This is a genomic window from Mycetocola sp. BIGb0189, assembly GCF_024810155.1.
Lineage (GTDB): Bacteria > Actinomycetota > Actinomycetes > Actinomycetales > Microbacteriaceae > Mycetocola > Mycetocola lacteus.
Window position 1 is genome coordinate 1 of the sequence record NZ_JANUED010000004.1, and the last position, 227,623, is coordinate 227,623.

212 protein-coding genes, 6 tRNA genes, 1 other RNA gene and 1 riboswitch (1 of these 220 cut by a window edge) are annotated in these 227,623 nt (G+C 66.5%); of the genes, 74 read left to right on the top strand and 145 right to left on the bottom strand.

Annotated features, from left to right (window positions below):
- Window positions 1-212 precede the first annotated feature (212 nt).
- On the bottom strand, window positions 213-776 hold the full coding sequence (locus M2390_RS07060) for a TetR/AcrR family transcriptional regulator (RefSeq protein WP_259177787.1): 564 nt from the start codon (window positions 774-776) through the stop codon (window positions 213-215).
- A gap of 95 nt (window positions 777-871) precedes the next feature.
- Between M2390_RS07060 and M2390_RS07065 the strand changes: the two genes are divergently transcribed.
- The gene (locus M2390_RS07065; RefSeq protein ID WP_259177788.1) at window positions 872-1,708 is read left to right on the top strand and encodes an alpha/beta fold hydrolase; all 837 of its coding nucleotides are present in this window, start codon (window positions 872-874) and stop codon (window positions 1,706-1,708) included.
- A 49-nt stretch (window positions 1,709-1,757) separates the two neighbouring features.
- Here the strand turns inward: M2390_RS07065 and M2390_RS07070 are convergent, their stop codons facing one another.
- The 3 genes from M2390_RS07070 to dacB form a co-directional block, all read right to left on the bottom strand.
- Window positions 1,758-3,938 (bottom strand): efflux RND transporter permease subunit, encoded by a 2,181-nt coding sequence (locus M2390_RS07070; protein WP_259178063.1) that lies wholly within the window; start codon window positions 3,936-3,938, stop codon window positions 1,758-1,760.
- A 281-nt stretch (window positions 3,939-4,219) separates the two neighbouring features.
- The gene (locus M2390_RS07075; protein WP_259177789.1) at window positions 4,220-4,843 is read right to left on the bottom strand and encodes an isochorismatase family protein; all 624 of its coding nucleotides are present in this window, start codon (window positions 4,841-4,843) and stop codon (window positions 4,220-4,222) included.
- Window positions 4,844-4,948: 105 nt separating this feature from the next.
- Window positions 4,949-6,394 (bottom strand): D-alanyl-D-alanine carboxypeptidase/D-alanyl-D-alanine-endopeptidase, encoded by a 1,446-nt coding sequence (dacB, locus tag M2390_RS07080; protein ID WP_259177790.1) that lies wholly within the window; start codon window positions 6,392-6,394, stop codon window positions 4,949-4,951.
- 109 nt (window positions 6,395-6,503) lie between these two features.
- On the opposite strand from dacB, the gene M2390_RS07085 reads away from it, so the two are divergent.
- Window positions 6,504-6,579: transfer RNA gene (locus M2390_RS07085), tRNA-Thr, on the top strand.
- 110 nt (window positions 6,580-6,689) lie between these two features.
- Here the strand turns inward: M2390_RS07085 and M2390_RS07090 are convergent.
- Entirely contained in the window at window positions 6,690-7,118 is a 429-nt protein-coding gene (locus M2390_RS07090) for an NAD(P)H-dependent oxidoreductase (protein WP_259177791.1), read from the bottom strand.
- 42 nt (window positions 7,119-7,160) lie between these two features.
- Between M2390_RS07090 and M2390_RS07095 the strand changes: the two genes are divergently transcribed.
- Window positions 7,161-7,727, top strand: a complete 567-nt coding sequence (locus M2390_RS07095) for a TetR/AcrR family transcriptional regulator (RefSeq protein ID WP_259177792.1) — start codon at window positions 7,161-7,163, stop codon at window positions 7,725-7,727.
- A 98-nt stretch (window positions 7,728-7,825) separates the two neighbouring features.
- A complete protein-coding gene (locus tag M2390_RS07100) occupies window positions 7,826-8,905 on the top strand; it encodes a lipocalin-like domain-containing protein (protein ID WP_259177793.1) in 1,080 nt (359 codons plus the stop codon).
- Window positions 8,906-8,998: 93 nt separating this feature from the next.
- On the opposite strand, the gene M2390_RS07105 is transcribed toward M2390_RS07100, so the two are convergent.
- Both M2390_RS07105 and M2390_RS07110 read right to left on the bottom strand, forming a co-directional pair.
- Window positions 8,999-10,261, bottom strand: coding sequence for a low temperature requirement protein A (locus tag M2390_RS07105; protein ID WP_259177794.1), 1,263 nt, complete (start codon window positions 10,259-10,261; stop codon window positions 8,999-9,001).
- A 41-nt stretch (window positions 10,262-10,302) separates the two neighbouring features.
- Complete coding sequence (locus M2390_RS07110; protein WP_259177795.1) at window positions 10,303-10,767, bottom strand: nuclear transport factor 2 family protein; 465 nt, start codon at window positions 10,765-10,767, stop codon at window positions 10,303-10,305.
- On the opposite strand from M2390_RS07110, the gene M2390_RS07115 reads away from it, so the two are divergent.
- The gene (locus M2390_RS07115; protein ID WP_259177796.1) at window positions 10,766-11,434 is read left to right on the top strand and encodes a TetR/AcrR family transcriptional regulator; all 669 of its coding nucleotides are present in this window, start codon (window positions 10,766-10,768) and stop codon (window positions 11,432-11,434) included. The two genes, M2390_RS07110 and M2390_RS07115, sit on opposite strands and share 2 nt — an antisense overlap.
- 21 nt (window positions 11,435-11,455) lie before the next feature.
- On the opposite strand, the gene M2390_RS07120 is transcribed toward M2390_RS07115, so the two are convergent.
- On the bottom strand, window positions 11,456-12,052 hold the full coding sequence (locus M2390_RS07120; RefSeq protein WP_259177797.1) for a TetR/AcrR family transcriptional regulator: 597 nt from the start codon (window positions 12,050-12,052) through the stop codon (window positions 11,456-11,458).
- A gap of 77 nt (window positions 12,053-12,129) precedes the next feature.
- Between M2390_RS07120 and M2390_RS07125 the strand changes: the two genes are divergently transcribed.
- Complete coding sequence (locus tag M2390_RS07125) at window positions 12,130-13,152, top strand: NADP-dependent oxidoreductase (protein ID WP_259177798.1); 1,023 nt, start codon at window positions 12,130-12,132, stop codon at window positions 13,150-13,152.
- Here the strand turns inward: M2390_RS07125 and M2390_RS07130 are convergent.
- Window positions 13,149-13,655 carry a hypothetical protein gene (locus M2390_RS07130; RefSeq protein ID WP_259177799.1) on the bottom strand — a complete coding sequence of 169 codons (507 nt, stop codon included), beginning with the start codon at window positions 13,653-13,655 and terminating at the stop codon, window positions 13,149-13,151. The genes M2390_RS07125 and M2390_RS07130 overlap by 4 nt on opposite strands.
- 327 nt (window positions 13,656-13,982) lie before the next feature.
- Between M2390_RS07130 and M2390_RS07135 the strand changes: the two genes are divergently transcribed.
- The 4 genes from M2390_RS07135 to M2390_RS07150 all read left to right on the top strand — a co-directional run bounded on the left by M2390_RS07135 (window position 13,983) and on the right by M2390_RS07150 (window position 21,179).
- A complete protein-coding gene (locus M2390_RS07135; protein ID WP_259177800.1) occupies window positions 13,983-16,502 on the top strand; it encodes an immunoglobulin-like domain-containing protein in 2,520 nt (839 codons plus the stop codon).
- 75 nt (window positions 16,503-16,577) lie between these two features.
- Window positions 16,578-17,465: a hypothetical protein gene (locus M2390_RS07140; protein WP_259177801.1), complete on the top strand. Its 888-nt coding sequence runs from the start codon at window positions 16,578-16,580 to the stop codon at window positions 17,463-17,465.
- A 215-nt stretch (window positions 17,466-17,680) separates the two neighbouring features.
- Window positions 17,681-20,158 (top strand): discoidin domain-containing protein, encoded by a 2,478-nt coding sequence (locus M2390_RS07145; protein WP_259177802.1) that lies wholly within the window; start codon window positions 17,681-17,683, stop codon window positions 20,156-20,158.
- Between the two features lie 160 nt (window positions 20,159-20,318).
- Window positions 20,319-21,179, top strand: a complete 861-nt coding sequence (locus tag M2390_RS07150) for an ADP/ATP-dependent (S)-NAD(P)H-hydrate dehydratase (protein ID WP_259177803.1) — start codon at window positions 20,319-20,321, stop codon at window positions 21,177-21,179.
- Between the two features lie 16 nt (window positions 21,180-21,195).
- Here the strand turns inward: M2390_RS07150 and M2390_RS07155 are convergent, their stop codons facing one another.
- Entirely contained in the window at window positions 21,196-21,687 is a 492-nt protein-coding gene (locus tag M2390_RS07155; protein ID WP_121689679.1) for an FBP domain-containing protein, read from the bottom strand.
- Between the two features lie 212 nt (window positions 21,688-21,899).
- On the opposite strand from M2390_RS07155, the gene M2390_RS07160 reads away from it, so the two are divergent.
- Entirely contained in the window at window positions 21,900-23,036 is a 1,137-nt protein-coding gene (locus tag M2390_RS07160) for a hypothetical protein (RefSeq protein ID WP_259177804.1), read from the top strand.
- Window positions 23,037-23,095: 59 nt separating this feature from the next.
- Here M2390_RS07160 and M2390_RS07165 read toward each other — a convergent pair whose 3' ends face one another.
- The 10 genes from M2390_RS07165 to M2390_RS07205 form a co-directional block, all read right to left on the bottom strand.
- Entirely contained in the window at window positions 23,096-24,652 is a 1,557-nt protein-coding gene (locus M2390_RS07165; protein ID WP_259177805.1) for an alpha/beta hydrolase, read from the bottom strand.
- Between the two features lie 39 nt (window positions 24,653-24,691).
- Window positions 24,692-25,831: a DNA polymerase III subunit delta' gene (locus M2390_RS07170; RefSeq protein WP_259177806.1), complete on the bottom strand. Its 1,140-nt coding sequence runs from the start codon at window positions 25,829-25,831 to the stop codon at window positions 24,692-24,694.
- A gap of 124 nt (window positions 25,832-25,955) precedes the next feature.
- Window positions 25,956-26,585 (bottom strand): dTMP kinase, encoded by a 630-nt coding sequence (gene tmk, locus M2390_RS07175; RefSeq protein WP_259177807.1) that lies wholly within the window; start codon window positions 26,583-26,585, stop codon window positions 25,956-25,958.
- A complete protein-coding gene (topA, locus tag M2390_RS07180) occupies window positions 26,585-29,554 on the bottom strand; it encodes a type I DNA topoisomerase (RefSeq protein ID WP_259177808.1) in 2,970 nt (989 codons plus the stop codon). Before topA ends, tmk begins: the two co-directional genes overlap by 1 nt.
- A gap of 311 nt (window positions 29,555-29,865) precedes the next feature.
- Window positions 29,866-30,258, bottom strand: coding sequence for an Rv3654c family TadE-like protein (locus M2390_RS16185; protein ID WP_396822712.1), 393 nt, complete (start codon window positions 30,256-30,258; stop codon window positions 29,866-29,868).
- Window positions 30,237-30,695, bottom strand: a complete 459-nt coding sequence (locus M2390_RS16145; protein WP_310503970.1) for a TadE family type IV pilus minor pilin — start codon at window positions 30,693-30,695, stop codon at window positions 30,237-30,239. The genes M2390_RS16185 and M2390_RS16145 overlap by 22 nt, the downstream gene beginning before the upstream one ends.
- 3 nt (window positions 30,696-30,698) lie before the next feature.
- Window positions 30,699-30,899 carry a DUF4244 domain-containing protein gene (locus tag M2390_RS07190; RefSeq protein WP_259178064.1) on the bottom strand — a complete coding sequence of 67 codons (201 nt, stop codon included), beginning with the start codon at window positions 30,897-30,899 and terminating at the stop codon, window positions 30,699-30,701.
- A gap of 290 nt (window positions 30,900-31,189) precedes the next feature.
- On the bottom strand, window positions 31,190-32,401 hold the full coding sequence (locus tag M2390_RS07195; RefSeq protein WP_259177810.1) for an MFS transporter: 1,212 nt from the start codon (window positions 32,399-32,401) through the stop codon (window positions 31,190-31,192).
- A 131-nt stretch (window positions 32,402-32,532) separates the two neighbouring features.
- Window positions 32,533-33,066, bottom strand: coding sequence for a hypothetical protein (locus tag M2390_RS07200; protein WP_259177811.1), 534 nt, complete (start codon window positions 33,064-33,066; stop codon window positions 32,533-32,535).
- 674 nt (window positions 33,067-33,740) lie between these two features.
- Entirely contained in the window at window positions 33,741-34,769 is a 1,029-nt protein-coding gene (locus M2390_RS07205; protein WP_259177812.1) for a CpaF family protein, read from the bottom strand.
- A 478-nt stretch (window positions 34,770-35,247) separates the two neighbouring features.
- On the opposite strand from M2390_RS07205, the gene acs reads away from it, so the two are divergent.
- Complete coding sequence (gene acs / locus M2390_RS07210) at window positions 35,248-37,221, top strand: acetate--CoA ligase (protein WP_259177813.1); 1,974 nt, start codon at window positions 35,248-35,250, stop codon at window positions 37,219-37,221.
- Between the two features lie 85 nt (window positions 37,222-37,306).
- Here acs and M2390_RS07215 read toward each other — a convergent pair whose 3' ends face one another.
- Both M2390_RS07215 and M2390_RS07220 read right to left on the bottom strand, forming a co-directional pair.
- Complete coding sequence (locus M2390_RS07215) at window positions 37,307-37,777, bottom strand: RidA family protein (RefSeq protein WP_259177814.1); 471 nt, start codon at window positions 37,775-37,777, stop codon at window positions 37,307-37,309.
- A complete protein-coding gene (locus M2390_RS07220; RefSeq protein WP_121689646.1) occupies window positions 37,774-37,944 on the bottom strand; it encodes a DUF4177 domain-containing protein in 171 nt (56 codons plus the stop codon). The genes M2390_RS07215 and M2390_RS07220 overlap by 4 nt, the downstream gene beginning before the upstream one ends.
- A 74-nt stretch (window positions 37,945-38,018) precedes the next feature.
- Between M2390_RS07220 and M2390_RS07225 the strand changes: the two genes are divergently transcribed.
- Both M2390_RS07225 and M2390_RS07230 read left to right on the top strand, forming a co-directional pair.
- Window positions 38,019-40,586, top strand: coding sequence for a transglycosylase domain-containing protein (locus tag M2390_RS07225; protein WP_259177815.1), 2,568 nt, complete (start codon window positions 38,019-38,021; stop codon window positions 40,584-40,586).
- A gap of 14 nt (window positions 40,587-40,600) precedes the next feature.
- Complete coding sequence (locus tag M2390_RS07230) at window positions 40,601-41,560, top strand: metallophosphoesterase (RefSeq protein WP_259177816.1); 960 nt, start codon at window positions 40,601-40,603, stop codon at window positions 41,558-41,560.
- Between the two features lie 234 nt (window positions 41,561-41,794).
- Here M2390_RS07230 and M2390_RS07235 read toward each other — a convergent pair.
- The 14 genes from M2390_RS07235 to M2390_RS07300 all read right to left on the bottom strand — a co-directional run bounded on the left by M2390_RS07235 (window position 41,795) and on the right by M2390_RS07300 (window position 59,444).
- Window positions 41,795-41,868: transfer RNA gene (locus M2390_RS07235), tRNA-Pro, on the bottom strand.
- 140 nt (window positions 41,869-42,008) lie between these two features.
- Window positions 42,009-43,550, bottom strand: a complete 1,542-nt coding sequence (locus M2390_RS07240; protein WP_259177817.1) for a bifunctional hydroxymethylpyrimidine kinase/phosphomethylpyrimidine kinase — start codon at window positions 43,548-43,550, stop codon at window positions 42,009-42,011.
- Window positions 43,547-44,209, bottom strand: a complete 663-nt coding sequence (thiE, locus tag M2390_RS07245) for a thiamine phosphate synthase (protein ID WP_259177818.1) — start codon at window positions 44,207-44,209, stop codon at window positions 43,547-43,549. Before thiE ends, M2390_RS07240 begins: the two co-directional genes overlap by 4 nt.
- On the bottom strand, window positions 44,206-45,015 hold the full coding sequence (gene thiM / locus M2390_RS07250; RefSeq protein WP_259177819.1) for a hydroxyethylthiazole kinase: 810 nt from the start codon (window positions 45,013-45,015) through the stop codon (window positions 44,206-44,208). Before thiM ends, thiE begins: the two co-directional genes overlap by 4 nt.
- Window positions 45,007-45,098: riboswitch (TPP riboswitch) on the bottom strand. Its footprint overlaps the gene before it by 9 nt.
- 57 nt (window positions 45,099-45,155) lie before the next feature.
- A complete protein-coding gene (locus M2390_RS07255) occupies window positions 45,156-46,481 on the bottom strand; it encodes a UDP-glucose/GDP-mannose dehydrogenase family protein (protein ID WP_259177820.1) in 1,326 nt (441 codons plus the stop codon).
- Entirely contained in the window at window positions 46,478-47,104 is a 627-nt protein-coding gene (locus tag M2390_RS07260) for a thymidine kinase (RefSeq protein ID WP_259177821.1), read from the bottom strand. Before M2390_RS07260 ends, M2390_RS07255 begins: the two co-directional genes overlap by 4 nt.
- A 59-nt stretch (window positions 47,105-47,163) precedes the next feature.
- Window positions 47,164-48,642, bottom strand: a complete 1,479-nt coding sequence (locus M2390_RS07265; RefSeq protein WP_259177822.1) for a malate:quinone oxidoreductase — start codon at window positions 48,640-48,642, stop codon at window positions 47,164-47,166.
- Window positions 48,639-49,850, bottom strand: a complete 1,212-nt coding sequence (locus tag M2390_RS07270; protein ID WP_259177823.1) for a diguanylate cyclase domain-containing protein — start codon at window positions 49,848-49,850, stop codon at window positions 48,639-48,641. Before M2390_RS07270 ends, M2390_RS07265 begins: the two co-directional genes overlap by 4 nt.
- Window positions 49,840-51,561 carry a cell wall metabolism sensor histidine kinase WalK gene (locus M2390_RS07275; protein ID WP_259177824.1) on the bottom strand — a complete coding sequence of 574 codons (1,722 nt, stop codon included), beginning with the start codon at window positions 51,559-51,561 and terminating at the stop codon, window positions 49,840-49,842. Before M2390_RS07275 ends, M2390_RS07270 begins: the two co-directional genes overlap by 11 nt.
- 63 nt (window positions 51,562-51,624) lie before the next feature.
- Window positions 51,625-52,680, bottom strand: coding sequence for an aspartate-semialdehyde dehydrogenase (locus M2390_RS07280; RefSeq protein ID WP_259177825.1), 1,056 nt, complete (start codon window positions 52,678-52,680; stop codon window positions 51,625-51,627).
- Between the two features lie 192 nt (window positions 52,681-52,872).
- On the bottom strand, window positions 52,873-54,138 hold the full coding sequence (locus M2390_RS07285) for an aspartate kinase (RefSeq protein ID WP_121689634.1): 1,266 nt from the start codon (window positions 54,136-54,138) through the stop codon (window positions 52,873-52,875).
- A 133-nt stretch (window positions 54,139-54,271) separates the two neighbouring features.
- Entirely contained in the window at window positions 54,272-54,868 is a 597-nt protein-coding gene (recR, locus tag M2390_RS07290) for a recombination mediator RecR (protein ID WP_121689633.1), read from the bottom strand.
- A 57-nt stretch (window positions 54,869-54,925) separates the two neighbouring features.
- Entirely contained in the window at window positions 54,926-57,925 is a 3,000-nt protein-coding gene (locus M2390_RS07295; protein WP_259177826.1) for a DNA polymerase III subunit gamma and tau, read from the bottom strand.
- Window positions 57,926-57,983: 58 nt separating this feature from the next.
- A complete protein-coding gene (locus M2390_RS07300) occupies window positions 57,984-59,444 on the bottom strand; it encodes an NAD(P)/FAD-dependent oxidoreductase (RefSeq protein ID WP_259177827.1) in 1,461 nt (486 codons plus the stop codon).
- A 387-nt stretch (window positions 59,445-59,831) separates the two neighbouring features.
- Here M2390_RS07300 and M2390_RS07305 point away from each other — a divergent pair, with 387 nt between their 5' ends.
- From M2390_RS07305 to M2390_RS07315, 3 genes are all read left to right on the top strand, one after another.
- On the top strand, window positions 59,832-65,195 hold the full coding sequence (locus M2390_RS07305; RefSeq protein WP_259177828.1) for a hypothetical protein: 5,364 nt from the start codon (window positions 59,832-59,834) through the stop codon (window positions 65,193-65,195).
- 108 nt (window positions 65,196-65,303) lie between these two features.
- On the top strand, window positions 65,304-66,068 hold the full coding sequence (locus tag M2390_RS07310) for a DUF5819 family protein (RefSeq protein ID WP_259177829.1): 765 nt from the start codon (window positions 65,304-65,306) through the stop codon (window positions 66,066-66,068).
- Window positions 66,065-67,351 (top strand): HTTM domain-containing protein, encoded by a 1,287-nt coding sequence (locus M2390_RS07315; protein ID WP_259177830.1) that lies wholly within the window; start codon window positions 66,065-66,067, stop codon window positions 67,349-67,351. Before M2390_RS07310 ends, M2390_RS07315 begins: the two co-directional genes overlap by 4 nt.
- A 61-nt stretch (window positions 67,352-67,412) precedes the next feature.
- Here the strand turns inward: M2390_RS07315 and M2390_RS07320 are convergent, their stop codons facing one another.
- From M2390_RS07320 to ffs, 3 genes are all read right to left on the bottom strand, one after another.
- Window positions 67,413-68,612: an acetate/propionate family kinase gene (locus M2390_RS07320; RefSeq protein WP_121689628.1), complete on the bottom strand. Its 1,200-nt coding sequence runs from the start codon at window positions 68,610-68,612 to the stop codon at window positions 67,413-67,415.
- Window positions 68,613-68,620: 8 nt separating this feature from the next.
- Entirely contained in the window at window positions 68,621-70,762 is a 2,142-nt protein-coding gene (gene pta / locus M2390_RS07325) for a phosphate acetyltransferase (RefSeq protein WP_187976823.1), read from the bottom strand.
- 60 nt (window positions 70,763-70,822) lie between these two features.
- Window positions 70,823-70,919: signal recognition particle sRNA small type (ffs, locus tag M2390_RS07330), an RNA gene on the bottom strand.
- Window positions 70,920-71,078: 159 nt separating this feature from the next.
- On the opposite strand from ffs, the gene M2390_RS07335 reads away from it, so the two are divergent.
- A tRNA-Ser gene (locus M2390_RS07335) sits at window positions 71,079-71,168 on the top strand.
- Between the two features lie 226 nt (window positions 71,169-71,394).
- Here the strand turns inward: M2390_RS07335 and M2390_RS07340 are convergent.
- Complete coding sequence (locus tag M2390_RS07340; RefSeq protein ID WP_259177831.1) at window positions 71,395-72,543, bottom strand: MFS transporter; 1,149 nt, start codon at window positions 72,541-72,543, stop codon at window positions 71,395-71,397.
- Window positions 72,544-72,626: 83 nt separating this feature from the next.
- Complete coding sequence (locus M2390_RS07345; protein WP_259177832.1) at window positions 72,627-73,232, bottom strand: TetR/AcrR family transcriptional regulator; 606 nt, start codon at window positions 73,230-73,232, stop codon at window positions 72,627-72,629.
- Window positions 73,233-73,312: 80 nt separating this feature from the next.
- Here M2390_RS07345 and M2390_RS07350 point away from each other — a divergent pair, with 80 nt between their 5' ends.
- The 3 genes from M2390_RS07350 to M2390_RS07360 all read left to right on the top strand — a co-directional run bounded on the left by M2390_RS07350 (window position 73,313) and on the right by M2390_RS07360 (window position 75,340).
- Window positions 73,313-73,795 carry a DUF1801 domain-containing protein gene (locus M2390_RS07350; protein WP_259177833.1) on the top strand — a complete coding sequence of 161 codons (483 nt, stop codon included), beginning with the start codon at window positions 73,313-73,315 and terminating at the stop codon, window positions 73,793-73,795.
- An 85-nt stretch (window positions 73,796-73,880) separates the two neighbouring features.
- Complete coding sequence (locus tag M2390_RS07355; protein ID WP_259177834.1) at window positions 73,881-74,735, top strand: bifunctional 2-polyprenyl-6-hydroxyphenol methylase/3-demethylubiquinol 3-O-methyltransferase UbiG; 855 nt, start codon at window positions 73,881-73,883, stop codon at window positions 74,733-74,735.
- A gap of 59 nt (window positions 74,736-74,794) precedes the next feature.
- On the top strand, window positions 74,795-75,340 hold the full coding sequence (locus M2390_RS07360; RefSeq protein ID WP_121689623.1) for a hypothetical protein: 546 nt from the start codon (window positions 74,795-74,797) through the stop codon (window positions 75,338-75,340).
- A 93-nt stretch (window positions 75,341-75,433) separates the two neighbouring features.
- Here M2390_RS07360 and M2390_RS07365 read toward each other — a convergent pair whose 3' ends face one another.
- The 9 genes from M2390_RS07365 to M2390_RS07405 form a co-directional block, all read right to left on the bottom strand.
- Complete coding sequence (locus M2390_RS07365; RefSeq protein WP_259177835.1) at window positions 75,434-76,192, bottom strand: ABC transporter ATP-binding protein; 759 nt, start codon at window positions 76,190-76,192, stop codon at window positions 75,434-75,436.
- Entirely contained in the window at window positions 76,189-77,253 is a 1,065-nt protein-coding gene (locus M2390_RS07370; protein WP_259177836.1) for an iron chelate uptake ABC transporter family permease subunit, read from the bottom strand. Before M2390_RS07370 ends, M2390_RS07365 begins: the two co-directional genes overlap by 4 nt.
- Window positions 77,246-78,196 (bottom strand): ABC transporter permease, encoded by a 951-nt coding sequence (locus M2390_RS07375; protein WP_259178065.1) that lies wholly within the window; start codon window positions 78,194-78,196, stop codon window positions 77,246-77,248. The genes M2390_RS07370 and M2390_RS07375 overlap by 8 nt, the downstream gene beginning before the upstream one ends.
- 50 nt (window positions 78,197-78,246) lie before the next feature.
- Window positions 78,247-79,230: a siderophore ABC transporter substrate-binding protein gene (locus M2390_RS07380; RefSeq protein WP_259177837.1), complete on the bottom strand. Its 984-nt coding sequence runs from the start codon at window positions 79,228-79,230 to the stop codon at window positions 78,247-78,249.
- 218 nt (window positions 79,231-79,448) lie between these two features.
- Window positions 79,449-81,485: a DUF853 domain-containing protein gene (locus tag M2390_RS07385; RefSeq protein ID WP_259177838.1), complete on the bottom strand. Its 2,037-nt coding sequence runs from the start codon at window positions 81,483-81,485 to the stop codon at window positions 79,449-79,451.
- 120 nt (window positions 81,486-81,605) lie between these two features.
- The gene (locus tag M2390_RS07390) at window positions 81,606-82,604 is read right to left on the bottom strand and encodes a nucleoside hydrolase (protein ID WP_259177839.1); all 999 of its coding nucleotides are present in this window, start codon (window positions 82,602-82,604) and stop codon (window positions 81,606-81,608) included.
- A 32-nt stretch (window positions 82,605-82,636) separates the two neighbouring features.
- Window positions 82,637-83,266, bottom strand: a complete 630-nt coding sequence (locus M2390_RS07395; protein ID WP_259177840.1) for a phosphatase PAP2 family protein — start codon at window positions 83,264-83,266, stop codon at window positions 82,637-82,639.
- A gap of 154 nt (window positions 83,267-83,420) precedes the next feature.
- On the bottom strand, window positions 83,421-84,647 hold the full coding sequence (locus tag M2390_RS07400; protein WP_259177841.1) for a multidrug effflux MFS transporter: 1,227 nt from the start codon (window positions 84,645-84,647) through the stop codon (window positions 83,421-83,423).
- A 114-nt stretch (window positions 84,648-84,761) separates the two neighbouring features.
- Window positions 84,762-85,937, bottom strand: a complete 1,176-nt coding sequence (locus M2390_RS07405; protein WP_259177842.1) for an ROK family transcriptional regulator — start codon at window positions 85,935-85,937, stop codon at window positions 84,762-84,764.
- Window positions 85,938-86,055: 118 nt separating this feature from the next.
- On the opposite strand from M2390_RS07405, the gene xylA reads away from it, so the two are divergent.
- Together xylA and xylB are read left to right on the top strand one after the other, a co-directional pair.
- Window positions 86,056-87,249 (top strand): xylose isomerase, encoded by a 1,194-nt coding sequence (gene xylA / locus M2390_RS07410; protein ID WP_259178066.1) that lies wholly within the window; start codon window positions 86,056-86,058, stop codon window positions 87,247-87,249.
- Between the two features lie 72 nt (window positions 87,250-87,321).
- Entirely contained in the window at window positions 87,322-88,794 is a 1,473-nt protein-coding gene (gene xylB / locus M2390_RS07415) for a xylulokinase (protein ID WP_259177843.1), read from the top strand.
- Window positions 88,795-88,849: 55 nt separating this feature from the next.
- On the opposite strand, the gene M2390_RS07420 is transcribed toward xylB, so the two are convergent.
- From M2390_RS07420 to M2390_RS07475, 12 genes are all read right to left on the bottom strand, one after another.
- Window positions 88,850-90,145, bottom strand: a complete 1,296-nt coding sequence (locus M2390_RS07420; protein ID WP_259177844.1) for an MFS transporter — start codon at window positions 90,143-90,145, stop codon at window positions 88,850-88,852.
- A gap of 375 nt (window positions 90,146-90,520) precedes the next feature.
- Window positions 90,521-91,687 carry a cystathionine gamma-synthase gene (locus tag M2390_RS07425; protein ID WP_259177845.1) on the bottom strand — a complete coding sequence of 389 codons (1,167 nt, stop codon included), beginning with the start codon at window positions 91,685-91,687 and terminating at the stop codon, window positions 90,521-90,523.
- Between the two features lie 199 nt (window positions 91,688-91,886).
- Window positions 91,887-93,254, bottom strand: a complete 1,368-nt coding sequence (locus M2390_RS07430) for a cystathionine beta-synthase (RefSeq protein WP_187976835.1) — start codon at window positions 93,252-93,254, stop codon at window positions 91,887-91,889.
- 112 nt (window positions 93,255-93,366) lie between these two features.
- Window positions 93,367-95,232 carry an ABC transporter ATP-binding protein gene (locus tag M2390_RS07435; RefSeq protein WP_259178067.1) on the bottom strand — a complete coding sequence of 622 codons (1,866 nt, stop codon included), beginning with the start codon at window positions 95,230-95,232 and terminating at the stop codon, window positions 93,367-93,369.
- A gap of 199 nt (window positions 95,233-95,431) precedes the next feature.
- The gene (locus tag M2390_RS07440; protein WP_259177846.1) at window positions 95,432-96,382 is read right to left on the bottom strand and encodes a carbohydrate ABC transporter permease; all 951 of its coding nucleotides are present in this window, start codon (window positions 96,380-96,382) and stop codon (window positions 95,432-95,434) included.
- A gap of 1 nt (window position 96,383) precedes the next feature.
- Window positions 96,384-97,517: a carbohydrate ABC transporter permease gene (locus M2390_RS07445; RefSeq protein ID WP_259177847.1), complete on the bottom strand. Its 1,134-nt coding sequence runs from the start codon at window positions 97,515-97,517 to the stop codon at window positions 96,384-96,386.
- Between the two features lie 15 nt (window positions 97,518-97,532).
- Window positions 97,533-98,915, bottom strand: a complete 1,383-nt coding sequence (locus M2390_RS07450; protein ID WP_259177848.1) for an ABC transporter substrate-binding protein — start codon at window positions 98,913-98,915, stop codon at window positions 97,533-97,535.
- 182 nt (window positions 98,916-99,097) lie between these two features.
- A complete protein-coding gene (locus M2390_RS07455) occupies window positions 99,098-100,339 on the bottom strand; it encodes an MFS transporter (protein ID WP_259177849.1) in 1,242 nt (413 codons plus the stop codon).
- A complete protein-coding gene (locus M2390_RS07460) occupies window positions 100,336-100,956 on the bottom strand; it encodes a MarR family winged helix-turn-helix transcriptional regulator (RefSeq protein WP_259177850.1) in 621 nt (206 codons plus the stop codon). Before M2390_RS07460 ends, M2390_RS07455 begins: the two co-directional genes overlap by 4 nt.
- Window positions 100,957-101,109: 153 nt before the next feature.
- A complete protein-coding gene (rplL, locus tag M2390_RS07465; RefSeq protein ID WP_121689360.1) occupies window positions 101,110-101,493 on the bottom strand; it encodes a 50S ribosomal protein L7/L12 in 384 nt (127 codons plus the stop codon).
- 51 nt (window positions 101,494-101,544) lie between these two features.
- A complete protein-coding gene (rplJ, locus tag M2390_RS07470; RefSeq protein WP_030149298.1) occupies window positions 101,545-102,060 on the bottom strand; it encodes a 50S ribosomal protein L10 in 516 nt (171 codons plus the stop codon).
- 261 nt (window positions 102,061-102,321) lie between these two features.
- On the bottom strand, window positions 102,322-103,032 hold the full coding sequence (locus M2390_RS07475; protein WP_259177851.1) for a YoaK family protein: 711 nt from the start codon (window positions 103,030-103,032) through the stop codon (window positions 102,322-102,324).
- A 214-nt stretch (window positions 103,033-103,246) separates the two neighbouring features.
- On the opposite strand from M2390_RS07475, the gene M2390_RS07480 reads away from it, so the two are divergent.
- The 3 genes from M2390_RS07480 (at window position 103,247) to M2390_RS07490 (ending at window position 105,643) form a co-directional block, all read left to right on the top strand.
- A complete protein-coding gene (locus M2390_RS07480) occupies window positions 103,247-103,711 on the top strand; it encodes a MarR family winged helix-turn-helix transcriptional regulator (RefSeq protein ID WP_030149296.1) in 465 nt (154 codons plus the stop codon).
- A gap of 106 nt (window positions 103,712-103,817) precedes the next feature.
- Window positions 103,818-105,020 (top strand): pyridoxal phosphate-dependent aminotransferase, encoded by a 1,203-nt coding sequence (locus tag M2390_RS07485; RefSeq protein WP_259177852.1) that lies wholly within the window; start codon window positions 103,818-103,820, stop codon window positions 105,018-105,020.
- 107 nt (window positions 105,021-105,127) lie between these two features.
- Window positions 105,128-105,643: an aminoacyl-tRNA deacylase gene (locus M2390_RS07490; RefSeq protein ID WP_259177853.1), complete on the top strand. Its 516-nt coding sequence runs from the start codon at window positions 105,128-105,130 to the stop codon at window positions 105,641-105,643.
- A gap of 125 nt (window positions 105,644-105,768) precedes the next feature.
- Here the strand turns inward: M2390_RS07490 and M2390_RS07495 are convergent, their stop codons facing one another.
- The 8 genes from M2390_RS07495 to M2390_RS07530 form a co-directional block, all read right to left on the bottom strand.
- On the bottom strand, window positions 105,769-106,836 hold the full coding sequence (locus M2390_RS07495) for an ABC transporter ATP-binding protein (protein ID WP_030149289.1): 1,068 nt from the start codon (window positions 106,834-106,836) through the stop codon (window positions 105,769-105,771).
- The gene (locus M2390_RS07500; RefSeq protein WP_259177854.1) at window positions 106,829-107,668 is read right to left on the bottom strand and encodes an ABC transporter permease subunit; all 840 of its coding nucleotides are present in this window, start codon (window positions 107,666-107,668) and stop codon (window positions 106,829-106,831) included. The genes M2390_RS07495 and M2390_RS07500 overlap by 8 nt, the downstream gene beginning before the upstream one ends.
- Window positions 107,665-108,585, bottom strand: a complete 921-nt coding sequence (locus M2390_RS07505; protein ID WP_156027603.1) for an ABC transporter permease subunit — start codon at window positions 108,583-108,585, stop codon at window positions 107,665-107,667. Before M2390_RS07505 ends, M2390_RS07500 begins: the two co-directional genes overlap by 4 nt.
- The gene (locus tag M2390_RS07510) at window positions 108,586-109,704 is read right to left on the bottom strand and encodes an ABC transporter substrate-binding protein (RefSeq protein WP_121689368.1); all 1,119 of its coding nucleotides are present in this window, start codon (window positions 109,702-109,704) and stop codon (window positions 108,586-108,588) included.
- Between the two features lie 249 nt (window positions 109,705-109,953).
- The gene (locus M2390_RS07515) at window positions 109,954-111,084 is read right to left on the bottom strand and encodes a UDP-N-acetylmuramate dehydrogenase (RefSeq protein WP_259177855.1); all 1,131 of its coding nucleotides are present in this window, start codon (window positions 111,082-111,084) and stop codon (window positions 109,954-109,956) included.
- Between the two features lies 1 nt (window position 111,085).
- Complete coding sequence (locus tag M2390_RS07520; RefSeq protein WP_245601316.1) at window positions 111,086-111,514, bottom strand: MaoC family dehydratase; 429 nt, start codon at window positions 111,512-111,514, stop codon at window positions 111,086-111,088.
- Window positions 111,515-111,516: 2 nt separating this feature from the next.
- Entirely contained in the window at window positions 111,517-111,963 is a 447-nt protein-coding gene (locus M2390_RS07525) for a MaoC family dehydratase N-terminal domain-containing protein (protein WP_121689370.1), read from the bottom strand.
- 62 nt (window positions 111,964-112,025) lie between these two features.
- Window positions 112,026-112,571, bottom strand: a complete 546-nt coding sequence (locus M2390_RS07530; protein ID WP_259177856.1) for a GNAT family N-acetyltransferase — start codon at window positions 112,569-112,571, stop codon at window positions 112,026-112,028.
- A 99-nt stretch (window positions 112,572-112,670) separates the two neighbouring features.
- Here M2390_RS07530 and M2390_RS07535 point away from each other — a divergent pair, with 99 nt between their 5' ends.
- Complete coding sequence (locus M2390_RS07535) at window positions 112,671-113,339, top strand: response regulator transcription factor (protein WP_259177857.1); 669 nt, start codon at window positions 112,671-112,673, stop codon at window positions 113,337-113,339.
- Window positions 113,332-114,591, top strand: coding sequence for a HAMP domain-containing sensor histidine kinase (locus M2390_RS07540; RefSeq protein WP_259177858.1), 1,260 nt, complete (start codon window positions 113,332-113,334; stop codon window positions 114,589-114,591). Before M2390_RS07535 ends, M2390_RS07540 begins: the two co-directional genes overlap by 8 nt.
- On the opposite strand, the gene sfnG is transcribed toward M2390_RS07540, so the two are convergent.
- From sfnG to M2390_RS07585, 9 genes are all read right to left on the bottom strand, one after another.
- On the bottom strand, window positions 114,588-115,703 hold the full coding sequence (sfnG, locus tag M2390_RS07545) for a dimethylsulfone monooxygenase SfnG (protein WP_259177859.1): 1,116 nt from the start codon (window positions 115,701-115,703) through the stop codon (window positions 114,588-114,590). The two genes, M2390_RS07540 and sfnG, sit on opposite strands and share 4 nt — an antisense overlap.
- Window positions 115,704-116,015: 312 nt before the next feature.
- A complete protein-coding gene (locus M2390_RS07550; protein WP_259177860.1) occupies window positions 116,016-116,339 on the bottom strand; it encodes a hypothetical protein in 324 nt (107 codons plus the stop codon).
- 108 nt (window positions 116,340-116,447) lie between these two features.
- The gene (locus M2390_RS07555; RefSeq protein ID WP_259177861.1) at window positions 116,448-117,320 is read right to left on the bottom strand and encodes a VOC family protein; all 873 of its coding nucleotides are present in this window, start codon (window positions 117,318-117,320) and stop codon (window positions 116,448-116,450) included.
- A 68-nt stretch (window positions 117,321-117,388) separates the two neighbouring features.
- Window positions 117,389-118,171, bottom strand: coding sequence for a sulfite exporter TauE/SafE family protein (locus M2390_RS07560; RefSeq protein ID WP_259177862.1), 783 nt, complete (start codon window positions 118,169-118,171; stop codon window positions 117,389-117,391).
- A complete protein-coding gene (locus M2390_RS07565) occupies window positions 118,168-118,734 on the bottom strand; it encodes a histidine phosphatase family protein (protein ID WP_259177863.1) in 567 nt (188 codons plus the stop codon). Before M2390_RS07565 ends, M2390_RS07560 begins: the two co-directional genes overlap by 4 nt.
- Before the next feature lie 45 nt (window positions 118,735-118,779).
- The gene (locus M2390_RS07570; RefSeq protein WP_259177864.1) at window positions 118,780-120,072 is read right to left on the bottom strand and encodes a hypothetical protein; all 1,293 of its coding nucleotides are present in this window, start codon (window positions 120,070-120,072) and stop codon (window positions 118,780-118,782) included.
- Between the two features lie 135 nt (window positions 120,073-120,207).
- Window positions 120,208-121,143, bottom strand: a complete 936-nt coding sequence (locus M2390_RS07575; RefSeq protein WP_259177865.1) for a ribokinase — start codon at window positions 121,141-121,143, stop codon at window positions 120,208-120,210.
- Window positions 121,144-121,254: 111 nt separating this feature from the next.
- Window positions 121,255-122,682 carry an MFS transporter gene (locus M2390_RS07580; protein WP_259177866.1) on the bottom strand — a complete coding sequence of 476 codons (1,428 nt, stop codon included), beginning with the start codon at window positions 122,680-122,682 and terminating at the stop codon, window positions 121,255-121,257.
- On the bottom strand, window positions 122,682-123,638 hold the full coding sequence (locus tag M2390_RS07585) for a nucleoside hydrolase (RefSeq protein ID WP_211250801.1): 957 nt from the start codon (window positions 123,636-123,638) through the stop codon (window positions 122,682-122,684). Before M2390_RS07585 ends, M2390_RS07580 begins: the two co-directional genes overlap by 1 nt.
- Window positions 123,639-123,760: 122 nt before the next feature.
- Here M2390_RS07585 and M2390_RS07590 point away from each other — a divergent pair, with 122 nt between their 5' ends.
- Window positions 123,761-124,786, top strand: coding sequence for a LacI family DNA-binding transcriptional regulator (locus M2390_RS07590; protein ID WP_259177867.1), 1,026 nt, complete (start codon window positions 123,761-123,763; stop codon window positions 124,784-124,786).
- Between the two features lie 80 nt (window positions 124,787-124,866).
- Here M2390_RS07590 and M2390_RS07595 read toward each other — a convergent pair.
- Window positions 124,867-124,943, bottom strand: a tRNA-Met gene (locus M2390_RS07595).
- Window positions 124,944-124,975: 32 nt separating this feature from the next.
- A tRNA-Thr gene (locus tag M2390_RS07600) sits at window positions 124,976-125,047 on the bottom strand.
- A 204-nt stretch (window positions 125,048-125,251) separates the two neighbouring features.
- Between M2390_RS07600 and rfbB the strand changes: the two genes are divergently transcribed.
- Complete coding sequence (gene rfbB / locus M2390_RS07605) at window positions 125,252-126,250, top strand: dTDP-glucose 4,6-dehydratase (protein WP_030149265.1); 999 nt, start codon at window positions 125,252-125,254, stop codon at window positions 126,248-126,250.
- 149 nt (window positions 126,251-126,399) lie between these two features.
- Here rfbB and M2390_RS07610 read toward each other — a convergent pair whose 3' ends face one another.
- From M2390_RS07610 to M2390_RS07675, 14 genes are all read right to left on the bottom strand, one after another.
- A complete protein-coding gene (locus tag M2390_RS07610) occupies window positions 126,400-126,627 on the bottom strand; it encodes a helix-turn-helix transcriptional regulator (protein WP_030149264.1) in 228 nt (75 codons plus the stop codon).
- A complete protein-coding gene (locus M2390_RS07615; protein ID WP_259177868.1) occupies window positions 126,628-127,395 on the bottom strand; it encodes a hypothetical protein in 768 nt (255 codons plus the stop codon). It abuts the gene before it with no gap.
- Window positions 127,392-128,123: a hypothetical protein gene (locus tag M2390_RS07620; protein WP_259177869.1), complete on the bottom strand. Its 732-nt coding sequence runs from the start codon at window positions 128,121-128,123 to the stop codon at window positions 127,392-127,394. The genes M2390_RS07615 and M2390_RS07620 overlap by 4 nt, the downstream gene beginning before the upstream one ends.
- A 122-nt stretch (window positions 128,124-128,245) precedes the next feature.
- Window positions 128,246-129,055 carry an inositol monophosphatase family protein gene (locus M2390_RS07625; RefSeq protein WP_030149261.1) on the bottom strand — a complete coding sequence of 270 codons (810 nt, stop codon included), beginning with the start codon at window positions 129,053-129,055 and terminating at the stop codon, window positions 128,246-128,248.
- A gap of 83 nt (window positions 129,056-129,138) precedes the next feature.
- On the bottom strand, window positions 129,139-129,894 hold the full coding sequence (locus M2390_RS07630; protein ID WP_259177870.1) for an amino acid ABC transporter ATP-binding protein: 756 nt from the start codon (window positions 129,892-129,894) through the stop codon (window positions 129,139-129,141).
- Window positions 129,891-130,769, bottom strand: coding sequence for an amino acid ABC transporter permease (locus M2390_RS07635; protein WP_255505698.1), 879 nt, complete (start codon window positions 130,767-130,769; stop codon window positions 129,891-129,893). Before M2390_RS07635 ends, M2390_RS07630 begins: the two co-directional genes overlap by 4 nt.
- A 13-nt stretch (window positions 130,770-130,782) precedes the next feature.
- The gene (locus tag M2390_RS07640) at window positions 130,783-131,610 is read right to left on the bottom strand and encodes an ABC transporter substrate-binding protein (protein WP_030149258.1); all 828 of its coding nucleotides are present in this window, start codon (window positions 131,608-131,610) and stop codon (window positions 130,783-130,785) included.
- Window positions 131,611-131,711: 101 nt separating this feature from the next.
- The gene (locus M2390_RS07645; RefSeq protein ID WP_259177871.1) at window positions 131,712-132,215 is read right to left on the bottom strand and encodes a cupin domain-containing protein; all 504 of its coding nucleotides are present in this window, start codon (window positions 132,213-132,215) and stop codon (window positions 131,712-131,714) included.
- A complete protein-coding gene (locus M2390_RS07650) occupies window positions 132,212-133,507 on the bottom strand; it encodes an amidohydrolase family protein (protein ID WP_259177872.1) in 1,296 nt (431 codons plus the stop codon). Before M2390_RS07650 ends, M2390_RS07645 begins: the two co-directional genes overlap by 4 nt.
- 326 nt (window positions 133,508-133,833) lie before the next feature.
- Entirely contained in the window at window positions 133,834-134,148 is a 315-nt protein-coding gene (locus tag M2390_RS07655; RefSeq protein WP_310503974.1) for a Fic family protein, read from the bottom strand.
- Window positions 134,070-134,450: a Fic family protein gene (locus M2390_RS07660; protein WP_259177873.1), complete on the bottom strand. Its 381-nt coding sequence runs from the start codon at window positions 134,448-134,450 to the stop codon at window positions 134,070-134,072. The genes M2390_RS07655 and M2390_RS07660 overlap by 79 nt, the downstream gene beginning before the upstream one ends.
- Before the next feature lie 56 nt (window positions 134,451-134,506).
- The gene (locus tag M2390_RS07665; RefSeq protein WP_259177874.1) at window positions 134,507-134,764 is read right to left on the bottom strand and encodes a hypothetical protein; all 258 of its coding nucleotides are present in this window, start codon (window positions 134,762-134,764) and stop codon (window positions 134,507-134,509) included.
- 99 nt (window positions 134,765-134,863) lie between these two features.
- Window positions 134,864-136,579 (bottom strand): adenosylhomocysteinase, encoded by a 1,716-nt coding sequence (locus tag M2390_RS07670; protein WP_259177875.1) that lies wholly within the window; start codon window positions 136,577-136,579, stop codon window positions 134,864-134,866.
- Between the two features lie 80 nt (window positions 136,580-136,659).
- A complete protein-coding gene (locus M2390_RS07675) occupies window positions 136,660-137,079 on the bottom strand; it encodes a hypothetical protein (protein ID WP_259177876.1) in 420 nt (139 codons plus the stop codon).
- A 166-nt stretch (window positions 137,080-137,245) separates the two neighbouring features.
- Here M2390_RS07675 and M2390_RS07680 point away from each other — a divergent pair, with 166 nt between their 5' ends.
- The 6 genes from M2390_RS07680 to trxA all read left to right on the top strand — a co-directional run bounded on the left by M2390_RS07680 (window position 137,246) and on the right by trxA (window position 142,662).
- The gene (locus tag M2390_RS07680; protein WP_121689397.1) at window positions 137,246-137,980 is read left to right on the top strand and encodes a GntR family transcriptional regulator; all 735 of its coding nucleotides are present in this window, start codon (window positions 137,246-137,248) and stop codon (window positions 137,978-137,980) included.
- 2 nt (window positions 137,981-137,982) lie between these two features.
- Window positions 137,983-138,984 (top strand): ADP-ribosylglycohydrolase family protein, encoded by a 1,002-nt coding sequence (locus M2390_RS07685; protein ID WP_259177877.1) that lies wholly within the window; start codon window positions 137,983-137,985, stop codon window positions 138,982-138,984.
- Between the two features lie 204 nt (window positions 138,985-139,188).
- Entirely contained in the window at window positions 139,189-140,595 is a 1,407-nt protein-coding gene (locus tag M2390_RS07690) for a cytosine permease (protein WP_259177878.1), read from the top strand.
- Window positions 140,596-140,637: 42 nt separating this feature from the next.
- On the top strand, window positions 140,638-141,567 hold the full coding sequence (locus M2390_RS07695; RefSeq protein WP_259177879.1) for a PfkB family carbohydrate kinase: 930 nt from the start codon (window positions 140,638-140,640) through the stop codon (window positions 141,565-141,567).
- Window positions 141,568-141,704: 137 nt separating this feature from the next.
- Window positions 141,705-142,193: a hypothetical protein gene (locus M2390_RS07700; RefSeq protein WP_259177880.1), complete on the top strand. Its 489-nt coding sequence runs from the start codon at window positions 141,705-141,707 to the stop codon at window positions 142,191-142,193.
- Window positions 142,194-142,257: 64 nt separating this feature from the next.
- Window positions 142,258-142,662: a thioredoxin gene (trxA, locus tag M2390_RS07705; RefSeq protein ID WP_259177881.1), complete on the top strand. Its 405-nt coding sequence runs from the start codon at window positions 142,258-142,260 to the stop codon at window positions 142,660-142,662.
- 112 nt (window positions 142,663-142,774) lie between these two features.
- Here trxA and M2390_RS07710 read toward each other — a convergent pair.
- Window positions 142,775-142,859, bottom strand: a tRNA-Tyr gene (locus M2390_RS07710).
- A gap of 150 nt (window positions 142,860-143,009) precedes the next feature.
- On the opposite strand from M2390_RS07710, the gene M2390_RS07715 reads away from it, so the two are divergent.
- Window positions 143,010-143,498, top strand: a complete 489-nt coding sequence (locus M2390_RS07715) for a YajQ family cyclic di-GMP-binding protein (RefSeq protein WP_121689404.1) — start codon at window positions 143,010-143,012, stop codon at window positions 143,496-143,498.
- A 61-nt stretch (window positions 143,499-143,559) separates the two neighbouring features.
- On the opposite strand, the gene M2390_RS07720 is transcribed toward M2390_RS07715, so the two are convergent.
- The 11 genes from M2390_RS07720 to gabT all read right to left on the bottom strand — a co-directional run bounded on the left by M2390_RS07720 (window position 143,560) and on the right by gabT (window position 157,367).
- The gene (locus tag M2390_RS07720; RefSeq protein WP_259178069.1) at window positions 143,560-144,819 is read right to left on the bottom strand and encodes a Dyp-type peroxidase; all 1,260 of its coding nucleotides are present in this window, start codon (window positions 144,817-144,819) and stop codon (window positions 143,560-143,562) included.
- A 46-nt stretch (window positions 144,820-144,865) separates the two neighbouring features.
- Window positions 144,866-145,429 (bottom strand): copper chaperone PCu(A)C, encoded by a 564-nt coding sequence (locus M2390_RS07725; protein ID WP_259177882.1) that lies wholly within the window; start codon window positions 145,427-145,429, stop codon window positions 144,866-144,868.
- A complete protein-coding gene (locus M2390_RS07730; RefSeq protein ID WP_259177883.1) occupies window positions 145,426-146,121 on the bottom strand; it encodes a copper resistance protein CopC in 696 nt (231 codons plus the stop codon). The genes M2390_RS07725 and M2390_RS07730 overlap by 4 nt, the downstream gene beginning before the upstream one ends.
- On the bottom strand, window positions 146,121-148,244 hold the full coding sequence (locus M2390_RS07735) for a bifunctional copper resistance protein CopD/cytochrome c oxidase assembly protein (protein WP_259177884.1): 2,124 nt from the start codon (window positions 148,242-148,244) through the stop codon (window positions 146,121-146,123). The genes M2390_RS07730 and M2390_RS07735 overlap by 1 nt, the downstream gene beginning before the upstream one ends.
- A gap of 133 nt (window positions 148,245-148,377) precedes the next feature.
- Entirely contained in the window at window positions 148,378-148,992 is a 615-nt protein-coding gene (locus M2390_RS07740) for a hypothetical protein (protein WP_259177885.1), read from the bottom strand.
- A 133-nt stretch (window positions 148,993-149,125) separates the two neighbouring features.
- Window positions 149,126-150,703, bottom strand: coding sequence for an APC family permease (locus tag M2390_RS07745; RefSeq protein WP_259177886.1), 1,578 nt, complete (start codon window positions 150,701-150,703; stop codon window positions 149,126-149,128).
- Window positions 150,700-151,584: a universal stress protein gene (locus M2390_RS07750; protein WP_259177887.1), complete on the bottom strand. Its 885-nt coding sequence runs from the start codon at window positions 151,582-151,584 to the stop codon at window positions 150,700-150,702. The genes M2390_RS07745 and M2390_RS07750 overlap by 4 nt, the downstream gene beginning before the upstream one ends.
- Window positions 151,585-151,696: 112 nt before the next feature.
- Window positions 151,697-153,058 (bottom strand): NAD(P)/FAD-dependent oxidoreductase, encoded by a 1,362-nt coding sequence (locus M2390_RS07755; RefSeq protein WP_259177888.1) that lies wholly within the window; start codon window positions 153,056-153,058, stop codon window positions 151,697-151,699.
- Between the two features lie 26 nt (window positions 153,059-153,084).
- Complete coding sequence (locus M2390_RS07760; RefSeq protein ID WP_121689411.1) at window positions 153,085-154,515, bottom strand: gamma-aminobutyraldehyde dehydrogenase; 1,431 nt, start codon at window positions 154,513-154,515, stop codon at window positions 153,085-153,087.
- Between the two features lie 19 nt (window positions 154,516-154,534).
- On the bottom strand, window positions 154,535-155,995 hold the full coding sequence (locus tag M2390_RS07765; RefSeq protein WP_187976880.1) for an NAD-dependent succinate-semialdehyde dehydrogenase: 1,461 nt from the start codon (window positions 155,993-155,995) through the stop codon (window positions 154,535-154,537).
- Window positions 155,996-156,023: 28 nt separating this feature from the next.
- Window positions 156,024-157,367 (bottom strand): 4-aminobutyrate--2-oxoglutarate transaminase, encoded by a 1,344-nt coding sequence (gabT, locus tag M2390_RS07770; RefSeq protein WP_259177889.1) that lies wholly within the window; start codon window positions 157,365-157,367, stop codon window positions 156,024-156,026.
- 188 nt (window positions 157,368-157,555) lie between these two features.
- Between gabT and M2390_RS07775 the strand changes: the two genes are divergently transcribed.
- Window positions 157,556-159,100 (top strand): PucR family transcriptional regulator, encoded by a 1,545-nt coding sequence (locus M2390_RS07775; RefSeq protein ID WP_259177890.1) that lies wholly within the window; start codon window positions 157,556-157,558, stop codon window positions 159,098-159,100.
- Window positions 159,101-159,157: 57 nt separating this feature from the next.
- Here M2390_RS07775 and M2390_RS07780 read toward each other — a convergent pair whose 3' ends face one another.
- From M2390_RS07780 to M2390_RS07800, 5 genes are read right to left on the bottom strand one after another with little or no spacing between them, the layout of a single operon-like run.
- Entirely contained in the window at window positions 159,158-159,604 is a 447-nt protein-coding gene (locus M2390_RS07780; protein ID WP_259177891.1) for a hypothetical protein, read from the bottom strand.
- Complete coding sequence (locus tag M2390_RS07785; protein ID WP_259177892.1) at window positions 159,586-160,590, bottom strand: alpha/beta hydrolase; 1,005 nt, start codon at window positions 160,588-160,590, stop codon at window positions 159,586-159,588. The genes M2390_RS07780 and M2390_RS07785 overlap by 19 nt, the downstream gene beginning before the upstream one ends.
- A 40-nt stretch (window positions 160,591-160,630) precedes the next feature.
- Window positions 160,631-161,995 carry an FAD-dependent oxidoreductase gene (locus M2390_RS07790; protein ID WP_259177893.1) on the bottom strand — a complete coding sequence of 455 codons (1,365 nt, stop codon included), beginning with the start codon at window positions 161,993-161,995 and terminating at the stop codon, window positions 160,631-160,633.
- Between the two features lie 57 nt (window positions 161,996-162,052).
- A complete protein-coding gene (locus tag M2390_RS07795; RefSeq protein ID WP_259177894.1) occupies window positions 162,053-163,120 on the bottom strand; it encodes a polyprenyl synthetase family protein in 1,068 nt (355 codons plus the stop codon).
- 10 nt (window positions 163,121-163,130) lie between these two features.
- Window positions 163,131-163,835 (bottom strand): demethylmenaquinone methyltransferase, encoded by a 705-nt coding sequence (locus M2390_RS07800; RefSeq protein ID WP_030149220.1) that lies wholly within the window; start codon window positions 163,833-163,835, stop codon window positions 163,131-163,133.
- Between the two features lie 119 nt (window positions 163,836-163,954).
- On the opposite strand from M2390_RS07800, the gene M2390_RS07805 reads away from it, so the two are divergent.
- Window positions 163,955-165,202 (top strand): isochorismate synthase MenF, encoded by a 1,248-nt coding sequence (locus M2390_RS07805; protein ID WP_259177895.1) that lies wholly within the window; start codon window positions 163,955-163,957, stop codon window positions 165,200-165,202.
- Between the two features lie 9 nt (window positions 165,203-165,211).
- On the opposite strand, the gene M2390_RS07810 is transcribed toward M2390_RS07805, so the two are convergent.
- The 4 genes from M2390_RS07810 to M2390_RS07825 form a co-directional block, all read right to left on the bottom strand.
- Entirely contained in the window at window positions 165,212-166,498 is a 1,287-nt protein-coding gene (locus tag M2390_RS07810) for an acyl-CoA dehydrogenase family protein (RefSeq protein WP_259177896.1), read from the bottom strand.
- Window positions 166,499-166,588: 90 nt separating this feature from the next.
- Complete coding sequence (locus M2390_RS07815; protein ID WP_259177897.1) at window positions 166,589-167,452, bottom strand: polyphosphate kinase 2 family protein; 864 nt, start codon at window positions 167,450-167,452, stop codon at window positions 166,589-166,591.
- Window positions 167,453-167,608: 156 nt separating this feature from the next.
- Complete coding sequence (gene menD / locus M2390_RS07820) at window positions 167,609-169,345, bottom strand: 2-succinyl-5-enolpyruvyl-6-hydroxy-3-cyclohexene-1-carboxylic-acid synthase (RefSeq protein ID WP_259177898.1); 1,737 nt, start codon at window positions 169,343-169,345, stop codon at window positions 167,609-167,611.
- On the bottom strand, window positions 169,342-169,740 hold the full coding sequence (locus M2390_RS07825; RefSeq protein ID WP_259177899.1) for a PLD nuclease N-terminal domain-containing protein: 399 nt from the start codon (window positions 169,738-169,740) through the stop codon (window positions 169,342-169,344). The genes menD and M2390_RS07825 overlap by 4 nt, the downstream gene beginning before the upstream one ends.
- Window positions 169,741-169,839: 99 nt before the next feature.
- On the opposite strand from M2390_RS07825, the gene M2390_RS07830 reads away from it, so the two are divergent.
- A complete protein-coding gene (locus M2390_RS07830) occupies window positions 169,840-170,241 on the top strand; it encodes a DUF4229 domain-containing protein (RefSeq protein WP_259177900.1) in 402 nt (133 codons plus the stop codon).
- A 63-nt stretch (window positions 170,242-170,304) separates the two neighbouring features.
- On the opposite strand, the gene M2390_RS07835 is transcribed toward M2390_RS07830, so the two are convergent.
- From M2390_RS07835 to M2390_RS07860, 6 genes are all read right to left on the bottom strand, one after another.
- The gene (locus M2390_RS07835) at window positions 170,305-171,315 is read right to left on the bottom strand and encodes a 1,4-dihydroxy-2-naphthoate polyprenyltransferase (protein WP_259177901.1); all 1,011 of its coding nucleotides are present in this window, start codon (window positions 171,313-171,315) and stop codon (window positions 170,305-170,307) included.
- A 41-nt stretch (window positions 171,316-171,356) separates the two neighbouring features.
- Entirely contained in the window at window positions 171,357-172,505 is a 1,149-nt protein-coding gene (locus M2390_RS07840; protein ID WP_259177902.1) for an AMP-binding protein, read from the bottom strand.
- The gene (locus M2390_RS07845; RefSeq protein ID WP_121689423.1) at window positions 172,505-173,407 is read right to left on the bottom strand and encodes a 1,4-dihydroxy-2-naphthoyl-CoA synthase; all 903 of its coding nucleotides are present in this window, start codon (window positions 173,405-173,407) and stop codon (window positions 172,505-172,507) included. The genes M2390_RS07840 and M2390_RS07845 overlap by 1 nt, the downstream gene beginning before the upstream one ends.
- A 147-nt stretch (window positions 173,408-173,554) precedes the next feature.
- On the bottom strand, window positions 173,555-173,995 hold the full coding sequence (locus tag M2390_RS07850) for a hypothetical protein (protein ID WP_259177903.1): 441 nt from the start codon (window positions 173,993-173,995) through the stop codon (window positions 173,555-173,557).
- Between the two features lie 193 nt (window positions 173,996-174,188).
- A complete protein-coding gene (locus M2390_RS07855) occupies window positions 174,189-174,650 on the bottom strand; it encodes a hypothetical protein (protein WP_259177904.1) in 462 nt (153 codons plus the stop codon).
- Between the two features lie 192 nt (window positions 174,651-174,842).
- Entirely contained in the window at window positions 174,843-175,529 is a 687-nt protein-coding gene (locus tag M2390_RS07860; protein ID WP_259177905.1) for an SDR family oxidoreductase, read from the bottom strand.
- Between the two features lie 139 nt (window positions 175,530-175,668).
- Between M2390_RS07860 and M2390_RS07865 the strand changes: the two genes are divergently transcribed.
- Genes M2390_RS07865 through M2390_RS07875 form a run of 3 tightly spaced genes read left to right on the top strand, consistent with a single transcriptional unit; the run spans window position 175,669 to window position 178,027 of the window.
- Entirely contained in the window at window positions 175,669-176,226 is a 558-nt protein-coding gene (locus tag M2390_RS07865; RefSeq protein ID WP_259177906.1) for a gluconokinase, read from the top strand.
- Window positions 176,223-176,993 (top strand): SDR family oxidoreductase, encoded by a 771-nt coding sequence (locus M2390_RS07870; RefSeq protein WP_259177907.1) that lies wholly within the window; start codon window positions 176,223-176,225, stop codon window positions 176,991-176,993. The genes M2390_RS07865 and M2390_RS07870 overlap by 4 nt, the downstream gene beginning before the upstream one ends.
- Window positions 176,993-178,027, top strand: coding sequence for an L-idonate 5-dehydrogenase (locus tag M2390_RS07875; protein ID WP_259177908.1), 1,035 nt, complete (start codon window positions 176,993-176,995; stop codon window positions 178,025-178,027). The genes M2390_RS07870 and M2390_RS07875 overlap by 1 nt, the downstream gene beginning before the upstream one ends.
- Before the next feature lie 62 nt (window positions 178,028-178,089).
- On the opposite strand, the gene M2390_RS07880 is transcribed toward M2390_RS07875, so the two are convergent.
- Window positions 178,090-178,827 (bottom strand): FadR/GntR family transcriptional regulator, encoded by a 738-nt coding sequence (locus M2390_RS07880; protein ID WP_259177909.1) that lies wholly within the window; start codon window positions 178,825-178,827, stop codon window positions 178,090-178,092.
- Between the two features lie 66 nt (window positions 178,828-178,893).
- Between M2390_RS07880 and M2390_RS07885 the strand changes: the two genes are divergently transcribed.
- Both M2390_RS07885 and M2390_RS07890 read left to right on the top strand, forming a co-directional pair.
- Complete coding sequence (locus M2390_RS07885) at window positions 178,894-179,889, top strand: o-succinylbenzoate synthase (RefSeq protein WP_259177910.1); 996 nt, start codon at window positions 178,894-178,896, stop codon at window positions 179,887-179,889.
- A gap of 163 nt (window positions 179,890-180,052) precedes the next feature.
- The gene (locus M2390_RS07890) at window positions 180,053-181,834 is read left to right on the top strand and encodes a sigma-70 family RNA polymerase sigma factor (RefSeq protein WP_259177911.1); all 1,782 of its coding nucleotides are present in this window, start codon (window positions 180,053-180,055) and stop codon (window positions 181,832-181,834) included.
- 60 nt (window positions 181,835-181,894) lie between these two features.
- On the opposite strand, the gene ccsB is transcribed toward M2390_RS07890, so the two are convergent.
- Genes ccsB through M2390_RS07915 form a run of 5 tightly spaced genes read right to left on the bottom strand, consistent with a single transcriptional unit; the run spans window position 181,895 to window position 186,634 of the window.
- Window positions 181,895-182,953, bottom strand: coding sequence for a c-type cytochrome biogenesis protein CcsB (gene ccsB / locus M2390_RS07895; RefSeq protein ID WP_259177912.1), 1,059 nt, complete (start codon window positions 182,951-182,953; stop codon window positions 181,895-181,897).
- The gene (locus M2390_RS07900) at window positions 182,950-184,647 is read right to left on the bottom strand and encodes a cytochrome c biogenesis protein ResB (protein WP_259178070.1); all 1,698 of its coding nucleotides are present in this window, start codon (window positions 184,645-184,647) and stop codon (window positions 182,950-182,952) included. The genes ccsB and M2390_RS07900 overlap by 4 nt, the downstream gene beginning before the upstream one ends.
- On the bottom strand, window positions 184,631-185,377 hold the full coding sequence (locus M2390_RS07905; protein ID WP_121689434.1) for a cytochrome c biogenesis CcdA family protein: 747 nt from the start codon (window positions 185,375-185,377) through the stop codon (window positions 184,631-184,633). The genes M2390_RS07900 and M2390_RS07905 overlap by 17 nt, the downstream gene beginning before the upstream one ends.
- Before the next feature lie 4 nt (window positions 185,378-185,381).
- Window positions 185,382-185,996, bottom strand: coding sequence for a TlpA disulfide reductase family protein (locus M2390_RS07910; protein ID WP_259177913.1), 615 nt, complete (start codon window positions 185,994-185,996; stop codon window positions 185,382-185,384).
- A gap of 2 nt (window positions 185,997-185,998) precedes the next feature.
- Complete coding sequence (locus M2390_RS07915) at window positions 185,999-186,634, bottom strand: histidine phosphatase family protein (protein WP_030149194.1); 636 nt, start codon at window positions 186,632-186,634, stop codon at window positions 185,999-186,001.
- 153 nt (window positions 186,635-186,787) lie between these two features.
- Between M2390_RS07915 and aspS the strand changes: the two genes are divergently transcribed.
- Window positions 186,788-188,128 carry an aspartate--tRNA(Asn) ligase gene (gene aspS, locus M2390_RS07920; RefSeq protein ID WP_259177914.1) on the top strand — a complete coding sequence of 447 codons (1,341 nt, stop codon included), beginning with the start codon at window positions 186,788-186,790 and terminating at the stop codon, window positions 188,126-188,128.
- 73 nt (window positions 188,129-188,201) lie between these two features.
- Here aspS and M2390_RS07925 read toward each other — a convergent pair whose 3' ends face one another.
- Entirely contained in the window at window positions 188,202-188,654 is a 453-nt protein-coding gene (locus M2390_RS07925) for a DoxX family membrane protein (protein WP_259177915.1), read from the bottom strand.
- Window positions 188,655-188,675: 21 nt separating this feature from the next.
- Window positions 188,676-189,122 carry a DM13 domain-containing protein gene (locus M2390_RS07930; RefSeq protein ID WP_259177916.1) on the bottom strand — a complete coding sequence of 149 codons (447 nt, stop codon included), beginning with the start codon at window positions 189,120-189,122 and terminating at the stop codon, window positions 188,676-188,678.
- Window positions 189,123-189,276: 154 nt separating this feature from the next.
- Here M2390_RS07930 and M2390_RS07935 point away from each other — a divergent pair, with 154 nt between their 5' ends.
- From M2390_RS07935 to M2390_RS07950, 4 genes are all read left to right on the top strand, one after another.
- The gene (locus tag M2390_RS07935; protein ID WP_259177917.1) at window positions 189,277-189,969 is read left to right on the top strand and encodes a response regulator transcription factor; all 693 of its coding nucleotides are present in this window, start codon (window positions 189,277-189,279) and stop codon (window positions 189,967-189,969) included.
- Entirely contained in the window at window positions 189,963-191,105 is a 1,143-nt protein-coding gene (locus M2390_RS07940) for a sensor histidine kinase KdpD (RefSeq protein WP_259177918.1), read from the top strand. The genes M2390_RS07935 and M2390_RS07940 overlap by 7 nt, the downstream gene beginning before the upstream one ends.
- Window positions 191,106-191,311: 206 nt before the next feature.
- Entirely contained in the window at window positions 191,312-191,860 is a 549-nt protein-coding gene (locus M2390_RS07945) for a peroxiredoxin-like family protein (protein ID WP_259177919.1), read from the top strand.
- 176 nt (window positions 191,861-192,036) lie between these two features.
- Window positions 192,037-192,972, top strand: coding sequence for a nucleoside hydrolase (locus M2390_RS07950; RefSeq protein ID WP_030149188.1), 936 nt, complete (start codon window positions 192,037-192,039; stop codon window positions 192,970-192,972).
- A 61-nt stretch (window positions 192,973-193,033) separates the two neighbouring features.
- Here M2390_RS07950 and M2390_RS07955 read toward each other — a convergent pair whose 3' ends face one another.
- Window positions 193,034-194,032 carry a LacI family DNA-binding transcriptional regulator gene (locus M2390_RS07955; protein ID WP_259177920.1) on the bottom strand — a complete coding sequence of 333 codons (999 nt, stop codon included), beginning with the start codon at window positions 194,030-194,032 and terminating at the stop codon, window positions 193,034-193,036.
- 241 nt (window positions 194,033-194,273) lie between these two features.
- On the opposite strand from M2390_RS07955, the gene M2390_RS07960 reads away from it, so the two are divergent.
- A complete protein-coding gene (locus M2390_RS07960; protein WP_259177921.1) occupies window positions 194,274-195,701 on the top strand; it encodes an MFS transporter in 1,428 nt (475 codons plus the stop codon).
- A 34-nt stretch (window positions 195,702-195,735) separates the two neighbouring features.
- Window positions 195,736-196,701 carry a PfkB family carbohydrate kinase gene (locus M2390_RS07965; protein WP_259177922.1) on the top strand — a complete coding sequence of 322 codons (966 nt, stop codon included), beginning with the start codon at window positions 195,736-195,738 and terminating at the stop codon, window positions 196,699-196,701.
- A 126-nt stretch (window positions 196,702-196,827) separates the two neighbouring features.
- On the opposite strand, the gene M2390_RS07970 is transcribed toward M2390_RS07965, so the two are convergent.
- The 4 genes from M2390_RS07970 to M2390_RS07985 all read right to left on the bottom strand — a co-directional run bounded on the left by M2390_RS07970 (window position 196,828) and on the right by M2390_RS07985 (window position 198,247).
- A complete protein-coding gene (locus tag M2390_RS07970) occupies window positions 196,828-197,130 on the bottom strand; it encodes a Dabb family protein (RefSeq protein WP_259177923.1) in 303 nt (100 codons plus the stop codon).
- A gap of 60 nt (window positions 197,131-197,190) precedes the next feature.
- Complete coding sequence (locus M2390_RS07975) at window positions 197,191-197,451, bottom strand: glutaredoxin family protein (protein WP_030149183.1); 261 nt, start codon at window positions 197,449-197,451, stop codon at window positions 197,191-197,193.
- A gap of 132 nt (window positions 197,452-197,583) precedes the next feature.
- Window positions 197,584-197,682, bottom strand: coding sequence for a 30S ribosomal protein bS22 (locus tag M2390_RS07980; protein WP_005504750.1), 99 nt, complete (start codon window positions 197,680-197,682; stop codon window positions 197,584-197,586).
- A gap of 112 nt (window positions 197,683-197,794) precedes the next feature.
- Complete coding sequence (locus M2390_RS07985) at window positions 197,795-198,247, bottom strand: helix-turn-helix transcriptional regulator (RefSeq protein WP_259177924.1); 453 nt, start codon at window positions 198,245-198,247, stop codon at window positions 197,795-197,797.
- Window positions 198,248-198,344: 97 nt separating this feature from the next.
- Here M2390_RS07985 and M2390_RS07990 point away from each other — a divergent pair, with 97 nt between their 5' ends.
- From M2390_RS07990 to M2390_RS08000, 3 genes are all read left to right on the top strand, one after another.
- Window positions 198,345-199,763, top strand: coding sequence for a TrkH family potassium uptake protein (locus M2390_RS07990; protein ID WP_370581415.1), 1,419 nt, complete (start codon window positions 198,345-198,347; stop codon window positions 199,761-199,763).
- Window positions 199,764-199,787: 24 nt separating this feature from the next.
- Window positions 199,788-200,459 carry a TrkA family potassium uptake protein gene (locus M2390_RS07995; protein ID WP_030149180.1) on the top strand — a complete coding sequence of 224 codons (672 nt, stop codon included), beginning with the start codon at window positions 199,788-199,790 and terminating at the stop codon, window positions 200,457-200,459.
- An 89-nt stretch (window positions 200,460-200,548) separates the two neighbouring features.
- Window positions 200,549-201,715: a MalY/PatB family protein gene (locus tag M2390_RS08000; RefSeq protein ID WP_259177925.1), complete on the top strand. Its 1,167-nt coding sequence runs from the start codon at window positions 200,549-200,551 to the stop codon at window positions 201,713-201,715.
- On the opposite strand, the gene M2390_RS08005 is transcribed toward M2390_RS08000, so the two are convergent.
- Together M2390_RS08005 and M2390_RS08010 are read right to left on the bottom strand one after the other, a co-directional pair.
- Window positions 201,712-201,969 (bottom strand): hypothetical protein, encoded by a 258-nt coding sequence (locus tag M2390_RS08005; RefSeq protein WP_259177926.1) that lies wholly within the window; start codon window positions 201,967-201,969, stop codon window positions 201,712-201,714. The genes M2390_RS08000 and M2390_RS08005 overlap by 4 nt on opposite strands.
- Window positions 201,970-202,145: 176 nt before the next feature.
- Window positions 202,146-203,459, bottom strand: coding sequence for an O-acetylhomoserine aminocarboxypropyltransferase/cysteine synthase family protein (locus M2390_RS08010; protein WP_259177927.1), 1,314 nt, complete (start codon window positions 203,457-203,459; stop codon window positions 202,146-202,148).
- 252 nt (window positions 203,460-203,711) lie between these two features.
- Here M2390_RS08010 and M2390_RS08015 point away from each other — a divergent pair, with 252 nt between their 5' ends.
- From M2390_RS08015 to M2390_RS08025, 3 genes are read left to right on the top strand one after another with little or no spacing between them, the layout of a single operon-like run.
- A complete protein-coding gene (locus M2390_RS08015; RefSeq protein ID WP_259177928.1) occupies window positions 203,712-204,752 on the top strand; it encodes a putative FMN-dependent luciferase-like monooxygenase in 1,041 nt (346 codons plus the stop codon).
- 49 nt (window positions 204,753-204,801) lie between these two features.
- Window positions 204,802-205,494, top strand: a complete 693-nt coding sequence (locus tag M2390_RS08020; protein WP_259177929.1) for a CMD domain protein — start codon at window positions 204,802-204,804, stop codon at window positions 205,492-205,494.
- Entirely contained in the window at window positions 205,491-206,111 is a 621-nt protein-coding gene (locus M2390_RS08025) for an alkylhydroperoxidase domain protein (RefSeq protein WP_259177930.1), read from the top strand. The genes M2390_RS08020 and M2390_RS08025 overlap by 4 nt, the downstream gene beginning before the upstream one ends.
- 57 nt (window positions 206,112-206,168) lie before the next feature.
- Here M2390_RS08025 and M2390_RS08030 read toward each other — a convergent pair whose 3' ends face one another.
- Complete coding sequence (locus M2390_RS08030) at window positions 206,169-206,624, bottom strand: SRPBCC domain-containing protein (protein ID WP_259177931.1); 456 nt, start codon at window positions 206,622-206,624, stop codon at window positions 206,169-206,171.
- Between the two features lie 273 nt (window positions 206,625-206,897).
- On the opposite strand from M2390_RS08030, the gene M2390_RS08035 reads away from it, so the two are divergent.
- The 4 genes from M2390_RS08035 (at window position 206,898) to M2390_RS08050 (ending at window position 210,996) form a co-directional block, all read left to right on the top strand.
- Entirely contained in the window at window positions 206,898-207,824 is a 927-nt protein-coding gene (locus M2390_RS08035) for a methylenetetrahydrofolate reductase (protein ID WP_259177932.1), read from the top strand.
- On the top strand, window positions 207,821-210,133 hold the full coding sequence (gene metE / locus M2390_RS08040) for a 5-methyltetrahydropteroyltriglutamate--homocysteine S-methyltransferase (protein ID WP_259177933.1): 2,313 nt from the start codon (window positions 207,821-207,823) through the stop codon (window positions 210,131-210,133). The genes M2390_RS08035 and metE overlap by 4 nt, the downstream gene beginning before the upstream one ends.
- 61 nt (window positions 210,134-210,194) lie before the next feature.
- Window positions 210,195-210,320, top strand: coding sequence for a hypothetical protein (locus tag M2390_RS08045; protein WP_259177934.1), 126 nt, complete (start codon window positions 210,195-210,197; stop codon window positions 210,318-210,320).
- Window positions 210,321-210,393: 73 nt separating this feature from the next.
- Complete coding sequence (locus tag M2390_RS08050; protein ID WP_259177935.1) at window positions 210,394-210,996, top strand: CueP family metal-binding protein; 603 nt, start codon at window positions 210,394-210,396, stop codon at window positions 210,994-210,996.
- Here M2390_RS08050 and proC read toward each other — a convergent pair.
- On the bottom strand, window positions 210,993-211,835 hold the full coding sequence (proC, locus tag M2390_RS08055; RefSeq protein WP_259177936.1) for a pyrroline-5-carboxylate reductase: 843 nt from the start codon (window positions 211,833-211,835) through the stop codon (window positions 210,993-210,995). The genes M2390_RS08050 and proC overlap by 4 nt on opposite strands.
- Before the next feature lie 66 nt (window positions 211,836-211,901).
- On the opposite strand from proC, the gene M2390_RS08060 reads away from it, so the two are divergent.
- Window positions 211,902-212,405 carry a hypothetical protein gene (locus M2390_RS08060; protein ID WP_030149168.1) on the top strand — a complete coding sequence of 168 codons (504 nt, stop codon included), beginning with the start codon at window positions 211,902-211,904 and terminating at the stop codon, window positions 212,403-212,405.
- Window positions 212,406-212,434: 29 nt separating this feature from the next.
- Window positions 212,435-213,358 (top strand): cation diffusion facilitator family transporter, encoded by a 924-nt coding sequence (locus tag M2390_RS08065; RefSeq protein WP_259177937.1) that lies wholly within the window; start codon window positions 212,435-212,437, stop codon window positions 213,356-213,358.
- Between the two features lie 12 nt (window positions 213,359-213,370).
- Here M2390_RS08065 and tadA read toward each other — a convergent pair whose 3' ends face one another.
- Complete coding sequence (tadA, locus tag M2390_RS08070) at window positions 213,371-213,850, bottom strand: tRNA adenosine(34) deaminase TadA (RefSeq protein ID WP_259177938.1); 480 nt, start codon at window positions 213,848-213,850, stop codon at window positions 213,371-213,373.
- Between the two features lie 41 nt (window positions 213,851-213,891).
- Here tadA and upp point away from each other — a divergent pair, with 41 nt between their 5' ends.
- The 4 genes from upp to M2390_RS08090 all read left to right on the top strand — a co-directional run bounded on the left by upp (window position 213,892) and on the right by M2390_RS08090 (window position 217,040).
- Window positions 213,892-214,524 carry a uracil phosphoribosyltransferase gene (gene upp, locus M2390_RS08075; protein WP_030149165.1) on the top strand — a complete coding sequence of 211 codons (633 nt, stop codon included), beginning with the start codon at window positions 213,892-213,894 and terminating at the stop codon, window positions 214,522-214,524.
- 435 nt (window positions 214,525-214,959) lie between these two features.
- Window positions 214,960-215,748 carry a winged helix-turn-helix domain-containing protein gene (locus M2390_RS08080; RefSeq protein WP_259177939.1) on the top strand — a complete coding sequence of 263 codons (789 nt, stop codon included), beginning with the start codon at window positions 214,960-214,962 and terminating at the stop codon, window positions 215,746-215,748.
- A gap of 154 nt (window positions 215,749-215,902) precedes the next feature.
- Window positions 215,903-216,181 carry a helix-turn-helix domain-containing protein gene (locus tag M2390_RS08085; protein ID WP_030149163.1) on the top strand — a complete coding sequence of 93 codons (279 nt, stop codon included), beginning with the start codon at window positions 215,903-215,905 and terminating at the stop codon, window positions 216,179-216,181.
- 457 nt (window positions 216,182-216,638) lie between these two features.
- Window positions 216,639-217,040: a hypothetical protein gene (locus M2390_RS08090; RefSeq protein WP_259177940.1), complete on the top strand. Its 402-nt coding sequence runs from the start codon at window positions 216,639-216,641 to the stop codon at window positions 217,038-217,040.
- A gap of 70 nt (window positions 217,041-217,110) precedes the next feature.
- Here the strand turns inward: M2390_RS08090 and M2390_RS08095 are convergent, their stop codons facing one another.
- Window positions 217,111-218,259 (bottom strand): AI-2E family transporter, encoded by a 1,149-nt coding sequence (locus M2390_RS08095; protein ID WP_259177941.1) that lies wholly within the window; start codon window positions 218,257-218,259, stop codon window positions 217,111-217,113.
- Between the two features lie 423 nt (window positions 218,260-218,682).
- Here M2390_RS08095 and M2390_RS08100 point away from each other — a divergent pair, with 423 nt between their 5' ends.
- From M2390_RS08100 to M2390_RS08110, 3 genes are read left to right on the top strand one after another with little or no spacing between them, the layout of a single operon-like run.
- A complete protein-coding gene (locus tag M2390_RS08100) occupies window positions 218,683-219,033 on the top strand; it encodes a hypothetical protein (RefSeq protein ID WP_259177942.1) in 351 nt (116 codons plus the stop codon).
- Window positions 219,030-219,464 (top strand): MarR family winged helix-turn-helix transcriptional regulator, encoded by a 435-nt coding sequence (locus tag M2390_RS08105; RefSeq protein WP_259177943.1) that lies wholly within the window; start codon window positions 219,030-219,032, stop codon window positions 219,462-219,464. The genes M2390_RS08100 and M2390_RS08105 overlap by 4 nt, the downstream gene beginning before the upstream one ends.
- Before the next feature lie 7 nt (window positions 219,465-219,471).
- Window positions 219,472-220,848: a deoxyribodipyrimidine photo-lyase gene (locus M2390_RS08110; protein ID WP_259177944.1), complete on the top strand. Its 1,377-nt coding sequence runs from the start codon at window positions 219,472-219,474 to the stop codon at window positions 220,846-220,848.
- Here the strand turns inward: M2390_RS08110 and M2390_RS08115 are convergent.
- From M2390_RS08115 to M2390_RS08125, 3 genes are all read right to left on the bottom strand, one after another.
- A complete protein-coding gene (locus M2390_RS08115) occupies window positions 220,845-221,969 on the bottom strand; it encodes a hypothetical protein (RefSeq protein WP_259177945.1) in 1,125 nt (374 codons plus the stop codon). The genes M2390_RS08110 and M2390_RS08115 overlap by 4 nt on opposite strands.
- Window positions 221,970-222,107: 138 nt before the next feature.
- Window positions 222,108-222,755, bottom strand: a complete 648-nt coding sequence (locus tag M2390_RS08120) for a response regulator transcription factor (protein ID WP_030149156.1) — start codon at window positions 222,753-222,755, stop codon at window positions 222,108-222,110.
- Window positions 222,752-223,933, bottom strand: coding sequence for a sensor histidine kinase (locus tag M2390_RS08125; protein WP_259177946.1), 1,182 nt, complete (start codon window positions 223,931-223,933; stop codon window positions 222,752-222,754). Before M2390_RS08125 ends, M2390_RS08120 begins: the two co-directional genes overlap by 4 nt.
- 139 nt (window positions 223,934-224,072) lie before the next feature.
- Between M2390_RS08125 and M2390_RS08130 the strand changes: the two genes are divergently transcribed.
- Both M2390_RS08130 and M2390_RS08135 read left to right on the top strand, forming a co-directional pair.
- Window positions 224,073-225,215 carry an ABC transporter permease gene (locus M2390_RS08130; RefSeq protein WP_259177947.1) on the top strand — a complete coding sequence of 381 codons (1,143 nt, stop codon included), beginning with the start codon at window positions 224,073-224,075 and terminating at the stop codon, window positions 225,213-225,215.
- 36 nt (window positions 225,216-225,251) lie between these two features.
- Window positions 225,252-225,965: an ABC transporter ATP-binding protein gene (locus M2390_RS08135; protein ID WP_259177948.1), complete on the top strand. Its 714-nt coding sequence runs from the start codon at window positions 225,252-225,254 to the stop codon at window positions 225,963-225,965.
- On the opposite strand, the gene nrdI is transcribed toward M2390_RS08135, so the two are convergent.
- Window positions 225,916-227,340, bottom strand: a complete 1,425-nt coding sequence (nrdI, locus tag M2390_RS08140) for a class Ib ribonucleoside-diphosphate reductase assembly flavoprotein NrdI (protein WP_259177949.1) — start codon at window positions 227,338-227,340, stop codon at window positions 225,916-225,918. The genes M2390_RS08135 and nrdI overlap by 50 nt on opposite strands.
- 245 nt (window positions 227,341-227,585) lie before the next feature.
- On the opposite strand from nrdI, the gene M2390_RS08145 reads away from it, so the two are divergent.
- Window positions 227,586-227,623, top strand: the beginning of a protein-coding gene (locus M2390_RS08145; RefSeq protein WP_259177950.1) for a TetR/AcrR family transcriptional regulator. It continues 526 nt past the right edge of the window; only the first 38 of its 564 coding nucleotides appear in the window; its start codon is at window positions 227,586-227,588; its stop codon lies off the right edge, out of view.

A 227,623-nucleotide genomic window follows, 5' to 3' on the forward strand; every position in this document is an offset into this window, starting at 1 on the left:
AAGCGGATGAGTTTCAATCCTGCCACACAACCAAGCACAGAACAAGTCCGGCGTGTTGAAGTGTGGGGATGATCCCGCTTGAGGCCGGCCGCTTCAGCGAGCCGCACCTTTGGGGTGATGAGTATTACTTTACGCAGGTTCTGGGGTTCGGGCAAATCGGGCCCGAATAGTGGCGTGTCGCACCCAACTTCCGCATGTTTTCGGGAGCATCACTAGGCGGCACTCAGCGCATGGTCGATCAAGACCTCGGCCGCCGCACGAGCCTGACCCGCAGCCTCCCCCGATCCGGCGATGGCCGCGGTGGTCTGCGCACCCTCGGCCAGCAGCGCGAGCTGTGCCGCCAGAAGCGTGGGTGCACCCAGGTCGTCCACAATCTCGGCCAATCGACGCTGGAACGACTCCTTGTGCTCGCGGACGATCCGGCGCACCTCGGCATCCTCTCCCCCGAGCTCCCCAAAGGCATTGATGAATCCACATCCGCGAAAACCGTCCTCACAGAACCAGTCCGCCAGGTAGTCATAGACGGCCAAAAGTCGCTCACGGGGGGTCCCCGCCTCGGCCATACGCGCCTCAACGCCGTCACTCCACTGCCGGTGTCGCTTTTCTAGCACCGCACGCACAATCGCATCCTTCGCCGGGAACTCCGAATAGAGGCGGCGCAGCGACACCCCGGCCTCATCACGCAGCTCGGCCATTCCCACGGCGGTAATACCCCGCTCATAGTAGAGCCGATCGGCGGTATTGATGATTGTTTCGGCAACGGATTCGGAGGTCATACATTCATTGTACTTGCATTGAGAACGATCATTCTCTATAGTCGATCTCAGCAGCGAGAATGATTATTCTCGCATCGGAACCCAAGGAGCACATCATGGCCCGCATTACCGTCGGCACCGAAAACAACATCGACATCGAGCTGCACTATGAGGATCGTGGCACCGGCACCCCCGTGGTCCTGATCCACGGTTACCCCCTCTCGGGAACGTCCTGGGAAAAGCAGTCGGTTGCGCTCTTGGACGCCGGCTATCGCGTGATCACCTATGACCGCCGCGGCTTCGGACGATCGAGCCAGCCCGCAATCGGATACGACTACGACACCTTCGCCGCCGACCTCAACGTGTTGATGGAGTCACTGGAGCTGCGCGGGGCAATCCTGATCGGGTTCTCGATGGGCAGCGGCGAGGTGGCCCGTTACCTGTCTCGCTATGGCAGCGACCGGGTGGCCAAGGCCGGCTTCTTTGGTTCGCTTGAACCCTTCCTGACCCAGACCGAGGACAACCCCGGCGGTGCCGTACCGGCGAGCTTCTTCGAGGACGTGTCGGCCACCGTCCGTGCCGATCGGTTCGCCTACTTCACCGCGTTCTACAACGACTTCTACAATCTGGATGAGTTCCTCGGGTCCCGGATCAGCGAGGAGGCCGTCCGCGACAGCTGGAACGTGGCCGCCGGGGCTGGATTCATCGCCGCTGCCGCCGCACCGCTTACCTGGGGCACCGACTTCCGCGCCGATCTGCCGGCGATCACCGTGCCGACCCTGATCCTGCACGGCAGCGCCGACCGCATCCTCCCCGTCGAGGCAACCGGGCGCGCGTTCGCCGCCGCACTGCCCGCGGCCGAGTACGTGGAAATTGAGGGTGCACCGCACGGCCTGCTCTGGACCCACGCCGACGAGGTCAACGAGGCCCTGCTCGCCTGGCTGAACCGGTAGGCACTCAGCCAAACGGCCCGGCTTCCCCAGGGAAGCCGGGCCGTCGTGGTTACTCGGTCACCTCGCGCGGACTGGGTTCGCGTGAGAGCTTGCTGGGCCACCAGATCTTTGGGCCGATGTCGTAAGCCAGGGCGGGGACCAGGAGCGAGCGCACGATGAGCGTGTCCAACAGCACACCGAACGCCACGATGAAGGCGATCTGCGCCAGGAACAGGATCGGGATCACCCCGAGCGCCGCAAACGTGGCCGCCAGCACAATACCCGCCGAGGTGATCACCCCGCCGGTGACCGAGAGCCCGCGTAGGATGCCCGGTCTCGTGCCGAAGCGCTTGGATTCCTCGCGCACCCGGGTCATCAGGAAGATGTTGTAGTCGATGCCAAGCGCAACCAGGAATACAAACCCGTAGAGCGGAACCGCGGGTTCGGCCCCGGGGAACTTGAACACCCCGTCAAACACCCAGGCGGAAACGCCGAGTGCCGTACCGAATGAGAGCACCACCGTGGCGATCAGGATGATCGGGGCCAGGATCGAGCGCAGTAGGAGCATCAGGATCAGCAGGATCACCACGAGCACAATCGGGATGATCAGGTTGCGGTCGTGGGTGGCCGCGTCATTAGTGTCGATCGCGGTCGCCGTTGTTCCACCCACGCGGACCGGATCGTTGCCACCATCAAGCTCGGTGCGCAGGTCGCGCACCAGTTTCTCGGCGGCGTCCGAATCGGGTTCGGCGTTCAGGGTGGCCTGAAGCAGGATGTGGCCATCGGCGACGGTCGCCTCCACGGTGTTCGGCGCGGCCGGATTACCGGGGGCGGTGAACACCGCCTTCCCGTTCTGCACGGTGGCCGCGGCGGTTCCACTCGGGGAGGCACTGGCGAGCGCCTGCACCTGGCCCAGGCCGCCGTTTTTGGTGAGGGTTTCGATGACCTCGGCGGCGCGCGCGGTGGGGGCCAGCACCTGGATCGGGCTTCCCGATCCACCGGGGAAGTGCTCGGCGAGCACCTTCTGCCCGTCGCGCGCGGGTGACTCGTTGAGCACCAGCGCGCTCTGCGGAACGCCGGTGGCATTCAGCTGAGGGATCCCGATCCAGGCGGCAAGGAGCACCACGGTGCAGCCGATCCAGATCAGGCGCGGACGCTTGGTCACCGCGCGGCCCACCTTCGGCCACCATCCGCGAGCGTCCGGCCCCGCGAGCACCGGGTGGGCACTGCCGAATCGGGTGTTGCGCGGCCAGAAGGCGACCCGCCCCGACATCAGCAGCAGCGCCGGGAGGAAGGTGAGGGCCGAGAGTACCGAGAACAGGATGCCGATGGCGGCAACCGGTCCCAGCGCGCGGTTGTTATTCAGATCACTCAGCAGCAGGCACAGCAGACCCGCGATCACGGTACCGCCCGAGGCCAGGATCGGTTCGATGCTGCCGCGTAGCGCAACCATCGTGGCATCCCAGCGCGACTGGTGATCCCGCAGCGCCTCCCGATAGCGCGACACATACAGCAGCGCATAGTCGGTGGCGGCACCGATCACCAGGATGAACAGGATCCCCTGAACCTGTCCATTGAGCAGCACAATATTCGCCTTGGCCAGCCACCACACGGTGAGCAGCGCGGTGCACAGCGCAAACATCGAGGCCGCCAGGACCAGGATCGGAAGCAGCGGCGAACGGTAGACGATGACCAGGATCACAAACACCGCGGCGAGCGCGACCAACAGCAGCAGGCCATCGATCCCGGCAAAGGCACCCACCAGATCCGTGGTGAATCCGGCCGGGCCGGTGACATAGGCGGACAGGCCGGACGGCAAGTCCTTGGACAGTGTGGTGCGCAGCGCCGAGACCGTGTCGCTCGCATCGGCGCTATCGACTGGCACAAAGACGGTCGCCGCCTTGCCATCCTCACTAAAGATTGCCGGGGACGGCGTCTCCGAGATACCCGGGGTGTCCTTGATCGCGGCCGCACGCTCGGAGATGAGCGCACGGTCGGCCTCACTCAGGACGGAATCCCGGGCGAACACCAGGACCGCGGGAATCGCATCGGACTCGCTGAACCCGGGCAGCGCGGCGGCCACCTTGGTCGCGTCGGCGCTGGCCGGAAGGTAGCTGATTTGGTTGTTGGTGGAGACCTCGCTGACCTTGCCAAAGTAGGGTCCACCGATCGCACCACCGGCAACCCAGAGGACGATCAGAACCGCGGGGAGCAGGATCCGCAACCAGCGCGGTACCCGAGAGCCGGGCACCCGGTGATCCGTACTTTTGAGGTTTACCGGCGCGTCAGGAGCGGCCGAGACCGCCGGAGTTTTGTCTGCGGGGCGCGTCAGCGACTTCTCCCGAGCGTTCTCCCCCGAGGGATTATCCACGTGGGATGCGTCGCTCACCTCGCTCCCCGACGAGACGCTATCCGCCGCGTGGGCGGCAAGGATCTCGGGGGTGATGATCGGAATCGCATGGGTGGGCGTGCGATCGGGCTCGCGGTTCGGGTCCTTCTCATCGAGGGGCCGGTCCGAACCGTGTCGGGGATTCACGCGTCCGTCACCTCACCGGAGTGAGCAAGGGCCGCGCCACCAGAGCGCAGCTCCTCCAGGGCTCGGGCGCTGGCGTTGGCATCGACTCCCGCAACCAGGTCGGTGAGCACCCGAACATCGAATTCGGCGCTCAGTGCATCCAGCGCGCTGGCCCGGACGCAGTGGTCGGTGGCGATTCCCACCACATCCACCGCGGTGATGCCGGATTCCCGCAACAGCTCGGGGATGCCTCGTGTATCGGCCGGGTCGGCGGCATTCTTGGCGCCGGCAGCCCCTTCGAACAGCGAGTAGGCCGGGATACCGCGCCCCTTATAGACGTGGACGGTGTGCTCGGGCAGACGCAACTCGGGGTGGTAGTCGGCACCATCGGTGTCGGCGACGCAGTGCACCGGCCAGGTCGTCACAAAGTTCGGAGCCTCCCCCGCCGGGGCGAAGTGTCCGCCATTGCTGTTGGTGGCATCGTGCCAGTCTCGCGAGGCAACCACAAGTGTGTACGCACCCGGGTGGGACTCGATGTGGTCACTCACGTTTCGAGCGAGGGCCGCGCCCCCGGAAACCGCAAGCGCACCACCCTCGGTGAAATCGTTTTGTACATCAACGATCAGCAGTGCCCGAGACATGTGTCCCCCTTCAGCCAGGTGATACCACCCTAGTGGCGAAGTCTTTCCGGTTCCAGCCCAGAAACGTGGCGTTACGTCCCGGAAACACGGCAGGCGATGATCGGATCAGTAGTTTGAAAGCGAGTTACCGCAGCGGTAGAACCCGGTCGCGACCGTATCGATCCCCTGCCGGGCAGATTCGGAAACCCGTCCGGTCGCATAGATCACAAAGGTCAGCGTGCTGCCATCGGCCGCATCGATAAAACCACCGAGAGTGTAGGCGTTGGTAATCGACCCGGTTTTGCCCCAGATGTGGCCGCGCGCGACCGCGTTGGGACCGGTGAAGCGATTGCTGTAGCCGAGGGTTCCGGTCTGTCCGGCCACCGCGAGACCGTCCCGGATATACCCGAGGTTCGCCTCGCGTGCTCCAACCTTCATGTAGAGACCGGCGAGATACGACGGGGGGACCGCGTTCTTCGGGCTCATCCCGGAGGTGTCGGCAATGGTCAGGTTCGAGGTGTCCAGGCCGTAGGGTTTCAGCGCCTCCGGAATCGCCAGCGAGACCGCGGACATGGTATTCCCGGCCCCCATCTTGATCGCCACCTGCCGACCCAGCATCTCGGCCAGGGTGTTATCGGAGGGGACCAGCATCAGCGGGATCAGCGCCGAGAGCGGTGCCGACTGGACGCTGGCCAGCTCGGTTGCCCCGGCCGCCGCGGTCCCCGTCGAGGTCGAGGCCCCGGGGAAGAAGGCCGCGAAGGCGTCCCCGGCCCGGCCCACCGGGTCCTCGCCACGAGGCGAGAGGAACACCGCGGGATCGGCACGGTCGGCGTCCACCTGGAGCGCGGTGATATGCGAGAGCCAACCCGCACGACGCTCGGTCGCGGGCCAGCTGGGATCCCAGGTCGGGCCGCCAAAGTAGGTGGTATCCAGCAGGATCCGGCGCACCGGCTCACGGATTCCCGCGGCGGTTCGTGCGGCGGTGACCTTCTTGGCCAGGTCGTCCAGGTGGGCGGCGCCGGTGTAGACCGGTTCGGACCCGGAGGGTAGGCGGCTGAGGGTTAGATCGCCCCCGCCTACCAGCACGATGGTGCCCGCATCGGGACCGCTCACGACCCGCGTGGTGGCCCGGTATTCCGGGCCCAGCACGTTCAGCGCGGCCGCGGCGGTGAGGATCTTCATCGAGCTCGCGGTCGCACGCGGGGTGTCCTGGTCACGCTCAAACAGGATCTCACCGGTGTCGGCGTTGTACACCTGCGCCTGGAAGGTGCCCAGGCGAGGATCGTGAATCAGGTTCTCAACCGAGCAGGTGCGGGCAAATGCCGGAATCGTCTGACCCGGTACCGGACGCTTGGGAACCTCCGGTGTGGGCTCGGCGCTCGGAATGGTGGCCTCGGCCGAGGCAGCCGGCGTCTCGGCGGTGCGGGCCAGGGAACCGCTCACTGCCCCCGCCGCGATCACCACAATCGCCAGCCCACCGGCCAGTAAACCGAGTGGCAGCGGACGCTGCCACCACACCCGGCGCGGCTCCGGGAAGGGGGAGGTGGTGGGCTCGGTCTGCTGATCGTCCATAGAAGCGATCCTATCGGGGGCAAAATTGCGACGCCCGCGGGGTTGCGTTTTTTGAATTACCGGATGAGACGCTAAGCTCGTTCCCGGAACGGTGCGTGTGCACCGTCCGGCCGCCTTAGCTCAGTCGGTAGAGCGTTTCACTCGTAATGAAAAGGTCGCGGGTTCGATTCCCGCAGGCGGCTCCACTGGATGCCCGGTACGAACGTCACGTTCTTACCGGGCATTTTGCGTTAACCGCACCCGGCGTGGTCCTCACAGGGCAGCGAATCGCTCCTCGATACGCTGCAGAATCCGCTCACGCTGTTCCAGGGTTTTCCCGGCCGGGTTCGTGTGGTTCAGCAAGCGCAGATTCTTCACACCACTCTTGCGGAACGTTCCCCGGAACATAATCTTCGTGATCGGGTTTCCAAAGAGCCAGCGATAAACCAGGTCCGGGGTGGTCAGCGGCGCGCAGACGTGCCTGATAGTCCGCGACCTGCGCATCGACCACCGAGGCCTGTCGCCAGGCGGCCAGGTCGGATTCGTGCATGACCGGATCGAATCCGTCCGCGTGCAGGTCGATCAGATCCACCTCATGGCTCGCTTTTTCCTGCCCCCGCCGAGCGGCGGCGGCGATTGCCGCCGAAAAGCTGCGTAGGTGTGGGATGTTCTCGGATGCGTCCGCACCATACGGGTGGTCGAAAACCATCAAAACCTTCGTATCGTGACCTTTCTTTTGAACCAATCGAATGTTACAGTACTTTTGTACTGATTGTTAGGACGGGTTGTGAACGAGAAAAAAGATGGTCGCCTCGAACGAGGAAAGGCGCGCCGCGAACTCCTGCTGGATGCGGCAGTCACCGTGATCGCGGAGAACGGAGCGGGACTCCTCACCCACCGCGCCGTTGCCGCACAGGCGGGGGTATCCCTCGCCTCGGTCACCTACCACTTCCCGGGGATCGCGGAGCTGCGCCAGTCGGCATTCGACCATGCGGGCTCTCGCATCGGACTCGCATTCCGCGCGCTTGTCGAGGCAAATCACGAGACCCCCGGCAGCCTCCCCGAGCTCGCCGGCAACTACGCACTGACACTCACCGGGGAATCACGACAGGACACGGTCGCCGTATTCGCCATGATTCTCGCGTCCAGCCACGATGAATCCCTCCGCCCCGTGATCCGCGAACTCGACGGACACCTGGCGGATCTCTTGGAGAACTACGTGGGCGACCATGCGACAGCTCTCGTCCTGAGCTCCAGCATCCAGGGACTCATCCTCACGCACCTCGCTACCGGCACCGGATCGGATGAACTGCGCGCTTCGGTGACCACGCTCGTTCGACGCTTCGCCGCATAACCCGAAGAGGACAGCTCAGCGTCGCTCACCGTTCACGCCGATTGAGGCCACTCGCACCCTCCCCAATGTCATACCGATTTCAATAGAAAGGGAACCTCATGTCCCAGCACAAACTGGCGGTTACCGCCGGAACCCCCGCCGACTTCACGCGTCTTGGGCTCTCCCCGAAAAATATCGCCGCCTGGGAGGACGGAGCCCGGACCGACAACCGCAAGGGCACCTATGAGTGGTGGTACTTTGACGCGCACCTCGATGACGGGGCGAAACTCGTGGTGGTGTTCATGAATAAGGACCTCAGCACACCCCAGCATCCGCTCGATCCGATCATCCGGTTAAACCTTGATCTCGCCGACGGGCGTAGCTTCACAAAAATTGTGCACTTCGCACCGGATCAGTGGTCGGCATCCACCGACCGTGCCGACGTGCGCATCGGCAACAACCGATTCACCGGCGATCTGCACACCTACCGGATTACCGCCGACGTCGAGGGCATCTCGGTGGACATCACCCTCACCGGGACCGTACCCTCCTGGCGCCCCGAAACCGGCTACATGCTGTTCGGTGAGGACCGGGCGAAGGAGTTTTCCTGGCTCCCCTCGGTTCCGCAGGGAACCGTCGAGGTGACCTACGCGGTCGAAGGCGAAATCCACACCACAACCGGCGTCGGTTATCACGACCACAACTGGGGCAACGCGAGCCTTCTCGATATCGTCCACGACTGGTACTGGGCACGCGGGGAAGCCGGCCCGTACACGGTCATCGCCTCGTACATTACCGCGCACGAACGCTACGGCTACGAGGCGATCCCCATCTTCATGCTGGCAAAGGACGGGGAGATCATCGCCGATGACGCCCACAACGTCACCTTCGAAACCGAGGGCGTGTACATCGATGAGCACACGAAAAAGCCGGTTGCCGCGATCACCCGCTACACCTATCAGGACGGGGATGACCGCTACGTTGTCTCGTTCACCCGCGAGCGCGACCTCACACGCGATCGCATGATTGATGGGATCACGGGGGTCAAGCGGCTCGCGGCGAAGGTCGTGCGCTTTGACGGAGCATACCTGCGTTTCACCGGCACCTGTGGCGTGCAGCATTTCCGTGGCGACACCCTGATTGAAGAACACACTCGTCCGGCGATCTGGGAACTGATGTATTTCGGGCACGCTCGCTAACGTCGAAACAACGCCCGAGCCGCGTGTCTGCGCCGCAGCCCTCGGGATGACAACGCCCAATTGCCCCGAGCATTCGGCTCGGGGCAATTGCGACTATCCGAGTGCGCGATCCAGGCTGTTCGCCAGGCGCTGATGCCCACCAACCTCGTAGCCGACGATCACGATTACCGGGGCCAGCACGACCAGGAGCAGGCTCCAGCCGATCGAGACGCCGAGCGCGGCCGAGTACACCGCGAGGGCCAGGGCGATGCAGGCACCCAGGAGCAGCCAGATGTAGAACGGGTCAAACTGGCGAATCAGATAGCTGTGCAGCAGGAAATCGCCGATCAGGAACACAGCCACCGGAATCGCGGTGGCCAGCAGGGCACCGACCGGCCCGATTGTCGCCTCACCCTCCACCACATAGGCGGCCACGTGTAGGCCCGCACCCACCGCGGCGATCGAGGCGAAGATTGCGATGTGCCCGTAGCCCCAGAGCAGGCCGCGCTCACGGTGATGATGCAGCACCTCACCCGAGGGTGCCACAAAGTAGGCCCACCACAGGGCAAAGGTCAGTCCGGTGCCGGCAAGGGCCAGCAGCACGGCCTCCAGGGTCCACCCCTGGGTTTCCAGCACCGCCGAAACCGAGGCGATCGTGCCGATCAGGCCCTCCCCCAGCGCGATAATCGCCAGCAGCCCGTAGCGCTCGGCGATGTGGTGCGCGTGCCAGGGGGTGCCGCCCTCACGGTACTGAATGATCAGCGGACCGCCAAATTCCAGCGCAAACAGCAGGATCGAGCAGATCAGGATCACGGTGACCGTGGGATCGGCAAAGATCAGCGCAACCCAGCCGATCTGGGCGACGGTAATAAACGCCGCATTTGCCAGGCTCGCCTTGCGATAGCGCGGGTCGTGGGTGGCCGCGCGCAGCCACTGCACAATCATCGCGATCCGCATGATCACGTAGCCGGCAACCATCACGCCGTTATCCAGGCCGTGCCCCACATCGATCGAGTGGAACATCGCCGGCAAGCCCAGGGCGAGCACCAGCACACCCACCATCTGCACCATGGTGGTGACCCGGAAGGCCCAGTCATCGGTATCAAAGGCCGAGGCGAACCAGGTGAAGTTGATCCAGGCAAACACGATCGCGCAGATCGCGTAGGCGAAACCGCCGATCGCCGCCGTGGTGTGGCCCTCGGCCAGCAGGTGAGCCAGCAGGTTCCCCGCCTGGCCGAAGGCAACCACAAAGGTCAGGTCAAACAGGAGTTCGAGCGGGGTGGCGACGCGACCACGCTGACCGGGATCTCGTCCCAGCATGCGCTGCAAGCCAAAACCTGCACGGGTGTTGTATTCGCTCGATGTCGCGTCGCTCATGCGCTCCCCCAAAAAGTCCCAACCGTACTTGATGTTTGCGACTAGGCCGCCGACGGGCGGGTCTCGGTCCAGTCAACAACGAGATTACGCTCGGCGAAGTACCAGACACCATCAATTTTGGTGAACGTGTCGAGGTAGCGCAGCGAGGCGATCATGATGGTGCGCACGCCGTCCTCGGTGTACAGGTGGTGCGCCAGGGTGTAGCTCTCGCCGGTCGCCGAGTCGCCGTTCAGGGTGATGGTGCTCTGACCGTTGAAGTGGGTGGTGGCCTGATAGCGGTTCAGGTCGGCGAACACCGGGGTCAGCGCTTCGCGTCCATCGAGGGCATAGCTGGCCTCAGTGCCGGGGCCATCCATGAAAACGATGAAGCGGCTGTCCTCGGCGAACAGCGCCTTCTGCCCCTCGGCATCCCGGCGGTCGGCGGCGGTGGCGTAGGCGTCGAAGAGCTCGCGGATGGCCAGACGGTCGGCGGCTTCGGCGGGGCTGATTTCGGTATGAATTGACATGGGTACTCCTGGTTTATTTCGACCCCACTTGGTAGAGTGGGGAACTGTCCACTTATCTTCACAGCATAAGTGGATAGTTCCCCACTTAGCAAGCCTGGAGTTCACCATTCCCGAAAACAGCCCCAAGCTGCGCGCGGACGCGCGGCAAAATCGCGACGCCATTCTCGGCGCCGCGACCCGCGCCCTGGCCGAATCCGGGCAGATTTCGATGAATGCAATCGCACAGCGCGCGGGCGTGGGCAACGCCACCCTGCACCGCAACTTCCCCACCATCGAGGCCCTCACCCTCGCGGTCTACCAGCACGAGGTTGACAGCGTCGCCGCCAGCGCGAGCGAATACCTCGCCGAGCATACGGCGGATGCAGCCCTGAGACTGTGGATCGACCGGCTCGCCCGGTACGCGATGACCAAGCGTGGCCTCGCCGACGCCCTCCAGGCCGCCGCCTACTCCAGCGATGCGCACTTTGCCGAGGTCTACAACCAGATTGCCGGCGCACTCACCCTCCTCCTGGAAGCGGCGATCGAACAGGGCACCGTGCGCGCGGGCACCGATCCGCACGATGTTCTCCTGGCGCTGGCCGGGCTCTGGCAGATGAACCCCGACAGTGACTGGCAGCAGCAGGCGCGCACCCTCGGGGCCATCGTCCTGCGCGGCATTCGCGATTAGGCGACCGAGAAAACCAGCACCCTACCCGCGCATCACGCTCACAACCGCGGCGATCACCGCGCGCACCGCCGCATCCTCGCGCACATCGTCATCCTCCGCCGCGACGGCCGCGCCTGGGGTGCCCGGGAGCGCCCGAACCTTGCCTGCGGCCAACAGGCCTGTCAGCCCGTGCACGAGCGACCAGTAGGCGAGCGCGACCGACGGATCCTGCCCATCGAGGCCCGCCCGCTCGACAAATGCCGCCATCGTGCGGGCCGAGCTGTCATGGACCAACTCACTCCCCGCGCACGGCCGACTGAACATGAGCTCATAGCGACCGGGAAAGGCGCGGGCGAATTCAACGTATGCCGTGGCCAGTGCAGCCAGATCCGCGGGTTCACCCGGGACCGCGGTGAGTGCGTCCGTCAATGCATCAAACCCGCGCGCCGCCACATGGAGCAGTAGGTCCCCTCGATCCGAGAAATGACGATAGGGGGCGGCGGTGGAGACGCCCGCGGTCCGGGCAATTTCGCGCAGCGAGACATCTCGCTCGCCGGCATCCACCCGGTCGGCGGCAATCGTGATGAGTTGCTCCTTGAGCGCATCCCGATGGTAGGGCGTGGCACCTAATGTTGACATTGCTAACATCTCCTCTATCCTGGTTAATGTTAGCAGTGCTCACGAAGGGTGCCGCGGTCGGCAGGAGAGAAACAAACATGCGTGCAGTCGTCTACGCCCGGCACGGAGGCCCCGAGGTCACGGCCCTTACCGAGGTCGCAACCCCAACCCCAGGCCCAAGCGAGGTGCTGATTCGCACCCGCGCCGTCGGGCTCAACCCCATCGACGCGATTCAACGCGCGGGAACAACTCGGGCCCTCGGCGGCTACGTCTTCCCCCAGGTGGCTGGGAATGAGCTCGCCGGGACGGTCGCCGCGGTCGGCTCCGCGGTGACCCACTTTGCGGTGGGCGATCGGGTTCTCGCCCGGGTGGACAAGCTCCGCCTCGGTGCCCTCGGCGAGTGGGTGGCGGTCGACCAGGGCCTGGTCGCGCCGGCTCCGCGCACGGTTCCGGCGACCGTCGCGGCCGCCCTCCCGCTGGCCGGGCTCACCGCGCAGCAGGCACTCGGCGAGCGCTTCCTCAATGTCCAGCCCGGGGAACGGATCCTCATCACCGGCGGTGCCGGTGGGGTTGGGCTGCTGGCCATTCAGCTAGCCAAACTGCGCGGTGCCCATGTGGCCACAACGGCCTCGGAGCACGGCGAGGCCCTGGTCCGGGCGATGGGCGCGGACCAGGTCATCAACTATCGCACCCATCGGGTTTCCGACCAGGCCGAAAAGTATGCCGCAATCTTCGACATGGTGGGCGGATCGGGCCTAGAGGACGCGCTCGAGGCGATTGCCCCCGGCGGCCGCGTGGTGTCGATCAGCGGTCCGGTCACACCGGGGAGCGTGGATCGGGATCTGGGCGGCATTCGTCGGATCCTCGTGGGCACGGTGTTGCGCGGGCGGAGCCGTTCCATTCGGGCACGGGCACACCAACTCGGAGCGCGCTACGAGTTTCTCTTCATGTCCCCCGATGGGCCCGGCCTGGCTCAGCTTGCCGAACTGGTGGATGCGGGCAACCTGCGCCTCACCATCGATAGTGTGTTTCCCCTGGAGCACTATGCCGAGGCGTTTGCCCGGCTGGAATCACGCCGAGCCAAGGGCAAGGTGGTCATCGAGTTCCCCGAGGCGGATTAGCGGGCCAGGTATAGGCAGGTTACCGGCTGATATCCGGTGGTGTGCTGCGTCGCCACGATCTCACCGTCGATCCGAATCTCGCAGGTCAGACTCCCGCTGGCACCGTCGACGTTCTTGGCAAAGAGCACCAGCTTGTGAAAGTCCGTTGAGTCCTCCGCACGCAGCGTATCGGTTGCGCTCCAGGGAAGGGCTTGCATGGTTGCGTCGGCGTTTTCGTCGGTGTCGGCGCGAACCACTACGTGGCGAATCAGGGCGGTGCCGGCGTCGCCGGTGACCGTGAACTCCACCCTGCGCTCACCGGTGGCCGCGGGCGACTCGGTCGCGCCCGGATCCAGCGGAGGCTCGGAGACGATTCGGGGGTCCGCGGGGTCGGAGGGCGTGCTCGAGTCGCCTGGCTGCGACGCGGAGGCGCACCCCGCCAGCACAAAAATCCCCGCCGCGGCGAGGGCGACGCCCGACAGCTTTCCCGAGCGAGCCCAACCAAGACCAAACCGTGTACGCATATCCCCATCCTCCCCCGATTTCTCGAAGCGTCGACCGCGGGTGTCTGAAAACGAGTGTTTGGTAGTCGGCCACCCCAAAAAACATAACGAAGCTCAAGGAAAACGGACGCGCCGAGCGGGCGCACCGGATTCAGGGTTAACTTCCGGCAAACTCCGAGCTTCCGCGTGCTTCCGGCGATTACTTAGCCCCTTCAGGGGGCAAATTCCCGATTTTCGATCATCCGGGTCACCCGCCGTTCATCCCCATTCAACTCCCGGTCGTTAGCCTCCACGAGATGCCGGGGAACCCCGCCCCGCGCGCACATTCCCTCACACCTGGAGACAGAAATGGACCCCCTCACGCACGAGAGCCTTCCCGGCTCGCGTCGTCCCGGACGCGCCCGTCGCGCACTCGCCACCCTCGGCGCGTTCTCGCTTCTGGCCGGACTGGCAACCGTCGGCGCCACCGCCGCGGTCGCCGCCCCGGAGGCCCCGCTGATGACCAGCGCAACCACCTGGCGCTACTCGGAAAACAACACCGACCCCGCCGAAGGCAGCGCGGATCGCCTGGTGTGGACCCGCGCCGGGTTCAACGACACCGCCTGGAAGAGTGCCGCCGGAAGCTTCGGTGCCAAGAACGGCAAGGCCACCGGCATCGGCCCGTACACCGCCTCGACGCTGCTCAACCAGTACATCGACGGCGTTGCCGCGCCCGATGTCAAGACCTACCACTTCCGCTCCAGCTTCCAGCTCAGCGCGCAGCAGCTCGCCGGCACCGCCAAGCTCACCGGAAACGTCACCTTCGATGATGCCGTCCAGATCTTTGTCAACGGCACCAAGGTTGCCGGACTGGTCGAGGAATCGGACGCGAAGATCGAGGCGGCCCCCGAGGCCGAGCGCAACCTGATGTACGCGGGTGTCAACGCCGGTGACCCGGTGACCCGCGAATTCACCGTTCCCGCCACCGCCCTCAAGGCCGGCGAAAACACCATTGCCGTGGCGCTGTACCAGGACCGTGCCGCCAGCTCCGACATCTACTTCGACCTGACCTCGCTGGTCGCCGCGGCCCCCGAGCCCACCTCGACCCCCGCCCCCTCGGACTCCGCGGCCCCCGCCAAGCTCAGCGACATCGTGCTGAGCGTCGGCTCCAACGAGTCCGGTCGCGGCCTCGCCTGGTACTCGGACATCGACACCGCCCAGGTGGCCCAGGTCGCCACGCGCGCCGCGCAGACCGGTACCGCGTTCCCCGCCGCCGTCGCCAGCACCTTCCCCGCGAAGGGTGTCCAGACCACCAGCAAGGAATACAACCGCTTCGCCGACATCACCGGCCTGACCGAGAACACCGAGTACGTGTACCGGGTCGGCAGCGACGCAAACGGCTGGTCCAAGACCTACTCGTTCCGCACCCAGTCCTTCTCGGGTGACTACAACTTCCTGTTCTTCGGCGACCCGCAGATCGGTGCCTCCGGCAACACCAAGAACGACGAGGCCGGCTGGGTCGACACCGTCAACGTGGCTCAGGCCGCTCACCCCAACGCCGAGATGCTCTTCTCCGCCGGCGACCAGGTCGAGACCGCCGCCAACGAGGCACAGTACGAGTCCTTCCTCGCCCCCGAGCAGCTGCGCTCGATCCCGCTGGTTCCGGTCAACGGAAACCACGACGTTGGCTCCAAGGCCTACGAACAGCACTACAACGTTCCCAACCTCGACCCCAACGCCGGCAAGGCGACCTCGGCCACCTCCTCGGGCGGCGACTACTGGTTCATGCACAAGGGTGTCCTGTTCATGGTGCTGAACTCCAACAGCAGCGACTACGCCGCTCACGAGGCATTCCTGCGCAAGACCGTCGCCGAGCAGGGCGACAAGGCAACCTGGAAGGTTGTGGCCTTCCACCACTCGATCTACTCGGTGGCCTCGCACTGGAACAGCTCGCAGATCATCAACCTGCGTGCCGCGCTGCCCAAGGTCATCTCCGACCTCGGTGTGGACCTGGTTCTGCAGGGACACGACCACTCCTACACCCGCACCTACCTGATCAAGGATGGCGTGGTCGCAAACCCCGATGAGGCCGCCGCCGCACCGCAGGTGACCGCCAACCCGGGTGAGGTCCTGTACGTGACCGCCAACTCGGCCAGTGGTTCCAAGTACTACAACGTCACCAACCCCACCGCCTGGTGGGCCTCGGTCATCAACCAGGAGAAGGTTCGTAACTACTCCTCGATCGACATCACCCGCAACGCCATCACCGTCAAGACCATGCGCAGCCAGGCCTTCGGCGATGAGAAGCCCGTAAACAGCGTGGTCGACTCGGTCACCCTGAAGCGCGTGGACACCGCGGCCCCGGTGATCACCGCCCCGACCGAATCCGAGGTTCGCGCGGGTGAGGACTTTGACCCGATGGCCGGGATCACCGCATTCGATCAGGAGGATGGCGACGTTTCCTCGAAGATCACCGTCTCCGGGTCGGTGAACACCAAGGTTCCCGGCGTGTACACCCTGGTGTACACGGTGACCGACGCCGCCGGTAACGAGGCGACCTTCACCCGGACCATCACCGTCCTGGCCGCCGCGGAGCCGACCTCGACCCCGAACCCGACCGAGCCGGGCACCGACCCGACCACCCCGGGCACGGATCCGACCACCCCCGGCACCGACCCGACCCAGCCGGGAAGCACCCCGTCCGTATCGGCGACGCCGGGTGCCACCTCCGCGGCAACCCCGTCGGCCTCGGCCGGTGCGGCCGCCGGCAACAGCGAGAACCTCGCCCACACCGGTTTTGACCTGACACTCCCGCTGGCCGGTGGTGCCGCGCTGCTGCTGATCATGGGTGCCGTGATCCGCTTCATGCGACGCGAAAACGCCGCCTAGTATCCCCGTCGGTGACCGCGGGCTCGAGAACATTTCGAGCCCGCGGTCACCACCGTTTGACCCCGGAGGAACCCCGTGCACACCCAGACCCGCCCCGCTAGCGCCCCCGCGACAGCCACCGCGCACGCAGCGGATCCCCGCTACTCACGAGTTCACCGCTTCGCCGCCCGAGGCGAACGGTCCCGCACCCTGGGCCCGGGCCACGCACAGAGTCGGGCCCTCGAACAGAGTCGGGCCCTCGCAGCGAGTCGGGCCCTCACACTGGGCCTGGGCCTCGCACTGAGTCTGGGACTCGCACTCACCGGCTGCGCGGGAAACCCCGATGCCGCCAGCCCCACCGTTTCGGTATCGGCCAGCGCCGAGGCCCGGCCCGGCTCGGACGCCCTCTCCGCCGGGATCCCCCTCGACGCCCAGCCCTCAGATTCGCACCTTCCGGCCCCCGGTGCCACCGTCGCCCCCATCACCGACAGTGATGCCGACGCCAACGTTCCCTCGGGGCTTCATATTCTCCTGATCGGCTCCGGCAGCGATCACCCCGCCCTCCTCGCCGCCCTGCAGGAGCGGGCAGCCACAATTCATGCGACCCTCACGGTGTGTGATCCGACCGGTTCCGTCGATCAGTCCGCCGACGAATTGGTCTCCGCCCAGCTTTCCCAGCGCCCCGATCTGGTGATGCTGCTGGGAGAGCGTGGAATCGATACCATCGATCGGGTCTCCTCGGCCAACCTTGATCAGCGTTTTGTGATCCTCGGAGCCCAGCTCCCCGAGCCTACCCACAACGTCACCGCGGTGATCTGGCCCGGTGCCAGCGCGCGCGGGCTCTCACCGGAAACGATTCCGCAGACTGACCCCACCGCGACGAGCGAATCCCTCGAGGCTCGCTATGCAAAACGCGCGGTCAGCGAGGGAATCACGGTGGCGACCACCGGGCATACCGGGTTCGTCACCGCACTCAGCGATTAATCAGCAAACACATACCCCTCATTCAGGGGTGATTTTACACATTTGCCTTGTGTGGATACTTACTGTTCTGTTAGTAAGTTAACGCTCGCTAATTCCGACGGTCGGAGCCGCCCCCAAGCAGCGAGCGAACCAACACACGAAGGAGTATGTTGATGCGTTTATCGTCCCCACCGAGCCGCGTCCGAGCGGTTATCGCCGGCGCACTCGGACTCTCCATGGTAGGAACCGGAACCTTTGCGCTGGCACTCCCCGCAGCCGCCGCAGAGGTCTCAACAATTGTGACCGCGGGAAAAACGGCCAAGGCCACCTCAATCGAAGGCAATAACCCCGCCTCCAACGTCACCGACGGCAACGCCGCAACCCGCTGGTCCAGCGAGTACCGCGACGGGGAGTCGGTCCAGATCGACCTGGCAGCAACCTGCGTCATCGACAGGGTGGACCTGAACTGGGAGGGTGCCTTCGCCTCCGAGTACACGGTCTCGGGATCCACCGACGACAAGACCTGGCAGACCCTGGCCACCGGCACCGCAACCGGTGCCGGAGCGCAGACCCTGGACAAGCTCGCCGACATCGGCGCGATCCGCCACCTCAAGGTGACCGGTGACAAGCGCGGATCCGACTACGGCATCTCGCTGTACACCGTGGATGGTTGGGGTCACTCCTGTGCCCCGCTGCCCGGGATCCCCACCCCGACACCCACCCCCGGTGGACCCGGCACCCCCGGCCCCACCGAGCCGGTTGAAACCGAGCTGGGCACCCTGGTCTCGCGCGATGCCAAGGCCTCCGCGTCGACCACCGAAAACGGCGACCTCGCCCCCAAGAACGCCACCGATGGCAACCCCAAGACCCGCTGGTCCAGCCAGGCCGCCGATGGCCAGTGGATCACCGTGGACCTCGGTGCCACCTACCTGCTGGACGCCGTTGAGCTGGACTGGGAAACCTCCTACGCTCGCGGCTACGTCCTGGAAACCTCGCTCAACGGCTGGACCTGGTTCCCGTACGAGTCGGTGACCGGCAGCGATGGTGGACGCGATGTGATCACCAGCGATAAGCACCCGCGCACCCGCTTTGTGCGCATGACCTCCACCGAGCGTTCGAGCCAGTTCGGCGTCTCGCTCTGGCACTTCAACGTGTACGGATCCGAGCGCGAGGAACTGCCCCCGCAGCACGGCGAGGGCGAGGGCCCCGGAGTCCTGCTGAGCTATAAGAAGACCGGCACCGCCTCCTCGAGCCAGAACGACCCGCAGTGTGTGGACTGCACCCCGGACAAGCTCTTCGATCAGGACCTGGCAACCCGCTGGGCCGTGGCCGAAAAGGACTGGTCCGACAACGCCTGGGTCCAGGTAGACCTCGCCGCCCAGGCCGAGATCTCGCAGATCGTCCTGCGCTGGGACCCCGCCTTTGCCAAGTCGTACTCGATCGAGGTGGCCGACTCCCCCACCGGCCCCTGGACCACCGTCTTTAAGACCGTGGGTGGTACCGGAGGTAAGGAGGTCATCAACATCGACCCCACCGCCGGACGCTACGTTCAGGTCAACATGACCGAGCGCACCGTGGGCTGGGGTGGCAACAAGTACGGCTTCTCGCTCTACGAGTTCCGCGTTTACGGCACCGGTGGAGACCCGATCTTCCCGCCCGCCGGCCCCGCCGACCCCGACTTCGACAACCTGAAGCTGGTCTGGAGCGACGAGTTTGACGGCGCCGCCGGAACCGCCGCGGATGACAAGAAGTGGACCCTGGACCACACCGCCAACCCCGGTGACAACAACAACGCCGAGCTGCAGCTCTACACCGCCGACACCAACAACGTGCGCCACGATGGCAAGGGCAACCTGCTGATCGAGGCCAAGGTGGAGGACTTCCACGGTGCCAAGTTCTACTCCTCCGGACGTCTGAACACCTCGCATAAGGTATCCGCCCAGTACGGCCGCTTTGAGGCTCGCGTCAAGGTTCCCGAGGGCAAGGGTCTGTGGCCCGCGTTCTGGATGATGGGCACCTCGTTCCTGGAGGGCCGCCCGTGGCCCGCCAACGGTGAGATCGACATCATGGAGGTGCTCGGTCACGCCCCCGAGGAGACCCACGGAACCGTTCACGGTCCGGGATACTCGGGCATGGGTGGCCAGGGTGGCGCGTTCACCCTGCCGGACAAGACCAACCTGAGCAAGGACTTCCACGTATGGTCGGCCGACTGGAACAGCGAGAAGATCACCTTCCGCCTGGACGGTCACGACGTGTACACGGTGACCCGCGACCACGTGGAGAACACCCTGAACCAGGCGTGGGTCTTCGACCAGGAGTTCTACATCATCCTGAACCTCGCCGTGGGTGGCGACTGGCCCGGTAGCCCGGATAAGGACACCAAGTTCCCGGCCGAAATGCTGGTGGACTACGTTCGTGTGTTCCAGTCCGAGGGCTCGGGCAAGTTCACGGCCCTGCACCCGGTCACCGTGCCGGGAACGCAGCCTACCGATGGCACCCCCGGCGTGGGCACCCCGATCTCCACGACCCCCGTCGTGGATGGTTCGGTCACCCCGGCAACCGGCACCTCCGCCAGCGGCGCACGCGCCCTGGGTGAGACCGGTGCCCCCGCGGGTCCGCTGACCCTGATCGCGCTGCTGCTGGTCATCGGCGGGGTGGGTTCGCTCTTCCTGGCTCGTCGTGAGCTTGGACGCGTGCGCGGCATGGCCGGCTAAATCAATTCCCCGGGCACGGGGAGCGCCTCGCTCTCCGTGCCTGCACACAGGCGGCGGCCGGAGTATCCCTCCGGCCGCCGCCGACGCATTCCCGCGAACACCACCCCGGTGCGCTAGCGTGTGTGACACGGGTTTGTGACCCATCACGGGAGAGGACATCATGACCGAAACCGGCATCCCCTGGCACCTCGCGGACACCCGCGAACAGATTCGAATCCCCACCGCGGCCGACGACAAGTATCGCCGCGGCGTGCTCGGCATCCGAACCGGATCGGTCCGCTATCCCGGTGCCGCCGTCCTCGGGGTCGAAGCCGCCCTACACACCGGAGTGGGGATGGTGCGCTATGTGGGTCCGGACTCGGTGGGGCACGCGGTTCTGGCTCGGCGGCCCGAGACGGTACTGGGCTCGGGACGCGTGCAGGCGCTGCTGATCGGGTCGGGGATGGAACCGCTGGATCCCGAGGGCACCGATGCACGCGCCCTCGCCGAAGCGGTGGAGGCGGGGATCCCGAGCATCCTGGACGCCGGGGCCATCGGGCTGGTCGCCCATCATCCCGGGGCTCGAATTCTTCTCACCCCGCACGCCGGCGAGCTGGCCGGGTTGTTCCGTGACCATCCGGATGAGCGACGCCATGAGGGCATCCCCACCACCCAGGCGGGCCTGCGCTCCTGGATCGAGGCTCATCCCGAACTCGCCGCCAGCTGCGCCGCCGAACGCTGGGGCGTCAGTGTCCTCCTCAAGGGAGCGCACACGGTTGCGGCCGCTCCCGGCGAGGCGGCACTCCTTCTCCCCCCGGCTACCCCGTGGCTTGCCAGTGCGGGCACGGGGGATGTTCTGGCCGGGGCCATCGGGGCGCTCGCTGCATCGGCTGGCAGGAACGCCTCGCTGGCGCGAATCGCCGCGGCCGGGGCCCACCTGCACGCCCTCGCCGCCAAACGCGCCTCGGCGGGCGGTCCGCTCCTCGCGCTCGAACTCGCCCACGCGCTGGCCCCTACCGTTGCCGACGTGCTCCGCGGTTGATACGCGCCGTTCGCTCCTACTCGGAGTCGCGAATGCGCCGGGCGAAGCTCGCCACCCGTTCGGCCAGCACGCCGATTCGACGCTCGCGTTCGGCATCGCGATCAAACCCGACATAGGCCAGGGTTGGCAGCGCCCGCACGTTGCGATTGCACTCAAAGCTCTCGCACACCAGGGTTCCCACGGTGTTGCCCGCGCGTCCGGCCTTGCCGCCGCGGCGGGCGGAGAAGAACACAACCTCGTTGGGCAGGTGCACATCCTCGCACCAGGCGCACTGCGGCCGGGTGCGCGTGCGCGCCTCGGTCTGGCGCAGCAAAACACCCACGGGTTCACCATCCACCTCGGCGATCATGAATCCCAGGGTCGGCGATTTGGGGTCCCGCCAGCCGAGGTAGGTCAGTGCCGCCCAGTCGATCTGGTCGAGCTCGGCGGGCAGAGCGATGGCCTTACGCTCGCTCTGGCTGGTGTTGACGAATGCGGCTCGGATATCCCGTTCACTCAGCGGCTGCATGATTTCCATTCCTTCAATAGTTGTGGGTGATTTTCCGGTGAATCCGGGCGTTCCTCCCGTGGGAACCCCGTCAGTCTACACCCTTTAGACCGATGGATCCAGGTCGGGGTCTTGTATCACGCAGCTTGGGCACATAGAGTGCCAGGACACGGGCAATGCGGCTCCTGTATTCGCCTCATCGCCCCCGGTTCGAGAGAAGTGGAGTACCCCCGTTGATACACACCGATATTCCAACCCAGGCCGAGATTGTCACCCTCGCCACCGCACGTGAACCCGGCAGCATCTCACTCTTTATGCGCACCAGTCCGGTTCCCGCCCAAAACGAATCCGCGCCGGTCGAGTTTGAAAATCTCGCCAAGGCCGCACTCGAGCAACTGCGCGCAACGCATACCGGTGCCCAGGGGCGCGAACTCCTGGCCGGTCTCACCGAGCAGATCGACGATCTGCTCGGTGATGCTTTTTTCTGGCGGCACCTCTCGCACAGCATCGCCGCCTACATCACCCCCACCTCGCTGCGCACCTACCGACTGCCCAATCATCTGGCCAACGCGGTGGAAATCTCCGACCGCTTCCATTTGAAGCCGCTGCTGCGTGCGGTCACCTTCCCGCACACGGCATTTGTCCTCGCCCTGTCACAAAACTCGGCCCGACTGATCGAGGTCACCGCGGATGCTCCCGCCCATGTCCTCGACGTTCCCAACCTTCCCACCGATGCCATCGATGCGCTGGCCGTGCCCTCGATCTCGGGGCGCTCCCCCAATGGCAAGATCGAGGGTTCGGAGGGCAAAAAGGTTCGGCTCCGACAGTATGCTCGGGCCGTGGATAAGGCGTTGCGGCCGTTCCTGACCGGACGCAACACCCCGCTGATCCTCGCCGCCACCGAACCCCTGCTGGGTATCTACCCCTCGGTCAACAGCTATCCCGCCCTCAGCCGCGAGGTCATCGAGGGCAACCCGGACACGCTGACCCCCGCCGACCTCGACGCCCGCGTGCGTCCAATCCTCGACCGCTACTATGCCGAGCGGGTGGCGGCGGAACGGGAACGCTTCGACGCACTGGTCTCGGCGGATCGCACCTCCACCGAGATCGACACGATCGCACGCGCCGCCACCTTCGGGGCGGTGGAAACCCTCGTGGTTGACATCGACTACATCCTGCCCGGGACCGTGGATGAGGAATCCGGTGCCGTGGTCCTGGATCGCGGAGACTCCCCCGATGCCTACGGTGTGATCGACGAGGTGGTGCGTCGGGCGCTGCTCAGCGGCGGCCGGGTCTGGGCCGTACGGGCCGCGGACATGCCGGATAACACCGGGGTTGCGGCGATACTCCGGTTCGCCCCGGCCGCCTAACCCGAGTACACCAAAAAGCGGGCGGCTTCCCGAGGGAGGCCGCCCGCATTATCGTGCGATTAGGAGCACTGCGGATCCGAGGACGGAACCTTTCCGGTGATGAAGAAGTCATCCACGGTGGTGTTAATGCACTGACTGCCCTTGTTATAGGCGGTGTGCCCCTCACCCTTATAGGTCACCAGGTGGCCCTTATCCAGCTGTTTCGCGAGCGACTGCGCCCACGCATACGGGGTCGCCGGGTCGTTCGTGGTACCGATGACCAGGATATCCGGCGAACCCGGCGCATGGATCGGACCGCGCTCGGCACCGTCGGGATACGGCCAGTTGGCACACAGCACATCGCCATAGCTCATGTACTTCCCAAAGATCGGTGCACGCGCCTCGATCTTGGCCGCCTCCTGTTCCATGACCGCCGGATCGTCGTTGGAGGGATAGTCCCGGCAGTTATACGCGTTGAACGCGTCATTGGAGTTCGAGGTGTACTTCCCCGAGTCGTCGCGGTCGAAGTACATGTCCGCGAGGTAGAGCGCATAGTCTGCGTCCCCGGCCATGACCGAGGTGAACAGGTCGCTCAGGGCGCTCCAGTTATTCGGCGAGTACAGCGGGAAGATGATCGCGGTCATCAGCGTCGAGGAACCCACCTTGCGGCCGTCCTTCCCCGTCAGCGGGCTGGCATCCACCGATTCGAGCAGGTTCGAAATCGTGGTCATCGCCGATTCCACATCCCCGCGGAACGGACACTTCGAGCCGGTCAGGCAGTCCGCCAGGTAGGCGCGTAGCGCACTCTCAAAGCCCGCGGCCTGGGTGGCCGACACCTCGGTGCTGCTCACGGCCGGGTCGATGGCCCCATCCAGCACGAGTCGGCCGGTGTTCTTCGGATACAGCTGCGCATAGGTGGCCCCGAGGAAGGTGCCGTAGGAATATCCCAGATAGTTGAGTTTGGGATCCCCCACCAGCGAGCGGATCAGATCCATATCGCGGGCCGAGTTGACCGTGGTGATGAACTCCAGTTCCGCACCGGTGTTCTTCTTGCACGCCTCACCGTAGTCGCGGGCCTGGGTGCGGGCGGCCTCGAGCCAGCCGTCCTGCCCGGGGCGCGGCTGAGTCGTGTCAAACAGGAATTTGTCGGTGTCCTTATCCGAGAGGCACTTCACCGGGGAGGACTTGCCCACTCCGCGCGGATCGAAACCGATCACGTCAAAGCGTGACTGCAGGGTTTTATCTACGGCAAAATCGAGACTGTCCTTGACCAGCTCAACGCCCGATCCACCGGGACCGCCGGGGTTCACCAACAGCGACCCGATCCGGTCCGAACCGCTGGCCGCCGCGCGCACCAGGCTCAGGGTCAAATCACCGGCACCGGGATCCTCCCAGTTCATCGGGGTCTTGATATCGGCACAGGTCAGCTTGGATCCACACGCACGCCAGCTCACCTCCTGACCGTAGAACGGACGCAGGTTCTCGGCCACCTCGGTCGCGGGCAACGGGCTGGGTGCGCTCTGGCCGGCCGGGCTCGGCAGGAACGCGGTGACACAGCCGGTGAGGGTCAGCCCGGCGGCAACCACCAGGGCAAGCGCGCCCAGTACACGGCGGCGGGTTTGGTTGGGTTGAGGCACGAGACTCCTTGGGTTGTCCGTTCCGGGCGGCACGGATGGTTAGCGGATCGCGGTCACAAGCATGGCTTCAAGGGCGAGTGTGGGGGTGATGTTGGCACCGATACGCTCACGCGCCTCCCGGATGGCCTCCATCGTCTGCAGCGTCATCTCCGGGGTTGAGGACTGCGCCACCTCACGGATTTCGCGGACCAGTTCGGTGTTGATCAGCCCCTCGACCCGGCCGAGCTGTTGCATCAGCAGGTCGCGGTAGAGCGAAAGCAGGTCGGTGAGGATTCTATCGACGCCGTCGATCAGGCCACGCTTGGCCCGTCGTTTCTGGTCGTTTTCGAGGTCGCGAAGTGGCGCCCGCAGCGCCTGCGGGATCGTGCCTCCCGGTTCGACACCGAGCGAGCGCAGCACACGCTCGCGCTCCTGCTCGTCCCGTTCTCCGGTGTAGGCCTTGGCATCGGCACCGGCGATATCCACCAGTCGCTGCGCCATCACCACGGCATCGGACACGTCGCGAATGTCCAGGACCGAGCGCAGGGTATCTTCGCGTCGTGCGCGCGCATCCGCATCGGTGGCGAGACGGCGGGCCATGCCGATGTGGCTCTGGGCCAGGCGCGCGCTCTGCTCGGCCAGGTCGCGATCGATACCGTCGCGGGTGTGCAGCAGCTCGGCAATATCGGCCACCGAGGGTGTGCGCAGCCGCACCGAACGGACGCGGGAGCGGATGGTGGGCAGCAGATCGGCCTCGCTGGGTGCGCAGAGGATCCACACGGTTTCCGCGGGCGGTTCCTCGAGTGCCTTGAGCAGGGTATTGGAGGTGCGCTCGATCATCCGGTCGGCGTCCTCGACGATGACCACGCGATAGCGGGAAATCGAGGGTGCATAGTAGGAGCGCCGCACGGTTTCACGCACGTCTTCGATCTTGATGGTCATCGCGGTGGTGGACAGCGCGGTGAGATCCGGGTGGCTGCGCGCGGTGACCTGCGCGATTGTGTCCGGGTCGCCGTCCACATGGGAGCTCAGCAGCGCGGTCGCGAAGGCATAGGCGAGGTTGGAGCGTCCCGATCCGGGAGGACCGGTGATCAGCCAGGCATGGGTCATGGTGTCGCCACCGTCCGCAGTTCCCCCGGCGGCCGCGCGCAGGGTCGCTACCGCTTCGGGTTGCCCCACAATTTCATCCCACACCGACATGTTCCCAGCCTACCGGGCCGAGGCCGAACGTGGGCTGCGCGGGCATGTCCGCGCGGGTGAGTCCGGCGTCACGGGACGGAGTTGGGGCGGCCGCGCGCCCCGCGTCCCAACAGGCGACGAACCGTTAGTCAGCCAGCAGGGCCGCGACCCGCTCCCGAATCCGGGTGGCAAGGTCGTCAATCGAGAGGGTCGCGTCCAAAACCAGGAACCGTTCGGGTTCGGCCTGCGCGAGTTCAAGAAACACCGTGCGCACACGCCCGTGGAACGCGCTCTTTTCGGCTTCGAGCCGGTCGAAGCGGGTGCGAGCACTGTTGAGGCGTTCACGGGCGTTGTCCGGATCGAGGTCCAGCAGGATGGTCAGGTTGGGCCACAGGTCCCCGCTTGCCCACACCGAGAGCGCGCGCACCTCGTCGACACCGAGTGCGCGACCGGCACCCTGGTAGGCGAGGGACGAGTCGATATAGCGGTCCTGCAGGACGATCTCGCCACGCTCCAGCGCGGGCCGAATCTTGGTGTCGATGTGCTGTGCCCGGTCGGCCGCGTAGAGCAGCGCCTCGGCACGGGAGGAAATCTCCCCCCGGTGGTGCAGCACAATCTCGCGCAGCTGCTCGCCCACCTCGGTGCCGCCGGGCTCGCGTGAGCGCAGGGTGGTTTCCCCGCGCTCACGCAGCCACACATCAAGCAGCTCGGCCTGGGTGGTTTTCCCGCTTCCGTCCCCACCCTCGAAGGTGATGAACAGTCCTCGGGATGCCACTAGGCCTCCGTGTCCGCTGCGGCTGCCGCGGCGGTCGACTTAGCGGTGGTCGACTTGGCCGCGGTCGCCTTGGCAGTGGTGGACTTTGCCGCAGTCGATTTTGCTGCGGTGGACTTTGCCGCCGTGGACTTTGCCGCGGTGGACTTTGCCGCCGTGGTCTTGGCAGCGGTGGTCTTCGCAGTGGTCGACTTGGCCGCGGTTGTCTTGGCAGCGGCGGTTTTTGTTGTGGCCGCCTTGGTGGTGGCTGCCTTCTTGGCCGGAGCCTTCTTCGCCGGAGCCTTCTTTGCGGGGGCCTTCTTCGCCGCGGTCTTGCGCGGGGTTGCCGGGCCCTTCGCACGCTTGAGTGCGAGCAGCTCGACCGCGCGTTCGAATGTGATCTCCTCGACCGATTCGGCCTTGGGAATGGTCGCGTTGGTCGTGCCATCGGTCACATACGGACCGAAACGGCCATCCTTGACCTTGATCGGCTTCCCGCTTTCGGGGTCCTCGGCGAACTCCTTGAGCGCACTGGATGCTCGACGCGCGCCGTACTTGGGCTGCGCATAGATTTCCAGGGCACCAGCCAGGTCGATGTCGAAGATCTGATCCTCGGAGGTCAGCGAACGGGTTTCGCTTCCCTTCTTCATATACGGTCCGAACCGGCCGTTCTGAGCGAGAATCTCCTCACCACTTTCGGGATCGGTACCGATGACCCGGGGAAGATCCAGCAGCTGAAGTGCGGTGGCCAGGTCGATCGTGTCCAGCGACATGCTCTTGAACAGCGACGCGGTACGCGGCTTGGGGGCCGCGGCGGCCTTTTTGGTGCTCTTCTTGGGTGCCTCGACAACCTCGCCGGTCGCCGGGTTCACCTCGGGCTCGGGTTCGGGGTCAACCTCGCTCACATACGGACCAAAACGGCCGTCCTTGGCAATGATTTCCTTGCCGTTTTCGGGGTTCACACCCACGATGCGATCGGTGAGCACCGGCGCATCGATCAGCTCCTGTGCCTTCTCGGCGGTGAGCTCATCGGGGGCCAGATCCTCGGGGATGTTCACTCGACGCGGGGTGGCCTCGGGATCAGCGCCCTCCTCGCGCACCTCGAGGTACGGGCCGTAGCGGCCAATACGCAGCGTGATGTTGTCGGTGAGGTGGATCGAGTTGATCTCACGCGCATCAATTTCGCCGAGGTTGTCGATGACCTGACGCAGACCCTCCCGGCTGTCGCCACCGAAGTAGAACGACTTCAGCCAGTCGGTGCGGTCCTGCTCACCGGCGGCGATGCGGTCGAGGTCGCCCTCCATCGAGGCGGTGAAGTCGTATTCCACCAGGCTGCCGAAGTGGTCTTCCAGCAGTCGGATCACCGAGAAGGCGATCCAGGTGGGGATGAGCGCCTGACCACGCTGGCTCACATAACCGCGATCCATGATCGTGGCGATGGTCTGCGCGTAGGTTGAGGGACGCCCGATACCCAGCTCTTCCAGCGTCTTCACGAGGCTCGCCTCGGTAAAGCGCGGCGGCGGTGTCGTTTCGTGCCCCTTGGCTTCGACCTCTTCCAGGGCCACGGTCTGGCCCTCGGTCAGCTGCGGAAGCTTTGCTTCCTTGGCGGCGGCGTCGCCCCCGCGCTGCTCGTCCTGGCCCTCTTCATAGGCCTGAAGGAATCCGCGGAAGGTGATGACCGTTCCACTCGCGGTGAACTCGGCTTCCTGGCCCTCGACGGTGGCCGCAAGGGTCACGGTCGCGGTCTGCCCCTTGGCGTCGGCCATCTGCGATGCCACGGTACGCTTCCAGATTAGCTCGTACAGGCGGAAGTCATTTCCGCTGAGCGAGGACTTGAGCGACGCGGGAGTCCGGAAGTGATCTCCCGAGGGACGGATCGCCTCGTGGGCCTCCTGGGCGTTCTTCGACTTGCCCGAGTACAGGCGGGGCTTGTCCGGGATGCTGTCGGCACCATACAGGCTGGTCGCCTGATCGCGGGCAGCGTTGATCGCCTGCGAGCTCAGCGACGGCGAGTCGGTACGCATATAGGTGATGTACCCGTTTTCGTACAGCGACTGTGCCACGCTCATGGTCTGACGTGCGGAGAAGCGCAGCTTACGCGCGGCCTCCTGCTGCAGGGTCGACGTGGTGAACGGCGCAGCCGGACGACGCGAATACGGCTTGGTTTCCAGCTTGGAAACCCGGGTGATGGTCTCCGGTGCCTGGAGCGCGTCGGCAAGCTTGGCGGCACTGGCGGCATCGAGCTGACGGGCACTACCGGTCAGGACACCGCGATCGGAGAAATCGCGACCGCTGGCGATGCGCTCACCGTCGAGGCGGACCAGTCGCGCCTCGAACCGGGTGGGGTCTTCGGCTGCGGCAACCTGGACGGCGATGTCCCAGTAGTCGGCGGAGACAAACGCGCGACGTTCTTTCTCTCGCTCGACAATCAGGCGAGTGGCCGCGGACTGCACTCGACCGGCGGACAGGCTCGGGCCCACCTTGCGCCACAGCACCGGCGACACCTCATAGCCGTAGATGCGGTCGAGGATACGTCGGGTTTCCTGCGCGTCCACGAGTGCAACATCGAGATCACGGGTGTTGTCCTTGGCCGCCAGAATGGCGTCCTTGGTGATTTCGTGGAACACCATGCGGCGTACCGGCACCTTGGGCTTGAGGACCTGCAGCAGGTGCCAGGCGATGGCCTCTCCCTCGCGGTCCTCATCAGTTGCGAGCAGGAGCTCGTCGGCATCCTTCAACGCACGCTTGAGATCGGCGACGGTCTTCTTCTTGGTATCGGACACCACGTAGTAGGGTTCGAAGCCGTTGTCGACGTCCACGGCAAACTTGCCCATGCCGCCCTTTTTGAGCTCGGCAGGCAGGTTTTTGGGTTCGGCAAGGTCTCGGATGTGTCCTACCGAGCTCAAGACTTCATAACCGTCTCCGAGATACCCGGCGATCGACTTCATCTTGGTCGGCGACTCTACGATGACCAGCTTTTTCGTGTTGGACACCCGGCTCCTTTCGTCAGGCACACCATACACACCTAGACCGTGTGCGGGCCGTATTGGCACTTGATGGAACACCCCTATGATCCTCCTATTTATACATGAGTGTGTTGAGGCGGCGAATTTCGGAGGGTTCCACGACGGCTAACGTCACCGAGATTGTTACCATTCCCCCACCGCGCTGGAACCGTTCTGGCGTGTTGCCCATCCCGCCGGGATTCCGCGTGTTCCCGGGCATGCGAGCGGATCGAGCAGACAGGCGATCCGATCCATACCTCTTATATAGGGTGTTCGCCGACGGCACGTGTCCGGTTTCTTTAATCCCGTGTGTCGTCCGTGAGAAAACCCGCGAATGCAACACCCCGAACCGTCACCCCGGCGACCTGCCGTGTCACCGTGACACGAAGATCGGCCTCCCCTACCCGGCAACCGCTCAGCGTGACACCATTGGCCTCGGCAACGCGCCGCGCGGCATCGCAGGGGTCCCCCGAAGCCAAACCGGCGAGGACCCGTGCACCCGATAGGGCGACCGAATCAGCCAGTGCCCGTACCTCCGCCCGCGTCTCCAGAGAGAGCGCCGAGGGAATGGACACACTCGCACACAGCAGGAGCATGCAGAACAGGGCAAGCCCCAGCACGGTGCCCGAGCCTCGCTCGGACCGGACGGCGCGCACCCACCCGAGACCCGCTACTCCTCCCGAAGGGTGCATACCCGGGCCTCCAATTGCAGCGGGAGGAAATGCCCCACCACACCACTCACCGGAATCCCCGCCGTTGCACACACCAGATTTTCCTGCCCCGCGAGGGACACCGCCACACCGGGCAGGAGCGTGCGCGCCTGCGCCGCGATGCTCTCCTCGGGGTCTCCGCGTGCGAAGGATCGGGCCGACTGCCCCGCCACGTCCCAGAGCCGCCCGCGCGTGGTGCCGGCGGCAAGCACCCCCAGGCACAGCGCGAGGACCACCAAAACCGCCGGCATCACAAGCGCAAACTCTGCACTGATACTCCCCCGCTCATCACGCAGGCGGCGCTTCGCCGGGGGACGTCGTCCGGGCAGAGGCTGGCGATCAGGCCTGGATCGAGGCTCCCCCGTCAGACGCGGGGCTCCCTCGTGTGTCGTGGGAGGCACACGGTTGTACACAAGCATGAGTTAGCCCGGAATCTGGAGCGCCGCGCGGACCAGATTGGTCAAAAGCTCACGGACCTCCCCGCTACGAATGATCACCACCAAGAGCCCAGCAAAGGCCACGGCGGCCATGGTGGTGATTGCATACTCGGCGGTCACCGCGCCCGTCTCATCGATCAGAGACCGACGAAACCCGGTACGGAGCCGGCACCACCCCCGCTCCAGGCGTTCCGGAAGGGCCCCGAGCCCCGGCACACGGTGCCCCGCGTGTATCGGTGGATGTATGGGTGACTGAACAGATGAGGCATATGCAGCGGGATGGGTGTTCATGATGGTTCCTCTCGATTGATTGATTCCAGTCTTGTGCGGGCCGCCCAGGAGCGGGAAAAGACGAATCAATCGGTGGAGAACACCGTCAAAAAACCGGGCTGTGGAGGAATCTCTTGGGCGCGTTGATCGCGCCTTATTCACTTTCGGCAGGGTGCTATGACAGGGGCCGAGAGGAGCATGACGGATTAGCGGGTGCTCGTGGAATCCACCCCGGTGGGGGCGGGTGCTGCGCCCCGCCAGGTCGAGCGCCGGTAGAGGGGAAGCCCCGCAAGCGCCGCCAGCACCAGCACACCGCACGCGAAGGCGGGTAGTGCCGAGTAGCCAAAGGCCTGTGCCAGGAACGAGGGCACGAGCGCGCCCAGGACCGCTCCCAGTGCGATGATTCCGTTCAGCAGGCCCATCGCCGAGCCCTCGGGCCCCGGGTAAATCTTCACCACCATGAGGGTCGCGGCAACAACCTCAAACGAGTAGGCAGTCGCCGCGACAACCAGGGCGGCCGACCCGATCACCGCCTTACCGGGGACATCCCCCATCGCGGCGATCGCCATCGATCCAAACGCGATGATGCTCGCGCCGACCCCCAGCAGAAGCACCGCTCCCGGTCCCGTCTTATTGGCAACGGTCCCCGCAAGCGGATAGCAGAGGGTGCCCAGCGCGGCACCGATCAGGAAAAGGATCGACGACATCGAGGGGGTAACGGCGAACGCGTCCCGCATGACCAGGGGAACAACGTTGAAGAATGTCTGGACACCCATCATCGTCAGCAGCCAGGTGAGCAGAAACACCCCGATCTTTCCGCGCACCAGTGTGGCCACGCCACTCGTGCGAGTGGATGGCTGCGCGGGGGCGGCGGGTTTCAGCCGGGGCAGTTGAGCCCTCCCCAGGAAAAATCCTGTGGCGAGCAGCACCGCCGAGAGAATCCACCCGAACCGCAACTGGGTGGCGGCGAGCGCGGCGATGATGAGGCCCACAACCTGTCCCACCCCGTAGGCGAGCCGGAACCAGCTCAACCGGTTATTCCACTCCTTCATTGGCCGCGCCTCGACGATGAAGAGGCCGGCCACGGTTCCCGCCAGGGAACCGGCCCCGCCGAAGATCAGCGCCAGGGGCACCCAGATCCAGACGTTGGACGCGAATGCGAACCCGATCATGGCCAGCGCCATAACCGGGAAAGACCAGAGGAAAACGCCGCGCTGGAGTCCCTTGCGATCGGCTAGCGATCCCAAAACCGGGGCCAAGAGCCCACCCGCATAAAAGGCCGCCACGACCACACCGACGAGGGTCGCGCCGTTTTTGCCCCCGTCTTCCACGCTCAGCGGGATAAAGATCGGTGCAACCCCGAGCATCATCATGCCCACGAGTGCATAGGCCACATACCAGGGTTGCGTCCACTTCATGACTCACACCCTATGGGTGCGGCCATAACGTGTCTATGCGTTGTCTCCGATTGGTAAAAGTTGGGCGCAGATCCGCGAAATATCAGCCCCGGACGAGGGGCAATAGGGTGCCGGGGCCGCTCCCGGTAGGGTCAGGTGATCACGGTACCGAGGCTGTCGTGGAGCAGGGTGAGCATCATCGGGGCCACACCCAGACAGAAGAATGCGGGCAGTGCTCCCGCTCCGAGGGGAATCAACAATCGGGTACCCAGACGGTTCACACCGCGGAGGAGATCGGACGAGCGACGATCACGCAGAGACTGAGCCTCGGCTCGCAGCAGGGCGTGAGCGGCGATCCCGACGCTCCCCGCGAGGCTCAGTGTCTCGTGCAGCGAGCGGAGAGCGTCCGCGGGGACGGGGAGCCCGCAGCGAGTCAGCGCACGCTCCGCGCATTCGCGTGCAGACACCGGGCTCAGGCCGGCGGCTAGGCCGGTTGCCGTGAGTTCGAAGATCACATCAGGTTCGGGCGGGACACGCAGTGCGCGTCGAATCAGTGACCCGATCCAGACTGCGGTGAGCGCACTGAGCCCAACCCCGAACCCCAACAGAACCTGACCGGGTGCCGTTCCGGTGAGGGTATCGATAAGCGAGAATCCCAGGGCCTCACCAAACAGGGTCGAAATCACGGGTAGCCAACACACCAGTCTTGCGCTTGAGCGAGGCCCCGCGGCTTCGGCCGTACAGGCGCGCCCCAGGCGAGCACGCGCCCGGAGGGCTGCCGCAAGCTCGTGTACTCCCTCGGCAAGCGGTGCACCGGTCTGAGCGGATACCGACCATGTGGCGGCCAGGCGAGCCCAGGGGAGGGAGGTATCGACGACGGAATCCGGACGGGCCGCGCGCCGAAGTTTGCGCCCACGGTGCCTCGCGCTCCCCGTTCGCTCGCCGCCGCTGTCCCCAGTTCCACTTCCCCTTTCCCTTCCACGGGCAGGGTGTCCCAGGTTCCCCACCGCCAGGAGGGCGGAGGCCGGGTCCTGACCCATGTCCAGCGCTCGCTGTACCGCCCGTAGGGCCGCGGGGTGCCCGCGTCGGAGCCCGGCCACACCAGAGTTCTCGGACCCCCTCGTCCGAAAGACCGCCGCAAACCCAGAGCGGCGTGCGATGCCTCCGTTCGATGCATCCGAGTGCGGCGCGGGTGCCCGGGTGACCACCGAGGCCCAGGCGACGGCAGGAGTGAGCCCCGCCCCCAGGAGCGCGGCTAGTCGCTCCAGGTCTGCGGCACAGGCGTCGTGATACTCGGGACGATCGTTTCGCCCCCGTGCGTGCGCCCAGGAGCTTCGCGACGGTACCGATGAACGCTCGCTCATCGGGCCGCACTCCACACCGTCACGGCACGCAGCATGCCGGATGGTCCGCGTTCAAGGCGGCCAATGGCCTCCAACCCTCGCGGACGGTTTCCGCGCAGGTGCAGGACGAGATCCAGAGCGCTGACCGCCTGGCTGGCCAGGGCGGCCGGGGAAAGCCCGGCCAACGCACCCAACGCCTCCAATCGCGCCGGGACATCGCCGAGAGAATTGGCATGAATCGTGCCCGCTCCCCCATCGTGACCGGTGTTCAGCGCGGAGAAGAGGTCTTGGATCTCCGCCCCACGGCACTCCCCCAGGATCAGGCGATCGGGCCGCATCCGCAGGGCCTCACGCACCAGACTGCGCAATCCGAGGTGTCCGACTCCCTCGATATTGGCCTGACGTGCCTGCAGCGAAATGAATTGCCGGCGGTGCACCCCCAACTCGGCCACGTCTTCCACCGCGATGACCCGTTCGGTCTCGGGTGCCGCATCGATCAGGGCGGCCAGCAGGGTCGTTTTACCCGACCCCGTGGGCCCGCTGATCAGGATGTTCCGGCGCTCACGCAGCAGATCGATGATGAGTGGCGATGCATCCTGTGTGCCGTCGGAGCCAAAGAACCCCGCCCCGGCCAACCCGTCCAGGGAGATCGGGTTCAGTGCGGGCACCCGCACGCTGAGCTGAGTGCCGTGGGGTGCCACGGGCGGGAGCACCGCGTGGACTCGCACACCCCCGGGGAGCCGGACATCCACGCAGGGTGTCACCTCGTCGATGTGGCGTCCGCCGAGCGCGATGAGCCGAACGGCTAGGGCACGCACCTCGGCCTCCGGGTGGACGTCGTGATCCGCGGGTTCTAGACCCCCGCCACGGTCATACCAGGCCCCGGCCTCCGCGGATAGAAAGATGTCGCTGACCCCGGCGCGCAGGAGTGGGGTGGCCAGCGTTCCGAAATGCCGAGCAAGGCCCACGCGCTGGTCCAGCGCCCGCGCCTCCTGCTCGAGGATGGGCGAGGGCGGGCGGCTCGAAACTTCGCTGAGTGCTGTCATGCCACGAGCGTAGGTTTGGCGAAGCAGGGAGTCGCGGGGCACTCGAGTTCTGTGGATGAATCGCTGCGGACATCCGGGCTGTGGACAACTGCCCAGCGGCGGCGAGACGCGGAAAAACCCGCCGGAAAAATAAAAGGGCGGCATCCATTGGGGGGAATGGATGCCGCCGCAAGCGACACTGGATTGGGGGGAATCCGTTGTGCGCTGCACGCTCGAAATAAGAATTTCGGCCTGGATTTAGTGTACGCCCTCGACGTCGATTTGACGACCCCTGTCCACCAAGTGGATGACACCAGTTCGGGGGACACGAGGGGCACTCCCGCATGATTCCGCGGAACGTAACCGAATCCACATCAAAAAAACTTTTTGGTGGATTCTGCGGACACGTTCTGAGCACCCGATTTTTCGGAGTACGCTGTGTGTGCATGGCCCACATCGAGGTGGGAACACGTCATCGCAAAGGAGCGATTTAGCCGTCATGAATGCCCAGATTGATAATCTGCTCACCGAAACCCGTCGATTCGAGCCCACTCCGGAATTTGTCGCGCAGGCAAATGCAGATGAGACGCTCTACGATCGCGCTCAGGCAGACAGGTTGGGTTTCTGGGCGGATCAGGCACGCGAGCTGATCAGTTGGCAGCGCCCCTTCACCTCGGTGCTGAACTGGGAAAACCCGCCGTTTGCCAAGTGGTTCGAGGATGGCACGCTCAACGTGGCCTATAACTGCCTGGACCGGCACGTGGAGGCGGGCAATGGCGATCGGATCGCGCTCTACTGGGAGGGAGAGCCCGGCGATACCCGGGCGATTTCCTATGCCGAGCTGACCGATGAGGTCAAGCGCGCGGCAAACGTCCTCACCGACCTCGGTGTCCGTGCCGGCGATCGGGTGGCCATCTATCTGCCGATGATTCCCGAAGCCATCGTCTCGATGCTTGCGGTTGCCCGCCTGGGCGCCGTGCACTCGGTCATCTTCGGTGGCTTCAGCGCCGACAGCATTCGCGCCCGCGTGGACGACGCGGCGGCGACCCTGATCATCACCGCCGATGGGGGCTATCGCAAGGGCAAGGTCTCACCACTCAAGCCCGCCGTGGACGCGGCCCTGGAGGCCCGCGGCGACCTTCCCACGCAGCAGACCGTCCGCAATGTCCTTGTGGTGGGCCGCGGCGGCAACCAGATCGAGTGGACCGAAGGTCGGGACCACTGGTGGCATGAGCGCGTCCCGGCGGCATCCAGCGTGCACGAGCCCGAGGCGTTCCCCGCGGAAAACCCGCTGTTCATCCTCTACACCTCGGGGACCACGGGTGCCCCCAAGGGCATCCTGCACACCTCGGGTGGGTACCTGACCCAGGCCGCGTATACCCACCGCAATGTTTTTGACATCCACCCCGAAACCGACGTGTACTGGTGCACCGCGGATGTGGGCTGGATCACCGGACACACCTACGTGACCTATGGACCGCTCGCCAATGGCGCAACCCAGGTGCTCTACGAGGGAACCCCCGACTCCCCCAATCCCGGACGCTGGTGGGAGCTGATCGAAAAGTATCGGGTCAGCGTGTTTTACACCGCCCCCACCGCGATCCGGGCCGCGATGAAGCTCGGCCGGAAGATCCCCAAGCGCTCGGATCTGTCCAGCATCCGCCTGCTGGGATCGGTGGGTGAGCCCATCAACCCCGAGGCCTGGATGTGGTACCGCAAGGTCATCGGCGGCAAGACCGCCCCGATCGTGGATACCTGGTGGCAGACCGAAACCGGTGCGATCATGATTTCGGCCCTCCCGGGCGTCACGGTCACCAAGCCCGGCAGCGCCCAGGTTCCCCTCCCCGGCATCGAGGTTTCGGTACTTGAGGAAAACGGGACCCCGGTCCCGCCGGGAAGCGGCGGCCTGCTGGCCATCACCGAACCCTGGCCCAGCATGCTGCGCGGCATCTGGGGCGACCCGGATCGATTCCGGGAGACCTACTGGAGCACATTCCCCAACGCCTACTTCGCCGGCGATGGCGCACGCCTGGATGCCGACGGTGACGTCTGGCTGCTCGGGCGTGTGGACGACGTGATGAACGTTTCCGGGCACCGGCTCTCCACCGCCGAAATCGAGTCGGCACTGGTGGCGCACCCGTTTGTCGCCGAATCTGCCGTGGTGGGGGCCACCGATGAGACCACCGGTCAGGCGGTGGTGGCGTTTGTGATCCTCAAGGAGAGCCAGGCCGAGGAAACCGCGGACCACGCGGCGGTGTCGGCGGCACTGAAGTCACACGTGTCCACGCTCATCGGGCCAATCGCTCGTCCCCGCGACATCTTTGTGGTGGCCGAACTGCCCAAAACCCGTTCGGGCAAGATCATGCGCCGCCTGCTGCGCGACCTGGCCGAGGGGCGTGAGGTGGGTGACACCACCACGCTCGCGGATACCACGGTCATGCGGATCATCTCGGCGGACGTGGCCGCCCGCTAGCGCCGCGTATCTCATATCCGCTTCGCCCCAAAACGAGTGGCACCCGACCCCGAGGTCGAGTGCCACTCGTCTGGTGTGTGGGGAACTACTCGAAAGCCACCACGATCTCGACCTCCACCGGGGCGTTCAGCGGCAGTACCGCAACACCAACAGCGGCCCGAGCGTGCTGCCCGCGCTCACCGAAGATCTCGCCGATCAGGGTCGAGGCTCCGTTGATCACGGCGGGCTGGCCGAAGAATTCGGGGTCCGAGGCGACGAAGCCGTTGATCTTGACGATCCGGGTAATCCGATCCAGCGAACCGATCTGCGCCTGCACGGCTGCCAGCGCGTTGAGTACCGCGATGCCGGCATAGTCGGCGGCGATCTCGGGGCTGACCAGCCCATCTCCCTCGCCCACCTTTCCCGTCTCGGGCAGCGCGCCAGAGACGAAGGGCAGCTGTCCCGAGGTGAATACGAGGTTTCCCTCGGTCACCGCGGGCACATAGGCGGCCACCGGAGCGGCGACCTCGGGCAGGCTCAGACCCAGCTCGGCGAGACGGTCGGCGATGGTGCTCATGCCTGTGCCCCCTCCTCGATCAGCGGACGCTTGAGGTAGGCAACCAGGCCACCCTCGGGTCCGTTCACAACCTGAACCAGCTCCCAGCCCTGCTTGCCCCAGTTGTTGAGGATTGCGGCCGTGTTGTGGATCATGAGCGGCGTGGTGAGGTACTCCCAGCGATTCATGTTTCTCCTTAATAAGTATGAAGTTCGGGGCCCGGATAGGGATTCTTTCAGCAATGTCGCTTAAACTGAATCCTATGCCTCAAGAAAAACGTACCGGTAGCGGTGTCCTGGGTAGCCTGATGGGCTTCATCGGTCTCAGCGTCGCCGCGGGGATCCTCGTGACCGCAGCGGTCACCCCCGCCCTCGCCGTGACCGGCATGTCCACCAAGGGTGCCATCAACGCATTCGATGGGCTCCCGGCTTTCCTGGACATTGATCCGCCGATGGAGCGTACAAACATCTACGCGACCGCCTCGGACGGCAGCCACCAGCTGCTGGCCACCTTCTACGACCAGAACCGCCAGCAGGTGGGCTGGGACGAAGTCTCCCAATACTTCAAGGACGCCGCGGTTTCCGCCGAGGACCCGCGTTTCTATGACCACGGCGGCGTGGACCTGATTGGTACCACCCGCGCGCTGCTCTCAAACTTTGTGAAGTCCTCCGGCACCCAGGGTGGTTCCTCGATCACCCAGCAGTACGTGAAGAACGTGCTGGTGCAGAACGCAGCACAGATTACCAATAAGGAGGAAAGCGACGCGGCCTATGAGGACGCGATCCGCCAGACCCCCGAGCGTAAGCTGCGCGAAATGCGCTACTCGATCGGTGTGGAGCAGAAGTACACCAAGGACCAGATCCTGCTCGGGTACCTCAACATCGCCAACTTCGGTGGTGTCTCCTACGGTGTCGAGGCAGCCTCGCAGTACTACTTCGGGGTGTCCGCCAAGGATGTCAACATCCAGCAGGCGGCCACGCTCATCGCGATCGTGAACAACCCCAACGGTCTGCGCATCGACCGTCCCGACAGCGAGAAGAACGGCGCGGCCAACGGCTATGCCGCGACCAAGGAACGCCGCGACTACGTCATCAACAAGATGCTCAAGGAGGGGAAGATCACCAAGGAGCAGCACGACGAGGCGATTGCGAGCCCCATCGAGCCGAACCTGAAGCCGCCGAGCACCGGTTGCCAGGCTGCCGGTAACGCCGCCTACTTCTGTAACTACGTGCAGAACACCATCCTGAACAGCCCCGAATTCGGTGCGACCCTGGATGACCGGCGCGCGACCCTGCGTCGTGGTGGCATGGACGTCTACACCTCCCTCGACCTCGACATCCAGAACGCCGCACAGGCCGCGATGGACCGCTGGGTTCCCCAGGAGAAGCCGAACGTTGAGCTCGGTGCCGCCGCCTCGACCGTGCAGCCGGGTACCGGCCGCGTGCTGGCGATGGTTCAGAACAAGACCTTCTCCGAGGACCAGCAGGTGGGCGAGGCAAGCCGTTCGCACACCAGCATCAACTACAACACCGACTACAACTACGGTGGCTCCAACGGCTTCCAGGTGGGTTCGCAGTACAAGGTCTTTGTGCTGCTGGACTGGTTGAAGTCCGGCAAGTCGCTCAACGACACCGTTGACGCCAGCCGGCAGTCCTACACCCGCTGGACCGACAGCTGTGAGCCCGGCGGAAAGATGACCACGGCACCGTGGAACCCGCAGAACTACGACGGTAGCGGTTCGGGACGAATCACCCCTTATGAGGCGACCCGACGCTCGGTGAACACCGCGTTTGTGAACATGGCCAGCAAGCTGGACCTGTGTGACATCCGCAAGACCGCCGAGTCCCTCGGTGTCCACCGCGCAGACGGCGGCGAGCTCTCCAAGCTCCCCTCCGCGGTCCTCGGTGCAAACGAAATTGCCCCGCTGACCATGGCGAGTGCCTTCGCGGGTATCGCCGCTCAGGGTAAGTTCTGCACCCCGGTTGCCATCGACAAGATCGTGGGTCCGGGCGGTAAGGACATGGCCGTGCCGAAGTCCAGCTGTGACCAGGCGGTAACCCCCGAGGTTGCCAACACCGCGGCCTATGCCATGCAGGCCGTGTTTGGTCCCGGTGGAACCGCCGCCAACGCGGTTGTCCCCGGTGCCCCGCAGTTCGGTAAGACCGGTACCGCGGATGACGCGTACGACACCTGGATCACCGGTGGAACCACCAAGGCCGTGACCTCGTTCTGGATCGGTAACGTGCAGGGCATGCCCGGCACCGGCCGTAAGTCCTCGATGTATAACGTGCAGGCAAACGGAACCAGCGCCTTCCAGGCAAAGTTCCGGGCGTTTGCCGGGATCACCACCGCGACCATCGGCAAGTTCGGTGGAGACGCCTTCCCGAAGCCGGATGCCTCGCTGACCAAGACCCAGCAGAGCCCGGTCCCGGATGTGAGCGGTCAGAGCGTCGCCGACGCCACCGCCGCGCTCACCGCCGCCGGATTCAACGTGCAGGTGGGTGACCCGGTTCTCTCGAGTGTGGCAGCGGGAATGGTGGCGGGTACCGACCCGGCCGCCGGCACCAACGTGACCTCGGGTAACACGATCACCATCCGCCCGAGCGACGGCACCGGGAAGAGCGTTCCGGATCTGTCGAACATGACCGGCGATCAGGCGAAGTCGGCCCTCCAGGGCATCGGCTTCACCAGCGTGGATCAGAAGTGTGTGGCCGACCCGACCGCGCCGCCCGGTGACGGTAAGGTGACCGCACAGATCCCCGCCGCCAATACGATGGTGAACCCGGCCAATACGCCGGCCTCCATCACCGTAACCAAGCAGAGCTGTTAGCAAGGAGCACCCCGATGGCCCGACGGACCGGCAGAATTACTCCCCTGGTGGGGGTGTTGGCCGTCGCGGCCGCGGGGTGTTTTGCGTGGGCGAGCCTGGTGGAACGACGCCTGTTCACACTGCGTCGGGTCGAAATCCCGGTGCTTCCGGCGGGAAGCGACCCGATCAAGATCCTGCACCTCTCGGATCTGCACATGGCCCCCTGGCAGCGCGATAAGCAGGCCTGGGTGCGCTCGCTGGCAGCAGAACAGCCCGACCTCGTGGTGGACACCGGCGATAATCTCGGCCATGCCGACGGCATCCGCGGGATCGAGCTGGCCTTTGCCGAGTTTGGTGGGATTCCCGGCGTCTACGTCAACGGTTCCAACGACTACTACGGTCCGGTGCGGAAAAACTGGCTGCGGTATTTCCGTGGACCCTCCTCCTCGGCGGCCTCGGCACCTCGCCGCTCCAAGGATCTTGACACTCCCCGTCTCGAGCGCTTTTTCACCGAGGCGCTGGGATGGCGCTCACTGAACAACCGGGTGGATGAGATCACCATCCGCGGAACCAAGATCGGGTTCTTCGGGGTCGACGATCCGCATATCGGACGGGACCGTCTCGATCTGCTCACCGGGCTGCTGGACGGGCAGGAAGACGCCGATTCCTTCGAGTCCGACACCGCCGCACCCGCGCTGCACATCGGCGTGGCCCATGCCCCGTATCAGCGTGTGCTCAACTCGTTTGTGACCCACGGCGCCGATGTGATCCTGGCCGGCCACACCCACGGCGGGCAGGTGTGTGTGCCGGGGGTGGGTGCCCTGGTGACCAACTGCGATATCCCGCGACGTCAGGTCAAGGGACTGAGCCTCTGGCGACACGCATTCCGCAGCGCCTACCTCAACGTCTCGGCGGGCCTGGGCACCTCGATCTACGCCCCGGTGCGCTTTGCCTGCCGCCCCGAGGCCACCCTGGTCACCCTGGTGGCCCGCTAGGCGGCTCGCCCTCCACGCCGCCTCAGACACGCCTCAGCCACGCCTCAGACGCCCGCACACCCAGGTGTGCGGGCGTCTTGTGCGCATGTATGCCGTGCGACAGTATGCCCTGCGTCAGCGCGAAGGAGAGCACCCCTGCGGAGGAGGACGAGCACAGCCGCCGAGTGGGTGAGTGGCCCGGCGCAAAACAAAAGCCGGTCAGATTTCTCTGACCGGCTTTGATGTTTCCATCTGTCGGGGTGGCGGGAATTGAACCCACGACCTCTTCGTCCCGAACGAAGCGCGCTACCAAGCTGCGCCACACCCCGATGGTGATCTTGCGACCTCTATTAGAGTACCTGATTTTCATCCGGAGTTTGACCACGGACCCCAAAAGCGGCGCATTTTTAGCGTGTTTCCGCGGTTTTCCGGCGTGCACACCCGCGGGGGAATGTGCACGCCGGGTGTGTCATTCGGCGTGTCCGGGAACCGCTCGAGCCTCCAGCGGGGCGGCAAAGAAGGCGACCTCATGGGCCGAAGCGCGCTCGAAGGCCTCGAACATCCGCGCCCGCGTCTCCGGATCCGCCCGACGCACGGCCTCCCCCACATATCTGATGGCCGAGCGGGTCGAGCGGGCAAAAGCCTCATCGGCGTAGGTTTCCAGCCAGCTCGCATACGGGTGTTCGGGATGTGACTGCGCCACCAGGCGGGTCCCGATGTCCTGATAGAGCCAGTAGCAGGGCAGCACCGCGGCGATGATCACCGCGTAGTCCCCGCGCGCGGCTGCGGCCAACAGATGATCCACGTAGGCGATGGTCGCCGGAGCGGGCGGCGTGGAGAACACCTCGTCCTCGGGCAGCCAGCCCTGGTGAAGCTGGAGCTCTGCGGCGATCGCCCCGTTGGCACCGGCAGCCCAGAACGCCTGTTCTTCGGGGGTTGGAGCAAGCTTTGAGGCCTCGGCAAGCACTCGGGAGTAGTCCCGCAGGTAGAGCGCGTCCTGGGCCAGGTACCAGGTGAACGCGTCGCGATCGAGGGTTCCCGCACCAAGCTGCTCAACAAACGGGAGCGTGTTTGCCCGGTGCCGGATCGGGGCAATGGCCTGCCACCAGTCCTCGAGGTACTCACCGGCCGCACGCTCGGTAGCCAGGCCGCCGCGCGACCAGAGTCCGGCGAAGTGGGAGATCGGCCCGTGGCCCTCGCCCACGTGCAGGGAATCGGCGTGGGTGATCGACTCGGTCAGCCAGCGCTTGACCTCGGCGATGGCCGCAAGCCAGTCCCCGTCCGCGGCGATTCGAGTGGCCAGGGCCGCGGAGAGAGAACAGCCGGTTCCGTGGGTGTTTTCGGTGTGGATGCGCACACCCGAGAATTCCACCACACGCGCCCGCTCGGGCAGGGTGCCGGAGGCATCAACCAGGGCATCCGGAGCATGCGCCCCCTCCAGGTGTCCGCCCTTGGCGAGGACCCGTACGGCATAGCGCTCGGAGACGCGCAGCGCCTGCTCCAGGACACCCGGCCAGGTGGTGGCAGCGGGTTCCTCGGCGAGGATTGCCAGCTCGGGTATATTCGGGGTGATCAGGTGCGCCCGCGACAGCAGTCCGCGCAGCGCGGTCTCGGCTTCGGCCGCCAGGAGCCGGTCGCCGCTGGTCGCGATCATGACCGGATCGAGCACCACAAGCGGCGGGCGCACCTCATCCAGCCAGCGGGTGACGGTGTCGATCACCTCCGCGTCACCCAGCATCCCGATCTTCACAGCATCGATGACCACGTCATCCGAGACCGCATCCAGCTGCTCCCGCAGGAAGGCCACGGGCGGCACGTGCACGCTGCGCACACCCCGGGTGTTCTGAGCAACCAGCGCGGTGACCACGGCCATCCCGAAACCGCCGTTGGCGGCGATGGACTTGAGGTCGGCCTGGATGCCGGCCCCACCGGTGGGGTCGGTGCCGGCGATCGAGAGGACACGGACCGGACCGGAGCCCTCCGGATTCAGGTTGGCAACGTCCGCGCTCATGCCGCGGCTCCGTTCCAGGCTGCACGCAGCTCGCGGGCCGCTGCTTCGGGGTCGGGGACGGCACAGATCGCAGACACCAGCGCCGCACCCTCCAGGCCCGCCGCACGCAGGATCGGCAGATCCGCGGCGTGCAGCCCACCGATGGCCACCGCGGGCAACGGCGAAGCGGCGGAGAGTCGCGCAACCGCCGGGTGTCCCAGCCCGTCCGGCGCATCGGCCTTGGTGGTCGTGTTGTGCAGCGGTCCGATGCCGATGTGATCCACCACCCCCGAGGCCGCGGCGGCCGCGATCTCCTCGGGGGTACTGGCGGACAGCCCGAGAATCGCGTCGGTGCCGATCAGCGAACGGATCGCGGTCACCGGCAGATCGCTCTGCCCCACGTGCACGCCGGCCACCCGGGCCGCCCGCACCCGGGCGGCGAGAAACACGTCCACCCGGTCGTTGACAATCAGGGAAACATGCGCGGGCAGAGCCGCCGAGAGGGCCTCAACGTAGGCGAGGAAATCGCGGGCCGACGCGTCCTTTTCGCGCACCTGCACGGTGTTGACGCCCCCGGCTACCGCGGCCAGCACACCGCCCACGGGATCGTGTCCGGCGGCGCGCAGCTGGGCGGTATCGGTCACCAGGTAGACCGAGAGGTCGGGCTGGGGCAGGCTCATGCGATCACCATCCGAGCGGCGATGTGCGCGGATGAGACCTCGTCCAGGGCGTCCAGGAACGCGATCTGGAAGCTACCCGGCCGTGGTGCCCGCTCGGCGGCGAGTTCGGCGGCGATGTTGTAGGTGCTGACCGCGGCCACGGCCGCCACCAGCGGGTCCTCGTCCACCGAGGCGAAGGCCGCCAGGACCGCGCCCAGGGCGCATCCCCCGCCGGTGATCCGGGTTTGCAGCACATGACCGTTGGACAGGCGCACAAACCGCTCCCCGTCGGTGATCAGGTCGGTGGGCCCGGAGACCGCGAGGACCGCGCCTGTTCGACGGGCGAGTGCCACCGCGGCATCCCGCGCACTCTCGACCCCGTCGGTCGCGTCCACGCCGCGTCCGCCGGTGCCCGCCTCGGCCAGCGCCAGGATCTCCGAGGCGTTGCCGCGAATGATGGTGGGGCGAAGCTCGCGCAGCTCCAGTGCGAGGGCCGTACGGACCGGCAGAGCGCCGATGGCAACCGGATCAAGCACCCACGGGGTGCCCGCCTCGTTCGCGGCGCTCACGGCCTCCCGGGCGGCTTCACGCTGTTCGGGCACCGGGGTGCCGAGGTTGATCAGCAGGCCCTGGGCGATGCGGGCAAACGGACCGGCCTCGCCGACGATGTCACACATCGCCGGGGCCGCCCCGAGCGCCAGCAGCGCATTGGCGGTGAAATTAGTGACCACCGCATTGGTGATGCTCTGCACGAGCGGCGCGGTTTCACGCACCCGCTCGAGGGCGGTCTGGGTCTGGAAAATAAGGTTTTCTGGCGTGCGCGACATGCGCGACATCCCTTCGCTAGTACAAGCTAGATCAGGTTCGACGGGTGTAATCTCAGCCCCGGAGGGCACCCCGTGTCACGTGGTTTTCGGGTGTCACGCTATCACACCCGGCCGGGTTACCGGCGAATCGCGGCGGCCGCCTAGCGGCGGCCCAGCCCGTGATAGGCCCAGCCCGCGCCGCGCCAGGCCGCGCGGTCCAGGCAGTTGCGTCCGTCAATCACGATCGGAGCCTCCACGAGGGCCGCGGCAGCAACGGGATCCAGGTTTCTAAACTCGGACCACTCGGTGAGAACCAGCACCAGCTCGGCACCGCGCAGGGCCGCATCGGTGGAGGTCACATAGTTGAGTTCGGGGGTGTGCCGGCGGGCGGTTTCAACCGCCTGTGGATCGGTCGCGGTCACCACGGCACCGCGGGCGGCCAGGCGGGTCGCGATATCGAGGGCCGGTGAATCTCGGACGTCATCACTATCGGGCTTAAACGCCAGTCCCAACACCGTAATCCGGCGACCGGCGAGGTCTCCCAAGATCGCCTCGGCTCGCTCCACCACGTGGTCGCGACGACGCAGATTGATGGCGTCCACCTCGGCCAGGAAGCCCAGCGACTCCCCCACCCCGAGCTCATTGGCCCGCGCCGAGAACGCGCGGATATCCTTGGGCAGACAGCCGCCGCCGAAGCCGATGCCCGCACGCAGGAAACGTGATCCGATGCGGTTGTCGTACCCGATTGCGGTGGCCAAATCGCTCACGTCACCGCCGGTCACATCGGCGATTTCGGCCATCGCGTTGATGAAGGAAATCTTGGTGGCCAGGAACGCGTTGGCGGCGACCTTCACCAGCTCGGCGGTGGCAAAGTCGGTGACCACGAGCGGGGTCCCGGCGGCCAGTGCATCGGCGTAGACCTCGTCCAGCAGTTCGCGTCCGGGAGCGCTGACGCTCTCTCCCTCACGGACCAGGCTCTCGGCAGCAAACCCATACACCAGGCGATCCGGGCGCAGGGTGTCCTGAACCGCAAAGCCCTCGCGCAGGAACTCGGGGTTCCACGCCAGCTCGGCCCCGCGCTCCCGTACGCGCGCGACCAGCGTCTCCGCGGTGCCCACCGGCACGGTGGACTTGCCCACCACCAGGTCCCCCGGAGACAACCGGGGCAGCAGGGTGTCCAGGGCCGCGTGCAGGTAGCTCAGATCCGCGGCACCGCCATCGGCGGCCTGCGGGGTACCCACACCGAGGAAGTGCACGCGGGCCTCGCGCAGGAGCTCGGGATCGGTGGTGAACCGGAGGTTCCCGCTTGCGCCGGCCTCGGAGAGCAGCTCGGGCAGCCCGGGCTCATAGAAGGGTGCACGGCCGGCAGCCAACGAGGCAATCTTCTCGGCGTCCACGTCCAGGCCGACCACCTCGTGACCGAGGGTCGCCATCGCGGCGGCGTGAACCGCGCCCAGGTATCCGCATCCGATAACCGAAATCTTCATCGGGCCAGCTCCGTTTCATTCAGCTCACGTACGAGAGTGGGCATCTTGCCGCCGCACTCGGTGAGATAACAGTTTCCGCACAGGGATTCGTAGCCGGCCTCGGTGCCGTCAATCACCACCTGCTCGCCGGAAAAGACGAAGCGGCCGTTCTCGATGCGCGCATTGAAGAGCGCCTTGCGCCCGCAACGGCAGATGGTCTTGAGTTCCTCGATGCTGTGAGCAATCTCCAGCAGGCGACGCGATCCGGGGAAGGCCACGGTTTGGAAATCGGTGCGGATGCCGTAGGCGAGCACCGGGACATCCTCCAGCAGCGCGATCTCCAGCAGCGCATCAATCTGCGTGGTCTCCAGGAACTGCGCCTCATCCACCAGCAGCGCGTGCACGGGCTCGCCGCCGCGCGCGCGAGCAAACAGCTCGTGCACATCGGTGCCCCCACCGATCAAAAAATCGGTCTGCCGGCTCACGCCTAAACGACTACTAATCGCGCCATCGGCCTTGGTATCGATGCCCGGCTTTGCCAGCAGCACACGATGCCCGCGCTCCTCATAGTTAAATGCGGCCTGCAGCAGGGCGGTGCTCTTGCCCGAGTTCATCGCCCCGTAGCGGAAATACAGTTTCGCCATTGGACCAGTCTAAGCGAGCCGGGGCATCCGCTGCCCCGGCTCGCTCACAGCGGGGACGCCTAGAGCTCGATCTGTAGGACCTCGGCGGTCTCGGCCAGCACCGCGCGGGCGCGGTCGGGATCGTCGTTGAGGTTGGTGCCGAGGGTCGGGATCATCCGGGTCAGTTCACGTTCCCAGCCCGAGTACTCGTTCGGGAAGCAGCGCTTGAGCAGATCGATCATGATCGGCACGGCGGTGGAGGCCCCCGGTGAGGCGCCCAGCAGACCCGCGATTGAGCCGTCTCCGGCGGCGATCAGCTCGGTGCCGAACTGCAGGATGCCACCCTTTTTCGGATCCTTCTTGATGACCTGGGCGCGCTGACCGGCCACGATCAGGTGCCAGTCCTTGGCCTCGGCGGTGGGCATAAACTCACGCAGCGCGGCGAGCTTCTTGGCCCGCGAGGCCGTCAACTCCTTGAGCAGGTACGAGATCAGCGAGGGGTTGTCCTTGGCGACCGCGAGCATCGGGATGATGTTGCCCGGACGCAGCTGGGTGATCAGGTCCCACAGGTTCCCGTTTTTCAGGAACTTGGGGCTGAATCCGGCATACGGCCCAAACAGCAGGCTCGACTGGCCGTCCACCACGCGCGCATCCAGGTGCGGCACCGACATCGGCGGGGCACCCACCGCGGCCTGGCTGTACACCTTGGCCGAGTGCTGGGCGACAATCTCGGGGTTGTCGGTCCGCAGGAACGCCCCGGAAATCGGGAAGACTCCGTAGCCCTTGATCTCGGGGATGCCCGACTTCTGCAGCAGCTTGAGCGCCCATCCGCCGGCACCCACAAACACAAACTTGGCGTTGATCTCACGCGGGGTGCGACCCACCAGATCACGCGAGCGGATGCGCCAGGTCCCATCGGCCAGCTTCTTCAGCCCGCGCACCTCGTGGTTGAGGCGCAGCTTGGCGCCCGAGGTCACCGCGGCGTCCATCAGTTCATGGGTCAGCGCGCCGAAGTCCACGTCGGTTCCGGCGCTCATCCGAGTGGCCGCATATGTATCGCCGGCCAGACGCTTTGTCATCAGCAGGGGCGCCCACTGATTGATCTGGCGCGTGTCGGTGGAGTATTCCATGGTCTGGAACAGCGGCTCGTTACGCAGCGCCTCGAAGCGCTTACGCAGGTACTCCACGTCCTTCTCGCCGTGGACAAAGGTCATGTGCGGGGCCGTGTTGATGAACGTGTTCGGGTCGTGCAGCACACCCTCACGCACCAGGTGCGCCCAGAACTGCCGGGACACCTGGAACTGCTCGTTGATCTGCAGCGCCTTGGCCGGATTGACGGTGCCATCCGGGGCCTCGGGCATGTAGTTCAGCTCACACATGGCCGCATGGCCGGTGCCCGCGTTGTTCCACGGGTTGGAGCTCTCCTGGGCGACATCGCCCAGACGCTCATAGATTTCGATTGACCAGTCCGGCTGCAACCGGGAAATAAGAGTAGCCAACGTTGCGCTCATGATACCGCCGCCGATAAGAGCCACGTCGACCGGCTGTGAAGTCGTCATGAGGCTAGCTTATGCCCCAACGCATCAACCCGCGAACCGTCCCGGGCAACCCGCACCTCGGCGATCACGTTTCCCGCGTCGGCACGTGCCGCGGCGAGGCGCTCGTTCACCGCGCCCCACAGAATGTCCCATTCGACCCCGGGTTCGGCCTGTTCGGCCACGCCCACACTCGCGCTCATACGCAGTCCACGCTCGGGTGCCAGCGGGGTTTCGGCGAGGGTCGTGAGGATCCCGCGGGCCACATCGCGCCCGGTGGTGACCTCATCCATCATCGCCAGGACGGCGAAGTGGCCCTCTCCGAGGTGACCGATGATCGCGGTGGGTGGGACACTGCCCCGCAGAACCGCCACAAAGCGCAGGATCGCCTCCTGCGCGGCCGAGGCACCGTAGGCCACCTGGAAGTCGGAGAGTCCATCGATTCTCGGCTGGAGCAGCGCCACCCGGATCCCGTGCTGCCGGGAGCGCACCATCCGGTCCTTTGCTCCGGCGGCAAAGGCCGGTGCCGAAAGCACGTCCATCGAGAAGTTGACCGCGCCGCCACCCGGAGTCGGAGCCAGCCGGTGCTGAGTGTCGCGTTCGGCACGAATCGCGGTCAGGCAGATCGAAGAGATCACCAGCAGCACCGTGACCACGAGGGTCGCCGTCGCGGTGCCATACAGCGGGTTCGCCTCGATGGTTTTCACCCCGGTGGCCGTCAGTTCAAGCGCGCGGTCCAGCTGATAGAGCCCGCCCAGGATCATCGCCGTGGCAAACACCCGCGCATACACGTTGCGACGCAGCGGCGGACGCAGCGCCTCCCAGCCGATCAGTCCGGCAAAGATCCCCACGGTCACCATGTATCCGGCCGCGCCCGCCCACACGCCGTGCTCGGCCCAGAACAGCGGCACCAGGGCCGCACAGATCAGTCCGCCGAGCATCGGGAGCTGGATCAGCGATCGCCGACCGTTGAACAGTCGAGTCCCGCTCCACACGGCGCCCAGCGTGAACGCGAACGCCCCATTGGCCACGGCCAGGATGATCCATCCGTCGTTCAGCGTTGCCGAGACCGCGTAGCAGCCGGCGCTGACCAGCCCCGACATGAAGCCCAGGGACCAGTACAGTCCCGAACGATCGTGCCCGCGAAAGACGGTGTGCAGCACAAACGGCACCGCACAGATGATGGCCATCAGGCCGTTGACCAGCTGCAGGGTCGCCGCATCAAAGTTCATATTCGGGGATCCGATCGCTGTGGTGAGGAAGGGTGACGGTGACGATGGTGCCGATGCCCAGCTCGCTGGCCACCTCGATCGAGCCGCCGTGCTGGTCGATGATGTCGCGGCAGATGGCCAGGCCCAGCCCGGTCCCGTGAATCGTCGAGATGCGCATATCGTCGGCGCGATAGAAGCGTTGGAAGGCGCGGGCGCGGTCCTGATCGGACATGCCCAGGCCGGTATCGGCGATGCTCAACCGAACGCCGTGGTCGTCGGTTTCGATTCGGGCGGTGACCGTGCCCCCATCGCGGTTGTACTTGAGCGCGTTGCTCACCAGGTTGTCGACCACCTGGCGCAGCCGGAAGCCATCGGCGTTCATCGGGACCGTGTCGGGGGCGCTGATGCTCAGGCTCACGTTGCGGTCCGCCGCCGCGGGTTCGGCCGAGGCGATGGCCTCCCCCACGATCTCGCGCAGGTCACAGTGTCCACGGGTCAACACAAACGCCTGATCGGAGTCTCGCGCCGCCTGCAACAGGTCCGAGACGATCGCGAGCATCCGCTCGGAGTTCCCGAGGATGATCTCGATCTGCTTGCGGGTGCCCTCGTCCAGGCCATCATCGTCCAGCACCAGATCCAGGTAGCCAATGACCGAGGTGAGCGGGGTGCGCAGCTCATGGGAGACCGAGGCAATCAGGTCGTCCCGGGAGCGCAGCGCCTGGAGTTCGGAGGTGATGTCGCGCTGGACCAGGACCGAGCCACCCTCGGGGAGCTGACGACCGGACACGGCCAGCGCGATACTCGGGGCCAGCGGCGAGGTGAGCCACAGGACCAGGTCGGAGAACTCCTCTCCGCGGTGCAGGCGCTCCAGCGGCAGGTCGTCCACATCGGGTACCGTGCGCCGGTCGGCCCCAAACAGGCGTCCCTCGGCGTGCGCGGTGCGGTGGCTGCCGTAGCGCAGCTTGAGCACCCGGAACGCATCATTGCGGTGTCCGCGGTTTCCCTCGGCATCGTAGGCGACCACGGCAAACGGCACCGCGTTCAAAACCGTATCCAGGGTGCCCTGCTGGATTCGGGCGTCGTCGTAGGAGCGGGTCATCAGGGCCGACTGGCGGGTGAGCAGGGCACGCTGGGCGGCGCTGCGACGGGTGTTTTGATAGGTCGCGGTGGAAATAAAGATCAGCGTGATCGGCAGCAGCAGGATACGCGGTAGATCGTGGAGACCCATCGGCCCCTCGGGCGCGATCACCCAGAGCAGGAGCGAGGCGAAGGCCGGACCGACAATCGCGCCCGTGCGCCCGAAATAGCCGGCCAGCCAGGTCACCGGGAACACCAGGAGAAGCCCCGCCCCCAGGGCCACATCCCCATTGCGGATCAGCACGATCGCCACGATATCCACGATCGGCAGAATCATGATCAACCAGCGCGGCCAGCTCGACCACCGACCGATCGCCGCCATCATGGTGGCCAAAAAGATCAGGCCCACCCCGGTCAGAATCACCGGGGACCGCAACACATCGGGATCCAGCAGCAGCGATGCGGTCACGATGATCAGCACCACCACCGCCAGCAGCAGCTGGGTCAGGAAAACCTCGCGCTCGCGGCTACTCGCGGTCAGCGGACCGTTGTGCTCGGGGAGAGCGGGCGTAATCGGTCCCGTTCGCGGACGTGCGCCGGCCCGGACCGAGCGCGGATCTGCCGCGAAGGGCTGGGGGATTTTCGGTGCGCGCATTCTCCGAGAATACAACGACCGGCGGCGGGGAAAATCCCCGCCGCCGGTGGTTTCAGGCAAACGTTAGTCGGCCAGCAGCTTCTCGGCCAGCAACTCGGCGATCTGCACGGTATTCAGCGCCGCACCCTTACGCAGGTTGTCATTCGAGATGAACAGGATCAGGCCGTGGCCGGCCGGGGCCGACTGGTCGGCGCGGATCCGACCCACATACGACGGGTCCTGACCGGCCGCCTGCAGCGGGGTCGGGATCTCGCTGAGCTCGACACCGGGGGCACCGGCGAGGATCTCGGTGGCGCGCTCCGGGGTGATCTCGCCGGAGAACTCGGCGTGTACCGAGAGCGAGTGACCGCTGAACACGGGAACGCGCACGCAGGTACCGGCCACCAGCAGCTCCGGCAGCTCGAGGATCTTGCGGCTCTCGTTGCGGAGCTTCTTCTCCTCGTCGGTCTCCCCCTCGCCGTCCTCGACGATGGCACCGGCCAGCGGCACCACGTTGAAGGCGATCGGCCGCTTGTAAACGGCGGGCTCGGGCAGGGTCACGGCGGAACCGTCGTGCACCAGGCGCTCGAAGTTCTCATCGGCCACGGCGGCGCGGGCCTGACCGGCCAGCTCGGCCACACCGGCGAGCCCGGAGCCGGACACCGCCTGGAAGGTGGTGATCGCCAGGCGGGTCAGACCGGCCTCGGCATCCAGCGCCTTGAGCACCGGCATTGCGGCCATCGTGGTGCAGTTGGGGTTGGCGATGATGCCCTTGGGCAGGTGGTTCAGCGCGTGCGGGTTGACCTCGGAGACCACCAGCGGGATCTCCGGGTCACCACGGAAGGCCGAGGAGTTGTCGATCACGGTCACACCGGCTGCCGCGAAGCGCGGGGCGTGAGCGCGCGAACCGGTCGCACCGGCCGAGAAGAGGGCGATCTGCAAACCGGTGGGATCCGCGGTCTCGATGTCTTCAATCACGACGTCGGTGTCGCCGAAGCGCACGGTCTTACCGGCCGAACGCGCGGTGGCGAACAGACGCAGCTCGGCGATCGGGAAGTTGCGGTCCTGCAGCAGCTGGCGCATCACGGTGCCAACCTGTCCGGTGGCGCCTACGATCCCGAGGCGTACTCCAGTGGTCATTGCGGTGTCTCCTTTGGCTTTTGCTCAGTCTAGCGAGCGATAACGCTGCGAAAATTTACGCTGGGCGAATTCTCACCCGGCGGTGGTGCGGGGATGGCCATCCCGTCGAGGCGGCATCCGATGGTGACAGATACAGCGGTGCGCCGGTCGACAGCATCGACCGGCGCACCACCGTAGGCGTGGTGGAAAAACCTAGCGACCGGTACCGGCGTAGACGGTGGCCTCGATGTCGTTGTCCAGGCCGAAGACCGAGTGCACCACGCGAGCGGCCTCGTTGACCGAGTCGGCGCGGGTCACCACGGAGATGCGGATCTCACTGGTCGAGATCATCTCGATGTTGATTCCCGCATCGGAAAGCGACTGGAACAGCTTGGCCGAGACGCCGGTGTTGGCCTTCATCCCCGCACCCACCAGGGCGAGCTTGCCGATCTGGTCATCGTGCTGGACCGAGACGAAACCGATGGTCTCCTGCTCGTTGCGCAGCGCGGTGAGCACCAGCTGGGCCTCCGACTTGGGCAGAGTGAAGGAAATGTCGGTCAGACCGGTCGACGCCGCCGACACGTTCTGCACGATCATGTCCACGTTGGCCTCGGTCTTGGCGATCAGGCTGAAAATCTGAGCGGCCTTACCGGGGACATCGGGGACACCCACAACGGTAATCTTGGCCTCGCTCAGGTCGGTGGCGACACCGGTGACGATGGGCTGTTCCATCTCGTCACCCTCCTTCGGGTTGTATACGAGGGTTCCCTCGTTGTTGCTAAATGATGAACGAACATGCAGGGTGACGCCGTGACGACGCGCAAACTCCACCGCGCGAATGTAGAGCACCTTGGCACCGTTGGCCGCGAGCTCCAGCATTTCTTCGGCGGTAATCTTGTCGATTTTACGCGCGAGCGGAACCACGCGGGGGTCCGAGGTGAATACGCCATCCACATCGGTGTAAATCTCGCACACATCGGCGTTCAGCGCCGCGGCGAGAGCCACCGCGGTGGTGTCCGAGCCGCCGCGACCAAGGGTCGTGATGTCGGCGGTGTCCAGGGAGAGCCCCTGGAATCCAGCCACGATCACAATCGCGCCCTCATCCAGTGCCGCACGCAGACGAACCGGATCCACCTCGACGATGCGGGCCGACCCGTGGTGGGTGTCGGTACGCATCCCCGCCTGGGGACCGGAGAAGGAACGGGCGTCATAGCCCATCGACTTGATGGCCATCGCCAGCAGAGCCACCGAGATCCGCTCACCACTGGAGAGCAGCATGTCCAGCTCACGCTGGTCGGGAATCGGGGAGACCTCGTGGGCCAGGTCCATCAGCTCATCGGTCGAGTCCCCCATGGCCGAGACGGCCACAACCACATCGTTTCCGGCCTTGCGGGTCGCGATAATTCGCTTGGCGACGCGCTTAATGCTCTCGGCGTCGGCAACCGACGATCCGCCGTATTTCTGAACGATTAGGCTCACGTGATACTCCTGGGGAATGGTGCGGGCATACGGCCCGCCGGATGTTTAGTCTAAATCGCCTTGAATAACGACCCCGGCATATTACGAGGTTCGCCACGGGGTGGTGGCGCACACCTCAGGTATGCGGCGGGATCTAGCCAATGACGGTGCGACCCTCAAACGCGCGACCGAGGGTTATCTCATCGGCGTATTCGAGGTCGCCGCCCACCGGCAGGCCCGAGGCGAGGCGGGTGACCTTGACCTCCAGGGTGGTGAGCAAACGGCTGAGGTAGGTGGCGGTAGCCTCCCCCTCAAGGTTCGGGTCGGTGGCGAGGATCACCTCGGTGACGGTTCCATCGGCAAGGCGCTGCATGAGCTGCCGAATCCGGAGATCATCCGGGCCGATTCCGTCGATGGGGCTGATCGCGCCGCCGAGCACATGGTAGAGGCCACGGAACTCGCGGGTGCGCTCGATGGCCACCACGTCCTTGGCTTCCTCCACCACACAGATCAGGGTTTGGTTACGGCGCGGATCGCGGCAGATCGAGCAGGTTTCCTGCTCGGCGACGTTGCCACAGATTTCGCAGAAGTGCACGCGGGTGCGAATCTGACCGAGGATTTCGGACAGTCGAGCCACGTCGACACTCTCGGTCTGCAGGATGTGGAACGCGATGCGCTGGGCAGACTTGGGACCGATTCCGGGCAGGCGACCGAACTCATCGATCAGTTCCTGAACAATTCCCTCGTACATGTGGTTCCTTATCTCCGCACGGGCAAGCCGTGCCGTTTTCCGGTGTGGTACCGGATGTTATCCGCGGTCGAAGCGGGTGGCCGGAATATAGGCCTGTTCCTCCAGGAAAACCGCGCCGAGAATTTCGCGGACAACGGCCTCACCGTAGCGGTTTCCCGAGGACGGAGCAAACCGCGCGGTTGCGGTAGGGGCCTCACGAGGCGGCGCGGTGGCCTCCGCGGGGGCGGGTGACGGCGTCGGCGGATGCGGGTCCGAGCCCTCATCCATCGGCCACTCGGTCGCGCCGGCGGGTGCCGGGGTGGCGGGGGCAACAGCGGGGGCCGCGACGTTCGCGGATGCGTCCTGCGTCGTGGATGCGGTGGTAGCGGTGGGGCCGCCTAGGGCGGGCTCCGCGGGGGCGTTGTCGCTGTACAGGGCGGCGAAGCGGCCCGGTGCTGCCGGAGCGCGGTTGGTGGCACCCGGGGGGATTGCGGCCCCCGGGGGGATCGCGGCGGCCGGCGGAATTACCGCGGCTGGTGCCCAGGCGGCGGGCTGATTCCCGCCGGGCTGGTTATTTCCAGGCTGGCCATTTCCGGGCTGGTTACCGCGCGGCCCGCGAGGTCCACCAAACCCGCCACCGGGATCCGGGAACGGCGGTTCGTCATCCGCGGGCGGGGCATCGTTATCGTCGGGGAACGGGATGTCCTCGGCGTCCATCGCACCCGCCGCCGGCGTGGTGACGGGCCGTGCCTGAGCGGGCGCGGGGGCAGCAGGCGCTGCCGCAGCAGCAGCGTGCGGTGCCGCTGCGGGGGCCGCGGACGTCGTGGCGGGAGCAGATCCGGGGATCGCCGCCACGGCCCAGCCGGTGGCCGCCGGACCCAGCGTGAGCCCATCCGGCAGCACCATCTCGGGTACCGCGGGAGTCGCCGCGGCGTTTCCGGCGGCCGGTTCGGGGTTGGTTTTTGCCGGAGCCGCGGCGTAGCCGGCCGAACGGGCGGGTCCGTCCGTTGACGCATCCGAGGCTTCGGCGCCCGAGGGAACCGGAGCGGTCGAGTCAGAGCCCGTCGGGACAGCAGCCACGGGAGCGGGCGCGGGCGCCGGCGGAATGACGGCAGGCGGAATGACGGCAGGCGGGATCACAGTGGGGGCCGGGGACGCATCGATTCTTGCGATGAATTTCACGGTCACCCCGAGCACCGCGAGGATCGAGGCGCGCACGTGTGCGCTCACGCCCTCACCGTTGGGTGCCGGCTGACGGAATCCCTCGGCGTCGAGCTGGCTGGGGAAGCTGAGGGTCAGTACGTCGTTCTCAAACGCCCGCACGGTCGCGGTACTGGCGACCATCCAGGATGCCCGCTTGCCCGCAGCCAGGTGGTCCAGGACCTCGGGCCAGGCATCACGAACCTGGGCAAAGTCAAGGGGCCGGTTGGGGTCCCGCGGTGCGGGGGCGACGTTTGCGGCCGAGGTCTGGGGTGCCGGGGCGGCGGTCTCGGGGACCACGCTCTCCGGTGCCGCGTCGGCACGGGACGCCGGGGTGTTGGCGGGGGCCGATGACGCGCCCTGACCGATGTTCGCGGTGGTCCACGCGGAGGTGGCTGCCGCAGCCGAGCTTGCCGGGGCAGGGGTGGCGGGCGTCGACGTCGCGGCTGTCGAGGTCGCGGGTACGGGGGCTGCGGAATCCGCGCTCGCGGGCACCGCCTGTGCTGCGGGCTCCGCCTGTGCTGCGGGCACCGATGCCGCCCGCGGTTCGGGAGCGCTCACGGCCGAGGCCTGCGCCACGGCGGGTGCGGCCGGGGTCTGCGCGGCCGGGCGCTTCCCCGCGGCACGAGCCAGGTCGGCACCGCTGAGGCCCGCGGTTGCCGGGTCGCCCATGCCGGGCACATCCGCAATGGACGCGCCCGAGAGCAGTGCGCCACCGGTCACGATCTGACGTTCGAGGCGTTCGACCCGAGCCAGGGCGCCGCGCTCGCTGTCATCCGATCCGGGGACCAGCACGCGCGCCACCAACAGTTCCAGGTGCAGGCGCGGGGCCGAAGCCCCCACCATCTCACCCAGTGCATCATTGACGATATCGGCCGTGCGGCTCAGGGCGGCGGGACCAAACGCGGCCGCCTGAATGGCCATCCGGTCCAGGTCCTCCTGCGGAACCCCGCGCAGCACCGAGGCGGCGGCATCGCCGGTAGCGCCCACCACAATCAGGTCGCGCAGGCGCTCAAGCAGGTCGTCGACGAAACGACGCGGGTCCTGTCCGGTCTGAATTACCCGGTCCACGGCGGCAAAGGCGGCGGCCGAATCCCGCTGCGACAGCGCATCCACGGCCTCATCCAGCAGCGCGCCGTGGGTGAACCCCAACAGCGCCACGGCTCGCTCATAGGAAACCGTGTCGTTTTCGGATCCGGCGATCAGCTGGTCCAGCAGGGACAGGGTGTCTCGCGCCGAGCCGCCCCCGGCACGCACAACCAGCGGCAGCACGCCGGGTTCGGTCGCGATCTTCTCAGAGGCACACAGCGACTCGACGTACTCCAGCATCTGGGCCGGCGGGATCAGCCGGAAGGGATAGTGGTGGGTGCGCGAGCGAATCGTGCCGATGACCTTATCGGGCTCGGTGGTCGCGAAGATAAACTTCACGTGCTCCGGCGGCTCCTCCACGATCTTGAGCAGCGCGTTGAAGCCGTTGGCCGTGACCATGTGGGCCTCGTCCAGGATAAAAATCTTGAAGCGGTCACGCGCCGGGGCAAACACGGCACGCTCGCGCAGGTCACGGGCGTCCTCGACACCACCGTGGCTCGCGGCGTCGATCTCGACCACGTCGAGCGAGCCACCACCGTCACGGCTGAGCTCGACACAGCTCGGGCACACGCCACAGGGGGTATCGGTGGGCCCCTCGGCGCAGTTGAGGCAGCGCGCGAGGATGCGGGCCGAGGTGGTCTTTCCGCACCCACGCGGTCCCGAGAACAGGTAGGCGTGGTTCACGCGGTTGGTGCGCAGCGCGGTCATCAGCGGATCGGTCACCTGAGACTGACCGATCAGTTCGGCAAAAGATTCTGGCCGATAACGGCGATAGAGAGCGGTAACCACCTGCCCAGTCTAATCGGGGACCACCGACCATCCCAGCCCCGGAACGGGATTTCCCGATCTAGACGGTACGCCCCGAGCCAAATCCCAGGTCCGGGAGCGGGATTCCCAGGTCCGCCAGGGCGGCACCGGCGGCGGCAAAACCACCCCGCCCGTGCACGCCGGGCCCCGGCGGGACCGAGGCGGAGCCGAGATACAGTCCGGGCACCGGGGTTCGCCAGGGTTCGCGTGCCAGTACCGGACGGGCCAGGAGCTGCGGCAGATCGGTGGCCCCGGTTCCGATGTCTCCGCCAATCATGCTGGGATTGCGTTCCTCCACCTGAGCGGCGCTGGTGTGCACACTCGCCAGGATGGTGTCACGGAATCCCGGGGCATACTTTTCGATCCGCGCGGTGATGATCTCGGTCGGATCCAGGGTGCTTCCCGCCGGTACGTGAACATAGGCCCAGAGCACGGCCTTGCCCTCGGGTGCACGGCCGGGATCCACGCTCGAGGGTTGCGTCACCAGCACATATGGCTGATCCGACATATTTCCACGAGTCACCGCATTCTCGGCGCGAGCGATGCTCCTGGCGCTTTCCCCCAGGTGAACGGTGGGTGCCTCACGGAGGGCGGAATCCAGCCAGGGCACGGGCTCAGAGAGCGCGAAGTCTACCTTGGCCGATCCATTCCCGTAACGGAATGAGCGCAGGCTCTTGCGATACTTCTCGGGCAGCACATCACCGGCGATATGGGCGAGGTCGCGCGCGGAGGTATCAAAAATGATGGCGTCGGAGCCGCGCAGTTCATCCGCGTGGGTGATCCGGGTGCCGGTGATCACGCGCCCCCCGTGCGCCTCGAGGTCGGCCAGCAGTGCGGCGGTCACCGCACCGGCACCACCGATCGGAACCGGCCACCCGCGGGGGCCGTGGGCGTGCGCGGCGAGGATCAGCCCCACGGCGCTCAGCGCGAGCGAGCGAATGTTTCCGATGCCGTGCGCCGCGACCCCGGCAAACATCGCTCGGGCCACCTCCGAACGCAGCCCCACACTCGCCTCCCCCAGCGGCGATGCGGCGAGGACCGCGAGTCCCAGCCGGGTCGCCAGGATCGGATGGGCGGGCGCATTTCCCAGCGGTGCCGAGATCAGATTGCCGACGGGTTCCAGCCGAGAGACCAGCGGGGCAAAGATCCGTCGCCAGCGCGCGCCATCGCCACCCAACCCGGCCACGGTGCGATCCAGGTCTCGGTAAGCCACCCCGATGTTGCCCGGCTCAAGCGCGTGGGCATAGGAGATCTCGGGTATCGCATAGGGAACCCGCTCGGTCAGTCCAAACGCCTGAAAAAACGGGGAGGTCATCGCCATCGGGTGCACCGCGGAACCCCAGTCGTGCCAAAACCCGGGAAGGGTCAGTTCCTCGGTGCGGCACCCGCCGCCAGGGGTATCCGCGGCCTCAAACACGGTGACGTCAAGCCCGGCCCGTGCCAGGGTCACCGCCGCCGCGAGTCCGTTGGGGCCACTTCCGATGATTGCCGCCGATGTCATGGGGCCAGTCTAGGCCGCGCCGCCGCGTTCGAGCGGAGGCGGATCCGCTGGGTGTTTTCCGACCCCTCGATTGGGCCACACCGCCCTGAAAACCCCGTGATTACACGGTTTTTGACGGGCCGTAACATCACGAAACCTCCGCGCCCAAAACGTGACACAGGGTGGCAAACGGGCGCGAAAAACTTACCCCAAGTCGGGGGGCGCCATCCGTGTGTGACACTCGTATTTCCTAATCACCACGCGATAATCTCGCGGTTTTTCACCCGGTTTTTCACCCAGTCCCCCACCCGGGGGACCCCCTGGACGCCCAATTTGCGGATTGCTAGCCTGTCCGCACGTGCGCGGGTACGCGTGCGTCACCGTTCATCCGAATAAGGGGATTCTTCGATGAGAACAAATGCACCACCGAGCTGGAAGAAGCGCCGAACGCGCAACCGGCTCCTGACAGCCACCGCGGGGGTTGCCCTAGGGGCGCTCATCGCGGTCCCGATTGGGAACGCAGCGGTTGCGCTTCCCAATGATGCCTCCGAGGCGCAGGGCCAGTTCCTGCGCAGCGGACTCTTCAACTCCGCGATTCCGCTTGCGGATCTCGGCACGGCCGTCGCGGGTAACCCGTCGGCACCGGCCGCCAACACCCAGGCCCTGAACGTGGGGGCCCTCGGTGCCATCAACGTCGGCCTGGGTTCGCTTCAGCTTCCGCTGATCGGTCCGCCCGGCACCGGCCTGATCGATCTGGGCCAGCTGGGAACCCTGCGCGGTTTTGCCTCGGCACCGTCCGCCACCAATGCGATCGCCTCCTCCGGCCTGATCCAGGCCGACGGGAGCCTGGCGGTCAGCGGCGGCAATGGCTCCACCCTGACTCCGGCCTACGTTGACCTGCACCGACTGTTCAGCCAGCTCCAGGTCACCGGTCTCACCGACACGGTTCTGGACCAGGCGCGACTGGAAATTGGTGCCCTTGCGTCACGGATCGAGGCCACCGGCCCGGCCACTACGTCGAGCCAGTACGCGCTGAGCCAGCTGGGTCTGCAGCTGCGTAGCCCGCTCGTGGGTAACCTCACCACGACCGTCGGAACCACCGTACAAACCACCACGAACACGCTGAACTCGTTGGTGGGCACCGGCGGTGCGCTCACAAACATTTTGACTGCCGTGGCGGGCGTGATCAACGCGCTCAACCTGGGCACGATCGGCCTCGTGGACATTGGGCTCCTTCGGGTGACAGGCACGCCGACCGTGGCGATCAATGGTCTCGACACCGTGGGTGCCACCGTGGTTCAAAAGCTCATCGCAACGCCGATTACCAGCGGCGCCGTGACGCTGAATGTCGGGACCGGCGCGATCAGCGTTGACCTTGCCAAGATCCTTCGGGACCTCGATGGCCGCGACATCAACAATCTGCCCCCGAACACCGAGCTGCTCTCGGCTCCGGTGATCAATGCCATCGTTGCCGGGGTAACCAACACCATCTCCGGAATCACCCAGCGGGTAACCGAACTCACCCTGGAAACCATCAACGCGCTTTCGGTGACGATGTCCCTTCAGATTCAGGGTGCGTGTCTTCCGATTGTGGGATGTGCGCTGACCGGCGGGATCAAGATCAACGGTTCACTCGCTCAGCTGAGCGGTCTGGATCCGACCCCGCTGACCATCGACACGTCGACGATCTCGGTGGTCGGTCTGCCCGTTGGGCAGATCATCGCACCGCTGACCAACGGTATCCTGGCGGGACTCGCACCCATCGTGAGCGGAACCCTGGGCCTGGCCCTTCGTACCGCGATCACCGCTATCGGTCCGGCGCTGACCCCGCTGGTTCAGGCGCTGGTGACTCCGGTCACCGCCGCGCTGGACCCGATTCTGCGTGGTGTCCTCAACCAGGTCGTGGCCATTCGTATTAACGAACAGCCGACTGTTGCCCCGATCAACGGGACCGGCGATCTGGGGACCAACTCGCGCACGGTGCGGGCCCTGGGCGTTTCCCTTCTTCCTATCCTGGGGAATGTGGCATCGATCGGCTTCGCCTCCTCGAGCGTCCGTGTAGCCGCGGATGATCCCGGTGGGGCCGACGCCACGGCCAACGCCAACGCGGCCGCGAATGCAGATGCCGCGGCGGATCCCACCGCTACCGCGAACACCAACGCAGCCGCCACCGCGGATGCCAACGTGAACGCATCGGCATCGGCCGCCGCTTCGGCTGCGGCCAACGGCGACAACACCGCCGGCGCACAGGCCGCGGCTCAGGCCGCAGCCAACGGTGACAACACTGCGGCAGGGTCGGCAGCAGCCAACCCGAACGCCAACGCTGCTTCGCAGTCCGCCGCGAACGCCCAGGCATCCACCGGTGCCTCGGCAGACTCGACGACCGCCGCGAACTCGTCGGCTAACGCCTCCGCCGTCGGTGCCGCCGATGCCAACGGAAACAGCGACAGCGCCGCCAATGGTTCGGCTGCCGCCAACGGAAACTCCGGAGCAGCCGCCTCGGTAGCCGCCAACGCGAGCTCGTCCTCGGACGCGTCCACCAACGCCGCCGCCAACGCAACCGCCACCGCCGACCCGCAGGCAGCAGCCACGGCAGATGCCGCGGCCGACCCGGGCACGGCAGCCAGCGCCAACACGGCGGCGGATGCCAACGTGAACACCAACGCCGCGGCATCCGCCTCGGCCTCGGCGAACGCGGACGGCAACAACAACGCGGTTGCTCAGGCAGCCGCCCAGGCAGCCGCACTCGCGGACGCCACCAGCACCGCCTCCGCGGCAGCCGATGCGACGGGTAACTCCGCCGCGCTGACCGCCGCCACCGCGGACGCATCTAACAACGCCTCGACCAACTCCGACACGGCCGCTATTGCGTCCGCGCAGGCAGCGTCGAACGCGGACAACTCGTCCAACACCAACGGAACCGCGTCCGCCGCGGCCGATGCGAACCCGAACTCGGCCGCTCAGGCTGCCGCGACGGCGACTTCTTCGGCGAACGCGTCCGCGACCGCCGCCGCCAACGGAACGGCCACCGCCGACCCGCAGGCAGCAGCCACCGCCACGGCAACCACCGACGCCAACGCAACCGCCACCGCGGATGCGGGAGCGAACGCGGCAGCCAACCCGGATGCGGATGCCAACGCGGCAGCCGACCCGCAGGCAGCGGCCACCGCAACCGCCGACGCAACCGGAACGGCCACCGCCGACCCGGGCGCAGCGGCAACCGCCACGGCCGATGCTGCCACCACCGCAGACGCCAACGTGAACGCCAACGCCGCCGCTTCGGCTTCGGCATCGGCCACCGCCGATGGTGACAACAACGCCGGTGCTCAGGCAGCGGCCCAGGCTGCGGCCGACGGCGACAGCAATTCCGGCGCTTCCGCCGCCGCCAACGGTGACGCATCCGCCGCCGCGCAGTCGGCTGCGACCGCTCAGGCATCCTCGGACGCCTCGGCTACCTCGACCACCGCGGCGAACTCATCCGCCAACGTGTCCGCGGGAGCAGCGGCCAACGCCGACAACACCGCCAACACCAACGGTGCTGCCTCGGCAGCGGCTCAGGGCAACGCATCGGCAGCGGCAAACTCCGCCGCCATTGCCACCGCCTCGACCAACGCCTCCAGCGATGCCGCCGCTACCGGAACGGCAACCGCCGACCCGCAGGCAGCAGCCACCGCCACGGCAACCACCGACGCCAACGCAACCGCCACCGCCACCGCGGATGCGGGAGCGAACGCGGCAGCCAACCCGGATGCGGATGCCAACGCGACGGCAACCGCAGACGCCGGCGCCAACGCGGCAGCGGACCCCGACGCGGCAGCAACCGCTGACGCGTCGGCTAACCCGAACACCGCGGCAACCGCCGATGCGGCAGCCACCGGAACGGCTACCGCCGACCCCGCGGCCAACGCAACCGCAACCGCCGACGCAACCGGAACGGCTACCGCCGACCCGGGCGCAGCAGCAACCGCAACCGCCGACGCCGATGTGAACGCCAACGCCGCCGCTTCGGCAGCAGCATCGGCATCCGCCAACGGTGACAACACCGCCGCCGCCCAGGCAGCAGCTCAGGCTGCAGCCAACGGCGACAACAGCGCCGCCGGCACCACGGCGGCCACCGCCAACGCGAACGCCGCATCGCAGGCAGCCGCAACCGCAGAGGCATCCTCGGACGCCTCGGCAACCTCGGCTACCGCGGCGAACTCTTCGGCTAACGTGTCCGCAGCTGCCGCCGCCAACGGCGACAACACCGCGAACACCAACGGTGCCGCAAGCGCAGCAGCTCAGGGCAACGCATCGGCAGCGGCAAATGCCGCCGCCATTGCCACCGCCTCGACCAACGCGTCCAGCGATGCCGCCGCCAACGGAACGGCCACGGCCGACCCCGAGGCAGCAGCCACCGCAACCACCGCAACGGATGCTAACGCCGCGGCAGATGCCAACGCCGCAGCCGACCCGCAGGCGGCAGCCACCGCTACCGCCGACGCAAACGCCACCGCAACCGCAACCGCGGATGCGGGAGCCGACGCGAGCGCCAGCCCGACCGCGGACGCCAACGCAACCGCAAACGCCGCGGCTGACCCGAACGCGGCAGCAACCGCGGACGCGGCAGCCGACCCACAGGCGGCAGCCACCGCTACCGCCGATGCAACTGGGACGGCCACCGCCGACCCGGGCGCAGCGGCAACTGCCACCGCGACTTCGGACGCTACTGCTGACGCCTCGGGAACGGCTAGTGCCGACCCCGGTGCCAACCCGGCAGCGGACTCGCGCGGTAACGTGGACGCATCGGGTACCCCCGAGGGCACCGCCACCGCGACCGCGGCGGCCGACCCGGAGGCAGCCGTAGACGCGGACGCCGCAACTCAGGGAACCGCCGAAGCCGAAGCTGCAACCGCCGCTGACGCCAACGTGAACGCCAACGCAGCCGCTTCGGCGTCGGCATCGGCCACCGCCGATGGCGACAACAACGCCGCCGCACAGGCAGCAGCCCAGGCTGCCGCCAACGGTGACAACACGTCGGATGCATCCGCAAAGGCGGAGGCTAACGCCAACGCAGCGGCATCGGCAGCCGCGACCGCTCAGGCATCCTCGGACGCCTCCGCGAACGCTGCTCCAGATGCTACCTCGGCGGCTAACGCGGCAGCAGTCGCCGCGGCCAACGCCGACAACACCTCGAACGCCAACGCGGCTAACAACGCGGCGGCCGAGGGTGACGCATCGGCGGCAGCTTCCTCCGCGGCCATCGCGGATGCAAGCACGGATGCTGCCGGTTCGGCCGCATCCGACCCGGCTGCAAGCTCGCGTGGAAACGCCGACGCCTCGGGTACCCCCGAAGCCGGTGCAACCGCCAACGCGGCAGCAAACCAGGAGGCGGCAGCAGATGCAGCCGCCAACCCGGAAGCGGCCGAAGACGCTGCAGCTGACCCGCAGTCCGCCGCTAACGGCAACATTGCAGCGAACGCACCGACCTCCGCCGCTGACCCGCAGTCCGCCGCCTCTGCTCAGGCCCAGGCCGCGGCGAACGGTGCCGCATCGGCCGGAGGATCCGCAGCCAGCGGAACCAGCGCGAACGGCACCACCGCCGCGAACGCCGGTAGCTCCACCGCATCGGGCAAGCCGACCACCGTTTCCAGCGGTTGGCTCCCGGGCACCGGTAACGACGTACCGTGGTTCCTGATCAGTGGCGCGACCCTCGTGCTCCTGCTCGGTGCCGCGCTGCTGACCCACCAGGTGCGCACCCGTGACCGTCGGGAACAGGAGGTTTCCGACTAGTCTCCCCCGCCGGTGCCGGGACACCCTGAGTGTCCCGGCACCGGCTCTTCCCCTCGTGCCGGCCGGGGCCCCCGGTCGGCACGAGGTTTTCTCGAAAGGCTTCCAGCCATGGGTAAAAAAACTCGATCTCCCCGCTCCCTTGGTATCCGCATCGTCACCGTTGTGGCCCTTCTCTTCACCGGCTGGCACGTTCTGGCCTCATTCTTGTGGATTGCCCCGCCCACGCCCCTGCGCGATGTTGTCCCCGGCAACGCGCTCACCAGCTACATGATCCCCATGTTCGGCCAGTCTTGGAGCGTCTTTGCTCCCGAGCCGATCAATGGCGACTATAAGTTTGAAGTTCGCGCCTGGACCTCCAAGGATGGCGGCGAACCCGAGCTGCACGACTGGGTGGATGCCACCGCCGTGGAGCTCTCGATGATCCGCAACAACCTGTTCCCCCCGCGCGCCGGAATCCAGACCAGCGAGCTTGCCAGTACCGTCAAGGGGCGCTATGACGCGCTGACCGATGAGCAGCGCAAGGTCGTGGCCCTGGGCTATTTCAAGGGTGACGATTCCGAGGCTCGGATGAGCGAGGCTCTCGGCGGAGGCGGCCAGAACGTCGCCGTCAACAACTACCTCTTCGCGGACCGGATGGCCCGCGCCTACGCCACCCAGGTCGCCACCGCGCTGTGGGGTACCCCGGATCGGGTGCAGTTCCGGGTGAGCCGAACCAACGTCATCCCGTTTGCCGAACGTAACAATCCCGACGCCAAGCGTCCCGCCGCACAGATCGCCGATATCGGCTGGCGGGCCGACCTGACCAAGGAGGGCCAGTCCGATCAGGCCTTCGGCGATATTTTCCGCGCTCAGTATGAGGGGATCAACAAATGAGCGAGAAGACTCGCCTGAGCCCGCAGCAGTGGCTGCGCACCATCGGCACGATGCTTGCGGGTCTGATCCGTGATGGCTGGAAGCTGCTGATTTCCCTCCCGGTTCGCGGATGGAACTTCGCCGAATCCTGGCTGCTGGATTCGAAAAAGGCCCGCTACGGTATCGCCGTCTCCCGCATCGTTTTTGGCATCACCGGCCTCGGCCTGCTGCTGACAAACTTCCGCACCCGCCTGTACTCGTTTGGTTCGGGATCGGTGTGGAACGATGAGGTCGCCAACATCAAGAGCGACTTCCCCAAGATCTGGATCTTCAGCTGGTTCCACAATGCGATCACCAACGATGCGGCCTATACGGCGCTGTACGTCCTGCTGATGCTGCTTGCGGTCCTGGTGATCCTGGGCTGGCGCACCAAGATCGTGCTGCCGATCTACTTTGTGCTGTGGGTCAGCTTCATCGAGGCCAACGACATGATTGGCGATCAGGGTGACAACATGTACCGCATCGCCCTGTTCTTCTTCCTGTTTGCCGATGTTTCGGGCCGCTGGTCGCTGGATGCTCGTCGCCGCCGAAAGAACGGCACTCCGCGGATCCTGCCGCGCGAGATCAGCAACCTGTTCCACAACCTGGTGCTGGTGATTCTGACCGCTCAGGTGTCGTTTGTGTACGTGTCCGGCGCGCTCTATAAGGCCGGCGGAACCCCCTGGTCCGGCGGGTATGCGATCTACAACCCGCTCTCCACCGAGCGGTTTGGCACCTGGCCGTTCCTGTCCGAGCTGATCACCACCTGGGCACCGCTGGTGGCCTTCCTCACGGTTGGCTCGATGATCATGCAGATGTGCTTCCCGCTGATGCTGCTCACCCGCCCGACCCGGATCATCGCGCTGATCGCGATCATGAGCTTCCACATCGGAATCGGTGTGACCATGGGTCTGCCCTGGTTCTCGCTCACGATGATCGCGATTGACTTCATCTTCATCCGTGACCGCACGTGGAAGGGCCTCCTGGATCGCATTCACGGCGGCTACCGTGAGGCCCGCAGCGAGGTCGAGGGACCCGACACCGCGCGCGAATCGGATACCTCCGGTTCCGCTGCGAAGCCGGTCCCCGCGGACAAGGCCGCCGCCAAGAAGGCCCCGAAGGGTGATCGGGACCCGGAAAAGACGGATGCTCCGGCCGAGGAGGAGCGCGAACTTGTGCCCACCCCCTCGCTGGCTTCTCGTCCGCGCACCCGCGCATCGGGCAGTACCCGTCTCCCTAAGACCGGTACAGCACCGGCGTCCTAGGGCGATAAAACACCGAGGCCGCGGAGGGTTTCCCCTCCGCGGCCTCGGTGTTTTAAGCGGACTAGCCCTCGATGGCCGCCAGGGTCTGGCGGGCGATCTCCAGTTCCTCGTTGGTGGGAACCACGAGCACGGTCACCTCGGAGTCATCCGTGGAGATGATCTTCGGACCGCCACGGCCCTCGTTGCGGGTGGGATCAATCTTGATGCCCAGGCGCTCGAGACCCGCTAGCGCACGGGCCCGAACCGGGGCACTGTTTTCGCCCACACCGGCGGTGAAGACGATGGTATCCACCCGTCCCAGATCCACGTAGTACTTACCCACGTAGCCGCGCAGGCGGTGGTTGTAGACATCCAGTGCGGTGATCGCAATCTCATCACCCTCGGCCGCCCGGGCCTCCAGGTCGCGCATATCGGCGGCACCGGCCAGGCCCAGCAGACCACTCTTGCGGTTGAGCAGGGTGTCGATATCGGCCGCCGACAGTCCGGCGACCCGCTGCAGGTGCACCAGCACCGCGGGGTCCACGTCACCGCTGCGGGTGCCCATGACCAGGCCCTCCAGCGGGGTGAATCCCATCGAGGTGTCCACGGATTCGCCGCCGCGCACGGCGGTGGCCGAGGCACCGTTTCCCAGGTGCAGGATGATCTGGTTGAGCTCGGTCACATCCTTACCCAGGAACTCGGCCGCGGCCCGCGACACATACTGGTGCGAGGTGCCGTGGAACCCGTAGCGACGCACGCGGTGGCGGTCGGCCAGCTCGCGGTCAATCGCATACCGGTAGGCCTTCTCGGGCAGGGTCGCGTGGAACGCGGTGTCGAAGATCGCCACGTGCGGGACGCTGGGGAAGGCCCGCTCGGCCGCGACGATCCCGTCGAGGTTTGCCGGGTTGTGCAGCGGGGCCAGCTCGGCCAGATCCTGAATGTTGATCTTCACCAGATCGGTGATCCGGGTCGCCTCAAAGAAGCGCTTTCCGCCGTGCACCACGCGGTGACCGACGGCGAGGACCGGGTGCTCCTCCATCGACGGGCCGTGCTCGGCGAACCGGGCCAGCATCACCGCAAAGGCATCAACGTGGTTCTTGATCGGCTCCTCGGAGACGATCGGGTTGTCGGGGTCGGCCTCGACGTTGCGGTGGTTGACCACCCCGACGTCCTCGCCGATCCGCTCGATCAAACCGGAGGCGAGAACCTGCTCGCCGGTCATCTCAATCAGCTGATACTTCAGCGAAGAGGACCCGGAGTTCACTACCAAAACCGCGGACATGGTGTTCCTTACTGCTCGTTCGTGGCCGCGGCACCCGCCTGAATGGCGGTGATTGCTACGGTGTTCACAATGTCCTGGACCAGGGCCCCACGGGACAGATCATTAATCGGCTTGTTCAGTCCCTGCAGGACCGGTCCGATGGCAACCGCGCCCGCAGAACGCTGCACGGCCTTATAGGTGTTGTTTCCGGTGTTGAGGTCAGGGAACACAAACACGGTGGCCCGACCGGCAACCTTGGATTCCGGCAGCTTGGCCGCGGCGACCGCGGCATCGGCGGCGGCATCGTACTGAATCGGCCCCTCCACCTCGAGGTCGGGGCGACGCTCACGCACCAGCTCGGTGGCCGCGCGCACCTTCTCCACGTCCGCGCCCGAACCCGAGGTTCCGGTGGAGTAGGAGAGCATCGCGATCTTCGGCTCGACCCCGAACTGGGTCGCGGTTTCGGCCGAGGAGATGGCAATGTCCGCGAGCTGCGGCGAATCGGGGTCGGGAATCACGGCGCAGTCACCGTAGACCAGCACGCGGTCGGCGAGGGCCATCAGGAACACGCTGGAAACCACGTTCACACCCGGACGGGTCTTGATGATTTCAAAGCCCGGACGGATCGTGTGTGCGGTGGTGTGCGCGGCACCCGAGACCATGCCGTCGGCCAGGCCCAGGTGGACCATCAGCGTGCCGAAGTAGGACACGTCGTTGACCACCTCGCGTGCCTTTTCCACGGTCATGCCGCGGTGGGCACGCAGGCGCGCATACTCCTCGGCAAACCGAATGGTGAGGACCGGATCAAACGGGGAGAGCACCTCGGCGCGCGAGATGTCCAGGCCCAGCTCGATCGCGCGCGAGCGCACCTCAAACGGCTCACCCAGAATGGTGATCCGGGCGACCTCGCGGGCCAGCAGAATGTGGGCGGCACGTAGGATGCGGTCATCCCCACCCTCGGGCAGCACGATGTGGCGGCGCGCCTGGCGAGCACGCTCGATCAGGCCGTACTCAAACATCAGCGGGGTGACCACACCGGTGGTGGAAACCTGCAGCAGGTCGAGGAGGCGATCCACCTCGACGTTCTGCTCAAACAGGGCTAGCGCCGAGTCATACTTCCGCGGGGATTCGGCGGCCAAGCGGCCACGGGTGCGGGTGATCCGCACGGCCGTCTGGTAGCTGCCGTACTCGGTCGCGATGATCGGGGTGACCGACTTCAAACCGTTCAGCAGACGCTGCACGGGTTCTGGAAGCTCGAATCCACCGTTCAGGATGATGCCCGAGATCGACGGGAAGTTATCGGAGGCGTGGGCGAGCAGCACGGCCAGGAGCACGTCGCTGCGGTCGCCGGGGACCATGACAACGGCACCCTCGGTCAGGCGCGGCAGCACGTTTTCCATCGACATCGCGGCGAGGACCACACCGAGCGCCTCGCGACGCAGCAGCGCGCTGTCGCCGGAGATCATGGTGCCGTCCACGGCGTTCAGGATGGACTGCATGCTGGGCGCGACGAGGAACGGATCCTCGGGGATGGCCCACACCGGAACGCGCGGGCCCACGCTCTCGGGCAGCGCACTCTCGATCGCCTCAACGATCTCGGCCGAGCGCGCGGCCTCGGCACGGTTGGCCACCACGGCCAGCAGGTGCGCGTGTTCGCTGTGCAGCTCCTGGATCGCCTGCTCCATGACCTGACGCATGTCATCGGGCTCACGGGCGGCGGACAGGCCGAGCTCCTCGCCGGTACCGGGGCCCTCGCGGCCACCGAGGACCAGCAGGACCGGGACACCGAGGTTCGCGGCGATGCGCGCGTTGAAACCAAACTCGGCGGGGCCGGCAACGTCGGTATAGTCCGAGCCGAGCACCACGACGGCGTCGCACAGGGCCTCGACCGCCTTATAGCGGGCGACGATATTGGCGAGCGCCTCGTCGGGGTCGCGGTGGACGTCCTCGTAGGTCACACCCACGCAGTCGTCGTAGTCGAGCGACACGCTTTCGTGGTTGACGAGCAGCTCGAGCACATAGTCTCGATCGCTGTCCTCATCGATGCGGACGATTGGACGGAAAATTCCGACACGGGGCACGCGCCTGCTCAGCGCGTCAAGAACCCCCAGTGCAACCGTAGATTTTCCGGTGTGGCCTTCGGCCGCGGTGATATAGATACTCTGCGCCATTACGCTCCGTACGGGTGGGTGTTCCTCTTACCTTCCGGGCGGCGGATAGCTCCCCGGAAAGCAAACGACCCCTCGCGCACCCGCCAGAGCCTGGTTACCCTTGCTACATTTCTGTCCTGGGGGAGTTGGCCTGGATGACGCCACGCGAGGAGTCATCTGTTAGCTTACCCGATTTTATCCCGGATCACATTTGGACAACAGGCCCGGGGGTGTTGAACGATGCCGATCTGTCGGATCCGGCGCGCCCGACGCGCTCAGTTAGGAACTGCGCCCACCTTCTGGGTAAGATGTTCACGTTGCCTCGTGCAATGCAGTTGGAGAATTCGCCTAGTGGCCTATGGCGCACGCTTGGAAAGCGTGTTGGGTGTTACAGCCCTCGGGGGTTCGAATCCCCCATTCTCCGCCATCGAAAATCCCCTGGTTAGCCAGGGGATTTTCGCGTTTATGGGGTCGATCCGGCCGGCGGTGGTTCCCCGAACTCCCGCTCACGCGATATCCGGACCGCTCCCCCGCGGCCCACAATCATGCCGTGGGCGCAGGCCTCACCGGCCGCGCGCTGGACGTGTTTTTTGGTTGCTGAATATCAACCGTGAAAACAATTTGTCCACGATCTGCCCGTGTCGCCGCAGCTCTCAGGAGTGGCGTGATTTGGTCGCTAACAGCGGTCGAATCATCACCAGCACGGCGAGCGCCGCCATGCCTGCCCCCAGCCAGAGCGGGGCGCGGAGCCCGAAGGCATCGATCCCGATGCCGCCCGCGGCGGACCCAATCACGACCCCGAGGGTGATCATCGAGAGGTGCGCGGTATTCACCAGGACGCCGGGCCCACCCACCCCCTGCACGCGCACGGTCATGGCCGGGTTCATGGTGACCCCCACCAACCCAACTATCAGCATCGCCGCAACGGCAACCACCGGAACCTGGGCCCAGATCGCGAAGGCCACCAGGGCGAGCGCACTGAGTCCGGTCCCGATCACCAACACCGGAAGCGTATACCGACTTGCCAATCGCGACACGATCTCGGTACCGAGCACGGTGACCAGGCCGTAACCGAGCAGGAGGAGCGGGATGATCGCCAGATCAAACCCGGCCAGTTCCTGCAGAATCGGGGTGAAGTAGGAGAAGGCGGCGAATGCGCCACCAATGATGAGGGTCGAGGTTGCCATCACCCCCCAGAGCCGCGGATTTCGGAACACGGTCAGGCCCGCCAGAAGGCTCTCGGTCGCCCGGCCTCCCACCCTCGCCGGAACGATCATCAGAGTGGCCACCGCCACGATCAGCGTCAGCACCCCGATGCCAATAAAGGTCGCCCGCCATCCCCACTGCCCGCCCATCCAGGTGGCGAGCGGGAGACCAAACGCGGTGCCCAGCATCAGGCCCTGCATCACGATACCCACCGCACGGCCACGCAGCTGCTCGGCAACCATCGCCCCCGCCACGGTCACGGCGACCCCCATAAACGCACCGGATGCGGCACCCGTCACGACCCTCGCCGCCGCCATCACCGCATAGTTGGGTGCCCAAGCCGCGATCACATTACCCACCAGGAACAGGGCAAAGAGCAGCATCAGTGCACTCTTTTGACGCCAGCGGTACAGCAGGATCGCCAGAATTGGGCCACCCACAGACATTGCAAGGGAGAACAGGGTGACGAGATAGCCCACCTGGGACACGGATACATCCAGCCCCGCGGCCATCTGCGGCATGAGGCCGCTCACGGCAAACTCACTCGTCACCAGGGCGAAGATGCCCACCGCGAGGAGATAGATCGAACGAGACATAGATTCCTTTTTTTATTCGAAAGTACAAAATGAGGGCATGGGAAACCCCGGGTGTAACCCCGAGGGAATTCGCGACCCGGGCGCTAGCGTGCGCTCAGCGCGCGCAACCCCAGTCGTGCGGATGCCGCGAGCTCGGAACCGGAAGCCCCGGCCTGAGCATTCACCCGAATACCGTTGATCAGCCCAATCACCAGCCAGGCGGCATCATTCGGGGTGACATCGACCGAGATGGAGCCATCGATGTGCCCCTGCGATGCGGCCCAGGCCAGCAGCCTGCGTCGCATGTTTACATCGCGTGCGATCGACTCGGCCACGTGTGAATCGCGAGCACGCAGATCCGGTGCCAGCAGCGTCCCGACCACCATGCACCCGGCGGCGCCTCCCGAGGCGGCGGCATCCACCTCCTCCTGAATCACGCGATCCAGCAGAAGTTCAAAGCGCCGGAAGGCCGGAGTATCCTCGGTCTCCATAATCTCAGCCGAGGCCGCGTAGGTTTCGGCGATAAAGCGATCAAGCGCGCGGCGAAACAGCTCATCCTTTGACACAAATGCGTTATACAGGCTGCCTCGACCCATGCCCGTGGCCTCACACAGCTCCTCGGTGGAGGTATCGGCGAATCCTCGGCGTCGGAATTCTCCGGCAGCCGCATCCAGCACACTGTCCTCGTTAAATGTCCGCGGTCTTCCCATGGGGCCAGCGTATCCTATTTTGTACTTTAAAGTTTAAAAAGGTCGCGTAGGCTGACAGACACCCGGACGAGAGGAACCCGATGACGCTGCACCTTCCCCCGGAGATCGCCGAGCGCGTCGAGGCGGTCGCCCACGCCGGACGGCGCGCGGACGCCCTCACCCTGATCGAGATGCTGCGCGAGATCACCGGTTTGGAACCGACCCTCTGGAAGGGCATCATCGGCTTTGGCGAGTACCACTACCGCTATGCCAGCGGACACTCGGGGACCGCACCCGCCGCGGGATTTGCGCCCCGCGCCGGTGCCAGCGTGATCTATCTCCCCGACGGGATCGACACCTATGCCGCCGAACTCGCCGGCCTCGGCCCGCATAAAACCGGCGTGGGCTGCCTGTACATTGCCCGCCTGGACCGCACCAACCTCTCGGTTCTCGAAGACATCCTCGCCCGATCCTTCGCCGCCGTCACCGCGGGCACCTTCACCCAGCGCGCCCGCGAGGGCGCGGCCCCCTCGGACACTTCGGGCAGACCCCCACTCGATCCCCCGGCTCCACCCGCCAGATAACATCTCCGCACTCGCGGATATGCCGGGTCCCCGCTAGCCTGGAAGGCTCGGCCATCGAGCATCCGCTAGCTAAAAAGGAGCCCGCATGACCGACCACCCCCGCTCTCCCCTCCCCGAGGCCTCCCGCGAGGTGAACCGAGCCAACTGGGATGCACGCGCGCCACTGCACCTCGGATCGCCCGACTATGCGGTGCAGGCGCTGATCGATGATCCCACTCGCATCTCCGATGTGGTCGCCTACGATCGCGAACGCCTGGGCGACATCACCGGGCTGCGCACCGTGCACCTGCAGTGCCATATCGGCACCGACACCCTCTCACTCGCCCGCCTCGGAGCCGCACCCCTCACCGGGCTTGACCTCTCCCCCGCCTCGATCGCCGGTGCCCGCGAGCTTGCCAGTCGAGCGGGGAACGACATCGAGTTTGTGGCATCCGATGTCTATCTGGCCCCCGAGGTGCTCGAACCCGGATCCTTCGACCTCGTCTATACGGGAATCGGCGCACTGTGCTGGCTGCCCGATGTGCGAGCCTGGGCGCACACGGTCGCAACCCTGCTGGCCCCCGGTGGCCGGCTCTTCATTCGCGAGGGCCACCCGATGCTCTGGGCCATCGACGAGAGCAAGACCGAGGGCCTCCAGCTCGGCTTCCCCTATTTCGAACAGCCCGAACCCACCGTCTGGGACGAGGACTCCACGTACGTGCAGACCGAGGAAAAGCTCACCGCGACGATCTCCCACGATTGGAACCACGGCCTGGGCGAGATCATCGGAGCCCTCCTGGCCGAGGGCCTCACCCTGACCGCCCTCGAGGAACACCGCAGCGTCCCCTGGGAAGCCATCCCCGGACGCATGCACCTTATCGACGGCGGAGAGTGGGCGCTCATCGAACACCCCGAACGCCTCCCACTGAGCTACACCCTGCAGGCTGTCAAGGTGGGCTAAACCGAGGTTCCCAGGCGACCCACGAACCGGCTAGGGTGAGGTCAGAGAACGGAGAAGCCTTGCCCGAGCACGCCACGCTGCCCCTCGTGGGCCACCCGGACCGCCGGGCATTCTGGCGCGCCTACCTGGTGTATGCCGTGGTGATGCTGCCGTTTTTCATCCTGCTCTACGGGCTCGCGGGAGGCTCGGGAGAGCTGACGGCCGTCCTCATCGTGCACCTGGGCCTCCTTCTGCTTGGTGCGCTCGCGGGCATCCGTTATGCCCGCACCACCATCTGGCTGGATGCGGACGGCCTACATGAGCGCGGCTTCCTGGGCCGGGTAACGTTCCTCCCCACCGAGCGGATCGGCGGCCACGTGGTGCTCGACCTCCACCGTTCCCTCGCCTCCCGGCCCACCCCGCAACTGTTTGTCCTGGATACCGAGGACCGCCTGTTCTGCCGGATGCGCGGCGAATACTGGTCCCGTGGAAAGATCGACCGCTTCGCCGCCGCCCTCCCCGGCGCATGCACCCGGCCCACCCATCCCTTCACGCTGGATGAGATGCAGCGCAATCATGCCGATCTTCTCTACTGGTACGAACGCAGCCCATTCCGCCTCGCCTAGCCTCCCCCCGACACGGACCCAGGCCAGGCCAGCCAGCTCCTCGCTTAGCCCCCCCCCCGCCACGAACCCAGGCCAGGCCAGCCAGCTCCTCGCCTAGCGGTAGTACACGGCCAGCGGGTACGGGCCATCTCGGCGCACCCGCACCTCGGTATCAAAGAGCGCCCCGAGCACATCGTCACGCATGGTTTCCTCGGGCGTTCCCACGGTCACCAGCTCGCCGTCTCGCAGCGCGACGATCCGGTCCGCATAGGCCGAGGCAAAGTTGATGTCGTGGATCACGATGACAAAGGTCTTGCCCAGCTCATCGGCGGCCCGGCGTAGCTGCCGCATCATCGCCACCGCATGGTGAATGTCGAGGTTGTTGAGCGGCTCGTCCAGCAGGATGTAGCGAGTGTCCTGGGCCAGCACCATCGCCACATACGCGCGCTGACGCTGACCACCGGAGAGCTCATCCAGGAAGCGATCGCGCAGATCGGTGAGACTGAGAAACTCCAGCGCGCTCTCCACATGCGCATGATCCACGGCCGTGAGGCGGCCACGCGAGTGTGGGAACCGGCCGAACGCCACCAGCTGCGCGACCGTCAACCGGGTGATGAAGTGGTTCTCCTGCCGGAGAATCGAGAGCACCTTCGCCAGCTCGCGACTCGGGGTGGTGGCCACGTTGGCCTCCCCCACCACGATCGTGCCGGTGTCCGGTTCCAGCAGTCTGCCCATGATCGTCAGCAGCGTGGATTTCCCCGCGCCGTTTGGACCAACCAGCGCGGTGATCCCGCCCGCCGGGAGCTCAAGCGAGATCGGGCCAAGCACCCGCTTACCCGCATAGCTTTTGGACACATTGGTGAGCGTGATCATAGACGCCCCTTTCGCAGGAGATAGATCAGGAAAAAGAGCCCGCCCACAAACTCGATGATGACCGAGAGCACGCCGGCGGCGGAGAAAATATGGCGCAGGATGAAGTACCCACCCAGCAGCGTGACCAGCCCCAGCAGAAACGCAAACGGCAAGACCAGCGCGTGCCTGGACGAACCGGTGAGCTGATAGGCGAGGGTCGCCACGATAAATCCGAAGAAGGTCAGCGGCCCCACCATCGTGGTGGAGATGGAAATCAGGATCGCGGTGATCACCAGCAGCCCGGTCACCTCGCGCCGGAAGTTGAGTCCAAGGTTGGTCGCGGTTTCTCGTCCGAGCGCCAGCACATCCAACCGGTGCCGCCGGGTCCACACACAGACGATCACCGCCCCGATCACCAGCGTGGCCCAGGGAATGTACTCGGGATTGGAGTTGGACATGTTGCCAAACAGCCGAGCCGAAAGTACGTCGAACTCGCTCGGGGTCAGCATCCGCTGCATAAACGTGGAAACTGAGGCGAACCCCATCCCCAGGATCACCCCGACCAGCAGCATCGTGTGCAGGTTCCCCAACCGGCCCGAGAACAGCCACCGATAGAGCAGGGTCGCGAGGGCAACCATCAGGACGCTCTGGATCGCAACCTTGAGCAGCCCGTCGGTGGCCGCCAGGCTCTGCGCACCCCAGAAGAAGACCAGGGCCGTTTGCATGACCACGTACAGCGCCTCAAACCCCATGATCGACGGGGTGAGAATCCGGTTACTGGTGGCCGTATGAAACAGCACCGTCGCCACCGATTGCGCCGCGGCCACCACGATCATCGTGGCCACCGTGATCCCCCGCCGCTCCACCACCAGCCAGAATCCACGACTGCCCGGTGCGGGGGCGATCCCCCAGCACAGTACTCCCACCGCGGCAAGGATCGCCACGGCCCCCAGGATCACAAAGCGCGGCCAGATCCGTGGCACTCGCGCGGTGGCACGCCGGCTTGCCTCGCGCGGCGCAGGCGGGTAACTCGACCCCACGGCACCGGGGGCGATCCGGTCGGCAGCCTCGCGCTCAGCCACGACGACGCACCCCCAACACCAACGCGATAAACACCGCGGCCCCCAGCACCCCGAGAATCATGGAGGCGGGGACCTCAAACGGCATCCGAATCACCCGGCCGAGGATGTCACACACCATCACGATTGCGATCCCTCCCAGGCACACCCAGGGAATGTTTGAGCGCAGATTATCGCCGCGGATCATCGACACCACATTGGGCACGATCAGCCCCAAAAAGGGCAGAAAACCCACCACCACGGTGGTCACACCGGTGGACACCGCCACCAGGCTGGTGCCCAGGATCAGCGTGCGCCGGTAGTTCAGTCCCACACTCGTGGCGATCTCCCGGCCGAGGCCCGCGACGGTGAATCGATCGGCAACTAGAACGGCGATGATCACGATCACCCCCACAACCCACAGCACCTCATAGCGCCCCCGCACGACCCCGGTGAAGCTGCCCATAAACCAGGTACCCAGCATCTGCAGCATGTTGGTGGTCAGCGCCAGGTAGGTGGTGAATGCCGAGACCACGGCTCCGAGCATGATCCCCACCAGTGGCACAATCAGCGAGGAGGTCAGCGCGATACGCTGCAGGATCGCCAGAAAAATCATCGCCCCCACAAACGCGGCCACACTGGCCACCACCATCTTGGTGCCGAGGGAAGCCTGGGGAACCCAGAGCGTAACCACCAGCAGCCCCAACGCCGCCCACTCGGAGGTACCGGTGGTGCCGGGTTCCACAAACCGGTTGCGGGTGATCATCTGCATGATCAGCCCCGACACCGCCATCGCCGAACCCGCAAGTACCAGGGCCGCGGTGCGCGGCACCCGGGAAATCCAAAACATTTCGGGCCCGAAACTATCGCCGGTGATGTCGAAGACACCCACACTCAGCGATACGGCAATCAGCCCGGCCACCCCCGCGGTGGCCACACCCAGCCAGACCCCACCTCGCACCCGCATCCGGGTACGGGGTGGGGTCTGGCGGGCAGCCGTGCCGGGCAGCGGCAGCGTCACGCCTTGGCCGCGGCGAACGCGGTGGCGAGGTCGCCGAAAAGCTGAGTGTAGGACTGGATCCCCTCGTCCAAGTAGAAGGACGGATCCGCATAAACCACCTGCGACTTCTGGATCGCCGGCACGTTCTTGAGCGCCTCGGCGTTTTCCAGAACCTCCTTGGCGGGGACATAGCCCTCCTCACCAAATCCGCCGTCGCGGTCCAGCACCACAATCCAGTCAGGGTTGGCGGCGGCGATGGCCTCGGCGCTGAGGTCGTCACCGTGGGAGGTATTTTCGGCGTCCTGCTCGATCGCGGGCTTCAATCCCAGCGTCGGGTACAGCAGTCCCAGGCTGCGCCCGGTCACCGGTGCCACATAGCCGATCTTGCCTCCGGAGACGATCAGCGCCAGCACGGTTCCCGAGCCGTCATAGGATTTCTTCGCGTCGGTGATCGCCGCGTCCAGGCCATCGGTGAGCGTTCGGGCGTCACCCGCCCGGTCGAAGATCTGCCCCAGAATGGTGGTTTGCCTTGTGAGTTCGGCGATCACATCCCGATCCTTTCTCGGGTTGATCTCGATGGTGTTCGGGGCCATCTTCTTGATCTCCTCGTAGTAGCTGCCGAAGCGATAGCCTCCGATCACCAGGTCGGGCTCGGCCTCGATAATCTTCTCCAGGTCGGGCTCACGGTGGTTGCCGATATCAAGCACGGCCGCGTCATCCACATACTTCGGCCAGGCCGTTCCCATAACCCCCTTGGGGGCAGCCACGAGGGGGATGTTCCAGTCGTTCAGGGTTTTGAATACGGTGTTATCCAGGGCAACAACGCGTTCGGGTTTGACCGGGATCTCGATGGATCCGAAGTTGTCCTCGATCGTGACGGTGCTCGCCGCCGGGGCCGAGGAATCCTCCGCGGCACCCCCGGAAGTGGCCGAGCAGCCGGTCAGGATCAGGGCGGAAATGGCCACGGTGGCGAACGTCGTCGCCGCGCGTGTGCTGTGCATGTTGATGGTGTCTCCCAGCGATTCATCGAGCCGAGCGCACGCCAAATAGTGCCTCACCGTGCGCCCACCTCGTCTGCGGTGCGGATGAGAATTCATCCCGAATTTAGTTTAGGCTTCCCTAATGTTTTTAAGTCAGACGGGTGTGCGCATCGTCTAAATTGGCGCAAAAAAAGGCGGCCATCCCGGACACCCGGTGATGGCCGCCTCGAGGTTATCCGCTAGCGACGCCGACGGGTTCCGAAGATCCCCTCGACCACTCCGGTCAGGATGTTCTTGGTCGCCTTCGACCCCAGGACCTCCTCCAGCACGCTCTTCTGCGAGTTGGACTTGGTGGAACGCCCGGTCCCCGCGGTCTTTTTCAGCAGCCGCTCATACTCGGCATCGGCCTTCTTGCGGGCGGCCTCCTGAGCCTTATCGATAGCCGCCTGCTGCTTGGCGTATTCGGCATCAATCTTGGCCTGATCCGCCGCCGCCTGGGTTGCCTCGGCCGCCGAGTGGGCGGCCTCGAGGCGCGCGGTGAGGATTTCGCGCGCGGACTCGCGGTCCACCGCGGTGCCGTATTTCGCCAGCAGCGGGGACGCGGCGATCGCCGCCTCAATCTGCGGCATCGGGGTGGGGTCCATCCGCCCCTGCGGGGCACGCAAGCGGGTCCAGGCCACCGGGGAGGGGGCACCCTTCTCGTTCATCACGGTCACCACGGCCTCACCGGTCCCCATCGCCTGGAGGACCTCGGCGAGGTCATAACCGGATTTGGGATAGGTCGACACGGTGGCCTTGAGCGCCTTGGCGTCGTCGGGGGTGAAGGCACGCAGCGCGTGCTGCACCCGCGAACCCAGTTGGGCGAGCACATCGGCGGGTACATCCTTCGGGGTCTGGGTGACAAAGAAAATACCCACACCCTTGGAGCGAATCAGCCTCACCGTCTGCACCACCTGCGCGAGGAAGTCCTTGGAGGCGTCGGTGAAGAGGAGGTGAGCCTCGTCGAAGAAGAACACCAGCTTGGGCTTTTCGAGGTCCCCCACCTCGGGCAGCGTATGGAACAGCTCGGCGAGCAGCCACATCAGGAACGTGGAGTAGAGGGCCGGCTGATCCTGTACCCCGGGCACCTCCAACAGCGAGATGATCCCACGACCATCGGCCGCGGTGCGCAGGAACTCGGCGGCATCAATTTCGGGCTCACCGAAGAATCGGTCGGCACCACGGTCGGCGAAGGTGATCAGCTCGCGCAGGATCACCCCGACGGTCGCCGCCGAAAGTCCACCCAGGTCCTTGAGCTCGGCCTTGCCCTCATCGCCGGAGAGGAAGGTGAGGACCGCGCGCAGATCGGAGAGATCCAGCAGCGCCAGGCCGGCCTTATCCGCATAGTGGAATACCAGGCCGAGACTCGACTCCTGGGTGGCGTTCAGCCCGAGAACCTTGGAGAGCAGGGTGGGGCCAAAGCCGGCGATGGTTGCCCGAATCGGCACCCCGGTGCCCACACCACCGAGGGAGAAATACTCCACCGGAAAGCTGGCCGGGGTCCAGTCCTGGCCCAGGGCCGAGGTGCGCTTGAGGAGCTTCTCGTTGCCCTCACCGGGGGTCGCGACCCCCGAGAGGTCGCCCTTGATATCGGCGGCAAACACCGGAACACCGTGGGCGCTGAGCTGCTCGGCGAGACCCTGCAGCGTCCGGGTTTTGCCGGTTCCGGTAGCCCCGGCCACCAGACCGTGACGGTTCATCATGGCCAGCGGGATGCGCACCTGCACGCTCGGATCGGGTTCGCCGTTCATCAGCGCGCCCACCTCGAGCGCCGCGCCTTCCAGCGTATATCCGGCACGGATCACGCCCGCCTGCTCCGCGCTCAGCGGGGCACCGGGCACGGGAGTGCCAACGGCTTCGGCGGAAGCAGCGGGCGGGGCAGCAGGTTCGGCGGCAGGTTCGGCGGCAGGAACAGCGGGCGGAACAACAGCCTCGGTGGCAGGAGCAACGGCAATAGGCTCGGCAACCCCGGGCCCGGTTGCACCCGGCTCAACGACAGCAGCAGACTCGGTGGGAGCAGCCGGGGCGGCGGGCTCGGCCGCGGCGGCAGGTGCCGCATCGGCGTTGGCCGCGGCGAGCGCGGCCAGGGCCTCCTGCGCGCGGGCCACCGCGGCGGTGGCCTCCTCCTGAGCGCGCCGGGCAGCCTCGGCCAGGGCCGCGGCGTCCTGAGGCGCGGCGGCTGTCGGTGCGTCTGCGGGTGTTCCTACGGATTCGGAATTGGTGGCATCTGCGCTCATGGCATGAGCATAACGATTCCGATGCGCGCTGTCACGGGACAATCAGTAACCGGTGTCGCCCCATTTCGGGCAGCACCCCACCGATCGGGTGGGGTGCCGGGAAGGTAAACGGGCCGCGCGTTAGGCCGCGGGGGCGGCCGGGGCGTCGATTCGCTCGATCACGGCCATGATGGTGTCGGCGGCATCCGCGGGCACCTCAAGGACCACGCGGCTGAGTGCACCGGCGCTGACCGAGAGGGCGTAGTTCCGGTAGCGGCCGCGCAGGTCCACAACGGTCTGACCGCGGGCGGGGCCTCGACCGGTCTCGACCACGACGGAGGCTTCGGGGGCCAGACTCAGCGAGACGTCGCCGGTGGCGATGGCGGCGGCCAGCGGGTCGTGCAGCGAGGCGCGACGCTCCCCGTAGACGCCGATGTAGAAGTCCAGGTAGGTGTCGAGCATCGCGCCGAGTGCGCGCAGACCCGGCTGGGTCGAAGCCGACAGGCGGGCCTGCTCGGTAGCCCCCACGGTGTGCTCCATGGTCACATCCAGCGGAACCAGGATCGTGTTGAATCCCGAGGTCAGCACCGTGTGGGCGGCAACCGGGTCCTTATAGATGTTGGCCTCGGCGGCGGCGGTCGCGTTACCCGGGGCGAGGGCGGCTCCACCCATGATGGTGAGCTCACCGATCAGCTCGGGCAGGCGCGGCTCCAGCGCGAAGGCGATCGCCAGGTTGGTCAGCGGGCCGATTGCCAAAACCTTCAGGGTGCCGGGGTACTGCCGGGCCAGATCCACCAGAAGCTGCGCGGCCGAGGTATCGACGCGGGTGGCATCCACGGCGGGCAGATCCACGTCTCCGATGCCGTTCTCGCCGTGAACAAACGCCACGGTTCCGGCAAAAACCCCGTCCAGCGGGTGGTGCGCCCCGACGGCGATCGGAATGTCGGTGCGCCCGAGCGCCCCGAGGAAGCGCGCGGTGTTCTCGGCGGCCTCGGCGGCGCTGGTGTTGCCGCTCACCGTGCCCACACCAACCAGGTTGACGCCGCGGCCGATGAGATAGGCGATGGCCAGGCAGTCATCGATGCCGGTGTCGCAGTCCAGGAAGAACGGTTCGGCAATGGGGTGGGTGGCGACCGACATGCGGGGCTCCGTTCAGCGGGATCAGCGAGGGATCAGCGAGAAAGCTGGGTGGTGTGTTTGCCTCGTCCGGGGCGGAAGAAGATGAGCCAGGCCAGCAGGGCAATTCCCGCGCCGAGCGTGGCACCGGCGAGGGTGTCGGTGAACCAGTGCGCGCCCAGCAGGTTGCGGGAGAGCGCCATGATCACCACGTATATCGTACCGATCCAGGCGATCCACCAGCGACCAAAAATCAGGGCCAATGCGATCATCATGGTTGCGGCGTTCGCCGTGTGCCCCGAAGGGAAGGATCCGTGATCGGCGGAGACCATGAGCACCTCGGGCCGGGGACGCTCAATAATCTTCTTCACCAGCTGCACCAGCAGGGCGCTCACCAGCGAGGCGATCAGGAAGTAAAGCCCCGTGCGCAGGCCGCGACGCCACCACAGCAACCCCGAAATCAGCAGCGGCAGCACGTAGGTCCCGATCACCCCGCTGCCAAACACGTTGAGGAACAGCGCCACCGACACCAGCGGGACGCTCTCCCTCCAGGGCAGCAAATCCTGCATCCAGGTGCGGTCCCATCCGGTACTGGCACCGGTGACCACGAGCACCAGGATGATCGCGAAGGCCGCGAGGAGTGCCACCCCGGTGATACCCAGAGCGCGTCGCTGTCGGATTGTCATGGCACGTCCTTCTCGAATCAATAATTCGTTCAGGCTAGCCCGAAGCCCCCGGGCATGGACAAAACCACGCGCCGGGGGCGAAGACATGCACCGGGCATCCCCGGCTAGCACTCAGATGTTATCCAGGGATGACGTCGAGGCGAATAAGCGGTGACTAGTCGGTGAGCGGCGGAACGGTCTTGGGCCGCACCACGGCCCACAGGATGATGATTGCTGCCACCGAGGTGAGCACCATGACCATGCCCATCGCCGGACCATCGCCACCAAACAGACCCACCAGCGGCGAGAGGATTCCGGCCAGACCGAAGTTCACCGCCCCCATCAGCGACGCCGCGGTTCCGGCCGCCGCGCCGTGACGGGCCAGGGCGGTAACCTGCACCGCCGGGAATCCGAATCCACAGCTCATGATGAAGATAAACAGCGGAATCTCGATGCCCAGCAGCCCGGAGTCCAGATTGCCCATGATGATGATCGAGATCGCCGCACACAGCTGCAGGATGGTGGAGCCCACGAGTACCCAGGGCGGACCGATCTTGCGCATCAGGCGCGAGGAGATCTGCACCCCGGCGACGATCCCCACCGAGTTGATCGCAAACAGGATGCCGTACTCGGTCGAGCTCAGCCCAAAGAATTTCTGGAACAGGAACGAGGAGGCCGAGAGGTAGGCGAACAGGCCCGAGAAGCTCAGCGCGCCGATCAGGATCGCGCCCACGTAGATGCGGTCGGAGAGCACCGAGCGGTAGCCCAGCACGGTCGCCTTGAATCCCGAGGAGCGGCGGCGCTCGGGCGGTAGGGTCTCGACGATCCACAGGGTTACGGCCACCATCACGCCCACGCCGTAGAGGGCCAGCACGATAAACAGTCCGCGCCAGTGCATGAGCGGCAGCAGGGCGCCACCGATCATCGGGGCGAGGATCGGCGCCATCCCGTTGACCAGGGCCAGACGAGAGAGCATCACCACGAGCGGGCGGCCACCAAAGAGGTCGCGCACGGTTGCGGTGGCGACCACGGCCCCCGCGGCGGCACCGGCACCCTGGAGCACGCGGAAGATTGCCAGGACCGTGATGTCCGGGGCGAACAGGCAGCCCAGCGAGGCCAGCACGTGCACGGCGGTCGCGATCATCAGCGGGGTGCGGCGCCCCACCCGGTCACTCCACGGCCCCATAAAGAGCTGGCCGATGGCAAAGCCCACGGTGGTTCCGGTGAGCGTCAGCTGAATCGAGGTCATGCTGACCCCGAGGTCGGTCTGCATCGTGGGGAACGCGGGCAGATAGAGGTCGATGGTGAACGGGCCGAGCGCGGTCAGCGCTCCGAGGATGAAAACGTAGGCCAGACGCTGGCGGCGGCTCAGCGCATCGCCAGGGTGTACAACGGTGGTCACGGGGTCCTTTGCTGTGGAGGATGGACAGTCAACAAGATCGAATCGATTCGATGAATCCGTTAACCCTATCGACTCGCCCCCGCCACGGCCAAGCTAGTTCGGACGTTATGTGAGTTATTTTTCCGCGGCCACCGCGTCGACGAGCTCGGAGCGCAGCGGAATCTGCGCGGGATCGGCGATCAGGCGATCGATGACGGGCTCGGCCGCCCCGATCAGCAACAGGTCGGCACCGAGCTCGGCCCGCACAATCTCGGCCTGCTCCCCCGGCGGAACCAGGGCAAATTTGGCGACCGTGGCGGCGAGCAGCTCGGGCTCACGGGCGGCGATGATGCCCAGGAATCCACCCAGGACCACACGGGAGGGGTTCACAATGTTGATCATCCCGGCGAGCGCCCGGCCCAGCACCTCGGCCTGCGTCGCGGTAATCGGGACGGAGGCCTCCCCCAGCAGGCGCTCCAGCTCGGCGTCGTCGATGTCGGCACCGGGGGCGACCGCGGCCACCAGGGCATCCCGGGTCACCGCCCGCTCCAGCGCGGTCCCGCCCTCGGTTCCGAAGGTGTGGCCAAACTCCCCCGCATAACCGCCGGCACCGCGGATGGGACGGCCCCCCAAGACCAGCCCGCCACCGATACCGGAGGCACCACCGTTGAGGTAGATCAGGTCGTCGATTCCGCGGCCCGCCCCAAAGTAGCGCTCGGCGCGGGCACCCAGGCTCGCATCGTTGTCCACCGTGACCGGCAGCCCGGTGGACTCGGCCAGCAGCTCGGCGAGCGGCGCATCCACCCATCCCAGGCGGGGCGCCAGGCGGACCATGCCATCCGAGGCGCGCACCAGGGCGGGAACGGCGACACCGATCCCGGCGATCTGCACCCCCTCGGGCAGGCGTGCGCGAAGCTCAGTCACCAGGTTCGTGGTTTCGGTAACCACCCGGGCCACGCTGGGACCCGAGCGGAATCCCCGACGAAGACGGTCCACAACACTGCCACCCAGGGTGACCGCGGCCACGGTGACCCCGTCAAACTCGGGGTTGACCGCGAGGATGAGCGTGGTGTCGCTCGCGGAGACCACCGGCGAGGGCCGCCCCACGACCCCCTCGGTATCGGGGTTTGACTCCACCACGAGCCCGCGCGCCACCAGCTCGGCCACCAGTGCGGCGATGGTGGAGCGGTTGAGTCCGGTTTCGCGCGTCAGCACCGAGCGCGAGAGCGCGCCCTGCCGGTGCACCAGGTCGAGGATGCGACCGAGGTTGTGGCGGCGGACGGCGTCGAGATTACTCCCCGTGGGTTTCACAGTTTCCCCTTAGTTTCTCCCGAATCCTATCCCATCAACCCTTTTTGGTGGCGCAAACAACAATTCCGTCGTAATATGTCCTTCAATGCAACAAACTCCCTCGATGAATGGACCCAGCATGGCAATGAAGCCCACCAAGGCCGACAAGTTTTCCTTCGGACTCTGGACCATCGGTTACAACGGAACCGACCCGTTCGGCGGCCCGACCCGTCCCGACCTCGACGTGGTTGAGGCCGTCGAACGCCTGAACGACCTCGGCGCGTACGGACTGACCTTCCACGATGACGACCTCTTCGCATTTGGATCGAGTGATGCCGCTCGCCAGAAGCAGATCGACCGCCTCAAGCAGGCCCTCGCCGACACCGGCATCGTGGTTCCGATGGTCACCACCAACCTCTTCTCCGCCCCCGTCTTCAAGGATGGCGGCTTCACCTCCAACGACCGCGAGGTACGCCGATTTGCGCTGCGCAAGGTACTGCGCAACCTCGACCTGGCCGCCGAGCTCGGCGCCAAGACCTTTGTCATGTGGGGCGGCCGCGAGGGCAGCGAGTACGACTCGGCCAAGAACGTGGGTGCGGCCCTGGAGCGCTACCGCGAGGCCGTCAACCTGCTCGGCGACTACGTCACCGACAAGGGTTATGACATCCGCTTCGCGATCGAGCCTAAGCCCAACGAGCCCCGCGGCGACATCCTGCTGCCGACCCTGGGTCATGCCCTCGCCTTCATCAACACCCTGGACCGTCCCGAGCTCGTGGGTGTGAACCCCGAGGTGGGTCACGAGCAGATGGCCGGGCTGAACTTCACCGCCGGTATCGCCCAGGCCATCGAGCACGGCAAGCTGTACCACATCGATCTCAACGGCCAGCGCGGCATCAAGTACGACCAGGACCTGGTCTTTGGCCACGGCGACGTGATGAACGCGTTCTCGCTGGTGGACCTGCTGGAAAACGGCGGCCCGAACGGCGGCCCCGCCTACGACGGTCCGCGTCACTTCGACTACAAGCCCAGCCGCACCGAGGACATCACCGGGGTCTGGGATTCCGCGGCCGCCAACATGGCCAACTACCTGATGTTCAAGGAGCGCGCCGCGGCCTTCCGCGCCGACCCCGAGGTTCAGGCGGCGTTCGCCGCGGCCCGGGTAAACGAGCTCTCCGAGCCGACCCTGAACGCCGGCGAGAGCTACGACGATCTGATCGCCGACCGCTCCGCCTACGAGGACTTCACCCCCGAGCGCTACTTCGGCGGTCAGGGCTACGGCTTCGTGCGCCTGCAGCAGCTGGCCGTGGAGCACCTGCTGGGCTTCCGCGCCTAAACCCTCGCAGTAGTCTCGATGGTGGGTGGGGTGCTCAGCAGCCCACCCACCATCACCGATCTAAGGACCCCCATGAGCCTCGTTGCCGGTGTCGATTCGTCCACCCAGAGCTGCAAGATTGTTATTCGTGATGCCGCGACCGGGCGCCTGGTGCGTCAGGGCCGGGCATCCCATCCCGAGGGCACCTCGGTGGATCCCGCCGCCTGGTGGGAGGCGCTGGGGACCGCGATCACCGAGGCCGGCGGGCTGAGCGATGTCGCGGCGATCTCGGTTGCCGGTCAGCAGCACGGCATGGTGGTGCTGGATACCGAGGGCCGGGTCATCCGCGACGCCCTGCTCTGGAACGATACCCGCAGCGCCCAGGCGGCCCTCGACCTGATCGAGGAGGTCGGTGCCGAGGCCTATGCCGAGCGGGTGGGCGTGGTCCCGGTAGCCTCCTTTACCGCGACCAAGCTGCGCTGGCTGCGCGATGCCGAACCCGAAAACGCCGCGCGGGTGGCCGCGGTCGCGCTCCCCCACGACTGGCTGACCTGGCGACTGCGCGGGTACGGTCCCGTCGGCGAAAGCCCGCTCGGGCCCGACCTGGAGCAGCTGCGCACCGACGTCTCCGATGCCTCGGGGACCGCGTACTGGTCGGCGCGCACCGGCGAATACGACCTCGACCTGTTCGCCCGGGCGCTGGGGGTAGCCGGACGATCCGCCGGAACACCGGGCACCGGCGTGATCCTGCCCGCCATCGTGGCCCCCGGCACCGCCGCCGGCACCGGAATCGACGCCCGCCTGCTGGATGGCACTCTCTCCGCCGATCCCGCGGGCATCGCCGACCATATTGTTGTCGCCGGTGGGGCCGGAGACAACGCGGCGGCGGGGCTCGGTCTCGGGGCCCAGAGCGGTGACGTGGTGGTCTCGATCGGCACCAGCGGGACCGTGTTTGCGGTGACCGAGGCCTCGCCCAATGATCCCACCGGAACCGTCGCGGGTTTTGCCGCCGCCTCGGGGGAATTCCTGCCGCTGGTGTGCACGCTCAACGCGGCCCGCATCCTCGACGCGATTGCCGGGCTGCTCGGGGTGGATCACACCGAGCTGGGCCGCCTGGCCCTCGAGGCCGAGCCGGGATCCGACGGCCTGGTCTTGCAGCCCTACTTCGAGGGCGAGCGCACCCCGAACCTGCCCGACGCCACCGCGACCCTGTTTGGGATGACGCTGGGTTCCACGGTGCGACCAAACCTCGCCCGCGCGGCGATCGAGGGCCTGCTGTGCGGTCTGGCCGACGGGCTGGATGCCGCCCGCGAGCAGGGGGTCACGGCCCGACGGATCCTGGTGATCGGCGGGGCCGCGCAGAATGTCGCGGTCCAGAGGATTGCCGCGCAGGTCTTCGATGTGCCGGTGGTCATCCCGACCCCCGGCGAATACGTGGCCGACGGCGGGGCGGTTCAGGCCGCCTGGGCACTCACCGGAGCACGTCCCGGCTGGGAGCTGGAGATTGCCGCCGCCCCGACGCCGGATCACCGTCCCGAGATCCGCGCCGGATACTCGGCCCGCTAACCACAAACGCGGGCGGCCGAAGCCGCCCGCGTTCGGGTAGTGCTCAATTCCTGAACTAGTGGCCCACCGGCACCGCGGCCGGCTGGGCCGCCTGCGCGCTACGCAGCTCGGCCTCATTGGGCAACTTGAGGAAGATCGTCACGACAAACGCGAGACCGTAGAGCGCGATCAGCCCCCAGGCGATGCCCTGATATCCGGTGACCGCAACCAGCGCGGCAACCAGACCCGGACCCACGACGGCCGCGAGACCCGCGCCCAGGTTCAGCACCGACATGATCGCGCCGGTCTCGCCGTGTCCGTGCGCGATGGCCAGCGGGTTCATCGGCACATACGCGCTGGCACCGGCACCCATGATCACCGAGGCCAGGGCGATCAGTGCGAAGTTCGGGCCCACCAGCTGCGGGATGTAGTAATAGGCGAAGATGCCCAGCGCACACAGCGGGGTTGCGATCCACTGGGTTGAGCGATGCCAGCCGATCCGGTTACCCAGGTTTCCCCAGACCACGTTGCCAATCACCGCCGAGATGCCGTAGACGGTGAACACGTTGATCGCCAGCGCCTCGGGCAGATGAATCTCGGAGACCAGGTAGGGCACGTAGAACACGGCCACGGCCAGCGGACCGGCGAGGTTGACCACCTTGACGATCAGCAGCAGCGACACCTTGGGACGACGCCAGAGGATCGAGAGTCCACGGGCCAGCGCCGCGGTGGCGTTGCCTCGGGTGGACTCGGTCTTTGCCGCGGTCCGACCCAGGAAGGCGATGCCGGCGATGCCGCCGATCGCGGCCAGGGCGAAGCCCACCCAGAGAGTGGAGATGGCACCGACGCCGGGCAGCAGGACGCTGGCCAGGGCCGGACCGATGATCTGCATGCCGCTGGAGAACGCGAACCAGAACCATCCGGCCACCGGCGACTGCTTCTCGGGGGCGGATGCGTTGAGCACCCAGGTGAGGAAGCCGTAGGCGAAGAAGGGATAGCCGATGCCGCGCAGTGCGTAGATCCCGATCACCAGGCCGAGGTTCTGCGAGGGCAGCGCCACCAGGATGAACAGGGCCGCGAAGAAGAGGAAGGCCACCAGTCCGATGGTCATCACGCGGCGCACACCCCAGGCCTCGGGCAGCGCACCCGAGAAGAAGGAGGCGATGGCCACCACGATGCCATAGGCGGTGATGACCGCACTGGCCTCGGCGACGGTGAAGCCCTCGGTAGTGTGCAGGTAGTTGGCGAGCCAGACGGACTCGATGCCATCACCAATCAAAAAGACGGTGACCGCGGCCAGGCCGATCGCAATCGGTGCGGTCAGGCCCAGACGTTCAAGGAGCCCGCGACGCGGGACGAGGGTGGAAGTCATGCGGGTGCCTCGGTTTCGGTACGCAAACAGTGAGGGTGCACGGAACGTACTTCTCCTCATTGAGTGAAACTGCGTGGGGGATGATTTTCTCAAACTAACACGCGATTTTTTGCCCACCCCCGCCCGTTCTCAGCGCCCGAATGACCGCTTCGTAACCGGTTGTCCCCCGAGCGGGACGCCCTGTTTCCGGGCTTTGTTTCGGGTATGGCGCCCACTCGGTGACCGTTGAGCGTGGCATCCCGCCCGTTCTGCGTGGCCGAGGCATCCGATTCGGTTCGCCCACACGAAACCGGGCGGACCCTCGCAGTGAGGATCCGCCCGGTTGTGTACGTCAGTGTTCGGCCCGCGATCACATGCGAAGCCCCACGGTGAACTCTAGGCCAGCCGCGCGGCCGTGCGCTCGAAGGCGCGCTCCAGATCGGCCAGCAGGTCCGCCACGTCCTCCACACCCACCGAGAGGCGCAGCACGTTGTCCGGCACGGCCAGCTCGGTGCCGGCGACCGAGGCGTGGGTCATCAGCGCCGGGTAGTTCATCAGCGATTCCACGCCGCCGAGGGATTCGGCCAGCTGGAACAGCTCGGTGCTCTCGGCAAACGCGATCGCCGCCTCGCGTCCACCACGCAGGGCGAAGGACACCATGCCGCCAAAGCCGCTCATCTGCTTCTTGGCGAGCTCGTGTCCGGGGTGGCTCTCCAGGCCCGGGTAGTACACACGCTCGACCTCGGGACGCGACTCCAGCAGCTCGGCCACGGCCTGCGCGTTCTCGCCGTGCTGACGCATGCGCAGCGGCAGGGTCTTGATGCCGCGGGTGGTCAGCCAGGCCTCGAGCGGGGCGGAGATCGCACCCACGGCGAACTGCTGGAAGCGCACGGCCTCGGCCAGTTCATCATCGTTGAGCACAATCGCGCCGCCGATGACGTCGGAGTGGCCGCCGATGTACTTGGTGGTCGAGTACACCACGATGTCCGCGCCGAGGGCCAGCGGCTGCTGCAAAACCGGGGTCGCAAAGGTGTTATCCACCAGCACGCGCACGTCCTTGGCATGGGCCAGTTCGGCGAGCGCGGCAATGTCGGTGATCGCCAGCAGCGGGTTGGAGGGGGTCTCTACCCAGAGCAGCTTGGTGTTATCGGTGATCGCCGCGGCCACCGCGGCGGTGTCGCCGAGGTCCACCACCGTGTGGGTGATGCCCCACGGGCCGAAGATCCGGCTGATCAGTCGGTAGCTTCCGCCGTAGGCGTCGTTGCCGATCACCACGTGGTCGCCGGGACGCAGGATCGCGCGCAGCAGGCCGTCCTCGGCCGCGAGTCCCGAGGAGAAGGTGATCGCATGCTTGGCGTTATCCAGCGCCGCCATCTGGGTTTCCAACGAGGTGCGGGTGGGGTTGCCGCCGCGGGAGTACTCGTAGCCTCCGCGCAGCTGGCCCATCCGCGCCTGGACGAAGGTCGAGGTGAGGTAGAGCGGCGGGATCACGGCACCGGTGGTCGGATCAAATTCCTGGCCGGCGTGGATGGCGCGGGTGGCGAAGCCTTCGGAGTGGGTCATGGGGTGTCCTTTCGGAAAAAACGTGTGTGCGCGAGGCGCGGGGAGGGCGTGCGGGGGCACGCCAAAGTGGCTGGCGACGGGGTCGCCCGAAACGCGATGTTACGGGGCGATTAGCGCGGACACTCGCCGGTGGCACCGGACACGTTGTGGGTCGCGGTGGCGGCCAACACGGCCACCGGAACCCCATGGATGGTGCTCATTATGCGGTGGCCTTCGCGGCCAGGGCATCGATCAGGATGCCGGGGGTCAGGATCGCCACGGGCTTGCCGTCGGTCAGCACCAGCAGGATGCCGTGCTCCTCGAGGGCGACGCGTGCCTCGGCAATGCCGCGGCCCGAGCCGATGGTGGCGATCGGCGCACCGATGCCGCGGTCCACGGCCGTCTCGGCGGTGATCTCGCCGGCCAGCAGCCCGGCGAGCAGGTCGGATTCGCGCACCGCACCCCAGACCTCGCCGAGGACCGGGTCCGCGGTGGTCGTGATGATCGGCAGGGCGGGCAGACCGAGCTCGCGCAAACGCGCGCCGGCGGCGGTCACGGTGTCCGCGGGGGCGAGGCGCGGAAGCGCGGCGCTCACGTCTGCGGGCAACACGCTTGCCAGGGTCTCGCCCTCGCCGTGGTCGTACCCAAAGTCGCGCATCCATCCGTCGTTGAAGACCTTGGTGAGGTAGCCGCGGCCGGAATCCGGCAGCAGGATCACCATCACGTCATCGGGGCCGAGGGTCCGGGCCACGCGGAGTCCGGCGGCCACGGCCATACCGGAGGATCCACCCACGAGCAGTCCCTCCTCGCGGGCCAGACGGCGGGTCATCGCGAAGGATTCGGCGTCGTCAATCGCGATCGCCTCATCCACGAGCTCGGGATGGTAGGTACCCGGCCACATGTCCTCGCCCACACCCTCAACCAGGTAGGGGCGACCGGTGCCACCCGAGTAGATCGAACCCTCGGGATCGGCGGCGATGATCCGCACGCCGTCATTCGACACCTCGCGCAGGTAGCGCGCGGCACCCGAGATGGTCCCGCCGGTACCGGCACCGGCCACGAAGTGGGTGACCTTGCCGTCGGTGTCGCGCCAGATCTCGGGTCCGGTGGACTCGTAGTGGCTCAGCGGACCGTTGTCGTTGAAGAACTGGTTGGGCTTATAGGCCCCGGGGATCTCGGCGGTCAACCGGTCCGAGACCGCGTAGTAGGACTGCGGAGAATCGGGGCTCACCGAGGTCGGGGTCACCACCACCTCGGCACCGTAGGCGCGCAGCACGTCGCGCTTTTCCTCACCCACCTTGTCCGGGGTGACAAACACACACTGATATCCGCGCTGCTGGGCAACCAGGGCCAGGCCCACACCGGTGTTTCCACTGGTGGGTTCCACGATCGTGCCGCCCGGAAGCAGCTCACCGGACTTCTCGGCCTCGGTGATCATCTTCAGCGCGACGCGGTCCTTCACCGAGCCGCCGGGGTTCAGGTACTCGACCTTCACCAAAACGGTTGCGGTAATGCCCTCGGTGACCCGGTTCAGCTTGACCAGCGGGGTGTTGCCGATCAGGTCCACCACGGACTCTGCGTACTTCATGTGTGTGATTCCTTACTCGCACCCGGGGTTTTCGGGCGGCGGCGGATGGTCGTCCGCAACCTTAACTGTAACGGGCAGAAATCAAGTGTTACGTTTCGGCGATTATGGCCCGCTAGCCGTGCATCTGCTCGGCGAAGAGACGGGCATACAAACCCTCGGCAGCGAGCAGTTCCTCGTGCGTTCCCGACTCGACGATATGCCCACCCTCAAGCACAAATATGACGTCCGCGGACACCACGGTGGAGAGCCGGTGAGCGATCGCCACGGTGGTGCGTCCCTCCGAGGCCTGCTCCAGCGCACGCTGCACCACCCGCTCGGAGAGGGTGTCCAGCGCACTGGTGGCCTCATCCAGAATCAGCACGGGCGGATCCTTGAGCAGCACCCGGGCGATGGCCACCCGCTGTTTTTCGCCACCCGAGAGCCGGTAGCCGCGCTCCCCCACCAGGGTGTTGTAGCCCTCGGGGAAACGGGCGATGGTGTCGTGGATGTTGGCCGCGCGGGCGGCCGCCTCCAGCTCGGCGTCGGTCGCATCGGGTTTGGCATAGCGCAGGTTCTCGGCGATGGACGCGTGGAACAGGTACGTTTCCTGATTGACCACACCGATGCGCTCAACCAGGGACTCGTGGGTCAGGTCGGTCACCGCGGTGCCCGAGAAGCGCACGGTCCCGCCGGTGGAGTCGTAGAAGCGCGGAATCAGGTACGAGATCGTGGTTTTTCCGGCGCCGCTGGGGCCCACAAACGCGGCAAACTGGCCGGGACGGATACTGAAACTCACCCCGTCCAGGGTCGCCGGTTCGCTCTCCGAGGCATCGGGATAGCGGAAGGTCACGTTGTCGAAGTCGATCTGCCCGGCCGGGCCCTTCGCCCGGGACACATTCACCGCGTTTGGCGCATCGGCGATCGCGGGCTTCAGGTCGAGGTATTCAAAGATGCGGGCAAACAGCGCGCCCGAGGTCTGCAGGTCAAGGCCCACCCGCATGATCGAGATCAGCGGGAACAGCAACCGCGACTGCACCGTGGTGAAGGCCACGATCACACCGGCGGAAATATCCGTCGCCCCGCCGGCGATCAGATAGCCCGAGACCAGGTAGACGATCGCCGGGATCGAGGAGAGGAAGATGTTGACCATCGCGAAAAACCACTGGCCGCTCATCTGCTGGCGCACCTGGAGGCCCACCTGCACCTTATTCGCCGACTGGTAGCGGCCGATCTCGGCTTCCTGACGGCCGAAGCTCTTGGCCAGCAGGATGCCCGAGACACTCAGGGTCTCCTGGGTGATCGCGGTCATCTCGGAGAGCGATTCCTGCGTCTGGGTCGCGATGCGCGCCCGCACCTGGCCTACCCGGCGCTGGGCGATGACCAGGACCGGCATCAGGATCAGCGCGATGATGGTCAGCTGCACGTTGAGCATCAGCATCGCGACCAGTGCGGCGATCACCGTGACGATGTTGCCCAGCACGCTGGAGATCGTGTTGGTGAGGACCGAGGAGACCCCACCCACATCGTTTTGCAGGCGCGACTGGATCACACCGGTCTTGGTGCGGGTGAAAAAGCTCAGCTCCATCTCCTGCAGGCGACGGAACAGGCGCACCCGCAGGTCGCCCATGACCGAGTTTCCCACGGTCGCGGTGAGCCAGGTTTGCCAGACACCGAGGGCGGTGGAGAGCACAAAAATGACGATCATCGTGATGACGATGGTGGTCAGCACCGGGAGGTTCGGGGTGCCGTCCTTGGGGAACAGCCCGTCATCAAACGCACGGGACACCAGCAGCGGCGGGAGAACCGAGAGCGCGGCCCCGACCAGAACCAACGCGATCGTGACGATGATCTTGGGTTTATACGGGGCAAACAGGGTGAAGATTCGGCGCAGCAGGTGCGGGATTTTTGGGGCCTGCGCGTTCATGGCGCGCTGGGCGGACTCGTCCGCACCGCTCACCCGTCCGCCGCCGCGGCCGCCTCCGCCGCCGGGTCCCCGCATACTCATCGGGCCGCGTTTTCCCGGAGTCCCGGGGCTCGGACTCCCTTATTTGTCACCCTCGCTGCGCGCATACTCATGCGGTCAGCATACTCCCGCTTCCCCGACACACGGGCGAGACAATCCCACCCCGTATGGGTGTCTGACGCGGCGGTACCGCACCTGCGCCCGGCGGCACCGCCACCGTGTGTGGAAACGCATCCTATCCCTTGGTTGCCCCGGCCAGCAGCCCGCGCACGAAGTAGCGCTGAAGCCCCAGGAACACCAGCAGCGGAATGATGATCGAGATAAACGCCGCCGCCGAAAGCAGATAGGTGTTCTGCCCCTGGGTGCCCACCATATTGGTCAGCATGACGGTGATCGGGTTCTGCTCGCTACTGGAGAAGACCAGCGCGATGAGCAGGTCGTTCCATACCCAGAGGAACTGGAAGATCGCGATCGAGGCGATGGCCGGCATCGCCAGCGGCAGCACGATCCTCAGGAAGATCTGCCCGTGCCCGGCACCGTCAATCCGCGCGGCCTCGAACAGGTCGTTGGGCAGACTGGCGATGAAATTATGCAGCAGGAAGATCGTCAACGGGAGCGCCAGGATCGTATGGGCCAGCCAGATTGAGGCGAACCCACTGTCACCTCCGAGCGGCCGGACCACCACGGTCCCAAAGATCTCCCCACTGCTGAAGAGCCGAAGCAGCGGCACCATGACCATCTGAATCGGCACGATCTGCAGCGCAAAGATGCCGATGAATATCCAATTGCGCCCGCGAAACGGAATCCACGCAAACGCATAGGCGGCCAACAGCGCAAGCCCCAGGGGGAGGATCGCGCCGGGGATGGTGATGGCCAGCGAGTTGAGCAGGCCCTCCCCAATATTCACGTACACCCGGGTCGGGTCGAAGATCGCCTCGTAGTTATCCAGGGTCAACCCGCCATCGGTAAACGCCGTCCACCATCCGCTGGTGGCCACCGCATCGGGGGTGCGGAAGGAGGAAACCAGGAGGCCAAGCGTTGGGAGCGTCCAGAGAATCGCGATCAGCAGGGCGGCGATGGTCGCGGTTTTGGAGCTGAGTTTCTCGCGTACCCGATCGAGCGTCCGCGGTTTCTCAGGTGGGAGATTCGGGCGTGTATTGGGATCAAGCACCGTACTCGCGGCCATGTTACTGCCCCTCTCTGCTGCGACGAAGATTGCGGACGTTAATCACGATGAGCGGGATCACCAGAATGCACAGCAACAGCGCAAACGCCGCCGCCCGCCCGTTTTCTCCCAGGGTGAAGCGCTCATACATCTGTTGCGCCAGCACCCCGGAAGAGTTCCGGCCGTTGGTCATTGCGATGACGATGTCAAACACCTTGAGCGAGGCGATCGAGGCGGTGGAGAGCACCACGATCAGGGTGGGCCGAATCCAGGGGATGGTGACCTGGGTAAACCGACGAAATGCGCTCGCACCGTCCAGGGCCGCCGCCTCATGCTGCTCGGCGGGCACCCCCTTGATCGCAGCGGAGAGCACCACCATCGCGAATCCGACCTGGATCCACACAAAGACCACGATCATCGCAAAGGTGTTGGCGGGGGCGCTGGAGAGCGGATCCACCGGCCCCAATCCCACCATCCCCAGCACCGCGTTCATCAGGCCGACCTGTGCCTCATCGGCGGGACGGGCCTGGTAAACCAGACGCCAGATGATCGATGCCCCGACAAACGAGATGGCCATGGGAAGAAATACCAGCAGCTTGTAGATCTTCTCGCCCCGGCTGTTATCGATAAACACCGCGTAGATCAGACCCAGGATGGTGGAGGCCGCGGGTGCCACCAGCACCCAGATCAGCGTGTTCCCCACGGTGATCAGGTTGTCCGGGTTGGAGAAGATCCAGGCAAAGTTCTCGAAGCCCACAAATACGGTGCCCGAATCATCCTGAAACGCAAACAGCACGGTACGGATAAACGGGATCACCAGGCCCAGGATCAGCAGCGCCCCGGCGGGGGCGAGAAACGCCCACAGTTGGAGGAGTGATCCCGCACCCCGGCGGGCGCGCCGGTCGAGCAGGAACAGTCCCAGCCCAACCAGCGCGCCGGCGGCGATCGCGATGTCGTACGTGTGCAGGAGTGCCAGGATGATCACCGGCACCAGCACGGCCAGGGAGATCCGGAAGATCGTTCCGCCCCGGCCGGGCCGCGGAAGGTACTCCACCGCCAGGACGATCAGTCCCACCACGGCCACAAACACCGCGATGATGACCACACCCTGAAGCAGTACCGGCAGCGTGGCTATCCAGTCAAAAAGTTCAGGCATTGTGCGCCCTACCGGCTACTTGACGGGCCAGCTGGCGTCGATTTTCCTGGTGATATCCGGTAGGGATCCCCCGTCGATCCAGTCGGTGATTCCGGTGAGGAACGAGGTGGTGCCGACCGCCGCGGGCATCAGGTCGGAGGCATCGAACCGGAAGGTAATGTCGGGGTTTTGCAGAACCGAAATCGACTCCTTCAGGATCGGGCTCGATGCGGCGTCGGGATCTAGCCCGGTGTTGGGCGAGATCACGCCCCCGAGCTTGACCCGGGAGTTTGCCCACTCGGGCGAGGCCAAATAGGCGAGGACCTTGGCCGAGGCAGCCTTGGTGTTGAAGGCCGCTACGGTATCGCCGGCACCGGTAACCGCGTTGTTCTTGCCGCCGTCGGCACCAAATCCCGGGGTCGGGAAGGCCCACAGGTCGGCGTCGGGCCCGACGCTGAGCCCCGCGCTCTGGGCAAAGGTGCCGAAGAAGGAGGCCTGGTGGGTGAGGACACACTTGCCGGATTTAAAGGCGGCGGCAATCTCATCGCCATAGCCGGTGGCGTTGATCGAGGTGGAGCTTCCGAATCCCGCATTGACGTAGTCGGGGTTTAACAGAATCTTGCCGGTCTCCTCAAACGCCGACTGAATGCGCGGATCGCTGAAGGGGATCTTGTTTTCCACCCAGTCGTCATAAACCTCGGGACCGGACTGACGCAGGACCACGTCCTCGATCCAGTCGGTTCCGGGCCAGCCACTGGCCGCGCCGGCGGAGAATCCCGCGCACCAGGGCGGAGCGGAGGTGTCGGCCTGGATCTTGGCTGTCAGGTCCAGCAGCCCCTGCCAGGTGTCCGGTACGTTCCAGCCTCGCTCGGCGAACAGGCTGGGCGAATACCAGATGAAGCCCTTGACGGTTGCCAGGATCGGCACCCCGTAGACGGTGCCATCAACGGTTCCATAGCGCTGCCAGTCTGCAGGATAGTTCTTTTTCAGCGCCGCCTGCACCTCGTCATTGGCCGGTTGCAGGGCCTTCTTCTTCGCTAGGTCGGCGAGCAACCCGGGCTGGGAGAAGATCGCCAGATCCGGGGTCTTATTGGCCTGAACCTGCGACTGAATACGTTGCTCAAACCCCTTATCGGTATTCAGTTTGATGGTGATGTTGTTGTCCTTGGCCCACGTGGCCCAGGACTTTTCCAACTGTGCCGCCTCCTCACCACCGATATTGGTGGCGATGGTCACGGTGTTCGAGTTTTCGGCGGCCGGTCCCCCTCCTCCGGGACCACCACATGCCGTCAAGGCACCGATACTCACGCCGGCGACGGCGATGCTGAAGACCACACGCGAACGGGCTCGGGATGAGCGGCGCGAGGGGTACGGAGATTCACGGTGCAGGCCGATTCTGGGGAAGACTGCTTTGGGCATAGTCACGCTCCTTTGAGTGATGGCTGCTAAGGCCAGTCAGCCTAACAGCGTGCCCAGAGCAGAACAACGCATTATCCGAATTCCCATGGCTTCGTTATATTTCTGCCCGGATCAGGGAAATCGTCTTCTGGCACAAAACGGCGGGCTCGGATCGCTCCGAGCCCGCCGTCACAACCACACAACTAGGCCGCATCCCCCAGCACGATATCCGCAGCCTCCTCGGCCGCACTTTCGTGACCCTCATCCGCGGTAACCAGGGCCTTGCGTCCCAGGATCAGGATCAGCACCCCGATCAGCGCGGCGGCCGCGGCCAGGTAATACGGGGCCGCGGGGGCGATCGCCGCGGCGAGTAGCGCGCCCACGGGCGGGGCCACCGCGCCACCAAGGAACCGCACACCCGAGTACGCCGAGGAGGCCACCGAGCGCGGCAGATCGGTGGATTCCATGACCGCCTCGGTCAACACCGTGTTGGAAATACCGAGGATCAACCCGCCCACGATGATCGCGATAATCAGCCCGGTCCGGTTATGGACCACGAGTCCGGCGGCGATCAGATCCACGGTCAAGGCGGTCAGCACCACCATCAGCAGCCGCGAGCGGCGGAAGTGCCGCAGCAGGATCGGGGCCACCACCACGCTGGTGATCGCCAGGGCCACACCCCATCCGAAGAACACAAAACCGAGTCCGGTGGCCCCGAGCTCCAGCGGGAACGGGCTATAGGCCAGCAGGATAAAGAACGCCACGTTGTAGAAGAATGCGGTGGCGGCCAGCAGGGCCAGGACCGGGCGGCGCAGGGCGCTAAAGGCCGCGGTGAATTTGACCGGGGCAGGCTTAGCGGGGTCCTTCTTGAGGATCGTCAGGATCGCGATGAACCCGATAGCCATCAGGCTTGCGGTCCCGAAGAACGGTCCGCGCCAGGAGATGTTCCCCAGCAGGCCACCCAGCAGCGGGCCCACGGCGATGCCCACACCCAGCGCCGCCTCGTACAGCACGATGGCCGAGCCGGCACCACCGCTGGCGGCGCCCACGATGGTTGCCAGGGCGGTGGAGATGAAGAGGGCGTTGCCCAGCCCCCAGCCGGCGCGGAAGCCGATGATCTCGTCCACGCTGCCCGAGAGTGCCGCCCCCAGGGCGAAGACCACGATGATGACCAGGCCCAGCAGCAGCGTGCGCTTGGCCCCCAGGCGGCTGGAGATCCAGCTGGAGAAGAACATCGCCAGGGCGGTGACCAGCAGGTACGAGGTAAAGAGGAGCTCAGCCTGGGCCGGGGTGGCGTCAAGATCCTTGGCGATGGCCGGGAGGATCGGGTCCACCAGGCCGATGCCCATGAATGCGATCACCGAGGCGAAGACCACGGCCCAGACCGCGGTGGGCTGCTTCCACATGCTGGGAGCGTCCGGTACGGTGGTGGCGTGGCCGCTCATGCGCGGGCCTCCCGGGCGGCGGACGCGTCGGAATCCGAGTCATCGGCAGAACCCGAGTCGGCGGCGGAGCCGGAACCCGCGGCATCGGCGGAGCCGGACACAACGGACTCGGTAGGCTCGCCCTCCTCGGGCAGCTCGGCTACCTCGGGAGCTCCCGGTCCCACCGAACCGGAGATGCTCACGAGCTCGGCGAGGATCCCGGCGGCGGAATCCAGCGTATTCAGCTGCTCATCCGAAAGCGCCTCAAACCGAGGGGTGAGCGCGGTCAGCACGGTTTCACGCCAGTTCGCCAGGGCCGCGCGGCCCTCGGCGGAGAGTTCCAGCACGGTTGCGCGGGCATCGGTCGGGTCGGCCACGCGGGCCACCCAGCCGCGCTGTTCCAGCAGCCGGATGATCTTACTCATCGTGGGCTGGGACACCCGTCCGTGCCGGGCAAGTTCGCCGGTGCGCATCGGCCCGGAGGTGTTCAGGGCGTCGAGGGTGCGCCAGATCGCCGGAGATTCGGTGCTGGAGGTGGAGTGGGCGGCGATGCGGGTGAGTCGGTGTGCCGAAAACACGAGGTCGCCCAGGATGGCGTGCAGATCACGCCGCGAGGTGGATAAATCAGAACTGGACATGGATCCATAATACATAGCCAAGCTATATAAATCCTGAATTCCGGTATTTAACGCGGTAACGCGTGGCACCCGGGGGTGCCACGCGTTACGAATGCGATCAGAAGATCGACTCAGCGCATTACGCTCAAGTAAGTGCTCCTCGCGGAGCCCAAATTACTTGACGGTAACGGTTGCGCCAGCCTCTTCCAGAGCAGCCTTTGCCTTCTCGGCGGCTTCCTTGTTTGCGCCCTCGAGCACAGCCTTGGGGGCACCGTCGACAACAGCCTTGGCCTCGCCCAGACCCAGCGAGGTCAGCTCGCGCACAACCTTGATGACCTGGATCTTCTTGTCGCCAGCAGCCTCGAGGATAACGTCGAAGTCGGTCTTCTCTTCAGCCTCTTCAGCAGCAGCGGCCGGAGCAGCAGCACCAGCAACAGCAACGGGAGCGGCGGCGGTGACCTCGAAGGTCTCCTCGAAGGCCTTGACGAACTCGGACAGCTCGATGAGGGTGAGCTCCTTGAACGCGTTCAGCAGTTCTTCAGTAGACAGCTTTGCCATGATGTTTCTCCTTATAGTTTCTTAGTTACTCACCGCATTCCTAGGTAGAACCTAGGCTGCGGACTCCTGCTTCTCACGCAGCGCCTCGACCGTGCGAACGGCCTTGGAGAGCGGTGCGTTGAACAGATAAGCGGCTCCGAACAGCGAGGCCTTGAAGGCGCCGGCAAGCTTGCCGAGCAGAACTTCGCGGGACTCGAGATCGGCGAGCTTGCCGACCTCAGCAGCGGTGAGGGGGTTTCCATCGAAGAAACCGCCCTTGACGATGAGCTGAGGGTTTGCCTTGGCGAAGGCACGCAGCTGCTTTGCCACGGCGACGGGGTCACCGTGAACGAAAGCGACGGCGGTCGGACCAGCAAGCTCGTCGTCAAACGAGGTAATGCCGGCGTTGTTGGCCGCAATCTTGGTCAGCGTGTTCTTCACCACGGCGTAGGTTGCGTCTTCACTGATGGAAACGCGCAGCGCCTTGAGCTGTGCGACAGTGAGGCCGCGGTACTCGGTCAGCAGTACGGCAGTCGAGCTCTGGAATTTCTCCGTGAGCTCGGCAACCGCGGCTTCCTTGTTCGCCATGGCTTACTCCTTGTGTATTGGTTCCCACATCGCGGAAGCGATGTGCACCATTTCCCACCGAGGCATAAAAAATGCTCCGGCACAGGTACCGGAGCGGGAGACAACATTTGCACGGGGCAGCTGTAAAAATCCTTTTCGTTACCTACGCGGGCCGTTCCCTGGGGAACCTTCGCTGTGTGGCGTTTGCACACCACAACAGAACCGGCGGTCTGTGGCTATGTGAAACTCTAACCGATGATTCCGGGATGCGCAAACCGGGCGTTAGCTCTTGCGCGCCAGGTCCCACATCGACACCAGCACCACAATCTGAATCAGCAGCACCACACTCAGCGCCACCGGAATTCCCGCATTGAGCACGAGCACTCCCCCGGTAAAGGCACCAATCAGCATCGCCGCGACCGCCAGGATGCGCCGGGTGAGCGCCCCGGATTTCCCACCCCAGATATCCGCCACCAACCCGGTGATGGTCATCGTGAGTACCGTGGTGCTGAGATCCGGCACCCCGAGCGCCCGGGCCGCCGCGCCCTGGACGCCCAGGGCGGTGGCCATCAGCGCAACCATGATGTGCTGAATCATCGGGGCCTCCGCTCCGGTGATCCAGGCCATCGCCACCACTCCGGCAAACGCCAGCACCACCACACCCATCACATTGCGGAAGGCGCGGACCGGAGCCAGATGAATACGCGCCATGACGTATCCTCCGAGCCCCGCACCCAGGATGTAGCCGGCGAGGGCAAAGATGGATCCGGTCAGTGAGAAGTGCGGAGCGCCGGCGAGGGCGAACCCAATCGAGACCACGTTGCCGGTCATGTTCGCCACGAATACCCGGCCGAGTTCAAGCACGCTGATCGCATCGACGATGCCGGTGACCGCGGTCAAGACCAGCAGCAGGACGGGAAGCGCGGTGCCAAACTTCGGACCGGCCAGGCTGAAACGCGCGGGCGGTAGGGCGGTGGCGTTGGTGGCGGACATATCGGGACCTTTCTCGGGGTCCGATAGCCAGCCCCGGCTGGCGTGCCGCGCTGCGCAAGAAACAGCGTACGTTATCCACCCCCGCAGCGCCTAGCCCGACCGTCCGATCGGTCCGGATTTGCGGAGCCCCGCGGTGTTCGCGTTAGGCAAACTAGTTGCTTAAGCGCACTACCCGCGTGATTGGTACACTGGAGGCGACCGCAAGGGAGTTGACATGGGTATTGCAGACAGTGCCGTCGAGGTTCGTGCCAGCGGATGGCGTGCAGTCGCCGCACTACACGGGCTGATCGATACCACGATCGAACGGGCCCTGCAGTCCGAACACGGACTCTCGATGGTGGAATACACGGTGCTCGATGCGCTGAACCGCCAGGACGGCTGGCACATGCGCATGCAGCAGCTCGCCCGCGCAACCGCGCTCTCCAGTAGCGCCACCACGCGCCTGGTCACCCGGTTGGAGGAACGCTCGCTGCTGACCCGGATCCTCTGCGCCGATGATCGCCGCGGCATCTACACCGAGCTGACCGCCGCCGGCCACGCGGCCCTGGACCGCGCCCGCCCCACCCACGACCGTGCTCTCGCCGAGGCCCTCGAAGCCGCCCGCGAGCTGCCCGAACTGGTGCCGGTGCTCAGCGCGTTGGAGGGTGTCATGCCCAGCGTGAGCGAGCCGGTCGGCTAGTTCGGCGCCCGTCCGTCCCGCTACCCAGACGGATCCGCGCATCCGTGCGCAGAAAACCGGCGTAATCCCGGTGACTTTCCAGGGGATTTCTGGATACGATCAGGGGGTGACTACTACACCGCGCCTCTCCACGAAGATTTCCGCCATCGCCGAATCCGCCACGCTCAAGGTTGATGCGAAGGCCAAGGCCCTCCAGGCGCAGGGTCGCCCGGTTATTAGCTATGCGGCGGGTGAACCCGATTTCGCGACCCCGGCCCACATTGTGGAGGCCGCGGCGGCCGCCGTCAAGGATCCCAAGAACCACCGCTACACCCCCGCCGCCGGACTTCCCGAGCTGCGCGAGGCCATCGTGGCAAAGACGCTGCGCGACTCGGGGATCGAGATCGCCGCCAACCAGGTTGTGGTGACCAACGGTGGCAAGCAGTCGGTCTATGAAGCCTTCCAGGTGCTGCTGAACGACGGTGACGAGGTCATCGTCCCCACCCCGTATTGGACCACCTACCCCGAGGTCATCGCGCTGGCCGGCGGCACCGCGATCGACGTCTTCGCCGACGCCGAGGCCGGCTATAAGGTCACCCTCGAACAGCTTGAGGCAGCCCGCACCGAGCGCACCAAGATCCTGCTGTTTGTATCGCCCTCCAACCCCACCGGGGCCGTGTACTCCCCCGAGGAAACCCGCGCCATCGGCGAGTGGGCCCTCGAACACGGCATCTGGATCATCAGCGATGAGATCTACCAGAACCTCACCTATGACGGTGCCCGCGCGATCTCGATCCTCGAGGCCGTCCCGGCGCTGGCGAACCAGACCCTGCTGGTCAACGGTGTGGCCAAGACCTATGCGATGACCGGCTGGCGGGTGGGCTGGACCGTGGGTCCGGCCGACGCGATCAAGGCCCTGACCAACCTACAGTCCCACCTCTCGGGCAACGTCAACAACATTGCCCAGCGGGCGGCGATCGCCGCACTGAACGGTCCGCAGGACGAGGTCGAGGCGATGCGCGTGGCGTTTGATCGTCGCCGCAAGACCATCGTCACCGAGCTCAACAAGATCGAGGGCGTCTCGGTGCCGACCCCCGAGGGTGCGTTCTACGTCTACGCCGACGTTCGTGGCCTGCTGGGTCAGGAGTGGGCGGGCGTGACTCCGACCACCTCGCTGGAACTGGCCGACCTGATGCTCGACGCCGCCGAGGTGGCCGCCGTTCCCGGCGAAGCCTTCGGCCCCTCCGGCTACCTTCGCTTCAGCTACGCCCTCGGCGACGACGCCCTGCTCGAGGGCATCCAGCGCCTGCAGAAGCTCTTCAGCCGCTAGGTTCACCACCACGAATGCCGCTCACCGCGAGGTGGGCGGCATTCGTGTTTCCGGCCCGAATCCGACAATCGGGGAATGCGGGCGGGCAGGCGGCTGTTTTTCTCAGCATGACTGAAACCGCCGCGCCCGCCGTGACCGATCTGCCCGAGGGCACCCAGCGTGTGGTGGCCGACGCCGAGGCGCGTGGGATCCCGATTCGGGTGCGCGAGCGCGGCCCGGCGACAAGCCTGGCCGATGCGGCCGCGCAGATCGGGATTGAGCCCGGGGCGCTAGTCAAGACCCTGGTGATCCGTCGCCACGATGGCAGCTTCCTGCTGGCGCTGGTGCCCGGGGGTCGCAAGATTTCCTGGCCGCTGCTGCGCCAGGCCGTGGGCGTGAACCGCCTCGCCCTCCCCCACGCCGACCTCGCGTTGGAGGCTACCGGCTTTGAGCGCGGCACCATCACCCCGCTCGGCACCACCACCGCGCTGCCGGTCTTCGCCGATGCGAGCATCGCCGACTTGCCCGAGGATTCCTGGATCGGCCTGGGCTCGGGTTCCCACCGGCACGGAATCCTGGTGCCCGCCGCCGCGCTACTTTCCGGGGTGAATGCGACGGTAACCCCGATCACCGAGGCCGAATAGCGCGCTCCCTGGTGAGCAGACAGCTAACACGAGCACGGCTCTCCGGCTCACGAACACAAACGCAAACACGAACGCCCGGCGGATTGAATCCGCCGGGCGTTCGTGTTTGAGGATGCGGTAAACGACTAGTCCACGTGGGCGGTGACCACGTCCTGCAGCAGGCGCACGCGCACGCGGGATTCGACCTCGGGGGTGTCTTCGGCCGAGTGCTGCACCACGATCGAGAGACCCGAGTCGAGGTGCACGGTGGTGCGACGCAGCGAGCCGAGGAAGCTCGTGGTCACCACGGCACCGGGCTCGCCCTCGCCGTGTTCAAACGACTCCAGCGCCAGGTTTTCCGGACGCACCCGCACGCGGGCCAGCGCACCCTCGGGCAGCGGATCGGTCAGGTCGATCTCGCGGCCGAGCAGCGCGATCCGGCCCTCGTGGACCAGCGCGGTGAGCAGGGTCGACTGCCCGATGAAGTTGGCCACGAACCCGGTCTCCGGGCGGCGGTACAGCTCCTCGGGGGTGCCGATCTGATCGATCTTGCCCGAGTTCATGACCGCGATCCGGTCGGCGACCGCGAGGGCCTCCTCCTGGTCGTGGGTCACAAACACCGTGGTGATGCCGAGGTCCAGCTGGATGCGCCGGATCTCGTCCCGCAGCTGGGTGCGTACCTTGGCGTCCAGCGCCGAGAGCGGCTCGTCCAGCAGCAGCACGCGCGGACGCGTGACCAGCGCGCGAGCCAGTGCCACACGCTGCTGCTGACCACCGGAGAGCTGGTGGGCGAAGCGCTCGGCGAAGTCACCCAGGCCCACCCGGTCCAGCATCTCTTGGGCGCGAGCGGTGCGCTCGGCTGCGGGCACCTTGCGGGTGCGCAGGCCGAACTCCACGTTCTCGATCACGTTGAGGTTGGGGAACAGCGAGTACGACTGGAATACCATCCCCAGGTCGCGACGGTTCACCGGAACCCGGGTCACGTCCTCCCCGTCGATCAGCAGCTCGCCGCTGGTCACGGTTTCCAGGCCCGCAAGCGAGCGCAGGGCGGTGGTCTTGCCACAGCCCGAGGGGCCGAGCAGGGCCACAAACTCGCCCGGCTGGATGTCGAGGTCCAGCCCGTTCAGCGCACGCTGTGCCCCATACTCCTTGGTGACCGCACGGAAGCGCACGCTCACGCCGGAGCGCTGTGTGGTGGGGGTCGGATCAGACATCAAAGACCTTTCGTTTGGGAGTCGCAATACGCCCGATCACCGCGAGCAGCGCGGTTACGAAGGCGAGGGCGAGCAGCGAGAAGATCACCGCGACATACGGGTCGCTGCGGGAGATTCCCACGATCGCGACCTGCAGGTTCTGCCGGTTCAACAGGGACGCGATGGTGTACTCGCCAAGCACCACCGCGATGGAGATGAACGCCGCCGCCACGATGCCGCGACGCAGCACCGGGAGCAGAATCCGCAGGAAGATCCGCGGCCAGGAGGCACCGAGCGAACGCGCGGCCTCCACCAGGGTCGGGACATCCACCGCGCGAATGCTGGCATCCAGCGCACGTGCGGCAAACGGCAGCACCAGCACACCGTAGATCAGGCCGAGCACCAGGGTGCCCGAACCGAGGATCCGGATGCTCGCGCCGAACACCGGCGCCAGACCCACCACCAGGGCGATCGCGGGGATAGCGATCGGAATCACGGTGATGAACTCCAGTACCCGCACCAGCTTGGGGAAGCGCAGGCGCACCAGCAGGGTTGTGGGCAGCAGCACCAGGATCACGATCGCAATCGCGATCAGGGCCAGGGTCAGTGACTCCACCAGGCCGCCAAACAGCGGGCGATAGCGGAACTCGTTGGCCGGATCAAAAAGTCCGGTCCAGTGCTCGAGTCCGTGACCGGTGGTGGTGCGCAGGCTGAACTCCACCATCGCGATCAGCGGGAGTGAAAACAGCAGTCCGAAGACCACCAGCACGATAACCGCGAAGGGACGACGCGGGGCCAGCGAGTGCGAGGCACGCACCTTGCGGGCCGAACCCAGGGTTTTCACGGCGCTCACTTTTGCCACCTCGCGGTTCGGGCCTGCAGGGCCGAGTAGCCGAGCATCAGCACAATCATGATCACGATCATGCCCAGCGCCAGTGCACCGGCCAGGTTCTCCCGGCCGAGCACGGTTTCGGAGATCAGGGCGGTACGAATCTGCAGCGGCACAATCTGGGAGCCCTGACTGATCAGGGCGGCCGCGGTTGCATACGCCGAGAAGGAGTTGGCAAACAGCAGCAGGAATCCACCGGCGAACGCGGGGGCCAGCACGGGGATGCCGACACGACGCCAGAAGGTCCAGGAGGTTCCGCCCAGGGTCGCGTTGGCCTCGGTCCACGCGGGCTTGAGACCCGAGAGCGCGGGCATGAAGGTCAGTACCATCAGCGGAATCTGGAAGTACAGATAGGGAAGGATGAGGCCGGGCATCTGGTAGAGCCAGATTTCGCCCGGGTAGAGGGCAAAGCCGAAGACATCCTTGAGCAGGACGGTCAGCAGACCCTGCACACCGATCGTGGCGATGAACGCGAACGCGAGCATCACACCACCGAACTGTGCCAGCACGCTGGAGATGGCCTCGACCGAGGCGCGCAGGCGCGAGGTCGGCGAGAACGAGAGCAGCGCGTAGCAGATCACGGCACCGATCAGGGCGCCGAGTGCCGCGGTGAGCAGCGAGATCCAGAGCGAGTTCCCGAAGGTGCTCAAAACGGTCGGGTCGACAAGGGCCGCGACGTTGTCCCAGGTAAACGCGCCGGAACGGTTAAAGAAACCGGTGGTGAGCGCGAGAACCGTGGGGATCAGCAGAAAAATCAGTACGTAGAGCGCAAACGGAACCAGGCCGAGGCCCGGAATCAGCCGCTGCGCCGAGCCCAGACCGCCGGCTCCCCCGCTGTTGCGAGGAAGCCGGCGGGTCCGGGCAGAGCCGGATGGGGTCATTTACTGAACCGCAGCCGCCCACTTTTCACCGAGGAGCTTAGCGGCCTTTTCGGTCTGCTCCGGGGTGGCCTGGATCAGCGAGGTCGGCTCGACACCCACGGCGTCGAGGGCCTTCTTGTCCACGGTGCCGGCCTTGTCCATCGCGGCGAGGCGAACGGGCAGTGCGCCGGCCTGGAGGTAGAGGTTCTGGACCTCGTCGGAGTAGATCCACTCCTGCCACAGGCGAGCAGCGGCCGGGTGCGGTGCGTCTACGTTGATGGCCTGGTTGTAGTAGGAACCGAGGGCGTCGCCGTCCAGAACCACGGTCTTCCAACCGGGAACCTTGGACTCCTGAGCCATGTTGTTGTAGTTCCAGTCGAAGACAACCGGGGTCTCACCCGAGGCGATGGTCGCCGGGGTGGGGTCCAGGGGCAGGAAGTTTCCGGCCTTCTTCAGGTCCGAGAAGAACTCGATGCCCTTGCTGTAGTCATCCAGGGTTCCGCCGTTCTGCACGGTGGCCATGCCCACGGCAGCGAAGGCGGCACCGGCCTGGGTCGGGTCACCGTTGATGGCAACCTTACCGGCGTAGTCCTTACCCAGCAGGTCGCTGAGCTTGGTGGGGGCGGGAACCTTGTTGGAGTCATAACCGATCGACATCACACCGGTGTAGTCGTTGTACCACAGGCCCGACTTCTCCTTGTTGGCGTCGGGGATGTCGGCCCAGTTCTCCACCTGGTACTTGGCGAACTGGTCGGTGTTCGCCAGGGTCACGGCGGTGCCCAGGTCGAAGACGTCGGGGGCGGTGTTCTGGCCCTTGAGGTCCTTGGCAGCCTTGATTTCCTCGGCGCTGGCGGCATCCGGCGAAGCGGAGTTCACGGTGATGCCGTACTTCTTCTCGAAGCCGGAGATGATCTTGCCGTAGTTCGACCAGTCCTCGGGCAGTGCGATCACGTTCAGCTGACCCTCGGCCTTGGCGGCCTCGACGAGCTTGTCGATGCCTCCCAGGTCCTTGGCGCTGGTGGCGGTGGCGGCCTTAGCGCCTCCGTCGGCGGGGGCGGCGTCGGCGGAGCATCCGCTGAGTCCGAGGGTCACGATCGCGGCAGCCGCGAGCGCGACAACCCATCCGCGCTGAGCCTTCATGTCTGTTTCCTCCAGTAGCGGACGAAGTGGAGGCCCTCATCGGTCGGGTCCTGACTACCTCATCGTCCTGCTGCGCTCACGCTAACAGGATGGAAATACGGGACCGGGACAGAAGGTAACGCGGAGGTGAATGCTCCCCTAATAGCAAAAACCGCTTCCGGAGACGCTCCGAGGAAATAACATCTGACCAGAGGTTAAACGCATAACGTACGTGACCGAATCGTGATAAATCCGGTCCGATTTGCGGTACTAAATTTCGACGCCGACCAGCACCGGCTCGGGAACCAGCTGCACCCCGAACTCCGCCGAGACACGAGCCTGCACAAAACGAGCCAGGGCGGCGACCTCATCGCCGGTGGCCCCGCCGGTATTGGTGAGGGCCAGGGTGTGCTTGCTGGAGATCGCGGCGCGCGATCCGGGCAGGCGGAATCCCTTGGAGATCCCCGCATGCTCGATCAGCCAGGCGGCGCTGAGCTTAACCAGCTCGGGGGCCGCGGTGGGGGCATAGCCGGGGAGTTCGCCGGTGTAGTGATCCAACGGAATGACCGTGGGCTCCACGGCGACCGGGGTGACCGGCCAGCGCGGGGCGTCCTCGGGCAGCGAGCGGGCGGCGGCCAGCGGCACAATCGGGTTGGTGAAGAAGGAACCGGCGCTGAAGGTGTCACGGTCCGACAGATCCCGGACCATGCCCTTGCTGGCCCGCAAGGCGAGCACGCTGGCGCGCACGTCGGCCACCGGCAGCTGGGCACCGAGCTCGACCCCCAGCGCACCGGCGAGCTGCCCGTAGGCGATCGGGGCACTGTTACCCGCCGCATCGGTCAGCACAAATTCGACGGTCAGGACCACCGCGTCACGCTCGGCGGGCTCGCCGCGGTGACGCTTGAGCACCGAGGTGCGATAGCCGAGCTCGAGCTCATCGGCGGACACCCAGACCGGATCCTCACCATAACGGTCCAGCAGCTCGACCGCGCTGAGCACCGCCGACACCTCCTGGCCGTAGGCACCGATGTTCTGGATGGGGGCGGCCCCGACCGAGCCGGGAATCCCGCTCAGTGCCTCGAGGCCACTCCATCCGTTAGACACCGTGTGGGCGACCAGGTCGTCCCACACCACACCCGCGCTCACACGCAGCACAATACGACCAGGCTCGGCGGGAACCACCTCGAGTCCGGGGTGCGCGATGCGCACCACCGGACCGTCATAGCCCTCGTCTCCGGCAACCAGGTTGGAACCGCCACCGATAATCAGCGGTTCCTCCCCCTCGGACCACAGTTCGCGGAGGGTTTCCACCAGGTGGTCGTGGGTCTGCGGTTCGTACAGTGCTGCAATCGGCCCACCCACCTGGAAGGTGGTGAGCTCGGCGAGGGTGTGAACGCCCACGCTAGAGCGACTCGGCCAGGCGCACCCGCACCTGGGCCTTGCCCAGAACGGTCTGCTCGGCGAAGGACACGGTGAGGTCGACCCGGACGGTCTGCGCCTCGGCGTCGATCTGACCGATCTTGGCGGCGATCGAGACGGTGGCACCATCCTGCGGGTCTACAACCACGGGACGGGTGAAGCGGACCTGGTAGTCCTCCACGCGTCCGGGATCGCCGGCCCAGTCGACCACGGGCTGCACGGCGAGACCCATGGTCAGCATGCCGTGGGCGAGAACGCCGGGCAGGCCGACACTTTCGGCAACGTCGTCCCGGTAGTGGATCGGGTTGAAGTCACCCGAGGCACCGGCGTAACGCACCAGGCTGTCGCGGGAGAGTTCGATGGTCCGCTCGGCGACGATGTCGCCCACGGTCAGCTCGGAAATCTGGGGGATGCTCACTCGTCACCTCGTACAACCAGGGTGGAGATCGCGGTGACCACGTGGTCGCCGGATGCATCCACGATGCGGGATTCGGCGGTCACCATGGAGTGCGCGCCGAGGGTCTTGACCGAGGTTACGGTCAGGGTTGCGGTCAGCAGGTCGCCGGCCACGATGGGCCGGGTGAAGCTGAAGCGCTGGTCGCCGTGGACCACGCGGGAAAAGTCGATTCCGGTGTCCGGCAGCGCGAGCAGTTCCGCGAGGGCGTGCTCCTGCACCACCACGGCGAAGGTCGGCGGGGCGACCACGTCGGCATAGCCCGCGGCGATCGCGGCTTCCGGATCGTGGTTCAGCGGGCTCTGGGCAAAGACGGCACGGGAAAACTCGCGCACCTTCTCGCGACCCACAAGATAACTTGCGCTCGGCGGCAGGGTGCGGCCCTGCAGTTCAGGATTTACACTCACCCTCCCAGGATAGCGGGCGCGAGAGTCCCGGGCCGGAATCTGGCCGGAGGGTCCGCGGTCGCCTAGGCGGCGACCGAGGCCGGGTGCAGGTCCTTCTGCAGCACCTTCATGCTCATGTCCAGGAGCTTGCCGCTCTCGCTGAGGATGACCTCGGCGGGCAGCTCGCGGATCTCGCCGGTGGGAACATAGCCTCGGCGGCCGTAGAACTCGACCAGCTCGGGGCGCGGGCCCAGCACGGTCATCTCGATCGCGTCCACCCCAAAGACGGTGGCCGCATGCTCCTCGACCCGGGCGAGCACGGCCTTGCCGACGCCGCCACCCTGATAGTCGGGGTTCACCGCGAACAGGCCGAAGTAGGCGCGGTCCGGGGCAATCTTTCGAATCAGGCCGCATCCCACCAGCACACCGTCCTCGGCGTGGGCAAGGATCATGTCGGTATCGGGGATGCTCAGCTCGGCCAGCATCTCGACCTCATCGATCCGGTCGTGCTCAAACATGTTGCCCTCGCTGGTCCAGCCGGACTCGTTGCCGCGATACGCGCGAACGATCAGGGGCACGATGGCGGGGATATCGGATTCGGTGGCAAGGCGCAGAGCTGGGGTATTCACTAAAAAATTGTAAACCCGATCTGATGATTTTTTTATATCCGGTGTGGTTCACTGGCGGTGCCGCCCGATTCGCGTGCGCGCTGAACCCCGGGAGTGAACATGCGGGTACTCATCGTTGATGACGAACAGATTTTTGCCGACACCCTGCGAATCGCGCTGACTCGGGAATCGATGGCGGTGGACGTCTGCCATGACGGCCTCGAGGCGCTGGAACTCCTTACTCTCAACAGCTACGACGTGTGCGTGCTTGACCGTGATCTCCCGGGGATGCACGGCGATGAGGTGTGCCGCCGGATCGTGGACTCCCCCGATCCGGTGCCCGTCCTCATGCTCACCGCGGCCCGACGCCTCGGGGAGAAGGTCGCCGGATTCGAGCTGGGGGCTGACGACTACCTGACAAAACCCTTCGACCTTGCCGAGTTGGTGGTCCGTATCCGCGCGTTGGCCCGGCGTCCACGGCGAGCGCTGCCCCCTGTGCTTTCCGGATGTGGGATCGAGCTGGACTCCTTCCGGCACGAAGTCACCCGCGACGGCACCCCGATCCGGCTCTCCCGCAAGGAGTTCGCGGTGCTGGAAATCATCCTCGCCGCCGGCGGCTCCCCGGTCAGCGCCGAAACCCTGCTGGAGAAGGCCTGGGACGAGAACGCCAACCCGTTTACCAACTCCACCCGGATGACCGTTTCGGCCCTGCGCAAGAAGCTCGGTGAGCCCTGGGTTATTCAGACGGTTTCCGGGGTCGGCTATCGGCTGGGTCTGCGCGATGCGTAGGGAAACGGGCACAACCCCCGAGATGCGTCCGGCCCGGTTCACCGCACGCACCCGGCTGACCCTGGTCACCTCGGGGCTGATCCTGGCGATGGGCACCGCGATGGTGGTGCTGATCTCGATCATGATCCGCTACCTCCCCTCCTATAACTTCCGCACCGCCGCACTGGCCGATGGGACCGCAGGGTCAATCGGTGCGAGCCTGGTCCCCGTGCCCGGGGCGACCCTGGACCCCTCGACCACCACCACGGCCCCCGCACCGGCCGGGGTGGCCGTGGCGATCGGGGAAGTGTCGAGTCCCGAAGACCTGTTCCGCGCCGCCCTGGTGATCGGCATCACCGCGCTGGTGCTGCTCGGTGCGCTGGGGATCTTCCTGAGCTACGTGATGGCCGGGCGGATCCTGCGCCCGCTGCGCGACCTCGACCGCGCCGCCTCCCGTGCCGCCGCGGGTGAGCTGAGCCACCGCCTCGCCCCCACCGGCGCCCGCGACGAGTTCACCGGCCTGGCCACCACCTTTGACACCATGCTGGAGCGGCTGGAGCAGACCTTCGCCGCCAACGCCTCCCATGAGCTGCGCACCCCGCTCGGCACCACCGCACTGCTGCTGGATGTCGCCCGGGACGGCAACGTGGATCCCGAAACCGCCGCACTGCTCGACAAACTCGCGGTCACCAACACCCGCAATCTGACCATCGTGGATGCGCTGCTGGATCTCGCCACGATCGGGGCGAACCCACCCGGTCATGAGGAGACCGACCTCGCCGGCATCGCTGCCCAGGTTCTAGCCGAGCAGGCGGAGGCCGCCGCGAACCGGGACATCGACGTACGTTCCGCCCTGGGATCGGCGCCGCTGCGCGGGGATACGGTTCTGCTGAGTAGGCTGACCGACAACCTGGTGCGCAACGCGATTCGGCACGGCGACCCCGGCGGATGGCTGAGCGTCGGCACCACGATGCTGCCCGATGGGTCGGCGCTCCTGCGGGTGGAAAACTCCGGCGAAGAGCTGGCCCCCGAGCAGATCACCCGGCTCACCGAGCCGTTCTTCCGGGTGCGGGCACGGCTCGCCGAGCCGGTGCCTTCGCCGGGTGCGGGATCCGGCAGCCAGCGGCAGGCGGATACCCACGGTCTGGGCCTGGCCCTGGTGGATGCAATCGTCACCGCCCATCACGGCACCCTGCATCTTGAAGCCGGGAGCTCGGGCGGGCTGTGCGTCACCGTGACCCTGCCCGGCGATGTCTCACCCGCATCGCGCTAGACTCCGGCCAGCCCCTCGCGCCGATCACGTTCGCGTTCCAGCTCACGCACGAGGGGAATGACGGTGGTTCCGAACGTCTCAACCTCCTCGCGCATGTGCAGGAATCCGAGCAGGACCAGGTCGGCCCCGCGGTCGGCATAGGCGAGGAGTCGCCGCGCCACAAACTCCGGATCGCCGATCAGCCCGGTGCGGAAACCGTCGTTGTACTGGACCAGGTCGCTCAGGTCCGACCCCGCCCACATGCCGACCCCGTCGGCGGTGGATGCGCCGGCCTGCCGCACCTGCCGGGCGAACCCGCGTACGGCCTCGGTATCGGCGTGCGCGATGATGTCGTCTACCTGGGCGCGAGCCTCGGCCACGGTGTCGCGCACCACCGCGAACCCGTTGATGCCAAACCGCACCCGACGCCCGTGCGCGGCCGCGGTGTGTGCCACCTGGTCTCGCTGTTCGGTGAACCCGTCGAGATCGGTTCCGTTGGCGAAATACCAATCGGCGACCGTGCCGCCGTTTTTGCGGGCCGCGGTCGAATTGCCTCCCTGGAAGATCTCGGGATGTGCGCGCCCGGGAACCGCGACCGGTTCCGGGCGCAGCGTGAAGTTGGTCAGGCGATAAAAGTCACCGCGATAGGTCACATTCGATTCACTCCAGAGGGCCCGAACCACGTCGATAAACTCGGCCGATCGACGGTAGCGCTCATCGTGTTCGAGCCACGGCTCACCGAGCCCGGTGAACTCGTCCCTGAACCAGCCGCTGACAACGTTGATCGCCGCACGCCCCGCGGAGAAATGGTCCGCGGTGGTGATGAATTTCGCCAGCACCGCGGGATGCCAGAGCCCCGGATGAATGGCCGCTATCACCGTGAGTCGCTCGGTGGCCAGGAGCAGTGCCAGGCTGATTGAGGTCGACTCATGCTGCTGCGCGGCCCCATAGCTGGAGGCGTATCGCACCTGACTCAGCGCATACTCGAAGCCCACCCGTTCGGCGGTGCGGGCGAGATCCACGTTGTAATCCAGGCCCCAGTCGGTGCGCTGAGGCAGGGTGGAAACCACCAGACCCCCGGACACGTTGGGGACCCAGTAGGCAAATTTCAGGGGTGCGCGCGCTTCAGTCATGCGGCGATCCTGAGTTCCCCCGCTGGGAGCGTCCTGAACCAAACCGAAGTGTGACGCCGCCCGGCGGGGCCGCCAGCCACCCCCAGCACGCAAAACGACAGGGGTCGCCGGCCTAGTTGCCGTAAGTCACCCCAAGCACGCATAACGACAGGGGTCGCCGGCCTAGTTGCCGCAAGTCACCCCAAGCACGCATAACGACAGGGGTCGCCGGCCTAGTTGCCGCAAGTCACCCCAAGCGTGCAAAACGACAGGGGTCGCCGGGTGGTGTCACACCCAACAACCCCTGCCGTTGTCCCGAACCGCCGCCGCGGGCTATGCCTTCGGTGCCGGTGCGGTGGTGTGCGGGCCGGCGGGAATGGTTGCCGGATCGATCGGGCCCACCACGGTCGCGTGACCGATCTTCACATCGGTGGGCAGCTTCGCTCCCGGAACCGGGACCAGGGTGGCATCTCCCGCGGGTGCCCCGTCGGGGAGGACCGTGCCGGAGACCTCCTTGAGCTGGACCGCCGGGGTTCCGGCGTCGTCCTTGTGGCCCGCATCCGCGGCGTTTGCGGCCCCGGCGGCGGCAACCCCGAGTACACCCACGCCGAGCGCCAGTGCCGCACCGGTCAGAATCTTCTGCGTCTTACCAAACATGATTTCCCTCGTTTTTCTGCCACCGGGTGGTGGCTACGAGTTCATCTCATCAAAGTCGCTGTCGTCAGGACGTAAGCGTTTTGTGCAATATCCAGCTTCGCGCGAACCCTAGCTCAGCTCGGCCGCGCGCACCCGCAGTTTGGTTTTCCAGGGGTCCTCGAAGAGCAGGGTCTGTCCGTCGAAGCCGAACTGGATCCCGGCGAAGGTGAGGCGGGAGGCCAGCGCATCGATATCCGCCCGGGTAGGGACGGTGATATCCACGATCCCCAGCCCGAAGGTCGCGGCGCGGGGACCGGCCCCGTTGCTGCGCCAGGTGTTCATCCCGATGTGGTGGTGGTATCCGCCGGCCGAGATGAACAGGGCCTGCGGCAGCTCGGTCTTGATCTCGAATCCGAGGGTGTCCACGTAGAAGGATCGCGCCTGTTCGAGGTTGCCCACCTGAAGGTGAATGTGGCCGAGGGTCATGCCCTCGCGCGGCGGCGCGGCGATCACTTCCTCGGTGAGGTGGGTGCGCAGGAACGCGTTGGGGTCCAGTGGCAGCGTGGCCCCGCGGATGCGTCCACCGGCCTCGTAGGTCCACTGGTCGCGCGGACGGTCGCGATAGAGTTCGAGCCCGTTGCCCTCGGGGTCGTCAAAGTAGAATGCCTCGCTGTAGAGGTGATCGGCGCTCCCCGAGAAGGAGCGCGGTTCACGGCTCGCGACCGTGGCCACGGCGAGCGCCAGCGAGCTCTGATCCGGGAACAGCAGGGCCGAGTGGTAGAGGCCCGCATCCCCCGGACGCAGCGGCGGTAGGTCGGTTTCGCGACGCAGCTTGAGCGCCGAGACGCCGTCGCGGCCGAGGATCACGGTGTCGCCCTCGGCCTGCTGTACGTCGAGGGTCACGGCCTCGTGATAGAAGCGCGTCATCAGGTCCAGGTCGCGCACCAAAAGCTCGACCTCACCCATCTGCGTTCCGGCCGCCAGAATGTTCTCGGTACTCATCACACGCTCCCTCAATTAGTTAAAGCTACAACTAAAAGATACTCCCGAATAGTTGAAGCGTCAAGTAACTAGCGGGAGCGACGTTCGCGCACAATCTGCAGGATCATCCGCGCCGCGATCACCGCGATAAACGCGGCAAACAGAATGTTCGCCACCTCCGGGCTCAGCAGCTTGGCCACGGTGGATCCCAGCGCCGTGGTCACACACGCCGAGACCCCGACGATGGCCGCGGCCGGCAGATCCACGTTGCGGCGGATCACGTTGCCCACGGTGCCCGAGATCGCGGTGGGGATCATCATCAACAGCGAGGTTCCCTTGGCCAGCAGGTCGCTCGCTCCGAAGAGCATCACCAGCATCGGCACGATGATGATCCCACCACCGATGCCCAGCAGCCCCGAGAGAATACCGGTAGCCAGGCCCAGCCCCACCAGCCCGACAATCGATCCCGGGTGCAGTTCAATCTCGGCCCCGCGCACCGGAACCACCAGGAACAGCTGCACGATCACCACCACCAGGAAGGCGATGAAGGCCCACTGCAGCGCCCGCTTGGGGATCCGTTCCAGCAGGAACGCCCCGATCTGCGCGCCCACCACCGAGCCCGCGGCCAGGATCAGCCCGGCCACCCAGTGCACCTCCCCCGACCCGGCATAACTGAAGACCCCCACCAGCGAGGTGGGCACGATCGCCGCGAGCGAGGTTCCGGCAGCCTTACGATTATCGAACCCGGCCAGGAAGATCAGCGCGGGCACCATCAGGATGCCGCCACCCACCCCAAACAGGCCCGAGAGGAATCCGGCCGCGAGGCCGATGACGATCAGCCAGGTGATGCGGCGAGAGGCGGTCGCGCTCACGCCGAGAGCGCCGAGTCGACCGAGCCCGCGGGGGTAGCCACCACGCGCCAGGTCTGTCCGACCCGCTCAAACGACACCGGCTCCAGGTTCACCACGGGCTCGCGTCCGGTGCCCGATACGGCCTCGGCCAGGATGCGGATCAGGGCGCCGTGGCTCACCGCCAGTACCCGCTCCCCCGGGTGGGCGGCGGCGATCTCGTCCAGGCCCACCAGCGCACGCGCGACCAGGTCCTGCTCGGACTCCTGTCCCGGGTAGTTCCGATCCGGCCACAGCTCCATGACCTCGGGACCGGTTTTCCCCTCGGCCTCGCCAAACGAACGCTCGGTGATCGCGGGATACGCGCCCACAACCTCCAGGTCGAGCTGGGCCGCCAGCAGCGCCGCGGTCTCGCGGGCGCGCCCCAGCGGGGAGGAGGTCACCACGTCAAACGCCCGGGGAAGGGTGGCACCGGCCGTGCGTGCCTGCTCCCGCCCGGTCTCGTTCAGGGGCACATCGGTGGCACCCTGCAGCCTGCGCTGGTGGTTCCAGTCGGTTTGACCGTGGCGAATGAGGGTGATCTGCATGGATGAAGCCTTCCTATTCTCTTCCAGCAGACTACCCCGGCACGGTTACAGCGCGGGGTTCAGGACGTACAGGGTCACAACCCAGGCGACCCCGAGCACCGCCAGCACCGCGATACCGATCCACACCCAGCGGCCATAGGACCGGCGCGGGGCGACGGCGGTGCCGCGTTCCTGCCGCATCCGGAAGCGTGACATCACCAGGATCGCGTCCAATCCGAGTCCCGGATATCCGCCCGGCAGCCGTCCACACAGCAGGAACACCACCACCAGCGGCGAGAAGACCAGGAAGCTTGAGGCAAGAATGTGCACGATCAGGCCCCGGGTGTCGGAAAGCACAATATCGTGCAGGCTGCCGCCCAGACCCAGCGCGGCGATGATACTCACGGTGGTGGCACCCACCCCGATCACCACGACACCCACCTCGACCGCCCGAATTGTCTGCCGACGCAGCCGCGCCTGCACATAGAGCGTGCTACCCACCGCGTAGAACACCGTCAGAAACACCAGGGTCGACGCCCGCACGGGGATACTCCACTGGGTGGTGGCGGGCCACAGCAGCACCGAGATTGCGGTAACCCCGGCGGGCACGCCCACGACCACAAAGATGATCTGAGCCAGGCGCAGCCAAAACGGCGGCGTGCGCAGGTCCGAGTGGCTGCGCAGCAGCAGGTCAATCCGTGCCAACACGATCTTGCGGGAGGCCCGACGCACCAGCGGATCCAACCGGTTCTCCGACGCGCAGGCCGCATCGGCGGCAAGCACCGCGAGCAGCAGACCCCCAAAGGGCGGACCAAACTGGGCGGGAATATCCACCACATCATCGACGGGGAAATTGGCGATGGCGGTGGCCACCGCAACCGCGATTGCCGCCATCCCCGCCACCTCGGCCAGGGATTCCAACACCCGCTGGCGGGCCAGCTGCTCGGGCACCGCGTCATCGGGATCGTCCCCGGGCGTGCGCACGGCGATCTGCAGGGCCACGATAATCGTCGCCAAGATTCCCAGCGCCCCCAGCGCCGAACCGGTGGAGATTTCAAAGCGCAGTGCAATGTCGGTGGCGCTCCCACGGCTGAGCTCGCCCACCCCGGCGAGGATCGCGATCCCGGCGAGGGGGAAGGCCGCCCCCATCACGTGCCGGCCAAGGGTGGCCCAGTAGCGTTCCTGCTCTCGTAGAATCGCCAGGCCCAGGCTCGGATTGACCAGCGGAACCGTTGTGCCGGCCTCCCCCAGGATCCCGCCCACGCCCGAATTTGTCGGCTCTGCCGCGCCGATGTCCCCGAGCGCCATATCCAGGCTCGGATGAGTCTGCGGTGTCGCGCTGGTGTCCTCTGCTGCCATGCCGTCTCCCCCGGTCTTGGGCTCCACCCTAGCCCGGTCACGCGCAATTGGTGTGGCAAACACCCCCAGAAAATACCGCGTTAAACGCCCGACGCCGGTGCACCCCAGGGGTGTACCGGCGTCGGAGGTCACGCTCTAGCGGTGCGAGGTCACAAACTCGGCGAGCTGCTCCGGGGTCGGGTACGACGCCTGCGCACCCGCGCCGGTGGCCGCGAAGCTGCCCACGGTCGCCGCATATCCGGCGGCCTCGGCGAGGACGTCTCCGGCGGCCAGACGCAGGGCAAGCGCCCCCATGAAGGCGTCGCCGCAGCCGGTGGTGTCCACCGCGTTGACCTTCGGGGAGGACACGGCAACCGCGTCCGCCTCGGTGTCAAATACGATGCTGCCGGCGGCCCCCGCGGTGATCACCGCACGCGGAATCCCGTGTTCGGTGAGTGCGGTCCGGGTCTGCTCGCCGCCGGCGGTCAGCACCTGCTCGGGAGTGAGCCCCAGCAGATCGGCCGCCTCGTGCTCGTTGATCAGCAGGATGTCGGTCAGCTCCAGCAGCTCGGCGGGCACCGGGCCGTAGGGCGACAGGTTCAGCAGAACCTGAGCCCCGGCGGCACGGGCGCGACGGGCGGATTCGAGCACCACATCGATATCGATTTCCAGACACAGGCAGAGGATCGAGGCGCGCTCAAACAGGCTCGCCGCCGCATCCAGCTCGGCCACACCCAGGCGACCATTGGCTCCCGGGGAGACGATGATGGTGTTTTCGCCCTCGGCGTCCACGGTGATCACCGCGGTTCCGGTGGCCACATCCGCCAGGGTGGCCACGTGCGTGGTGTCCGCCCCCGAGGCCTCGACCGACTCGCGCAGCAACTGGCCGTTGGCGTCGGATCCCAGCGCCCCCACCATCGCCACGTTTCCGCCCAGACGTCCCGCGGCGACCGCCTGGTTTGCGCCCTTACCGCCGGGGATCACCCGGAGCTCGGACCCGGTGAGGGTTTCGCCGGGCTGCGGGAAGCGTGCCGTCTGCACCACGAGGTCGGCGTTCAGGGAGCCAACCACAAGAATCTGACCGTCGGTCATGGGGGTGTCCTTTCCTACCCGGGCGGGTGGTGGGGTGAGGGGATGGTGATACGTGTGGGTCCCCATCGGCGGTGGCCGACGGGGACCCGTCCCTAGGATATGAGGGATTGACTACTTGGTGGCGACCGGTGCCGAAACCTCGGCGTCCTTCGGTGCCGGGATGAGGAAGCTCATCGCGAAACCGGCCAGCGAGATGATCGCACCGGCGAGCATGCCGGCGCTGTATCCGGTGGTGGAGGTCGGGTCATTGGTCACGGTGAAGAGCACCTGCACGGCGGGCAGGATCGCGAAGCTCAGGCCCGCACCCAGGTTGAACGCACCGGCGTTCAGACCCGGCAGGAAGCCGGGGTTGTCCTTGGGTGAGAGCACGATACCCAGACCGTTGAGCATGATGTTTCCGATACCCGCGTAGGTGATACCCAGCAGCACGGTGGTCACGATCAGGACCGGCAGCGAGTGCACACCCACGAACGCCATCACTACGGTACCCACGATGGTACCGGCCATACCGACCCGCATCACGTTGAGGTATCCGAAGGTCGGTGCCAGACGTCCGGCGAACGGACCGACGATCCATCCGGCCACCGCATAGGGCATCAGGAAGGCCAGCGAGGTAAAGTCGGCCCCCTTGCCAAATCCGGCGTCCGGGTTCTGGGCGATCGAGGCGACCAGGCCGTTGACCACCGCGAACACACCGGTCATGGTGAGCAGCGTGGTGACCAGCAGGGCCCAGCTCGAGCGCTGCTTGAGGTAGCGCGGCGGAACCAGCGGTGCGGCCAGGTTGGATTCGAGGATCCAGAACACCACAAACGAAATGATTCCCACCACGGGCAGGGCCCAGATGATAAACCAGTTGGACTCGTCGACCGCGCCCAGGAAGTTCAGGAAGGTCAGCAGGGAACCGATCGAGACGACCAGCGGCAGCACACCCCACCAGTCCATCTTGGTGCCCTTGGACGGGCGGCTCTCGGGTGCCCACAGGAGCACAAACACGATGGCCAGTACGGCAACCACGGCCATGGTCCAGAAGACCGAACGGAAACCGTGGTTGGAGACGAGCCAGCCGCCGGCGAGGGCGTCGATTCCGGCGATACCACCGTTGACGGCGGTGATGATTCCCATCATCGTGCCGTAACGCTTGGGCTCGGTGATCTCGTTGCGGAGCATCAGCAGGGTCACCGGCACGACGGGTCCGGTCACACCCTGGATGATACGGCCCACAAACAGCATCTCGACGTTGGTGGCCAGCGCGGCCACGACGGTACCGATGGTCATCAGCACGAGCATGCCCAGCAGGACGCGCTTGCGGCCGATGATGTCACTCAGTCGCGGGAGGAACAGCGAGAACAGTGCCGCGGCGGTGAAGAACATGGTCTGCGACAGACCGATGGTCGCGTCGTCGGTGTTCAGTTCCTTGGCCATGGTGACCAGGGCGGGGCTCAGCATCGAGGCGTTGAGCTGGAAGGCCACACACGCCGCCAGCAACGCGGCCATCAGTGCGCCCACGCGCACGGCGGGCTTCTGGGCGAGGTTGTTCATTAGAAGTCAACCTCGCCGATGTTCTCGAGTGCCTCGGTGACGAGGTTCCAGAAGCGCGGGGCGTCCAGCTCGGTGGCTGCCCAGGTGTTGCAGTCCTCGGGGGCCGCGGCACGGAAGTCGGCGACGGTCATACCGAGGGTCAGGGTGCCGGTGAGCTCGATGTCGATCGGGACCTTGACGGTCTTCACGATGGTCGGATCGATCACGTAGGCCACGGCGCACGGGTCGTGGACCGGAGGTGCGGTGAAGCCCTGGGCGTCCTTATATGCGAGCGCGAAGAAGTCCAGCAGTTCGCCCACGAACTTGGCGGGCTTGGTGCCCACGGCGGCGATCTGGGCGGCAACCTCGTCGGTGGCGAGGGCCTGGTGGGTCAGGTCGAGACCGACCATGACAACGGGCCAGGACTCGTTGAAGACGATGTGAGCGGCCTCGGGGTCGATCTTGATGTTGAACTCGGCGACGGCCGACCAGTTACCCACGTGGTAACCGCCACCCATCAGCACAACCTCCTTGACCCGCTCGACGATGCGCGGCTCCTTGCGCGCGGCCATCGCGATGTTGGTGAGGCCACCGGTCGGAACCAGGGTCACGGTGCCGGGCTCGTGGGCCATGATGGTGTCGATGATCAGGTCGATCGCGTGGCGCGGGTCCAGCTCGATGGTCGGTTCGGGCAGCACGGGGCCATCCAGTCCCGACTCGCCGTGGATGTCGGGGGCCACCTCGATGTCGCGCACCAGCGGGCGCGAGGCACCGGCGGCGAAGGGCACACCGGTGATTCCGGCGACGCGGGCAACGGAGAGTGCGTTGTGCGTCACCTTGGGCAGGGTCTGGTTTCCCACCACGGTGGTCACCGCAAGCAGTTCGATCTCCGGGTTACCGTGGGCCAGCAGCAGGGCTACCGCGTCGTCGTGTCCGGGGTCGCAGTCCAGAATAATCTTCTTGGTCATTTTCCACATCCTTGGGGCAGGGCATCGCATGGGGAGGGCGATGCGAGTAACGTCAAGCGCTTTACGATAACACGTTAATCGCTTGACGTACACTCGTTCGTCGGATTCCGCCGCGGCGCTAGACTAAACAGATGCCACGCACCCCGTCCGCCGTCCCCCGCCCACGCCGGGTCACGGCCGCGCAGGTTGCCGAACTGGCCGGCACCTCGATCGCCACCGTCTCACTCGTGGTCAACGGAAAAACCGCCGGACGCGTCTCCGACGCCAATATCGAGCGGGTCAAGAACGCCGTCGACGAGCTCGGCTATGTGGTGGATCACACGGCATCCTCCCTCGCGCGCGGGACCAGCAACGTGGTCATCCTGATCGCCCCCGACCTCTCCAACCCGTTCTACGGCCGGGTCATCTCGGGCATCAAAAACGAACTCGGCAGCGAGTTCCAGCTCCTGCTCTCGGTCACCGGTGAGGGCCGCAATCCCAGCGCCTCGGACGTGCACCGCCTCATCGCCCTGCGCCCCGCGGGCATCCTGGTCGAGGCACCGGACGACGCCTTCCTCCGCGACCTTCCCGCCGGCGCCCCGCTGGTACTCCTCGACGCCCCCGGCCGCGAAACCCAGGCCACCACCGTGAACTTTGACCTGGCCGACGGAATCAGCGCCCTGCTGGACCACCTGGCCGACCGCGGCCACACCCGCATCGGATACCTGGACAGCCGCACCCGCACCGAGACCTTCGAGCTGCGCCGCATCCTGGTAGAAAACGGCGCCCGGGAACGCGGCATCGAATACGTGCCCCTCCCCGAGGCCGCGAGCCTCATCGACCCCGATGCGGCAGCCGCGATATTCGCCCGCTTCTGGCCCACCTGGCGCGATGCCGGGGTGACCGCCCTCGTCTGTGCCACCGACTCCCACGCCTACGGCGTCCTCAGCGCCGCCCGCTCCCTCGGCGTGCGCGTCCCCGAAGACCTCGCGGTCACCGGGTTCGACAACCTCCCGGCCTCGGCGATCGTCTCCCCCGCCCTCACCACCGTCGAACTGCCCGGCGAAGCGCTGGGCCGCGGCGCGGTACACGCCCTTCAGGCGCAGCGCCTCACCCCCGACCCGGTGGCAACCCCGCTCCTCGGTGCCACGCTCATCGTCCGCGGCTCAACCGCCTAACAGGATTCGACCCCGATCGGGCGGCCCCACAATCAGGCAAACAAAAAACCCGCATCCGAAGATGCGGGTTATGTTGCGTTTGGTAGCTGGAGCGGGATTCGAACCCGCGACCTCACGATTATGAGTCGTGCGCTCTCACCAACTGAGCTACCCAGCCGCGTTTCTCTCCCTATAGAAGGAAAGCGAACGAGCCCCGAGCCAGGATTGAACTGGCGACCCCTTCCTTACCATGGAAGTGCTCTACCACTGAGCTATCGGGGCGCTGCCTTTGCACTCTCGCGCTTGGCACATGAAAAGATTAGCACGCGCGCACTGCGGTCACGAAATCGAGGCGGCAAAACACGCAAAAGCCCTGATGCAATGGCGTTTTGCACACCCTCATAATTGGGCGTGTCCGCACCATCGGATGCCTCACCTCACGGCGATTTCAGGCGAATATCCGTTGGGGCCGGTAGTATCAAGGGCGTGTCTAGACTTCTTGTAACCGGCGGTGCCGGGTTTATCGGCTCTAATTTTGTTCACTACGTCCTCGCGAACACCGATCACACGGTGACCGTGCTCGACAAGCTCACCTATGCGGGCAACCGTGCCTCCCTGGCCGGCCTCCCCGAGGACCGCTTCGAGCTCGTGGTGGGCGACATCCAGGATGCCGAGCTGGTTGACGGCCTGGTGGCCTCCCACGACGCCGTCGTGCACTACGCGGCCGAGAGCCACAACGACAACTCGCTGAACGACCCGCGTCCGTTCCTCGACACCAACATCATCGGCACCTATGTGCTGATCGAGGCCGCCCGCAAGCACAACACACGCTTCCACCACATCTCCACCGATGAGGTCTACGGCGACCTGGAGCTGGACGACCCCAACAAGTTCACCTCGGAGACCCCCTACAACCCCTCGAGCCCCTACTCCTCCACCAAGGCCGGTTCCGACCTGCTGGTGCGTGCCTGGGTGCGTTCGTTCGGCCTGCAGGCCACGATCTCCAACTGCTCCAACAACTACGGCCCCTACCAGCACGTCGAGAAGTTCATCCCGCGTCAGATCACCAACGTGCTCCGCGGCGAGCGTCCCAAGCTCTACGGCACCGGCGAGAACGTGCGCGACTGGATCCACGCCAACGACCACTCCTCGGCCGTGCTGACCATCCTGGAAAAGGGCGTCATCGGCGAAACCTACCTGATCGGTGCCGACGGCGAGAAGAACAATAAGGACGTCGTCGAGATGATCCTCGAGGGCCTCGGCCAGCCGCGCGACGCCTACGACCACGTCAACGACCGTCCCGGCCACGACCTGCGCTACGCAATCGACTCCAGCCGTCTGCGCAACGAGCTGGGCTGGGAGCCGCAGTTCTCCAACTTCGAAGCCGGCCTGGCGGACACCATCGCCTGGTACCGCGACAACGAAGCCTGGTGGGCACCGGAGAAGGACGCCACCGAAGCAAAGTACAAGTCTCAGGGCCAGTAGCCGAAGGACGCCGCTCGACTCGGGGCCAAGTACAAGTCCCAGGGCCAGTAGCCAAAGGACGCCGCTCGACTCGGGGCCAAGTACAAGTCCCAGGGCCAGTAGCCACTTCTGCCCATACAAAACAGCCCCCGTTCCGATGGGGGCTGTTTTTATGCCTCGGGATCGAGTTTGAGCAGGTCGCCCGGCTCGCACTCCAGCGCCCGACACAGCGCGCTCAGCGTGGAAAAGCGGATCGCCCGCGCACGGTTATTCTTCAGGATCGACAGGTTCACCACACTCACCCCCACAATCTTCGACAGCTCCACCAGGGTCATCCCCCGCGCGATCAACAGCTCATCCAGCGCGGTAACGATCCCGCTCTCCTCCTCCGGCGGCATCTAAACCAGGCCCTCCACCTCGCGTCGTAGCCCGCGGTTGTCACGCTGCAACCGGGCGCCGATCCCGAAGGCAGCCGCCAGCGCGAGCAGCACCAACCACAGCCCGACCGGCCAAAAATCCGGGGTGAACGCCTGCGAACTGGCCAGAAACTGGCGGTTCAGCATCCCCGAGCTATCGGCATTCAGGATGTGGACGGGCAGCGCCCCCTCAAGCTGACCGGCGATCAGGTGACGGGCAAAATAGTTGGCTAGCTGTGCGCCCAGTCCCGCTCCCAGCCCCACCCACGCGGTAATCCGAAGCCACCGCACCACGCGCGCCTGGAACGGGGTGCCCGCCAGCAGCGCATCGCAGATCCGGATGACCGCGAATCCCGCCGTCACAAACAGTGCGGCAATCAGTGCCCCGTCCACGGCGAGCCAGAACCGGCCCCAGAAATCGGCCCCCTCCATCGTGAAGGCGGCGTGGTCAAAGCCACCCCAGAGGATCCTCACGCCGTCGGCCCCGACAACGTCGGGAAACGGCGTGACACCGGGCAGCTCCACCCGCGTCTCCGGTGACCACAGCGTCTTGCCGACGCTGGCCACCGCCCCGAGGATGCCAAACCCCACGGTCAACTGGCCGATGACGCGGGTCACAACCACCCGCCGGAGGGTGAGGGCGTTGGGGTCCGAGCGCTTAGCCGGCCAGAAGAGCACCCCGAGGATCGCAAGCAGTACGGCACCACCCAGGACATACATCAGGATGATCCAGATCACGGCCGCGTTCATACCAACCCCGTGATTTCGCTCTTCAGCCGGCGATTTGACGCACTCAATCGCGATCCCACACTGAATGCGGTGGCCAGCGCCATCAGCACCAGCCACACCCCGATCGGCCAGAACTCCAGGGAGAACCCGAATCCCGGCCGGAAAATACCCGGGACGTCCTCGAACGATTCGAAGGGCAGACTGTCGGGCCAGGAGCCTGAGTGCACGTCGAAGGCCTGGGCCGAAGCCAGGTTGCGGCCAGACTGGCCGGCAACCTGAGACCCGATCCCCGCGGCGAGGAACACCCAGGCGGTGGCGCGCAGCCACGAGACGATGCGGGTGTGGAATGCCTCCCCGCGTAGCAACCCGGCGCAGATCTGGACCACACCGATCAGCGCGACCACCGCCATCGAGGCCAACAGCAGAATCTCACCCGCAAGCAGTGCACGCGTCCCGAGGTTCAACCCCTCAACCGTGGCCACCACCTGACTGATGGTGCCGTCCACCACCGTCGCGGTGGTCTGGTTGACCTCGACTCCCGCGGGAATCTTGGGCCAGAATGACCAGACCGGTAGGGTCAGCTCAATCGCGGGTGCCCACAGCATCTGTGCGGCCTGCACCAGCGACCCCAGCCCCCAGACCGCGGCAAAGATCGCGGCCAGGTTGCGGGTCCAGCGCAACCGCGTGTACTCGGAGCCCTCGAGTTCTCCAAGCGGTGCTGTACGGGACGAGCGCGAAAAGAAAACCATCAGCACAACCAGTAACACCGCGACCGCGGGTAACAACAACCCAAACATCAAAACCCCACCCCCACTACATAACGAATATCGTTATGCTAGCGGGGATGGGGTCGGGGCCGCAAGGGCGGGTTTTAGCCCTCGATGCCGAATTCGATCAACAGGTCGTGAACCTCATCAAACAGGCTCGGCAGCGCGCCCAACACCAGCTCGGCACCGGGGGCGGCACCGCGGATACCCTCGACACGGATACCGGCCTCGCGGGCGATGATGGTGGCGGCGGCGTGATCCCAGGGTTTGGTTCCGACCTCGTAGTACACGTCGGTGTAACCGGCGGCCACACCCACACCGTCGAGGGAGGCGGCACCCATCCGGCGGTAGTCGCGCACGCGTCCCATCATCTGCTGCATGATGCCGGTCTGCCACATGCGACGCTCGGCCGAGTAGGAGAATCCGGTGGCGACCAGGGCCAGGTTAAGGTCAACATGGACATCCCCGCGGTGCAGGGTCCGTCCGTTGAGGGTGGCACCCTCGCCGCGCGCACCCAGGTAGGTCTCGCCGGAGGCGGGGTTCACCACGGCACCGGCCAGGCCGGTCCAGGTGTGGGGGTCGGCTTCGCCCTCGACCACGGCCACCGAGACCGCGTAGTTGGGGATGCCGTAGGCATAGTTGACGGTGCCGTCGATCGGGTCAACCACCCAGGTGAGGCCCGAGCTGCCCGATTCCGCGCCGCCCTCCTCACCGAAGAAACCGTCGGCGGGGCGCAGCTCGGCCAGGCGCGAGCGCACAAAGGCCTCGACCTCACGGTCGGCGGCGGTCACAATGTCCTCGGGCGACGACTTGCTCTGGGCGATCCGAACCCCCTCCTCGCGGCGGGCGCGCGCCAGGGCGGCGGCCTCCACGGCGATGTCACGGGCAAGATCCTGAAGTTCACGTGTGGACATAGCGTTAATACTGTCACGCGGCGGGACCCGGGGCCAGTTTTGCCCGTGTCCCGCCGCGTGCACGTGTGTTCCGGTGTCGCCGGTTACCCCAGCGGGTTCAGTACCCGCGCCAGGAACTCCCGGGTGGCGGGGTTCTGCGGGTTCTCGAAGATCTGCTCGGGGGTGCCGGCCTCGACAATCACGCCGTCCTTGAGGAACACCACACGGTCGGCCACACGACGGGCAAAGCCCATCTCGTGGGTGGCCATCAGGATGGTGCTGCCGGACTTCTTCAGCTCACGCACCAGGTCCAGCACCTCCCCCACGAGCTGCGGATCGAGGGCGCTGGTGATCTCATCCAGCAGGAGCAGACGCGGATCGCTGGCAATCGCCCGGGCAATGGCCACGCGCTGCTGCTGACCGCCGGAGAGCCGGTCGGGGTATTCGCCCGCCTTGTCCCCCAGGCCGATCCGGGTGAGCAGTTCCAGGCCGCGCGCCTCGGCGGTGGCCTTGTCCTGTCCGTGGACCTGGCGCAGGGCGAGGGCCACGTTTGCCAGCACGCTCATATGCGGGAACAGGTTGTAGTGCTGGAACACCACACCCACCTGGGCACGCACGGCGTCCGGCTTGACCTGGGGATCGGTGATGTCCTCGTCGCCGAGGAAAATCTGACCGTCATTGACCGGCTCCAGCAGGTTGATCGTCTTCAGCAGCGTGGACTTACCCGAACCGCTGGCACCGATCAGCACCACCACCTCGTGGGCGGCAACCTCCATCGAGATTCCGCGCAGCACCGGGTGCTCGCCAAACAGTTTCCAGACGTTATCTACCCGCAGGACGGGCGTAGTGGACGAGGTCATACCGCCCCTCCGATCTGCTCGCGCTTCTGCGCTCGCGCCGTGTACCAGTCGGTGAGACGAATCATCGGCAGCGACAGCAGCACAAACAGGATGCCGGCCACCACGTAGGGGCTGAAGTTGTACTCCTGAGCGACCTGAATCTGGGCGGCGCGAATCGCATCCACGGCACCGAGAACCGAGATCAGGCCCACGTCCTTCTGCATCGACACGAAGTCGTTCATCAGGGCCGGGGTGACCTTCCGCACGGCCTGGGGCATGACCACCAGACGCAGGGTCTTGGCGTGGCTGAGACCCAGCGCCCGGGCGGCGAGGCGCTGCGAGGGGTGCACCGCCTCGATGCCCGCTCGCAACACCTCCGCCACATAGGCCGAATAGCAGAGGATCAGCGCGATGGTGCCCCAGAACTGCGCGGGCATCCGATCAAACAGGTTCAGTCCGGGCAGACCAAAACCCACTAAATACAGCACCAGCAGGACCGGAACACCACGGAAAATATCCGTGTATCCGGCGGCCAGCAGGCGAATCGGGGTGAAGATCGGGCCGCGCAGGGTGCGGGCAATCGCCAGCAGGGATCCGAAGATCGCCACCCCGATGGCCGCAACCACGAGGACCTGAATGTTCAGCCACAGACCCACCAGGATCGGACCGACCGAGGACACCATGGTCTTCCAGTCGAAGAACGATTCCTGAACCTGCGGCCAGCCGGAACTGCTGAACAGTACCCCGAGCACCACCACCGCAAAAATCACGGTTGAGGCGACGCTGATCAGCACCGAGCGTTTGCCCTGGGTGCGACGGTAACGACGACGGTCCAGCTCAACCCCCGAGGGGCTGAATGCCGGTGCGCCGGGCACGGATGACGAGGTACTGCTCACGCGGATTCTGGCCCTACTTCTTCGGCAGAACCGGAGCGCCCTTATCGGCGATCCACTTCTGAGCGAACTTGTCCAGGGAGCCATCCTTGCGCAGCTCATCCACGGCCTCGGTGACCTTCTTGGTCAGCGCCGAGTTCTTCGGCAGCAGGATCGAGAGCTCGTCGCCGCCCTTGGTGGTGTCGATCTGGCCGACGTTGACGCCGTCCTTAACCTGCTCGGAGTCGATGATGTAGAACGCGGTGGGCACGTCGGTGACCAGGGCGTCGATCTGACCGTTGTTCACGGCGGCGGCGAGGTCATCGGTGTTGTTGAAGACCTGCACCTCGGTCGAGGGGTTGATCTCCTCCTTGACGATGTTCAGCGCAGTGCTCCCGGCGGCCACACCGATGTGTGCGTCCTTGAGGTCGGCGAGGCTCTTGGCACCGGAGAACTTGGAGGACTTGGTGGTCACTACCGACTGCTTGGTGACGTAGTAGGGGCTGGAGAAGTCCACGGCCTTTTCGCGCTCGGGGGTGGCCGAGTACTGCTGCAGGTTGAGGTCAAAGTCCTTGGGACCCGGAGCGATGGCACCGTCGAAGGTGGTGCGCACCCAGACGACGTCTTCCTTCTTGTAGCCGAGCTTCTCGGCCACGGCGTAGGCCACGGCGGGCTCGAGGCCCTCGCCGTTCTCGGGCTTATTGTCGACGGTCCACGGCGAGTAGGCGGGCTCACCGGTTGCGATGGTCAGCTTACCGGGGGTGACGGTGTCGCCGGCGTTGCCGCCGCCGGATGCGCAGCCGGTCAGCGCGAGCGCTGCGGCGGCGGCCAGGGCGATGACGCCCAGGGTGATTTTGCGAGACATTCTGGTTCTCCTGTGTGCGGTCGGGGTAGGGATCGTTGGGGGTGCGTTAAAGAGTACGTGGCGGCGGGGCGATTGCCACCAATGTTTCGGGAAGCCCGAAGCTAGCCGCCGGTGGGAGCCGCGTCGCCGGGCCCGTGCGTCGTGCCCGCGGCGGCGGTATCGGCAGCCACAGACGGGTCGGATCCGGCGGCGAGACGCCAGTCGGCAAAGTCGAAGCCGGGGCTGACCAGGCAGCTCACCAGGCCGTCGCGATCGCGCGGACGCGACCGCTGCCAGACTCCCGCGGGGACCAGGACCTGCTGCTGGGCACCGGGGGTGCCGGGTGCATCCAGGACATGGGTTTCCGTATGCGTGGGCTCGGCACCGGTGCCACCGAAGTGCACCTCGATCGGGCCGGGACCATGCCACAGCCACATCTCATCGCTCGACACCACGTGCCAGGCGGCCTCCTCGCCGGGCTGTAGCAGGAAGTGGATGACCGTGGCCGCCGGACGCTCCCCGCCCGGGGTGGACACCGGGTGGTTCGAGGCGAAGGTGCGTCGGTACCAGCCGCCCTCGGGGTGCGGGGCCAGATCGAGCTGGGCGATCAGGGGTGAGGTGGTCATTTCGAGTCCTCTCGGCGGAAGCGTTCCACTCCGGCGATGATCGTGCGGGCCACTCGCCCGCCGCCACCCTCGACCAGATCGGCGAGGGTTTCGGCGGGGGTGGTCACCGGAATGTCGAAGAAGGCGAGGTCGGCGAGGGCACCCACCACGAGCTGACCGATCCGGTCCTTGCCCACGTTGAGCCCCATCGCGGTGGCACCACCCAGGGTCGCGGCGGCAAACAGACGCTCGTGCAGGTCCGCCTCGGTGTAGCCCTGTCGACGGGCCACCTTATAGAGCAGAGCCAGGTCGTCCATCGGGTCGAGGCTCGGCGAGGAGGAGAGCGAGTCGGTGCCGACGGCGATCGCGCTGCCCTCGCGCAGGTAGTCGGCGACCGGTGGCATGTCCAGGCCGATGATCTCGTTGGAACGGACGCACAGGGCGACGCTGGTGCCGCGCGCACGCAGCAGGGCACGGTCCTTGGCGTTGACGTATACGCCGTGGGCAATATGACAGTCCGGCCCGAGCACACCCAGGTGATCCACATACTGCACCGAGGATACGCCGATGCCGCGTAGACGCAGGGCTCGGAAGCTGTCGGCCCCGAGAGCGGGCCACTCGTCGCCACCCACCTCGCGTTCGCGCTCCATGTGAGCCTCGGCCAGGTGGATATGCAGGCGCATCCCCTGCTCGCGGACGAGGTCGGGGATGTCGAGCAGCGGCTTCACGTCCAGCGAGTAGGGAGCGTGCGGGGAGACGCCGGCACCGGGCGGGGTGGGGAGCTTGCGCACCTGTTCGAGGACCTCGTTGCGGGCCTCGATGGTCCAGTCCTGGTTGCTCTTGCCGTAGACCTCCCAGTAGGCGATGCCGTGCATGTTGGCATCGTGCAGGGCGCTGGCGGCCTCGGTATCGGTAACCACGTCGGCGGCGGCGGTCACACCCGCGGCCAGTGACAGTGCGGCACCCTCGGCGGCCGCGGCGGCCCAATCGTGGTCGCCGGTGCCGTAGGCCTCGTCGAAGGAGTCGCCCCAGTCGTCAAACCCGTTGTAGTGCAGGCTGGCAACCTTGGCCATGCCGGTGTACTGAAGGTGGGTGTGGGCGTTGACCAGGCCGGGGGTCAGGACGCCGGGCCAGAACTCCTCGGTAAACTCCATGCCCTGGTCGGTCAGGGCCGCCAGCACCCAGGCGCTGTCACCGACGTGCAGGATGCGGTCGCCGCGCACGGCGACGGCTCCGTGGGGGATGGCAGGCCCGGTGACGGGCAGCACGAGTCCCGCGGTGTAGACCACGACGGGGGCGGGGGCGACAGACATGTGTTCCTTCGGCTCGGGATGGGGCGGACTTCGGCCCAGACTGCCCGAGCGGCGCACATCCCGTGGATGGGGCGCGCAGTTGCGGCGGGAGACGCCCCCGAACCGAATCGCACCGGGTGGGTGCAACCGTGAAAACGGGGTGAGCCGGGCGGGTGAGCCCTACGCACCACTGTGGGCGGACACTCTCGATCATAATCCGCTTTGTCCGCCGAATCACATCGGGGGCCGTGGGGCGCTGTTCCCGGAGCCAACCGGGCCGTGACCCGTGGTTGCTAAAACGGTGGGTCCAGCCCAACGTGGTTTTCAGCCGGCGGGCGTTGTGACGGCTAGCGTTGGGTAGTCTCGAGCGGCGAGACGAAGATTACGTCTTCCAGCACGGTCCCAAGCAGCCGGTGATCACCCGTATCTTGGCCATAAAACCGCGCGTGGACAAACCGTTCCCGAAGCGGTGACCCAATGGTGAAGAGTCTACTTACCAAAAAGTATCCCGCCCGCTGCGAGAGCTGGGCAAAAAATACCAGTTGAGTGCGAGTATTCCCCTCGCGGAAACTGTGAACGATATTCAGCTCTCCCCATACTTCCGCAAGCTCCGAGATAAACCGATCTCGTGTGAGCCGACGCAGATAATCCCGCCGCTCCAGCCGGGTGAATTCCGCATGGGCGGCGGCCGTGAGCCCCGGCCCGGCGGGTAATAACGATGCCCCGCCTTGGTCATGGGGCCCTGCGTGGGGGCGGTTCGTTCACGGCCTGCCCATTCATAGACGTCCTGAAAAAGGTGTCGATGAATCGCCTTCATATGGGCATAGTCGAATCGTCCAGAAACCGGACGAATCGACAGCTCGGCCAGGCGGAACGCGGTTGCCCCGGTTTCCAAGAGGTCAAGAAGCGATTCATTTGGTTCACCGAACGGTTTTTCGTGCCCCGTGAACAGGTTTCGCAGCACCTGAGTTCCCGGGATGTAGTAGTCCTCCCAGGTATAGCTTCGTTCCGCCGCACACATCAGGCCCCCACATGGCGTCGCATTTCGGCCACGGCGGCCGAGGCGTCCAGCTCGCCGCGCGCGACACGTTCGAGCAGTGCGCGCAGCACGGGGTCCGAGAGCTCGTGCCCGGCAAGCGCCAGGGCCGCGTCGGCAAATGCGACGTGCACGGCGGCCTCCGTGGCCGAAGCGGTCTCAGCAAGCTCAGCAGCCTCGGGGGTTTTCGTGATCTCTATGGCCTCGGCGGTACCGTCCGTCGCGCCGATTTTTTCGGTCATGGTGGGCTCCTTTCGTGAGCCCTCACCAGCCTACGTTTCGGGCCATCCGTGCACACCCCCTGCCCTGGGTATGCCTTGGATTCCCAGGCGAGATGGACCCTACGCGGAGGGTTCGAAGCGGTACCGGTGCGTGCTCCAGTGCTGCGCGGCACCACCCGCGCGGCCCAGTTCGGTGGGGATGTCGACGGCAGTGCGGCCCATCCGCTGTTCGAGGACCAGCGCGGCGACCTCGGCTTCGGCCGCGGTGTCGATGGGGTGCAGGCCCGGTTCGAGACCGTCCCGGCAGAGCTGTCGCAGGGCAACCAGCTGGGTCGCGAAGGACAGATCCATCACCTCAATCGGGTTCCCCTCGGCCGCGGTGTAGTTCACGCCACCACCGTCGGCGAGCACGTAGACGATTTTTGCCTGGGTTGCCGGAGCGGACCATGCGGACAGATCGGACTCCACCCGGCGCACGGTCCAGCCCGTGGCATGGGCATCATCCAGCGCAATCTCATCGTCGATGCCGCCGGCCACCGCGATCACGGTATCCTCGCGGACGCGGTTCAGTAGATCGAGACCCACCGTGTGCCACACACCGGTTGCGCTCACCACCACGTCCACGGTGTCCACCTCGGGATCGGCGATGCTGGAGACAACCCCATAACCGTCGTGGGCGGCGGCGAGCGCGCGGACCGGGTCACGTTCCAGAACCAGCACCCGCGCGCCGAGGGCCGCCGCGTGACGCGCGACGCCCTGACCCACGGGTCCATAGCCGATGACCAGCCAGACGGCCCCGATCACGTCGCGACGTGGAAGCGTGCGACCCGGATTCTCGACTGGGTCCAGCAGGTCGGCGATGGCCAGCACGCAGGATTGTCCGGTGCCGTGGAGGTTGTCAAAAAGTCCCTTGGTGCGCGCATCGTTGACCGCGATAACCGGGATTCGCAGCTCGCCCTCGGCTGCCATCTCGACCAGCGGACGCACGCCGCTCGTGGTCTCCTCCGCCGCCCCGCGCAGGGTTTCCAGGGTGCCCCGACGCTCGGTGTGGGCCAGGCGCACCAGGTGCGAACCGTCATCAATCAGCAGGTCGGGATGCCAGTCCAGGATGCCCGCCGCATTGTCGGCGTCCGTCTCGGCGGACCCCGCGCCGCCGGGAGCGAACACTCGAACGCCACGGGCGCTGAGCGCCTCGGCCACCGCCGGGTCGGTCTCGCTCACGGCCGAGAACACCGCGACCTCGGCGCCGGTGTCCCGCAGGGCGAGCGCGAGGGCCGCGGTTTTAGGTTCCAGCACCAGGCTGACCCCTACCCGTCGGCCGCGCAGCAGACCCGAACCGGAGAGATCATCGGCCAGGGCGTGGGTAGCGGGCATCGCCGTCCAGGCCCAGTCGATCCGGTCGTCCGCATTATCCGCGCCGGGCGTGACAAACATTTCGATCGCGCCGATGGCGCGACCCTCACGAGCGAAGCCCACCACCCCGGCACGCAGTTCGGAACCGGTCCAACCGCGTGCGGTGAGGGCGCGGGAGATCCGGGTATTGGGATCATCGGAGACCAGCAGCGTCACGGTCTCGCCCGCGGCCACGGCAAACTCCGCGGCGAGCGCGCGGGGATCGGCTGTGCCGTCGTCGGCCAGGAAGACCAGCCGTGCGCGATCGGTTCCCCCCAGTCGAGCACCAAACCCGGAGAGGACACCGCGCAGCGCCTCGGCCACATCACCGTGTCCACGCACCTCGATTCGGGTTCCGGCAAACAGCAGATTGGTGCGGGCGGCGGCCAGACGGATCAGGCGCTGGGCGCGGATCCGCGGGTTGTCGCTGAGGGGTGCGGACATGGGGTGCTTTCCTCCGGGGACAGGATCCCTTGAGCGTATCAACCAGCCGGGGCGACAACCAGCCGAGGCTCGGTAACGCGCTAACGTTCCGGTGGCCGTCGGCCAAATGTCCCCCGCCAGGCGTGCCCCAGGCGCTCAAACCAGGGATCGCGACGCTGCCCGTGTGGACCGGCACCACGCACCAGCGATACCCACGCCCACCACCACGCCTGCCGCTCGGGTCCGTGGGTGATCAGGAATGGGGAATCGGCGTTTTCCACGTGCCAGTCAAGCAGCGTCTTGAGCCGGTCCCCGGCCCCATAAATATGTGCGCGGGTAATTCCCGCGTCGGCGAGCGCCTCGAAGAATCCCTCTACGAAGCTGTCGGTGGTAAAGGCCGTGGTGTACGCGTAGATGGTCGCGCCTTCCGCCCCGGGATCGCGAGCCAGCGCTCGGCGTACGATCCCTTCCCCCTCGGTGCGGGTGCTATTGGAACGGCGTAGTCGGATTGTCATGGTCATGGCGTCCTCCCGGAGATTCCCTGGTTGGGTCATGCTTTCCGGGACCCTAACACGGGGGAAACGGTGCCTTCCAGCGGTCTGACCGGGTTGTCCGCCATGGCCCGAACAGCCTGTACAGGAAAACCGACACTTGCTGTACAGGTTGTGTACACGTATAGTGATCGATATGAACACCCAGGCAACGGGGCCGACCCCCAAACGTCAGCCACTCAAGCGGATCGAAATCGCCCAGCAACTGCGCGAGGCGATCGTTGAGGGCACCTACGGTAACGGTGAGCTCCTCCCCGGAGAAAACGAACTCGCCGACCGGTTCGATGTGAGCCGAGGCACGATCCGTCGCGCCCTGGAATCCCTCGCCGAGGAACACCTGGTGGACACCCGAACCGGCATCGGCTCGTTTGTCACCTTCGACGGCCACGCCCTGGACCAGGGTGCCAGCTGGGGCAACGCGCTCGCACTCGGCGGCATCCAAACCTCGGTGCGGATCCTGCGCGCCGAGCGGATCGTGGACCCCGAGCTGGCCGCGTCGGTCTCCCCCACCGGCATGGAGTTCCTCGCCCTTGACCGCCTCCGCCTCCTCCCCGACGGCACCCCGGTGTCGCTTGAGCGCAGCCGCGTTCCCTTTATTGGTGCGCTCGCCCGCGTCCCCGAGCACGGCCTGGTGGGCGACTCGCTCACCACCACGATGGGCGAGGCCGGGCTCGTCCCCGCGAGCGGCGAACAGTGGGTATCGGCCACCCCGCTCAGCGAGGCCGATGCGGCCCTGCTGGAGCGCGCGAGCGGCGACCTCTTCCTCAACAGCATTCGGATCACCCGGGACTCGGGCGGCGCCTTCATCGAGAAGGTTGTCTCCTGGCTCGACCCCGCCCACTTCCGCCTGCACACCTACTTCGGAGCATGATCATGACCCACACCACCCCCGGCGAGCGCGCGCTCGCCAGCCTCACCGGTCTCGCCCTCGGCGATGCGCTGGGCATGCCCACGCAGTCGATGTCCCGCGAGCAGATCCGCGCCGACTACGGCACCATCACCGGCATGATCGACGCCGGGCCGCACCAGGAGATCGCCCACGGGATGCCCGCCGGATCGATCACCGATGACACCGAGCAGGCCCTACTGCTGGCCGAGCACCTGATCGCCGGCAACGGCGAGGTCAACGTGACCGAGTTCGCCCACGCCCTGCTCGCCTGGGAGGCCGACATGGCGGCCCGCGGTTCCCTCGACCTGCTCGGTCCGTCCACCAAGGCCGCCCTGGAACGCCTGACCGCCGGGGTTCCCGCCTCCGAATCGGGCAAGTTTGGCACCACCAACGGCGCGGCCATGCGGGTGGCCCCGATCGGGATCGCGCACCCGGTGGATAACATCGCGGACTTCGTGGATGCCGTGGCCCACACCGCCGAGGTCACCCACAACACCACGCTGGGTATCGCCAGCGCCGCGGCCGTGGGCGCGATGGTCAGCGCCGGCGTGGCCGGGGCGAGCCTCATCGAAGCCCTGGACATCGCGGTTGCCGCGGCGGCCGAGGGCGAGAAGCGCGGGAACTGGATCGCCGGCGGCTCGATCTCGCACCGCCTGCGCTGGGCCCTGAACTGGCTGCCCACGGTTCCCGTATCCGAGCGGGAGGATGCCCTCTATCACGTGATCGGAACCTCGGTCGCGTCCCAGGAATCGGTGGTCGCCGCGATCGCCCTGGCCTCGCTCAGCGAGGACCCCTGGGACACCCTCTGTTTGGCTGCGGGCCTCGGTGGCGACACCGACACCGTCGCCGCGATCCACGGGGCCGTCCTCGGTGCCGTGCACGGACCGGATGCCTGGCCGAGCGACGCGGTCGAGCTAGTCACCCGCGTCAACACCCTCAACCTGCCCCACACGAGCGAGGCCCTTCTCGCCCTGCGCTCCCGCTAGGAACGCTCCTCCCTACACACTGCCCCGCAACCCAACACACCCCACGACGCGCTCCCGCTAGGAACGCTCACCGTCCCACGAGGCGCTCCCCCTCGGAACGCTCCTCCCCGCGCTCTTCGCGCCGTCACACCGCTCGCGGGTGTCCTTCCCGTCCCCGAAAACCGCCGACGGAACCTATTCACACAACGAAGTTTGGAGACCATCATGAGTGAGAGCACACACGGCTCGCTCACCGCCGTCGAGCAGCGAGGGATCGAACCGGTCCCCAGCAGCGAGCGCACCGGAAAGCCATTTGAGCTGTTCTGGGTGTGGTTCGCCGCGAACATCTCGATTCTCGGCATCCCGCTGGGTGCCACCCTGGTTGCCGTCCAGGCGCTGAATATCTGGCAGGCACTGCTGGTGGCCGTGATCGGTGCCGGCGGGTCCTTCGCCCTGGTGGGTGTGGTCTCGATCGCCGGTCGCCGCGGTGGTGCGCCGAGCATGACCCTGTCCCGGGCGACCTTCGGTCCGCGCGGCAACATGGGACCCACCTTTGTCTCGTTGCTCTCGCGCTGGGGTTGGGAAACCGTCAACACCACAACCGCCGCGTTTGTGCTGCTGTCGCTGTTCTCGATCCTGTTTGGCTCCTCGGCCAATGCCAAGTCGGTTCCGGTGCTCACAATCATCGCGATCCTGGTGTTTGAGGGCTGCACCCTGCTGGTGTCGGGCCTCGGGCACGGCGCGATCCTGGTCATCCAGAAGTGGGCCACCTGGATCTTCGGGGCGCTGAACATCTTTGTGGGCATCTTCCTGATCGCCAACGTCAACTGGCACGCGGTCCTCTCCGCACCGGGTGGTTCGTTTGGCGCCGTACTGCTGGGGGTCGCGACCATCGCCGCCGGAACCGGAATCGGCTGGGCCAACTCCGGCGCCGACATGGCCCGCTACCAGCACGCCTCCGCCAAGGCCGGCCACCTGATCATGGTCAGCGCCGCCGGTGCCGGAATCCCGCTGGTGCTGCTGATCGGTCTGGGCGCGCTGCTGACCGCCGGCAACCCCGAGCTGGCCTCGGCCACCGACCCGGTTGCCGCGATCCGCGAGCTGCTGCCGACCTGGATGGCCGCCCCGTATCTGATCGCCGCGTTTGGCGGGCTGCTGCTCTCCAACCACCTGTCGGTGTACTCGGCCGGGCTCACCACGATCACCCTGGGTTTCCGGATCCGGCGTGTCTACGCGGTCGCAGTGGATGTGGTGGTGACCCTGATCGGTTCGCTGTACTTCATGCTCGGGGCCGACTCCTTCTACGGACCGTTCATCGCGTTCATCTCGCTGTTGGCGATCCCGATCACCGCCTGGCTGGGCGTCTTCCTGGCCGACATGATTCGTCGCCGCTGGTATGACCCGGAGGCACTGCTGGACATGTCTCCGGCCGGACGCTACTGGTACCGCGGCGGCATCGAATGGCGCGCCACCGGAGTCTGGATCATCGCCCTGGTTGTGGGCTATGTAATGCTCGCGATGGATCAGGGCGGTATCGCCTGGCTGGTCACCCTGGTGATCGCCGGCCTCGGCTACCTCGCCCTGGGCGGTGCCCGCGGCACCGTCAGCGATCCCGAACTCGGTCGCAAGTAAACTCTCTCACTACCCGAATTACCCGCCTTCAGGAGGCATCCCGTGTCTGAACCCCGACTCATCTTTACCGGCAACGTGATCGTTGACCTGGTCATGAACGTGACCACCATGCCCGAGGCCGGGGGCGACACCGTCGCACAAGATTCCGACATCACCGCCGGCGGCGGCCTCAACACGATGGTCGCCGCCCGCCGAGACGGTCTACCGGTGGTTTTTGCCGGGCAGTACGGCTCGGGGCACTTCGGCGGGATCGTCCGGGAGGCGCTGAACGCGGGCGGCTTTGAGATCCTGCTGCCCGGACTGGATGACCAGGACAGCGGCTACTGCGTGGCCATCGTGGATGCCAGCACCGAGCGCACCTTTGTGACCGTGGTGGGGGCCGAGGGGCACCTGACCCTCGACGATCTCCGGCAGGCGGACACCACCTCCAGTGACCTGGTGTACGTCTCGGGGTACAGCCTGGCACACCCGGTCAACGCGGCAAGTCTGCCGATCTGGCTGGATGAGCTGCCTGCCGAGACCCGGGTGATCACCGATCCCTCTCCCCTGGTGACCGAGCTGGATCCGGCCCTGCTGGCCCGGGTGTTTGCGCGCACCGACATCCTCAGCGCCAACGAGCGCGAGGCCGGCCTGCTGGCCCCGGGTACCGATGCGCGCGGCGCGGCCGATGTGCTGCGCTCACGCATCCGCCCGGGCGGAACCGTGATCGTGCGCGAGGGTGCACTGGGATGCTGGGTCGCCACCGGCGATGCCGAGCCGGTCCTGGTCCCGGGATTTGCGGTGGAGGCCGTGGATTCCAACGGGGCCGGGGACGCCCACGGCGGCGTCCTGGCCGCCGGGCTCGCCCGCGGTCTCGACCCGGTGGCAGCTGCCCGGCGAGCCAACGCCGCCGCAGCCATCGCGGTGACCCGCCGCGGCCCGGCCACCGCCCCCGAGGCCGCCGAGATCGACGCCTTCCTGGCGGCACGCTAGGTGATGCACGCGGTGCCACGCTCCGGCGGCGGCCACGTCTGAGGGACCCGACCGCCCATACGGCACCGCGTGCCAGCCCACACACACGCATCCCCGTTCCCGATACGTTGACGGTACATAACGATCGAGGGGGCAACGTGTACGACAGCAGTATCCGGATTGGCCCCGAGGACCGGGCGAATGCTCGACGAGCACTCACCGATACCTATATATCGCGGGCCCTGCAGGTTTCCGCGCTGATCGTCCTTCCGCTGGCCCTCCTGCTCACGGGCCTCATGCTGATCTTCACGCCGAGCGGGGTCGGGTTCACCGTCCTGGGAATAATCCTGGCCATGACGGCGCTGTGTGCCTGGGCGATGGGGACGCTGCGCCGTCGGGTCCGGCATGTGATCGATGTGGGATGGCCCGAGGAGGCCCCGCTGCGGCTGCATATCAACCCGCGGATACTCACCATCGACGGACCGTTCACAACCTCGGCGGTGCCACAGGACGCGATCACCACGGTGACCCGTCGGCACGGTACGGTTGTCATTCGCTGCACCGCCGAACGCACGGTGTTTATTCTGCCCGAGCGGATGCTCAGCGAGGACGCGCTGGCACTGATCGGGACCCCGCGGGCCGCATAGGCCCGTGGACCAATCCGGCAACACCACTGGAATAACCCCCGGGGGTTCGTGGTTGGATGGGTACATGACTACCACCGTGATGACCGCCGATACCCACGATGAGACCGTCACCGACGGAATCGTCCTGATCGATTTCTGGGCCGACTGGTGTGGCCCCTGCAAGAACTTCGCCCCGGTTTTTGAGGCGGCCTCCGAGCAGCACTCCGACATCACCTTCGCCAAGGTGGACACCGAGGACCAGCGCGAACTCGCCGGCTCCTACGGCATCACCTCGATCCCGACCCTCGTCGCCTACCGCGACGGCATCCCCATGTTCTCCCAGGCCGGCGCACTGCCCGCCCCCGCGCTGGAAAACCTGATCGAGCAGCTGCGCGGCGTGGACATGGACGTCGTGCGCAAGGAGTACGCCGAGCAGGTCGCCGCCTATAAGGCCCAGCAGGCACTCGAGGCCGAGGGCGACAACGCCTAGCCTCCCCTCCTCACGACAAACGCCACCGGAAAACCGGTGGCGTTTGTCGTTTCGGCGCACGAAAGGCCCCCGCAAACAAAAATCGCCACCGGAATCCGGTGGCGATTTTTCATGGTGGTGGGTGAGGGATTCGAACCCCCGAAGTCTACGACAGCTGAGTTACAGTCAGATCCCTTTGGCCGCTTGGGTAACCCACCAAATGCGCGCTCAACCAACTTTGTCAGCCAACCGAAGGCGCGTCATTATTCTACCCACGGAGTCACACGAATATAAAATCGAGGGCGCGCACGGCGCGTTTCCGGGTTTTCGGGCGTGTCGCGGGGGCCTGGATCGCCTACACTGGATCCATGGCAGATTCATCGTTCGACATCGTCAGCAAGGTAGACAAGCAGGAGGCGAACAACGCCCTCAACCAGGCCCAGAAGGAGATCGAGCAGCGCTACGACTTCAAGGGAACCGGGGCGTCGATCGACTGGAGCGGCGAGAAGGTACTCATCAAGGCGAACACCGAGGACCGCGCGCTTGCGATCCTCGACGTGTTCCAGACCAAGCTCATCAAGCGCGGCATCTCGCTGAAGAGTCTGGATGCCGGCGAGCCCTACCCCTCCGGTAAGGAATACCGCATCGAGTCCTCGCTCAAGGACGGCATCGCCCAGGACAACGCCAAGAAGATCAACAAGATCATCCGCGACGAGGGTCCCAAGGGTGTCAAGAGCCAGGTTCAGGGCGACGAGCTGCGGGTGCAGTCCAAGAGCCGCGACGACCTGCAGGCGGTCATGGCACTGCTCAAGGGCAGCGACCTCGACATCGACCTCCAGTTTGTAAACTTCCGCTAGACGCGGCACAACGGCCGTGGGTCGCATCCGAATGGGTGCGACCCACGGCCGTTTTTGATGCCTAGCCCAGCAGCGTCTCGCCGATATAGCCGTCGGGCGCGCAGCCCGGCGGGATTACAAACACCGCCGAGCCCACCGGAATCTGCCACTCATTGAGCAGATCCAGCTCGTCCAGCGAGCGCTGGATCGGCACAAACTGATGCTCCACATCCGCCTGATAGCTGGCGAACAGCAGCCCCGAATGCGAGATCCCCTCGGCCGTGGGCGGCGCATCAAAGTTGTATCCGCGTCGGAAGATGCGCCGTGAGGTATCGGCCAGCCTGGCCCGACGAATGTGAGAGAACTCGGCAATCACCGGGAACCCCACCACGGTCTTCGCCTCAAAGTCCGGCTCATCGTGCTCCCGGGACCCGGTGAGTGGTGCTCCGTTATCCAGCTTCCGGCCCACCGACTGCTCGCGGCCCTCCCGGTCCAGGCGATCCCACTTATCCAGGTCCATCTCGATCCGACGCAGCACAAATCCGGTGCCCCCGCGGGCCCAGGAGGATCGGTCGGCGATCCACACCAGGTCCTCGAAGTCGCGGGTACCCGGCGCCGGGTTCACGGTGCCGTCGATCTGACCAAACAGATTCCGCATCGTGGTCCCCACCTTTTCCGACCCGCGTGCCCGCCGAAAACCCGGCTGCTGCCAGCGCAGCGTGGTGAAGCTCCGGGCGTCCTTGAGGAGCATGCGCAGCGCATGTGCCAGCGTGAGTGGGTCGTCCGCACCCACCTGGAGCAGCAGATCCCCATCCCCATAGGCGGGATCCAGCCGGTCCACACTGAACGCGGGCAGCGGACCCAGCCAGGCGGGGCTCGGCTTTTCCGAGGCCAGGGCGGCGACCCGGGGTCCGAACCCAAAGGTCACCGTGAGCCGTGACGGCAGCACCGCAAGCTCGGGCTCGGAGTCGGCGAGTGCGGCCCTCCCGCCGGTCAACCGGGCGGCATCATCGGTGAGGATCCGCATCAGCCGGATCATCCCCGCCCGATCCACGTCGGGTCGCAGATCCAGCGCCACAAACGTGGTGTGCGCCTGCGGCACGGTGTCGATGCCCGCCTGATGCTCCCCGAAAAAGGGAACGGTTTCGGCGGCGGGATCGGCATCCGGGACCTCGGTGGGTTCGGCCGCGGGTGAGGCCGGGGCGCGCGTCAGCACATCCACCCCGATCGCCGCGGCCGCCCCTACTCCGGCGACGGCACCACCAAACAGCAGCCCTCGACGACTGATCCGCCCCCGCGAATGCTCCGGAACCGGACGAGGCTGCCGTTCCGCCTCGGTCACGGATTCGGGTGGGGTGGCGGCGCTATCGACGTTCCCCCGCGACACGCTAGTGTCCGGTGCCGGGCGTGGGGGCGTCGGTCTCGTAGTTCTCGTTGGCGCCGGCGTAGTCCTTCACCGGGACGTCCTGGGTGAGTACGGTTCCGTTGGCGAAGGCCAGGATGACACTCACGGTGTCGCCGGCGACCAGCGGCTTGGTGAGCCCCATGATCATGATGTGGTTACCACCGGGCTTGAGCTCAAACGTTCCGCCCGCGGGAATCACAAAGCCGCCCTCCTTGGGGCGCATGACCATCTGACCGCTTCCGTTATCCACGGTCTCGTGCAGTTCCACCTGGGTGGCCTGGGCGATCCCCGCGGCGGTCAGGTTGACGTCGGTTCCACCGGTGTTCTTAAACTCGCCAAACACAGCGGACATGCCCTCGGGGGCGGCCTTGATCCAGGCGTCGGTGAAGGTCACACCCTCGGGAGCCTTCATCTCGGTGGCCGCATCCTCGGACGGGCTGGCCGAGGTCGAGGGGGCCGTGCCGGCACCGGTGCTGGCGCACCCCGACAGGGCGAGCAGGGTGGCGGCGGCGATCAGGCCTACACGAGTGGTCGCACGTACGGTCATGAGTTGTTCTCCTTGGTACTGATGGGGTCGTCGGTTGGGGTGTTGTCGGGACGTTTCCGGGTGATAATCAGGCGTACCACCAGGAAGATAATCGCGGCCACGAGGGCACCGCCGATCCCAATCACAACGTAGCGCAGTGGCGAATCGGGGCCAAACGCGCCGCCGTCCTCGGCCGAAACCGTGGTCGTCGGGGAGGCGGAGGGCTGCGCGGCCGCCGACTCCTGCGGGGTCACGACGGCCGGGGCGCTGGGGTCCGCGGATCCCTCGGTATTACCGGTGGCCGGGGCATCCAGGTTGAAGGGAATGGTGCCGCTGATCGGGTGTCCGTCCGAGGACACCACACGCCAGGCGATGGTCAGGGCGCCGTTGGGCATCCCCGCACGCAGCGGCACCGTGGCGACCGCACCGGCACTGGTGGGTTCACCCTCGACCCAGTCGGTGCCCGCCGCATCGGTCACCAGGACCTTGGTTCCCACGCCGAGGATGGTGGCGGAGAAGGTCAGCGTCACGTTCTCGGGGGCAACCGTCAGGGTTGCGTTCGGGGCCGGATCGGAGGAAAGAATCTGGTCATGGGCCGACGCCTGGTGGGCGGGAAGCAGGATCCCCGCGGACAGGACGGCAACCAGCGTGCCCAGCAGCAGGGCGAGGCGCGCTCGGCGGGGCGGACCCGCGGCGGAATGGGTGTTCAACATCAGGAGTTCTCCTTGGTTGTGTGGGATTCGGAAGTTGTGGGGGCATCGGCGGCGTCATCGCGGACCTTGATCTGGGCCAGACGCGCGTTATAGGCGTTCAGTTCGGCGTCACCGTCGCGGTCGGCCCGGCGGTCGTAACGCTTGGCCGCGCGCTCCTCGCTACGCATCCACTGGACCACCACGACGATGGCCACCAGGACGGTGGGGAATTCGCCCGCGCCCCAGGCGATGCCGCCGCCCACACCCTGATCGGCCAGCAGCGCGTCGTGGTCGGTGAAGCGCATCGCCGTCCACCAGGGTTCGGCCAGGATGTCGGTGGCCGACATCAGCGAGAGGCCGAAGAACGCGTGGAAGGCCAGGGTGGCCAGCAGCAGGATCAGGCGCAGCGGGTAGATCGGACGGCCCGGTCCCGGGTCCACCCCGATCAGCACCCAGAAGAACAGGTAGCCGCTGGCGAGGAAGTGCACGGTCATCAGGAAGTGCCCCTGGTGGGTGAACATCGACCACTCGAACCAGCCCGAGTAGTAGAACACCACCAGGCTGCCGGCGAAGATGACCCCGGCGACGGCCGGGTGCGAGAGCAGCTTGAGATAGCGGGAGTGCACAAGCACCAGGATCCACTCGCGCAGGCCGCGACTCCCGTCGGTACGTACCGGCAGGGCGCGCAGGGCGAGCAGGACCGGACCACCCAGCACGAGCAGCGGGGGCACAAACATCATCAGACCCATGTGCTGGATCATGTGGGTGCTAAACGAGGTTTCCCCATACACGCCGGGGCCACCGCTGGTCACATAGATCAACCCCACACAGCCCAGCACCCAGCAGATGGTGCGGAACAGTGGCCACTTATCGCCGCGCTTGCGCAGACGCAGCACCGTGCGAATGTAGAGGCCCGCGCCCACCACGGCCACGGCGATCCAGAACCAGTCGGCGTGGAACTCGGTGATCATCCGCCACGGGGTTACCGGCGGCGGCACGTCAAAGCCGAGCAGGGCGCTACGCACCGCATCGTCCACCTCACCCGAGGTGGGCAGCGGAACCTGCGGCACCGGCGGGGCGCTGCGCGAGAGGGCCACCGAGGCCCCCATCGCGATGGCCATGAATGCGACCTCGGCGATGATCATACGAACAAAGAGCTTCTTGCTGGCGGGATCCTGACGCAGCTTGGGAATCAGCGAGGTGCGATAGCGCGCTCCGGCCAGGCCCAACAGCACCAGGATGATGATCTTGACCAGCAGCAGCTGACCATAGGCGGTGGTCCACAGATCGCTCAGCGTGGTCAGGCGCAGCGAGGCGTTGACCACCCCGGAGAAGGCCACCGCGGCAAAGGCCCAGCCGGCCACAATCGAGTAGCGCTCCACCACAACGGGGAACCGCTTACGCGTGGCATTGCGGAACACCAACACGGCGATCAGCCCGCCCACCCAAACGGTCACACCGACGATGTGCACGGCGAGGCTGTTGACGGCATTGGAGTGCTCATCGGTTCCGGCCGCGTGACCGGAGAGCGCGAGCGGCAGCAGGGCCAGCACGCCGATCGCGTTGGCCGCGGCCACCCAGGCGAGACGGCGGGCAAACGTGGTGATGATCGCACACACCAGTACCAGGGCCAGCGAGAGCGCCAGCGCGATCCCCAGGTCGATCCCGGTGACGTACTGGATCAGATTGGACAGGTAGGACGGGGCGGTGATCGGCTCACCAAAGGTGTTGGCGGCGGTAAACAACAGCACAGCCAGGGCGGCGAAGAACCAGGTCCAGGCGGCCCAGCCGGCCCAGTACACGGCGCGCTCCTGGATGCGGCTGGTGCGTCCGGGCACACTCTTCTGGCCGGGCAGGATGAAGGTGGCCAGCAGCAGCATGCCGATCGTGACGCTGGCAAAGAGGTCGTGCAGAACGCGGGCGACCGGCAGGCCCCACAGCACGAGGTTGCCGGGATTCACCAGCGCGGTGTCGCGGGAGAGTGCCCCGGTGAGGTTGAGGCCGATGACCAGGGTGACCAGGGCGAGGGCGATCATCAGGGCGGGAGTCAGGATGGAGGCGAGTTTTTGGCTCGGGGAGCGCGGGGGAAGTGCGCGCTCGGGAACGGGTGCCAGCGAGGCATCCGAGGCGGAAGTGACGGCCACGTTGGGTGGCTCCTTTCACGGTGATGCAGGAGATATCTACGGGGGCAGCGCGGGGCATACCGAAACGGCGCGGTGCGAGATGACGGCACGCGCGGAAAACCGCGACCCTGTGGGCGCGGGAAACGGGGGAACTCTAGCGGGCGAGTACCGGTGGTCCGCGATGGCGCAGGGTCGAGGCATACACCCCGAGCGGGATCAGCGCATCGGGCCGCTCGGCACGGGGCGGAACCGCCACCGAACGCGGACCCTCGATGGGCTCCAGCCGGTACAGCCAGGCGGCCAGCGCGAGGGCGGCGAGGGTCAGCAGGGAGCGCATCAGCGCCTCCCCCTGATACAGGGCAAATACGGTCAGGGCCGCGGCGAGCGCGTGCGCGCCCCACATGAACGGGCCCAGATGGGCCGCATGCTCGGCGGCGGAGACGGTGGCCACGATGTCCACATCGGTGGGGGTGTGCTGATGACCCAGACCGCTCATCGGTGCGTTCTGCACTCGGCCGCCGGCCCCCAGCACAAACAGAACGTGAAAGAACGCCTGGCTGATCAGGACCGCGAGCGACAGCCGCGCCGCCGAGAGCTTCTTCCCGGCCAAAAAGACCGACACCACAATCGAGAGCACCAGCGGAACCACGATGCCCACGGCACCCGGCATCGACGCCCCGGCACCCACGTGGGAAAGCAGGGCCACAAAGGTGGCGATCCCGGCCGCTAACAGGCCGCGGATCAGCCGCTTCCCGCGTGCGCCGTCCATACCCGCCATTCTACGGGCTTGTTCGCCGTGGGCAGACTCGATCCCGAGAACCGGTGTCTGCACAGCGCGAAAGGGGCCCCGTCGCACACAACGACGGGGCCCCTCAGCGGCGAATATAGCCAGCGGATATAACCTAGCGGCCCGCGTTCCGGGCGGCCTCCTCGATGGCCGCATCGGCCTCGGCGGCCTCCTTCTCCTGTGCGTCACCGGCGATACCGGCGGTCAGGGTCTTACCCAGGAAGAAGTCGGGGTGGCGGAAGCGCTGGATGACCATGATCACCACACCGATCAGGATGACCGTGATTCCCAATACAAACACCAGTCCCATTCCGAAGACGCTGGATCCCGAACCGTAGTCGGGGTCGAAGCTGTCCACCATCGTCATCACAAACAGCACCGCGAGAATCAGTCCACCCACACCCGGGAACAGGAACTGCATAAAGAAGTTCCGGACGCTGGAGAACCACTGCTTCCGGAAGTACCAGACACACGCAAACGCGGTCAGTCCGTAGTAGAAGCAGATCATGATGCCCAGCGCGGTGATGGTGTCCTGCAGCACGGCCTCGGACACGATCCGCATGACCGCGTAGAACACCGAGGCGCACACGGCCGAGACGATGGTCGCAAACCCCGGGGTGAAGTACTTGGGGTTGACCTTGCCGAAGCGGGCGGGCAGTGCGCCGTAGTGCCCCATCGCCAGCAGCGTGCGCGCCGGACCCACGAAGGTGGACTGGAGCGAGGCGGCCGAGGAGGACAGCACGGCGATCGAGACGATGATCGCCAGCGGTCCAAGAATCGGCCCGGCGAGGAAGAAGAACGCGTTCTCCTGAATCTCGGGGTTCTGCAGCCCGGTGCCGGTGGTGCCGACGCCGGCGAAGGAGATCATCGCCACGGCCAGCAGCAGGTAGAGCACCACCACGAGGATCACGGCGAAGGTTGCGGCCTTGCCGGGGGTCGAGCGGGCGCCCTTGGTCTCCTCGTTCATGGTGAGGATCACGTCCCAGCCCCAGAAGATGAACAGCGACAGCGAGAGTCCGGCGGCGAAGGCGGACATGCTGCCCACGCCGAACGGGTTGAACCACTCGAGCTGGATCGGGGTGAAGTCCACCGCGTCGCCATCATAGGCGCGCACCAGGGCGACCACGATGAACACCGCGAGCACCAGAATCTGGAAGCCCACCAGCACGTACTGGAACTTCTGGGTGGTCTTCATATCCCGATAGGACACCATCGTGGCCAGGGCCACAAACACCAGACAGGTGACCACGTTGATGATCGGGTTCTTGGTCAGCGCCGCCAGATCCGGGTTTTGGAAGATCTGCGAGAGCGCCAGGTAGAAGAAGTCCACGGCGATGCCGGCGAGGTTGGAGAGCACGATCACCGTGGCGGCGATCAGCCCCCATCCCGACATCCAGCCGAGCCAGGGCCCAAACGCGCGCACACCCCAGGTGAAGGAGGTGCCGCTGTCGGGCATCCGGGAGTTGAGTTCGCGGTAGCCGAAGGCCACCAGCAGCATCGGGATAAACCCAACCAGGAAGATCGCCGGTACGTGGGTGCCAACCGCGCCCACGGTCGGGCCGATCGCTCCGGTGAACGTGTAGGCCGGGGCGATACAGGAGATACCGATGACGATCGCACCGATCAGGCCGACCGATCCGGCCCCCAGTCCCTTCTTGGACAGGCCCGGGGTGGCCTGGGTGTCGGCGCTCATGCCTGTTCTCCCTGCGAGAGCATCGACTCACGCGGCACCACGCTCATCGGCACGGGCAGCTCGCGCAGCATCTTCGATGCGGTGGACCCAATAAAGAGGTGGGCGGGACGCGCCAGTCGGCTGGAGCCCACCAGCACGATCTCGTTGGGATCCCACTCCACCGACAGCACGGCATCCTCGATGCGCTTGCCGGTCACGATCTCGGTGGTCACCTCGATGCCCTCGGGCAGCGCCTCGCGCGCCCCGGCCTGCACGGCCTCGGCGTGGGCGTGAGCCCGGGCCTGAGCCTCGGGATCCTCGGCACCCTCGGGCGCATCCAGTGCCACCACCGAGAGCAGACGCAGCGGAATCTTGGCGGTGGCCGCCAGGTTGACGGCGGCGTTGAGCACGTTCTGCGCACCGGCGCGCAGACCGATCGCCGCGGTGACCCGGGTCAGGGTCGCGTTCGGGTCGGCGGTCTCGGCGAAACCGGCCGGGGCAAGCGCCACCGGAACCGGGGAGGAGTGCAGCAGCGCGTTGGCCACCGATCCGACGCTGAACCGGCCGAAGATGCCGCCCCCGGCACCCACGATGATCGCGCGCACCTTGAGCTCCTCGGCGGCGAGGATCAGGCCCTCGGAAAACGACTCAGCATAGACCACGTGGTGGCGGGCCTCAATGTCCGCCGGCAGGGTCGCGATCGCCTGGGTCAGCCAGCTCTCGGCGAGCTGATGCTTATACAGATTGAATCCCGGTGAGGTCGGAACCAGCTGGTTGCGCTCCTCCCGGTCGAGGACCAGGACCAGGTCCAACCCGGCACCGCGCGAACGCGCCAGCCGGGCCGCGAGGGCCAGGGCATCGGCCCCCTGTGGGGTGTTTGTGTAGCCGACAACGTATCGCATGCAGAGCACTCGCTTTCTTCACTGAAAAGGGGAGTCTGAGGGCGGGGTGCGGTTGCACCCCGCCCGAATATCACATCCTGTGTGCTGATCCGTTTCGGGATCGGTGGGGGAATTACTTGGATTCGTGCCGGGCGATGATCGCCTCAGCGGTGTCGTGACCGACGCGAATGGCGCCGTCCACGTGCTGGAAGCCCTCGGCCGCCAGATCGGAAGAGGACCAGTAAATCGGTCCCACCGGGGTCGACTGCATCGCGCCATAGCGCGCCAAACCACCCATGTCGAACGAGGTGGCGTAGGCCCCGCGGGTCCACTCCTCGCTGCCCCAGTCCGACTCGTAGTAGACAACCGGGTTCTGGGCCTTCTCGCCGTAGTAGGCGGCCAGCGAGTCGAGGATCGCGGCCTTGCGGGCCTCGGCATCCTGCATGAACACCTTGTCGGCGTGCTGATCGGAGACGAATCCAACCAGGGTGCCGCGGGGGTCTTCGTGGTTGGTGTTGTCATACGCCTCGTGCACGAGCTGGTACGGGCTGAAGACGGTACCGGAGAGGCCATCCTCGCGCCAGAACGGGGTCTCGTACACCGCGTGCACCTTGATCACCAGACCCAGCGACATGTGCTGGTGCATCTGGTGCTTGAGGCGCGGCAGTGGCGGCTGGTAGTCGACCCGCGAGTACAGGTTCGGCGGCACGGCCATGATCGCGTACTGAGCCTTGACGGTGATGCCGTCGGCGATCGCGGTCACCGAGTCATCGGTATATTCCAGGCGGCGCACCGGCTGGTTCAGGAAAACGTCGTCGCCGAGGTTCTCGGCCAGGCGCAGCGGCACCAGCTGGAGGCCACCGATCACGCGCTTGTCGAGGATGAAGTCCTCATCCACCAGGTTGGAGAAGCTGCCCGCCGAGGCGGCCATCAGGATCGCCTGCAGCGCCGAGAAGGCGTGGCGGGGCTTGGTCAGCATCGCCTCGGCCACAAACAGGCCGATGTTGTCGCGGGCCTCGATGTTGTCGGTGTTTTCCTCGAGCCAGGCCTGCCAGGTGATCGAGTCGAGCTCCTGAGCCCGCGGGTGTGCCCAGGGCTCGGTGGCCCCGACGCTCTCGGCGAGCTCGTCCAGGATTACGATCAGGCGGTCCATTTCGGCGGCGGTCTCGGCGTCCACCGGGAAGCGGTCACCGCTGTAGCGGGTGTGCTTGCCGTCGCGGCCGATGTAGATCGACTCGCCCTCGCGGTAGCGCGAGAACGTGTCGAGCTTCAGGTCCTCCAGGGTCTCGATCAGCGCGGTCTGGTCCGGGGACACCCACTGTCCACCGATCTCCAGCATCGCACCCTCGATGGTGTCGGTCCAGAGACGTCCGCCCACCCGGTCGCGTGCTTCCAGCACCGCGACGCTGAGGCCGCGTGCCTTGAGGTCGGTCGCGGCGGTAAGCCCCGATGCCCCCGCACCGATGATGACGACGTCACGTGTGATTTCGGTCATGTTGCTTCCTTTCCTAAAACCGTCAACTAGCCTTCGAGGCTGGTCATGACGTGCTTGATCCGGGTGTAGTCCTCGAAGCCGTACCCCGAGAGATCCTTGCCATATCCCGACTTCTTGAATCCGCCGTGCGGCATCTCGGCGGTCAGCACGATGTGGGTGTTGATCCACACGCAGCCGAAGTCGAGGTCGCGGGCCAGGCGCATCGCGCGCGAGTGGTTGGCGGTCCAGACGCTCGAGGCGAGGGCGTATTCGACGTCGTTTGCGAGTTCGATGGCCTCCTCCTCGGTGTCGAAGGCCTGCACGGTGAGGATCGGGCCGAAGCTCTCCTTCTGCACCACGTCGTCGTCCTGCTTGACGCCGGTGATCACGGTCGGGGCGACGAAGTAGCCGGTCTCCCCCACGCGCTTTCCGCCGGCCGCCACGACCGCGTGAGCGGGCAGGCTGCCGAGGATGTCGAGCACCTGGGCGAAGTGGTTCTTGTTGTTCATCGGACCGTAGAACGCGTCGGCGTTGTCCGGGCCCGCGGTCACCGTGGCCTCGGCCGCGGCCACCAGCGCCTTCACAAACTCGTCGTGCTTGGAGCGGTGCACGATCACACGGGTTGCGGCGGTGCAGTCCTGGCCGGCGTTGAAGTACCCGGCCTCGGCGATGCCCTGGGCGGCCGCCTGGATGTCGGCGTCCTCAAACACCACGGTCGGGGCCTTGCCACCGAGTTCGAGGTGCACGCGGTGCAGGTTCTTGGCTGCCGAGGTGGCCACCGCCTGACCCGCCCGCACCGAACCGGTGATCGCAACCAGACCCGGGGTCTTGTGCTCGGTGAGCAGGGTGCCGGTGCTGGCATCCCCCAGGACCACGTTGAAAACACCGTCCGGGAGGATTCCGGCGGTGATCCGGGCGAGTTCCAGGGTCGACTCGGGGGTCGTGTCCGAGGGCTTCAACACGATCGTGTTACCGGCGGCCAGCGCCGGACCGATCTTCCAGATCGCCATCAGGAACGGGTAGTTCCACGGGGTCACCTGGGCGACCACGCCGATGGGCTCACGCCGCACAAACGAGGTGAATCCCTCGACGTACTCGGCCGCGGCCTTGCCCTCGAGGTTCCGGGCGGCACCGGCGAAGAAGCGCAGCTGTTCGGCACCGGTGAGGATCTCCTCGGCGCGCACGGTCTCGATCGGCTGACCGGTGTTGCGCACCTGAGCGGCAACCAGGGCATCCTGGTTTTCCTCGATCGCGTCGGCAAGCTTCAGCAGCGCCGCCTGACGCTGACTCGGGGTGCTGCGACGCCAGGTGGCAAACGCGGTCTTGGCGGCGGCGAAGGCCGCATCCACATCGGATTCCACCGACACCGGGGCGTGGGAAACCACGTTTTCGGTGGCCGGATCGATCACGTCGAGGATGGTGGTTCCGGCCACATCCACAAACGCGCCGTTGATAAAGTTCTGCAGCTTCTCGGTCATGCTCTTCTCCCGTTTCGCTCTAGCCCAGCGGGGCCATCGTGTACTTGGTGGACAGATACTCGTGAATACCCTCGGAACCGCCCTCGCGACCGATCCCCGACTGCTTGACCCCACCAAACGGTGCGGCGGCGTTGGAGAGCACTCCGACGTTGAGGCCCATCATGCCCGTCTCCAGCGCACCAATCAAGCGTTGTGCGCGACCCTGGTCGGTGGTAAAGACGTAGCTCACCAGGCCGTACTCGGTGTCGTTGGCGGCGGCGATGGCCTCGGCCTCGGTGTCGAAGGTGGATACCGCGAGGACCGGTCCGAAGATCTCCTCGCGCAGGATGTCGGATCCCGGCGCCACGCCACTCAGCACGGCGGGGGCGAAGTAGGATCCCTCGCCCTCGATCGCGGTGCCGCCGGTGTGCAGGGTCGCGCCGCGGGAAACCGCGTCGTTCACCAGGGCCACACACTTGGCCACCGCACGGTCATCGATCAGCGGGCCGATCTGCACGCCCTCCTCGGTGCCGCGGCCGATCTTCATCGCCTGGACCCGCTCGGTGACCCGAGCGGTGAACTCCTCGGCGATCGAGGAGTGCACGATGAAGCGGTTGGCGGCGGTGCAGGCCTGGCCGATGTTGCGGAACTTGGCGGCCAGGGCCCCCTCGATCGCGGCGTCCAGGTCGGCGTCCTCGAAGATCACGAACGGGGCGTTGCCGCCGAGTTCCATCGAGGTGCGCAGCACGTTGTCGGCGCTCTGACGCAGCAGCGCCTGGCCCACCCCGGTCGAACCGGTGAAGGAGAGCTTACGCAGACGCGAGTCGGAGATGATCGGGGCCGAGAGCTCCTGCGAGCGCGAGGTGGTCACCACGTTGACCACGCCGGCGGGCAGGCCCGCATCCACCAGCAGCTGCGCGAAGGCGAGGCTGGTCAGCGGGGTCAGCGCGGCGGGCTTGAGGACCACGGTGCAACCCGCGGCCAGCGCCGGGGCGATCTTGCGGGTGGCCATGGCCAGCGGGAAGTTCCACGGGGTGATCAGGAAGGTCGGGCCCACCGGCTGCTGGGACACGATCATGGTGCCGGTGCCCTCGGGGTTGGTGCCATAGCGACCGGTCAGGCGGGCGGCCTCCTCGCTGAACCAACGCAGGAACTCGCCCCCGTAGGTGACCTCACCGTTGGCCTCGGCCAGGGGCTTTCCCATCTCCAGGGTCATCAGCAGCGCGAATTCCTCGCGGCGCTCCTGGAGCAGGTCAAACGCGCGGCGCAGGATCTCGCCGCGGGCGCGGGCCGGGGTGGCGGCCCAGTCGGCCTGGGCGGCGACGGCGGCATCCAGGGCCGCGGCACCGTCCTCGACGGTTGCGTCGGCGATGGAGACCAGGGCCTTACCGGTTGCCGGGTCGAGTACATCGAGGGTAGAGCCGTCCGACGCATCGCGCCATTCGCCTCCGATGAAGAGCCCGGTGGGGATCTTCGCCAGCAGTTCTGCTTCGGTAGTCATCGGTCTGATTCCTTTCTAGGCGTGGGCTCTAGGCGTTGGCGAGTGCGTCGAGGACGATGTCGAGGCCCTCGGCCAGCAGCTCCTCGGAGATGGTCAGCGGCGGCAGGAAGCGGATCACGTTGCCGTAGGTGCCACAGGTGAGCACAATCACGCCCTGGTTGTGGGCAGCCTTGGCGATCGCGCCGGTCAGGGCCGCGTCGGGCTCGCCGGTCTCGGGGTTCACAAACTCGATCGCGATCATCGCGCCGCGGCCACGCACGTCGCCGATGCGGGCGTCGGTGGTCTGGGCGGCGAGGAAGGCGGAGGTGATCTGCTGCTCGATGCGCTGGGCGGCCTCGATCAGCCCGTCCTGCTCGAACGCGTCGATGCTGGCGAGGGCCGCGGCACAAGCCAGCGGGTTTCCGCCGTAGGTGCCACCGAGGCCACCGGTCTGCGGGGCGTCCATGATCTCGGCGCGGCCGGTCACGGCCGACAGCGGCAGACCGCCGGCGATACCCTTGGCGGTCACGATCAGGTCGGGCTCGATCCCGAACAGTTCGGAGGCGAACATCGCGCCGGTGCGGGCAAAGCCGGTCTGCACCTCATCGGCGATGAAGACCACGCCGTTCTCCGTGGCCCAGGCAGCCAGCGCGGGCAGGAAGCCCTCGGCGGGAACGATGAAGCCACCCTCGCCCTGGATCGGCTCGATGATGATCGCGGCTAGGTTCTCGGCCCCGACCTGCTTCTCGATCTGCGAGATCGCGATCTTGGCGGCCTCGGCACCGGTGCGGTTGCCGTCGCGGAAGGGGTAGCTCAGCGGGGCGCGGTAGATGTCGGAGGCGAAGGGACCAAAGCCGGACTTATAGGGCTGGTTCTTGGCGGTCAGCGCCAGGGTCAGGTTGGTGCGACCGTGGTACGCGTGATCGAAGGCCACCACGGCGGTCTTGCCGGTGTAGGAGCGGGCGATCTTGACCGCGTTCTCCACGGCCTCCGAACCCGAGTTGAACAGCGCCGAGCGCTTGTCGAAATCTCCGGGGGTCAGCCGGTTGAGCTTCTCGGCCACCTCGACGTACCCGTCGTAGGGGGTGATCATGAAGCAGGTGTGGGTAAAGGCCTCGAGCTGGGCGGAGACGGCGGCAACCACGCGGGGGTTGGCGTTTCCGACACCGGTCACGGCGATGCCCGAGCCCAGGTCGATCAGGGTATTGCCGTCCACGTCGCGGATCACGCCACCGAAGGCGGCCTCGGCGAAGACGGGCATCGTGGTGCCGATGGCGTTCGAGACCGCGGCGCGCTTACGCGCCATCAGTTCCTGCGAACGGGGACCGGGGATCGAGGTGACCAGGTTGCGGGCCTGGGTCAGGTCTGCTCCGCGTGCGGGGGTCTCGGACATTGAACACTCCTTGTTACTTGTGGCGTTTAAGGGGATGCGCAACGGTCGGACGTGTAACCGCCCGGAATGGTCCCTCTGCGCACCATCTGCCCCCAGACTAGGCAGGGTTCCCCGCGGCGCGCCTCGACAATCTGTCAAAGCTCTGGTGAATTCTTCGCCACATTGGCAGAGCGGGATAGGCTGGCATCATGTCACTCACCGTGGATCGCCTGCTCCGAATCCCCGCCCTCGGGCTGCGCCGGATCGTGGACATCCCCGCCGCTCACGACATCTCGATCGACTGGGTTTCCAGCTCCGACCTCGCCGACCCCACCCCGTTCCTCGCCCGCCACCAGGTGCTGCTCACCACCGGCAGCCAGTTCCTCACCGAATCCGAGGAGCGACGCCCGGTGATCAACGGCACCCGCACCGGGCTCGCGCTGATCACCGACTACGAGAGCTACGTGCAGCGCCTGGTCTCGGTCGGGGTCGCGGCCCTCGGGTACGGCACCGAGGTGCTGCGCCCGGACATTCCGGCGGCGCTGGTGCAGGCGTGTGAAACCCACGGACTGACCCTGTTTGAGGTGCCCTACCGGACCGCGTTTATCGCGGTGATCCGCGCCGCCGCCGACGCGCTGGCCGCCGCCGCCGGGGAACGACAGGCCTGGGCGATGAACGCGCAGCGGGCCATCTCGTTCGCCGCGCTGCGCCCCAACCCGCAGCGCGAAATCTTTGTCGAACTGGCCCGGCTGCTGCACCGGCCGGTGTTCCTTTTTAGTGCGCCGGGCCCCGCCCTGTCCCGGTTCGGGCCGCCGCTGGACCCACCGGCGATCGTGACCGCCGAGGCGGCGGCGCTGCTGGATCGCGGGCAGCGCGCGGCCACCACGATCCAGACCCCGGCCGGCACCGTGAGCCTGCAAACCGTGGGGCGGCGCGAGGACCTGCGCGCGGTCCTGGCGATCGTCGGACCCGCCCCCGACCCGGCCGAGCAGAGCGTCATCACCAACGTGGTCGCCCTCACCGGGCTCGCCCTGGAACAGGGACGCGGGTTGCGCCGGGGTCGCCGGGCGCTGCGCTCGGGCGCGCTGGAGGCGCTGCTGGATCAGCGGCCCTCGCTGACCCGGCTGGTCCTGCAGCACATCCACGAGGCGCTGCCGCCCGAGCCCGTCCGCGTCGCCGTCTGGCATCCGGGCCACGGCGCGGGCAACCCGCTGCTGCGTGAGCTGGATGAGCGCGCGCAGACCGCCCCGGGCTGGTGTTTCTTTGCCACCCGGGGACGGGAGATCATCGCGCTGCTGCCCGCCGAGGACGCGGGTGCCCGGATCGCCGAGCTGGGCACCGCCCGGGGCCTCGCCGGCGGGCTCTCCGATCCGCTGGGTTACGCCAACCTCTCCGAGGGCATCGACCAGGCGCGGCGTGCGCTCGCCGAGGACCCGCACTCCCCCGGGGTCACCGCGTTTGCCGATATTGGCGGGCAGGGCATCACCGAGCTGCTCTTCACCGACGCCGTACGCGAGCGCGCCCACGAACTCCTCGCCCCACTGCGTGCCCACGACGAGGCCCACGGTACCGAGCTGATCGCCGCGCTCACCAGCTGGCTCGAACACAACGGCCAGTGGGATCCGGCGGCCCGAGAACTCGGCATCCACCGGCACACCCTGCGCGCCCGCATCGTGCTGATCGAGAAGCTCACCGACACCCCACTGGACACCATGTCCGCCCGCACCAACTACTGGCTGGCGCTGCGGGCGTAGCCTCCGCGCCGAGGACCGAGCGTTGTGCCTCGGTCAGGAATACGTGAGGGCGGAGCGCTACTCGGGAGCCGAGGTGGGGCCGTCCACGATCCCCACCGCATCCCCCGGGATGACGGCGAATCCTCCGGGCTCCTCGCTCACGGTGAACAGCTCCGAGACCGCCGGGTCGGCGGTGAGTACCTCCACGAGGGCGGCGTTACCGATGCGGTCCTTTTCCACCACGGTGAGCCGGTCCAGGCCGCCGCCGCGCGCCATAAAATCGCGGACCCTCAGCACCGTGCGCCGGGCGCTGGCCTCATCGGCGTTTGCCGTCATCACCCGTTGCGCGGCTTCCCAGTCATTTGCCTCGGCCGCTTCCAATAGGCGGGTCACCGCCTCGCCGCTCGAGTCGATACCCTCCTGGATCGCGGGCGGCGCACACCCCGTCAGGAGGAGTGCCCCCAGTCCCAGAGCCGCCGTGGCACACCACCGCATGCCGCGCGGGCCTAGAACCCGCGCAGCCATGCGTCCATCTGGGCGTAGGCGTGATCGCGCACGCCGCGTTCGGAGAGGAACACGTCGTGCAGCGCCCCGGCCACGCGGGAGACGGTGACCGTGGCCCCGAGCTTCAGCGCGCGTTCGGCGATATCGGAGACCACCAGCACACTGTCGCTGTGCTTCATGCGTTCGTTCCAGCTTGCGGTGACCGTGGAGGAATCCGAGAGCAGGGTCAGTACCGGCACCTCGATCGCCAGGCCACGAGCCACCTGCGTGTGCCCGGCCAGGACCGCCCGCAGCCACCCCACCGCAACCGGGAATCCGCGCTCGGGACGCCACCTATCGTCGAAGGTCCACTCGCCCTCAAACGCGGCGCTGGTGGCACGACTGTAGTAGCCGAAATCCACGCCGGGTAGGGTCACCCGCGGATCGTAGCGGGCCCCCAGGCTCAGCAGCGGTTCCAACGTGCCGCGGCCCAGCTCGCCACCCTGGAATTCCAGCCATGGGGAGTTGAGGATGAGCGCGTCGATGCGTCCCGGATGACGGTTGGCCCAGAGGCTCGCGGTCAGCCCTCCGGTGGAGTGCGCGAGGATGATCAGCCGCCGAGAAACCGGGGCCTCCTCGTCGTGGCCCATCACGGTCAGGGCGGCCTCAATGTCCGCGTCGTAGGTGGTCAGATCGGTGATGAATCCCGGCGCACGATCGGGGCGCATGCTGCGTCCGTAATCACGCAGATCCAGCGCGTGAAAGCGCGCCCCACGCCGATGCCAGAAATCCGCCAGCTCGGTCTGGAAGAAGTAGTCGGACCAGCCGTGCAGGTAGAGCACGTCGGTATCGTGGGCGATCGCCTGCCGGGGCAGCACATATCCCGGGCGGGATTCGAAGCGTTTGGGCCGGCGGGTGTCGCGCACCAGGGTCGCGACCACCTCGCCGTGCGCGTCGGTTCCGAGCGGGAGGGTGCGCGCCTCAAAGGGCGCACCGAGCACATCGGTTTCCCAGATGTGCTCGGTCATCTCCACTCCCCCACTCGGAATCGAACCGCGTGGTGTTAGATTACTCGGCCGCGGGCTCGTCGCGCGAGATGCGAATCATCTCGCCGCGGTGACCCACCTTGATGCGGGCGCGCTCATGCGGCTCGCCCAGACCGATCTCGTGCTCGTCCAGTCGGTGCCAGCCGTCGAGGTCGGTGTAGGCGACGCCACGCTCCTCAAGCAGGGCCGGGATCGCCTCCTCCTCGGGGGCCTCCGGGGTCCACCAGGTGGCGCGGTCGGCCAGCACGTTCTCGATGGTCTCCATCGCGTCGGACTTGGTCGCGCCGATCAGGCCGATCGGGCCGCGCTTGATCCAGCCGGTCGCGTACAGGCCGGGGATCTGGTCGCCGTTGATGTCGTGCACCTGACCACCACGGTTCGGGATCACGCCGCGAGCCTCGTCGAAGGGGATCTGCTCGAGCGGGGAACCGAAGTAGCCCACCGCGCGGTACACGGCCTGAACCGGAACCTCACGGTACTCGCCGGTGCCCTCAACCCCACCAAAACCGGTGGGCTTGGTGCGCTCATAGCGCAGCGCCGAAACCTTGCCATCCTCACCGAGGATCTCCTCGGGGTTGGCGTAGAAGTGCAGGTGCAGGCGGCGGCTCGAACCCTCCTGGGGCTCCTTGCGCCACTTCTGCAGCACACGGTCGATGACCATGATCTGCTTATTGGTGGCGATGGCTTCCTGCGACGCCTCGTCGTAGTCGAAGTCCTCGTCGTAGAGCACCATGTCCACGTCGTTCAGCTCGCCCAGCTCACGCAGCTCGAGCGGGGTGAACTTCACCTGGGCCGGGCCACGACGACCAAACACGTGTACGTCGGTCACCGGGGATGCCTTGAGACCCTGGTAGACGTTCTCGGGGATCTCGGTGGGCAGCAGGTCGTCGGCGTGCTTGGCGAGCATACGGGCCACGTCCAGGGCCACGTTTCCGTTACCGATCACCGCGATTTCGCGGGCGTTCAGCGGCCAGGTGGTGGGCACGTCGGGGTGTGCGTCGAACCAGTTCACGAAGTCCGCGGCACCGTAGGAGCCGTCCAGCTCGATGCCGGGAACCTTGAGGTCGGCATCCCGGATCGCACCGGTGGCGAAGATCACCGCGTTGTAGTGCTTCTGCAGGTCTTCCAGGGTGATGTCGGTGCCGAAGCGGACGTTGCCGAAGATGCGGATGTCACCGCGGTCCAGCACGTCACGCAGCGCGTTGATGATGCCCTTGATGCGGGGGTGATCGGGGGCCACCCCGTAACGCACCAGTCCATAAGGGGCGGGCAGGTGCTCAAACAGGTCGATCGACACGTCGAAGTCTTTTTCGGCTTTGAGCAGGATGTCGGCGGCATAGATTCCGGCGGGGCCGGCTCCCACGATGGCCAGGCGCAACTTGCTCATGTGTCGATATCTCCTTTGTTGGCGTCAGGCGACGCGGGGTTGTGACGAGGGGTGTATTTAGCTGGAGCGTTCAACGATGGTCTCGGCAAAACGCACGAGAGCATCCTTGACCGGGCCCTTGGGCAGCGGCGCGAGTGCGGCCACGGCCTCGGCGGACCAGCGGTGAGCGGCGGCCAGGGTGCGCGCGGTCACCTCGTGGGCGCGCAGGGCGGCAATCGCCGCGGTGAAGTCCTCGGCTGCCGCGCCGGTGAGTTCGGCCTCACTGTCGGTCTCGATCCGGGCGACCAGGGCGGCGGCCTCGGGATCGGTCTCGGCCAGGCGGCGCAGGTAGATCATCGGCAGGGTCGCAACACCCGCCCGCAGGTCGGTGCCGGGGACCTTGCCGGTCTCCTCGGGGGCCGGGGAGAGGTCGATAACATCGTCGATCAGCTGGAACGCGATGCCCACCTTCTCGCCGTACTCAACAACCGCGGCCTCATAGGCGGGATCCGCATGGCTGAAGATGACGCCGGTTCTTGCGGCGGCGGCGATCAGCGATCCGGTCTTGTCCGAGAGCACCTGAATGTAGTGTGCCTCGATGTCCTCATCCTCGCGCGGGCCCACGGTCTCGTGCAGCTGACCCAGGACCAGGCGTTCAAAGGTGCTGGCCTGCAGCTGGATCGCACGCTCGCCGAGCTCGGCCATGATCTGGCTGGCGCGGGCAAAGAGCAGGTCGCCGGTGAGGATCGCGGCGGAGTTGCCCCACACGGTGTGGGCGCTGGGCACCCCGCGGCGCTTATCCGACTCGTCCATGACGTCGTCGTGATAGAGCGAACCCAGGTGGGTGATTTCGATCGCCTCGGCTGCCAGCACCACCTCGGGGGTAGTGCCCTCGCCCAGCTGGGCGGTGAGCAGCAGCAGCATCGGACGGATGCGCTTGCCACCGGCCTCCAGCAGGTACCGGCTCATGCTGTCGGCCACCGAGTCGGTGTACTCCAGCTGCTTTTCCAAACCGGCCTCGATGCGCACCAGGCCGGCATCCACCTCGTGGAGCAGCTTCTTGGTGGCGGGGGACGCAAAAATGCGCTCGGTGAGGCCCAGGTGCTGAGACAGACTCGTGATGCGAGCCTCGGGTGCGTGATTCACCTTACCCACCCTAGCTGGCCTTGATACCGCGGTGCAGCGCGGTGATACCGCCCGTAAGGTTGCGGTATTCAACGTCGGTCCATCCGGCTTCGCGCATCCACTGTGCGAGCTCGGCCTGGGCCGGCCATGCCTGAATCGACTCGTTGAGGTAGTCGTAGGCGTCGGGGTTCGAGCTGGCCAGGCGTACCAGCACCGGAGACACACGGTGCAGGTAGAAGTCATAGAGGCCGCGCCAGAGCTTATTCGGCGGGGTCGAGAACTCGCAGATCACCAGGCGTCCGCCGGGCTTGGTCACCCGCAGCATCTCGGCGATGGCCTGCTTGGGGTTGACCACGTTACGCAGCCCGAAGGAGATCGTGGTGGCGTCAAACTCGTTGTCCGCGAAGGGCAGCTTGGTGGCGTCGGCCTCAACAAAGCTGATCCGGTTGATGTGGCCGTAGCGACGACGCCCCTCGGCGAGCATGCCCGGGGAGAAGTCCGCGGCCACGACGCTCGCACCGGTGCCGGCGATCGAGGCGCTGGAGGTGCCGGTGCCGGCGGCCAGATCGAGGATCCGCTCGCCCGGTACCGCGCCGATTGCGCGGGTGGTCACCACGCGCCAGAGTCGATCATTCCCGAGGCTCAGGACGGTGTTGGTGAGGTCGTAGCGCGGAGCTACCTCATCGAACATCGCCGAAACCTGTGTGGGCGCTTTGGAAAGATCGGCCTTATGCATGCTCACTATCCTAGACACTTTCGCGCCGCCGTGTCCGCGCCCGGGCCGTGAATTCGCCCCACTCGGCGGGTGCGCCACATCTCGGCGTGTACTCATGTAAAACCGCCTAGGCTTAGAGGGTGTCCACTCCCGTTATTCCCCGGCTCCATGTCACCACTCGTGCACTGGCCGATCCGGGCACCCTGTTTGGGTTTGCCGACCGCACAAATCCGCTGATGTGGATGCGGGACGGGGCGGGAATCGTAGGCTCGGGCGTCGCGCTGCGACTCTCCACCGCGGGCGAGGATCGAATCACCGACCTGGCCACACAGTGGCAGCAGATCGCCGATACCGCGCGGGTTCGGGACGAGGTTGGATTACCCGGAACCGGACTGGTCGCCTTCGGCACCATCGCCTTCTCGGCCGTGTCGAGTGCCGAGAGCGTCCTGATCGTTCCCCGCGTGATCGTGGGCCGTTCCGGCGAACACGCCTGGATCACCCGGGTATCGCTCGAGGGCGAACCCATCGTGGACGGCGAGCCGCTGCCCGCGCGCACCCCGCTGGGCCAGAGCCTCACCGCCGACCTGGCCGAGGACCCGGCCGATGCCGAACGTCACCGCGAGCTCGTCCGCACGGCCCTCGCCCGGATCCAGCGCGGAGACGTGGCCAAGATTGTGCTCGCCCGCACGGTCACCGGGCAACTCCCGGCCGACGGCGACCGACGCCGCCTGGCCGCCGACCTCGCCGCCGCCTACCCGCAGTGCTGGACATATGCGGTGGACGGCATGATCGGTGCGAGCCCGGAAACCCTGATCTCGGTGCGGGATGGATCGCTCTCGCTGCGGGTCCTCGCCGGAACCGCCGCCCGCGGCCACGGTGCCGCCGAGGATCGCGCCGCCGCCGAAACCCTGATCGACTCCCGCAAGGACCGCGACGAGCACGCGTTCGCCGTGCGCAGCGCCCTCGCCGCCCTCGCCCCGCATGCCGCCGGGCTGCACGGTCAGGACTCCCCCTTCACCCTGCGCCTGCCCAACCTCTGGCACCTGGCCACCGACATCTCGGGGCGGATCAGCGACCGCGCGAGCGTGCTCGACCTGATCCAGGCTCTGCACCCCACCGCCGCGGTGGGTGGCACCCCGACCCTCGCCGCAATCGACCTGATCAATGAGCTGGAACCCTTCGACCGCGGCCGCTACGCCGGGCCCACCGGCTGGGTGGACGCCCACGGCAACGGCGACTGGGCCATCGCCCTGCGCGGTGCCCAGGTGGATCCCGACGGGCACATCACCGCCTATGCCGGGGGCGGCATCGTCGCCGGGTCCGATCCCGAGTCGGAGTTCCGCGAGACGGGGATGAAGTTCCGACCGATTCGGGACGCCCTGTCCTAGACGGCGCCGCTAGCTTGCGGCCACCCCGACCGCCCAGGAGGCGTCGTCGCGCTCGCCGGTAGCCACGAAGCGGCCCAGCAGGCGTGCTCGATACACCCACGGGTTGTGGCTGGCGAGGGTCCGGGCGTTACGCCAGTGCCGATCCAGCGCGCCGCCGGCGCGGATGGCCGAGGCTCCCAGCGCGTCAAAGATGATCGAGGTCGCCCGCAGCGCCCCGGGGATCGCCGCAACCTGACCGGAGAACGCGGCCAGCTCGGCCGCCCCGATCGCCTCAGCCAAGACCGTCTCGGCGGCCTGGCGCTGCTCGGGGGTCGCCGCAGAGTCGGCGCGCAGGGCGTTTCGCGCCAGCGTCGCGGCCTCGGCCACCTCCAGGGCCTTCGCCGCACGCTCGGTGATCGCGTCCAGCGCGAAGCCCTGAGCCGCGGCCTCACCGACCACCTGGAGTAGCTGAGCATCCTCAACCGCGCGATCGGCGTTGCCGTGGCTGTAGGTGCGCGAGCGCGCGGCCAACTGGGCCCCGGCCTCGGTGGCCGCAGCCCGGGCCACACCGGCGAGGGCGGCCAGGTGGAACACCTGGTAGAAGGCCAGCTGATAGCCGAAGCGCTCGGAGAAGTCGATCACATCGGCCGGGTCCACGGTCGCATCGGTAAAGACGGTGCCACCGGACGCGGTGGTGCGCTGACCGAAACCATCCCAGTCATCGGTGATGTCAACACCCGCCTGGTGCACGGACACGGCCGCGATCACCTGGGTGTCCAGCTCCTCGGAGTGCGCGAGCACGTCGATCCAATCGGCATACAGGCTACCGGTGGTGTAAAACTTCTCCCCGCTCAGGCGGGTACCACTCGCGTCGACGCGCAGCCGAGTCCCCAGCTCGCCGCGGACGCTCGATCCGATCTCGGTCCAGGCGTTGCCCACCAGGTCGCCACGCAGCGCGCGGTCGATCCACAGCGCGCGGGACGCAGCGTCGGGGCTGACCAGCCGATCCTCGATAAACGCAAAGTGCCCACGCAGGGCCTGCTCGATATTGGAATCGGCGGCGGCGAGGTCGGCCAGGAGCGCAAACAGCTCGGTCAGGCTCACCCCAAACCCGCCCTCGGCGCGCGGCACCCGCAGGGCACCAAAGCCGGCGTCGGCCAGGGCCCGGATCTCGGTGGTGGGTAGGCTACGATCCCGGTCGCGGGCCGCGGCCCCCTCGGCGATCCGGGCGAAGATCGGGGCGAAGACCCGAGCCGGATCGGCATCGGGAGCGATGGCGATGCGGGAACGAACGGGCGAGGTCTGAAGGAGGGTCATGCGTGGCCTTTCACGTGGGGTGCCTCCACGCTAGCCGCGGGTGCGGCGGCGCCGGTCGAGTGTTTCTCAACATGACGCCGCCGCGGGGTGCTACACCTTGCTGGCGAGCAGGGCCGCGCGCGCCTCCTCGACGTCGTAGGTGGCCGCGGGCCACTGCGGATCGATCTCCGTGAGCACGTCCACCAGCAGGTGCTGCACGGCCACGCGGGCATACCACTTGTTGTCGCCGGGCACCACGTACCAGGGCGCGTAGTCGGTCGAGGTGCGGGTCAGCGCGATCTGGTAGGCCTCCTGATAGTCAGGCCACACCTCGCGCTCGGTGACGTCGTTGGGGGTGAACTTCCAGTGCTTATCCGGACGGTCCAGACGGTCCAGCAGCCGCTTCTTCTGCACGTCGGGGCTGATCTGCAGCATGATCTTGATGATCCGGGTGCCCGAATCCACCAGCTCCCGCTCGAACTCGTTGATCGCCTCATACCGACGCTCGATCTCCTCGGGGGACGCCAGCTCGCGTACCCGCCCGATCAGCACGTCCTCGTAGTGCGAGCGGTCAAAAACACCGATCTTGCCGTCGGCGGGAACCTGCTTGTGGATACGCCAGAGGAAGTCGTGCGAAAGCTCCTCGGCGGTGGGCTTCTTGAACGAGGCAAGCTGCACACCCTGCGGGTCCACGGCACCCACGACGTGGCGCACGATGCCACCCTTACCCGCGGTATCCATGGCCTGCAACACCAGCAGGACCGAGTCGGTGGCACCGGCAGTCGCGGCGGCATGGAGGCGTTCCTGGAGGTCGCTCAGGGTGTCAACCACCCGGGCGAGCTCGGCGACGCCGGCTTTTTTACCGCCCTTAAATCCGGGGGTGGAATCCGTTTCGACCGAGTCGAGGCGGAATCCGGGACCCACCCGGAGGACGTGCTGAGGATCTTCGGACCAGGCTTCGGAGTGGAATGACATGTCCACATTGTGCACCCCGATGCCGCGGCGCACCAGACCCACCCGCGAATTTGCCCCCGACCGGGGCACGGCGCACCGCGCCACCACCGGCCTCGGAATCGCGCACGGCGCACCAAGCCACCACCGGCCTCGGAATCGCGCGGCCCCACCGGCCGACTACTCGCGGGTGAGCGTGACCTCGATCAGCACCGGCCCGGTGGTGGGCGCGGTGAGCGCCTGATCCAGGTCCGCACGGGTGGCCGCCCGGCGATACTCCCACCCGTAGGCCTCGGCCAGCGAGGCGAGTTTGACCTCCTGCGGGGTGAACAGCACCCGCGCGGCGAGATCGGGCGCGGCACTCTGGGCGACCTCAAGTCCGTCAAAGATCGTCCCGCCGCCATCGTTGCCCACGATGATCTGAATCCGCGGCACCTGCTCGCCGGGGACCCGCAGCATCCCACCCACGTCGTGGAGGAGGGTCAGATCACCCAGGATAAGGCGGGTCACGCCGGTCTCCGATTCGGCCTGCTGAGCCAGCGCGATCCCCGAAGCCGTGGCCACGGTTCCGTCGATTCCAGCCAGGCCCCGGTTGGCAAACACCGAGAGCTTCTTGCCCGGGACATACTCATCGGCGACCCGGATCAGGCGCGAGGCACCAAACACCAGACGATCATGCGGCCAGGTTGCACGCCAGACGGACTCCACCAGCAGACGGCGGTCCAGGGCTGCGCGAATGGCCTGGAATTCCCCGCGCACGTACGCCAGGCGGGTGGCCGGGTCGTGGGAGTGTGCGGCCTCCAAATCCGGGGCCACATCGGTTGAGCGTTCGGCTGTCAGCTCCCGGGCCGCGACCACCCAGTGGCCCAGCCAGTCGCGGTCGATCGGTCCCGGCTCAACACTCAGGCTCGCGGCCCGGTGAGCGTTGTGTCCGGGATCAAACAGCTCGGTATCGGGTTCGGAGACCACCCAGGTCTCCACACCCTCGCGGCGCAGCAGCGCGGGTACCTGACGGCTCAGCGTCGGCTGCCCGAACACGATCACCCGCTCGATCAGTCCGCCGTGGTCGGGGGAATCCAGAAGCTCACGGTAGGGCACAATCAGCGCGCGGCCATAGCGGCTGCCGCTGGACACCTCGGCGATCAGCGGCCAGCCGCCGTGGTGGGCGAGGTCTTCGGCACCGGGACCGGCACCGTTTCCGGCGATGACCACGGTGCGCGGTCCGCGCGGCAGCACGTGCGCGGGCACCGCGGAGGGGACGGCACCGGCTGCCTTCTCAGCCACGGATTCCGATGCGTCCGAGCCCGCGGTCACCGATCCGGCCGCCGCGGTGGTGGCCGCGGAGGTCTCGTCCGCCGCCAGCGCGCTGGAGAGCGGTTCTCGGAAGCCCACGTTGAGCTGCACCGGCCCGGGCACGGCACCGGTGGCCGCGGCGAATGCGGTAGCCGCATGCTCGGCCGCTCGCGCCGTCTCGTCTCGGGAGGCATTCGGGGCGTCCTCATCCAGGCTCAGCCGGGTCGCCGAGCCAAACAGGTGCGCCTGCGCGGTGGTCTGATTGGAGCGGATACCCCGCAGTTCCTCGGGACGGTCGGCGCTCAGCACGATCAGCGGGATGTGCGAGTGGTGAGCCTCAAGGACGGCGGGATGGAGGTTCGCCACGGCGGTCCCGCTGGTCACCACGATCGGCACCGGCAGCCCGGTTTCGGAGGCAAGCCCCAGCGCCAGGAACGCCGCCGAGCGCTCATCAATACGTACGCGGAGTCGAATCTGTTCGGCCGCCTCGGCCTCGGCAAAGGCCAGCGCCCATGCCTGGGAACGCGAACCGGGGCACACCACGGCGTCACGGACGCCCAGGCGAATCAGCTCGGCAACCAGACCCCGCGCGTAAATGCTCGCGGGGGAATCTCCAACGCTCATCGACGCGGCTCGGAGTCCGAACCGGGCTCGTCGTCGGAGTTTTTGCCGTCGCGGGGCCCAAACACATCGGGATGACCCAGGTCGGTTTCGGCGTCGAGGGCGGCGAGCTCCTCCTCCAGGCGGCGGATCCGCTCATCCTGCTCACTCACCCGGCGCAGGTCACCGAGGAAGGCGGGATCATCATCCGGAGTGCGGGGCTGCGGGGCTGCACCACGGGCCCGACCGATCGTGTACCAGAGCACCAGACCGGCAACCGGCAGCAGCAGAATCACCACCAGCCAGACGGGCTTGGAGAGCCCGCGGATGCGGCTGTTTTCGCGCATCGCGCAGTCCACGACGGTGTAGACGGTGGCGACAACGAGAACCACCACGAGGGCAAAGAGGATCCTGGGCATGGCTCCTATGCTACCGGGCGTACCCGGGAACAAGCAGCCGTTTGGCGTACGGTTCCCTCCGGGCGGAAATACTCAGCTTGGGCGACGTAGACTGGTCGGGTGAAACCCCTGCAATCCGTAATCGTGTTTACCATCCTGCGTCTGCTGGCCTTTGCCGTGCCGCTGGCCGCGCTGCTCCTGCTCGGGATCGAGCCGATGTGGGCGGCCGTCGCCGCCGCCGCGCTCGGATTCGCAATCTCGCTGGTGTTCCTGCGCACCCCGCGCGAGCGGGTGGCCGGATCGCTGTATGAGGCGCGTCACCCGGTTCACGGCGAGGACGAGGATGTCGAGGACGACTACCTGGACGACGAGGATGCCCTGCTCGACCAGGATGAGGACGAGGCTCCGGCCGCCGCCGCACAGTCCGCCGAGCAGGAAACCCAGCCGGCCTCGACCGAGGCAGCCCCCGTCAACGCGGTCCCGGCCACGGTTCCCGCCGAGGACACCGCCTCCGGCAAATAGCCACCTCAGACCACAAAACCGCCCGGATCGATCACGATCCGGGCGGTTTTTTGATGGCGTTGCCTAGAAGGCCAGGCCAAATCCGAGGGTCAGGCCGAAGACCAGCTGCAGCACACCGGTGAGTTTGAGCACCAACACAAACTCGCGGGCGGTCTTGCCGGTGAGCACGATGATGATCGCCGGGATCATCACCAGCAGGCTGAACAGGGTGACCCACACCAGCGGGATGAAGATCGCCAGCCAGATCGCCAGTCCCAGGGCCAGCAGCAGGAGCACCGCGTAGCTGATCCGGGTTGCGGTACCGCCGATACGCACCGAGAGGGTGCGCTTGCCGGCGATCTTGTCCTGCTCGATATCGCGCAGGTTGTTGACCATCAGGGTCGCCACGGCGATGAAGCCCACGGCGATACCCCCGGCGATCGCTGGCTGGGTGACCGCGCCGATCTGAACGTAGGTGGTGCCCAGGGTGGCAACCAGACCAAAGAAAACAAACACAAACAGTTCGCCCAGGCCCATGTAGCCGTAGGGTCGCTTGCCGCCGGTGTAGTACCAGGCGGCCACGATGGCCAGAACGCCAACGATGAGCAGCCACCAGATGCCCGAGATGATGACCTGCGCGAGGCCGGCGACCGCGGCAATCCCAAAGAAGGTCATCGCCACGGTGAAGACTTTGCGTGCGGGGGCGCGGCCGCTGCCCACCAGACGGGACGGTCCCACCCGGTGCTGGTCGGTGCCCCGGATGCCGTCGGAGTAGTCGTTGGCGAAGTTCACGCCGATCTGCAGGGCGACCGCGATCACCAGGCAGAGCAGTGCACGCACCCAGTGGTACACGCCGGGGTCGGAGGCGAAGATTGCCGCACCGGTACCGATTGCCACCGGAGCCACCGCCATCGAGAGGGTGAACGGGCGTGCCCCGTTGATCCAGTCCCCCAGGCGGGCCTTGGGGATCTCCTGAATCTCACGGGCTGCGGGGTTCCCGCTTTTCCCGGTGCCCTTGGGCGTATTACGCAGCGGCTTGTGTGCGCTGGTGCGCGACGGGTTGTTGGCCAACGGTTCCTCCAGAGTGTCTGCCACGAATCATACGACATGCGCCCATGACGGACGCGGGATTGGGTTCAGATGCGCGCGGCGAGGGCGCGGCGGTCGGGTTTCCCGGATGCCAGCAGCGGCATCTGGGCCAGCTCGATGATCGCGCGCGGCCGGGCCTCACGCCCGATCTGCGCCGCGCAGGCGGCGCGCAAGCGCTCCAGCCTGCCCTCGGGATCGGGATCGCGCTGCGCGGTAAACACCACCGGCACCTGACCCCAGCGTTCATCCGACGCGGCCACGGCGACCGCATCCTCGAGGCCGGCCGCGCGCACCACCTGATCGATCCGGTCCAGGCTCACGTTGATCCCGCCGGAGATCAGCACGTTATCGATCCGTCCGTGCACGGCCAGTACCCCGTCCACGATCTCGCCGGTGTCCCCGGTGCGCAGCGCTCGTTCGAAGCCATCGGTCGCCTCGACAAACGCCGCGTCGGTGCGCGCGCTGTCCCAGGTGCCGTCGGCGGCGAGATAGCCGAGCGCCAGCAGCGGGCCGGAGAGCCGAATCTCACCCGCGATAATCGCCGCGCTCACCCCCGGCAGCGGGACGCCGTCATACACACAGCCGCCACCGGTCTCGCTGGCACCGTAGGTGCGGACCAGGGTGACCCCGGCCGCCCGCGCGCGCTCGCGCAGGGGTTCGGGAATCGCCTGCCCCCCCACCAACACCGCATCAAACTCGGCCAGCACGTCGGAGTGATCCAGCACACGCTGCACCTGCGCGGGCACCAGCGAGACGTACCGTCGACCCAGCGCCCGCGTGAACATCAGTCGCGCGTGCGCCTCGAACACGGCCGGGTCAAAGGGCCCGGGCGGCAGGTAGGCGGGGGTGGTTCCGGCCAGGTGCGAGCGCACCAGGACCTGCAATCCGGCGATGTAGTTGCCCGGCAGCGCCGAAAGCCAGGTGCCCGGCCCGCCGAGCACCCGCTCGGTGGCCCGGGCGGAGTGCAGCAGCGCGTGCCGCGAGTGGGCGATGCGCTTGGGGATCCCCGAGGACCCCGAGGTTTCGATCACCACGTCAACCCCGGCGGGCACCGTGGGGTTCGTCTCCGCCGGCAGCTCCGGTCCGGCCACCGGCAGGAGTGCCGGACCGATACCCGCGAGCATATCCGCCACCGCGTCGGCAAAGGCCTCGCGGTCGGTGGCGGAGACGTAGCGGGCGGGCACCTGCTCGGTCACTAGTACTGCCAGGGGTAGGGCGACCAGTCGGGGGCGCGCTTTTCCAGGAACGAGTCGCGTCCCTCCACGGCCTCGTCGGTGCCGTAGGCCAGGCGGGTTGCCTCACCGGCAAAGACCTGCTGCCCCACCATGCCGTCATCCACCGCGTTGAAGGCGAACTTCAGCATCCGGATCGCCGTGGGCGACTTGGTCAGGATCGTCCGAGCCCAGGCCAGGGCGGTGGACTCCAGCTCGGCGTGGGGCACAACCCGGTTGACGGCGCCCATCTCATAGGCCCGCTGTGCCGAATACTCCTCGGCGAGGAAAAAGACCTCGCGGGCAAACTTCTGCCCGATCTGACGCGCGAAATACGCGCTGCCGTAGCCCGCGTCGAACGATCCCACATCGGCGTCGGTCTGCTTGAACTTGCCGTGCTCGGCCGAGGCGATGCTCAGGTCGCAGACGACGTGCAGCGAGTGTCCGCCCCCGGCTGCCCAGCCTGGGATCACCGCGATGACAACCTTGGGCATCATCCGAATCAGGCGCTGTACCTCGAGGATGTGCAGGCGGCCCGAACGGGCGGTGTCCTGCACGGCGGTCTCCGAATCGGAGTACTTATAGCCGTCGCGGCCGCGGATGCGCTGATCGCCGCCGGAGCAGAACGCCCAGCCGCCATCCTTCGGGCTCGGTCCGTTTCCGGTGAGCAGGACCACACCGATCTTCGAGTTTTGGCGGGCATCATCCAGCACCGCATAGAGCTCATCCACCGTGCGCGGGCGGAACGCGTTGCGTACCTCGGGCCGGTTGAACGCGATCCGCGCCACCTGACCGTTCACATCGTGGTGGTACGTAATGTCGGTGAGGGCCTCAAAGCCCGGGACATCGCGCCAAGCAGACTCGTCAAACAGATCGGAAACGTGCATGCTTCCAGCATAGGACGCCGCGGGTGAGAATCCCCGTGTCCGGCGGGGTGATCCCGGGCACCGCATGCTCGGCAGGGCCGACGAGCCCGCACAACAGGGCACCGCCCACGGGTATCCCGTGGGCGGTGCCGCCGATCCGCGGGGAAACTAGCCCTTGCAGACCTTGTTGTACGCCATGCCGGCTTCCTGCATGTCGGTGGACAGGGTCTGCATGTCCGATGCCAACTCCATCGCCGCAGACGGGTCGTCGGAGATCTTCTCCAGGGCGGTGCCCAGCTTGTCGAACGAGTCGATCATCGGGCCGACCACCTTGGTCACCTCGGGGTTGGTGACCTTCTTTGCGCTCGTCTTGAGCTGGTCGGCGATCTGATTCATCGTGGAGGCGGCGGCCACCGGGTCGGCGCCAAGCGCGGCGCTGTCCATATCCGAGGCGACGGCCCGCATGTCCTTTTCCATGATGTCGCAGGCGGCCTTCACGCTCTGGTTGCCGCTCGCTGCGCCACCCTCCCCCGCCGAGCAGGCAGACAGGCCCAGGGCGAGCAACAGGGTGGTGCCAACGACGGCCGCGCGCTGCAGTGAATTACGCATAAAAACTCCTGATTCTTCGGTGCAAACTATGGGGGCGCTGTGAAACCCCCCACGCAGCCTACGAATGATCATGAGGATTCGGACGTTTGGTGCGGATGACGCACGATCCGGTGTCGGTTTCGGCGTTTTTCCCGGCACAAAAACACCGAACCCCCGTCCACAATGCGTGGACGGGGGTTCGGCGTGGCGGTAACTACTTGGAGCAGACCTTGCCGTAGTCGGCACCCACGGTCTGGATGTCACCGGCAACGGCCTGGATTTCGGTGAGCGCCTCGGTTGCGGTGGCGGGGTCACCGGTGATCTTCTCCATTGCGGCGCCCAGGCGGCCGAAGGCGTCCACCATCGGGTCAACAACCTTCTTGACGTCGGCGTTCTGGACCTTGACGGAGGTCTCCTTGAGCTTGTCCGAGACGGTCTTCAGCGCGGCGATGGCCTCGCTCGGGTCGGTGGCCGCGTTGGTCATTGCCGACTGAACATCGGATCCCACCGCGTTCATCTCGGTTTCGATCAGATCGCACGCCTCGGCGACGGTCTGCGTCTTGGGTGCCTCCGAAGCCTTTCCGTCCGCGTTTCCGCCGGCGGAACAGGCCGACAGGCCCAGGGCAAGAAACAGGGTGGCACCGGCAACGGCGGCGCGACGAGCAGTGATACGCATGAAAACTCCAGATTTTAGTGGTGCAAAAATCGGGGTGCTGTGATTCCCCCACCACGCAGACTACTTTCATTCAACGACATTTGTCATGCGTAACCCGGCATAAATTGCTATCGTTACCCTCTCGTTTTATCGAGAACGGGTACCGCACCTGCGGAAATCGGGCCGGAATCACCCCCTCGATTCCGAGGAAGGTTAGCCCGGAAGCGTGGCTTCCCCGCCGGCAGCGTGACCCGCGATCACCGCGCGCAGGGCATCGGCGATCTCGGTCTCGCCATCCACAAACGGGATGGTGTGTCCGGCGGTTTCGGGGGCGTGAATCACGTCGGCGGCAACCAGGGCGACATTCGCTCGACTCACCGACCCCCGGGTGTCGGTCACCGAGATCTTGCCCGTGGAGTCCTCGTCGGTCAGGGCCCCCGGAGCAAGGATTGTCCAGTCCAGGTTCTGTCGACGCAGGTACTCATCGGCGGCAGCCTTGGCCTCGGCGTAGGCGAAGAAGGAATCCTCGGGGTCGATGCCGTGGTCGATGCGCGCGCCCTGATAGGACACCATCAGAAAACGACGGGTCTCCAGTCGCAGGGCGGCATCAATCGTGCGAATTGCCGCGTCACGATCCACCGCATAGGTCCGCTCGGGGCTCCCCCCGCCGGCACCGGCCGACCAGACGATCACGTCGAACCCGCGCAGCAGGTCTTCGATCTGCCAGATCACGAGCGTTTCGATATCGGCCACGACGGCGCTGGCCCCGGTGGCCTCTACGTCGGCGACATGTTCCGGATTCCGGACAACACCGGTGACCTGGTGACCGCGGTTAACAAGAATCTGTTCGAGGTGAAGGGCTACCTTGCCGTGTCCCCCGATGATGGCAATAGCTGACATGGGCTCACGCTAGCACGTCGGATTGGCGGCGCGCGAGTACCTGGGCAGGGAGGTGTTATGGTTTATACGTAAGACTTATTCAACCAAGCTCGCGAATCATGTCGGATGTAATGAAGCGCCCGAATCCCGGAGGTCATCGATGCCCACGTCCCCACCGCCCCTGATCGTGATGGGAGTGTCGGGTTCCGGCAAATCCACCATCGGCATCGCCCTGGCCGAGAGCCTGGGGCTCCCCTTCGTGGATGGGGACGATCTGCACCCGGTGCACAACAAGGAAAAGATGGCCGCGGGCCAGCCCCTGAACGACGAGGATCGGGCACCCTGGCTGGAAATCATCGCCGAACGCGTTCGCGATGACCTGGCCGCCGGCACCCCGATCGTGGTGGCCTGCTCCGCCCTCAAGCGCCGCTACCGTGACCAGCTGGTTCGACTGGCGCCGAGCACCGTGCTGATCCACCTGGTGGGCGACCGCGCACTGATCGCCGCCCGTCAGGCCGGACGCAACCACGAGTACATGCCCAACAGCCTGCTGGACTCGCAGTTTGCCGCACTCGAACCGCTCGAGGCGGATGAGCACGCCTTCGAGGTGAGTCTGGATCAGACCCCCGAGCAGATTCTCACCGAGATCCACACCCGACTGAGCGCGCTGACCGGCGACCCGATCAGCGCGGCCACCCACACCGAGGAGTCCGCATGAGCACCCTGTTTGATCTGACCGGGCGACTGGCCCTGGTCACCGGATCCAGCCGCGGCATCGGCCGCAGCATCGCCGAGGGCCTGGCCGACGCCGGCGCCACCCTGGTGCTGCACGGGCGCGACGCCGCCCGGCTGGCCGAAACCGAGGCCGCGTTTGTGGCCCGTTTTGGAACCGATCGCATCCACTCGGTCGCCTTTGACGTTACCGATGAGGACGCGGTGGACGCGGGCATCGCCGAGATCGAGGCGCGCATCGGCGCTCTCGACGTGCTGGTGAATAACGCCGGCATCCAGCACCGCGAACCCCTGGTTGAGCTCGGCCTGGCCGACTGGGATCGCGTGATCGCCACCAACCTCACCTCGGCCTTCCTGGTGGGCCGCTCGGTTGCCCGCCACATGCTGCCGCGGCGCGCGGGCAAGATCATCAACATCGCCTCGGTGCAGACCGATCTGGCCCGGCCGACCCTCTCGGCCTACACCTCGGCCAAGGGCGGTATCCGCAACCTCACCCGGGCGATGACCGCCGAGTGGGCCGGCTCCAACATTCAGATCAACGCGATCGCGCCGGGCTATATCCACACCGATATGACCCAGAAGCTCGTGGATGATCCGCAGTTCAATAGCTGGATCCTCGGGCGCACCCCGGCCGCACGCTGGGGCACCCCGGCGGACCTGGCGGGCCCCGCCGTGTGGCTCTCCTCGGCCGGATCGGACTTTGTGAACGGACAGGTCATCTTCATCGATGGCGGAATGACGGTGGTGGTCTAATGTCACGCGACAACCTGGGTGTTCTTGCCTATGCCAAGGACGATCTGCGGATCGAAACCCTTCCCGAACCCACGCCCGCGAGCGACGAGGCGGTCATCGAGATCGCCTATGGCGGGATCTGCGGGTCGGACCTGCACTACTGGACCCACGGGGCGGCCGGGGAATCGATCCTGATCGATCCGCTGGTACTCGGGCACGAGGTTGTGGGCACGGTGCTGCACGCGGCCGCCGATGGGTCCGGTCCCGCCGCCGGTACGCCGGTGGCGGTCCACCCCAACACTCCGCATGCCGTGGACGGCATACGCTACCCCGAGGATCGGCCGAACCTGGCCCCGGCCTCGACCTATCTGGGCAGCGCCGCGCGCCACCCGCACACCGATGGGGCGTTTGCCCGTCGGGTTGCGCTGCCCGCTCGCATGCTGCGTCCGCTCCCCGCGGGCCTCTCGCTGCGGGACGCGGCCCTGGTTGAACCCGCCTCGGTGGCCTGGCACGCGGTGTCCCGCGCGGGCGAGGTGGCCGGCAAGTCGGTGCTGGTGATCGGAACCGGGCCGATCGGTGCGCTGGCGGTAGCCGTGCTCAAGCGCGCCGGAGCCGCCCACATCACCGCGGTGGACCTGCACGAGAAGCCGCGGGAGATCGCACGCGAGCTCGGAGCCGATGCGACCCTGCACGCCACCGATGCCGAGGCGATCGCCGCGGTACAGGCCGATATCGTGATCGAGTCCTCGGGAAACTGGCGTGGACTCGCCTCGGCCGTGCGTGGTGCCACCCGGGGCGGACGCGTGGTCATGGTGGGGCTGCTGCCCTCGGGCGAGCAGCCCGCACTGATCAGCCTTGCGATCGTGCGCGAGCTTGAGCTGGTGGGCTCGTTCCGCTTCAATGACGAGATCGATGAGGTCCTCGCGGCCCTGGCCGATGGATCGCTGCGCATCAGCCCGGTGATCACCCACGAGTTCCCGGTCGAGGATGCGACCGAGGCCTTCACCGTGGCGTTGGACTCGTCCACCAGCGGCAAGGTGTTGCTGGCGTTCTAACGCACACACGATGATCGGGCCGGTGAGTATCACCGGCCCGATTGTTGTATATCGCGGTCGGGCTACCCCAGCGTTCCGGGCAGCGGCGTGCGCGCGGTGCGCGGCTCCTCGGCCCAGATGTGCTCCACCTCGGCGAGGGTGCGGCTCATGATCGCGTCCATCGCCGCGCGTGCACGCTCGGGATCGCGGCCCTGGATGGCCACGGCCACATCGATGTGTAGCTGGAGCGCATCCTCATGCGGGTGTTTGGGCATCAGCCCCAGCCGGGTGCGACCGCGCAGGACCGCGCCGATCATCCCGGACATGGCCGCAAACATCTCGTTTCCGCTGGCCCCCAGCACCAGCGCGTGGAATTGAATGTCGAGGTCCTGGAAGGATTCCAGGTCGCCCGCCCGGCCGATCGAGCGCATCCGCGCGGCGATCTGCAGCAGCCGCTCGGCCACCGCGTCGGGCGCATGCCGGGCGGCGAGTTCGGCGGCGGCGGGTTCGACGCTGCGCCGCAGTTCGGTGAGTGAGCGCAGCTGGGCCCCGCGCCCCGTTCCCGACAGTCGCCAGGCGATCAGTTGGGGATCCAGCACCCGCCAGTGGTCCTCGGCGAGCACCCGGATGCCCAGGCGTCGCACCGATTCCACCAGCCCCAGCGACTGCAGCACACGGACGGCCTCACGGATCACCGAACGGCTCACCCCGAGTTCGTTGGCCAGGTCGGTGGCGAGGACGGCGGAACCCGCGGGCAGCTCGCCGGAGATGATGCGCCGGCCGAGCTCTTCCACCGCGCGATCATGCAGGCTTGAGGACATGCCCCCAGACTATCGGGCGTCGCGTGAATACCGCCGCCGTTCAGCAAACCGGAGCACAATAGGGGTATGTCCTACTCCGCCGCAGAGGTTTCCGTGACCGACATCCTGGCCACCGCTCACGTTGTGGATCTTCCCCTCAACACGCGCTTCCGCGGCCTGCTGCGTCGCGAGGCCCTGGTGTTTGAGGGGCCACGCGGATGGAGCGAGTTCTCCCCGTTTGTCGAGTATGAACCGGCCGAGGCGCGCACCTGGCTGGATGCGGCGATCGATTTTGCCTATGGGCCCGAACCGGAGCTGCTGCGCACCGAGATTCCGGTGAACGCCACGGTGCCCGCGGTGGCCGCCGAAGCGGTGCCCGCGGTACTGGCCCGCTTCCCCGGCTGCACCACGGCCAAGGTGAAGGTGGCCGAGCGAGCTCAGTCCCTGGCCGAGGATGTGGCGCGGGTTGCCGCCGTCCGCTCGGTCCTCGGTCCCGCGGGCAACATCCGCGTGGATGCCAACGGCGGTTGGAGCGTGGCCGAGGCGGAGCTGGCACTGGCGGCTCTCGCACCCTATGAGCTGGAATATGCCGAGCAGCCGTGTGCGACCGTGGCCGAACTCTCCGAGCTGCGCACACGTATTTTCGGGCTCGGGGTGCGGATCGCCGCCGATGAGAGTGTCCGCAAGGCCGAGGATCCACTGGCCGTCGCCCGGGCCGGGGCCGCCGATCTGCTGGTCATCAAGGCGCAGCCGCTGGGCGGGATCGCCCGCGCCCGCGATATCGTCGCCGCGGCCGGTCTCCCGGTGGTGGTCTCCAGCGCGCTGGACACCTCGATTGGACTCTCGATGGGCGCGCGGCTGGCGGCCTCGCTGCCCGAAATCTCGTTTGCGTGTGGCCTGGGCACGGCGGCGCTGCTCGCGGCGGATGTGACCGATAGTCCCCTGGTTCCCCGCGAAGGGGCGATCCACACCGACCGGATCGCCGTGAATCCGGACCTGCTGACGCGCTATGCCGCCGCCCCCGAGCGCCGCGACTGGTGGTTCGAGCGAGTCCGAGCCTGCGCCGGCGTAGCTGAGCAATAGCCTGGAATATCAGATGTGATCTTGAATCCGTGGGCCCTCGGGAAAATACTTAAATAACCCGCGTCATGAAATTACCAACCCCCGCTCTAGTTGGGTGTACGGGGTAGCAACACATCGGCCGCAGCTCCACCCCGTGCCGACGTGAATACCCGGGGAGGTATTCATGCCGCGGAGAGGGTGGGCACTGGGGAGTGCACAATTCCTCCCTCTCCGCGGAAAATCTCCCCACCCCCACTCGGTTACCCACCGAGAGACCCACCCGAGGATTACCCTGACAAGCGAACACCCCTCCCCCGACGACTCCGAGCTTCTTGATGCCGCCCGTTCCGGCCAGGAGGCCGCTTTTGCGACCCTCTGGACCCGCCATGCCGAGGCCGGAAAACGCGCGTCGCGGGCTATCTCTCGCTCATTTGACGCCGATGATGTGGTCTCCGAAGCGTTCACTCGGATCATCTCCACGGTCAGTCGTGGTGCGGGGCCGCAGGATGCATTTCGCCCGTATCTTTTTGCCACCATCCGTTCGGTTATCGCTCGCTGGGGTGGCCGAACCCACGAGGTCAATGTGGACCAGCTGGAGGTGGTGGGAGATCTCAGCGCCGATATGACCTCGAAGGAATTTGATCGCCAGCTCATCATTCGCGCCTTTGCCACGCTGCCCACCCGCTGGCAAGAGGTGCTCTGGTACTCCGAGGTCGAGGGGAAGCGTCCACGCCAGATCGCCCCGCTGATCGGGGTCAGCGCCAACTCGGTGTCCGCCCTGGCGTATCGAGCCCGCGAGGGTCTGCGTCAGGCCTGGATTCAGGAGCACTTCGCGATCCTCCCCGCCGAGAGCGAGCACCGCTGGGTGGTCCAGCGAATCGGCGAGTACAGCCGTGATGCGCTCGGAACGCGCGACCGTGCCCGATTCGAAGCCCACATTGACGAGTGCGCCACCTGCCGCCCGCTGGTGGTCGAGGGGCGCGAGCTGGCCGGGTCCCTGCGCGTTGTCCTCCTCCCCGCGCTGATCGGGGTTGGTGCCGCCGCCTACCTCGCCGGAAACTCCTCGAGTTCGGCGGTCGCCGCCGTCGCCGCCCTGCGCCACAGCAAACCCGCCATGACCATCACCGCAACCGCCACCGCCGGAGCGCTGGTCGCCGCGGGCATTATTGGTGTGGCCCTGCTTCCCAAGGCCTCGCCGCCACCGGCCCAGTCGGCCGCACGTCCGGGCACCACGGCACCCCTGGTGCCCACGAGCCCGGCTACCCCGCAGCCCGAACAACCCGAACAACCCGTGAGTGAGGACGCCGACCCGGGCATCACGCTGCTCCCCGGCATCACCGCGAGCCCCAGCCCTCCGGTGCCCAGCGCCGATGCGCCGCGTGTTCCGGAGATATCGTCGCCCTCACCAAGCGTTGTGCCCACACCCCAGCCCTCGGCATCCGCGCCGTCTCCCGTCACACCGGAAGCACCACGGATCACCCGGGTTGATGATGGTGGCGGTCTGCTCTGGCCGATTCTGAACGGAACGGCCGAGCCCGAGGCCGAGGTTCACCTCACCGGACCGGGTGTGGATGCGACGGTCCTCGCCGATGGCAGCGGCCGATGGCACACGGCTCCGCTCGAGCTGCCCGCGGGCTTCTCGCAGCTGCGGGTCGATCAGAGTGTCGAGGATGAGACGTCGCCGGAGACCACTCAGACAATCCTGCTGACCACCCCCGAGCGCCCCACCGTGCGTTGGGATCCGGTGTATGGCATCACCGCCATCATCCGTTCGCAGCCGGGGGCTCCGGCGGTCCTCACCATCGATCCGCTGGGTACCCGACCGATCACCGGCGGAACCGACGGAGTGACCGAGACTCCGATCAACATTCCCGCCACACTCTCCCGGGTTGTCCTCAGCGCCCACTATGAGCAGGGCGAGCGCCGCGGGCCCACAAGCGCCGCGACGGTGGTCATCACCCAGTAGCCGATATACAAAACCCCCACACCGTCCAGGTGTGGGGGTTTTGTGGTGCCGCGTGCGGGTTTACAGACCCGAGTAGGCGTGCAGTCCCTTGAAGAACAGGTTGACCACGGTGAAGTTGAACAGCACCGTGACGGCACCGATCATCGACAGCCAGGCCGCGCGGTTTCCGCGCCAGCCGCGGGTCGCGCGAGCGTGAATGTATCCGGCGTAGACCACCCAGATGATGAAGGTCCACACCTCCTTGACATCCCAGCCCCAGTAACGACCCCAGGCGGCCTCGGCCCAGATCGCGCCGGCGATCAGGGTGAAGGTCCAGAGGATGAAGCCGATGATGTTCACGCGGTAGGACAGGTTGTCCAGACGCTGCGAGCTGGGCAGGGTCGCCATGAAGCGGAAGCGCTTGGCCGACAGGGCGGTTCCGGCGGCCTCGCGCCGTGCCTGGATCAGCTGCAGGGCGGTGAGCGCGAAACCGAGGAAGAAGAATCCGGTTCCGGTGGTGGCCACAAACACGTGGATCACGAGCCAGGCCGACTGCAGTGCCGGCGGCAGCGGAGCCACCTCGATGTAGAAGTTCAGCGAGGACAGGCCCAGCAGGATCACGATCAGGCCCATGATGAAGGCACCGAGGAAGCGCAGGTCCACCCGGGTCAGGATGATCAGGAAGACGGCCACGATCACGGCGGTACCGGTCATCGCAAACTCGTACATGTTGGCCCACGGCACCCGCTCGGCGGCCACACCACGGGTGATGACGGCGGTGAGGTGGAGCAGGAAGCCGAGGATAGAGAGGGCCACACCGATCCGCAGGGATACCGAACGGGTCGCGGTGACCGTGCCCGAGTGGTCCTCTTCCAGGGTCAGGGTGCCCCCGGCCGGGCGGCCGGGGCGAGCCTTACCGGCACCGGTCGAACCGGCGGCTACGGAGGCGGCGGCGCCCACGGCGACGGGTTCGCCGGCGGCCGCGCGCTCGGCGGCGGCTGCCTTCTCGGCGGCCTCGTCGGCGGCGGCGGCGACCTCGGCGCTTCGGCGCGCCAGGTCAAAGGCGAATGCCACGAAGGCGATCGCATACAGCGCGATTGCCGACCACAAGGCATATACGGAGATCAGATCAAGTGTCACGCTTCTACGTTACCTTCCCGGGCCTCATCGGGGACTGCCCCGAGGGCTCGAATATGCCGTTCGGCAATATTGTCCACGGCCTCACGCAGGCCGGGGTCTTCTCCACGGGCCAGGCCCGCGTATTCCATCAGGACGGTGCCGTCGGCACCCTCGGTTGCCTTCACCCACACGCGGCGGCGCGGGATGAACAGCGAGGTCAGCAGGCCCAGCAGGATCAGACCGGCGAAGATTCCCACCCACACCTGGGTCGGATCGCGGTGAATATCCAGCGAGGCGAAGCGGGCGACCGAGCCCGCATAGTCATCCTTCTTGGGGTGAGGGTTGACGTTTTCAAAGGTGATCGTCCCCAGCCCGTCGGGCAGGTTTTCGGTTTGGCCGGGCATGAGCTTGAGCGGCGCGGTGCCACCCTCCTTCTTGCCGATGGTGCGGCCGGCGATCTCGGTCATCTTGTCGGTGTCCAGCGAGTAGACCGACTTGGGCACACCGTCGTTGATACCCAGGTCACCCGAGTAGACGTTGAGGCTCAGCGTCGGGTAGATCAGGTCGGGGTAGTTCGAGGCGAACGCACCGGTGGTCTGCTCGACCGCGGTGGGGTAGAAGAAGCCGATCATTCCGATCTGCTTGGCCAGCCCGTCCGGAATCTTGATGACACCCTGCGAGGTGAGGTTGGTGTCCATCGGCAGGAACGGGATCGAATCGGTGAAGACCACGTTGCCCTCGGGATCGCGCACGGTCACCTTGGGAGCGTAGCCGTTACCCAGCAGGTAGACATTGGTACCGTCGATACGCAGCGGCTGGTTCACCTTGATCTGGTGCTTCTCGGTGTCGCCGTCCACGTCCCGCGAGGTTACGTGGGCGGTGTAGTCGATGGCCTGACCGTAGGCGTTGATGTTCTTGGTCTCGTACTCCACGTCAAACTTGTCGAGCTTGAGCGAGTAGGGGGGCAGCGACTCGGTGTCCACAAAGCGACCCGGGTTGAAGGAGTTGAAGTCGACCAGCGAGTTGACAAAGGTCTGGCCCTCGACCACCACCTTCTGCCCCGCATAGCCAAAGCCGCCACCAAAGCCCACGGCCACCAGGACCAGCACCAGGGCCGAGTGGAAGAGCAGGTTTCCGGTTTCGCGCAGGTATCCGCGCTCGGCGGAGACCGAGGCCACGCCGTCCTTGCCGGTGTAGATTTCGGTGCGGTAGCCCGACTTCTTCAGCAGGTCGCGGGCCGCGGTGATCGCCTCGCCGGTGCTGCCACCGGACAGGTTCTGCTCGCGGTGCACCGCGAGCCGGTTGAGCCGGGCGGGGGTGCGCGGCGGACGCTGACGCATCGCCTGATAGTGGTGCTTGGTGCGCGGGATGATGCAGCCGATCAGCGACACAAACAGCAGCAGATAGATCGCCGAGAACCACGCCGAGCTGTACACGTCGAACATCTGGATCTTGTCCAGGACCGGTGCCAGATCGGGGTTGTCACGGAAGTACTGGATCACACCGTTGGGGTCCGAGCTGCGCTGCGGGACCAGGGATCCGGGCACCGCGGCGATCGCCAGCAGCAGGAGCAGCAGCAGCGCGGTGCGCATGCTGGTGAGCTGACGCCAGGCAAAGCGCAGCGCTCCCACAAACCCCAGCTTGGGGGCGTTAATCGGGGCGTCGGGCTCACCCTGGGGTGAGCTCGCGTCTACGTAATCAGATGGCCGGGTCAAAGCCTGCAATCACCGAACCTAGGCTAGACATCAGTTGACCCCATAGTCCGGTGACCATGAGGAGTCCGATGAGAACGAGCAGAACGCCACCGGCGATGTTAATCACGCGGATATGACGCTTGAGGAATTTAGTGGCACCGGCCATCCAGCCGAAGCCGAGGGCTACCAGGATGAAGGGCAGTCCGAGGCCGATGCAGTAGGCGATCGCCAGGATCACCGCGCGACCCACGGTGCCCGAGTTGTAGCCCAGGCTGAGGATCGCGGTCAGGGTCGGTCCGAGGCACGGCACCCAGCCCACGGCAAACACGATGCCGAGCAGCGGGGCACCCACCAGGCCCGTGGCCGGGGTCCAGGAGGGCTTCCACTCACGCTGCAGGAAGCTGACCTGACCCACAAAGGCCACACCCATGATGATGATGACCACGCCGAGGATGCGGGTGATGATCCCGCTCCACTCCACCAGGAAGACCCCGGCGGCACCGGCGACGATGCTCATCAGCACAAAAACGAGGGTGAAGCCGAGGACAAAGAGGATCACGCCGAGCAGCAGTCGACGACGCTCCCGCGCCGGACGCTCGCCGCTCTGCGGGGCCATGCCGCCCACATAGGCGAGGTAGCCGGGAACCAGCGGCAGCACACACGGCGAGGCAAAGGACACCAGGCCGGCCAGCAGCGCCAGGGGAATGGCGACCAGGAGGCCGCCGTCCCCGATGATTTGACCGATATTCATCCGATTATTTCTCGGCGATCGTGTCGCGGATCAGGGTGTCCAGGATCGAGCGGTCGCTGATCTTACCCAGGATGCGGGCGGACACGCGACCCTCCTTGTCGATCACCAGGGTGGTCGGTACGGCGTTGGGGCGCACCTGGCCGGTGAAAGCGAGCTTCACGGCCCCGTCGTTGATGTCGAGGATCGAGGGGTAGGTGACCCCGTAGGTCTTGTTGAAGGCCAGCGCGGTTTCGGCCTGGTCGTAGACGTTGACACCCACGAAGCTGGCACCCTTGCCGTCGTACTTCTCGTTCAGCGCCTGCAGATCGGGGGCCTCGGCACGGCAGGGCGCACAGCCCGCGTACCAGAAGTTCAGGACCACCACGTCGCCGAGCAGGTCGGCGGAGGTGATGTTCTTCCCCTCTTCGTCCTTGCCCTCATAGGACACCGGCTTTTCGCGATCCTTCGCGGCAATCTCGGTCACGCTGCCGTCGCCGGCAATGTAGTTCTTGTTGTCGGCGGAGGTGTATTCGCTGGCGAGCTTGTCGTTGGCGCAGCCGGCCAGGGTCAGCACCATCGCGAGTGCCGCGGCACCCACCATACCCGCGCGTCCCAGCTTCGAGCCTCGGAATCCGATCATCGCTATACCGCTCCTACATCCAGCGAGCCCGCAGCCAGTTCGGCCGCCGGGTCTCGATACTCCACCTCGACAAAACGGTCACCCACCTTTTCCAGGGTGGTGATGCTTGAGAGCGCGCAGCGGCGCTTGCGCGGATCGTGCCGCAGGGCCTCATCGGCGAGGTAGCGGTGCACCATCCAGATCGGAAGCTGGTGGCTGACGATCACGGCGTCGCCCGAGGAGGTGGTCTTCCAGGCGTGCTCGATGGCCGCCATCATCCGGGTCACGATCGATCCGTAGGGCTCACCCCAGCTGGGCAGATTCGGGTCGCGCAGGGCCGGCCAGTTGCGCGGGTTGAGGACCGCACGGCGCATCTGCTTGCCCTCGAAGTGGTTGTGGGGTTCGATCACGCGCTCATCCAGCACCGGGGTCAGCCCGAGCAGGGCGGCCACCGGGGCGGCGGATTCCTGGGTGCGCTGCAGCGGAGAGGCGATCAGGGTGCCGTATTTTCGATCCCGCGCCAGGAGGTCGTTGGCGGCCGCCGCGGCCATCTTGTGTCCGCGTTCGGACAGGCCAAAGCCGGGCAGGCGTCCATACAGGACTCGATCGGGATTAAAGACCTCGCCGTGACGGACGAGGTGAATCTGGGCAGCAACCACGTCCCCAGTCTACGTGGGCTCAGGCTGTGAAAACGCTCACTATGAGTTTGCCGAGAATTCGCTCCATCTCCAGGAACATCCGGTATCACGCATACGCGCCAGAAAGTAGCGGTGCGGGCCACGGGCGGGCCGGGCCTCGGCTAAGCTGGGCACGTGACTGAACGCGTATTGGTAAAAAACCTGGCGGCACTGGCCGATGGCCCCGTGACCGTATCCGGTTGGGTAGAAACTGTCCGAGACCAGAAGAAGGTCCAGTTTATTGTGCTCCGGGATGAGTCCGGCGCGGTACAGCTGGTCACCCCGGCGACCCGGGAACTGGTGGAGGACGATCCCACCTCGGCCGCGAAGCTCGCACTGACCGAGACCATTTCCGGTCTCGCTCACGGCTCCTTCGTCTCGGTCACCGGTGAACTCAAGCACGACGAGCGCGTGAAGCTCGGCGGGCTCGAGGTCAAGATTTCCTCGCTCAAGGTCCTCAGCGCGGCCAACCCGGAAACCCCGATCGCCGCCGACTCGTCGCTGGACAAGCGTCAGGACTGGCGCTTCCTCGACCTGCGTAACCCCAAGCAGAACCTGATCTTCAAGATCCAGACCACCTTCCTGCACGCGATGCGCGAGTACTGGGTCGACAACGACTTCATCGAGATCCACACCCCCAAGCTCATGGCCAGCGCCTCCGAGTCGCGCGCCGAGCTGTTTGAGGTCGAGTACTTCGACACCACCGCATACCTGGCGCAGAGCCCGCAGTTCTTCAAGCAGATGGCTCAGTCCGCCGGCTTCGGCAAGATCTTCGAGGTGGGCCCGGCCTTCCGCGCCGACCCCTCCTTCACCAGCCGTCATGCTACTGAGTTCACCTCCGTGGACTCGGAGATCAGCTGGATCGAGAGCCACGAAGACGTCATGAAGCTGCACGAGGACCTGATCGTCGCCGGTTTCAGCGCGGTCAAGGCCAAGCACGGCGAGGCCATCAAGGAACTCTTCGACGTCGAGGTCACCGTCCCGGCTACCCCGTTCCCCCGTATTCCGCTGGCCGAGGCCAAGGAAATCATCAAGGAGCGCGGCTACGAGGTTCCGCGTTCGGATGACGACATGGACCCCGAGGGTGAGCGTCAGATCGCCGCCTACGTGCGCGAGACCTACGGCCACGAGTTCGTGTTCCTGACCGACTACGCCGCCTCGATCCGCCCGTTCTACCACATGCGTCACGCGGACAACCCGGGCCTCACCAACTCCTACGACCTGATCTTCAACGGCGTGGAAATCTCGACCGGCGCTCAGCGTGAGCACCGCGTCGACGTCCTGGAAGCTCAGATGCGCGATAAGGGCATGGAGCCCAAGGAGCTCGACTTCTACCTCGACTTCTTCCGCTACGGCGCACCGAGCCACGGTGGATTCGGCATGGGCCTGGCCCGCGTGCTGATGCTCATGCTGCACGAGTCGAGCATCCGCGAGGTCACCTACCTGTTCCGCGGCCCGACCCGTCTGGCCCCGTAACCCTCGCTTAATCAGACGAAGGCCCGTTCCGCAGATGCGGAACGGGCCTTCGTAGTCTCGGGGGCGTATCCCGCTATCCTCGGGGCTTCCTCCACCGCCGCCACAGCGCGGGCAGCGAGAGGGTTCCCGCGGCCAGCGGCCAGGCAATCACCGGGATCGCCAGCAGGATCATGATCGGGTACTGGGCGATCAGCTGATCGGCGAGCCAGTAGGAGACCAGCAGCGCGCTGCCGGCCGCCGCGATCCAGCGCGGCAGCACCCCCAGGATCAGCAGGATGCCCAGACCGAGTTCCAGGGCGGGCATCAGAATCCCGAAGAATCCCGATCCTGGACCGAGAATATGCTCGGTGAAGAATTTATAGAATTCGGGCACCCGCGGGTTTTTGGAGGTGCTTCCCACCACCAGCAGGATGTCGGCCTGGCCGAACCCGGCGCGGTACTTGGTGATGCCCTCACCCAGCCAGAGAATACCGAGCACGACCCGGGCCACGGAGGCGGCGACCGCCGCGAGACGTTGGGAAAACACGGCGGTCACCGATCCCACCGCCTAGGCCAGGGGTGCGGCGCCGAAGACCGCCAGGGCCTTGTCGCAGTGCACCACGACGTACTTGAAGTCGCCGGCCTTGACGCCGTCGAGCTTGAAGGTCTGCGAGGCGGCATCAAACTTGACCGCACCCAGGGTGGTTCCCGCGGTCACCGCAGCCTCGTCGGTGCCGTTGGTCAGGTAGAGGTGCAGATCGGGGCCCTCATCGGAGGAGAAGCCGGACAGGGTCAGGGTGTCGCCGTCGATCTTCGCGGTGCCGGCCACCTTCTTGTCGTTGAGCCCGGCGAAGGTTCCGCTGAGGCTCGCGGTGGCGGGGGTCGTGGCCTCGGCCGAGTGCGAGGCGGCGGGCTTGCTCGCCCCGGTGTCGGAGGAGGGCGAGCTACATGCGCTCAGGCCCGCGGTGAGGGCGATGGCTGCTGCGGCGGTGACGATGACGGTCTTGATGCGCATGATGTGGGTCCTTTCGATGGTGAACAACTTGCGTGATCAACAGCCAATCAATTCGGCCCCACCCCCGGAGCGGATATAACAGGGCCGTAAGCGCATATTTCATTCCCGTAAGAATTCAGGGTTCGCGCGGGATCCCCGGGTTAGTCTCGGACCTGTGGAATCGAAACCGCGTGTGATGCTGATTGAGGACGACCCAACCGTACGAACGGTGGTCGCCGATTTCCTGCGCGCCGCCGGGCTCGATCTGTCCGAGTATGGCGACGGAAACACAGCGGCCGCCGCGGTGCGCGAGCGCATCCCCGACCTGCTGATCGTGGACCGCATGCTTCCCGGCAAGAGCGGCGATGAGCTGTGCCGCGAGGTGCGCGGTTACTCGGACGTCCCGATCATGATGCTCACCGCCCTCTCGGCGGTGGACCAGCGCATCGAGGGCCTGGAACACGGGGCCGACGACTATGTGGCCAAACCGTTCTCGCTGCGCGAGCTCCAGCTGCGCGCCGAGGCGCTGCTGCGTCGACGTGCCACCGTGGGGGCCGCGGCGATGATCGTGCACGGCGACTTCCGCATCGACCCGGTGCACCGACGAGCCTGGGCGCATGAGCGCGAGATCACGCTGACCGCCCGCGAATACGAACTCTTCCTCTACCTGCTGGCCAATCCCGGCCGCGATATCGGTCGCGATGAGCTGCTGCGCGAGGTGTGGGGCTGGGGCTTCGGCGATCCCTCCACGGTGACCGTGCACGTACGCCGCCTGCGCGAGAAGATCGAACCCGACCCGCGCTTCCCCTGCCACCTGAAAACCGTGTGGGGTGCCGGATACCGTTTCTTTGTGGAGGCGTCATGCTGAGCGTTTCCGATCTCTGCCTGATCGTCTTCACCACGGCCGCGTGCACCGCGGCGGTCTCGCTCCTGGCCTGGGGCGCGCTGCACCTCAACCGGCGCGGATCGATCGCCTCCCAGTTTGTGATCGTGACCGTGGCCGCGGTGGTGGCCGTGGCCGTATCCACGATCGTGGTGCTGATCGAGATGCTGTTCTCCGAACACGACCTCACCGTACTCGCCTGGCTGCTCGGCGTCGCCGCGCTGATGAGCATGGCGGCCGCCTGGCTGATGACCACCCGGGTGGTGCGCCGCTCCACCGGGCACCTGCTGGATTCAACCCGGCGGATCGCCGACGGACACGTAGTGGATCCCGAAAATCCCGGCTGGCGAGAGTTTGCCGCGCTCTCCGAGGAACTCGCCGATACCTCACGTAAGCTCGCCGATGCCCGCGCCGAAATCACCCGGCTGGACGCCGCCCGACGCGAGTTTTTTGTCTGGATCTCCCACGATCTGCGCACCCCGATGGCCGGCATCCGGGCGCTGGCCGAGGCGATGGAGGCGGGGGTCGCCGAGCGTCCGGTCGAGTACAGCCGCCAGATCCGCGAGCGGGTCGACGCGATGGGCCTGATGGTGGATGATCTCTTCGCCCTGGCCCGGATCGAATCGGGCACCCTGGACCTCCGCCGCGAACTGGTGGACCTGCTCGACCTGGTCTCCGATGCGGTCTCCGACGTGCAGCACGTGGCCGCCGCCCGCGGTATCCGGATCGAGCAGCGCGGGGTCGAGGGTCACACGCTCTGGGGTGATCCCCGCGAGCTGACCCGGGCGATTGGCAACCTGCTGGCCAACGGCATCCGGCACGCCCCCGACCACTCGGAAATCCTGGTGTCGGCCACGACCCTCGAGGACGGCCACCTGGTGCTCAGCATCCTCGATCACGGCAGCGGCGTCTCGACCGAGGACCTGGGCCGCATGTTCGACGTGGGCTGGCGCGGCGACGCCGCCCGCACCGCCGAACCCGCCGGAACCCAGGGTGGCGCGGGCCTCGGCCTCGCCATTGTGCGCGGCATCGTGCAGGCCCACGGTGGCGATGTGAGTGCCCGCTTGGTGAGCGACGGCTTCTGCCTGGACATCACGCTGCCCACCGAGTCCGGCCGCTAGGCCACCCCCATCACACAGCACCACCCCCGGGCCACAGAGTCCGGCCACTAGTCCCCCCTCACACAGCACCACCCCCGGGCCACAGACCCCGGCCACTAGGCCGCGCTTCCCCACACACTTCCCCGGCACCCGGCCGGGGCTGATTGGAGTACCCTCATGTCCGAAAACGCCTCCCCTCCCCCGAAATCTCGCCCACCGCCGATCCCGTGCACGAGGCCCCCGGTCTACCCCTGGGCTCAGCGTTTCCCGATGCCCGACTGCTCGGGCCGCACGGCGAGCCCACCACGTTCGCGGCGGTGCGCGGGGACCGACCGGCGGTTGTGGTGTTTTATCGCGGGGCATGGTGCCCCTACTGCAATGTGATCCTGGCACGCTATCGAAACGAGCTGGCCGGACCGCTGCGCGAGGCCGGTATCGCGCTGATTGCGCTGAGCCCGCAAACCCCGGACGGATCGCTGAGCATCACCGAAAAGAACGATCTGGACTTCGATGTACTCTCCGACCCCGGCAACACGCTGGCCACCGCACTCGGGATCCTGCTGCACCTGGACGAGCAGGCTCAGGAGCTCTATCGCGGACACGGCGTGGACTTCTCCGAGGTCAACGCCGACGGCACCGCGGTCCTCCCCCTGCCCACCGTCGCCATCCTGTCGGCCACCGGGACCCTGGAGTGGATCGAGACTTTCGCCGACTTTACCCAGCGCACCGAACCCGCCACCATCCTGGCCGCGCTAGAGTCCGCGACCCTGCGCTAGGTTAACCCCGGTCCACGGCCGGTGCCCGCATCCGCCACGGTGTGGACACCGGCCGTTTGTCTGCCCCAATCCTGTGTGTGCGCCCACCCATCGAGGCATCGGCTTGACCCGCTTCCAAATTTGTGTAATCGTTTACGCATAGCTTGGCTTCTGGCCCCCGATCAATGGAGAGAAAAATGCCAATTCCGGTCATCCTGGACTGCGACCCCGGCCACGACGATGTGTTCGCGATCTGGCTCGCCGCGGGAAACCCCGCACTCGATCTGAAGGCCATCACGACCGTCAGCGGTAACGGCTACCTCGAGCACACCACCCACAATGCGCGCGTCGCCTGCACCGTCGCCGGCATCACCGGCGTGCCGATCGCCGCCGGCGCGGCCGAGCCGCTTGAGCGCAAGCTCACCCCCGGCACCTGGATCCACGGCGAGAACGCCCTCGGTGGCCCCGTGCTGCCCGAGGTGACCGTGCCGCTGGATGAGCGCTCGGCCATCGAGCTGATCGCCGACACCGTGCGCGCCTCGGAGGAGAAGATCACCCTGATCCCCACCGGCCCGCTCACCAATATCGCCCACTTTGTGCGCACCTACCCCGAGCTGCTGGAGCGGATCGAGCGGATCGTCTGGATGGGCGGCTCGACCGGCCGCGGCAACTGCGGTGCCGCCTACGCCGAGTTCAACGCCTGGGCCGATCCCGAGGCCGTAGACGTGGTGCTGAAGTCGGGCATCGACTTCACCATGGTGGGTCTGAACATCACCCACCAGGCCCTGATCACCCAGGACGTGCGCAGCCGTATCCGCAACCTCGGCAACGAGACCGGCGTCTTCGGCGCCGAGCTGCTGGAGTTCTTCTGCAACTCCTATAACGATGTCGAGGGCATGCCCGATGGCCCCCTGCACGACCCGGTGGCCGTGGCTCTGGTCATCGATGCGGCCGTGGCCACCACCGTCCACACCCGCGTGGATGTCGAGCTGGTGGGCACCGAGACCGCCGGGGCGACCTGCGTGGACCTGCACGACATGCTCAAGCGCGAGAAGAACGCCCACGTGGCGATCGACCTCGACGTGGACCGGTTCTGGAGCCTCGTTGAGGGTGCCGTCGCAACCCTGAAGTAGTCTCAAAAACGGCTGTGACCCGCGGAATTCCGCGGGTCACAGCCGTAACTACGTACGCGGGTTACGGCCGACTCGTGGACTCGCGCACCACGAGCTGCGGGGCGATCCGACTGTAGACGGTCGGGGCATCCCGATCCTCGGTGCGCAGCACCAGCGCGCGGATGGCCTCGCGGGCCAGCGCGGCGATCGGCTGCACCACCGAGGTCAGCGGCGGGTCGGTGATCTCGGCCAGCAGGGTGTCATCGAATCCGGTGAGCAGGGTGTCGCGCGGCACCCGCTTGCCCGCCGCGCGCAGTGCTCCCAGCACCCCCACTGCGATCAGGTCGTCACCGCAGACGATCGCGTCCGGGAGCTCACCCCGGGCCACCAGCGCGGCCCCGGCCTCGAGTCCATACTCGCGAGAGAAGTTTCCAAAAATGGGCTCGTGCACATCGAGCCCCGCGGATGCCCGGGCGAAGGCCAACCGGCGTTCGCGCCCCACCGAGGTGTTGTCATTGGCGCCGATATAGACGATCGAGCGCACACCCTGCTCACGCAGGTGGGCGATCACCAGGTCGATGCCGCGGTCGTTATCCACCCCGATAAAGTCGCTGGCCAGACCCTCGACCCGGCGGTCCAGCTGCACCAGCGGGATTCGGGCGGCGGTCTTAATCAGCGCCTCGCTGGACCCCCGCGCATCCGAGGGCACCACGATCACGCCCTCGACCCGGCCCCCCAGCAGCAGATCGAGCCGTCTCGCCTCGCGCTCAATCTCGCCGTGAGAGTCGGCGATGATCAGCTCCAGATCCTGCTCCTGTAACTCGGCCTCAACCGCGTGCACCACCTGCGCATAAAACGGGTTACCCACCACGGGGATGATCATGCCGATGGTGCGATTGCTGCCCTCGCGCAACGCGCGCGCGGCCGCATTGACCTGGTATCCGAGGCGTTCGGCGGTGCGCTTGACCAGCGCCTGGGTCTTCCGAGAGACCCGATCCTTGCCCGCCAGGGCGCGGGAGGCGGTCGCGATCGAGACGCCCGCCGCATCGGCCACGTCCTGCAGGCGAACTTCCGCACTCATCCCGGACCCTTTCGCTGGAAATTGGAGAATTCCCAGCCTATCGGCAACCCCCGAAGGAATCCCGCGTTGCCGAAGTGGATGTTGTGGGGTATTCTCTGTGTAAACGATTACGCAAACATGCGGAAAACGAGTCCATTTCGTTCCCCGCGGGGTCGCGCAATCCACACCACAACTCCCCAAACCTCGGGCCCGCACGCGAATCTCGCGTAGGGTCTAACCTCACAACGAAGTGGACTATCCGATGAGCACTCCCCTCACCAGCCGAGGCCCCGCCCTCGCGCCCCGGACCGCGAGCGTCACCGCGCTCATGGTCGCGCTGCTAGCCTCGTGTTTCGCGTTCCAGCTCAACGCCAGCATGCTCAGCCCCGCCCTGGTTACCATCGAGCATGAGCTCGGGGCCACCGGTGCGCAGGTCGCGCTGACTCAGACCGCCTTCTTCACCTCGGCCGCGCTGACCACCCTGTTCCTCCCGCACCTGGGCGACCTGATCGGCCGCCGCAAGGTTCTGGTCGCAATGCTCATCGTGATGGCACTGGGCTGCGTGATCGCCGCCCTCGCCACCAATATCCCGATGCTGCTGATCGGCCGCGTCATCCAGGGCGCCTCGGGCCCCGTGGTCCCGATGTGCCTGCTGATGCTGCGCTCTCAGGTGACCGAACCCAAGAAGTACGGCACCCTGCTGGGTGTGGTGACCGCCGTCAACGGTGGGATCGCCGGCGTGGACGCGCTGGCCGGTGGCTGGCTCGCCGGCAACTTCGGCTTCGCCTCGATCTTCTGGGTCATGGGTGCCGTCGCCCTGCTCGCCGCGATCTTCGTCCGCTTCATGGCTCCCGAGAGCCTCGGCGGAACCGCCGGCAAGATGGACTGGTGGGGCTCGGCCCTGCTGGTCATCTCGGTGGGTGCCGCGCTGATCATGATCAACGAGATCGGCAACCTGGCCGCCGCCAACTGGGCACTCGTGGCAATCCTCGCCGTGGTGACCGCCGTGTCCTTCTGGCTGTTCTGGCGTCTGGAGAACCGCAGCGCCCACCCGCTGGTGGCCCCCGCTCAGCTCAAGCACCGCTCCACCTGGGCGCTGGCCAGCACCTCGCTGCTGACCCTCGCCGGCGTCTTCGCCGTGATGAACGGTATCCTGCCCGCCCTCGCCCAGGACACCGAGGTCGGCCTCGGGCTCGGTGCCGGCGAGGTGGCCTGGTGGACACTGACCCCCTACGCCCTCGCGGGCCTACTGATGGGCCCGGTTTCGGGTCGCCTGGCCGCGAGCTTCGGCTACCTGCGCATGCTGCGCATTGGGCTGAGCTTCACCGTACTCGGCATCGTGGCGATGGTCTTCACCGTCGGCAGCGACATCCGCGTGATCATCCTGCTGCTCTCGATCGCGATCGGCATCAGCTACGCCGGTATCGGCAACATCATGATCAACGGCCTGGGCGTGGTGCTCTCCCCCAAGGAGGCCCCGGGCTCGCTGCCGGGTCTGAACACCGGTGCGATCAACCTCGGCGCGGGCGTCTCGTTCGCGGTGATCTACGCGGTCCAGACCGCATTCTCCGGCGGCGGAACCGCGGCCGGTTACCAGGCGGCCATGGTGGCCGGGGCGATCCTGCTTGTGGGCGCACTGCTCATGTCCAGCCTGATTCCCCGCCCGACCAACGCCGAAATCTCCCGCTAGCGCGCGCTGGCATCCCCAACCCCAAGGAATAGTAATGACCCCCTCCCCCGGGACCCTTATCGTTGTCGGCTCACTCAACCTGGATCTCTCGGTGCAGACCCCGCGTCTGCCCGGACCCGGCGAGACCGTGACCGGAAACGAACTGCGCTTTTCCCCCGGGGGCAAGTCATCCAATCAGGCCGCGGCGGCCGCCCTGCTGGGCGGCACCGTGAGCCTGGTCGGCGCGGTGGGCGACGATGAGTTTGCCGACCGGGTGCTCTCCTCGGCGAATGCGTTCGGGGTGGATACCACCCAGGTCGAGCGGATCGCCGACTGCGCGACCGGTGCCGCCCTGATCGCCGTGGATGCCGAGGGCGAAAACAACATCATCATCGCGCCGGGGGCCAACGCCCAGCTTGCGGCGACCCATGTGGACGCGGTCCCGGCTACCCTGTGGGATGAGGCGTCGGTACTGACACTGGCTCTGGAGGTTTCCCCGGAAACCGTGCTGGCCGCCGCCCGGCGGGCACGGGCCCACGACGTGCAGGTGGTGCTGAATCCCTCGCCGCTGCGCGAGCTGGAGCCCGAGCTCCTGGAACTGACCGATCTGCTGGTGCTCAACGAGCATGAGCTGGCCGGGCTGATTGGGATCGATCCCGAGGCTCCGATCGCCGGCGCCCACGCGCTTGAGGCGCTGGGTGCGCTGGGGATTTCACGCTGCGTGATCACCCTGGGACGCGCGGGTGCGCTGGTCCTTGATGCCACAGCGACGGCCGGCGAACAGGTCATGCCGATTCCGGCATATGTCGTGGATGCGGTGGATACCACGGGCTGCGGGGACGCCTTTACCGGTGCGCTGGCCCACGCCCTGGCCGGCGGTGCCACGCTGATCGAGGCAACCCGACTCGGGGCACTGGTCGGTGCGTTCGCGGCGCGCGGGGCCGGAGCACAGGTCTCCTACCCGACCGCGGCGGCCCTGGAAGCCTTCGGCGCGGAGGCACACACGGCGCGCGCCGCCTAACGCGACCCGAATCGGCGATCCGATCCTGCTACCCTCGGCAACAACTCGGCGGCAGCTGGTCTTCGGCTCGATACGATAACGGCCCGAACACACATGGTGTGTTCGGGCCGTTGTCGTATCTGTGGGTTAGACCGCGAAGTCGATCGAGGCGCGCTCGGTGACGCGGGGCTTGACGTACTCGACCACCTTGAGGTGCTCGGGGTGGACCTGGTAGGCGGCGAGGGCCTCGGCGTCGTCCAGCTCGGATTCGAGGATGATGTCCCAGTTGTTCTCCGGGTACAGGCTGTTAGCGTGCACGCTCAGGGCACGCAGGCCCGGTACAACGCCCACGAGGGCTTCCAGGTTGGTGCGGATACCCTCGACGTCTGCGGCGCGCGTAGCGGCGTCCTCGGCGGCGAGCTTCCAGGTGACAAAGTGGCGGACGGTCATGATTCTCCTTGAGCCGGGCATCGCGAGGTGCGATGTGGTGGTGCCCGGCGGATGCCGGGGCTACAGGGCGGCGTCGAGCGCGGCGCGCAGTCGCGCCGCGTCCACTCGCCAGTAGGTGTGCTGCTTACCATCAACAAGCAGCACGGGGATTTCTTCCCAGTGTCGGTCGTGGAGCTCGGAATCGTCAAGAATCGAGAGTTCTTCCAACGTAATGTCGGCCCGGTCGGCGTACTCGCCCATCACCTGGGTGACGGTGTCCTTGGCGTCTTCGCACAGGTGGCAGCCGGGTTTTCCAATCAGGGTCAGCGCGATCGAAGTCATGTTTCCACCCTAAACCCGGTACCCGCCCCGGCGGCTGTGAAGTCGCAAAAACATCGTGCGTCGCGGTTGGCGTTGCTCTTTAACGCCAAAAAGCGCCGTCCCAGAGGGAGGGCGCTTACTGGCGCGTTGCGTCTACTTCTTGTTGCGGCGCTGGTGACGAGTCTTACGAAGCAGCTTGCGGTGCTTCTTCTTCGACATACGCTTGCGGCGCTTCTTGATAACAGAACCCATGTAGGACCTCACATAAAGATTGGGCAGAGGACGCGAGAGCCACGGCCAGCTTAAAAATACCTCCGGTTAGTGTACCCGATTCTGGGGCGACGCGCGCACGCGCCGGTTTTCACTAGGAGTCGGAGCCCTTATTTCCGCCGAGTTTCTTGACCACGGCCTGGACCGCGGACTCCACTCGATGGGTTCCGGCGGCGGCCGCCTGACCGATTGCATCGGCCACCTGACGGGCCTGCGCGGGCAGGCTGGCGGCCAGGGTCAGGACGTCTTCGGTGACGGCTTCGCCGCCGAGCAGCGGCAGCAGCCAGTCCTCGACGTCTTCCAGGGGATCGGGCGAGAGCCGGTAGAACCGGTGCTGTCCCTCTTCGCGCACGGTCACCAGGTTGGCCTCGCGCAGCACCTTGAGGTGCTTGGAAACCGTGGGCTGGCTCAGCCCCAGCGCGGTCACGATTTCGGACACGCTGGTGCCCTGCTCACCCGTGCCGACCTCGGCCTGGCTGCGCTGGTGCAGGAGGTTGAGAATATCGCGCCGGGTGGCGTCCGCGATCACGTCGAAAATGTCTGCCATGTCCCCAGGCTACTCAGTCCGGGGACGGGATACCATGACTACCACCCGGCTTTGCATGAATCCGGGGTCGTATTTTTTTGAACGTGGGGAGGAAATCGTGGCGCAACGCCCAACTGTGAGTGGCTTTGGCCGGCTCAAGGAGGCGTGGAATACCGCGATTGGACACTCCCCTTCTCGATTCGCGATCGGCGTCTTTACGCTGCTGATTTTGCTGTTCACGCTGCTATTTTCGCTGCCGATCGCCTCGGCTTCGGGCACGGTGACCCCGCTTGCGGATGCGCTGTTCACCGCGGTCTCGGTGATCTGTGTCACCGGCTTGTCCACCGTGGATATGTCCACCCACTGGTCGGCCGCCGGAAATGTATTTGTTTATGTCGGAGTGCAGATCGGCGCGGTCGGCGTGTTGACCCTGGCGTCGATCCTGGGCATGATCATCTCGCGCAAGCTGGGTCTGCGGGCCAAGTTGATCGCCGCCGGGGACACCAACCCAATGCGCATGCACCACGGTCCGGTGGCCGAGGGTCAGGCGATCCGGCTGGGGGAAATCGGTAGCCTGCTGCTCACCGTGGCCACCAGCCTGATCGTGATCGAGGGTGCGGTGGCCCTGCTGCTGTTCCCCCGCATGCTGATTGACGGGGTGGATCCGGGCACCGCTGCCTGGCAGAGCTTCTACTATTCGGCGATGGCGTTTACCAATACCGGGTTCACACCCAATGCGGCGGGCCTGGGCAGCTTCAGTAACGACTATTTCTTCCTCGGCATCCTGGCGGTCGGGGTGTTCCTGGGGGCGCTGGGTTTCCCGGTGATCTTTGCGCTGCGCAAGAACCTGTTCCACCCGCGTAAGCTCCCGCTGCACGCCAAGCTCACGATTGTGACCACGCTGATTCTGGTGGTGGCCGGGGCGATCGTGTTTACGGTCCTGGAGTTTGATAACCGGAAAACCCTCGGCGGGATGAACGCGGGTGATACCGCGTTCCAATCGTTTTTCCTGTCGGTGATGACCAGGTCGGGCGGATTCAACGCCATCGAGATCGGGGATCTGAACGGCTCCAGCAAGCTGGTCGCCTCGATGCTGATGTTTATCGGTGGCGGCTCGGCCTCGACCGCCGGCGGCATCAAGGTCACGACCCTGGCGGTGCTGTTCCTGGCAGCCTGGGCCGAAGCCAAGGGAAACCCGGACATGGAGGCCTTCGGGCGTCGGATCCCCCAGGATGTGGTGCGGGTGGCGCTCTCGGTGGTGTTCTGGGGTGCGGCGATCGTGGCGATTGCCACGATCATCCTGATCCAGATGACCAAGGATCCCCTGGAAAACGTGCTCTTTGACGTGGTCTCGGCCTTCGGCACGGTGGGCCTCTCGACCGGCCTAACCGAAACCCTGGACGATCCGGGGAAGTACGTGCTCGCGGTGACCATGCTGCTCGGACGGGTGGGCACCGTGACCCTCGCCGCCGCGGTTGCGGCATCGACAAGCTCTAAACTCTATAGGCGCCCCGAAGAGCGCCCGATCGTGGGCTAGGGCCCCGAAAGGACAGGTGACACCATGGTTGATCGAATCAAGCACGACGCTCCGGTTCTCGTGATCGGTCTCGGCCGGTTTGGGGCCGCATGTGCAGGGGAGCTGGACCGTCTGGACCGCGAGGTGCTGGCGATCGATACCGACATGGAGCTGGTGCAGAAGTGGTCGGATCGGGTGACGCACACGGTCCAGGCCGACGCCCGCAATATCGAGGCGCTCAAGCAGATCGGCGCGCAGGACTTCTCCATCGCCGTGGTTGCCGTGGGCTCCTCGATCGAGGCGAGTGTGCTGATCACCGCAAACCTGGTGGACCTCAAGGTGCCGCAGATCTGGGCGAAGGCCGTCTCGCAGTCGCACGGCAAGATCCTGGCCCGGGTGGGCGCAAACCACGTGATCTATCCCGAAGCGGAGGCCGGGGAGCGCACCGCGCACCTGGTGAGCGGACGGATGCTCGACTTCATTCAGTTCGATGACGACTTTGCGCTGGTCAAGATGTATCCGCCCAAGCCCATCCGAGGGATGAGCCTGGACGAGTCGGGCGTGCGTACCAAGTACAACATCACGGTGGTCGGGGTGAAGTCTCCGGGTAAGCCGTTCACCTATGCGACCGCCAACACCGTGGTGTCCAACCACGACCTGGTCATCGTGTCGGGGACCTCGGCGGATATCGAACGCTTCGCGGCGCTGGGTTCCTAGCCGGGCGCACGTCCCCCACATTGCGATGCGTGACGTTGCATGACGTCCGCCCTAGACGCACCGGGGTGACAGCGCGCATCCTGAGATGCATGAACAATCAGCTCTCGAGTGATCCGGTGGCGCAGCTGCGTAGCGCGCGCTCCTCGATCAAGTGGACCCGTTATCCGGCCGACGTCCTCCCGCTGTTTGTTGCCGAGATGGACTACCCCGTGGCCGCTCCGATCACCGCGGAACTGATTGCCCGGGTTGGAGCCTCGGACCTCGGTTACGTGGATGGTCCGGGTCCGCTGACCGCCGCGTTCTCGCGTTTTTCCACCGAGCGGTGGGGCTGGACCCCGGATCCCGAGCGGGTGCGGATCGCCACCGATGTGAGTGTGGGCATCGTCGAGACCCTGCGCTACGGCCTGCGCGCCGAGGCGAACGTGGTCATCACGCCGCCGGTGTATCCGCCCTTCTATGAGCTGGTCGAGGAGGCCGGGCATCAGCGCGTTGAGGTACCCCTGATCGAAACCGACGGCACCTGGACCCTGGATCTGGCGGGCCTGGAGGCGGCGTTTGCCGCCGGTGCCGACGCCTTCCTGCTGTGCAACCCGCACAACCCGATCGGGATCGTACACACCCGTGATGAGCTGTCTGCCATTGCCGCCCTAGCCGCCCGCTACGGCGTGCTGGTCATCAGCGACGAGGTGCACGGCCCGCTGGCCCATCCGGGCCACCCGTTCACGCCGTTCCTGGCGGTGGCCGGGGAACACGGGGCATCGGCGGTCACCGTGACCTCGGGCTCGAAGGGCTGGAACCTCGCCGGGGCCAAGTGTGCGCTGGTGATCGCCGGTGACGCGATCACCACCGAGGTCGTGGATCGTTTCCCCGAGGAGGTGGCCTGTCGGGCCAGCATCCTGGGTGTGCACGCCAACACCGTTGCCTTCTCGTGTACCGACTGGTTGGACGACACCGTCACCAAGATCGTCGAGAACGACCGCTTGCTCGCCTCACTCTTTGCCGAACACCTCCCCGCCGCCACCTATGTCCGCCCGCAGTCCAGCTATCTCGGCTGGCTTGATCTGCGGCCGCTGGGACTGGGGGACGACCCCGCCGCCTTCCTGATCACCCACGCCCGTGTCGCGCTCAACGCCGGGCACACCTACGGGGATTCGGGCCGTGGCTTCGCCCGGATCAACCTGGCCTGCGATCCCGATGTGCTGCGCGCCGCCGTGGAGCGCATCGCCGCCGCTACCGCCCTGGTGGTGGCCGCCTAGTCCCGCTTTTCGTCTCGGAAATCCTCGGGCAGACTATGGGCCCGATCGTTGGCAATAATCTCGCCTGAGCGTTCCTGCGCGGCCGGTGCCCAGCCGTACGCGTCCGTGACTGCGGCGTCGGCAAACGGACGCAACGCCCCGCGAGCGCTACGTCGGGTGCGGCGACGCGTGATGACCCGGATGGTCACAACAAGCAGCGCTCCTCCCACCAGCGCGCAGAGAACAAAGCTCATCCACTCCGACAGTACGTCCATGCGGTTCCCCTCCCCCGGGTGCCACGTACGCCTCACACGCGGAGGCTTCCCCACCCAGGGTAGCCGGGCACGGCGGGCGACACGGCCTGTGCGGCGAGATCGCCTCCGCAGCGGTTCGAGATCCGTCGCGCACCGAGGCCCCGCGGGACTCTGACCGCGGGGCCTGCTTGCTCGGCCTAGTACCCGGCGGCGCTCACCGCGTCGAGGGCGTGGCCGAGGTCGGCAATGATGTCCCCGGCGCTCTCGATCCCGATCGAGAGGCGCACCAGACCCGGGGTGATGCCCACGGCCAGGCGCTCCTCCTCGGTGAGCTTGGCGTGGATCGTGGAGCCCAGGTGGATCGCCAGGGAGCGCACATCGCCGATGTGGGTCATCGGGGTCACCAGGTCAAGCGCGTCGATAAAGATGCGGGCGGCGTCGCGGCCCCCGGCGAGGTCAAACGAGACGATCGATCCGGCCCCCTGCGGCAGGTACTTTCGGGTCAGTGGATAGTACGGGCTGCTCTCCAGGCCCGGATAGTGGATCTGTCGCAGCGCCGGATGTCCCTCGAACTCGCGGGCCACGGCGAGCGCGTTGTCTACGTGTCGTTCCATCCGCAGCGAGAGGGTTTCGATGCCCTGCAGCAGCAGGAAGGTCGAGGTGGGCGGCACGGTGGGTCCGTATTCGAGGATCGTGACCGTACGCAGGAACCCCAGGTACGCCCCGGCCCCGAAGCGCTCCACGGCCGAGCCGACGCCGGGACGCGGCGAGGTGGTGAGGTGCGGGAAGCGGTCGCCGTTCGCGGCCCAGTCAAACGTCCCGCCGTCGATGACCGCACCGCCGATCACCGAGCCATGGCCGGCCAGCCACTTGGAGGTGGAGTGGATCACGATGTCCGCACCCCATTCGATCGGTCGACAAAGATAGGGGGTGGCCACCGTGGAGTCCACCACCAGCGGAACACCGGCGGCGTGGGCGATATCCGCGAGCGCCGCGATATCCACCACGTCGCCCAGCGGGTTGGGGATGGTCTCGGTGTAGATCGCCCGGGTGCGCTCGGTCACCTTCGAGTGCCACACCTCGGCCGGAGCATCGGCGGGGACGTATTCGACGCTGAGTCCCTGCCTTGCCAGCGAGGTGCGGAACATCTCGCGGGTGCCCTCATACAGGTTGGTGGTGGCCAGGATGTGGTCGCCGGTCTGGGCGAGCGCAAACAGGGTCACCGCGATGGCCGCCTGCCCGCTGCCCACCAGAACCGCATCCACCCCGCCCTCCAGGTCGGCAATGCGCTTGGCCGCGACGATGTTGGTTGGGTTGTCATTACGGGAGTACGCCCGACGACTGGATGCCCCGGCGAAGCGCTCCTCCCCGTCATCAAAACTGGAAAAGCGGTACCCCGCGGTCTGATAGATCGGGGTCACCCGGGCGGTGGTTTCGGCATCGTTGATCTCTCCGGCGTGAATCTGCCGGGTCTCAAAGCCATAGGACGGGGAACCTGTGTGCGCTGACATGGGGCCACGCTACTCGCGGGATCCCTCCCGAGTCACCCCCTGGGTAACACACGGCAATCTTCTCTTCCCGGGCCTGTCACACGCGTTCATCTGCCGACGCATAAGGACACGATTGCCGGATGCGGGATTCCACGCTCCTAGGCTGACACCGCAGCCTGTGACCCACACCCGATTCGCATTCGGATGCGGCATCCCGGGCGCTCCCGCCGCAGCGATGCCCGGGAGTTCGATTTACAACGCAAGGGGAGACACATGTCAACGATTCGAGGTGAGAAGAAACTCGGCTTCTTTACCCGGGTACTGGATCAGGTGGGCTCCGGGGACAGGCTTCGCCTCGCACTCGAACAGATTGTGCACGCCGAATCCTTCGGTTACGACTCCGCCTGGGTCGCCCAGCACCACTTCAACCCGCATGAGGGCGGACTGCCCAGCCCGTTTGTGTTCCTGTCCCATGTGGCCGCCCACACCCAGCGCATCCGGCTGGGCACCGGCATCGTGACCCTCCCGCTGGAAAACGCGGTCAGGGTTGCCGAGGATGCCGCCGTCTTTGACCTGCTCTCGGGTGGACGCCTGGAACTTGGAGTCGGCAGCGGCGGAACCCCCAGCGCGTTTGCCACGTTTGGGCGCAACCCCGCCGACCGCTCGCGCGACTTCGCCGCGGGCCTGCGGGTGCTGCGTCAGGCGCTCGCCGGGGAACCGTTGGGCCGCAATCGCAACCGGCTCTCCCCGCCCGCACCCCGGCTGGCCGAGGCGATCTGGCAGGCGACGTTCTCCCCCGCCGGCGGCACCCGTGCCGGACGCGCGGGCGACGGCCTGCTGCTTTCGCGCACCCAGCAGCGCTCCCCGCGCACCCCGAACCTGACCCTCGCCGAAATCCAGGGCCCCATCGTGGATGCCTACCTGGAGGCCCTGCCCGCCGGGGTCTCCCCGCGCATCTCCGGGGCCCGCACCGTGTTTGTGGCCGATGATCGCCGTACCGCGCTGCGCTTTGCCGAGGCCGGATTGCGGCGGGCGGCGGCGCAGTTCCGCGCGGCCGGTCAGATCGTGCTGGGTGACACCCTGCCCGAGCTGATCGCCGAGTTTGACGTACACCTGGGAACCCCGGAGGAGGTCACCGCCTCGCTCTCGGCCGACCCGATCCTCGAGCGCGCCACCGATCTGGTGTTCCAGGTGCACTCGGTGGATCCCCCGCACGAGTACATCCTGCGCTCGATCGAGCTGATCGCCACCCAGGTGGCCCCCGCCCTCGGCTGGGCACCGGCGATCGGCAGCCCGGCACCCGCACTGTCCTAGATCGTTTCACCCCCGCTTCGCCTCAGCTTCGCCTCGAAAGGAATTCAGCATGACCCAGGATCTGATTGATCACCTGGTCGGGATCACCCCCGGCTCCCCGGTGGACCTTGTCCGCTCGCGCCGCCCCGAAGCCCGCGCCAACGCGCAGGCCAGCTATGACGCGCTGCTGGAACCGGCCGAGCCCGGCGCGGTGTCCGCGGTGGATCGGTATGCGCTCGCCGCATTTGTCACGGCGATCAGCGCCGAACCCGCCACCGCCGGGTTCTACCGCGAGTACCTGAGTGAACTGGACACCCATGTGGGTGCGCGAATCGAGTCGCTGGCCGCCGCGGCCGCCGCCTCCGGTCCGTTTGGGCACTATCCCTCGGCCGCGCTGGCATCCGAGAACACCGAGGGTCTGCGCTTCGAGGTCCCCGAGGCCGATCGCGCGGCCCTCGGCGCACCGCTGGCCGCGGCCCTGGAACACGCACACCTGCTGGTGTTCCGCCCCAGGGAGGCGAGCGCCGCCGCGCTGCAAAAGCTGCTGGATGCGGGCTGGGATGAAACCTCGATCGTGGTGATCTCGCAGCTCATCGCGTTCCTGAGCTTCCAGCTGCGCCTGGTCGCGGGCCTGCGCCTGCTGGCTCAGGACCCGGCCACGACCGGCATCATCACCGACCACGCCCACGCCGAGACTACCGGCGGGGGCACCGCCGAGAGCACCGAGCACACTCACGCCGAGACCGTAGGAGCACACGCATGAGCGAGACCACACCGGGACAGGTCCTGGGCTACCCCGAACTGCGCGCCCCCGAGGTCTTCACCCGCGACGGTCTGGGCTGGGTTCCGTGGATCGCCCCGATCCCCGAGGATGAGCTGACCGCCGAGCACCTCACCGCGCTGGTGGACAAAAACCGCGCGAAGCTGCCCTACTTCCGCCTACTGGTCCGCGATCCCGAGGCGCTGCGTGCACGTACCGCGACCGACAACGACATCTTCTATAACACCGATGCGGGCCTGCCCCGTGCCGACCGGGAGCTGTCCGCGGTGGCCGCCTCGCGCAGCAACGGCTGCCTGTTCTGTGCCTCGGTGCACGCACGCTTCGCGACCCAGCAGTCGGGCCGCGCCGAGGACATCGACCGCATCCTCGCCGACGGCATCAACTCCGCTCAGGATGAGCGCTGGAGCGCCATCATCGACGCCTCGGTGGCGCTAACCGCAACCCCGGTCGCCCTGTCCCAGGACCACCTCGATGCGCTGCGCGCAGCGGGCCTCGACGACCTGGAAATCGCCGATGCCCTGCACGGTGCCGCCTTCTTCAACTGGGCGAACCGCCTGATGCTCTCCCTGGGCGAGCCGGAGCTCCCGGCTGCCCGCTAGTCCACACGCACAGGCGCGGGGTCCGGTTTCGAGCCCCGCGCTTTGTGTGTACCGCGACTACGCCTGGCTGGGCAGCAGGTCGTCGAGGAAGCCCTGCCAGCCGGCCAGCGCCGCAGCCTGCTGCTCGGGGGCGAAGCCGGGGGTTTCCTGGCTGAAGTGGATCAGGGTGCCGTCGACGCCATCCTCGGCGGCCGGGGCAAGGGTGACCACCACGGCGGCACGCTCGGGCTCTGCCGGGTTGTCGGTCAGGGTGAAGACGAAGCGCTCGTTGGGCACAATCTCCAGAAAGTCGCCCGCCCAGTTGATCGTGTTTCCATCCGGCAGCACCATCGTGGCCTTCCAGGTGCCCTCGATCTCGGGGGCAAAGTCGAGCTGGTCGAGAGGCACCTCGATCGTGTTCCCGCCAAACCAGCGGGCGAAGTGCTGCGGGGTGGTCCACGCCTCAAAAACCTCGGCGGGACTCGCCTCAAAGAACCGATCGATCTCGATGCCGTCGGCGGTAATTCCGGTCATGATGCCTCCTGGGTTGAGTGCGCGGGACGGGGCTCGCAGGGCCGTGCAGCAGTGCGAGAATCCCACCCGTTAAATGCACCACGAACGAGCCTCCGAGTCAACCACCAACGTCCGCCGAAACATGCCGTAACACCAGGAAGAAACCTGCCGTAATACTCGCCGGTTTGCCCCTCCCGCGTTGTTAGTCTCGGGTCACGGCATCGCCAGACGATGCCCGGAGCGAGCACCGAGCCCGGTATCCGCCCCACCGATATTTTCCCCAAGGAGATAGGTGTGGCTACTACCTTTTCATTTGAGCTTTACCCGCCCCGATCGGCCGCCGCTGCCGATGCGCTCGAGGTGTCCCTCGCGCACCTGGTGGCATCCGGACCCGAGTTCATCTCGGTGACCTACGGAGCCGGCGGCACCACCACCGACCGCTCCCTACGGGTCCTCCAACAGCTGCGCGCGGGCGGGGTCGACGCGATGGCACATCTCACCTGCGTGGGCTCCTCCTACGCCGAGGCCTCGGCGATGATCCACGAGTTTCTCGACGCCGGGATCACAAAGTTTCTGGCGCTGCGCGGCGATCCTCCGGCGGGCGCGAAGGAGGGCGAGAACTTCCTCGGCGACCTCGGGTCCGCCGGCGAGCTGGTGCAGCTGATCCACCGCATCCGCGCCGAAAAGGCCCAGTTCGTCCAGCCTCCGCTGGCCGGATTCCCGCGGGGCACCCGGCTCGCGCCGCAGCCCAAGGTCACCATCGCCGTGGCCGCGTTCCCCAACGGTCACCCACGCTCGCGCTCGGTCTCGCAGGATCTCGACACCCTGCTGGCCAAGGAGGCGGCCGGGGCGAACCTGGCCATCACCCAGCTGTTTTTTGATCCCGAAGACTATCTGCGCTTTGTGGATCAGGCCCGGGCCGCGGGCATCACGATGCGTATCCTCCCGGGGATCATGCCCGTGCTCAGCCCCGAGCGGCTGCACCGCATCGTGCAGCTCACCGGAGAAAAGCTTCCCACCGAACTGCTGCGAAAGCTCGAAGCGGCGGGATCCCCCGAGGCGCAGTTTGAGGTGGGCGTGGACCATGCCACCAGCCTCAGCCGCGCCCTCCTGAACGGCGGCGCCAGCGGCCTTCACCTCTATACCTTCAACCAACACCCGGCCGTCCTGCGCATCCTGCGCGAGACCGGTCTCTACGTCCCCGTAAAGGAATACGCATGACCCACACACCGTTCCCCACCGGCACCATCCTCGGCTATCCGCGGATCGGTCCGCGCCGTGAGCTCAAGCGCGCGGTCGAGGCCTTCTGGGCCGGCAAGACCTCCGCCGAGGAGCTGGAGACCACCGCCCGCGAGCTGCGTGCCGGTACCCGCGAGCGCCTGGCCGCACTCGGCCTGGGCCGCGCGGACTCCTCGATCCCCGAGGCTTTCAGCTACTACGACCAGGTACTCGATGCCGCGGTCACCGTGGGTGCGATTCCCACCCGTTTCGAGCGTCTGGTGGCCGAGGATGGCACCGTCGACCTCGCCGGCTACTTCACCATCGCCCGCGGTGAGGGCGCGGATGTGCCCGCCGAGATGACCAAGTGGTTCGACTCGAACTACCACTACCTGGTGCCCGAAATCGGCCCCGACACCACCTTCCACCTGGCCTCGCGTCGCCTGGTTAACGAGGTCATCGAAGCCCGCGAGCAGGGCTTTGTCACCCGCCCGGTGATCGTCGGCCCGGTCACCCTGCTGGCCCTCGCCAAGCCCGCCGTGGATGCCCCCGCCGGCTTCACCCCGATCTCGCGCCTCGACGACCTGCTGCCCGTCTACGCCGAACTGCTGGCCGCCCTGCGCGCCGCCGGTGCCGAGTGGGTGCAGCTGGATGAGCCGGCCCTGGTGAGCGAGAGCATCGAGGTGCCCCGTGCCGAGCTGCTGGCGGCCGCAGCCCGCGCCTTCGAGGTGCTGGGAGGCGAGAGCGAACGTCCGCAGATCTTCGTCGCCGCCCCCTATAACGACCTCGGCGACGCCCTGCCGGTGCTGCTGAACAGCCCGGTTGAGGCGATCGGCGTGGACCTGGTCCGCGGCGCAGTGCCCACCGGTTTCGAAACCTCAAAGACCCTCGTCGGCGGCGTGATCGACGGTCACAACATCTGGCGCGGCGACCTCGCCGGTGTCTGGGAGACCCTGGAGAGCCTGCGCGCGCTGAGCCCCAACGTCGCCGTCTCCAGCTCGACCAGCCTGTTCCACGTCCCGCAGGACGTGACCGTGGAGACCAAGCTCGATCCGCGCCTGGTCTCCTGGCTGGCCTTCGCCGACCAGAAGGTGGGACAGATCGCCCTGCTCGCCACCGCCCTGACCGAGGGTCCCGTTGCGATCTCGGCCGAGCTGGCCGAGGCCACCGCCGCCCTCGCCGACCGCCACTCGGCGCCCGGCGTGCGCGACGGTGCCGTGCGTGAGCGCGCGGCCGCCCTGACCGACGCCGACTTCACCCGCGGGGATTACACCGAGCGCCTGAGCGCCCAGGACGCGGCCCTCGGCCTGCCCCCGCTGCCGACCACCACGATCGGTTCGTTCCCGCAGACCGGCGACATCCGCCGCGAGCGCGCCCGCTTTGCCCGCGGGGAAATCACCGAGACCGAGTACCGCGGCGCGATGGAGGATGAGATCCGCCGCGTGGTTGACCTCCAGGAGGAGATCGGCCTGGACGTGCTGGTGCACGGCGAGCCCGAGCGCAACGACATGGTCCAGTACTTCGCCGAGAATCTCGACGGTTTTGCCGTGACCGAGCTCGGCTGGGTGCAGAGCTACGGCAGCCGCTGTACGCGTCCGTCGCTGCTGTGGGGCGACGTGTCGCGTCCGGCACCGATCACCGTGGACTGGTCCACCTTTACCCAGTCGCTCACCGCCAAGCCGGTCAAGGGCATGCTGACCGGTCCGGTCACGATCCTCGCCTGGAGCTTTGTCCGCGATGACCAGCCGCTGGCCGACACCGCCAACCAGGTGGCCCTGGCCCTGCGCGACGAGATCGCCGATCTGGAGGCCGCCGGCATTGGCATCATCCAGGTGGATGAGCCCGCACTGCGCGAGCTGCTGCCGCTCAAGCTCGCCGACCAGCCCTCCTACCTCGACTGGTCGGTGGGATCCTTCCGCCTGGCCACCTCGGGTGTGGCCCAGGAAACCCAGATCCACACCCACCTCTGCTACTCGGAGTTTGGCGTGGTGATCGACGCGATCAACCGCCTGGATGCCGACGTGACCTCGATCGAGGCCGCCCGCTCCAAGATGGAGGTTGTGCCGGACATCGAGCGCTCGGGCTTTGGCCGCGGCATCGGTCCGGGCGTCTACGACATCCACTCGCCGCGCGTGCCCAGCGTCGCCGAGGTCACCGAGCTGCTGCAGACCGCGCTGGGGTCGATCCCGCAGCGCCAGGTCTGGGTCAACCCGGACTGCGGCCTGAAGACCCGCGGCTATGACGAAACCGTGGACTCGCTGCGCAACATCCTGGCGGCAACCCGCACCGTGCGCGAGACGCTGAGCGCCTAGCCCACACCCAAGCGGCGGGGTCGGAGAGCATTCTCCGGCCCCGCCGCTGCGTTGCGGGCGAGTGCATGGACTGCGGCGCGAGGCCGTCCGGAATCTGCTGACCGAGGCGCAGCTCTCTCAGAGCGACGCCGGTGCCCTGCTCGGGCTCTCCTACCAGCGGGTGCAGCAGCTGGCGAAGACGGTCTAGGCAACCGACAGCCCCGGCATCACCCTCCGCCCGTTTTTACCATTGGCGAAGCGGCGCTGGTTAGCGTGAAGACATGTCGACGCACATCACAAAGGTTGCCCTGTCCGCCACACCGCTGCTGCTTGCGCTCACCCTCGGCCTCGCCGGGTGCACCGCCGACGCCGCGGCTCCCTCGTCACCGACCTCCGCCGGGGATGTCCACAGCACCCTTGCCACCCATGGGCTGGAGGGACTCGATGCCCGCGGAGTGATCGACAAGCTGGAGGCGACCTCCCTGGATCAGCGCCCGCGCGATCTGATGGCCTCGGTGCGCCCGGCGACCCTGATGCTCACCGATCAGTCCGGGCAGACCTCCGAGCTGCCGATGCCAGCGGATGAGTTCTACCTGTCGGTCGCACCGTACCAAAACAGCTCACACGACTGCTTCTTCCACAGCCTCACCACGTGCCTCGGCGAGCTCCAGGATGCCGAGGCCGAGGTGACGGTCACCGACTCAACCGGCGAGAAGATCCTCGATCAAAAACTCACCACCAACAACAACGGCTTCGTCGGAATCTGGCTCCCCCGCAACATCAGCGGAACCCTCACCATCTCCCAGGACGGAAAGTCCGCAACCACGCAGATCGCCACCGGCGATGAGGACCCCACCTGCCTCACCACCATGAAGCTTGGCTAGCTGCCGGCCGCGAGCTCCTTGGCCCGCGCCAGGGCGGCATCGGTCGCGCGGATGAACATCTGGTCCAGACCGGCGTCGCTCATCACCGCGAGCGCACGCTCGGTGGTGCCCTTGGGGCTGGTCACGTTGATCCGCAGCTGAGTCGGGGTCTGGTCCGATGCGGCCAGGAGTTCGGTCGCCCCACGGAAGGTGCCCTGCACCAGCAGGTCGGCCTCGTCCGGGCTGAATCCCTTCTCGATGGCGGCGGCGGTGAGCGCCTCGATCAGCGCAAACACGTAGGCGGGACCGGAGCCGGAGATGGTGCTGAGCGCGTCGATCCGGTCCTCGGCCACCTCCAGCACCTCACCCACGGTCTCAAAGACCGCACGCACGGCGGCCATCGCGGCCGCATCGGCGCGGGTACCCGGGGCGATACCGGTGACCGCGCGACCCACCACGGCGGGGGTGTTTGGCATCGAGCGCACCACAATCGCGGTGTCGGGCAGGATCGACTCGAAGGTTTGGATGGTCACGCCCGCGGCCAGGCTCACCACGATCGCACCGGGCTTGAGCGCCGGGGCAATCTCGGCGAGCAGGTCCGGGACCATGCCGGGCTTCACGCCGATCAGGATGATGTCGGCACCGGCGGCGGCCTCACGGTTGCCCTCGGGGTTCTCGTTCAGCGCGATGCCGGTCACACCCTCCAGCTTCGACAGCGCCTGGGCCTTTTCCGGCGTGCGGTTGGTCGCGATCACCGGGCTGGTGGCGGTGGCTCCCGAGGCGACGAGGCCGGAGAGAATCGCCCCGCCCATCGAACCGGTACCGAGGAATGCGATGCTGGGTGCGTTCGTGGAGGTCATTCCCCCATCCTAAATCCGCGCCGTGTGCGCATGCCCGCGTGGCGTGATTCGGATTACCCTGGGACCATGAACCTCGAGCCGCTACTGCTTCGCCTGGACCGTATCGCCGGTGGATCGCGCGCCTCCGAACGCATCGCCGAGGAGGCTCGCACGCATCCGCGCACGGTGCGAGCATTCCGGGCGGTGACGATCCTGCTGCTGATCGAGCTGGTGCTCGGCATCGTCGCCGTGGTGATCGCGCTCGTCCTGCTGGGACGCGGCGAACACGTGCCGCTGTCGGTATGGACGCGCAGCGTGGTGGTCCTCGGCATGACCGCGACCCTGTTCTACTTCTCCTGGCGCGCGCAGCTGGGCTGGTCCTGGGGATACTCGCGGCTGCGCCTGTTCAGCAAGATTTTCCCCGTGGTGACCCTCGTGCTCGCGGCGATCCCCGGGTTCTACCCGGTGTGGATGATCACCGAGCAAATCATCTTCAGCCTGATCCTGATCGGTGTGGCCGACTACCTCGACTCCGACCATATGCGCGACACCTTCCGTCGCCCCACCCCGCCGGCTACCGTGCGGGACTAGGATGTGATCCACCACACGAGGGGGATCACATGAGTACACAGGGCGGCAATCGTGCCATCATCGCGGCGCTGCTGGCAAATGTCGGCATCGCGCTGACCAAGTTCATCGCCTGGTTCTTCTCCGGTTCGGCGTCGATGCTCGCCGAGGGTGTGCACTCCCTCGCCGACTCGGGCAACCAGCTGCTGCTTCTGCTGGGCGGAAGAAAATCGCGTCGTCTGGCCGACGAGGAGCACCCGTTCGGGTACGGACGCGAGCGCTACGTCTATGCGTTTGTGGTCTCGATCATCCTGTTCTCGGTCGGTGGCGTGTTCTCGATCTATGAGGGCATCAATAAGCTCACCCACCCGCATGAGCTGGAAATGTGGTGGCTGCCTATGGTGGTACTGACGGTCGCGATCGGGCTCGAGGGCTTCTCCCTGCGCACGGCGATCCGCGAGTCCAACCACACCCGGGGCACCCAGTCCTGGATCCAGTTCATCCGCCGCGCCAAGGCCCCCGAGCTGCCCGTTGTGCTGCTGGAGGACGTGGCCGCGCTGATCGGTCTGGTGCTCGCCTTCCTCGGCGTCGGCCTCACCGTCATCACCGGCAACGCCACCTGGGATGCGATCGGCACCCTGGCGATTGGTGCGCTGCTGGTCCTGGTCGCGATCGTGCTGGGCATCGAGACCAAGAGCCTCCTGGTGGGTGAGGGGGCCACCGCCGAACAGGCCACCGCGATTCGGGATGCCATCGTGGCCGGACCCGAAGCCGAAGCCGAGCGGATCATTCACCTGAAGACCCTCTATCTGGGACCCGAGGAGATCATGGTGGCGGCAAAAATCGCCGTGGATCCGGCCCGCACGGTCGCCGAAGTCTCCGAAAACATCAACGTGATCGAGGCCCGTATCCGTGCCGCCGAACCGATGGCGCGCGTGATCTATCTCGAACCCGACGTGGATCGCGAGCGGGTTTAGCCTCCGGCCGAACTACAGGTCGGTCGGGCTCGCCAGGGTCTCCCGGAAAAACTCCACCAGGATGGCCGCGCACTCGGCCTCGCGCACGCCCCCGACGACCTCGGCCCGGTGGGCGAGGCGGCGATCCCGCAGCAGGTCAAACGCGCTGCCGGCGGCACCGGCCTTGTCCTCCCAGGCTCCAAAGACCACGCGTGGGATGCGGGCGGCGAGGATCGCCCCGGCACACATGATGCACGGCTCCAGGGTGACCACCAGGGTCAGATCACGCAGCTGCCAATCCCCCCGTGCCGCGGTGGCCGCACGAATCGCCTCGATTTCGGCGTGCGCGGTGGGATCGTGGCGGGCCTCCTTGAGGTTAAATCCGGTTGCCACCACGGTACCCGCGGAGTCAACCAGAATGGCTCCCACCGGGACATCCGCACTTTCCGCGGTCAGGCGCGCCTGCTCCAGGGCCAGGCCCATCCAGCGCTCATCTTCCGCGCGCACACTCATTACCACCGCAAGGTTCCCTTCACCCAGGTATTGTTAACAGTATGCGAGTGCACGTAGCCGATCACCCCCTGATCACCCACAAACTGACGGTCCTGCGGGACAAGAACACCCCGTCGCCGATCTTCCGGTCCCTCACCGAGGAGCTGGTCACCCTGCTCGCGTATGAGGCAACCCGTGAGGTTCGCACCGAGACGGTCGAAATCGAGACCCCGGTCACCACCACCACCGGACTCGCGATCTCCTCGCCGCGTCCGCTCGTGGTCCCCATCCTGCGCGCCGGTCTGGGCATGCTCGAGGGCATGGTCAAGCTGCTCCCGACCGCCGAGGTCGGATTCCTGGGCATGCTGCGCGATGAGGAAACCTTCGAGCCGAAGACCTACGCCGAGCGTCTGCCGGATGATCTGTCGGGCCGCCAGTGCTTCGTCCTGGACCCGATGCTCGCAACCGGCGGTTCGCTGGGTGCGGCGATCAAGTTCCTCTTTGACCGTGGCGCAGACGACGTCACCGCGATCTGCCTGCTGGCCGCCCCCGAGGGTGTGGCCGCACTGGAGAAGCTCACCGAGGGCCGCGACGTCAAGCTGGTGCTGGGCACGGTGGACGAGCGTCTGGACGAGCACGGCTACATCGTTCCCGGTCTGGGTGACGCGGGCGACCGCCTCTACGGCCTGGTCTAAAACTTCGTCCCTGGCACACGGTCAGGGCCCACGGCGGCATCGGTTTTCCGGTGCCGCCGTTTTTTGTCCCCCCAATCAAGGGTGATCAGTTGACAGCACGCTTCGCTCTGGGCATAATCGGCATATGACTGAATTCGCGCGTACCCGGAGCTCCCTCGAGTCTCATGGGACTGTGGGCATGATGATGCCCCGTAGCGCTGTCATGTGTTGTCGAATGTGCAGCTAGCTCGCTAGCTTCCGCCACCGTCTCCGCCCCGCTTCTCCTCATCCAGAAGAAGACTCGGCGTCGAGACCCGGAGCGTTTTTGAACGCGACTCCCCCGGAACGACCTTCCGATTCGTCGATCCGGATACACACAACACACCCGTCGTAACGGCCCGGCCGAGGCACTCGCCCCCGGATGACCGTCGACACCAAAACCTTTAGGGACTTCTCATGTCGATCACCACCACCATCTCCGCCCCCGCCACCCGCAGCGCCGAGGCTGACCGCATCGCCACCGCGCTGACCGCCGGACGTACCACCACCAGCACCGCGGTGCCCGCAGTCGCCCCGGTTGTGGCCGCGGCACCCGCCGCTCCCGCAGCCCCGCGTCTGCGTTCGGTTCCCGAGGGCACCGAGGCTCGCGGCTTCGTGCTCTACGTCGGGCTGGATGAGGCCAAGGCCCTGGCCGATGGCTCGAGCCTGGGCCAGGTAGTGCAGGCTCTCAAGGACCTCGCCGCCCAGATCGCTCCCGCTTCGGAAACCTACGCGGCCGTTGCTCTTGCACCCGCCGGTGCCGGTGGCCGCGACATCGACGTGGTGCGCCTGGCCCTGCAGGAGCCGGCAGCCCTGGCTCGTCACCGCGACACCGAGGAGAGCCACACCGGCGAGCTCGACCGCGCACACGCCGGCGTCGTGATTGACCTCTCCCGCAAGCGTCTGGCTCTGGACAACACCGCCGTCTCGCTCACCTTCAAGGAGTTCGAGCTGCTGCAGTACCTGGTGCTGCGCGAGGGGCGCACCGTGGATCGCGCCGAGCTGATCGGTGCCCTGTGGAACCCCGAGGACGAGGAGGCCGCTCCGAACGAGCGCACCATCGACGTCCACATCCGTCGCCTGCGGGCCAAGCTTGACCGCTACGAAGACATCGTCCGTACCGTTCGCGGCGTCGGCTACCGTTTTGACCGTCACGCAGACGTCACCATCCGCTACGCTTCGGCACCGAGCCCCGACCTCTTTTAGACGGCGAGCGGCCACGGTCGCAACGTCATATTCGGCGTATATCGGGGTTCATCAGCCCGAAAACCGAGCAGTCTTCTGGAATTTCACCGGATTCACAGGCGATTGTCACACGGGTATGGCCCTAGACTGAGACAATCGCTTACATGCTGGTCTTATGGAACACTTCGCCGAGACACCTACCTGGTCCCAGTATGCCAATCTCCTGGGCAGTTCGCTCCGTCATCTTCGACTCGGGCGCGGCCTCAGCCAGGAGCAGGTCGCAATGGCGGCCGGAATTAGCCGATACACCTATCAGAAGTTCGAAAAGGGCGAGTCTCGCCCGGGAACCTCAGCCAACCCCTCGCTCCAAAACGTCCTCGCACTTAGCCAGGTCTTCGGAGTACCGATTGAGGAGCTGCTGCCCAGCACCCCGCCGGATCTCAGCGACCGCTAGCGCTCCCACGCAGCGCGCCGCTGTCGTTCATCGTCTCTCGGCACGAGCCCTCCTGCGCTACGCCGAGCAGGAGGATCATCTTCCATCGGCACGCCCCTCACCATCCGATCCATGAGTGTCGGAGGGTCGAGTTAGGCTCAGAATGTGCCGGTGAAGGGATCCACCGATGAAAACAGCCCTGCTTCACCCACGGCGTTCGGCACCCACCGGGTCCGAACCCTCAACGCCCTCCGACGGTGCCATTCCCCCGGCACCGGGGCCCGCAGCCCTCGCCGCGGAACATGCCCACTCAGAGAATGCTCCTCCGCCCGAGCGCGGTCATGCACGGGTGCGCCCACCGGAGGCGGCGTCCGTAACCGCCAAAACAGTAACCGCCAAAACAGCGCCCACAGAAACAGTGCCTACCGGGGCTGGGCCTACCGAGGCTGTGCCTCCCGGGGCTGCGCCTCCCGGGGCTGTGCCCACCGAGACCGCGCTGGCCGGGGCGGCGTCTGCCACGTTGACGCGTTCCGAGAAGGAGCGTTCCGAGTCGGAACTTTCCGAGTCGGAGCTGCTCGATGCAGAGAGTGCCCGTGGGGAGCCTCGCTGGCTGGCGAGCGTCGCCACCGTACTGCAGAGCGGGCCGGTACCCGAGCTCCAACCCGTGCTGCTCGATATCATCGTGAATCCGCAGGTACCGCCGGCTGAGCCGGTGGTTGTGATCCACTCCGATGAGCATGGAGAACACCTGGTGCTCACACCCGAGAGTGCAAGGCGACTGGGCAGCGTCCTCACCACGCTGTTCCCCGATGATGAGTCACGCGCGGCACCGCTTCCGCCCGCTGATCACACGGAACCGCCACCGGGGAGCGTCCGATGAGGCACTAACGCAGGGTGCCCCGCACACCCCTACGGGACGTGCGGGGCACCTCAGTGGACGCCGTGCGCGACTAGGACACCGCGGCGACCTTACGGTCCTGGCGCGGCCACACCACCTTCTGCACGATGATGATCACCGAGGCAGCGACCGGAATAGCCGCCAGCGCCCCGAGCACACCGCCGATGGTGCCACCGGCAACGGCGGCAATGACCACCATCGCCCCGGGGACCGCAACCGCACGACTCATGATGCGCGGGGAAATGATGTAGGCCTCCACCTGCAGGTAGATCAGGTAGTAAATACCCGTAATCAGCGCCAGGCTGGGGTCCACCAACAGGCAGATCAGGGTGTTCAGGATCGACGCACTCAGGGTACCCACAAGCGGAATCAGGGACCCAATGAAGGCGAAGAATGCCAGCAGGAACGGCATTGGTGCCTGAATGATCGACAACAGAATCAGGCTGAGCACACCATTGATCAGGGCAAGCGATACCTGCCCCACCACATAGCGTCCGACGGCACCGGTGATGTCCTCGGAGATCTTGGCGAAACCCGCACGCTGGTACGCGGGAACAAAGCGGTACACGGTCTGCTTCATCGAGCGCAGCGAGGCCATAAAGTACAGGGTCAGAATCAGCACGATGATCAGCCCGGTGATGCCGCTGGCAACACCGGCCCCCACCTGGGCGAGGCCTCCGCCGATCGCCACCAGGTTTTTGGGATCTCCCAGGAAGTCGGTGGCCCCCTTGATGACCTGCTTGATGTCCACGGAATCACCCAGCAGCTTCTGGATCTGGAGCACAATGTCATTCTTCTGGAAGTCCGAAGCAAAGCCCGGGAAATCCCGAATCAGGTTCGAGGACTGCTCCACAAGCACCGGAATGACGGCCAAGAGGAGGCCCGCCAGGGCGGCCAAAACCACCAGCACCACCGCGGCAATCGCCGCGGGACGTGGCATCCGCTTCTCAAGCCAGGAAACCAGCGGGTCGAGACCCAGCGCCAGGAATAGGGCGATGCCGATGTACACCAGGACGGTACTCAGCTGGCTGACAATACCCCCGAGCAGGAGCGCAATAAGCACACCCAGGGTACCCACCAGGCCGATCCGAAACGCGTTAACGTGTACGCCGGATCCTCCCGCAGGCTCACGGTGCAGTCCCACATCGCCGCCGGAACTCAGCCGAGGTTCCGCATCGGGGCGCGTCGCCTTCTTCTTCATCCGTGTCTCCTCACGTGTGTGCGGCGCTTGAGCGCCCGCACGGGGTCGGGGTTCAATTGTGGACCCAAAATCCCCACATCGGCGGATTTCCGGGGAATCAACATCCGTGCCGTGCGCAGATTCGGGCCCGCAGACCACCAAATACCGCTATGCGGCAAACTCCCAGCCACCGAGACGGTCAAGCCCTGGTAATCGTTACCTGGATGTTATATATTCGTACTGCGTTCGAAGTTTTGCTGTGACGACGAAACGCACATGTGATTGCAGGACACTCTTGGTGCAAGGGGAAGGGCCGATCGTACGCCTCTACGATCGGCCCTTGTTCATGTCCACGCACCCCGCGTCCGTTATTCCCCCAACCGGTGCGCCAGGGGCGAAACTTCCAGCTCCATCGCAGACCCGCGAACGCGGTACGCTGGGAGGATGACGCAGGCCACCGATTCCGCACGCGAACTCCGCGCCCTCAAGGTGCTGGGTGCCGCATGCTTTGGTGGCGGCCTGCTCTTCACCGCGGTGGGCATCCTGCTGATCGTGCTGGGAGCGCTCAACGGACCCTGGTATCTGACCCTGATCGGTGCGGGAGTTCTCCTCACCGGTCTCAGCACATCGTTTTGGGGCATGGTGATGCTCTACCGCTCGCTGATCCGCGCAAACCCTGCCCTCGCGATCAACGTGAACGATCCCGAGACACACGATCTTGAGTCCAACGACCCCGAGATCACCGACCACGAACACGCGAGTTCGGACACCTCCGAAACCGGCGATCCGCGATGAACGGTGCGGTAGAAGCCTGGGAATCGCTGTTCCGCGCGCAGGTGGGCATCATGCGCCGGCTGAGTGAGGACTTCCCGATGGGTGGCCTCACGATGAACGAGTACGACGTGATGTTCACGCTCTCCCGCCAGCCCGGCCGCAAAGCCAAGCTGCGCGATCTGAACCGGCTGGTGCTGCTGAGCCAGCCCAGCGTGAGCCGACTCATCGACAAGCTCTCGGCCGAGGGGTTTGTCACCAAGGAAGCCGATCCGGATGATCGCCGCGGCATGATCATCACCCTCACCGAGGAGGGCTTCTCGGCCTACCGTCCGGTGGCCCGCGCCCATATGCGTACGATTGAATCGATCATCGGCGGAGCCCTCAGCCCCGCCGAAATCGAGTCCATGTTTGCCCTGACCGAGAAGCTGCGCTGCCCCGAATTCGACGATTAGGTTCCCGATGAGCACCCCCTCCCCCGCCGCCCTGATCTGGTTTCGCCGCGACCTGCGCGTGGGTGATCATCCGGCACTGACCGCCGCGCTGGAATCCCACGAGCGTGTGATCGCCGTGTTTGTGCTGGACGAGCCGAGCCTGCGCCCGATCGGTGGGGCCTCCCGCTGGTGGGTTCACGGTGCACTGGACTCATTGGCCACGGACCTCGCCGAGCTGGGTATCCCGCTCGAGCTGCGCACCGGAGATCCCGTGGCCGCACTGCACACGCTGGCCGCCGAACAGAACGCCAACCGCGTGTATGCCACCGCACGCCCCGGCGCGGCTGAGGCGGAGCTGGACGCCCGGGTACACACGGAGCTCGGGTCCCACGGCATCGAGGTCCATTTTTCCGCCCCGGATCTGCTGGTGGATCCCGGGCTGCGCACCGGAGAGGGCCGCCCGTACACGGTGTTCACCCCGTTTTGGAAGCGGGCACTGGATGAGCTTGCCCGGCGTCCTCCGCGCGCGGTCCTGCCAGTTCCCCAGCCCGCCCGCACCCCAACCGCGGTCAACTCCGCGGCATTCGCGGCCGCACTGGACCACCTCGAACTTCGTCCCACCTCCCCCAACTGGGCGGAAAACTGGGACACCTACTGGAGCCCGGGCGAGGCCGGTGCCCACGAGCGTCTGGCCGACTTCCTGGACGAGGACATGGGCGATTATCCCGATCTGCGTGACCGTCCCGACCGCTCGGTGACCTCGCGCCTGTCCCCGCACCTGGTGTGGGGCGAGATCACGGTGTCCACGATCTGGCATGCCGTGGATGAGCATCGGCGCACGCACCCCGGGCAGGGGGCCAGCTTCCTCAGTGAGCTGGGCTGGCGCGAGTTCGCGCACTACCAGCTGTTCCACTTCCCCAAGCTGGCCACCGATCCCTGGCGGCCCAGCTTCGCGAATTTCCCCTGGCCCGAGGCTGACCCCGAGCTGCTGCGCGCCTGGCAGACTGGCACCACCGGAATCGACCTGGTCGATGCGGGGATGAACGAGCTGTGGCAGACCGGCACCATGCACAACCGCGTGCGGATGGTGGTCGCCTCGCTGCTCACCAAGAACCTGCTCCAGCATTGGCGGGCCGGCGAGGAGTGGTTCTGGGACACCCTGGTGGATGCCGATCCCGCCGCGAACCCGTTCAACTGGCAGTGGGTGGCCGGCAGCGGTGCCGATGCGGCCCCCTATTTCCGCATCTTCAATCCCGAGCTGCAGGCCAAAAAGTTTGACCCCAACCGCGAATACATCCGCCGCTGGGTGCCCGACACCGGCCTGCGCACTGCCCCGATCGTGGACCTCAAGGTCTCCCGTGAGGCAGCCCTGGAGGCCTACCGCAAGCGGGATAATCCGGTCTAAGACCTCGTGACTCGGGCCTGTTTCCTTTCTTCCCTGCGCAGAGCCTGGCGCGCAGCGCGCCGCGCGGTATACGCGCGGTCAACGCCGTAAAGCCGGTCCTGGCAACGCCGGGTAAATGCCTGACCGGCACTGAGGACCTCGGCCCGAGTCAATTGCGCGAGGCGAATGAACGGCAGGCCCAGGTTTCCCTCCAACCCCTCACGCTTTTTCAGCGCGTCTGGATAGGGTCCGTCACCGGCCGCCCAAAGCAGGAGATCCGTGACCTGCGCGATCTCCCACGACACCTGCGCTACCGCCCCAATCGGCGACTGGTTGCGCAACGGGCTGGACCATGCCTGCCGGCGTAACGCACGAAGCTGACGGATAAGATTCTCGTGATTGTGGGGCGAGGCCAAGGCAAGATTGGCCTCTGAAAACGCAGTAATCAGGAGAGCATGTCGCTGCTCAAGCGTGTTAAAGCCCCGACGATGCCAAGCAATCACCGATCCCAACACGGCAACCGCAATCGGCAGCAGGATCGTGAGCGCCTGCAGGGACACCTCACCGTCAAGCTGCACCTGTCTGATCCCGACCGCGGGGAGCGTCACAATCGAGGCCACCAGCACCCCGGTCCAGAGGCGCTGAGTTTCCATAATCTGTGTGGGTCGGGGCTTGTGTACGGCTACCAGGAGCGGAGAAGCCGCCACCGAGACCATCAGGGTGAACCCCAAAATGAGAAGGCTCAGCATTATCGAAGCCCAGATCAATGTGCCGCCCTCGCCGCCCTGGTCAAAGCCGGGAACCGCATACAGGCTCACAGCAAAAATCACCTGCGCCAGAATCCCCAGCAGCACAATGCCGTACAGGACAAAATACGCCCAGAGCCGTGCCGACTGAAGCCAACGAGCAACGCGCCGATAAGCCGCAGCACTAAGCCGGAGGACCGTCCCAACCGCCAATAGAAGCAGGCCGAGAATCAGAAGGACAAATCCCACGAATGGCTCGGCCCAGATCAACGCCGGGACACTTCCCAGCATGGCCAACGCACCCGTGATCTGTGCGGCGCGCGTGTTCCAGCTTTGACGGCGTTTGCGTTGAGGGAACCGTGGGTCCACTTCCCAGGCCTGTGGCGTGATGCTCAACTCTTTGGCGACCTCCCAGAGCGAGAGGACCGCCCGGGGAGTCTTCTGCTTTCGTTTCGGCCACATAGCAACCCATTGAACGGCGGTATCACCACGCTGTCAACAGCTGGGATGGGCCACAGTGAGACGAACCCGCGACTACGCGCGACGGATGAAGCCTCCGCGCTGGGCGGCGAGTACCGCCTGCTGGCGATTGTTCACGCCGAGCTTGCCGAAGATATGCGCCAGGTGAGACTTCACGGTCGTCTCGCTGATGTGCAGCTTCTTGCCGATTTCGCGGTTGACCAGACCCTCGGAGGCGAGGGTCAGGACCTCGATTTCGCGGGCGCTGAGTGCCTGCTGCGGTTCGCTGACGCGCGCCACCAGGCGTCCAGCCACCGCCGGGCCCAGGACCGTCTGGCCGAGGACCGCCTTGCGAATCGCGCTCAGCAGATCCTCGGGTGGGGCGTCCTTCAGGAGGTAGCCGGCCGCCCCGGCTTCGATGGCACCGAGGATGTCGGCATCGGAGTCGTAGTTGGTGAGGATCAGCACGCGCGGCGGATTCTCCCGGCGCATCAGCTCGCGGGTCGCATCGATCCCGGTGGGTCCGGTCCCAAAACTCAGGTCCAGTAGCACGAGGTCCGGTTCGAACCGGTTGACCACGGCCAGCACCTCGGGCACCGAGGCCGCCTCGGCGACCACCTCGATGTCCGCCGCAGTCCCCAGGACCGCGGCCAGGCCCGCGCGCACGATGGGATGGTCATCGGCCATCACGACCCGGATCGGTGTGCCCACTGCATAGTTCATGCTGCCTCCCGGGTAAATCTTACGGTGACAGTGGTGCCCTCGCCCGGAGCGCTTTCGATCACCAGCGATCCTCCCAGCTCGGCGATCCGGGACCGCATCGCGATCAGCCCAAACGACCCACCCGCGGTGCGCTCGACCAGTGCCTCCGGGTTAAATCCGCGGCCGTCGTCGACGACGTCGAGGATGGTTTCCCCATCCAGATAGCTCAGGCTGAGATCCGCACGGGTGGCATCGGCGTGCTGCACCACATTGGCCAGCGCGCTCTGGCCGATCCGCAGCAGACCGGTTTTAACCACGGTACTCAGCGGCTCGGGGGTCCCGTCGGTGTGGAATTCCACCGGGATACCCGCCTGCTGGGAGGCGTTCTCGGCCAGCCGGGACAGCGCCTCGGCCAGGCTGGCCCCGGTGATCGCCGGCGGGGCCAGCTCATCGATCAGCCCGCGGGTTTCGGCGAGCGCCAGGGCCGCCGCATCCCGCGCCCGCCGGACGTGTTCAATCGCGGTCTCCGGGGCCTGCTCGCTCGCCCGCTCGGCCGCATGCAGCAGCAGTTGGATGCTGGAGAGACCCTGGGCCACGGTGTCGTGGATGTCGCGGGCCAGGCGCTCGCGCTCGGCGAGTTTGCCCGCCTCTCGCTCGGTTTCGGCCAGGCGGACCCGGGTGGAAATCAGCTCGGCGATCAGCTCCTCGCGGCGCAGGGCCACCCGCTGAAGTTCGCGATACCCCAGCCCGATTGCGACGGCGATCACCGCACCGATCAGCGGTCCGAGGATCCCCGGCACCGAAAACCCGCCGTGCAGTCCGATCGCGATGATCGACACCGCGCTCACCACCGCCACGCTCAGCAGCGCGGGGGTGCGATCCAGCAGCGCCAGATAGAGGAAAAACAGCGGAAAGGACAGGTAGGCGGCGTCCTGACTGACCAGGATCATCGCGATCCACAGCAGGGTCAGTCCGCCGAGCCACAGCCCGATTCTGCCGCGCGACTGATCCCCCTTTCCCCACCAGGCACCCAGCAGGTACCAGACCAGGAAGACGGCGGCGAGGATCGCGGCGATCACGGGTTCGGGACCCGAGCGGAATCCGGCGCGGATCATCACAAACAGGGCCAGCGACACAAAGAGCAGGTGCAGACCGGTGCGCAGTCCCGCGGACACCGGTCCGTCGGCGGAACGGATCATAACCCTCAGCCTAATCCGCGGGGGCACCGGCGGGTATCCCTCAAAAGGTGGAGCGGATAATCATCACTTTGCGCCCCGACCCGACCACCTAGCCGATGACGGATAAGCCGCCGGAAACCAGACTCGAAGTGTCCCCATTATGGACGCCCGTGTGGCCCACACGGTGCCGGTTCCCCGGAAGGTTCTCATGTTTGTTGCCTGGCGTGAAATTCGCTTTGCTCGCGGTCGCTTTGTGCTGATCGCCTCGGTTGTTGCCCTCATCACCATCCTGGTGGGATTTTTGACCGGGCTGACCGCCGGGCTCGCCGGCCAAAACGTCTCGGCCGTGCTCGGCCTCGGGGCCGACCGCATCGTCTTCTCGGCCCCCGCCCACGGCGAGAAGGATCCGAGCTTCGGCGACTCCTCGATCACCGCCGCCGAGGCTACCGCCTGGACCGATGCCGCCGGGGTGACCAACGCCGCCCCGCTGGGCATCAGCCAGACCCGGCTGAGCGCCGGAGAAAAACGCGCCCCGGCGGCGCTGTTCGGAATCAATCCCTCCGCGGCGGGCTCACACTTCCTCCCCGCAGGAACCCCGATGCCCCAGCCGGGCACCGTGGTCCTGGGTGAGGGAACCGCGCAAACACTCGGTGTGCACGTGGGCGATACGGTGAGCGCCTTCGGGGAGGACCTTCGTGTTTCCACGCTGATCCCCGACACCTGGTATGCGCACTCCTCGGTGGCCTGGGTCACCCTGCCCAACTGGCAGTCCATCATGAGCGCCGGCGGTCAGCCCGCCTGGGCGAGCGTGCTCGCGGTCTCGCTGGACTCCTCGGCCCAGCCCGATTCGATCGATTCGGCGACCCACACCGTCTCTCGGGCACCGATCCCCGCACTGCTCTCGATCGAATCGTTCCGCTCGGAGATCGGCTCGCTGCTGCTGATCGTGGCGATGTTGTTCGGGATCTCCGCCCTGGTGATCGGCGCGTTCTTCACGGTCTGGACGATCCAGCGTGGACCGGATATCGCGGTCCTCAAGGCCCTCGGTGCCCGCACCGGAAGGCTCGTGCGAGACACCCTCGGGCAGGCCCTGGTGGTCCTGGTCGCCGGGGTGGGGGTCGGGATGCTGGTGACCGTGGGCCTCGGCAGCCTCGCGGGGAACGCGGTCCCGTTTGTGCTCAGCCCGCTCACCATCGGTCTCCCCGCGCTGGGGTTGATCGCGCTGGGTCTGATCGGCGGAGCGTTTGCCCTCCGCCCGGTGCTGCGCAGCGATCCGCTGGCCGCGCTCGGTGCCGCCCGGTAACCGCCCCTCCTCTCCACTCCCGACTAAGGACTCCTCATGATTGAACTGCGCAACGTTATGCTGACCTTCCCCGATGGTGACCGCAGAATCACCGCCGTGGATAACGCCTCCCTCTCGGTCACACCGGGCACAATCACCGCGGTGACCGGTGCCTCGGGATCGGGTAAATCGAGCCTGCTCGCGGTGGCCTCGGCGCTGATCACCCCCGACTCGGGTGGGGTGCGTGTGGCCGGCATCGACCTGGCCGGCCTCACCCGTGCCGAGGCCACGGCGGTGCGCCGCGAACACATCGGCATTGTTTTCCAGCAGTCGAACCTGCTGCCCGCGCTCAGCGCGCTGGACCAGCTCGCTGTGATGAACGAGCTCGACGGTCACAGTCGTGCCGCCCGAGCCGCAACCCGCGAACGTGCGCGTGACCTGCTGGCGCGGGTCGGGCTGGCCGGGCACGAAGACAAGCGACCGCACCAGCTCTCCGGCGGGCAGCGACAGCGGGTCAACATTGCCCGGGCCCTGATGAATGAGCCCGGGGTGCTGATCGTGGACGAACCGACCAGCGCGCTGGATCACGCCCGCGGAATGGAGATCATCACGCTGATCCTGGAACTCACCCGGGATCGCGGCACCTCAACCCTGCTGGTCACCCATGATCTCTCACACCTGGACAGGATGGATCAGGTGCTGGTCATGTCCGACGGGGTGCTCAGTACCCTCGATCCTGCCGCAGCGAACGCCGCGTTGGCGCGGGGCTAGCGCTCAGGACCCCCGAGTCCTCGGCCATCGCCAGACGCCGGGCACGGCGCTGCGGTGCGGGCATCGGTTCGGAAATCCGCGCCACGGCTTCACGGACCGGGGTGACCGGGACCGGAGGATCCGCCGGAGCGGAGAGCGTGGTGAGGGTCGGCATCGGCGTCACGACGGTGCCGGCGATCGCGGGCGGTGGGACCATCCGGGCGCGAGCGCGTCGGGTTTCGGCGCGCGGAGTCCCCGTGCCTGCGATGGGAGCGGGCGGAGCGAGGGCCGGCGGAAAATCGGGTGCGGGCACGGACGCTGGAGACAGCGCCGGTGTTGAAGCCAGCGCCGGTGTTGAGGCCAGCTCCGACGCCGGTGCCGAGGGCGTTGCACTAATCGAGCTCGGGGTCGGTACCGAGGCCGCGGTGAGTGCCGCAGTTGGTGCCGGACCCGGAGCATCGAGGGGTGCCGGGGCCGGTATCTCGATCGGTGCCGTGGCGCGGCGTGCGGCCCGGCGCGGAGAATCGGTCACGGGGGCGGGAGCCTGCACCGCGGGGTTCGAGACCGGCACTGCGGGGTTTGAGATCGGCACTGCATCGTTAGTGACCGACACTGCGGGGTTTGAAACCGGCACTTCGGGGTTCGAGACCGGCACTGCGGCGTTCGAGGTCTGAACCGTCGCCTCCTCGCGCCAGTGCGCACTCGGCGACAAAGCGGCGGAAGTCTCGGCGACAATCGATGTCGGCCCGGTACGAATGCGTGAACGACGAAGCGGCGGTGCCTGCGCCGGCATGACGGCGGAGACCACAGGCGAGACGGAGGAGCCCGCCGTCGAGACGGCGGAGACCGTCGGCGAAACAGCGTCCGCCGCGGCGACTACCACCGGCTCACGCACAGGCTCGGCGGCCGTGCGAGGCACCACGATGGGGATCGCCAGGGTGTGTGGTGCGGCGGCAACCGGAGTCCTGGCCAGCACTGCCGGCTCGCTCAGCCGTGCCGACGCCCCCAGGACCCGCGTCAGCGCGGTCAGAATGCGTTCACGATCCTGATCGGTTCCGTTGCCGTCCACCCGATACAGCTCGGGCACGCCATACTGGTCGGCGATCAGTCGACTCGCCAGGCAAAAGGCAAATCCAAAGTTGCGGTGCCCGGCACCAATCACCCCGCGCAACCGCGCTCGGTTATCGGCTCGGGCAAGGAACTGCCGGACCGGTCGCGGCACGGCCGCGTAGTCGGCACCGCCACCATAGGTGGGGGTCATCAGAACAAACGGCTCGGTGATCCGGCTCGGTGTGCGATGTTCGGCATCACCGATCCGCATCGCCTCGATCCCCAAACTCTGCACGAAACGGTGGGTATTACCGGAGTCTCCGGAGAAATACACCAGTTGGACCATCGGCTCACCACCCTCACATCAATTGATCGCCCTTGTCGAGGCGGGGCGCAGGGCCCGACGTCCGAGCTTCGCGGCATCCCACCACTCACCAGTTTGACAACCCGGTGCCCATCGCATCCGGGGATTGACGGTTTTGGTATGCCGTACACGGCGAATCTCCAGCTTTTTGACCACTGGTAAACACCCCAGAAATGAGGACGCCATGCTCGGCGTGTATCGCCGAAGGGCCGATTATGCTTGCGAATATGACGACCACAGCCCCGAGCACTCGGGACCGTATTCT

What these genes read in the sequence shown, in the direction of transcription:
- M2390_RS07060 (WP_259177787.1), bottom strand. Translation starts at nt 776, where the DNA reads ATGACCTCCGAATCCGTTGCCGAAACAATCATCAATACCGCCGATCGG.
- M2390_RS07065 (WP_259177788.1), top strand. Translation starts at nt 872, where the DNA reads ATGGCCCGCATTACCGTCGGCACCGAAAACAACATCGACATCGAGCTG.
- M2390_RS07075 (WP_259177789.1), bottom strand. Translation starts at nt 4,843, where the DNA reads ATGTCTCGGGCACTGCTGATCGTTGATGTACAAAACGATTTCACCGAG.
- dacB (WP_259177790.1), bottom strand. Translation starts at nt 6,394, where the DNA reads ATGGACGATCAGCAGACCGAGCCCACCACCTCCCCCTTCCCGGAGCCG.
- M2390_RS07100 (WP_259177793.1), top strand. Translation starts at nt 7,826, where the DNA reads ATGTCCCAGCACAAACTGGCGGTTACCGCCGGAACCCCCGCCGACTTC.
- M2390_RS07105 (WP_259177794.1), bottom strand. Translation starts at nt 10,261, where the DNA reads ATGAGCGACGCGACATCGAGCGAATACAACACCCGTGCAGGTTTTGGC.
- M2390_RS07115 (WP_259177796.1), top strand. Translation starts at nt 10,766, where the DNA reads ATGGGTACTCCTGGTTTATTTCGACCCCACTTGGTAGAGTGGGGAACT.
- M2390_RS07110 (WP_259177795.1), bottom strand. Translation starts at nt 10,767, where the DNA reads ATGTCAATTCATACCGAAATCAGCCCCGCCGAAGCCGCCGACCGTCTG.
- M2390_RS07120 (WP_259177797.1), bottom strand. Translation starts at nt 12,052, where the DNA reads ATGTCAACATTAGGTGCCACGCCCTACCATCGGGATGCGCTCAAGGAG.
- M2390_RS07125 (WP_259177798.1), top strand. Translation starts at nt 12,130, where the DNA reads ATGCGTGCAGTCGTCTACGCCCGGCACGGAGGCCCCGAGGTCACGGCC.
- M2390_RS07130 (WP_259177799.1), bottom strand. Translation starts at nt 13,655, where the DNA reads ATGCGTACACGGTTTGGTCTTGGTTGGGCTCGCTCGGGAAAGCTGTCG.
- M2390_RS07135 (WP_259177800.1), top strand. Translation starts at nt 13,983, where the DNA reads ATGGACCCCCTCACGCACGAGAGCCTTCCCGGCTCGCGTCGTCCCGGA.
- M2390_RS07145 (WP_259177802.1), top strand. Translation starts at nt 17,681, where the DNA reads ATGGTAGGAACCGGAACCTTTGCGCTGGCACTCCCCGCAGCCGCCGCA.
- M2390_RS07150 (WP_259177803.1), top strand. Translation starts at nt 20,319, where the DNA reads ATGACCGAAACCGGCATCCCCTGGCACCTCGCGGACACCCGCGAACAG.
- M2390_RS07155 (WP_121689679.1), bottom strand. Translation starts at nt 21,687, where the DNA reads ATGCAGCCGCTGAGTGAACGGGATATCCGAGCCGCATTCGTCAACACC.
- M2390_RS07170 (WP_259177806.1), bottom strand. Translation starts at nt 25,831, where the DNA reads ATGTCGGTGTGGGATGAAATTGTGGGGCAACCCGAAGCGGTAGCGACC.
- M2390_RS16185 (WP_396822712.1), bottom strand. Translation starts at nt 30,258, where the DNA reads ATGCACCCTTCGGGAGGAGTAGCGGGTCTCGGGTGGGTGCGCGCCGTC.
- M2390_RS16145 (WP_310503970.1), bottom strand. Translation starts at nt 30,695, where the DNA reads ATGCTTGTGTACAACCGTGTGCCTCCCACGACACACGAGGGAGCCCCG.
- M2390_RS07195 (WP_259177810.1), bottom strand. Translation starts at nt 32,401, where the DNA reads ATGAAGTGGACGCAACCCTGGTATGTGGCCTATGCACTCGTGGGCATG.
- M2390_RS07205 (WP_259177812.1), bottom strand. Translation starts at nt 34,769, where the DNA reads ATGACAGCACTCAGCGAAGTTTCGAGCCGCCCGCCCTCGCCCATCCTC.
- acs (WP_259177813.1), top strand. Translation starts at nt 35,248, where the DNA reads ATGAATGCCCAGATTGATAATCTGCTCACCGAAACCCGTCGATTCGAG.
- M2390_RS07215 (WP_259177814.1), bottom strand. Translation starts at nt 37,777, where the DNA reads ATGAGCACCATCGCCGACCGTCTCGCCGAGCTGGGTCTGAGCCTGCCC.
- M2390_RS07220 (WP_121689646.1), bottom strand. Translation starts at nt 37,944, where the DNA reads ATGAATCGCTGGGAGTACCTCACCACGCCGCTCATGATCCACAACACG.
- M2390_RS07225 (WP_259177815.1), top strand. Translation starts at nt 38,019, where the DNA reads ATGCCTCAAGAAAAACGTACCGGTAGCGGTGTCCTGGGTAGCCTGATG.
- M2390_RS07230 (WP_259177816.1), top strand. Translation starts at nt 40,601, where the DNA reads ATGGCCCGACGGACCGGCAGAATTACTCCCCTGGTGGGGGTGTTGGCC.
- M2390_RS07240 (WP_259177817.1), bottom strand. Translation starts at nt 43,550, where the DNA reads ATGAGCGCGGACGTTGCCAACCTGAATCCGGAGGGCTCCGGTCCGGTC.
- thiE (WP_259177818.1), bottom strand. Translation starts at nt 44,209, where the DNA reads ATGAGCCTGCCCCAGCCCGACCTCTCGGTCTACCTGGTGACCGATACC.
- thiM (WP_259177819.1), bottom strand. Translation starts at nt 45,015, where the DNA reads ATGTCGCGCACGCCAGAAAACCTTATTTTCCAGACCCAGACCGCCCTC.
- M2390_RS07255 (WP_259177820.1), bottom strand. Translation starts at nt 46,481, where the DNA reads ATGAAGATTTCGGTTATCGGATGCGGATACCTGGGCGCGGTTCACGCC.
- M2390_RS07260 (WP_259177821.1), bottom strand. Translation starts at nt 47,104, where the DNA reads ATGGCGAAACTGTATTTCCGCTACGGGGCGATGAACTCGGGCAAGAGC.
- M2390_RS07265 (WP_259177822.1), bottom strand. Translation starts at nt 48,642, where the DNA reads ATGACGACTTCACAGCCGGTCGACGTGGCTCTTATCGGCGGCGGTATC.
- M2390_RS07270 (WP_259177823.1), bottom strand. Translation starts at nt 49,850, where the DNA reads ATGAACTTTGATGCGGCGACCCTGCAGCTGGTCAACGGCCTGATGGCC.
- M2390_RS07275 (WP_259177824.1), bottom strand. Translation starts at nt 51,561, where the DNA reads ATGCGCGCACCGAAAATCCCCCAGCCCTTCGCGGCAGATCCGCGCTCG.
- M2390_RS07280 (WP_259177825.1), bottom strand. Translation starts at nt 52,680, where the DNA reads ATGACCACTGGAGTACGCCTCGGGATCGTAGGCGCCACCGGACAGGTT.
- recR (WP_121689633.1), bottom strand. Translation starts at nt 54,868, where the DNA reads ATGTACGAGGGAATTGTTCAGGAACTGATCGATGAGTTCGGTCGCCTG.
- M2390_RS07300 (WP_259177827.1), bottom strand. Translation starts at nt 59,444, where the DNA reads ATGACATCGGCGGCAATCATCGGAAGTGGCCCCAACGGACTCGCGGCG.
- M2390_RS07305 (WP_259177828.1), top strand. Translation starts at nt 59,832, where the DNA reads ATGAGAACAAATGCACCACCGAGCTGGAAGAAGCGCCGAACGCGCAAC.
- M2390_RS07310 (WP_259177829.1), top strand. Translation starts at nt 65,304, where the DNA reads ATGGGTAAAAAAACTCGATCTCCCCGCTCCCTTGGTATCCGCATCGTC.
- M2390_RS07315 (WP_259177830.1), top strand. Translation starts at nt 66,065, where the DNA reads ATGAGCGAGAAGACTCGCCTGAGCCCGCAGCAGTGGCTGCGCACCATC.
- M2390_RS07320 (WP_121689628.1), bottom strand. Translation starts at nt 68,612, where the DNA reads ATGTCCGCGGTTTTGGTAGTGAACTCCGGGTCCTCTTCGCTGAAGTAT.
- pta (WP_187976823.1), bottom strand. Translation starts at nt 70,762, where the DNA reads ATGGCGCAGAGTATCTATATCACCGCGGCCGAAGGCCACACCGGAAAA.
- M2390_RS07340 (WP_259177831.1), bottom strand. Translation starts at nt 72,543, where the DNA reads ATGTCTCGTTCGATCTATCTCCTCGCGGTGGGCATCTTCGCCCTGGTG.
- M2390_RS07345 (WP_259177832.1), bottom strand. Translation starts at nt 73,232, where the DNA reads ATGGGAAGACCGCGGACATTTAACGAGGACAGTGTGCTGGATGCGGCT.
- M2390_RS07350 (WP_259177833.1), top strand. Translation starts at nt 73,313, where the DNA reads ATGACGCTGCACCTTCCCCCGGAGATCGCCGAGCGCGTCGAGGCGGTC.
- M2390_RS07355 (WP_259177834.1), top strand. Translation starts at nt 73,881, where the DNA reads ATGACCGACCACCCCCGCTCTCCCCTCCCCGAGGCCTCCCGCGAGGTG.
- M2390_RS07365 (WP_259177835.1), bottom strand. Translation starts at nt 76,192, where the DNA reads ATGATCACGCTCACCAATGTGTCCAAAAGCTATGCGGGTAAGCGGGTG.
- M2390_RS07375 (WP_259178065.1), bottom strand. Translation starts at nt 78,196, where the DNA reads ATGCGGGTGCGAGGTGGGGTCTGGCTGGGTGTGGCCACCGCGGGGGTG.
- M2390_RS07380 (WP_259177837.1), bottom strand. Translation starts at nt 79,230, where the DNA reads ATGCACAGCACACGCGCGGCGACGACGTTCGCCACCGTGGCCATTTCC.
- M2390_RS07385 (WP_259177838.1), bottom strand. Translation starts at nt 81,485, where the DNA reads ATGAGCGCAGATGCCACCAATTCCGAATCCGTAGGAACACCCGCAGAC.
- M2390_RS07390 (WP_259177839.1), bottom strand. Translation starts at nt 82,604, where the DNA reads ATGTCGGTCGCCACCCACCCCATTGCCGAACCGTTCTTCCTGGACTGC.
- M2390_RS07395 (WP_259177840.1), bottom strand. Translation starts at nt 83,266, where the DNA reads ATGACAATCCGACAGCGACGCGCTCTGGGTATCACCGGGGTGGCACTC.
- xylA (WP_259178066.1), top strand. Translation starts at nt 86,056, where the DNA reads ATGGCAATGAAGCCCACCAAGGCCGACAAGTTTTCCTTCGGACTCTGG.
- xylB (WP_259177843.1), top strand. Translation starts at nt 87,322, where the DNA reads ATGAGCCTCGTTGCCGGTGTCGATTCGTCCACCCAGAGCTGCAAGATT.
- M2390_RS07420 (WP_259177844.1), bottom strand. Translation starts at nt 90,145, where the DNA reads ATGACTTCCACCCTCGTCCCGCGTCGCGGGCTCCTTGAACGTCTGGGC.
- M2390_RS07425 (WP_259177845.1), bottom strand. Translation starts at nt 91,687, where the DNA reads ATGACCCACTCCGAAGGCTTCGCCACCCGCGCCATCCACGCCGGCCAG.
- M2390_RS07430 (WP_187976835.1), bottom strand. Translation starts at nt 93,254, where the DNA reads ATGAAGTACGCAGAGTCCGTGGTGGACCTGATCGGCAACACCCCGCTG.
- M2390_RS07435 (WP_259178067.1), bottom strand. Translation starts at nt 95,232, where the DNA reads ATGCGGGGACCCGGCGGCGGAGGCGGCCGCGGCGGCGGACGGGTGAGC.
- M2390_RS07440 (WP_259177846.1), bottom strand. Translation starts at nt 96,382, where the DNA reads ATGGCCGCGAGTACGGTGCTTGATCCCAATACACGCCCGAATCTCCCA.
- M2390_RS07445 (WP_259177847.1), bottom strand. Translation starts at nt 97,517, where the DNA reads ATGCCTGAACTTTTTGACTGGATAGCCACGCTGCCGGTACTGCTTCAG.
- M2390_RS07450 (WP_259177848.1), bottom strand. Translation starts at nt 98,915, where the DNA reads ATGCCCAAAGCAGTCTTCCCCAGAATCGGCCTGCACCGTGAATCTCCG.
- M2390_RS07455 (WP_259177849.1), bottom strand. Translation starts at nt 100,339, where the DNA reads ATGAGCGGCCACGCCACCACCGTACCGGACGCTCCCAGCATGTGGAAG.
- M2390_RS07460 (WP_259177850.1), bottom strand. Translation starts at nt 100,956, where the DNA reads ATGTCCAGTTCTGATTTATCCACCTCGCGGCGTGATCTGCACGCCATC.
- rplL (WP_121689360.1), bottom strand. Translation starts at nt 101,493, where the DNA reads ATGGCAAAGCTGTCTACTGAAGAACTGCTGAACGCGTTCAAGGAGCTC.
- rplJ (WP_030149298.1), bottom strand. Translation starts at nt 102,060, where the DNA reads ATGGCGAACAAGGAAGCCGCGGTTGCCGAGCTCACGGAGAAATTCCAG.
- M2390_RS07475 (WP_259177851.1), bottom strand. Translation starts at nt 103,032, where the DNA reads ATGTCCGCCACCAACGCCACCGCCCTACCGCCCGCGCGTTTCAGCCTG.
- M2390_RS07480 (WP_030149296.1), top strand. Translation starts at nt 103,247, where the DNA reads ATGGGTATTGCAGACAGTGCCGTCGAGGTTCGTGCCAGCGGATGGCGT.
- M2390_RS07490 (WP_259177853.1), top strand. Translation starts at nt 105,128, where the DNA reads ATGACTGAAACCGCCGCGCCCGCCGTGACCGATCTGCCCGAGGGCACC.
- M2390_RS07495 (WP_030149289.1), bottom strand. Translation starts at nt 106,836, where the DNA reads ATGTCTGATCCGACCCCCACCACACAGCGCTCCGGCGTGAGCGTGCGC.
- M2390_RS07505 (WP_156027603.1), bottom strand. Translation starts at nt 108,585, where the DNA reads ATGACCCCATCCGGCTCTGCCCGGACCCGCCGGCTTCCTCGCAACAGC.
- M2390_RS07510 (WP_121689368.1), bottom strand. Translation starts at nt 109,704, where the DNA reads ATGAAGGCTCAGCGCGGATGGGTTGTCGCGCTCGCGGCTGCCGCGATC.
- M2390_RS07535 (WP_259177857.1), top strand. Translation starts at nt 112,671, where the DNA reads ATGCGGGTACTCATCGTTGATGACGAACAGATTTTTGCCGACACCCTG.
- M2390_RS07540 (WP_259177858.1), top strand. Translation starts at nt 113,332, where the DNA reads ATGCGTAGGGAAACGGGCACAACCCCCGAGATGCGTCCGGCCCGGTTC.
- sfnG (WP_259177859.1), bottom strand. Translation starts at nt 115,703, where the DNA reads ATGACTGAAGCGCGCGCACCCCTGAAATTTGCCTACTGGGTCCCCAAC.
- M2390_RS07550 (WP_259177860.1), bottom strand. Translation starts at nt 116,339, where the DNA reads ATGTTTGGTAAGACGCAGAAGATTCTGACCGGTGCGGCACTGGCGCTC.
- M2390_RS07555 (WP_259177861.1), bottom strand. Translation starts at nt 117,320, where the DNA reads ATGAGTACCGAGAACATTCTGGCGGCCGGAACGCAGATGGGTGAGGTC.
- M2390_RS07565 (WP_259177863.1), bottom strand. Translation starts at nt 118,734, where the DNA reads ATGCAGATCACCCTCATTCGCCACGGTCAAACCGACTGGAACCACCAG.
- M2390_RS07570 (WP_259177864.1), bottom strand. Translation starts at nt 120,072, where the DNA reads ATGGCAGCAGAGGACACCAGCGCGACACCGCAGACTCATCCGAGCCTG.
- M2390_RS07575 (WP_259177865.1), bottom strand. Translation starts at nt 121,143, where the DNA reads ATGACCGACGGTCAGATTCTTGTGGTTGGCTCCCTGAACGCCGACCTC.
- M2390_RS07580 (WP_259177866.1), bottom strand. Translation starts at nt 122,682, where the DNA reads ATGAACAACCTCGCCCAGAAGCCCGCCGTGCGCGTGGGCGCACTGATG.
- M2390_RS07585 (WP_211250801.1), bottom strand. Translation starts at nt 123,638, where the DNA reads ATGTGGAAAATGACCAAGAAGATTATTCTGGACTGCGACCCCGGACAC.
- M2390_RS07590 (WP_259177867.1), top strand. Translation starts at nt 123,761, where the DNA reads ATGCCACGCACCCCGTCCGCCGTCCCCCGCCCACGCCGGGTCACGGCC.
- M2390_RS07610 (WP_030149264.1), bottom strand. Translation starts at nt 126,627, where the DNA reads ATGCCGCCGGAGGAGGAGAGCGGGATCGTTACCGCGCTGGATGAGCTG.
- M2390_RS07615 (WP_259177868.1), bottom strand. Translation starts at nt 127,395, where the DNA reads ATGAACGCGGCCGTGATCTGGATCATCCTGATGTATGTCCTGGGTGGT.
- M2390_RS07620 (WP_259177869.1), bottom strand. Translation starts at nt 128,123, where the DNA reads ATGGTTTTCTTTTCGCGCTCGTCCCGTACAGCACCGCTTGGAGAACTC.
- M2390_RS07625 (WP_030149261.1), bottom strand. Translation starts at nt 129,055, where the DNA reads ATGTCCACACGTGAACTTCAGGATCTTGCCCGTGACATCGCCGTGGAG.
- M2390_RS07630 (WP_259177870.1), bottom strand. Translation starts at nt 129,894, where the DNA reads ATGACCTCGTCCACTACGCCCGTCCTGCGGGTAGATAACGTCTGGAAA.
- M2390_RS07640 (WP_030149258.1), bottom strand. Translation starts at nt 131,610, where the DNA reads ATGTCTCGCAAAATCACCCTGGGCGTCATCGCCCTGGCCGCCGCCGCA.
- M2390_RS07645 (WP_259177871.1), bottom strand. Translation starts at nt 132,215, where the DNA reads ATGACCACCTCACCCCTGATCGCCCAGCTCGATCTGGCCCCGCACCCC.
- M2390_RS07650 (WP_259177872.1), bottom strand. Translation starts at nt 133,507, where the DNA reads ATGTCTGTCGCCCCCGCCCCCGTCGTGGTCTACACCGCGGGACTCGTG.
- M2390_RS07665 (WP_259177874.1), bottom strand. Translation starts at nt 134,764, where the DNA reads ATGACCGAAAAAATCGGCGCGACGGACGGTACCGCCGAGGCCATAGAG.
- M2390_RS07670 (WP_259177875.1), bottom strand. Translation starts at nt 136,579, where the DNA reads ATGTCCGCACCCCTCAGCGACAACCCGCGGATCCGCGCCCAGCGCCTG.
- M2390_RS07675 (WP_259177876.1), bottom strand. Translation starts at nt 137,079, where the DNA reads ATGACCATGACAATCCGACTACGCCGTTCCAATAGCACCCGCACCGAG.
- M2390_RS07680 (WP_121689397.1), top strand. Translation starts at nt 137,246, where the DNA reads ATGAACACCCAGGCAACGGGGCCGACCCCCAAACGTCAGCCACTCAAG.
- M2390_RS07685 (WP_259177877.1), top strand. Translation starts at nt 137,983, where the DNA reads ATGACCCACACCACCCCCGGCGAGCGCGCGCTCGCCAGCCTCACCGGT.
- M2390_RS07690 (WP_259177878.1), top strand. Translation starts at nt 139,189, where the DNA reads ATGAGTGAGAGCACACACGGCTCGCTCACCGCCGTCGAGCAGCGAGGG.
- trxA (WP_259177881.1), top strand. Translation starts at nt 142,258, where the DNA reads ATGACTACCACCGTGATGACCGCCGATACCCACGATGAGACCGTCACC.
- M2390_RS07715 (WP_121689404.1), top strand. Translation starts at nt 143,010, where the DNA reads ATGGCAGATTCATCGTTCGACATCGTCAGCAAGGTAGACAAGCAGGAG.
- M2390_RS07725 (WP_259177882.1), bottom strand. Translation starts at nt 145,429, where the DNA reads ATGACCGTACGTGCGACCACTCGTGTAGGCCTGATCGCCGCCGCCACC.
- M2390_RS07730 (WP_259177883.1), bottom strand. Translation starts at nt 146,121, where the DNA reads ATGTTGAACACCCATTCCGCCGCGGGTCCGCCCCGCCGAGCGCGCCTC.
- M2390_RS07740 (WP_259177885.1), bottom strand. Translation starts at nt 148,992, where the DNA reads ATGGACGGCGCACGCGGGAAGCGGCTGATCCGCGGCCTGTTAGCGGCC.
- M2390_RS07745 (WP_259177886.1), bottom strand. Translation starts at nt 150,703, where the DNA reads ATGAGCGCCGACACCCAGGCCACCCCGGGCCTGTCCAAGAAGGGACTG.
- M2390_RS07750 (WP_259177887.1), bottom strand. Translation starts at nt 151,584, where the DNA reads ATGCGATACGTTGTCGGCTACACAAACACCCCACAGGGGGCCGATGCC.
- M2390_RS07755 (WP_259177888.1), bottom strand. Translation starts at nt 153,058, where the DNA reads ATGACCGAAATCACACGTGACGTCGTCATCATCGGTGCGGGGGCATCG.
- M2390_RS07760 (WP_121689411.1), bottom strand. Translation starts at nt 154,515, where the DNA reads ATGACCGAGAAGCTGCAGAACTTTATCAACGGCGCGTTTGTGGATGTG.
- M2390_RS07765 (WP_187976880.1), bottom strand. Translation starts at nt 155,995, where the DNA reads ATGACTACCGAAGCAGAACTGCTGGCGAAGATCCCCACCGGGCTCTTC.
- gabT (WP_259177889.1), bottom strand. Translation starts at nt 157,367, where the DNA reads ATGTCCGAGACCCCCGCACGCGGAGCAGACCTGACCCAGGCCCGCAAC.
- M2390_RS07775 (WP_259177890.1), top strand. Translation starts at nt 157,556, where the DNA reads ATGTCACTCACCGTGGATCGCCTGCTCCGAATCCCCGCCCTCGGGCTG.
- M2390_RS07780 (WP_259177891.1), bottom strand. Translation starts at nt 159,604, where the DNA reads ATGGCTGCGCGGGTTCTAGGCCCGCGCGGCATGCGGTGGTGTGCCACG.
- M2390_RS07785 (WP_259177892.1), bottom strand. Translation starts at nt 160,590, where the DNA reads ATGACCGAGCACATCTGGGAAACCGATGTGCTCGGTGCGCCCTTTGAG.
- M2390_RS07790 (WP_259177893.1), bottom strand. Translation starts at nt 161,995, where the DNA reads ATGAGCAAGTTGCGCCTGGCCATCGTGGGAGCCGGCCCCGCCGGAATC.
- M2390_RS07800 (WP_030149220.1), bottom strand. Translation starts at nt 163,835, where the DNA reads ATGCATAAGGCCGATCTTTCCAAAGCGCCCACACAGGTTTCGGCGATG.
- M2390_RS07810 (WP_259177896.1), bottom strand. Translation starts at nt 166,498, where the DNA reads ATGACCCTCCTTCAGACCTCGCCCGTTCGTTCCCGCATCGCCATCGCT.
- M2390_RS07815 (WP_259177897.1), bottom strand. Translation starts at nt 167,452, where the DNA reads ATGTCATTCCACTCCGAAGCCTGGTCCGAAGATCCTCAGCACGTCCTC.
- menD (WP_259177898.1), bottom strand. Translation starts at nt 169,345, where the DNA reads ATGAGCGTTGGAGATTCCCCCGCGAGCATTTACGCGCGGGGTCTGGTT.
- M2390_RS07825 (WP_259177899.1), bottom strand. Translation starts at nt 169,740, where the DNA reads ATGCCCAGGATCCTCTTTGCCCTCGTGGTGGTTCTCGTTGTCGCCACC.
- M2390_RS07845 (WP_121689423.1), bottom strand. Translation starts at nt 173,407, where the DNA reads ATGCACGTTTCCGATCTGTTTGACGAGTCTGCTTGGCGCGATGTCCCG.
- M2390_RS07850 (WP_259177903.1), bottom strand. Translation starts at nt 173,995, where the DNA reads ATGCGTAATTCACTGCAGCGCGCGGCCGTCGTTGGCACCACCCTGTTG.
- M2390_RS07855 (WP_259177904.1), bottom strand. Translation starts at nt 174,650, where the DNA reads ATGCGTATCACTGCTCGTCGCGCCGCCGTTGCCGGTGCCACCCTGTTT.
- M2390_RS07860 (WP_259177905.1), bottom strand. Translation starts at nt 175,529, where the DNA reads ATGTCAGCTATTGCCATCATCGGGGGACACGGCAAGGTAGCCCTTCAC.
- M2390_RS07865 (WP_259177906.1), top strand. Translation starts at nt 175,669, where the DNA reads ATGCCCACGTCCCCACCGCCCCTGATCGTGATGGGAGTGTCGGGTTCC.
- M2390_RS07870 (WP_259177907.1), top strand. Translation starts at nt 176,223, where the DNA reads ATGAGCACCCTGTTTGATCTGACCGGGCGACTGGCCCTGGTCACCGGA.
- M2390_RS07875 (WP_259177908.1), top strand. Translation starts at nt 176,993, where the DNA reads ATGTCACGCGACAACCTGGGTGTTCTTGCCTATGCCAAGGACGATCTG.
- M2390_RS07880 (WP_259177909.1), bottom strand. Translation starts at nt 178,827, where the DNA reads ATGTCCTCAAGCCTGCATGATCGCGCGGTGGAAGAGCTCGGCCGGCGC.
- M2390_RS07885 (WP_259177910.1), top strand. Translation starts at nt 178,894, where the DNA reads ATGTCCTACTCCGCCGCAGAGGTTTCCGTGACCGACATCCTGGCCACC.
- M2390_RS07890 (WP_259177911.1), top strand. Translation starts at nt 180,053, where the DNA reads ATGCCGCGGAGAGGGTGGGCACTGGGGAGTGCACAATTCCTCCCTCTC.
- M2390_RS07905 (WP_121689434.1), bottom strand. Translation starts at nt 185,377, where the DNA reads ATGAATATCGGTCAAATCATCGGGGACGGCGGCCTCCTGGTCGCCATT.
- M2390_RS07910 (WP_259177913.1), bottom strand. Translation starts at nt 185,996, where the DNA reads ATGATCGGATTCCGAGGCTCGAAGCTGGGACGCGCGGGTATGGTGGGT.
- M2390_RS07930 (WP_259177916.1), bottom strand. Translation starts at nt 189,122, where the DNA reads ATGCGCATCAAGACCGTCATCGTCACCGCCGCAGCAGCCATCGCCCTC.
- M2390_RS07940 (WP_259177918.1), top strand. Translation starts at nt 189,963, where the DNA reads ATGCTGAGCGTTTCCGATCTCTGCCTGATCGTCTTCACCACGGCCGCG.
- M2390_RS07950 (WP_030149188.1), top strand. Translation starts at nt 192,037, where the DNA reads ATGCCAATTCCGGTCATCCTGGACTGCGACCCCGGCCACGACGATGTG.
- M2390_RS07955 (WP_259177920.1), bottom strand. Translation starts at nt 194,032, where the DNA reads ATGAGTGCGGAAGTTCGCCTGCAGGACGTGGCCGATGCGGCGGGCGTC.
- M2390_RS07960 (WP_259177921.1), top strand. Translation starts at nt 194,274, where the DNA reads ATGAGCACTCCCCTCACCAGCCGAGGCCCCGCCCTCGCGCCCCGGACC.
- M2390_RS07965 (WP_259177922.1), top strand. Translation starts at nt 195,736, where the DNA reads ATGACCCCCTCCCCCGGGACCCTTATCGTTGTCGGCTCACTCAACCTG.
- M2390_RS07970 (WP_259177923.1), bottom strand. Translation starts at nt 197,130, where the DNA reads ATGACCGTCCGCCACTTTGTCACCTGGAAGCTCGCCGCCGAGGACGCC.
- M2390_RS07975 (WP_030149183.1), bottom strand. Translation starts at nt 197,451, where the DNA reads ATGACTTCGATCGCGCTGACCCTGATTGGAAAACCCGGCTGCCACCTG.
- M2390_RS07980 (WP_005504750.1), bottom strand. Translation starts at nt 197,682, where the DNA reads ATGGGTTCTGTTATCAAGAAGCGCCGCAAGCGTATGTCGAAGAAGAAG.
- M2390_RS07985 (WP_259177924.1), bottom strand. Translation starts at nt 198,247, where the DNA reads ATGGCAGACATTTTCGACGTGATCGCGGACGCCACCCGGCGCGATATT.
- M2390_RS07995 (WP_030149180.1), top strand. Translation starts at nt 199,788, where the DNA reads ATGGTTGATCGAATCAAGCACGACGCTCCGGTTCTCGTGATCGGTCTC.
- M2390_RS08000 (WP_259177925.1), top strand. Translation starts at nt 200,549, where the DNA reads ATGAACAATCAGCTCTCGAGTGATCCGGTGGCGCAGCTGCGTAGCGCG.
- M2390_RS08005 (WP_259177926.1), bottom strand. Translation starts at nt 201,969, where the DNA reads ATGGACGTACTGTCGGAGTGGATGAGCTTTGTTCTCTGCGCGCTGGTG.
- M2390_RS08010 (WP_259177927.1), bottom strand. Translation starts at nt 203,459, where the DNA reads ATGTCAGCGCACACAGGTTCCCCGTCCTATGGCTTTGAGACCCGGCAG.
- M2390_RS08015 (WP_259177928.1), top strand. Translation starts at nt 203,712, where the DNA reads ATGTCAACGATTCGAGGTGAGAAGAAACTCGGCTTCTTTACCCGGGTA.
- M2390_RS08020 (WP_259177929.1), top strand. Translation starts at nt 204,802, where the DNA reads ATGACCCAGGATCTGATTGATCACCTGGTCGGGATCACCCCCGGCTCC.
- M2390_RS08025 (WP_259177930.1), top strand. Translation starts at nt 205,491, where the DNA reads ATGAGCGAGACCACACCGGGACAGGTCCTGGGCTACCCCGAACTGCGC.
- M2390_RS08030 (WP_259177931.1), bottom strand. Translation starts at nt 206,624, where the DNA reads ATGACCGGAATTACCGCCGACGGCATCGAGATCGATCGGTTCTTTGAG.
- metE (WP_259177933.1), top strand. Translation starts at nt 207,821, where the DNA reads ATGACCCACACACCGTTCCCCACCGGCACCATCCTCGGCTATCCGCGG.
- M2390_RS08050 (WP_259177935.1), top strand. Translation starts at nt 210,394, where the DNA reads ATGTCGACGCACATCACAAAGGTTGCCCTGTCCGCCACACCGCTGCTG.
- proC (WP_259177936.1), bottom strand. Translation starts at nt 211,835, where the DNA reads ATGACCTCCACGAACGCACCCAGCATCGCATTCCTCGGTACCGGTTCG.
- M2390_RS08060 (WP_030149168.1), top strand. Translation starts at nt 211,902, where the DNA reads ATGAACCTCGAGCCGCTACTGCTTCGCCTGGACCGTATCGCCGGTGGA.
- M2390_RS08065 (WP_259177937.1), top strand. Translation starts at nt 212,435, where the DNA reads ATGAGTACACAGGGCGGCAATCGTGCCATCATCGCGGCGCTGCTGGCA.
- tadA (WP_259177938.1), bottom strand. Translation starts at nt 213,850, where the DNA reads ATGAGTGTGCGCGCGGAAGATGAGCGCTGGATGGGCCTGGCCCTGGAG.
- upp (WP_030149165.1), top strand. Translation starts at nt 213,892, where the DNA reads ATGCGAGTGCACGTAGCCGATCACCCCCTGATCACCCACAAACTGACG.
- M2390_RS08080 (WP_259177939.1), top strand. Translation starts at nt 214,960, where the DNA reads ATGTCGATCACCACCACCATCTCCGCCCCCGCCACCCGCAGCGCCGAG.
- M2390_RS08085 (WP_030149163.1), top strand. Translation starts at nt 215,903, where the DNA reads ATGGAACACTTCGCCGAGACACCTACCTGGTCCCAGTATGCCAATCTC.
- M2390_RS08095 (WP_259177941.1), bottom strand. Translation starts at nt 218,259, where the DNA reads ATGAAGAAGAAGGCGACGCGCCCCGATGCGGAACCTCGGCTGAGTTCC.
- M2390_RS08100 (WP_259177942.1), top strand. Translation starts at nt 218,683, where the DNA reads ATGACGCAGGCCACCGATTCCGCACGCGAACTCCGCGCCCTCAAGGTG.
- M2390_RS08105 (WP_259177943.1), top strand. Translation starts at nt 219,030, where the DNA reads ATGAACGGTGCGGTAGAAGCCTGGGAATCGCTGTTCCGCGCGCAGGTG.
- M2390_RS08110 (WP_259177944.1), top strand. Translation starts at nt 219,472, where the DNA reads ATGAGCACCCCCTCCCCCGCCGCCCTGATCTGGTTTCGCCGCGACCTG.
- M2390_RS08120 (WP_030149156.1), bottom strand. Translation starts at nt 222,755, where the DNA reads ATGAACTATGCAGTGGGCACACCGATCCGGGTCGTGATGGCCGATGAC.
- M2390_RS08125 (WP_259177946.1), bottom strand. Translation starts at nt 223,933, where the DNA reads ATGATCCGTTCCGCCGACGGACCGGTGTCCGCGGGACTGCGCACCGGT.
- M2390_RS08130 (WP_259177947.1), top strand. Translation starts at nt 224,073, where the DNA reads ATGGACGCCCGTGTGGCCCACACGGTGCCGGTTCCCCGGAAGGTTCTC.
- M2390_RS08135 (WP_259177948.1), top strand. Translation starts at nt 225,252, where the DNA reads ATGATTGAACTGCGCAACGTTATGCTGACCTTCCCCGATGGTGACCGC.
- nrdI (WP_259177949.1), bottom strand. Translation starts at nt 227,340, where the DNA reads ATGGTCCAACTGGTGTATTTCTCCGGAGACTCCGGTAATACCCACCGT.